Source organism: Variovorax sp. PBL-E5, assembly GCF_901827185.1.
Lineage (GTDB): Bacteria > Pseudomonadota > Gammaproteobacteria > Burkholderiales > Burkholderiaceae_C > Variovorax.
Genome location: NZ_LR594671.1, coordinates 4,997,927 through 5,222,463, shown reverse-complemented (window position 1 = coordinate 5,222,463; position 224,537 = coordinate 4,997,927). Strand labels below are relative to the sequence as shown.

207 protein-coding genes, 5 tRNA genes and 3 pseudogenes (1 of these 215 cut by a window edge) are annotated in these 224,537 nt (G+C 67.5%); 140 read left to right on the top strand and 75 right to left on the bottom strand.

Going from position 1 to position 224,537, the window contains the following annotated elements; genetic code table 11:
- Positions 1-7: 7 nt before the first annotated feature.
- The 3 genes from WDLP6_RS25445 to WDLP6_RS25435 all read right to left on the bottom strand — a co-directional run bounded on the left by WDLP6_RS25445 (position 8) and on the right by WDLP6_RS25435 (position 1,633).
- A complete protein-coding gene (locus WDLP6_RS25445; RefSeq protein ID WP_162594601.1) occupies positions 8-244 on the bottom strand; it encodes a hypothetical protein in 237 nt (78 codons plus the stop codon).
- Positions 245-495: 251 nt separating this feature from the next.
- Positions 496-879, bottom strand: coding sequence for a hypothetical protein (locus tag WDLP6_RS25440; protein WP_232077312.1), 384 nt, complete (start codon positions 877-879; stop codon positions 496-498).
- Entirely contained in the window at positions 836-1,633 is a 798-nt protein-coding gene (locus WDLP6_RS25435) for an RHS repeat-associated core domain-containing protein (RefSeq protein WP_162594599.1), read from the bottom strand. The genes WDLP6_RS25440 and WDLP6_RS25435 overlap by 44 nt, the downstream gene beginning before the upstream one ends.
- A 789-nt stretch (positions 1,634-2,422) precedes the next feature.
- Between WDLP6_RS25435 and WDLP6_RS25430 the strand changes: the two genes are divergently transcribed.
- Together WDLP6_RS25430 and WDLP6_RS25425 are read left to right on the top strand one after the other, a co-directional pair.
- On the top strand, positions 2,423-2,905 hold the full coding sequence (locus WDLP6_RS25430; RefSeq protein WP_162594598.1) for an oxidoreductase: 483 nt from the start codon (positions 2,423-2,425) through the stop codon (positions 2,903-2,905).
- Between the two features lie 4 nt (positions 2,906-2,909).
- The gene (locus tag WDLP6_RS25425) at positions 2,910-4,652 is read left to right on the top strand and encodes a hybrid sensor histidine kinase/response regulator (protein ID WP_162594597.1); all 1,743 of its coding nucleotides are present in this window, start codon (positions 2,910-2,912) and stop codon (positions 4,650-4,652) included.
- On the opposite strand, the gene WDLP6_RS25420 is transcribed toward WDLP6_RS25425, so the two are convergent.
- On the bottom strand, positions 4,612-5,460 hold the full coding sequence (locus WDLP6_RS25420; protein WP_162594596.1) for a helix-turn-helix domain-containing protein: 849 nt from the start codon (positions 5,458-5,460) through the stop codon (positions 4,612-4,614). The genes WDLP6_RS25425 and WDLP6_RS25420 overlap by 41 nt on opposite strands.
- 236 nt (positions 5,461-5,696) lie before the next feature.
- On the opposite strand from WDLP6_RS25420, the gene WDLP6_RS25415 reads away from it, so the two are divergent.
- Entirely contained in the window at positions 5,697-6,281 is a 585-nt protein-coding gene (locus WDLP6_RS25415) for a hypothetical protein (RefSeq protein ID WP_162594595.1), read from the top strand.
- On the opposite strand, the gene WDLP6_RS25410 is transcribed toward WDLP6_RS25415, so the two are convergent.
- The 3 genes from WDLP6_RS25410 to WDLP6_RS25400 form a co-directional block, all read right to left on the bottom strand.
- Positions 6,202-8,379 (bottom strand): malate synthase G, encoded by a 2,178-nt coding sequence (locus tag WDLP6_RS25410; RefSeq protein WP_162594594.1) that lies wholly within the window; start codon positions 8,377-8,379, stop codon positions 6,202-6,204. The genes WDLP6_RS25415 and WDLP6_RS25410 overlap by 80 nt on opposite strands.
- A 37-nt stretch (positions 8,380-8,416) precedes the next feature.
- Positions 8,417-9,103: a haloacid dehalogenase type II gene (locus tag WDLP6_RS25405; protein ID WP_162594593.1), complete on the bottom strand. Its 687-nt coding sequence runs from the start codon at positions 9,101-9,103 to the stop codon at positions 8,417-8,419.
- Between the two features lie 77 nt (positions 9,104-9,180).
- Entirely contained in the window at positions 9,181-9,921 is a 741-nt protein-coding gene (locus tag WDLP6_RS25400; protein ID WP_162594592.1) for an IclR family transcriptional regulator, read from the bottom strand.
- A 108-nt stretch (positions 9,922-10,029) separates the two neighbouring features.
- Between WDLP6_RS25400 and WDLP6_RS25395 the strand changes: the two genes are divergently transcribed.
- The 6 genes from WDLP6_RS25395 to WDLP6_RS25370 are packed head-to-tail and all read left to right on the top strand — an operon-like array spanning position 10,030 to position 16,646.
- Entirely contained in the window at positions 10,030-10,962 is a 933-nt protein-coding gene (locus tag WDLP6_RS25395) for a hydroxymethylglutaryl-CoA lyase (RefSeq protein WP_162594591.1), read from the top strand.
- Positions 10,955-12,157 carry a CaiB/BaiF CoA transferase family protein gene (locus WDLP6_RS25390; RefSeq protein WP_162594590.1) on the top strand — a complete coding sequence of 401 codons (1,203 nt, stop codon included), beginning with the start codon at positions 10,955-10,957 and terminating at the stop codon, positions 12,155-12,157. The genes WDLP6_RS25395 and WDLP6_RS25390 overlap by 8 nt, the downstream gene beginning before the upstream one ends.
- 3 nt (positions 12,158-12,160) lie before the next feature.
- Entirely contained in the window at positions 12,161-13,141 is a 981-nt protein-coding gene (locus WDLP6_RS25385; RefSeq protein ID WP_162594589.1) for a Bug family tripartite tricarboxylate transporter substrate binding protein, read from the top strand.
- A gap of 47 nt (positions 13,142-13,188) precedes the next feature.
- Positions 13,189-14,148, top strand: a complete 960-nt coding sequence (locus tag WDLP6_RS25380; RefSeq protein ID WP_162594588.1) for a LysR family transcriptional regulator — start codon at positions 13,189-13,191, stop codon at positions 14,146-14,148.
- Positions 14,145-14,603, top strand: coding sequence for a DUF2214 family protein (locus WDLP6_RS25375; RefSeq protein WP_162569903.1), 459 nt, complete (start codon positions 14,145-14,147; stop codon positions 14,601-14,603). The genes WDLP6_RS25380 and WDLP6_RS25375 overlap by 4 nt, the downstream gene beginning before the upstream one ends.
- A gap of 6 nt (positions 14,604-14,609) precedes the next feature.
- A complete protein-coding gene (locus WDLP6_RS25370; protein WP_162594587.1) occupies positions 14,610-16,646 on the top strand; it encodes a fused MFS/spermidine synthase in 2,037 nt (678 codons plus the stop codon).
- 70 nt (positions 16,647-16,716) lie between these two features.
- On the opposite strand, the gene WDLP6_RS25365 is transcribed toward WDLP6_RS25370, so the two are convergent.
- Positions 16,717-17,034, bottom strand: a complete 318-nt coding sequence (locus WDLP6_RS25365; protein WP_162569901.1) for a PsiF family protein — start codon at positions 17,032-17,034, stop codon at positions 16,717-16,719.
- Between the two features lie 130 nt (positions 17,035-17,164).
- On the opposite strand from WDLP6_RS25365, the gene argS reads away from it, so the two are divergent.
- The 7 genes from argS (at position 17,165) to WDLP6_RS25330 (ending at position 25,113) form a co-directional block, all read left to right on the top strand.
- Positions 17,165-18,838 (top strand): arginine--tRNA ligase, encoded by a 1,674-nt coding sequence (argS, locus tag WDLP6_RS25360; RefSeq protein WP_162594586.1) that lies wholly within the window; start codon positions 17,165-17,167, stop codon positions 18,836-18,838.
- Positions 18,839-18,854: 16 nt separating this feature from the next.
- Positions 18,855-19,556 (top strand): SPOR domain-containing protein, encoded by a 702-nt coding sequence (locus tag WDLP6_RS25355; protein ID WP_162594585.1) that lies wholly within the window; start codon positions 18,855-18,857, stop codon positions 19,554-19,556.
- A gap of 83 nt (positions 19,557-19,639) precedes the next feature.
- Entirely contained in the window at positions 19,640-20,287 is a 648-nt protein-coding gene (locus WDLP6_RS25350; protein ID WP_162594584.1) for a thiol:disulfide interchange protein DsbA/DsbL, read from the top strand.
- A 105-nt stretch (positions 20,288-20,392) separates the two neighbouring features.
- Positions 20,393-21,100 carry a lipopolysaccharide transport periplasmic protein LptA gene (gene lptA, locus WDLP6_RS25345; protein WP_162594583.1) on the top strand — a complete coding sequence of 236 codons (708 nt, stop codon included), beginning with the start codon at positions 20,393-20,395 and terminating at the stop codon, positions 21,098-21,100.
- Entirely contained in the window at positions 21,097-21,891 is a 795-nt protein-coding gene (gene lptB, locus WDLP6_RS25340; protein WP_162569896.1) for an LPS export ABC transporter ATP-binding protein, read from the top strand. The genes lptA and lptB overlap by 4 nt, the downstream gene beginning before the upstream one ends.
- Positions 21,892-21,904: 13 nt before the next feature.
- Positions 21,905-23,503: an RNA polymerase factor sigma-54 gene (locus tag WDLP6_RS25335; RefSeq protein ID WP_162594582.1), complete on the top strand. Its 1,599-nt coding sequence runs from the start codon at positions 21,905-21,907 to the stop codon at positions 23,501-23,503.
- Positions 23,504-23,514: 11 nt separating this feature from the next.
- Positions 23,515-25,113 (top strand): phospholipase D family protein, encoded by a 1,599-nt coding sequence (locus WDLP6_RS25330; protein WP_162594581.1) that lies wholly within the window; start codon positions 23,515-23,517, stop codon positions 25,111-25,113.
- Between the two features lie 12 nt (positions 25,114-25,125).
- Here the strand turns inward: WDLP6_RS25330 and WDLP6_RS25325 are convergent, their stop codons facing one another.
- The 7 genes from WDLP6_RS25325 to WDLP6_RS25295 all read right to left on the bottom strand — a co-directional run bounded on the left by WDLP6_RS25325 (position 25,126) and on the right by WDLP6_RS25295 (position 31,895).
- Positions 25,126-25,743: a YceI family protein gene (locus tag WDLP6_RS25325; protein ID WP_162595254.1), complete on the bottom strand. Its 618-nt coding sequence runs from the start codon at positions 25,741-25,743 to the stop codon at positions 25,126-25,128.
- 44 nt (positions 25,744-25,787) lie between these two features.
- Positions 25,788-26,474, bottom strand: a complete 687-nt coding sequence (locus WDLP6_RS25320; RefSeq protein ID WP_162594580.1) for a YceI family protein — start codon at positions 26,472-26,474, stop codon at positions 25,788-25,790.
- Positions 26,471-27,058 (bottom strand): cytochrome b, encoded by a 588-nt coding sequence (locus WDLP6_RS25315; RefSeq protein ID WP_162594579.1) that lies wholly within the window; start codon positions 27,056-27,058, stop codon positions 26,471-26,473. Before WDLP6_RS25315 ends, WDLP6_RS25320 begins: the two co-directional genes overlap by 4 nt.
- A gap of 21 nt (positions 27,059-27,079) precedes the next feature.
- A complete protein-coding gene (locus WDLP6_RS25310; RefSeq protein ID WP_162594578.1) occupies positions 27,080-28,858 on the bottom strand; it encodes a hybrid sensor histidine kinase/response regulator in 1,779 nt (592 codons plus the stop codon).
- A gap of 54 nt (positions 28,859-28,912) precedes the next feature.
- Positions 28,913-29,260: a hypothetical protein gene (locus WDLP6_RS25305; RefSeq protein ID WP_162594577.1), complete on the bottom strand. Its 348-nt coding sequence runs from the start codon at positions 29,258-29,260 to the stop codon at positions 28,913-28,915.
- 116 nt (positions 29,261-29,376) lie between these two features.
- The gene (locus tag WDLP6_RS25300; RefSeq protein WP_162594576.1) at positions 29,377-31,227 is read right to left on the bottom strand and encodes a sensor histidine kinase; all 1,851 of its coding nucleotides are present in this window, start codon (positions 31,225-31,227) and stop codon (positions 29,377-29,379) included.
- Positions 31,227-31,895 carry a response regulator gene (locus WDLP6_RS25295; RefSeq protein WP_162569889.1) on the bottom strand — a complete coding sequence of 223 codons (669 nt, stop codon included), beginning with the start codon at positions 31,893-31,895 and terminating at the stop codon, positions 31,227-31,229. Before WDLP6_RS25295 ends, WDLP6_RS25300 begins: the two co-directional genes overlap by 1 nt.
- Positions 31,896-32,004: 109 nt before the next feature.
- On the opposite strand from WDLP6_RS25295, the gene WDLP6_RS25290 reads away from it, so the two are divergent.
- The 4 genes from WDLP6_RS25290 (at position 32,005) to WDLP6_RS25275 (ending at position 35,208) form a co-directional block, all read left to right on the top strand.
- Positions 32,005-33,231, top strand: a complete 1,227-nt coding sequence (locus WDLP6_RS25290; RefSeq protein ID WP_162594575.1) for a THUMP domain-containing class I SAM-dependent RNA methyltransferase — start codon at positions 32,005-32,007, stop codon at positions 33,229-33,231.
- 26 nt (positions 33,232-33,257) lie between these two features.
- Positions 33,258-33,665: a PIN domain-containing protein gene (locus WDLP6_RS25285; RefSeq protein ID WP_162594574.1), complete on the top strand. Its 408-nt coding sequence runs from the start codon at positions 33,258-33,260 to the stop codon at positions 33,663-33,665.
- A complete protein-coding gene (rbsK, locus tag WDLP6_RS25280) occupies positions 33,662-34,615 on the top strand; it encodes a ribokinase (protein WP_232077310.1) in 954 nt (317 codons plus the stop codon). Before WDLP6_RS25285 ends, rbsK begins: the two co-directional genes overlap by 4 nt.
- Positions 34,616-34,689: 74 nt before the next feature.
- The gene (locus tag WDLP6_RS25275; RefSeq protein WP_162569885.1) at positions 34,690-35,208 is read left to right on the top strand and encodes a Dps family protein; all 519 of its coding nucleotides are present in this window, start codon (positions 34,690-34,692) and stop codon (positions 35,206-35,208) included.
- A 1-nt stretch (position 35,209) separates the two neighbouring features.
- Here the strand turns inward: WDLP6_RS25275 and WDLP6_RS25270 are convergent, their stop codons facing one another.
- Positions 35,210-36,067: a hypothetical protein gene (locus tag WDLP6_RS25270; RefSeq protein WP_443083464.1), complete on the bottom strand. Its 858-nt coding sequence runs from the start codon at positions 36,065-36,067 to the stop codon at positions 35,210-35,212.
- Positions 36,068-36,164: 97 nt separating this feature from the next.
- Complete coding sequence (locus WDLP6_RS25265) at positions 36,165-37,820, bottom strand: FMN-binding glutamate synthase family protein (RefSeq protein WP_174259902.1); 1,656 nt, start codon at positions 37,818-37,820, stop codon at positions 36,165-36,167.
- A gap of 65 nt (positions 37,821-37,885) precedes the next feature.
- Here WDLP6_RS25265 and WDLP6_RS25260 point away from each other — a divergent pair, with 65 nt between their 5' ends.
- A complete protein-coding gene (locus WDLP6_RS25260; RefSeq protein ID WP_162594571.1) occupies positions 37,886-38,659 on the top strand; it encodes a YecA/YgfB family protein in 774 nt (257 codons plus the stop codon).
- A 45-nt stretch (positions 38,660-38,704) separates the two neighbouring features.
- On the opposite strand, the gene WDLP6_RS25255 is transcribed toward WDLP6_RS25260, so the two are convergent.
- Complete coding sequence (locus tag WDLP6_RS25255) at positions 38,705-39,427, bottom strand: GntR family transcriptional regulator (RefSeq protein ID WP_162594570.1); 723 nt, start codon at positions 39,425-39,427, stop codon at positions 38,705-38,707.
- 136 nt (positions 39,428-39,563) lie between these two features.
- Between WDLP6_RS25255 and WDLP6_RS25250 the strand changes: the two genes are divergently transcribed.
- From WDLP6_RS25250 to WDLP6_RS25240, 3 genes are read left to right on the top strand one after another with little or no spacing between them, the layout of a single operon-like run.
- Complete coding sequence (locus tag WDLP6_RS25250) at positions 39,564-40,955, top strand: acyclic terpene utilization AtuA family protein (RefSeq protein ID WP_162594569.1); 1,392 nt, start codon at positions 39,564-39,566, stop codon at positions 40,953-40,955.
- Positions 40,948-41,280: a DUF4387 domain-containing protein gene (locus WDLP6_RS25245; protein WP_162594568.1), complete on the top strand. Its 333-nt coding sequence runs from the start codon at positions 40,948-40,950 to the stop codon at positions 41,278-41,280. Before WDLP6_RS25250 ends, WDLP6_RS25245 begins: the two co-directional genes overlap by 8 nt.
- Positions 41,277-42,278 (top strand): Bug family tripartite tricarboxylate transporter substrate binding protein, encoded by a 1,002-nt coding sequence (locus WDLP6_RS25240; protein ID WP_162594567.1) that lies wholly within the window; start codon positions 41,277-41,279, stop codon positions 42,276-42,278. The genes WDLP6_RS25245 and WDLP6_RS25240 overlap by 4 nt, the downstream gene beginning before the upstream one ends.
- Before the next feature lie 6 nt (positions 42,279-42,284).
- On the opposite strand, the gene WDLP6_RS25235 is transcribed toward WDLP6_RS25240, so the two are convergent.
- Genes WDLP6_RS25235 through WDLP6_RS25220 form a run of 4 tightly spaced genes read right to left on the bottom strand, consistent with a single transcriptional unit; the run spans position 42,285 to position 44,124 of the window.
- Positions 42,285-42,593 (bottom strand): GNAT family N-acetyltransferase, encoded by a 309-nt coding sequence (locus WDLP6_RS25235; RefSeq protein ID WP_162569878.1) that lies wholly within the window; start codon positions 42,591-42,593, stop codon positions 42,285-42,287.
- A 21-nt stretch (positions 42,594-42,614) separates the two neighbouring features.
- Entirely contained in the window at positions 42,615-43,100 is a 486-nt protein-coding gene (locus tag WDLP6_RS25230) for a nuclear transport factor 2 family protein (RefSeq protein WP_162594566.1), read from the bottom strand.
- The gene (locus WDLP6_RS25225) at positions 43,097-43,600 is read right to left on the bottom strand and encodes a CinA family protein (protein ID WP_162594565.1); all 504 of its coding nucleotides are present in this window, start codon (positions 43,598-43,600) and stop codon (positions 43,097-43,099) included. The genes WDLP6_RS25230 and WDLP6_RS25225 overlap by 4 nt, the downstream gene beginning before the upstream one ends.
- A gap of 5 nt (positions 43,601-43,605) precedes the next feature.
- Positions 43,606-44,124: a phosphatidylglycerophosphatase A family protein gene (locus tag WDLP6_RS25220; protein WP_232077309.1), complete on the bottom strand. Its 519-nt coding sequence runs from the start codon at positions 44,122-44,124 to the stop codon at positions 43,606-43,608.
- A gap of 207 nt (positions 44,125-44,331) precedes the next feature.
- Here WDLP6_RS25220 and WDLP6_RS25215 point away from each other — a divergent pair, with 207 nt between their 5' ends.
- Positions 44,332-45,255: a LysR family transcriptional regulator gene (locus tag WDLP6_RS25215; protein ID WP_162594564.1), complete on the top strand. Its 924-nt coding sequence runs from the start codon at positions 44,332-44,334 to the stop codon at positions 45,253-45,255.
- Positions 45,256-45,278: 23 nt separating this feature from the next.
- On the opposite strand, the gene WDLP6_RS25210 is transcribed toward WDLP6_RS25215, so the two are convergent.
- The 11 genes from WDLP6_RS25210 to WDLP6_RS25160 form a co-directional block, all read right to left on the bottom strand.
- Positions 45,279-46,241 carry a Bug family tripartite tricarboxylate transporter substrate binding protein gene (locus WDLP6_RS25210; protein ID WP_162594563.1) on the bottom strand — a complete coding sequence of 321 codons (963 nt, stop codon included), beginning with the start codon at positions 46,239-46,241 and terminating at the stop codon, positions 45,279-45,281.
- 42 nt (positions 46,242-46,283) lie between these two features.
- Positions 46,284-46,754, bottom strand: coding sequence for a Zn-ribbon domain-containing OB-fold protein (locus tag WDLP6_RS25205; RefSeq protein WP_162594562.1), 471 nt, complete (start codon positions 46,752-46,754; stop codon positions 46,284-46,286).
- Entirely contained in the window at positions 46,751-47,962 is a 1,212-nt protein-coding gene (locus WDLP6_RS25200; protein ID WP_162594561.1) for a thiolase family protein, read from the bottom strand. Before WDLP6_RS25200 ends, WDLP6_RS25205 begins: the two co-directional genes overlap by 4 nt.
- Complete coding sequence (locus WDLP6_RS25195) at positions 47,959-49,062, bottom strand: thiolase family protein (RefSeq protein ID WP_162594560.1); 1,104 nt, start codon at positions 49,060-49,062, stop codon at positions 47,959-47,961. The genes WDLP6_RS25200 and WDLP6_RS25195 overlap by 4 nt, the downstream gene beginning before the upstream one ends.
- A gap of 51 nt (positions 49,063-49,113) precedes the next feature.
- Positions 49,114-50,496, bottom strand: coding sequence for a phenylacetate--CoA ligase family protein (locus WDLP6_RS25190; RefSeq protein WP_162594559.1), 1,383 nt, complete (start codon positions 50,494-50,496; stop codon positions 49,114-49,116).
- Positions 50,497-51,600: a mandelate racemase/muconate lactonizing enzyme family protein gene (locus WDLP6_RS25185; protein ID WP_162594558.1), complete on the bottom strand. Its 1,104-nt coding sequence runs from the start codon at positions 51,598-51,600 to the stop codon at positions 50,497-50,499.
- Between the two features lie 177 nt (positions 51,601-51,777).
- Complete coding sequence (locus tag WDLP6_RS25180; protein ID WP_162594557.1) at positions 51,778-53,379, bottom strand: AMP-binding protein; 1,602 nt, start codon at positions 53,377-53,379, stop codon at positions 51,778-51,780.
- A 130-nt stretch (positions 53,380-53,509) separates the two neighbouring features.
- Positions 53,510-54,328, bottom strand: coding sequence for a class I SAM-dependent methyltransferase (locus WDLP6_RS25175; RefSeq protein WP_162594556.1), 819 nt, complete (start codon positions 54,326-54,328; stop codon positions 53,510-53,512).
- A gap of 35 nt (positions 54,329-54,363) precedes the next feature.
- Entirely contained in the window at positions 54,364-56,562 is a 2,199-nt protein-coding gene (locus tag WDLP6_RS25170; RefSeq protein ID WP_162594555.1) for a hypothetical protein, read from the bottom strand.
- A gap of 100 nt (positions 56,563-56,662) precedes the next feature.
- Positions 56,663-58,324 (bottom strand): FAD-dependent oxidoreductase, encoded by a 1,662-nt coding sequence (locus WDLP6_RS25165; protein WP_162594554.1) that lies wholly within the window; start codon positions 58,322-58,324, stop codon positions 56,663-56,665.
- A gap of 7 nt (positions 58,325-58,331) precedes the next feature.
- Complete coding sequence (locus WDLP6_RS25160) at positions 58,332-59,318, bottom strand: Bug family tripartite tricarboxylate transporter substrate binding protein (protein WP_162594553.1); 987 nt, start codon at positions 59,316-59,318, stop codon at positions 58,332-58,334.
- Positions 59,319-59,413: 95 nt separating this feature from the next.
- On the opposite strand from WDLP6_RS25160, the gene WDLP6_RS25155 reads away from it, so the two are divergent.
- Entirely contained in the window at positions 59,414-60,325 is a 912-nt protein-coding gene (locus tag WDLP6_RS25155) for a LysR family transcriptional regulator (protein WP_162594552.1), read from the top strand.
- Here the strand turns inward: WDLP6_RS25155 and WDLP6_RS25150 are convergent, their stop codons facing one another.
- Positions 60,326-60,607 (bottom strand): hypothetical protein, encoded by a 282-nt coding sequence (locus WDLP6_RS25150; RefSeq protein ID WP_162594551.1) that lies wholly within the window; start codon positions 60,605-60,607, stop codon positions 60,326-60,328. It lies immediately after the preceding gene.
- 149 nt (positions 60,608-60,756) lie between these two features.
- On the opposite strand from WDLP6_RS25150, the gene WDLP6_RS25145 reads away from it, so the two are divergent.
- Positions 60,757-61,377 (top strand): response regulator, encoded by a 621-nt coding sequence (locus WDLP6_RS25145; RefSeq protein WP_162594550.1) that lies wholly within the window; start codon positions 60,757-60,759, stop codon positions 61,375-61,377.
- Entirely contained in the window at positions 61,370-63,202 is a 1,833-nt protein-coding gene (locus tag WDLP6_RS25140) for an ATP-binding response regulator (protein ID WP_232077306.1), read from the top strand. Before WDLP6_RS25145 ends, WDLP6_RS25140 begins: the two co-directional genes overlap by 8 nt.
- 55 nt (positions 63,203-63,257) lie before the next feature.
- Here the strand turns inward: WDLP6_RS25140 and WDLP6_RS25135 are convergent, their stop codons facing one another.
- Genes WDLP6_RS25135 through WDLP6_RS25120 form a run of 4 tightly spaced genes read right to left on the bottom strand, consistent with a single transcriptional unit; the run spans position 63,258 to position 66,354 of the window.
- Positions 63,258-64,460: a beta-ketoacyl-[acyl-carrier-protein] synthase family protein gene (locus WDLP6_RS25135; RefSeq protein ID WP_162594548.1), complete on the bottom strand. Its 1,203-nt coding sequence runs from the start codon at positions 64,458-64,460 to the stop codon at positions 63,258-63,260.
- On the bottom strand, positions 64,457-64,696 hold the full coding sequence (locus WDLP6_RS25130; protein WP_162569859.1) for an acyl carrier protein: 240 nt from the start codon (positions 64,694-64,696) through the stop codon (positions 64,457-64,459). The genes WDLP6_RS25135 and WDLP6_RS25130 overlap by 4 nt, the downstream gene beginning before the upstream one ends.
- Positions 64,693-65,418, bottom strand: coding sequence for a phosphatase PAP2 family protein (locus tag WDLP6_RS25125; protein ID WP_443083431.1), 726 nt, complete (start codon positions 65,416-65,418; stop codon positions 64,693-64,695). The genes WDLP6_RS25130 and WDLP6_RS25125 overlap by 4 nt, the downstream gene beginning before the upstream one ends.
- Before the next feature lie 9 nt (positions 65,419-65,427).
- Entirely contained in the window at positions 65,428-66,354 is a 927-nt protein-coding gene (locus tag WDLP6_RS25120; protein ID WP_162594547.1) for a LysR substrate-binding domain-containing protein, read from the bottom strand.
- 71 nt (positions 66,355-66,425) lie between these two features.
- On the opposite strand from WDLP6_RS25120, the gene parS reads away from it, so the two are divergent.
- The 3 genes and pseudogenes from parS to WDLP6_RS25105 all read left to right on the top strand — a co-directional run bounded on the left by parS (position 66,426) and on the right by WDLP6_RS25105 (position 68,209).
- Positions 66,426-66,710 carry a type II RES/Xre toxin-antitoxin system antitoxin gene (gene parS / locus WDLP6_RS25115; protein WP_443083430.1) on the top strand — a complete coding sequence of 95 codons (285 nt, stop codon included), beginning with the start codon at positions 66,426-66,428 and terminating at the stop codon, positions 66,708-66,710.
- Positions 66,710-66,808 (top strand): annotated as a pseudogene (locus tag WDLP6_RS35540) (hypothetical protein); the annotation flags it as partial. The gene parS and the pseudogene WDLP6_RS35540, both read left to right, overlap by 1 nt.
- A 240-nt stretch (positions 66,809-67,048) precedes the next feature.
- Entirely contained in the window at positions 67,049-68,209 is a 1,161-nt protein-coding gene (locus WDLP6_RS25105) for an MFS transporter (RefSeq protein WP_162594544.1), read from the top strand.
- A gap of 42 nt (positions 68,210-68,251) precedes the next feature.
- Here the strand turns inward: WDLP6_RS25105 and thiL are convergent, their stop codons facing one another.
- From thiL to apaG, 4 genes are all read right to left on the bottom strand, one after another.
- Positions 68,252-69,235: a thiamine-phosphate kinase gene (gene thiL, locus WDLP6_RS25100; RefSeq protein WP_162594543.1), complete on the bottom strand. Its 984-nt coding sequence runs from the start codon at positions 69,233-69,235 to the stop codon at positions 68,252-68,254.
- A gap of 7 nt (positions 69,236-69,242) precedes the next feature.
- Positions 69,243-70,367: a YbdK family carboxylate-amine ligase gene (locus WDLP6_RS25095; RefSeq protein ID WP_162595250.1), complete on the bottom strand. Its 1,125-nt coding sequence runs from the start codon at positions 70,365-70,367 to the stop codon at positions 69,243-69,245.
- Between the two features lie 35 nt (positions 70,368-70,402).
- Complete coding sequence (locus WDLP6_RS25090; protein ID WP_174259900.1) at positions 70,403-71,668, bottom strand: cation:proton antiporter; 1,266 nt, start codon at positions 71,666-71,668, stop codon at positions 70,403-70,405.
- Positions 71,669-71,738: 70 nt separating this feature from the next.
- Entirely contained in the window at positions 71,739-72,134 is a 396-nt protein-coding gene (gene apaG, locus WDLP6_RS25085) for a Co2+/Mg2+ efflux protein ApaG (protein WP_162594541.1), read from the bottom strand.
- An 89-nt stretch (positions 72,135-72,223) separates the two neighbouring features.
- On the opposite strand from apaG, the gene WDLP6_RS25080 reads away from it, so the two are divergent.
- The 11 genes from WDLP6_RS25080 to WDLP6_RS25030 all read left to right on the top strand — a co-directional run bounded on the left by WDLP6_RS25080 (position 72,224) and on the right by WDLP6_RS25030 (position 82,049).
- The gene (locus WDLP6_RS25080) at positions 72,224-72,481 is read left to right on the top strand and encodes a DUF3297 family protein (protein ID WP_162594540.1); all 258 of its coding nucleotides are present in this window, start codon (positions 72,224-72,226) and stop codon (positions 72,479-72,481) included.
- A 128-nt stretch (positions 72,482-72,609) separates the two neighbouring features.
- Positions 72,610-74,442 carry an FAD-dependent oxidoreductase gene (locus tag WDLP6_RS25075; protein ID WP_162594539.1) on the top strand — a complete coding sequence of 611 codons (1,833 nt, stop codon included), beginning with the start codon at positions 72,610-72,612 and terminating at the stop codon, positions 74,440-74,442.
- The gene (locus WDLP6_RS25070) at positions 74,439-76,286 is read left to right on the top strand and encodes a 2-oxoacid:acceptor oxidoreductase subunit alpha (RefSeq protein ID WP_162594538.1); all 1,848 of its coding nucleotides are present in this window, start codon (positions 74,439-74,441) and stop codon (positions 76,284-76,286) included. Before WDLP6_RS25075 ends, WDLP6_RS25070 begins: the two co-directional genes overlap by 4 nt.
- The gene (locus WDLP6_RS25065) at positions 76,283-77,338 is read left to right on the top strand and encodes a 2-oxoacid:ferredoxin oxidoreductase subunit beta (RefSeq protein WP_162594537.1); all 1,056 of its coding nucleotides are present in this window, start codon (positions 76,283-76,285) and stop codon (positions 77,336-77,338) included. The genes WDLP6_RS25070 and WDLP6_RS25065 overlap by 4 nt, the downstream gene beginning before the upstream one ends.
- A 44-nt stretch (positions 77,339-77,382) precedes the next feature.
- Positions 77,383-77,820 (top strand): CBS domain-containing protein, encoded by a 438-nt coding sequence (locus tag WDLP6_RS25060; RefSeq protein WP_162569846.1) that lies wholly within the window; start codon positions 77,383-77,385, stop codon positions 77,818-77,820.
- Between the two features lie 67 nt (positions 77,821-77,887).
- On the top strand, positions 77,888-78,829 hold the full coding sequence (locus WDLP6_RS25055; protein WP_162594536.1) for a metallophosphoesterase family protein: 942 nt from the start codon (positions 77,888-77,890) through the stop codon (positions 78,827-78,829).
- Between the two features lie 28 nt (positions 78,830-78,857).
- Positions 78,858-79,223 (top strand): plastocyanin/azurin family copper-binding protein, encoded by a 366-nt coding sequence (locus WDLP6_RS25050; RefSeq protein ID WP_162594535.1) that lies wholly within the window; start codon positions 78,858-78,860, stop codon positions 79,221-79,223.
- Positions 79,224-79,365: 142 nt separating this feature from the next.
- Positions 79,366-79,887, top strand: a complete 522-nt coding sequence (locus WDLP6_RS25045; protein WP_162594534.1) for a gluconokinase — start codon at positions 79,366-79,368, stop codon at positions 79,885-79,887.
- The gene (locus WDLP6_RS25040) at positions 79,884-81,278 is read left to right on the top strand and encodes a GntT/GntP/DsdX family permease (protein ID WP_162594533.1); all 1,395 of its coding nucleotides are present in this window, start codon (positions 79,884-79,886) and stop codon (positions 81,276-81,278) included. Before WDLP6_RS25045 ends, WDLP6_RS25040 begins: the two co-directional genes overlap by 4 nt.
- Before the next feature lie 71 nt (positions 81,279-81,349).
- Positions 81,350-81,790 (top strand): cupin domain-containing protein, encoded by a 441-nt coding sequence (locus tag WDLP6_RS25035; RefSeq protein WP_162594532.1) that lies wholly within the window; start codon positions 81,350-81,352, stop codon positions 81,788-81,790.
- Positions 81,791-81,800: 10 nt separating this feature from the next.
- Entirely contained in the window at positions 81,801-82,049 is a 249-nt protein-coding gene (locus WDLP6_RS25030) for a hypothetical protein (protein ID WP_162594531.1), read from the top strand.
- Between the two features lie 188 nt (positions 82,050-82,237).
- On the opposite strand, the gene WDLP6_RS25025 is transcribed toward WDLP6_RS25030, so the two are convergent.
- Positions 82,238-83,188 (bottom strand): LysR family transcriptional regulator, encoded by a 951-nt coding sequence (locus WDLP6_RS25025; protein ID WP_162594530.1) that lies wholly within the window; start codon positions 83,186-83,188, stop codon positions 82,238-82,240.
- Between the two features lie 90 nt (positions 83,189-83,278).
- Between WDLP6_RS25025 and WDLP6_RS25020 the strand changes: the two genes are divergently transcribed.
- Both WDLP6_RS25020 and WDLP6_RS25015 read left to right on the top strand, forming a co-directional pair.
- The gene (locus WDLP6_RS25020; RefSeq protein ID WP_162594529.1) at positions 83,279-84,244 is read left to right on the top strand and encodes a Bug family tripartite tricarboxylate transporter substrate binding protein; all 966 of its coding nucleotides are present in this window, start codon (positions 83,279-83,281) and stop codon (positions 84,242-84,244) included.
- Positions 84,241-85,449, top strand: coding sequence for a M20 aminoacylase family protein (locus WDLP6_RS25015; RefSeq protein ID WP_162594528.1), 1,209 nt, complete (start codon positions 84,241-84,243; stop codon positions 85,447-85,449). Before WDLP6_RS25020 ends, WDLP6_RS25015 begins: the two co-directional genes overlap by 4 nt.
- An 85-nt stretch (positions 85,450-85,534) precedes the next feature.
- Here WDLP6_RS25015 and WDLP6_RS25010 read toward each other — a convergent pair whose 3' ends face one another.
- The 4 genes from WDLP6_RS25010 to WDLP6_RS24995 all read right to left on the bottom strand — a co-directional run bounded on the left by WDLP6_RS25010 (position 85,535) and on the right by WDLP6_RS24995 (position 87,356).
- Positions 85,535-86,179 (bottom strand): FABP family protein, encoded by a 645-nt coding sequence (locus WDLP6_RS25010; RefSeq protein WP_162594527.1) that lies wholly within the window; start codon positions 86,177-86,179, stop codon positions 85,535-85,537.
- A gap of 87 nt (positions 86,180-86,266) precedes the next feature.
- Positions 86,267-86,632, bottom strand: a complete 366-nt coding sequence (locus tag WDLP6_RS25005) for a copper-binding protein (protein WP_232077304.1) — start codon at positions 86,630-86,632, stop codon at positions 86,267-86,269.
- Between the two features lie 48 nt (positions 86,633-86,680).
- A complete protein-coding gene (locus WDLP6_RS25000) occupies positions 86,681-86,932 on the bottom strand; it encodes a hypothetical protein (protein ID WP_162569838.1) in 252 nt (83 codons plus the stop codon).
- 37 nt (positions 86,933-86,969) lie between these two features.
- Entirely contained in the window at positions 86,970-87,356 is a 387-nt protein-coding gene (locus tag WDLP6_RS24995; protein ID WP_162569837.1) for a DUF4345 family protein, read from the bottom strand.
- Positions 87,357-87,462: 106 nt separating this feature from the next.
- Between WDLP6_RS24995 and rpe the strand changes: the two genes are divergently transcribed.
- Positions 87,463-88,158 (top strand): ribulose-phosphate 3-epimerase, encoded by a 696-nt coding sequence (gene rpe / locus WDLP6_RS24990; protein ID WP_162569836.1) that lies wholly within the window; start codon positions 87,463-87,465, stop codon positions 88,156-88,158.
- A gap of 53 nt (positions 88,159-88,211) precedes the next feature.
- Positions 88,212-89,225: a succinylglutamate desuccinylase/aspartoacylase domain-containing protein gene (locus WDLP6_RS24985; protein ID WP_162594526.1), complete on the top strand. Its 1,014-nt coding sequence runs from the start codon at positions 88,212-88,214 to the stop codon at positions 89,223-89,225.
- Between the two features lie 4 nt (positions 89,226-89,229).
- On the opposite strand, the gene WDLP6_RS24980 is transcribed toward WDLP6_RS24985, so the two are convergent.
- On the bottom strand, positions 89,230-89,613 hold the full coding sequence (locus WDLP6_RS24980) for a hypothetical protein (RefSeq protein WP_162594525.1): 384 nt from the start codon (positions 89,611-89,613) through the stop codon (positions 89,230-89,232).
- A 153-nt stretch (positions 89,614-89,766) separates the two neighbouring features.
- Here WDLP6_RS24980 and ku point away from each other — a divergent pair, with 153 nt between their 5' ends.
- Both ku and ligD read left to right on the top strand, forming a co-directional pair.
- Entirely contained in the window at positions 89,767-90,711 is a 945-nt protein-coding gene (ku, locus tag WDLP6_RS24975) for a non-homologous end joining protein Ku (RefSeq protein WP_162594524.1), read from the top strand.
- Between the two features lie 11 nt (positions 90,712-90,722).
- Positions 90,723-93,290 (top strand): DNA ligase D, encoded by a 2,568-nt coding sequence (gene ligD, locus WDLP6_RS24970; RefSeq protein WP_162594523.1) that lies wholly within the window; start codon positions 90,723-90,725, stop codon positions 93,288-93,290.
- Between the two features lie 15 nt (positions 93,291-93,305).
- On the opposite strand, the gene WDLP6_RS24965 is transcribed toward ligD, so the two are convergent.
- Positions 93,306-94,124, bottom strand: coding sequence for a transglutaminase-like domain-containing protein (locus tag WDLP6_RS24965; protein ID WP_162594522.1), 819 nt, complete (start codon positions 94,122-94,124; stop codon positions 93,306-93,308).
- A 299-nt stretch (positions 94,125-94,423) separates the two neighbouring features.
- Here WDLP6_RS24965 and WDLP6_RS24960 point away from each other — a divergent pair, with 299 nt between their 5' ends.
- From WDLP6_RS24960 to WDLP6_RS24935, 6 genes are all read left to right on the top strand, one after another.
- Positions 94,424-94,570, top strand: a complete 147-nt coding sequence (locus WDLP6_RS24960) for a hypothetical protein (protein ID WP_174259899.1) — start codon at positions 94,424-94,426, stop codon at positions 94,568-94,570.
- A gap of 50 nt (positions 94,571-94,620) precedes the next feature.
- On the top strand, positions 94,621-96,798 hold the full coding sequence (gene katE, locus WDLP6_RS24955) for a catalase HPII (protein ID WP_162594521.1): 2,178 nt from the start codon (positions 94,621-94,623) through the stop codon (positions 96,796-96,798).
- An 80-nt stretch (positions 96,799-96,878) separates the two neighbouring features.
- On the top strand, positions 96,879-97,241 hold the full coding sequence (locus WDLP6_RS24950) for an SPW repeat protein (protein WP_162569829.1): 363 nt from the start codon (positions 96,879-96,881) through the stop codon (positions 97,239-97,241).
- Positions 97,242-97,451: 210 nt separating this feature from the next.
- Positions 97,452-99,584 (top strand): CHAT domain-containing protein, encoded by a 2,133-nt coding sequence (locus WDLP6_RS24945; RefSeq protein WP_162594520.1) that lies wholly within the window; start codon positions 97,452-97,454, stop codon positions 99,582-99,584.
- Positions 99,581-101,299, top strand: coding sequence for a ShlB/FhaC/HecB family hemolysin secretion/activation protein (locus WDLP6_RS24940; RefSeq protein WP_162594519.1), 1,719 nt, complete (start codon positions 99,581-99,583; stop codon positions 101,297-101,299). The genes WDLP6_RS24945 and WDLP6_RS24940 overlap by 4 nt, the downstream gene beginning before the upstream one ends.
- 174 nt (positions 101,300-101,473) lie before the next feature.
- A complete protein-coding gene (locus WDLP6_RS24935) occupies positions 101,474-105,214 on the top strand; it encodes a beta strand repeat-containing protein (RefSeq protein ID WP_162594518.1) in 3,741 nt (1,246 codons plus the stop codon).
- On the opposite strand, the gene WDLP6_RS24930 is transcribed toward WDLP6_RS24935, so the two are convergent.
- Both WDLP6_RS24930 and WDLP6_RS24925 read right to left on the bottom strand, forming a co-directional pair.
- Positions 105,211-106,086, bottom strand: coding sequence for an FkbM family methyltransferase (locus tag WDLP6_RS24930; RefSeq protein ID WP_162594517.1), 876 nt, complete (start codon positions 106,084-106,086; stop codon positions 105,211-105,213). The genes WDLP6_RS24935 and WDLP6_RS24930 overlap by 4 nt on opposite strands.
- Positions 106,083-106,859: a hypothetical protein gene (locus tag WDLP6_RS24925; protein ID WP_162569824.1), complete on the bottom strand. Its 777-nt coding sequence runs from the start codon at positions 106,857-106,859 to the stop codon at positions 106,083-106,085. Before WDLP6_RS24925 ends, WDLP6_RS24930 begins: the two co-directional genes overlap by 4 nt.
- A gap of 160 nt (positions 106,860-107,019) precedes the next feature.
- On the opposite strand from WDLP6_RS24925, the gene WDLP6_RS24920 reads away from it, so the two are divergent.
- Together WDLP6_RS24920 and WDLP6_RS24915 are read left to right on the top strand one after the other, a co-directional pair.
- Complete coding sequence (locus tag WDLP6_RS24920; protein ID WP_162594516.1) at positions 107,020-107,883, top strand: hypothetical protein; 864 nt, start codon at positions 107,020-107,022, stop codon at positions 107,881-107,883.
- 35 nt (positions 107,884-107,918) lie between these two features.
- Complete coding sequence (locus tag WDLP6_RS24915) at positions 107,919-108,797, top strand: hypothetical protein (RefSeq protein ID WP_162594515.1); 879 nt, start codon at positions 107,919-107,921, stop codon at positions 108,795-108,797.
- A gap of 39 nt (positions 108,798-108,836) precedes the next feature.
- Here the strand turns inward: WDLP6_RS24915 and WDLP6_RS24910 are convergent, their stop codons facing one another.
- The 3 genes from WDLP6_RS24910 to WDLP6_RS24900 all read right to left on the bottom strand — a co-directional run bounded on the left by WDLP6_RS24910 (position 108,837) and on the right by WDLP6_RS24900 (position 113,935).
- The gene (locus WDLP6_RS24910) at positions 108,837-110,840 is read right to left on the bottom strand and encodes a hybrid sensor histidine kinase/response regulator (RefSeq protein WP_162594514.1); all 2,004 of its coding nucleotides are present in this window, start codon (positions 110,838-110,840) and stop codon (positions 108,837-108,839) included.
- Entirely contained in the window at positions 110,837-111,841 is a 1,005-nt protein-coding gene (locus tag WDLP6_RS24905) for an ABC transporter substrate-binding protein (protein ID WP_232077303.1), read from the bottom strand. The genes WDLP6_RS24910 and WDLP6_RS24905 overlap by 4 nt, the downstream gene beginning before the upstream one ends.
- Before the next feature lie 201 nt (positions 111,842-112,042).
- Positions 112,043-113,935, bottom strand: coding sequence for an ATP-binding response regulator (locus WDLP6_RS24900; protein WP_162594512.1), 1,893 nt, complete (start codon positions 113,933-113,935; stop codon positions 112,043-112,045).
- Between the two features lie 242 nt (positions 113,936-114,177).
- On the opposite strand from WDLP6_RS24900, the gene phnD reads away from it, so the two are divergent.
- On the top strand, positions 114,178-115,203 hold the full coding sequence (phnD, locus tag WDLP6_RS24895; protein ID WP_162595248.1) for a phosphate/phosphite/phosphonate ABC transporter substrate-binding protein: 1,026 nt from the start codon (positions 114,178-114,180) through the stop codon (positions 115,201-115,203).
- A 6-nt stretch (positions 115,204-115,209) separates the two neighbouring features.
- Here phnD and WDLP6_RS24890 read toward each other — a convergent pair whose 3' ends face one another.
- From WDLP6_RS24890 to WDLP6_RS24875, 4 genes are read right to left on the bottom strand one after another with little or no spacing between them, the layout of a single operon-like run.
- Complete coding sequence (locus WDLP6_RS24890; protein WP_162594511.1) at positions 115,210-116,181, bottom strand: Bug family tripartite tricarboxylate transporter substrate binding protein; 972 nt, start codon at positions 116,179-116,181, stop codon at positions 115,210-115,212.
- Positions 116,182-116,200: 19 nt separating this feature from the next.
- Positions 116,201-117,625 carry an amidase gene (locus WDLP6_RS24885; RefSeq protein ID WP_162594510.1) on the bottom strand — a complete coding sequence of 475 codons (1,425 nt, stop codon included), beginning with the start codon at positions 117,623-117,625 and terminating at the stop codon, positions 116,201-116,203.
- The gene (locus WDLP6_RS24880; protein WP_162594509.1) at positions 117,625-118,206 is read right to left on the bottom strand and encodes a hypothetical protein; all 582 of its coding nucleotides are present in this window, start codon (positions 118,204-118,206) and stop codon (positions 117,625-117,627) included. The genes WDLP6_RS24885 and WDLP6_RS24880 overlap by 1 nt, the downstream gene beginning before the upstream one ends.
- A gap of 59 nt (positions 118,207-118,265) precedes the next feature.
- A complete protein-coding gene (locus WDLP6_RS24875) occupies positions 118,266-118,940 on the bottom strand; it encodes a Crp/Fnr family transcriptional regulator (protein WP_162594508.1) in 675 nt (224 codons plus the stop codon).
- Positions 118,941-119,100: 160 nt separating this feature from the next.
- Between WDLP6_RS24875 and tssK the strand changes: the two genes are divergently transcribed.
- The 22 genes from tssK (at position 119,101) to WDLP6_RS24765 (ending at position 151,912) form a co-directional block, all read left to right on the top strand.
- Positions 119,101-120,432, top strand: a complete 1,332-nt coding sequence (tssK, locus tag WDLP6_RS24870) for a type VI secretion system baseplate subunit TssK (RefSeq protein WP_162569814.1) — start codon at positions 119,101-119,103, stop codon at positions 120,430-120,432.
- Positions 120,429-121,754 (top strand): DotU family type VI secretion system protein, encoded by a 1,326-nt coding sequence (locus tag WDLP6_RS24865; RefSeq protein ID WP_162594507.1) that lies wholly within the window; start codon positions 120,429-120,431, stop codon positions 121,752-121,754. The genes tssK and WDLP6_RS24865 overlap by 4 nt, the downstream gene beginning before the upstream one ends.
- Positions 121,751-125,350 carry a type VI secretion system membrane subunit TssM gene (gene tssM, locus WDLP6_RS24860; protein ID WP_162594506.1) on the top strand — a complete coding sequence of 1,200 codons (3,600 nt, stop codon included), beginning with the start codon at positions 121,751-121,753 and terminating at the stop codon, positions 125,348-125,350. Before WDLP6_RS24865 ends, tssM begins: the two co-directional genes overlap by 4 nt.
- 61 nt (positions 125,351-125,411) lie before the next feature.
- Positions 125,412-126,086 (top strand): type VI secretion system-associated protein TagF, encoded by a 675-nt coding sequence (gene tagF, locus WDLP6_RS24855; RefSeq protein ID WP_232077301.1) that lies wholly within the window; start codon positions 125,412-125,414, stop codon positions 126,084-126,086.
- Positions 126,083-128,023 carry a serine/threonine-protein kinase gene (locus tag WDLP6_RS24850; protein ID WP_162594505.1) on the top strand — a complete coding sequence of 647 codons (1,941 nt, stop codon included), beginning with the start codon at positions 126,083-126,085 and terminating at the stop codon, positions 128,021-128,023. Before tagF ends, WDLP6_RS24850 begins: the two co-directional genes overlap by 4 nt.
- Positions 128,024-128,080: 57 nt before the next feature.
- On the top strand, positions 128,081-129,694 hold the full coding sequence (gene mltA, locus WDLP6_RS24845) for a murein transglycosylase A (protein ID WP_162594504.1): 1,614 nt from the start codon (positions 128,081-128,083) through the stop codon (positions 129,692-129,694).
- An 810-nt stretch (positions 129,695-130,504) separates the two neighbouring features.
- A complete protein-coding gene (locus WDLP6_RS24840; RefSeq protein ID WP_162594503.1) occupies positions 130,505-131,269 on the top strand; it encodes a hypothetical protein in 765 nt (254 codons plus the stop codon).
- A 25-nt stretch (positions 131,270-131,294) separates the two neighbouring features.
- On the top strand, positions 131,295-132,404 hold the full coding sequence (locus WDLP6_RS24835) for a hypothetical protein (RefSeq protein ID WP_162594502.1): 1,110 nt from the start codon (positions 131,295-131,297) through the stop codon (positions 132,402-132,404).
- Positions 132,405-132,417: 13 nt separating this feature from the next.
- Positions 132,418-134,421 (top strand): caspase family protein, encoded by a 2,004-nt coding sequence (locus WDLP6_RS24830; protein WP_162594501.1) that lies wholly within the window; start codon positions 132,418-132,420, stop codon positions 134,419-134,421.
- Between the two features lie 22 nt (positions 134,422-134,443).
- Entirely contained in the window at positions 134,444-134,995 is a 552-nt protein-coding gene (locus WDLP6_RS24825; protein ID WP_162594500.1) for a type VI secretion system tube protein Hcp, read from the top strand.
- A gap of 19 nt (positions 134,996-135,014) precedes the next feature.
- Positions 135,015-135,839, top strand: coding sequence for a type VI secretion system accessory protein TagJ (locus WDLP6_RS24820; protein ID WP_162594499.1), 825 nt, complete (start codon positions 135,015-135,017; stop codon positions 135,837-135,839).
- Positions 135,832-136,347: a type VI secretion system baseplate subunit TssE gene (gene tssE / locus WDLP6_RS24815; protein WP_162569804.1), complete on the top strand. Its 516-nt coding sequence runs from the start codon at positions 135,832-135,834 to the stop codon at positions 136,345-136,347. The genes WDLP6_RS24820 and tssE overlap by 8 nt, the downstream gene beginning before the upstream one ends.
- A 24-nt stretch (positions 136,348-136,371) precedes the next feature.
- Positions 136,372-138,258 carry a type VI secretion system baseplate subunit TssF gene (gene tssF / locus WDLP6_RS24810; protein ID WP_232077299.1) on the top strand — a complete coding sequence of 629 codons (1,887 nt, stop codon included), beginning with the start codon at positions 136,372-136,374 and terminating at the stop codon, positions 138,256-138,258.
- Positions 138,234-139,343 carry a type VI secretion system baseplate subunit TssG gene (gene tssG / locus WDLP6_RS24805; protein WP_232077297.1) on the top strand — a complete coding sequence of 370 codons (1,110 nt, stop codon included), beginning with the start codon at positions 138,234-138,236 and terminating at the stop codon, positions 139,341-139,343. The genes tssF and tssG overlap by 25 nt, the downstream gene beginning before the upstream one ends.
- A gap of 19 nt (positions 139,344-139,362) precedes the next feature.
- Positions 139,363-142,140 (top strand): type VI secretion system ATPase TssH, encoded by a 2,778-nt coding sequence (tssH, locus tag WDLP6_RS24800; protein WP_162594496.1) that lies wholly within the window; start codon positions 139,363-139,365, stop codon positions 142,138-142,140.
- Positions 142,141-142,253: 113 nt separating this feature from the next.
- The gene (locus WDLP6_RS24795) at positions 142,254-144,623 is read left to right on the top strand and encodes a type VI secretion system Vgr family protein (protein ID WP_162594495.1); all 2,370 of its coding nucleotides are present in this window, start codon (positions 142,254-142,256) and stop codon (positions 144,621-144,623) included.
- Between the two features lie 7 nt (positions 144,624-144,630).
- Positions 144,631-147,279, top strand: coding sequence for a DUF2169 family type VI secretion system accessory protein (locus WDLP6_RS24790; protein WP_162594494.1), 2,649 nt, complete (start codon positions 144,631-144,633; stop codon positions 147,277-147,279).
- On the top strand, positions 147,276-148,334 hold the full coding sequence (locus WDLP6_RS24785; protein WP_162594493.1) for a pentapeptide repeat-containing protein: 1,059 nt from the start codon (positions 147,276-147,278) through the stop codon (positions 148,332-148,334). The genes WDLP6_RS24790 and WDLP6_RS24785 overlap by 4 nt, the downstream gene beginning before the upstream one ends.
- Positions 148,335-148,359: 25 nt before the next feature.
- A complete protein-coding gene (locus tag WDLP6_RS24780) occupies positions 148,360-148,998 on the top strand; it encodes a DUF3540 domain-containing protein (RefSeq protein ID WP_162594492.1) in 639 nt (212 codons plus the stop codon).
- 14 nt (positions 148,999-149,012) lie between these two features.
- On the top strand, positions 149,013-149,408 hold the full coding sequence (locus WDLP6_RS24775; RefSeq protein WP_162594491.1) for a DUF4150 domain-containing protein: 396 nt from the start codon (positions 149,013-149,015) through the stop codon (positions 149,406-149,408).
- 19 nt (positions 149,409-149,427) lie between these two features.
- Positions 149,428-151,080 carry a type VI secretion system-associated FHA domain protein TagH gene (tagH, locus tag WDLP6_RS24770; RefSeq protein ID WP_162594490.1) on the top strand — a complete coding sequence of 551 codons (1,653 nt, stop codon included), beginning with the start codon at positions 149,428-149,430 and terminating at the stop codon, positions 151,078-151,080.
- Between the two features lie 55 nt (positions 151,081-151,135).
- Positions 151,136-151,912, top strand: coding sequence for a PP2C family protein-serine/threonine phosphatase (locus tag WDLP6_RS24765; RefSeq protein WP_162594489.1), 777 nt, complete (start codon positions 151,136-151,138; stop codon positions 151,910-151,912).
- A gap of 65 nt (positions 151,913-151,977) precedes the next feature.
- On the opposite strand, the gene WDLP6_RS24760 is transcribed toward WDLP6_RS24765, so the two are convergent.
- Together WDLP6_RS24760 and WDLP6_RS24755 are read right to left on the bottom strand one after the other, a co-directional pair.
- Positions 151,978-152,241, bottom strand: a complete 264-nt coding sequence (locus WDLP6_RS24760) for a hypothetical protein (protein ID WP_162594488.1) — start codon at positions 152,239-152,241, stop codon at positions 151,978-151,980.
- 413 nt (positions 152,242-152,654) lie between these two features.
- Positions 152,655-154,739 carry an AAA family ATPase gene (locus WDLP6_RS24755; RefSeq protein WP_162594487.1) on the bottom strand — a complete coding sequence of 695 codons (2,085 nt, stop codon included), beginning with the start codon at positions 154,737-154,739 and terminating at the stop codon, positions 152,655-152,657.
- Between the two features lie 344 nt (positions 154,740-155,083).
- Here WDLP6_RS24755 and WDLP6_RS24750 point away from each other — a divergent pair, with 344 nt between their 5' ends.
- Complete coding sequence (locus WDLP6_RS24750; RefSeq protein WP_162594486.1) at positions 155,084-156,022, top strand: GSU2403 family nucleotidyltransferase fold protein; 939 nt, start codon at positions 155,084-155,086, stop codon at positions 156,020-156,022.
- A gap of 81 nt (positions 156,023-156,103) precedes the next feature.
- Here the strand turns inward: WDLP6_RS24750 and WDLP6_RS24745 are convergent, their stop codons facing one another.
- On the bottom strand, positions 156,104-156,526 hold the full coding sequence (locus WDLP6_RS24745) for a GFA family protein (protein WP_162594485.1): 423 nt from the start codon (positions 156,524-156,526) through the stop codon (positions 156,104-156,106).
- Positions 156,527-156,697: 171 nt separating this feature from the next.
- Between WDLP6_RS24745 and WDLP6_RS24740 the strand changes: the two genes are divergently transcribed.
- Positions 156,698-157,354 (top strand): dihydrofolate reductase family protein, encoded by a 657-nt coding sequence (locus WDLP6_RS24740; protein ID WP_162594484.1) that lies wholly within the window; start codon positions 156,698-156,700, stop codon positions 157,352-157,354.
- 83 nt (positions 157,355-157,437) lie between these two features.
- Complete coding sequence (locus WDLP6_RS24735) at positions 157,438-157,845, top strand: GFA family protein (protein ID WP_162594483.1); 408 nt, start codon at positions 157,438-157,440, stop codon at positions 157,843-157,845.
- Between the two features lie 44 nt (positions 157,846-157,889).
- On the opposite strand, the gene WDLP6_RS24730 is transcribed toward WDLP6_RS24735, so the two are convergent.
- The 5 genes from WDLP6_RS24730 to tssA form a co-directional block, all read right to left on the bottom strand.
- A complete protein-coding gene (locus WDLP6_RS24730) occupies positions 157,890-158,387 on the bottom strand; it encodes a peptidoglycan-binding protein (RefSeq protein ID WP_162569784.1) in 498 nt (165 codons plus the stop codon).
- An 18-nt stretch (positions 158,388-158,405) separates the two neighbouring features.
- Positions 158,406-158,885, bottom strand: a complete 480-nt coding sequence (locus tag WDLP6_RS24725) for an Hcp family type VI secretion system effector (RefSeq protein WP_162594482.1) — start codon at positions 158,883-158,885, stop codon at positions 158,406-158,408.
- A gap of 166 nt (positions 158,886-159,051) precedes the next feature.
- Complete coding sequence (tssC, locus tag WDLP6_RS24720) at positions 159,052-160,551, bottom strand: type VI secretion system contractile sheath large subunit (protein ID WP_162594481.1); 1,500 nt, start codon at positions 160,549-160,551, stop codon at positions 159,052-159,054.
- Between the two features lie 33 nt (positions 160,552-160,584).
- A complete protein-coding gene (gene tssB, locus WDLP6_RS24715; protein WP_162594480.1) occupies positions 160,585-161,100 on the bottom strand; it encodes a type VI secretion system contractile sheath small subunit in 516 nt (171 codons plus the stop codon).
- 47 nt (positions 161,101-161,147) lie between these two features.
- Positions 161,148-162,194 (bottom strand): type VI secretion system protein TssA, encoded by a 1,047-nt coding sequence (gene tssA / locus WDLP6_RS24710; protein WP_162594479.1) that lies wholly within the window; start codon positions 162,192-162,194, stop codon positions 161,148-161,150.
- Between the two features lie 71 nt (positions 162,195-162,265).
- On the opposite strand from tssA, the gene tssJ reads away from it, so the two are divergent.
- Positions 162,266-162,787 carry a type VI secretion system lipoprotein TssJ gene (gene tssJ / locus WDLP6_RS24705; RefSeq protein WP_162569779.1) on the top strand — a complete coding sequence of 174 codons (522 nt, stop codon included), beginning with the start codon at positions 162,266-162,268 and terminating at the stop codon, positions 162,785-162,787.
- A gap of 14 nt (positions 162,788-162,801) precedes the next feature.
- On the opposite strand, the gene WDLP6_RS24700 is transcribed toward tssJ, so the two are convergent.
- Both WDLP6_RS24700 and WDLP6_RS24695 read right to left on the bottom strand, forming a co-directional pair.
- A complete protein-coding gene (locus WDLP6_RS24700) occupies positions 162,802-163,890 on the bottom strand; it encodes a type VI secretion system protein (RefSeq protein ID WP_162594478.1) in 1,089 nt (362 codons plus the stop codon).
- 1 nt (position 163,891) lies between these two features.
- Positions 163,892-165,214, bottom strand: a complete 1,323-nt coding sequence (locus WDLP6_RS24695; RefSeq protein WP_162594477.1) for a DotU family type IV/VI secretion system protein — start codon at positions 165,212-165,214, stop codon at positions 163,892-163,894.
- Positions 165,215-165,451: 237 nt separating this feature from the next.
- Here WDLP6_RS24695 and WDLP6_RS24690 point away from each other — a divergent pair, with 237 nt between their 5' ends.
- Positions 165,452-166,132, top strand: a complete 681-nt coding sequence (locus WDLP6_RS24690; RefSeq protein ID WP_162569776.1) for a response regulator transcription factor — start codon at positions 165,452-165,454, stop codon at positions 166,130-166,132.
- A gap of 8 nt (positions 166,133-166,140) precedes the next feature.
- On the opposite strand, the gene WDLP6_RS24685 is transcribed toward WDLP6_RS24690, so the two are convergent.
- Positions 166,141-166,383, bottom strand: a complete 243-nt coding sequence (locus tag WDLP6_RS24685; RefSeq protein ID WP_162594476.1) for a GlsB/YeaQ/YmgE family stress response membrane protein — start codon at positions 166,381-166,383, stop codon at positions 166,141-166,143.
- Positions 166,384-166,671: 288 nt separating this feature from the next.
- Between WDLP6_RS24685 and WDLP6_RS24680 the strand changes: the two genes are divergently transcribed.
- Entirely contained in the window at positions 166,672-167,361 is a 690-nt protein-coding gene (locus WDLP6_RS24680; RefSeq protein ID WP_162594475.1) for a hybrid sensor histidine kinase/response regulator, read from the top strand.
- Positions 167,362-167,426: 65 nt separating this feature from the next.
- On the top strand, positions 167,427-168,116 hold the full coding sequence (locus WDLP6_RS24675) for a phosphoglycolate phosphatase (RefSeq protein WP_269475588.1): 690 nt from the start codon (positions 167,427-167,429) through the stop codon (positions 168,114-168,116).
- 20 nt (positions 168,117-168,136) lie between these two features.
- Here the strand turns inward: WDLP6_RS24675 and WDLP6_RS24670 are convergent, their stop codons facing one another.
- Positions 168,137-168,724, bottom strand: coding sequence for a chalcone isomerase family protein (locus WDLP6_RS24670; RefSeq protein WP_162595245.1), 588 nt, complete (start codon positions 168,722-168,724; stop codon positions 168,137-168,139).
- Positions 168,725-169,009: 285 nt separating this feature from the next.
- Here WDLP6_RS24670 and trpE point away from each other — a divergent pair, with 285 nt between their 5' ends.
- From trpE to WDLP6_RS24530, 28 genes are all read left to right on the top strand, one after another.
- Entirely contained in the window at positions 169,010-170,512 is a 1,503-nt protein-coding gene (gene trpE, locus WDLP6_RS24665) for an anthranilate synthase component I (protein ID WP_162594474.1), read from the top strand.
- Positions 170,512-170,901 (top strand): GxxExxY protein, encoded by a 390-nt coding sequence (locus tag WDLP6_RS24660; protein WP_232077293.1) that lies wholly within the window; start codon positions 170,512-170,514, stop codon positions 170,899-170,901. Before trpE ends, WDLP6_RS24660 begins: the two co-directional genes overlap by 1 nt.
- Entirely contained in the window at positions 170,898-171,482 is a 585-nt protein-coding gene (locus tag WDLP6_RS24655) for an anthranilate synthase component II (RefSeq protein ID WP_162594473.1), read from the top strand. Before WDLP6_RS24660 ends, WDLP6_RS24655 begins: the two co-directional genes overlap by 4 nt.
- A gap of 5 nt (positions 171,483-171,487) precedes the next feature.
- A complete protein-coding gene (gene ltaE / locus WDLP6_RS24650; RefSeq protein ID WP_162594472.1) occupies positions 171,488-172,552 on the top strand; it encodes a low-specificity L-threonine aldolase in 1,065 nt (354 codons plus the stop codon).
- Positions 172,545-173,216 (top strand): LysE family translocator, encoded by a 672-nt coding sequence (locus WDLP6_RS24645; protein WP_162569767.1) that lies wholly within the window; start codon positions 172,545-172,547, stop codon positions 173,214-173,216. The genes ltaE and WDLP6_RS24645 overlap by 8 nt, the downstream gene beginning before the upstream one ends.
- A 19-nt stretch (positions 173,217-173,235) precedes the next feature.
- Positions 173,236-174,261 carry an anthranilate phosphoribosyltransferase gene (gene trpD, locus WDLP6_RS24640; protein ID WP_162594471.1) on the top strand — a complete coding sequence of 342 codons (1,026 nt, stop codon included), beginning with the start codon at positions 173,236-173,238 and terminating at the stop codon, positions 174,259-174,261.
- Between the two features lie 12 nt (positions 174,262-174,273).
- Entirely contained in the window at positions 174,274-175,074 is an 801-nt protein-coding gene (trpC, locus tag WDLP6_RS24635) for an indole-3-glycerol phosphate synthase TrpC (protein WP_162594470.1), read from the top strand.
- A gap of 32 nt (positions 175,075-175,106) precedes the next feature.
- The gene (locus WDLP6_RS24630; protein WP_162594469.1) at positions 175,107-175,802 is read left to right on the top strand and encodes a uracil-DNA glycosylase; all 696 of its coding nucleotides are present in this window, start codon (positions 175,107-175,109) and stop codon (positions 175,800-175,802) included.
- Positions 175,803-175,872: 70 nt separating this feature from the next.
- A tRNA-Tyr gene (locus tag WDLP6_RS24625) sits at positions 175,873-175,958 on the top strand.
- A 64-nt stretch (positions 175,959-176,022) separates the two neighbouring features.
- Positions 176,023-176,096, top strand: a tRNA-Gly gene (locus WDLP6_RS24620).
- Positions 176,097-176,130: 34 nt separating this feature from the next.
- A tRNA-Thr gene (locus WDLP6_RS24615) sits at positions 176,131-176,205 on the top strand.
- A gap of 73 nt (positions 176,206-176,278) precedes the next feature.
- Positions 176,279-177,472: an elongation factor Tu gene (gene tuf, locus WDLP6_RS24610; RefSeq protein ID WP_162565439.1), complete on the top strand. Its 1,194-nt coding sequence runs from the start codon at positions 176,279-176,281 to the stop codon at positions 177,470-177,472.
- 14 nt (positions 177,473-177,486) lie between these two features.
- A tRNA-Trp gene (locus tag WDLP6_RS24605) sits at positions 177,487-177,562 on the top strand.
- A gap of 108 nt (positions 177,563-177,670) precedes the next feature.
- The gene (gene secE / locus WDLP6_RS24600; protein ID WP_162569763.1) at positions 177,671-178,054 is read left to right on the top strand and encodes a preprotein translocase subunit SecE; all 384 of its coding nucleotides are present in this window, start codon (positions 177,671-177,673) and stop codon (positions 178,052-178,054) included.
- Positions 178,054-178,650, top strand: a complete 597-nt coding sequence (nusG, locus tag WDLP6_RS24595; RefSeq protein ID WP_162594468.1) for a transcription termination/antitermination protein NusG — start codon at positions 178,054-178,056, stop codon at positions 178,648-178,650. Before secE ends, nusG begins: the two co-directional genes overlap by 1 nt.
- 115 nt (positions 178,651-178,765) lie before the next feature.
- Positions 178,766-179,197, top strand: a complete 432-nt coding sequence (gene rplK / locus WDLP6_RS24590) for a 50S ribosomal protein L11 (RefSeq protein ID WP_007831051.1) — start codon at positions 178,766-178,768, stop codon at positions 179,195-179,197.
- Complete coding sequence (rplA, locus tag WDLP6_RS24585) at positions 179,198-179,896, top strand: 50S ribosomal protein L1 (protein WP_162569761.1); 699 nt, start codon at positions 179,198-179,200, stop codon at positions 179,894-179,896. It abuts the gene before it with no gap.
- Between the two features lie 243 nt (positions 179,897-180,139).
- Positions 180,140-180,670 carry a 50S ribosomal protein L10 gene (gene rplJ / locus WDLP6_RS24580; RefSeq protein ID WP_162569760.1) on the top strand — a complete coding sequence of 177 codons (531 nt, stop codon included), beginning with the start codon at positions 180,140-180,142 and terminating at the stop codon, positions 180,668-180,670.
- A 46-nt stretch (positions 180,671-180,716) separates the two neighbouring features.
- Complete coding sequence (rplL, locus tag WDLP6_RS24575) at positions 180,717-181,091, top strand: 50S ribosomal protein L7/L12 (RefSeq protein WP_162569759.1); 375 nt, start codon at positions 180,717-180,719, stop codon at positions 181,089-181,091.
- 249 nt (positions 181,092-181,340) lie between these two features.
- Positions 181,341-185,465 (top strand): DNA-directed RNA polymerase subunit beta, encoded by a 4,125-nt coding sequence (gene rpoB, locus WDLP6_RS24570; RefSeq protein ID WP_162594467.1) that lies wholly within the window; start codon positions 181,341-181,343, stop codon positions 185,463-185,465.
- A 21-nt stretch (positions 185,466-185,486) separates the two neighbouring features.
- Complete coding sequence (rpoC, locus tag WDLP6_RS24565) at positions 185,487-189,716, top strand: DNA-directed RNA polymerase subunit beta' (RefSeq protein ID WP_162569757.1); 4,230 nt, start codon at positions 185,487-185,489, stop codon at positions 189,714-189,716.
- An 84-nt stretch (positions 189,717-189,800) separates the two neighbouring features.
- Complete coding sequence (locus tag WDLP6_RS24560; protein WP_162594466.1) at positions 189,801-190,400, top strand: LemA family protein; 600 nt, start codon at positions 189,801-189,803, stop codon at positions 190,398-190,400.
- A 41-nt stretch (positions 190,401-190,441) separates the two neighbouring features.
- On the top strand, positions 190,442-191,815 hold the full coding sequence (gene rsmB / locus WDLP6_RS24555) for a 16S rRNA (cytosine(967)-C(5))-methyltransferase RsmB (RefSeq protein WP_232077292.1): 1,374 nt from the start codon (positions 190,442-190,444) through the stop codon (positions 191,813-191,815).
- Positions 191,796-192,425, top strand: a complete 630-nt coding sequence (locus WDLP6_RS24550; protein WP_443083429.1) for a DUF4390 domain-containing protein — start codon at positions 191,796-191,798, stop codon at positions 192,423-192,425. Before rsmB ends, WDLP6_RS24550 begins: the two co-directional genes overlap by 20 nt.
- Positions 192,422-194,749: a sensor histidine kinase gene (locus WDLP6_RS24545; protein ID WP_162594464.1), complete on the top strand. Its 2,328-nt coding sequence runs from the start codon at positions 192,422-192,424 to the stop codon at positions 194,747-194,749. Before WDLP6_RS24550 ends, WDLP6_RS24545 begins: the two co-directional genes overlap by 4 nt.
- Before the next feature lie 82 nt (positions 194,750-194,831).
- Positions 194,832-195,527, top strand: a complete 696-nt coding sequence (locus WDLP6_RS24540; protein ID WP_162569753.1) for a response regulator — start codon at positions 194,832-194,834, stop codon at positions 195,525-195,527.
- Between the two features lie 82 nt (positions 195,528-195,609).
- Positions 195,610-195,685, top strand: a tRNA-Phe gene (locus WDLP6_RS24535).
- Between the two features lie 109 nt (positions 195,686-195,794).
- Entirely contained in the window at positions 195,795-197,198 is a 1,404-nt protein-coding gene (locus WDLP6_RS24530) for a tyrosine-type recombinase/integrase (protein WP_232077288.1), read from the top strand.
- Here the strand turns inward: WDLP6_RS24530 and WDLP6_RS24525 are convergent.
- Positions 197,182-197,421 (bottom strand): helix-turn-helix transcriptional regulator, encoded by a 240-nt coding sequence (locus tag WDLP6_RS24525; RefSeq protein ID WP_162595242.1) that lies wholly within the window; start codon positions 197,419-197,421, stop codon positions 197,182-197,184. The genes WDLP6_RS24530 and WDLP6_RS24525 overlap by 17 nt on opposite strands.
- A 173-nt stretch (positions 197,422-197,594) precedes the next feature.
- Here WDLP6_RS24525 and WDLP6_RS24520 point away from each other — a divergent pair, with 173 nt between their 5' ends.
- From WDLP6_RS24520 to WDLP6_RS24490, 8 genes and pseudogenes are all read left to right on the top strand, one after another.
- A complete protein-coding gene (locus WDLP6_RS24520) occupies positions 197,595-198,917 on the top strand; it encodes a hypothetical protein (RefSeq protein WP_162594463.1) in 1,323 nt (440 codons plus the stop codon).
- An 86-nt stretch (positions 198,918-199,003) separates the two neighbouring features.
- The gene (locus tag WDLP6_RS24515; RefSeq protein WP_162594462.1) at positions 199,004-199,645 is read left to right on the top strand and encodes a uracil-DNA glycosylase; all 642 of its coding nucleotides are present in this window, start codon (positions 199,004-199,006) and stop codon (positions 199,643-199,645) included.
- A 281-nt stretch (positions 199,646-199,926) separates the two neighbouring features.
- Positions 199,927-201,870 (top strand): ATP-binding protein, encoded by a 1,944-nt coding sequence (locus WDLP6_RS24510; RefSeq protein WP_162594461.1) that lies wholly within the window; start codon positions 199,927-199,929, stop codon positions 201,868-201,870.
- Entirely contained in the window at positions 201,867-202,622 is a 756-nt protein-coding gene (locus tag WDLP6_RS24505) for a hypothetical protein (RefSeq protein WP_162594460.1), read from the top strand. Before WDLP6_RS24510 ends, WDLP6_RS24505 begins: the two co-directional genes overlap by 4 nt.
- Positions 202,623-202,827: 205 nt before the next feature.
- Positions 202,828-202,908 (top strand): annotated as a pseudogene (locus WDLP6_RS35535) (JAB domain-containing protein); the annotation flags it as partial.
- 691 nt (positions 202,909-203,599) lie between these two features.
- Positions 203,600-205,597 (top strand): ParB/RepB/Spo0J family partition protein, encoded by a 1,998-nt coding sequence (locus WDLP6_RS24500; protein WP_162594459.1) that lies wholly within the window; start codon positions 203,600-203,602, stop codon positions 205,595-205,597.
- Positions 205,598-205,830: 233 nt separating this feature from the next.
- Positions 205,831-206,280, top strand: coding sequence for a thioesterase family protein (locus WDLP6_RS24495; RefSeq protein ID WP_162594458.1), 450 nt, complete (start codon positions 205,831-205,833; stop codon positions 206,278-206,280).
- A 561-nt stretch (positions 206,281-206,841) separates the two neighbouring features.
- Positions 206,842-207,147 (top strand): DUF736 domain-containing protein, encoded by a 306-nt coding sequence (locus WDLP6_RS24490; protein ID WP_162594457.1) that lies wholly within the window; start codon positions 206,842-206,844, stop codon positions 207,145-207,147.
- 50 nt (positions 207,148-207,197) lie between these two features.
- Here the strand turns inward: WDLP6_RS24490 and WDLP6_RS24485 are convergent, their stop codons facing one another.
- Positions 207,198-207,863 (bottom strand): DUF6988 family protein, encoded by a 666-nt coding sequence (locus WDLP6_RS24485; RefSeq protein WP_162594456.1) that lies wholly within the window; start codon positions 207,861-207,863, stop codon positions 207,198-207,200.
- Between the two features lie 555 nt (positions 207,864-208,418).
- Between WDLP6_RS24485 and WDLP6_RS24480 the strand changes: the two genes are divergently transcribed.
- On the top strand, positions 208,419-208,766 hold the full coding sequence (locus WDLP6_RS24480; RefSeq protein WP_162594455.1) for a DUF2958 domain-containing protein: 348 nt from the start codon (positions 208,419-208,421) through the stop codon (positions 208,764-208,766).
- Between the two features lie 41 nt (positions 208,767-208,807).
- Here WDLP6_RS24480 and WDLP6_RS24475 read toward each other — a convergent pair whose 3' ends face one another.
- Entirely contained in the window at positions 208,808-209,101 is a 294-nt protein-coding gene (locus tag WDLP6_RS24475) for a helix-turn-helix domain-containing protein (protein WP_162594454.1), read from the bottom strand.
- Between the two features lie 167 nt (positions 209,102-209,268).
- Between WDLP6_RS24475 and WDLP6_RS24470 the strand changes: the two genes are divergently transcribed.
- The 11 genes and pseudogenes from WDLP6_RS24470 (at position 209,269) to WDLP6_RS35395 (ending at position 216,688) form a co-directional block, all read left to right on the top strand.
- Positions 209,269-209,610, top strand: coding sequence for a DUF2958 domain-containing protein (locus tag WDLP6_RS24470; protein WP_162594453.1), 342 nt, complete (start codon positions 209,269-209,271; stop codon positions 209,608-209,610).
- Positions 209,611-209,643: 33 nt separating this feature from the next.
- Positions 209,644-209,955, top strand: a complete 312-nt coding sequence (locus WDLP6_RS35530) for a transcriptional regulator domain-containing protein (RefSeq protein ID WP_443083428.1) — start codon at positions 209,644-209,646, stop codon at positions 209,953-209,955.
- Positions 209,912-210,508 carry a DNA -binding domain-containing protein gene (locus WDLP6_RS24465; RefSeq protein ID WP_162594452.1) on the top strand — a complete coding sequence of 199 codons (597 nt, stop codon included), beginning with the start codon at positions 209,912-209,914 and terminating at the stop codon, positions 210,506-210,508. The genes WDLP6_RS35530 and WDLP6_RS24465 overlap by 44 nt, the downstream gene beginning before the upstream one ends.
- 92 nt (positions 210,509-210,600) lie before the next feature.
- Entirely contained in the window at positions 210,601-210,897 is a 297-nt protein-coding gene (locus WDLP6_RS24460; protein ID WP_232077286.1) for a helix-turn-helix transcriptional regulator, read from the top strand.
- Positions 210,898-210,923: 26 nt separating this feature from the next.
- Positions 210,924-211,742 (top strand): annotated as a pseudogene (locus WDLP6_RS24455) (replication initiator protein A); the annotation flags it as partial.
- 206 nt (positions 211,743-211,948) lie between these two features.
- On the top strand, positions 211,949-212,698 hold the full coding sequence (gene parA / locus WDLP6_RS24450) for a ParA family partition ATPase (RefSeq protein ID WP_232077284.1): 750 nt from the start codon (positions 211,949-211,951) through the stop codon (positions 212,696-212,698).
- Positions 212,695-212,958 (top strand): ribbon-helix-helix protein, encoded by a 264-nt coding sequence (locus WDLP6_RS24445; protein ID WP_162594450.1) that lies wholly within the window; start codon positions 212,695-212,697, stop codon positions 212,956-212,958. The genes parA and WDLP6_RS24445 overlap by 4 nt, the downstream gene beginning before the upstream one ends.
- A gap of 65 nt (positions 212,959-213,023) precedes the next feature.
- Positions 213,024-213,473, top strand: a complete 450-nt coding sequence (locus WDLP6_RS24440; protein ID WP_232077282.1) for a DUF2840 domain-containing protein — start codon at positions 213,024-213,026, stop codon at positions 213,471-213,473.
- Entirely contained in the window at positions 213,470-214,003 is a 534-nt protein-coding gene (locus WDLP6_RS24435; RefSeq protein ID WP_162594448.1) for a S26 family signal peptidase, read from the top strand. Before WDLP6_RS24440 ends, WDLP6_RS24435 begins: the two co-directional genes overlap by 4 nt.
- A 372-nt stretch (positions 214,004-214,375) precedes the next feature.
- Positions 214,376-216,325, top strand: a complete 1,950-nt coding sequence (locus WDLP6_RS24430) for a DUF3363 domain-containing protein (RefSeq protein WP_162594447.1) — start codon at positions 214,376-214,378, stop codon at positions 216,323-216,325.
- Between the two features lie 36 nt (positions 216,326-216,361).
- Positions 216,362-216,688, top strand: a complete 327-nt coding sequence (locus WDLP6_RS35395) for a LysR family transcriptional regulator (RefSeq protein ID WP_162595239.1) — start codon at positions 216,362-216,364, stop codon at positions 216,686-216,688.
- Positions 216,689-218,198: 1,510 nt separating this feature from the next.
- Here the strand turns inward: WDLP6_RS35395 and WDLP6_RS24420 are convergent.
- Positions 218,199-218,975, bottom strand: coding sequence for an IclR family transcriptional regulator (locus WDLP6_RS24420; RefSeq protein WP_162594446.1), 777 nt, complete (start codon positions 218,973-218,975; stop codon positions 218,199-218,201).
- 72 nt (positions 218,976-219,047) lie between these two features.
- Here WDLP6_RS24420 and WDLP6_RS24415 point away from each other — a divergent pair, with 72 nt between their 5' ends.
- The 6 genes from WDLP6_RS24415 to WDLP6_RS24390 are packed head-to-tail and all read left to right on the top strand — an operon-like array spanning position 219,048 to position 224,468.
- A complete protein-coding gene (locus WDLP6_RS24415) occupies positions 219,048-220,586 on the top strand; it encodes an acyl CoA:acetate/3-ketoacid CoA transferase (protein ID WP_162594445.1) in 1,539 nt (512 codons plus the stop codon).
- Positions 220,587-220,597: 11 nt separating this feature from the next.
- Entirely contained in the window at positions 220,598-221,038 is a 441-nt protein-coding gene (locus tag WDLP6_RS24410; protein WP_162594444.1) for a MaoC/PaaZ C-terminal domain-containing protein, read from the top strand.
- Positions 221,028-221,813: an SDR family NAD(P)-dependent oxidoreductase gene (locus WDLP6_RS24405; RefSeq protein ID WP_162594443.1), complete on the top strand. Its 786-nt coding sequence runs from the start codon at positions 221,028-221,030 to the stop codon at positions 221,811-221,813. The genes WDLP6_RS24410 and WDLP6_RS24405 overlap by 11 nt, the downstream gene beginning before the upstream one ends.
- A 26-nt stretch (positions 221,814-221,839) precedes the next feature.
- A complete protein-coding gene (locus WDLP6_RS24400) occupies positions 221,840-222,673 on the top strand; it encodes a sugar phosphate isomerase/epimerase family protein (RefSeq protein WP_162594442.1) in 834 nt (277 codons plus the stop codon).
- Positions 222,670-223,647 (top strand): Bug family tripartite tricarboxylate transporter substrate binding protein, encoded by a 978-nt coding sequence (locus WDLP6_RS24395; protein WP_162594441.1) that lies wholly within the window; start codon positions 222,670-222,672, stop codon positions 223,645-223,647. The genes WDLP6_RS24400 and WDLP6_RS24395 overlap by 4 nt, the downstream gene beginning before the upstream one ends.
- Positions 223,648-223,676: 29 nt before the next feature.
- Positions 223,677-224,468, top strand: coding sequence for a GntR family transcriptional regulator (locus WDLP6_RS24390; RefSeq protein WP_162594440.1), 792 nt, complete (start codon positions 223,677-223,679; stop codon positions 224,466-224,468).
- On the opposite strand, the gene WDLP6_RS24385 is transcribed toward WDLP6_RS24390, so the two are convergent.
- Positions 224,465-224,537, bottom strand: partial view of an FAD-dependent oxidoreductase gene (locus tag WDLP6_RS24385; protein ID WP_162594439.1) — the 3' portion only. It continues 1,604 nt past the right edge of the window; the window shows 73 of its 1,677 coding nt (coding positions 1,605-1,677); its start codon lies off the right edge, out of view; the stop codon is at positions 224,465-224,467. The genes WDLP6_RS24390 and WDLP6_RS24385 overlap by 4 nt on opposite strands.

Sequence of the window (224,537 nt, the reverse complement as noted above, 5' to 3'; positions counted from 1 at the left end):
CTGAATCTCAGGAGGCCAAATCGCGCTTGGCTTCATCGAACGAAGATTCGTTCTCGTCTGGCGATGCAGCACATTCTCCGCCGCTGGTCGAGGTCGATTTCGTGACGCCCCGCAGATCGCAAAAAAGAGCGTCCCGGTTCATCGATGTCGTACGGGTCAGTTTGATGCTCGCGCGTCGGGCCGATCGCCGAAGCCCGGAAGGTGGGAAGCGCTCCATCTGGCACTCTTTTTTCAGATGAGCCAAGCCGCGGCGCTCCAGTCCTCATCAAGCTAACTGCGGGGTTCACAGGAAACCACTGCCGGCAATCGCTGCATTCGGTGCGTTGGCTCACGGCGGCCGCTCTGCAGAGAACTGACGCGCCTTCCTGATCGTTCGTGGCAGCATACGCAAGTTCACGAAGGAGAGGGTGAAGACGTAGATGTTCGGCCTGGAAGAGTTCATGCCGTTGGCGCAAGAGTCGCGCTCGCAGCCCTTAGTTTTGGGATGTTTTGCTATCAGCACTCGCCAGCAGGCGCCCAGCCAAGCAGACACGCAGCAAGTCCGGAGTAGGCAAGCAAGCAGACGCCGACAATCGCGATGGCAACGCCGACAACAACTGCGGCCCAGCCACCGAGGTAGAACGATGGAGCACGTCCTTCAACGCCAACAGGCACTGTCCGACGGAACATCCACAAAATCCCCGTCGCCACGCAGGCAACCCCAGCAACCTTTACAGCTGTCTTTGCGCCAAAGATGAGATGTGCACCAATAAAGGTGACGAAGAACATTGCACCGGTATACCACTCGAGCTGATAGCGCTTTTTTGAAGACACAGCTTGCTCTTTATTCGTATGATCAACGGCCGCCATAGACTGTGAGTTGCGCACCAATATTTGCATTCGCGCTCAGATTCCAAATCGAGCCGCCCCCCAACCAACCGTTACTGAAGCGGCCATTCGCCGAGAAGGGAGAGAGCCATGTCGATGTATCGTTGTTGTAGTTGCGCGCTCCACCCAATTCCACGTTGGTTTGCAAAGGACCGGCATTGAGGCTTGCCTTTGCGCTGCACGCTGCAACAATTCCTCCCTTGGACGGATCGTTCGGTGCCTCGCCGGGTAGCCCGCCGGCAGGGTTGTAGCTAAACCCACCACCCAAACCAAGGCCAACGCGGCCGGTCACGAAGCCGTTTCCGCCGGCGTTTCCGAAGGTGACCTGGCCACCTGGTCCGGCATAGGCCCCAAAGGTGAGTGACCACAACCTGTAAGGATCGATATAGCTCAACGGATTCAAGTTGGCATAAGGATATCGGTTCGGTCCAGCATCAAGTCCTTTCGGATCAGCCTGCGTGTACCGCCCGGTCTTCGGGTCGAGGCCGCGGAAGTAGTTATCGAAGAGCCTGCTTTCCTTGTCGTAGTACTGCCCAGGATGTCGAAGATTGAAGACGACCTCCGAGATGCCCGTCGTCGCCGGATTCGGCGTGATATCGAGGTTGGCAAAGCGATTGTGCGCCGTCGTCGGCTTGGTGTCACCAAAGGGGCTATATGCCCACTGCCATACCGTCTGCCCACGCGCGTTGTCGATGCGCTGAGGCGTGTTCAGGTGATCGCTGTGAATTGCATATATCTGCCCGTTGATCACTGCCGCAATCGGCATCGGTCCGTTGGCCGTGGGCAGATAGATGTAGTCCGTGGTGCCCGTACTGTTGGGACCGCCGGTACCTGTTTCGGAGATGAGGTTGTCATCCTCATCGTAGACGTAGGCAGTGCCTAGTTTGTCGGCGTCCGATGTCTATGGGCTCCAGGGTTGGGTGAAGAAGCTCTGCAGGCTCTGGATCGCGCCGGCATTGGCCGTCGCAACCGGTGAGGCGGCACTCAGCGCGCCCACCGAGACGCATGCGACGAGGACGATGGCGCCGATGCGCCAAAGATGAACCCATGGGAAAGGCCCAGCGTCGCCCGCCTGTGCCCTGGGCATGATGGCGCGGCGTGCGGAGTTTCGCAATCGCCTGGATAGATAGCGCTGGGGCCGTGTGCCCGCACCAAAGACGGATTGAACGCACGCAACGAGCGTTCGCGCAAACGCGAACCGTGATGGATTCTTCATGTGTGCCAATCTCCCTGGACATCTGTTTTTTTACCCCACCGCAGAAACGCAGGGCGGTGCAAATATAGAGACATCGGAGATTGATCACAAGCACAAGAATGTCTTGAGCGGCCGACACATTCCTTGCAACGAATCACTACATAAAATTTGCCTATTGCGCTGCATAAGAAAAGAAGTCCGTGAGATCAACAATGTTGGAGAGACGGCCGAATTCTTGTTGATCGTGCGTGTTTATTTGGTATCGCGCTTTCTTGTTAGCCCTGATGATTGCGACATAGGACTAATCACGACTTGTTAGTGCTGTCGCAAGGGAATCGCATGATCTATAGAAGGCCTTTGTTGGCGCTCCTTTCGTTCGGTATGCTGGCCCGGCTCGCGCACTCTGCCGAAGACTCCCACGCTTTCCTGACCATCCGCGGCAGCATCCGAAAGTTCACGGACGAAGAAGCGAGGACCTACCGGTTCAGCGAAGAAGAGTTCATGTCGTTGCCGCAGGCTTCCATCACCACGACTACCCCGTGGGTTCCTCGATCAAAGTTCGATGGCCCATTGCTATCGGAGGTACTGGCTCATGTCGGGGCCGTTGGATCGTGGCTGGATGTGGATGCGCTCGACGACTACAGTGCTCGCGTTCCGATGTCCGACCTTCAGACTTATGCTCCTATCCTCGCTCGCAGCCGGAATGGGAAGCGCATGACTGCACGCGATCATGGCCCGCTGTTCGTGATGTACCCACGAGACAAGTATCCGGAAAAGCTCAGCACACCGCCCGCGCAAGCCAGGTTCGTCTGGCAAGTACGGCGCATCACTGTGGTCGAATAGAAGCATGCGGCTCGCGCTGCCGTCAGGACGCAATGTCGTCATCGCCGCATTGGTGGTCGTTGTCATTTCCTTCATTGCGGTCGCATGTTGGATTTCGCATCTCGACAAGGTGATCGTGCGCACCAAAGGACCCTACGAGGGCTACTACTGGACAGTGGCGCAATACGAGATGGCGTACTTGCGCATGCGCGAAGCGACGGAGATCCTTGCTCTCCATGGTGATATCGACGACGACGAGCTGTCGAAGCGCGTCGACGTCCTGATGTCCAAGGCGCTGATTCTGACCGGTGACTCCGAGCTGACGACATTCTTCGAAAGCATTCCCGGCTTTGAAGCCGGTAAGGAGAAGATTGTCGCATTCCATCGTCGCGTGAATCCTATGCTTGACTCGATCGATGGGTTGCGCGCGCGTGCAGATGATCTGTTGCAGGAATTCTCTGATATCGAAGGGACGATTCTGGCTCTCGCCAATGAGGTCCGGATGGAGGAAATGGAGGCATCGAGCACCGCGCTGGAGAGCTTGCTGAAGCAACGGCAACTTCTCTGGATCGCGATATGGATCGACTTCGGTCTGATGTTGGTATGCGTTCTGTGCGTGAGTTTTTCATGGTCGCGCTTTCGGAAAGTGACAGCACGCGAACGCGCCCTCGAAGCCGAGCACATCGCCGTACAAGCCAAGACCCAATTCCTCAGCATGGTCAGCCACGAGCTCCGATCCCCGCTTCAAAGCATCATCTCCGCACTCGACGTTCTCGAAGAAAGTCAGCAGGCCTTGCCGGAGCAAGCGTCGGTGACCCGGCGCATTCGGCGATCTGCCGACGAACTCGCCGTGCACCTCCGGGATCTGCTGACGCTGGCGCGCGGACAGACCGGCCGCATCGAGCTGAGGCCCGAGGTCTTCGAAGCCTCGGCGCTGGTTCGGGAGATGGTCCAGGATGCGACGGAGGCCGCCGAGGCCAAGGGCCTGGAGCTGACGGTGGAAACGCCTTCGGATCCCATCTTCGCCGTGGCCGACGGTGCGCGCATCGGCCAGCTGCTGCAGAACCTGATCGACAACGCCGTCAAGTACACGAACCAGGGCCGCGTGGCCGTCACGCTGCTGCCCTTCGACACATCGAAGGCGGCGTTGCGTCTTCGCGTGGCGGACACGGGTCCCGGCCTTCCCGCGAATGCAGCCGGCACGGTGACGCAGGGACTCGAGCCCGAGCCGCATCAGCCCGGCAGAGGGCGTGGTATCGGGTTGGCGGTGGTGCGGGCCTTGCTCCAGCAGCTTGGCGGTTCGATCCAAATCTCGGAAACGAAGGGCGGTGGAACGACCGTTGATCTGATCATTCCCGCCGTGGTGGCCGAAGATCGCGCGCCGGTCGAAGGCAGTGGGGAAAGGCGGCTTCTGATCGTCGGCGACGGCTCGGAGCGCATGGAAGAGATGGTGCACGCATGCGCGGCGCTGGCATTGCGCTGCGACACGGCAGGCTCCACGGCCGTCGCGCTGAACCTGCTCGCCGCGCATTGCTACGGGACGGTTCTGATCGATCTTGAAATGCTCTCCAGTTCGGGCGCCGAGCTGGTGGCGAAAGTGAGGGCCTGCAGCCTGAATGGCCATGTGCGCTTGGTTGCAATGGCATCAGGTCGCGCGTGGAAAAGCGAGTTGGGTGCATTCGACACCGTGCTCGAGAAGCCTGTCCGCCGCGAACAGATCGCCGCTCTCACGCAGCCGAAAAAGATCCTGCCAGCGCAGCGGAAATAATCGAAAGCCGCGCTGGCTTCTCGAAGAACTTGAGCCGGTATCGGGCCATGGCCGTCGCGATGTCGGATTCGTCGGCCATGCCAGTCTCGACTTCTCCGGTCAGGACGACGATCGGGCAATGCGCATCGCGCGATCGGATCGATGCGACGAGTTGGCGCACCGTGTCCTTGCGGCCGTTTGTCTCGATGATCCAGTCCAATACATAGCCGTCGAAGTGGCCGTCTTCGGACGCGGCCGTGATCGATGCGAGGTCGGTGAAGGGCGCGGCGTCGTAGCCGGCCGACTTAAGATAGCCGGCGATCGTCTCGGCGCTGTCGGTATGGTCGTCGAGTACCGCAATGCGGCGGCTCGCGGCCGAAGCGGGCTCGATCACCAGCCGAACGATGTCGTACGCCTGCCGCGTCAGATTGTCCTCGGCCGGCACCACATGCCAATCCGATTCGACCCATGCCGCGACGAGGGCGCCGGGGCGCGGCTTGTGGACCGGCGCGCCGCGAGCGAATCGGCATGCGATGTTCGTCGTGCCGATCCTCAGCGTGCCGCGCTGCATCTCGCCCAGCTGCCCGAGCGACACCATGCCGGCCAGCGATTCGCCGTGGTGTTCGGCGAGCGTGCGCAGCTCTTCGAGTGTCCACGTGGCGTCGGTGGTGAGGCGGCGATGCCCCTGCGAATACGAGAGCTTGAGGACCTCGGTCACGACCGTCGAATGCTTGCGCCGGGGAACGCCGTGGCGGTCCAGCAAGGCCCGCACGCATTGAGCGGCCAGGGTCTCGGAAGTCGAATCGACCGGGTAGGTGGAATCAGTCATGGCGGCTCTCCCGATGGCTCGCGTTGGATGCGCGATTTTTCTTAATTCGACGCCTGAGAATCAGCATAATGCGCGCTAACTAGCGTATCTCGCGAGCTTCACTGGACTTGCTGTTCAGGTGCGACCGCGTGATCTTAGTTGCCGCCTCGGCATGCCGCGAGACCGGTGAAGAGCCAACAGAATCCGCTTCAGCGGATCGGGCCACGAAGTTTGTTTGCTGTCACACAGGAGAGGTCATGAATCCTAAAAGGGACGTGTCGCGTCTGCAGGAAAGGCGAGCGCAGAGCGGCGTTGGACGCCGTCTGCATGAGGCCAGTCAGTTGCCCTACACGCTGCGACAGGATGCGCAGGCGCACTGGGGTGCCGGCGTCGAGCTCGCGGCGCCGCGCGAGAACGGTTGCTACACCGGGCCGGTGATTTCAAGCGGCGCTTATCTGGTTCAGAGAGTGGGCGAGAAAAGCGTGGTCGTGCATCGGCTGACCGATGTCGATGTCTCGGCCAACGACAACCTGCGCCGGCGCGCGAGCGAGAACCGCCTGAGCGGCGTGCAGATGCAGATCCGCTATGTCGGCGCCAGCGCCGAGGCCCGGTTCCACGACCCGGAGCGCGCGGCCATCGAAGAGATCTTCGGCCGCATCCATCGGGCCGCCGAGGAGCGGCTCGGCAAAGACACCGGCACCGACAGCTACGGCGTCTTCGCGCGCCAGCTCGATGAAGTCAAGCAGGCGCTGATCGAGAAGCTCAGGCCTTGCCCTTCACCTTCAAGCGCCACGCGTGCAACAGCGGCTCGGTATAGCCGCTGGGTTGCTCGATGCCCTTGAACACCAGGTCCTGCGCGGCCTGGTAGGCGGCCGACGTGTCGAAGTGGCCGGCCATGTTCCGGTAGAGCGGGTCGCCCGCATTCTGCTGGTCGACCACGGCCGCCATGCGTTGGAAGGTGGCATCGACCTGCGCCTTCGTCACCACGCCGTGCAGCAGCCAGTTGGCGATGTGCTGGCTCGAGATGCGCAGCGTCGCGCGGTCTTCCATCAGGCCGATGTCGTGGATGTCGGGCACCTTCGAGCAGCCGACACCCTGGTCGATCCAGCGCACCACGTAGCCGAGGATGCCTTGCACGTTGTTGTCGAGTTCCTGCTGGCGCTCCTCGGCCGACCACTTCGCCTCGGGCGCGACAGGCACCTGGAGCAGGTCGTTCAGGATGTTGTCGCGCTCGGCATTGGCGTCGATCTTCTCGAGCTCCTTCTGCACTTCGGCCACGTTGACCTGGTGGTAGTGCAGGGCATGCAGCGTGGCGGCGGTGGGCGAGGGCACCCAGGCGGTGTTGGCGCCGGCCCTGGGGTGCGCGATCTTCTGCTCGAGCATCGCGGCCATCAGGTCGGGCATGGCCCACATGCCCTTGCCGATCTGCGCCTTGCCGCGCAGGCCGCACGAGAGGCCGACCAGCACGTTGCTCTTCTCGTAGGCGGCGATCCACGGCGTGCTCTTCATGTCGCCCTTGCGCAGCATCGGGCCGGCCTGCATGGCGGTGTGCATCTCGTCGCCGGTGCGGTCCAGGAAGCCGGTGTTGATGAAGGCCACGCGCGCGGCGGCTTCAGCGATGCAGGCCTTGAGGTTGATGCTGGTGCGGCGCTCCTCGTCCATGATGCCGAGCTTGACGGTGTTGGCCGGCAGGCCGAGCAGCTGCTCGACGCGGCCGAAGAGTTCGCTTGCGAACGCGACCTCGGCCGGGCCATGCATCTTGGGCTTGACGATGTAGACACTGCCGGTGCGCGAGTTGCCCTTGCGCTTCAGGTCGACGGTGGCGATGGTGGTGGTGACGACTGCATCCATGATGCCTTCGGGAATTTCCTTGCCGCCGCCGTAGAGGATCGCCGGGTTGGTCATCAGGTGGCCCACGTTGCGCACGAACATCAGCGAGCGGCCGTGCAGCTTCACCGGCCTGCCGTCGGCACCGGTGTACTCGCGGTCGGGGTTGAGGCCGCGCGTGAAGGTCTTGCCGCCCTTGGACACTTCCTCGGTCAGCGTGCCTTGCAGGATGCCGAGCCAGTTCGAATAGGCGAGCACCTTGTCGGCCGCATCGACCACGGCCACCGAGTCCTCGAGGTCGAGGATGGTGGAAAGCGCGGCTTCGACGATCACGTCGCTGACGCCGGCCGCATCGCTTTGACCGATGGTGGTGCTGCGGTCGATCCGGATGTCGAGGTGGATGCCGTTGTGCCTGATCAGCACCGAACTCGGCGCCGACGCGTCGCCCTGGTAGCCGACGAACTGCGACGGGTCCGCCAGGCCGGTGCTGCTGCTTTGCAGCGCGACCACCAGCTTGCCGTCCTTGACCGTGTAGCCGGTCGCGTGGCGGTGTGAGCCGTTGGCGAGCGGCGCGGCCTGGTCGAGCACGCCGCGTGCGAAATCGATCACCTTCGCGCCGCGCGCCGGGTTGTAGCCCTTGCCCTTCTCGGCGCCGCCGCTTTCGGGAATCGCATCGGTGCCATAGAGCGCGTCGTACAGCGAGCCCCAGCGCGAGTTGGCGGCGTTGAGCGCATAGCGCGCATTGAGAATCGGCACCACCAGCTGCGGGCCGGCCTGCAGTGCGAGTTCGGCATCGACGTTGGCCGTCGTCGTCTTCACGTCCTTCGGCTGCGGCAACAGGTAGCCGATCGATTCGAGGAAGGCGCGGTAGGCCGGCATGTCGGCGATCGGGCCGGGATGTGCCTTGTGCCATGCGTCCATCTCGGCCTGCAGGCGGTCGCGCTCGGCCAGCAGCGCGAGGTTCTTCGGCGCCAGCTCGGTCACGATCGCGTCGAAGCCCTTCCAGAAGGTCGCGCTGTCGACGCCGGCGGCGGGCAGCACCTGTTGTTCGATGAAGCGATGGAGTTCGGTCGCGACCTGGAGGCCGTGGACGGTGGTGCGTGGTTCGGTCATGGAAAGACTCCCAAAGAGACGGGGAAAAGAAAGGGGTTCAGGCCGCAGTGAAAAAGTCGAGCACCGCGTTCAGCTCGCTGCCGATGCGCTCGGGCGCGGTGCCCAGCATCTCGAAGGGCAGGCCCTGGCGGTTGATCCAGAGCGTGCGAAAGCCGTACCAGGTCGCGGCCAGCGCGTCCCAGCTGTTGCTGCTGACGAAGGCGATGTCGCCGGCCGCGCAACCGGTGGCGTCGACGCCGAGCCGGTAGGCATCGGGATGGGTCTTGTACTTGCGGATCGGATCGACGCTGATCACGTGGTCGAGCAGCGCGTCGAGACCTGCGCTCGCGATCGCCGCGTCGAGCATGCCGCGGTCGCCGTTCGACAGGATGCCGGTCACGACACCGCGCTCCCGGAGCGCCTGCAGCACGGGCCGGGCCTGGGCGAAGGCGCTCAGGTGGCGGTACTGGTCCATCAGCGCGGCTTCGCGCTCGGCGTTCAGATCGAGCTGCAGGCGCGCGCAGGCATAGCGCAGCCCGGCGCGCGTGAGATCCCAGAACGGCTGGTAGTGCGCGCCGTGGTCGCTGGTCGTGACCAGTCGCGTGTACTCGATCTGCTTGTCGCGCCACAGGAGCGCGAGCGCGGTGCCCTGCCCCGGAAAGAAGCGCTCGGCCAGCGCGCCGACGCTGTAGACGTCGAACAGGGTGCCATAGGCATCGAACAGGACGGCGGAAGGTGCGCGCATAGGCTCTACTTTATTTGATACTCGTCAAATCATTAAGAAGCCGAAAGGCGATTGATTAATGACTGAAAACGACGTAATCAAACCCTTCCGGTGAGCCGAGCCGCTGCATCGCGCACTGGCTGCACGAAGCGCTTGTCGTACCGATGGACCGGCATCGTGAGCGTGACCGCGCCCGCGAGCGAACCATCGGCGCGGAACACGGGTGCCGAGATGCCGGCCAGTTCCGCGGAGCGGTCGCCGACCAGTGCGCAGTAGCCCTGGCGTCGGATGGTGTCGCAGAGCTTGCCGTCCTTGCCGTCGTGCGGCCGTTCGGCCTCGGGGCCGAAGGCGATCAGGATGCGCGCGCCCGCGCCGCGGTCGGCGGGCAGCAGGTCGCCGGCGCGCACGTGGTCGCGCACGACATGGGGCGAGTCGACGCGATACAGGCACAGGCGTGCCCAGCTGGCGCCTTGCTGCTGGCGCACGTGGTAGGCGGCACTCTCGCCGGTGGCGGCGACGAGGCCGCGCAGCACCGGCGGCACGATGTTGTCGAGCGAGAGCGAGGCGGCATACAGCGCGTGCAGCCGCGCGATCTCCATGCCGAGCGCATAGCGGCCGTCGTCCTGCCGGTGGATCAGGCGCGCGTGTTCCAGCGACGCGAGCAGCCGCAGCACGGTGCTCTTGTAGAGCTGCGTGCGCTCGGCGAACTGGGCCAGCGTCAGCGCCTCGTCGCCGGGCTGGAACGTCGACAGGAGGCTGAGCGCGCGATCGACCGCGGCGGCGCCGCCGGGCGCTGCATTCAGGTCGGACACCGATTCGGTTTGGGCTTTGCGGGGCATGGGCCGGACTTGACAGTGGAGGGTAATTCAGGATCTAATTCTGTTAAACAGAATATAGTTCTGCAAGATAGAACTGTCAAGCACAGCCCCGCAGGAGACAAGACACCCATGACAGCTCCCGACGTCCTCATCAGCGAAGTCGGCCCGCGCGATGGCCTGCAGTCCGTCAAGGCCACGATGCCCACGCACGACAAGCTGCGCTGGATCGATGCGCTCCACGCGGCCGGCGTGCGCGAGATCGAGGTCGCTTCCTTCGTGCCCGCGCGCCTGCTGCCCCAGATGGCCGATGCCGCAGAGGTGGTGCGCCATGCCGTCACCTTGCCCGGCCTGACCGTGATGGCACTGGTGCCCAACCGCAAGGGCGCCGAAGCGGCGCTGGCCGCGGGCGTGCACAAGCTCACGGTGCCGGTCTCCGCGAGTGCGGCTCATTCGCTGGCCAACGTGCGCAGGACGCGCGAGGAGATGGTCGAGGAAGTGCGTGCCATCTCCGATCTGCGCCGCGCGCTCGCGCCCCACGTGAAGCTCGAGGCCGGCATCTCCACCGCCTTCGGCTGCACGCTGCAGGGCGCGGTGCCCGAAGACGAGGTGATCCGTCTCGCGGCGCAGTGCATCGCCGCCGGCGCCGACGAATCGGGCCTGTCCGACACCGTCGGCTACGCCAATCCCGCGCAGGTGCGGCGGCTGTTCAGGCGGCTCTTCGCCGAGATCGGCGACAAGGCGGGCGCGGCCCACATGCACAACACGCGCGGGCTCGGCCTCGCCAACTGCCTCGCGGCTTATGAAGAGGGCGTGCGCACCTTCGATGCCTCGCTCGGCGGCCTCGGCGGCTGTCCCTATGCGCCGGGCGCGTCGGGCAACGTCGTGACGGAAGACCTGGTCTTCATGTTCGAGGCGATGGGCATCGCCACCGGCATCGACGTCGCCAGGCTCATCGCGGCGCGCGCGCCGCTCATCGCCGGTCTGCCGGGCGAGCCGGTCTACGGCATGACGCCCGAAGCCGGCCTGCCCAAGAACTTCATCCAGAAAGGCGCCCATGTCTGAATCGAGCCCCGCCTCCATGCCCTTGCCCTACCAGGGCGTCCGCGTCGTCGAGTTCACCCACATGGTGATGGGCCCGACCTGCGGCCTGCTGCTGGCCGATCTCGGCGCCGAGGTCATCAAGGTCGAGCCGATCGAAGGCGACAGCACCCGGCGGCTGCTGGGTTCCGGCTCGGGTTTCTTCCCGACCTTCAACCGCAACAAGAAGAGCATCGCGCTCGACCTCAAGCAGCCCGAGGGCGTCGAGGCCGCGCTGCGCCTGATCGCCACCGCCGACATCGTGAGCGAGAACTTCAAGCCCGGCACGATGAAGAAGCTCGGCCTCGACTACGAAAGCCTGAAGAAGCTCAACCCGCGACTGATCTACGTCAGCCACAAGGGCTTCTTGCCCGGCCCCTACGACCATCGCACCGCGCTCGACGAGGTGGTGCAGATGATGGGCGGCCTGGCCTACATGACCGGCCGCGCCGGCGATCCGCTGCGCGCGGGCACCAGCGTCAACGACATCATGGGCGGCATGTTCGGCGCCATCGGCGCGATGGCCGCGCTGCGGCAGCGCGAGCTCACGGGCCAGGGCTGCGAGGTGCAGTCGGCGCTGTTCGAGAACAACGTGTTCCTCGTCGCGCAGCACATGATGCAGTTCGCGGCGACGGGCAAGGCCGCCGACCCGATGCCGAGCCGCATCTCGGCCTGGGCGGTGTACGACGTCTTCACCGTCAAGGACGGTGAGCAGATCTTCCTGGCCGCCGTCAGCGACAAGCAATGGACCATCTTCTGCAAGGCCTTCGGCCTCGAAGAGATGCTGGCCGATCCGCGCCTGAAGACCAACAACGACCGCGTGCTGGCGCGCGACTGGATGATGCCGATCCTGCGCTCGCACCTGGCGCCCTACAGCGCGGCCGCACTGAGCACGACCTTCGAGCAGAACGAACTGCCCTTCGCGCCGATCACCAAGCCGCAGGCGCTGTTCGACGATCCGCACCTCAACGCCACCGGCGGGCTGGCGCCGGTCCGCATGAACGACGGCAGCCTGTCGAAGGTGCCGCTCGCGCCCTTCACGCTCGACGGCCGGCGTCCCGGCATCCGGCTGCAGCCGCCGCTGCTCGGCGAGCACACGAACGAACTGCTCGGCGAAGTCGGCTACAGCGACGCGCAGATCGCTGCCCTCAAGACCCGCCACATCACCCAAGGAGACTGAACCATGCCATTCCCCACTCGCCGTGCGCTCGTCGCCTGCGCCGCTGCGCTGGCCCTGCTGCCGGCCGCATCCGCGCTGGCCGACACGGCCTGGCCCGACAAGCCCGTGCGCTTCGTCGTGCCCTACACGCCGGGCGGCGCGACCGATGCCGTCACGCGGCTCATCGCGCAACGCATCACCGAGGACACGAAGTGGAACTTCGTGGTCGACAACCGCGCCGGCGGCAACGGCAACATCGGCATCGACGTGGTGGCCAAGTCCAGGCCCGACGGTTACACGATCGGCATGGGCCAGACCGCCAACCTCGCGATCAACCCGACCCTGTTCCCCAAGATGCCCTACGACGCATTGAAGGACGTGACGGCGGTCTCCATCGTCGCCTCGCAGCCGGTGGTGCTGGTGGTGCGCGCGGACTCGCCCTACAAGACGCTGGCCGAGGTGGTCGCCGCCGCCAAGGCCAAGCCCGGCGAGCTCAAGCAGGCGCTGGCCGGCACCGGCACGCTGGGCCACATGGCCGGCGAGGTACTGGCCAAGCATGCGGGCTTCAAGGTGCTCAACGTGCCGTACAAGGGCGCCGCGCCCGCACTGACCGACCTGCTCGGCGGCCAGACCGACTACATGTTCGCCACGCCGCAGGGCGCGCTCGGCATGGTCAAGGCCGGCAAGCTGCGCGCGCTGGCCGTCACCTCGGCCAAGCGCCTGCCCGTGATGCCCGACGTGCCGACCGTGGCCGAGACCTACAAGGGCTTCGAAGCGGTCGACTGGAAAGCCATCGTCGCGCCCGCCGGCACGCCGCCCGAGATCGTCAAGAAGCTCAATGCCGCCGTCGACAAGGCGCTGGCCAAGCCGGCGACCATTTCGCAGCTGCTGGCCGAAGGCAGCACGCCGGTCGGCGGCAGCGTGGAGAAGGCCGCGCAGTACATCAAGTCCGAGCATGCCAAGTGGGGCGCCGCGGTGCGCGAGGCGGGCGTACAGCCCGAGTGACCGGACCGCGGCTCCATGGCCCGGGCCGATCGGGATAATCGACGGCGATGGACAGGCTGACGCAACTCGAATCCTTCGTCGCGATCGCCACGCGCGGCAGCCTCACGGCCGCGGCCAAGGCCGAGGGCGTCGCGCCTGCGGTGATGGGCCGGCGCCTCGATGCGCTGGAAGAGCGGCTCGGCGTCAAGCTGCTGCTGCGCACCACGCGCCGGCTCACGCTCACGCACGAGGGCAGCGCCTTCCTCGAGGATTGCCAGCGCATGCTGGTCGAGCTCGCGAACGCCGAGGCCAGCGTGAGCGCAGGCGGCGTCAAGGCCAGCGGCCATCTGCGCGTGACGGCGCCGGCGGGTTTCGGCCGGCGTCACGTCGCGCCGCTGGTGCCGCGCTTCCATCTGCTGCATCCCGAGGTCACGATCTCGCTGAACCTCAGCGATCGCGTGGTCGACATGGCGGGCGAGAGCTTCGATTGCGCGGTGCGCGTGGGCGACCTGCCCGATTCGTCGCTGGTGAGCATGCGGCTCGCGGACAACCGGCGCCTGTGCGTGGCGACGCCCGAGTTCGTGCGCCGGCATGGCGCGCCGCGGCATCCGGGCGAGCTCGCGCGCTTCGCCTGCCTGAGCCTGTCGAGCGACGCATCGCAGACGCGCGGCTGGGCATTCAGCGTGCCCACCGGGGGCGGCGAGCGCGAGGTGATCCATCTCAGGCCGACCGGGCCGCTCGATTGTTCCGACGGCCAGGTGCTGCACGACTGGTGCCTGGCTGGCCATGGCATCGCGTGGCGCAGCACCTGGGAGGTCGAAGCCGAGATCGACGCCGGCCTGCTGGTGCCGCTGCTCGACGAGTTCGCGGCGCCGCCGAACGGCATCTATGCCGTGTTCCCGCAGCGCAAGCACCTGCCGCTGCGGGTTCGGCTGTGGCTGGATTTCCTGAAGGCGCAATATGCGCGGCCGGAGTTCTGGGGCGGCACAATCGCAGCGCCGGCTACTCTTCAGGAACCACCGCGATGACACTCGAAGCCATTCTTGCCTACCTGCATATCCTGGCGATCCTCACCATGGTCGTCTTCATCGCCAGCGAGGCCGCGCTGTGCCGCGTGCAGTGGATGAATGCGGCCGTGGTCGAGCGGCTGGCCCGGGTCGACATGATCTACGGCATCGCCGCGATCGGGGTCCTGGTCACCGGCGTCGCGCGCACCTGGTGGGGCATCAAAGGCACCGCGTGGTACTGGACCAATCCGCTGCTGCACGTGAAGCTCACGCTCTTCATCATCGTCGGTGTGACCTCGATCTTCCCGACGCTCACCTACCTGCGCTGGCGCAAGACGCTGCGTGCCAACGGCACGCTGCCGGACGAGGCCGACATCCGCAAGACCCGCAGGCTGGTGATGGTCCAGGCGCACATCATCGCGGTGATTCCGCTGGCGGCAGTGTTTCTCGCACGCGGCTTCGGCGCACGGAGCTAGCGCCCGATGCGGCCGGCCTTCGTCAAGGCACTGTTCGCCGGCACCATCTTCACCAGTGCGTTCCTGCTGTTCCTGGTCCAGCCGCTGATCGCCAAGCAGATCCTGCCGTGGTTCGGCGGCTCGGCCGCGGTGTGGTCGATCTGCATGGTGTTCTTCCAGGTCGTGCTGCTGGCGGGCTATGCGTATTCGGACTGGATCACGCGCCGCCTCGGCGTGCGCATGCAGGCCCGGTTGCACGTCGGCCTGTTGCTCGCCAGCCTCGCATTCCTGCCGATCGTGACCAGCGCGCGCTGGAAGCCGGACGGCGCCGCCGATCCGACGCTGTGGATTCTCGGCCTGCTGCTGGGCACCATCGGACTGCCGTACTTCCTGCTCTCGACCACCGGTCCGCTGGTGCAGTCGTGGGTCGCGCGCACGCCCTGGGGCGCGCAGGTGTACCGCTACTTCTCGCTCTCGAACCTGGCCTCGCTGGTGTCGCTGCTCTGCTATCCGGTGCTGATCGAGCCGCGCAGCACGCTGCTGCAGCAGGCCTGGGGCTGGTCGATGGCCTACGGCGTGTTCGTGCTGCTCTGCGCGGGCACCACCTTGCATGTGTCGCGGCATTGGGCCGTCGGCACGCCAGCGGCCGTCTCCGATGCGCCGCTGGCCGATGGGGCAGCGTCCAAGCCGCGTGTCGCCGACTACCTGATGTGGCTGGCACTGCCCGCGCTGGGTTCGTGGCTGCTGCTGGCCATCACCAACCACATCACGCAGAACGTCGCGGCCATTCCCTTCCTGTGGGTGCTGCCGCTTTCGGTGTATCTGCTGAGCTTCGTGCTCACCTTCGAAAGCGATCGCTGGTATCGCCGTGCGGTGTTCCTGCCGCTGGCCGCGGTGATGCTCGTGTTGTGCGCGTTCGGGCTGCAGGACGACCTCGGCGCCGACCTGCGCACGGCGCTGCCGATCTATGGGGTCGGCCTGTTCGCGCTGTGCATGTTCCTGCACGGCGAGATGGCCGGGATGCGGCCGGCCAGCGCCTATCTCACGCGCTTCTACCTGATGCTCTCGCTCGGCGGCGCGATCGGCGGCGTGAGCGTGGGGCTCGTCGCGCCGCATCTGCTGCCGGCCTACTATGAACTCGGCATCGGCCTCGTGCTGTGCGCCCTCGCCGCTGCCGTGCTCTGGCGCCGCCGGCGTGTCGCGATGGCAGCCTCGCTCGCGCTGGCCGGCTGCTGCGCGTGGTTCCTGGCGCTGCAGGTGCAGGACGACGCCACCGGCGCGCGCCGCATGGAGCGCAACTTCTACGGCACCCTCGTCACCCTCGACACGCAGCGCGAAGCGCCCGGGGACAACGTGCGCCAGATGTACCACGGCTCGGTCAAGCACGGCGAACAGTTCCTCGCGCCCGACCGGCGCCGCGATCCCACCACCTACTACGGCCCGGGGTCGGGCATCGGGCTGGCCATCGCCGCGGCGCCGGCTGCACCGCGCCGCGTCGGGCTCATCGGCCTCGGCGCCGGTACGCTCGCGACCTACGGCCGCGCCGGCGATGTCTACCGCGTCTACGAGATCAACCCGCAGGTGTTCGAACTGGCCGACAGCGAGTTCAGCTTTCTGGCCGACAGCCGGGCGCGCATCGAGCGCGTGCTCGGCGATGCGCGGCTGGCGCTGGAGCGCGAGCCCGCGCAGGCCTTCGACGTGCTGGCGGTCGACGCGTTCTCGGGCGATTCGGTGCCGATCCACCTGATCACGTCCGAGGCGATGGATGTGTACCTGCGGCACCTGCGCCCCGAAGGCATCGTCGCCTTCCACGTCACCAACCGCTTCCTCGCGCTTGCGCCGGTGGTCGAGCGCATCGCGCTGGCCAAGGGCCTGCATGCGGCGCTGGTGCACGACGAGCCCTCGGGCGTCGCGCTGCGCAACACCGACTGGGTGCTGGTCGCGCGCGATCCGCAGGTGCTGGCCCGCGGCGCGATCGGCCGGGCGACCTCCGCGATCGCACCGATCGCGGGCCTGCGCGCCTGGACCGATGACTTCAACAACCTGTTCGGCGTGCTGAAGTAACGCGATCGGCGGACAGAAAAAAGCCCCGCGGATCGAACCGTGCGGGGCTTCAGGGGGCGTGCCGGGCGGATCAGGCCGCGGGGCCGGCGCTCAGGCAGGTCTTCATGAAGGCCTTGCGGTCGTCGCCCTTGAGCGTCTTGGCCTTCGTGTCGGCGTTGCAGCTCTTCATCTTTTCCTGCTGCGTCATCTTGGCCGGCGCGGCGGCGGCGGGCTTGGCGCTCAGGCAGTCCTTCATGAAGGCCTTGCGCTCGTCGCCTTTCTTGTCACCCGCGTCCTTGTTGCAGGTGCCCATCTTGCTTTGCTGTGCGGTGGGGGCCTTGTCGGCCGCGTGGGCCGCACCGAAGGAAAGACAGGCGCCCATGGCGATCGCGGAAAGGAGCTTTTTCATCGTGTACGTCCTACAGAAGTTGGATTGGAAAGGCAGCCCCGGTCCCGGGACTGCTCATGCTAACGGCCGTCGGCGTCCCGCGGATGACCGTCGCGGCCGGGGTCCGGTGGGTCGCCGGTAAAATCCGTCGATGCTATTGGTCAAACAGGAGCTGCTCGCGGCGCTCGCGAACACGCTCGATTCCTTCTCGCCCGGCGCCGGCAGCAAAGCCGCGTTCGAGTCGCCCAAGGTGGCGGCGCATGGCGATTTCGCGAGCACCGCGGCGATGCAGCTGGCCAAGCCGCTGCAGCGCAAGCCGCGCGAACTGGCCGAAGAGATCAGCGCCGCGCTGCGCGCCACGCCGGCCTTCGGGCAGTGGGTCGAGGCGGTCGAGATCGCCGGCCCGGGTTTCCTCAACATCCGTCTCAAGACGGCGGCCAAGCAGCAGATCGTGCGCGAGGTGCTGGCCGCCGGCGAGGCTTTCGGCCGACAGCCGGCTCGCAGCGACCGTGTGCTGGTCGAGTTCGTGTCGGCCAATCCGACCGGCCCGCTCCACGTGGGCCACGGCCGCCAGGCCGCGCTTGGCGACGCGATCTGCAACCTGCTGGCGACGCAGGGCGCCGAGGTGTACCGCGAGTTCTATTACAACGATGCCGGCGTGCAGATCCAGACGCTGGCCACCAGCACCCAGCTGCGCGCCAAGGGCTTCAAGCCGGGCGACGCCGAGTGGCCCGAGCAGGCCTACAACGGCGAGTACATCGCCGACATCGCCCTGGACTTCAAGGCGAAGAAGACCGTGCGCTCGGACGACCGCGAATACACCGCCAGCGGCGATGTCGACGACGTCGATTCGATCCGCCAGTTCGCCGTCGCCTACCTGCGCCACGAGCAGGATCTGGACCTCAAGGCCTTCCAGGTGCGCTTCGACAACTACTACCTCGAATCCAGCCTCTACACCAGCGGCCGCGTCGAGGCGACAGTGCGCCGGCTGATCGATGCCGGCAAGACCTACGAGCAGGACGGCGCGCTGTGGCTCAAGTCGACCGACTACGGCGACGACAAGGACCGCGTCATGCGCAAGGGCGACGGCAGCTACACCTACTTCGTGCCCGACGTCGCCTACCACATCGCCAAGTGGGAGCGCGGCTTCCACGAGGTGGTGAACATCCAGGGCACCGACCACCACGGCACCATCGCGCGCGTGCGCGCTGGCCTGCAGGCCGCCGGTGTCGGCATTCCCGCGGGTTATCCCGAGTACGTGCTGCACACCATGGTGCGCGTGATGCGCGGCGGCGAGGAGGTCAAGATCAGCAAGCGCGCCGGCAGCTACGTCACGCTGCGCGACCTGATCGAGTGGACCAGCACCGACGCCGTGCGCTTCTTCCTGCTCAGCCGCAAGCCCGACACCGAATACACCTTCGACATCGACCTCGCGCTGGCGCAGAACAACGACAACCCGGTGTACTACGTGCAGTACGCCCATGCGCGCATCTGTTCGGTGCTGGCCGCGTGGGGCGGCGATGCGGCGACGCTTGCCGGCGTCGACCTCGCGCCGCTGCAGAGCCCGGCCGCGCAGGCGTTGATGCTGCAACTGGCCCGCTACCCCGACATGCTCGCGGCCGCGGCCAAGGACTTCGCGCCGCACGACGTCACCTTCTACCTGCGCGAGCTGGCCGCGAGCTACCACAGCTACTACGACGCCGAGCGCATCCTGGTCGACGACGAAGCCGTGAAGCTCGCCCGCCTGGCCCTGGTCGCCGCCACTGCGCAGGTGCTGCACAATGGCCTCGCAATTCTCGGCGTCGGCGCACCGCGCAAGATGTGATTTCGATTCCCCCAACATGAAACAAAGACAAAGCGGCAACATCGTCATCGGGCTGATCATCGGCCTGGTGCTCGGGCTCGGTGTGGCGCTCGGCATCGCGGTCTACGTGACCAAGGTGCCGATCCCGTTCATGACCAAGACCCAGCGCGGCGGCGCCGAGCAGGACGAGGCCGAGGCCCGCAAGAACAAGGACTGGGATCCCAACGGGCCGCTCGCCGGCAAGGCAGGCGCGCGCGCGCCGGTGGCCTCGGCACCGCAGCCCGCTTCGGCCGGGCCTCTCAATCCGCCGACGCCTGCCGTGCCGGTGGTGGTCGCGCCGAGCGCCCGCGCCGCCTCGGCCGCCGTGACGCCGCCGCGTGCGGCCTCGCGCACGGCGCCGGTGCCGGCCGAAGCCAATGCGCTGCCGCCGTCGAACGATCCGCTCGGCGATCTGGCCAAGGCCCGCTCGAGCGGCGACACCGCGACGGCCGGCGCCAGCGACCCCTTCCTGTACTTCGTGCAGGCGGGCGCCTTCCGAACCAACGACGATGCCGAGGCCCAGCGCGCCAAGCTGTCGCTGATGGGCGTGGAGGCGCGGGTGACCGAGCGCGAGCAGGCCGGCCGCACCGTCTACCGCGTGCGCGTGGGTCCGTTCAACAAGAAGGACGACGCGGACCGGCTCAGGGAGCGGCTCGATGGCGGCGGACTCGAGGCCGCCCTGGTGCGTGTTCAGCGCTGATCGCCTCTTTCCCTTTACTTCATGCGGCCCGGGAACTCCCGACCCGGCCGCGGGCTCTTTCAGCCGCACAGGAGAATTTCTGAATGAAACGTCGTGACTTTTCGCTGGCCGCTGCCTCGCTCGGTCTTTTGCCGCTGGCCACACCTGCGCTGGCGCAGAACCGGCCGCCCAAGGCCGGCACCGACTACATCGTGCTCGGCAAGCCCGCGCCCGTCGACTCGCCCCCGGGCAAGGTCGAGGTGGTCGAGTTCTTCTCGTACAACTGCCCGCATTGCGCGGCCTTCGAGCCCCAGCTCGAAGCCTGGCTCAAGCACCTGCCGCCGCAAGCCGCCTTCAGGCGCATCCCGGTGCCCTTCGTCGGCAACGACACCGAAACCAAGCAGCGCCTCTACTACACGCTGGAGGCGATGGGCAAGGTGGACGACTACCAGCTCAAGCTGTTCCAGGCCATCCACCAGGAGCGCCAGAACCTGTTCGGCGACGCCGCGATCCTGGCCTGGTCCGAAAAGCAGCCGGGCCTCGATGCCAAGAAGTTCGCCGATCTGTTCAAGTCCTTCTCGATCGTCGGCAAGGCCAAGCGTGCGACGCAGCTCACGGGCGACTACCAGGTTGCCGGCGTGCCGGCCCTGGGCGTGGCCGGACGCTGGTACATCGACGGCGACACTGCCGGCTCGCTGGAAAAGATGCTGCAGGTCACGGAAGCCCTGATCGGCGAAGCCCGAAAGGGCTGAAGCCCTCCCCGCCCCTCTCGAGAAGCCCGCCTCGGCGGGCTTTTTCATCACCGCGCGGGACCGCTCATCGGCCGCATACAATCGTCGAGCAAGTTTCGTGCCTTTATGACCTCGCGATCTCCTTCCTACTCCTTTCGTCTTCTTTCCCGGACCGTCTTCCTCGCACTGGCGTTGGCTGGTTTCGGCTCGGCCGCGCTGGCCGAAAAGGCCGATCGCGGCAAGCCGATGAACATCGAGTCGGACGCGATGCGTTACGACGACCTCAAGCAGACCAGCGTCTTCACCGGCAACGTGGTGGTCACCAAGGGCACGATCATCATCCGCGGCGCGCGCATCGACGTGCGGCAGGATCCCGAGGGCTACCAATACGGCGTGGTCACGGCCGCGCCCGGCAAGCTGGCTTACTACAAGCAAAAGCGCGATGCCGGCGTCGACGAGTGGATCGAGGGCGAATCGGAAGTCATCGAATACGACAGCCGCGCCGACAACGTGAAGTTCATCCGCCGTGCGGTGATGCGCCGCCTGATCGGCGCCAAGGTCAACGACGAGAGCAGCGGTCCGCTGATCGTCTACGACCAGAGCAACGACACCTTCACCGTCAATGGTTCGACGTTGCCGCCGGATGCCGGTGTGTCGGCGCCGGCATCCGGCCGGGTCAAGGCCATCCTGACGCCCAAGGCCCAGCCGCCGGTGGCGCCGGCTTCCGCGGGCGCCTCCGCGCCTGCGGCCAAGCCGGCCGCACCGGCGCCGGTGGCCGCGCCGGGCACGGGGCTGCGTTCCAGCACCACGCTGGATGGAGAGCCACGCAAGTGATCGAAACCGCCGGCATGAGCGAAGCGACGGGCGCGGCGAGCAGCCGGCTCGAGGCACGCGGTCTGCAAAAGAGCTATGGCAGCCGCAAGGTCGTCAAGGACGTCTCGCTGGGCGTGCAGAAGGGCGAGGTGGTCGGACTGCTCGGACCCAACGGCGCGGGCAAGACCACCTCCTTCTACATGATCGTCGGACTGGTGCGTGCCGATGCCGGCGTCATCACCATCGACGGCGAGCCGATCGCGCACATGCCGATCCATCGCCGCGCCCGCATGGGCCTGAGCTACCTGCCGCAGGAAGCCTCGATCTTCCGCAAGCTCACGGTCGAGGAAAACGTGCGCGCCGTGCTCGAGCTGCAGCGCGAGCCCGACGACAAGGGCCGGCCGCTGCCGTTGAGCAAGCTGCGCATCGAAGAGCGACTGGCCGAGCTGCTGTCCGACCTGCGGGTGGACCATCTGCGCGATTCGCCGGCGCTGTCGCTGTCGGGCGGCGAGCGCCGCCGGGTCGAGATCGCGCGCGCCCTCGCCACGCAGCCGCGCTTCATCCTGCTGGACGAGCCCTTCGCCGGGATCGACCCCATCGCGGTGATCGAGATCCAGCGCATCATCAGCTTCCTGAAGGAACGCGGCATCGGCGTGCTCATCACCGATCACAACGTGCGCGAGACGCTGGGCATCTGCGATCACGCGTTCATCATCAGCGACGGGCATGTGCTGGCACAAGGCACGCCTTCGGAGATCGTCGACAACGCCGAGGTGCGGCGCGTGTACCTGGGCGAGCATTTCCGGATGTAGGGACGGCAATCCGATGAAGCAGGGTCTCTCGCTTCGAGTCTCTCAGCATCTCGCGCTCACGCCGCAGCTGCAGCAGTCGATCCGGCTGCTGCAGCTGTCCACGCTCGAGCTGAGCCAGGAAGTCGAGCAGATGCTCGACGACAACCCGTTCCTCGAACGCACCGCCGAAGAAGCGCAGCGCGAGGAGTTCGGGCTCGACGCGGCCGATGCACCGGTGCGCGACGACGATCGCCTGGCCGAGGGCGACGGCGAGCTGCCGGCCGGCCCGTCCGCGCCGCTGGCTGACGCCGGCGTCGGCAGCACGAGCACCGCGGCCGAAGCCGACGCGCCGGCCACGGCTGACAGCACGGATGGGGAGCCCGGCTGGGAAGGCGATGGCACCGTCGATGTGGCACCCGACGACAGCGAGTGGGGCGGCGACGCGCCCGCGCGCGCCAACAACCTCGGCGACGACGAGCGTGCCGATGCCACCGAACTGGCGCGCAGCCAGGAGTCGCTGCAATCTTTCCTGCACCGCCAGGCACTGGGCCTGCGGCTGGACGACAACGACCGCGCCGCGCTGCGCTTCCTGATCGAGTCGCTCAACGACGACGGCTACCTCGAGGACTCGCTGCCGGCGCTCGCCTCCGGCCTCGCGGGCGAAGACAACGACCAGTTCGACGAGCTGGTGCACCACTTCCAGGTCGCGCTCGGTCTGCTGCAGAGCCTGGAGCCGGTCGGCGTCGGCGCCCGCAGCCTCGGCGAATGCCTCACGATCCAGCTGCGCGCGCTGGCGCATGCGAACGAGGGCGACCAGGAGGCGCAGATCCGCAAGACCGCGATCGCCGTCTGCAAGCAGCCGATGGAGCTGCTCGCGCGGCGCGATTTCAAGCGCCTGGCCACGCTCACCCGCAGCAGCGAAGACACGGTGCGTGCCGCGCTGCAGGTGATCGCCAGGCTCGAGCCCAAGCCGGGGCGCCGCTTCGTCGATGTCGAGCGCAACGTCGTCGTGCCCGACGTGATCGTCACGCGCATCGGCCAGGGCACGAACGTCAAGTTCCGCGTCATGCTCAATCCCGAGGTCATGCCGCGCCTGCGCGTGCACGACATCTACGCCGGCGCGCTCAAGCAGCACAAGGGCGAGGGCAGCCAGGCGCTGTCGCAGCGCTTGCAGGAGGCGCGCTGGTTCATCAAGAACATCCAGCAGCGCTTCGACACCATCCTTCGCGTGTCCAACGCGATCGTCGAGCGGCAGAAGAGCTTCTTCGTGCATGGCGAGCTCGCGATGCGGCCGCTGGTGCTGCGCGAGATCGCCGACGAGCTCGGCCTGCACGAGTCGACCATCAGCCGCGTGACCACCGCCAAGTACATGGCGACGCCCTATGGCACCGTCGAGCTCAAGTACTTCTTCGGCTCGGCACTCGGCACCGAGACCGGCGGCAACGCGTCGAGCACCGCGGTGCGCGCGCTGATCAAGCAGTTCGTGAGCGCCGAGGACACGAGAAAGCCGCTGTCGGACAGCCAGGTCTCCGAGATGCTCAAGGAGCAGGGCATCGAATGCGCGCGCCGGACCGTGGCCAAGTACCGCGAGGCGCTGCGCATCGCGCCGGCCAATCTGCGCAAGGCCCTCTAGGGGTTCACGCGATGAACGGCCCGGGGTTCCTGTCGCGCTGGCTGGGCCTGGGGCTGGCGGCGCTGATGATGCTGTTGGCCGGCGGCTGCGCGATGCTGCCGAAGGAGTTCGCGCACACGCCCTCGAAGGCCGTCCCGGCATCGGCCGACACCGCGCTCGGCCGCATCGCGCAGGCCTCGTCGCCGGACCCGGACCTGAGCGGCTTCCGCCTCATGCCCGGCGGCGATTTCGCGCTCAACACGCGCCTTGAACTGGCGCGCCGGGCCGAGCGCACGCTCGACGTCCAGTACTACCAGATCGAGGATGACGAGACGGGCCGCTATTTCCTGCGAACGCTGCGCGATGCAGCCGAGCGCGGCGTGCGCGTGCGCCTCTTGATGGACGACCTCTACACCTCCGGCGAGGACGAACTGCTGCTCGGCCTGGCCGCGACGCCGAACGTGGAGCTGCGGCTGTTCAATCCCTTCCCGGCCGGCCGCGGCAGCCTCGTGAAGCGCTTTGCTGCCTCGCTGTTCGACTTCGACCGCGTCAACCACCGCATGCACAACAAGCTCTTCATCGCCGACGGCGCGATGGGCGTGGCCGGCGGGCGCAACATCGGCAACCAGTATTTCACCCAGACGGCCGGCGCCAACTTCCTCGACATCGACACCTTCGTGGCCGGCGCGCTGATCCCGCGGCTGGCGAGCCTGTTCGACCAGTACTGGAACAGCGACTACGTGCGGCCGATCCAGACCGTCGTCGCGACCGGCCTTTCGCCCGACGCGTTGCGGCGCAGCTTCGACGAGAAGACCGGCCCGGCGACCACGCCGGTGCCGCGTCCCTCGGCGCCGAACGACGTGCTCGGCTACAGCCCGATCCCCGAGGACATCAAGGCCGGCAAGCTGGACCTGATCTGGAACCTTGCCGAGGCCTATGCCGATTCGCCCGACCGCGTCATCGACAAGCCCGTGACCTACGGCGGCGTGCCGCTGCTCGATGTCGACAGCGTGCGCTACAACGTGGTCGAACAGATGCGGCGTTCGCGCTCCGACGTGACACTGGTGTCACCCTACCTGATTCCGGGCAAGGCCGGGCTGGAGGTGATGCGCGAGATCCGCGGGCGCGGCGTGAAGATCAGCGTCGTCACCAACTCGCTGGCGGCCACCGACGAGCCCTTGGTCCACACCGGCTACCGGCGCTATCGGCCCGACATGCTGCGGCTCGGTGCCGAGCTGTACGAGCTCAGTTCGGCGCGCACGCGGCGCAGCGTGCGGCTGGGCCTGTTCGGTTCGCAGGTCGGTCGGCTGCACGCGAAGGCGGCTGTCTTCGACGGGCGCACGCTGTTCCTGGGCTCGATGAACTTCGACCCGCGCTCGGACACGCACAACACCGAGATCGGACTCATCATCTACAGCCCCGAGATGGCGCAGCAGCTGCTGAAGCTGATCGAGGTGCTGAAGCAGCAGGGCGCCTACCGCGTGCGCTTCACGCCCGGCAGCGAACGGCTCGAGTGGGTCAGCACCGACGGCGGCACCGAGCAGGTGCTGACGCAGGAACCCGACGCGCGCCTGTGGGACCGCGTGATGCTCGAGCTGCTCGCGCCGCTGGCGCCCGAGAGTCTGTTGTAGCCCTCGGCAGGATTACTGGATATCGATGGCCTCGACCTGCACCAGCAAGTGCACCTTGTCCTCGAAGCCGAAGTTCAGTCCCCACAGGATGCCGAACTGGCTGCGCTGCACCGTGGTCTCGAAGTCGCCGCCGCACACCTGCCGGTTGATCAGCGGGCTGATGTAGCAGCCGAAGCGGCTGGCCTTGAGCGTGACCGGGCGCGTCTGGCCCAGCAGCGTGAGCGTGCCCGGCACCTCGATGACCTTGTCGCCGCTGAAGGCGATCCGGTCGGCGACGAAGCGGCCGGTCGGAAACTCGGCGACGTTGAAGAAGTCCTTGCTCAGCACATGCCGGTTCAGCAGGTCGACCCCGGTGTTGATCGAGCTGATGTCCATCGTGATGTCGACCTTGCCGCTGGCGCCGCTGCCGTCGATCTTCACCGAGCCGTCCTTGGTGCTGAAGCGGCCGCGGTTGGTGGTGGTGCCGTAGTGGCCCATCTCGTACATCACGAAGGTGTGGGTCGGGTCGACCACATAGGTGCCACCCTTGACCGGCCCGCCGCTCGGCTTGGCGGCTGCTTCGGGCGCCTGCTGCGCGGCGGCGAGCGTCGCCATGGCACCCAGTGCGGCGAGGAGGATGAACGGCTTCATGGAGGGCTTTTGCATGGCATTGGATGTGGAAAGGGGTGCTGCCGTTACAGCGGACCGAGGCCGGTCAGCACCAGCCTGAACTGGACCTGCACGTCGTCGCCCACCATCGAGGTGTCGGTCCATTCGCCGTCGCCGACCTTGAACGCGAGGCGCTGCAGGGTCAGCGTGCCGGTGGCCACGGACTGGCCGCCGCTCTGCGCGATGTCCACCGGCACGGTCACGTTCTGCGCGGTGCCCTTGATCGTCAGCTTGCCCATGACCTCGAAGTGCCCGCCGCCGGTCGCCTTGATCGCGTTCGACTGGAAGCTGGCCTTCGGAAAGCGGGCGGCGTCGAACCAGGCCGGCTTCGGCAGTTCGGCATCGCTCTGCGGCAGGCCGAGCGTGGCGCTGCCGACGTCGATCTGCAGCGCTACGCTGCCGCCCTCGGGCTTCTTCGGATCGAAGGCGATCTGGGCATCGAAGTGCTGAAACGTGCCTTCCACCGGCACGCCCATCTGCTTGGTCACGAAGGCGATCCGCCCCTGCCCGGGCACCAGCCTGGCCATCGGCCCGGCAGCGCTGGCCAGCCCTGCGACGGCAACCAATGCAGCGGCGCACAAGGCCCGCCCGGCCGGCAAAGCCAGGCCCTTTCGGAAAACACCGCGGAACCGGCTCAGCCGGGCCGCCGGTGTTGTCCCCGGCGAGGGGGGAGGCGGCGACACGAAGTGGGCAAGCCCGGGGGAGAGCTTCATACCCACATGCGATCCAGCAAATCGTCGCGGTCGACGAAGCGGTGCTTGAGCGCGGCACCGATATGCACCCCCACCACCGCGGCCAGGAGGAAGGCGCTGACCTGGTGCATCGGCTTGAGCACCGCTTCGGCAAATTCCTTGTCGACTGCCACGAAGTCCGGCAGCGGCAGCACGCCGAACAGCACGACCGGCAGCCCGAGCGCGGAGGTGTAGGCCCAGCCGAGCAGCGGCACCGCGAAGAACAGCAGATACAGCAGGAGGTGCGTGCTGCGGTAGGCGGACAGCTGCCAGCCCGGCATTGCGTCGACGATGCGCGCGCTCAGGGGCGGCGGTGGATGCGAAAGGCGCCACAGCAGGCGCACGGCGGACAGCGTCAGGATGGTGATGCCGGCCCACTTGTGCCAGTTGAAGAGCCGCAGCCGCAGCGGCGAGAAGGGCAGGCCGGCCATGTACAGCCCGACGCTGAACGACGCCGCGATCATCAGCGCGAGCAGCCAGTGCAGCGCGATCGCCACCGCGCCGTAGCGACGGCCGCCGCCGGGGCGGGGCCTGGCCACGGGATGCTTCAGCGGCTCGGCGGACATGCGTGGAGCATAAGCCGCCGCTCAGACTTTTGCGCACAGCAGCAGCAACTCGCGCAGCGCCTGCGGCTGCACCGGCTTGCGCAGCGCACCCCAGCCGCGGTCGCGCGCGAGATTCTGCGTCGCTTCGTCGATATCGGCCGAGATCAGCGCGATGGCCAGCTGGGGCCGCTGCCGCTGCAGCTGCTCGGCCAGCGCGATGCCGTCGAGTTCGCCCGGCAGGCGGATGTCGCACAGCGCGATGTCGATCGATGGCAGATCGGCCAGCGCGATCGCCTCGGCGGCGCTGCCGTAGACGCGCGGCCGCGCGCCCCACAGGTGCAGCAGCGCGGCGATGCTGTCGGCGACCACCGCGTTGTCCTCGACCACCAGCACGGCCAATCCGGCACGCAGGCCGGCGTTCGCGTCCGGGGCAGTGGCGTCGGCGGCCTGCAGCGGCGCGTCGCTCGCCGCCTGCGCAAGGCGCGCGTCGGCCGGCGCGGCCGGCACCACGAAGCCGAACACCGAGCCCTGGCCCGGCCGCGAACGCAGGCTGACCTGCAGGCCGAGCCGCTGCGCGAGCCGGCGCACGATCGCCAGCCCGAGCCCGTGTCCGCGCTGCAGGTTGCGCTCGACGTTGCCGACCTGCTCGAAGTCGCCGAAGACGCGCTCCTGCGCCTCGAAGGCGATGCCGATGCCCGCGTCGCGCACCTCGACGCGCCAGCCGCCGCTGCGCCGGCGGCAGGCGAGCAGCACGCGGCCTTGCGGCGTGAACTTGAGCGCGTTGTCGACCAGGTTGCCGAGGATGCGCCGCAATGCGACGCCATCGGTCCACGCCACCGCGTCGGCCGGGCAGCGCACGCGCACGCGGCCGCTGCCGGCCTGGCGCGCGAGCTCATGAAGCAGCGGCGCCAGCGCGAGCGCGGCCGGCGTCAGCGGATCGGCGGCGGCTTCGATGCGTCCGATCTCCAGCAGCTGGTTGGTCAGGCCTTCGAGCGCCTGCTGCGCGCGTGAGAGCGAGGCCACGGTGGCCTGCACGGTGGGCGTGTCCGCGCCGGCATCGAGCTGCTGGCGCAGCACCTCGGCCTGCAGGCCCATCGCCATCACCGGCTGCCGCAGATCGTGGTTGGCGGCCGAGAAGAAGCGCAGGCGTTCGGCCTGCGCCTGCTGCGATTCGCGCAGGCCGGCCAGCGCCTGCTCGCGCAGCGTGCTTTCGTTCTGCCTGAGGCCGATGTTCTCCTCGAGCTGGCGCGAGCGCTCGGCCACCAGCTTCCAGACCATCGCCAAGAGGCCGACGCCGAGCACCGCCAGCGCCACCATCGGCGGCGCGCCGAAGGCCAGGCCCATCACGATCACCGGCGTCAGCAGCAGCGTGATCGCGAGCTGCATCGCGGGCGTGTGGTAGGAGACCGAGAACGCCGACGACAGCGTCATCCCCATGATCACCACGCCCAGCAGCAGCTGCGAGGTGCCGTCGGCGGGATTGAACAGCAGCACGCCCGCGGCGCCGTGCGCGCCCTCGTGCAGCGCGATGCGCAGGGTGTGCACGCGCAGCGCATGCGACAGGTCGGCGGGCGTGAGCGTTGCCGGCAGCCGCTGCGGAAAGAAGCCGCGGTAGGCCGTCGTGGCCGCGATCAGCGCGATCCAGATCAGGGCATGCGGGACCGAGTACTGCCACGCGAACAGCGCCGCCACGCCGCAATCGAGCAGGAACTGCACCAGCAGCACGGGGCCACTGGGCTGCGTGCTCAGGCGCAGCACCTCGCGCTGGATATGGAAGCGGCCGGATGGCGAGAGCGATGCTTTGGCGGGCTGGGTCGTCATCGTGCGGCGGAAGTGGGCTGCCGGCACTATACGGCCACTGTGCGGGATCCGGTGTCACGCGGCCGTCCTCTGCGCGGCTGGGCGCCGGCCGCGCAGCAGCCCGCGCCGGCGCGCGGCAACCAGTGTGACCGCGGCGCAGCCGACCAGGTTGAGCACCGAGATCAGCACCAGGTACGCATCGTGGGCGACCACCATGCCGTACAGCCCGGCCGTGACGTGCGAGATCGACCACGAGGTCCACGACCACAGCGAGATCGAACGCGCGCCGTCGCGGCAGCGCCAGATCGCGAGGATCTGCGGCAGGTAGCTGAAGACGCGTGTCGAGTTCGACACCAGGTAGATCCAGGCGATGACGGCGGTGAAGGAGCCGAGGAAGTGGGGGATCATGGCGAAGACCTGCATACGTTTCTCCTGCGGGTTTGCGGACCGCGCGCCATGGGCGGCGCGCTGATGCAAATCTAGGCAGTGAGGGCGCGGCCGAAAATGCCGCCTTCGCGTTGCGTGATCCCGCGTTCGCGTCAGGCGGCGATCGGCAGGCGCAGCACGATGCAGGTGCCGCTCGCGCCCGAGCGAAAGTCCAGCAGCCCGCCGAGGCGCTGGGCGCGCGAACGCATGTTGCCCATGCCGCGGCCGCCTGTCGGCGAGGCCGATACGTCGAGGCCGCAGCCGTCATCCTCGACCTCCAGCGCGAGCATGCCGTCCTGCCGGTGCAGCCGCACCTGCACGCGCGTGGCGCGTGCATGCCGCAGCACGTTGGTCAGCGCCTCCTGCGCCACGCGCAGCAGCTGCAGTGCGGCATGCGGCGACAGCGTCGATGCGCCGTCGGGCACGTCGATGGCCCAGCTCGAACGCACGCCGGCCTCGATCAGCTGCGCTTCCCAGCGGAACATGAAATTGCCGAGCGCGGCGCCGAGGTCGTGCTCCTCCGACGCCAGCGCGTCGAGCGCGAGCCGCATGTCGGCGATGCAGGCGCGCAGCGCGGCGGCGATCTGATCGCCGTCCATGTCGCCGCGCTCCACGCGCGACAGCGAAGTGAAGAGCTGCGAGCCGAGCCCGTCGTGCAGGTCGCGCATGATCAGCTGCCGCTCTTCCGCGGCCGCATGCTCGCGCTCCAGCGCGGCCACGCGCGCATAGTTGGCGGCCAGTGCGCGCTCGCGGTCGGCCACGCGCGTTTCCAGGCTGCGGTTCAGCTCCTCCAGCGAACCCAGCGTCTGCACGAAGCGCGCCGTCAGCACGCCGCCCATCGCCAGCAGCAGCATGATCGAGCCGTAGTGCAGCAGGTAGATGCGATGCCCGGCCCAGTCGGGGAAGAAGCGGCCGATCACGCCCGAATCCCAGTTGATCAGGTAGTCGTGGATGCCGACCAGCACCGCGAAGGCCATGGCCGCGGGCATCACCGCCGACAGCAGCGTGCGCTGCCGCACCACGGCCCAGAACGACAGCGCGATGATCGCCACGCCGACCGGGATCATGCCGCCCAGCCACATACGCGCGACCAGCGGCTCGGCCGCGAAGCCCTGCAGCGCGAACCACAGCGGCCCGATGGCCCAGTACGCGAGAAGCGCACGCTCCAGCCGGGGCCTGCGCAAGCCTGCGAAGCGCAGCGTGAACAGCGCCATCGCAACGACGAAGCCGCCGGTCGCGCAGTGATACGCGATGCGCCACCATTGCCATTCCCAAAGCGGCAGCGCATCGATGATGAAGTTCAGCGTGCGAATGCCCCAGAGCGCCGCTGCAAGGCCGAACAATCCATAGAGCACCTCGCTGCGCCTGCGCCACCAGATGAACAGCACGAAGCCCGCGACGCCGAGCGAGAACAGCACCGTGATCTGCGGCACCGCGCGCATCCAGAACAGCCGTCGGTCGTACAGCGACACGATCCGTGCCTGCGGCCCGACCTCGACATGCGCAAAGCGCACCGGGTAGGTCGGCGAGGGCGCGACCCGCACCATCAGCTCGTTGCGCCCTGCGTGCAGCAGCGCCGAGGGAAAGGGGATCATGTAAGGCCGGTAAGAGCGCGCCCGCAACGCGACCGTGTTCTCGGGCATGTGCGTCAGCAGCGCGCCGTTGAGCCACACGCTGCCGCCGTCGTAGAGGTAAGGCAGGTAGGCGGCCCAGGCCTCGGGCGCGGCGACGGCCTCGGCCGCGTCGAAGCCGATGCGGTACCAGGCCTGCGTGCGGTCGCGGCCGGGGCGCGAATACGCGCTGTCGTCGGGGAGCGCGACCGGCTGCCAGGCCGCATCGGGCGGTGGTGGCGCGAGACTCGCCGAGACCAGCACTGCTGCGTCGTACGGCGCCAGCGTCTGCGCCGCTGCAGCGATGCAGGCGAGCGCCGATGCGAGCACGGCCGCTGCCCACGCACGCCGCATCACAGCAACCCCATCTGGCTCGCTTCGTAGACCGCCTCGCCGCGCGAATGCACGGCCAGCTTGCGGTAGATCTTCTTGACGTGCGCCACGACCGTGTGGGGCGAGATGCCGATCAGCTGGCCGATGGTCTCGAAGCTCAGGCCCTTGGCCGTCAGGCGCAGGATCTCGGTCTCGCGTTCGGTCAGCGGCGAAGGTGCGGCGCTCGCCGCCGCAGCGGCCGGCTCGGCACGTTCCGCGGGCAGGGCGCCGACACGGAAGCGCGCCAGCACGCGGCGCGCGATCCCCGGACTGATCGGCGAGCCGCCGGCACGCAGTTCGTGGATGCTGGCTGCGATGCGCTCGGCCACCGCGTCCTTCAGCAGGTAACCGGTGGCGCCGGCCTCGATCGAGGCCAGCACGTGCTCGTCGTCGCCGAACATGGTGACCACCAGCACGTCGCATCCGGGCCGGTGCAGCGCCGCGTGGCGGATCACCTCGACGCCGTCCATGTCGGGCAGCCCGAGATCCACCAGCATCGCATCCGGCGCCTCTGCATCGAGGACGCTCAGCGCGGCGGCGCCGGTCGACACCACCGCGGCCAGGTGCAGTTCGGGGTCCGCCAGCACCGCGTTGGCGAAGCGGCGCATGAACTCCGGTTCATCTTCGACGATCAGCACGCTGGTGGGCATGGCGGCTCCTCGGGCGATGGATGCCGGCCATTGTCCCTGCGTGGACACGGCGTGGCCATAGCGCAAAGGCGCTATGGGTGCATGGGATACTGCCTCCCTTGATCGCGCCATGAACGAACTCTCCCTTTTCCTGCCCTGCGCCGCCGGCGTCGAAGACTTCCTCGCGCAGGAGGTCCACGCGCTCACCGGCCGCGCCGGCCAAGACCTGCTGACCCTGCGCGGCGGCGTGCGCGTGCGTGCCGACTGGCGCGAGGCGCTCAAGCTCAACCTGCACAGCCGGCTCGCGCAGCGCGTTCTGATCGAACTCGCGCACGCGCCCTACCGCAGCGAGAACGACCTCTATGCCATCGCGAGCGGCGTGGCCTGGGAGATCTGGTTCACGCCGAAGCAGACCTTCAAGATCGAGACCACCGCGCAGCACAGCCCGCTGCAGAGCCTCAACTTCGCGACCTTGCGCATCAAGGATGCGATCGCCGACCGCTTCCGCGCCAAGGCCGGCGGCGTGCGGCCCAGCATCGAGACCCAATGGCCCGATGCGCGCGTGTTCGCGCACCTCACGACCGACCATTGCACGCTCTACATCGACACCTCCGGCGAGCCGCTCTTCAAGCGCGGCTGGCGGCAGGACAAGGGCGATGCGCCGCTCAAGGAAACGCTGGCCGCCGCCATGCTGGCCGCCAGCGGCTGGTGGAATCCCGAGACCGGCGAGGTTTCGGCCGACGCGCTCTACGACCCCTGCTGCGGCAGCGGCACCATCGCGATCGAGGCCGCGCAGATCGCGTGCGGCATCGCGGCCGGATCGCTGCGGCGCTTCGGCTTCGAGAAGCTGCTGCCGTTCCAGGACCATGTGTGGTCGGGGCTGAAGGCCGAGGCGGTGCCGGCCGCGCGTTCGGGCGAGCCCGTGATCTTCGGCTCCGACGTGTCGCATCGCATGGTCGACTTCGCCGAGCGCAATGCCGAACGTGCGGGTGTCGCCGCGGCGCTGCAGTTCCGCGGCGGCGATGCGCTGCAGCGCATGCCGCCGGCCGCATCGGGCGTGATCGTGCTCAATCCGCCGTACGGCGAGCGCATCGAAGTCGCGGGCGTGGCGCGTGCCAAGGCTGGCGGCCGCGAGGAAGCGCAGACCGAGGACGGTGGCGAGTTCTTCGTGCAGCTCGCGAGCCATTGGAAGAAGAACTACGCCGGCTGGACCGCCTGGGTGCTGACGCCCGATCTGCAGTTGCCCAAGCGCATGCGCCTGAAGGAATCGCGCCGCGTGCCGATGTGGAACGGGCCGATCGAGTGCCGGTTGTTCCGCTTCGACATGGTCGCCGGCTCGGCGCGCGGACGCAGCTGAATCGCGGATCGGCGACGCGCGTGCCCATGTCCGCGAACGAGGCGATCGTCCTCGACACCAACATCGCGCTCGACCTGCTGGTGTTCGACGATCCCGGCTGCGCAGCGCTCGCTGCGGCGCTCGAGGCAGGGACGCTGCGCTGGCTGGTCACCGCGGCGATGCGCGACGAATTCGCGCGCGTGCTCGGCTATCCGACCATCGTTGCGCGCCTGGCGCAGCAGGCGCGCGATGCGCGCGAAGTGCTCGCGGCTTTCGATGCGCGGACCGAGCGGGTGGATGGCGTGCCGCCGCGCGCGCCCTGCGTGTGCAGCGATCCCGACGACCAGGTCTTCATCGATCTCGCGGTCGCCCGCCGCGCGCGGCTCCTGAGCAAGGACCGCGCGGTGCTGGCGCTGCGCAAGCGGCTCGCGGCATGGGGCGTCGTTGTGTCATGAACCCGAAGCTTCCCCTCGTGCCGCCGCGCATCGTCGTGCTCGGCAGCCTCAACATGGACCTGGTGCTGCGCGTGCCGCATGCGCCGGTCGCGGGCGAGACCCTGCAGGGCCATTCGATCCACCGCATGCCGGGCGGCAAGGGCGGCAACCAGGCGGTGAGCTGCGCGCGCCAGGGCGCGCGCGTCGGCCTGGTCGGCTGCGTCGGCGCCGATGAATACGGCGAGGCGCTGCGCCAGGGCTTGCTGCAGGACGGCATCGACATCGCGGCGATCCGCACCGATGCCGATGCGCCCACCGGCACGGCCCTGGTGATGGTCGAGGACACGGGCCAGAACCGCATCGTGGTGATCGCGGGCGCCAATGCGCGGCTCGAGATCGACGAGGCCGCGCTGGCCGCGCAACTGCAGGGTGCGGCGTTTCTGGTGACGCAGTTCGAAAGCCCGCTGCCGCAGGTCGCGCATGCGATGAGGATCGCACGCCGGACCGGCTGCAAGGTGATGCTCAATCCCTCGCCCGTGCAATCCGTCGACGACGCGTTCTGGCCGATGATCGACACGCTGGTGCTGAACGAGCGAGAGGCCGAGATGCTGGCCGGCCAGCCGGCCGACAGCCCGCACGCGGCGGCCACCGCCGGCCGGGCGCTGCGCGTGCGCGGCGTCGAGCGGGTGGTCGTCACGCTGGGCGCGCGCGGTGCCGTGGCGATCGATGCGGCCGGCGCGCGCCATCATCCGGCGCTTCGCATCCAGGCCGTGGACACCACGGCCGCCGGCGACACCTTCCTCGGCGCGCTGGCCGTGTCGCTGGCCGGCGGCGATGCGCTCGACGACGCCGTGCGGCTCGGCATCCGCGCCGCGGCGCTGTGCATCACGCAGCCCGGCGCCCAGCCTTCCATTCCACGGCGCGATGCCGTGCTGCAGAGCGCCCTGCCTCCCGACTGGATATCTCTGTAGCTGCCGAACGTGGTACACCCCATCCTGGCGCCGGACCGCCGACGCCGACGAACATTCACCACGGAGCACAGCCTATGGCCAACCTGAAGAATGCGAAGAAGCGGCGCCTGGCGCCATTGAACACGCCGACGGCATTGGGCGCCGACGCCACGCGCGACATCTCGGCGGAACTCAATGCGCTCCTGGCCGACACCTTCGCGCTGTACCTCAAGACCAAGAACTTCCATTGGCACATGTCGGGGCCCTACTTCCGCGACTACCACCTGCTGCTCGACGAGCAGGCCGACCAGATCTACGCCACCACCGACCCGATCGCCGAGCGCGTGCGCAAGCTCGGCGGCACCACGCTGCGTTCGACCGGGCAGATTGCACGGCTGCAGCGGCTCGCGGACAACGATGCCGATTTCGTGACGCCGGCCGACATGCTGGCCGAGCTGCGCGAGGACAACCAGCGCCTGGCCGGCTTCATGCGCGAGACGCACGCTTTGTGCGACAGCTACGGCGACGTCGCCACTGCGAGCCTGCTCGAAGTCTGGATCGACGAGGCGGAGCGCCGCAACTGGTTCCTGTTCGAGTCGGGCCGCACGACCTGACTCATCGCCCGTACCACAGCGCCAGCAGCCGCGCGGCGGCGCGGATGCGCTGCGTGTCGCGGCCCCAGCGCCGGCCCGCCGGCAGATGCCGCAGCCAGCGCATGCGGCGCGCGGCCACCACCAGCCGCTCGCGCACCTCGTCGTCCGCATCGGCCAGCACCGCGTGCCAGTGCGTGCCGGCCGCATGCGGCGAAGCGGCATCCACCAGCATCGCCGTGGAGTGCAGGAAGCTGAGCCAGTCGCGCGCCTGGCATTCGGCCAGCGCCAGCGTCTCGCCGGGGTCGTCCTCGAAATCGATGTAGCCGATCGCGCCGTCCGGGCACTGCACCAGGTTGCGGTCGAAGGCCTGGCTCAGGTAGGCGCCGCGCGCATGGACGATGGCGATCGCGGACAGTGCCTCGCGCCATACCGAGAGCAACGCGGCGGGACCGACGGCCGCGGCCTGGTCCAGCCGCTCCTGCAGCACCACGGGCGGGCGGCCGCTCTGGCCCAGGTCCGAAATCAGGAGGCCATCGGGCTGCTGGGCCAGCACCGCCGGCACGCGCAGTCCGACCGCGCCGAGCGCGCGCAAGCGTCGCGCTTCGATCGCGATGGCGGCCTCGCCACCGGGATTGGGCACCGGCTGCAATACCTCGAGGCGCAGCACACCGGCGATCACGGCCTGCAGGTGATAGCGCAGCTTGCCGTGGCGAGCGCCGGCTTTCTTGAGCCAGACCCGTTCGTTGCCGAGCCGATGGCTGGTGACGGCGCGGGTCTGCTGCGGCAGCATGGCGCGCAGGAAGGCCGCGTAGTCGCCGGCCGCCGGGGACAGCGCACCCGTCTCCAGCGGCGCCGGCGCCGAGGCGATGCCCTTGCGCATCTGTACGCGCGTCGATGCGCCGCCGCGCCGGACCGAACTCACGGAGCAGCCTTCGCGCTACGCGCTGCGGCATTCGCCTTTGGAACGGCCGGGCGTCTCATACGGCCAGTGTCACCGGTTGGAAGCTGTGCGCGCTCGCCAGCGGCCAGTAGGTGCGGAACACATTGTGCAGTCCGTCGAGCGGCCCGAGCAATGCGCCGGGCTGCACCTGCATCACGAGGTTGCTGAGCAGCCGCACCTCGGTGTCGGAAATGCGCCGCACGATGTGGTGGGCGGTGATGTCCTGCGGGTGGGCGAGGCCGGCGGCCTGCACCAGTTCCTGCAGCGCATGCAGCGTGCTGCGGTGGAAGTTGCGCACGCGGTCGGCCTTGGTCGGCACCACCAGCGCCTGCTGGCGCACCGGGTCCTGCGTGGTGACGCCGGTCGGGCAGTGGCCGGTGTGGCAGCTCTGCGCCTGGATGCAGCCGAGCGCCATCATGAAACCGCGCGCCGCGTTGCACCAGTCGGCGCCCAGCGCCATCATGCGTGCGAGGTCGAAGGCGGTGATCACCTTGCCGGCGCAGCCGATCTTGATGAGATCGCGCAGCCCGACGCCGACCAGCGTGTTGTGCACCAGCAGCAGGCCTTCCTGCAGCGGCGCGCCGACGTGATCGCTGAACTCCACCGGTGCCGCGCCGGTGCCGCCCTCGGCACCGTCGACCACGATGAAGTCGGGCGTGATGCCGGTTTCCTGCATGGCCTTGACGATGGCGAACCACTCCCACGGATGGCCGAGGCAGAACTTGAAGCCGCAGGGCTTGCCGCCCGAAAGTTCGCGCAGCCGGGCGACGAAATGCATCATCCCGACCGGCGTCGAGAAGGCGCCGTGCGAGGAGGGCGAGATGCAGTCCACGCCGATCGGCACGCCGCGCGCGGCCGAGATCTCGGCCGTCACCTTGGGGCCCGGCAGCACGCCGCCGTGGCCTGGCTTGGCGCCCTGGCTCAGCTTGATCTCGATCATCTTGACCTGCGGGTCGCGCGCGTTGGCGACGAAGCGTTCCTCGCTGAAGCTGCCGTCGTCGTTGCGGCAGCCGAAGTAGCCCGAGCCGATCTCCCAGATCAGGTCGCCGCCATGCACGCGGTGATGCTGCGAGATCGATCCCTCGCCGGTGTCGTGCGCGAAGCCGCCCATCTTCGCGCCGAGGTTCAGCGCCATGATGGCGTTGGCCGACAGCGCGCCGAAGCTCATCGCCGAGATGTTGAACACGCTCGCCTCGTAGGGCTGCGTGCATGGATGCGATGCCGGCGAGGCCGGCCCCGGCGTGCCGCCGATGACGATGCGGAAGTCGTGGTTGGCCAGGCGGCTCGGCTGCATCGAGTGGTTGATCCACTCGTAGCCTGAGATCGTCACGTCGAGCTGGGTGCCGAAGGGCCGGTTGTCCGGCTCGCCTTTGGAGCGCTGGTAGACCAGCGAGCGCTGGGCGCGCGAGAAGGGCGCGGCCTCGGCGTCGCTCTCGATGAAGTACTGCCGCATCTCGGGCCGGATGAATTCCAGCAGGAAGCGCAGGTGGCCGATCACCGGGTAGTTGCGCAGGATTGCGTGGCGCGCCTGCCGCAGGTCGTGCACGCCGGTGCCGCTGAGCACCGCGAAGAGCGCGACGGCGATCCATGCGGCCCAGAGCGTGGGCAGCACCACGACCACCGCCACGCTGGCGACAAGGCCGGCCACGCACAGCGCAAAGGTGCTGTAACGCGCCGGGAGGGGCGAAATCATCGGGGTAGAAATGACGGGTCTCCGGGAGCCTTGCTGCATCATAGAGGGCTGTTTCCTGCAACGACATGACAACCATCCCCGACACCCCGCCCGAGCAGACCCCGCTTGGCCCCGATGATTTCGATGCCCAGGACCTGGCGCTCGACGCCATGCGCGAGCACGACGACGAGACGCCGCAGTGGGAATTCTGCGAAGGCTTCATGGCCGCGCTGGTCTGCACGCGGCGGCCGATCGAGCCCGCGGAGTACTGGCCGGTGCTGCTGGGCGACGGCTTCGTCGCCGCGCAGCACATGGAATTCGTCTGGCGCTGGAAGCGGCGCTGGCGCGAGATCGAGACCGGCCTCGACGCCGATGTCGAATCGCTCGACGACGAGCGCACCTGGCAGCCCGAGGTGCTCGACACGCGCGGCGCGATCGCGGCGCTGCCCGAGGAGGAGCGCGGCGAGATGGCTGGCGAAGCCATTCCATCCTTCGCGCAGGTCTGGGCGCTCGGCTTCATGTTCGCGGTCGAGAACTGGCCCGAGGACTGGACCCCGCCGCGCGACAAGGAAGCCGCGCGCATGCTCGACGAGGCGCTCGGCGCCATCGTCACGCTGACCGAGGACGACACCGGCAAGCCCGCGGTCTCGATGTACAGCGAGGACGGCCCGCCCAGCGTGAGCCAGCAGCGCGTGGACGATTTCGGTGCCGCGATCTGGGCCGTCTACGACCTGCGCCAGCTCTGGAAGAGCATGGGGCCGCGCGTCGAGACGATCCGCAAGGAGGCCACGCCCGGCCGCAACGACCCGTGCCCCTGCGGCAGCGGCAAGAAATACAAGAAGTGCCACGGCGCCGGCTGAGTCGCGGCGCCGCGCCGGGCGCATCCCGGCGCCGGTGCCGTCGATTCAGGTCGGCTCGCGCGCGGCGGGGCGTGCTCGCCGGGATGACGCCTGCTCTTGCGCCTGCGTTTCGCGCAGGCGCCGAAGCAGGGATTCGCGCCCATGTGCGACGTGTTCCCGCATGCGGCGTTCCGCGAGTTCCGGATCACGCTGCTCGATGGCCGCGAGGATCCGTTCATGCTCGCCGTGCACCGCCTTCATGCGCTGCGGCACGCTCGCGGCGCGGAAGCGGCAGATGTTGAGCAGCGCGTAGAGATCCCGGCACAGGAATTCCGCCAGCCAATGGTTGCGGCTGCCGCGCACGATCTGGGTGTGGAAGTCGTTGTCCTGTGTGCGGCGCCGGAAGAATTCGCCGAGGTCGCCGGCGGCCTTGCTGGCGTTCAGCAGCTCGCGCAGCCGCCGTGTCTCGGGCAGCGTCATCACTTCCGCGGCCTGCCGTGCCGCCATGCCCTCGAGCGCCTCGCGCGTGATCAGCAACTGTTCCAGATCGTCGATGCTGAGCTCGGCCACGCGGACGCCCGAGAACGGCGTGCGCTCCAGCAGCCGCCGGCCCTCCAGCGTGCGCAAGGCTTCGCGCAGCGGGCCGCGGCCGACACCGAAACGCGCCGCCAGCACCGATTCGGGAACGCGGTCGCCGGGCTTCAGTTCGCCGGACAGGATGGCGTGCTCCAACCACTGAATGGTTTCCTCGATCGGCGCACTGCCGGTGGCTGCGGGGGCTTCGGGCATGAAGAAGACGGATGGTGGAGGGACTGGCGATCTTGAGTGTAAACACTTATGCCAGAGTGTAGACAATCCAGATGATTGTCTACAACAATTCCGACGCCGAACATCGGTGCCGCGCCAGACCTTCTCTTTCCTTCCCATGCCACACCGCCTCCACTCCACCACCAACGTGCTGGTCCCCATCGGCGCGCTCGGCCTCGGCCTGTCGGAGGCCGACGTGGCCACCGGCGTGGCCGCCGGCGCGCACGCCATCGCCTGCGATGCCGGCTCCACCGACAGCGGGCCGGCCTATCTCGCCACCGGCCGGCCCAAGTATTCGCGAGCCGCGGTCAAGGCCGATCTGCTGATCCTGATGAAAGCCCAGGCCCGGGCGAAGATCCCATTGCTCATCGGCTCCTGCGGCACCTCCGGCTGCGATGTGGCGCTGGACTGGATGCGCGACATCGCGCTGGAGATCGCGCGCGAGAACGGATTGACGCCGTGCATCGCACTGCTCTATGCCGAACAGGATCCGGCGCTGCTCACGGCCCGTGCCGCGCAGGGCCGCATCGAGCCGCTCGCACCGATGAGTTCGGTCGACGCGGCGCTGTTCGGCGAATGCGATCACATCGTGGCCCTGATGGGGCCCGAGCCCTACATCGCGGCGCTCGAGGCCGGTGCCGACATCGTGCTCGGCGGCCGCACCACCGACACGGCCGTGCTGGCCGCCGTGCCGCTGATGCGCGGCGCCGGCGCCGGCCCCGCCTGGCATGCGGGCAAGACCGCCGAATGCGGCGGCCTGTGCACCACGCATGCACGCGAAGGCGGCGTGATGATCCGCGTCGGCAAGAACGGCTTCGAGGTCGAGCCGCTGAGCGCCATTGCGCGCTGCACGCCGCGCACGGTCTCCAGCCACATGCTGTACGAGAACAGCGATCCCTTCCTGCTGCACGAGCCCGGCGGCGTGCTCGACGTCACGGGGGCGCGCTACGAGCCGGTCGACGATCGAACGGTGCAGGTCACGGGTTCGGTCTTCCTGCCGAAGCCCTACACGATGAAGCTCGAGGGCGCCGGCGGCGGCGGCTACCAGACGCTGATGCTGGTCGGCATCCAGGACCCCGGGGTGCTGGCGGAGATCGACCGCTTCGTGTCGCAGATGCACGAGGTGCTGGTGGAGCGCGTGCGCAACAGCATGGGCTCGGAGGCCGGCGTGTTCGACATCTCGCTCAGGCCTTACGGATGGAATGCCGTGAGCGGCATGCCGGTCGATCCGGCGGCCGCGCCTGCGCGCGAGATCGGTCTCATGTTCGTCGCCACCGCGGCCACGCAGGAACTGGCGACGCAGATCGCCAAGACCTGCAACCCGTGGTTCTTCCACCTGCCGCTGAATCCGGAGACGCCGATGCCCAGCTATGCCTTCCCCTTCTCGCCGGCGGAGGTCGAGCGCGGGCAGGTGTTCGAGTTCAAGCTCAACCATGTCGTGCACGTCGACCATCCGAGCGAACTGGTCCGCATGGAATTCGTCGGGATCAGGGAGGCCGCGCATGCCTGAGGTCCGCGAGGTCTGCCGCTACGTGCGGTCCAAGAATGCCGGTCCGTTCTGGATCACCCTCGATCTGTATTTTCATGATCGCGAGGGCTTCGACCGCTACGCGAACGCGCCGCAGCTCCAGCCCGCGGCCATCGGCGCGCTCTACGGCGTGGATGCGGCCATGGTCAAGCATTTCCCGCTGCCCGACCTGCTGATCCTGAAGATCTCCTATCCGCGCCTGCGGCCGCAAGGCGGCGCGATGGAGCGCGACATGCACGGCGGCCAGCAATACATCCGCCTGCTCGATGTCGAGCTGGCAGCGCGTCATGAAGGAGTGAAAACATGAACCACAGCCATTCGCAACGCCGCCAGTTCCTGCGCACGGCCCTCGGCCTTGCCACCGTCGGCCCGATCCTGCCGGCCACCGCGTGGGCGCAGGCCGACTACCCGCGCCATCCCATTCGCATCCTGATCGGCACGCCGCCCGGTGACACCGTCGACGGCTGGACCCGGCAACTGGTGGTCGGCCTGAGCGCCAGCCTGGGCCAGCCGGTGATCGTCGAGAACAAGGCCGGCGCGCACGGCATGATCGTCGGCAACGCCGCCAAGGTGGCCGACAAGGACGGCTACACGCTGCTGGTGTCGACCGGCGGGCCGATGTCGATCAACCCTTCCGTCTACGGTTCGAAGCTGACCTACGACCCGGTGAAGGACTTCGTCCCCATCGGGCCGTTCACCAAGGGCGCGCTCTATCTCTACTGCAACAACGACGTGCCGGTCACCAACCTCAAGGAGATGGTGGCCTACGTCAAGGCAAGGCCGGGCAAGGTCTCCTACGGCTCCGGCGGCACCGGGACCACGCAGCACCTCTCGATGGAGATCCTGAAGAAGGCCACCGGGATAGAGATGGTGCATGTGCCCTACAAAGGCTCGCCGATGGTGCTGCAGGATGTCATCGGCGGGCAGATCCCCTTTGCCTTCGATGCCGGCGGGTCGCTGCTGCCCCAGGTGCGCAGCGGCAAGGTCCGCGTGCTGGCCGTCTCGACGCCCACGCGCTCGAGCCTGACGCCCGAGATCCCGACGCTGGTCGAGCAAGGCGTCCCGGGCTTCGACACGCGTGTCTGGGCGGGCCTCTTCGCGCCCGCGGGCACGCCGCAGGCGATCGTCGATCGCCTCAACAAGGATCTGAATCAGGCCATCCAGGCGCCGAAGTTCGTGGAACTGCTGCGCGTCGGCGCCGCCGAACCGTGGTCCGGCAGCAGCAAGGACATGAGCGACTTCCTGAAGGCCGACATCGAGCGCTGGCGGGTCGTGGTCCGCGAGGCCAACGTCAAGCCCGAATGAGCGCGCTCAGATCTTGAAGGCGCGCTGCACGTCCGGCCGCACGAGGTCGGCGTATTCGTGGTGCTTGTGGATCCAGCCGGCGATGAACTGGCAGACCGGGATCACCTGCAAGCCCCGCGCGCGCGCATCGTCGAGCACATGCCGCGCCAGGCTGGAAGCGACGCCCAGGCCCTCGCGCTCGGGCAGCACCTCGGTGTGGGTGAACATGATGGCCCCGTCGAGCAGGTTGTATTCGCAGTAGCCCGCCAGCACACCGTCGATGAAGGCTTCGTAGCGGTGCTTGTCGGGATGGTTGGAGACGGTGATGTCGACCATGGAATCTCCGTTGCAGGGGTTTCAGGGATTGCGGGCGAGGTACGTGGCGAGGTTGGCGGCCGCCGTGGCGCGCACCTTCTTCTTCAGCATCGGCGACCAGCCCAGCAGCAGCCCGGGCAGGCCGAGCGCCTGGCGCGACCAGCGCCAGAAATCGAAACGGTCGCGGTGCGTCGCGATCAATCCTTCGGGTGTGAAGTGCATGCGCGCATCGATCGCGTTGTCGACGATGCGGCCGGTGGCGCTGAAGCGGTAGTGCGCGTCCCAGTGGGCCTGGCCGCCGGTGGCGTCGGCCTGCACGTCGCGGTAGCGCAGCTGCCAGACATCGGCGCCCTTGGCGCGCGTGCCTTCGCACAGCATCTTCCACATGCCGCCGATCTCGCGCCGGCCGCGCAGCGAGAAGGCCTCGTCGTCGAAGCTGGCCTCCGGCGCATAGCAGGCCGCCATCGTGTCGGCATCGAGCTTCGCGAAGGCATCGTAGAAGCGGCGGATGGTGTCTTCGTTCTTCATGGGGCATCCTGGCGTTGAATCAGCGCGACCAGCGTCTGCAGCGCATGGAACACGGTGGCCGCGCGCACGGTGGCGCGGTCACCGTCGAAGCGGCGGCGTTCGGTGCACAGGCGCCCGTCGACCGACCAGCCGAACCACACCGTGCCGACCGGCTTGTCGGCCGTGCCGCCGCTCGGGCCGGCGACGCCGGTGACCGCGAGCGCGACCTGCGCCTTCGAGTGCGCGATCGCGCCCGCGGCCATGGCCCGCGCGACCGCTTCGCTGACCGCGCCGTGCGCCGCGATCAAGGCCGCGTCGACGCCGAGCAGCTCGCTCTTGGCCTCGTTCGAATAGCTGACGAAGCCACGCTCGAACCAGGCGCTGGAACCGGCCAGATCGGTGCAGGCACCCGCGATCAGGCCGCCGGTGCAGCTCTCCGCGGTGGCGAGCATCCAGCGCTTTTGCTGCAGCAGCTCGGCCAGCCGCAGCACCAGCGCGGGCGTGTCGTGTTCTTGTTCCATCATCCTCACCATGCGCGCCAGAGCGCGATCACCAGCAGCGCGCAGAACGCCGCCACGAAATCGTCGAAGAGGATGCCGAAGCCCGCGGCGGTCCAGCGCATCGTTTCGGATGTCGCATCGCGCTGCTTGAAGAGCTGGTCGGCCCAGGCCACCGGCCCGGGCTTGGCGGCATCGAAGAAGCGGAACAGCGCGAAGGCGATGGTCTGTGCCAGCAAGCCGGCCGGCATCACCAGCCACAGCACCAGCCAGAAGGCCGCCACCTCGTCCCAGACGATGGCGCCCGGGTCGGCCACGTTCATGTGGTGCGCCGTCACCGTGCAGGCCCACCAGCCGATGGGCACCGACACCAGGATCACCCAGCCGATCACCGCGCTCGAGAGCCAGCGCTGCATGACAAGGAACGCGACCCAGGCCCACAGCGTGCCCACGGTGCCCGGCGCGAAGCGCGACAGGCCGGAGCCGAAACCGAGTGCGATGAGGTGCGCGGGATGCGAGAGCAGGAAGCGCAGCGAGGGGCGGGGCATGGCGCCTGACATGGGCATGGAGGACATTGGGCCACAGTGTCGCGCATCCGCGGCCGGCTTGAAGCGCAAGCTCGGACGTCGTGGAGGATGCAATGGAAATGACGGGCCCGGTCCCGATGCCTTTACCATGCATCCGATGCGCGATCCGAACCAGCGCCGTGTGGTGGTGTAGGGACGACGAGCCAGAAATTCGGGAGACCAGAGAGAGTGGAAACCGCATCCCGGGATATCCGGTATTTCATCGCCGTTGCCCAGGCGGGAAGCCTGACCGCCGCGGCGCAGACCTGCTGCGTCACCGAGGCCACGCTGTCCAAATCCGTGGCTCGCCTGGAAGAGGCGGTCGGCCTGGTCCTGTTCGAGCGCAGCAAGAACGGCATGCTGCTCACGCCCGCAGGCAAGGCCATCCATGGCGATGCCATGAAGATCATGCTCGCGCACGAGGATCTGGCGGGCAGGGCATCGAATCTTCGACAGGGCCATGCGGGGTTGCTGCGGGTCGGCGCCACCAAGCCCATCTTCGATGATGTGCTGGTCAATTGCCTGTTCAGGATGGTGGACAGGTTTCCGGACATTCAGCTGAACTTCACGCTGGACATCGGCGCCGAGCTGATCGCGCTGCTGCAGCAAGGGCATCTGGACATCGTGTTTTCTCCGCTCTACAGCGTGTCCGGCGCGGAGGTGGACATCGTGCCGATCGGCAGCGACGAGCTGTCCATCGTGGCCCGCAAGCACCACCCGATCTTCAACCTGACGCCGACGCCGAAGGATCTGCTGCGCTACGGATGGATTCTTCCGCGCCAGAATGCCCGCGCGACGATGTGGCTGAACGAGCGCTTCATTTCATGCGGCCTGGCACCGCCGCGGCCCAGCATCGAAATCGACTATGTCGGGAATTCGATCCATCGGCTCGTCGAGACCACCGACTTGCTGCTGCTGCGCGTCGGCGCGCGCAACTATCCGGGCAAGGACCAGCTGCTTTTCAGCGTGCATCTGCCGGAGTTCGAATTCGAGCGCCCCGCCTATGCGATCGTGCGTGCCGGCTCCTATTGGAGTCCGGGGCGTCAATTCATGCGCGACACGGTGTTGTCCCACTTCTCGCAGTCAAACTGCGCGCCGGCGGCCGGGCCTTAGATTCCGACCGAGGTGGTTGTCGATCAGTCCTGATCCACCTTGATGTGTGCGGCCGCGATGACGTCCTTCGATTTCTTGATGTCCGCGCGCACCAGACTCGAAAAATCACCGGGCGAGAGCGGATCGACGAAAAAGCCCTGCGCCTGAAGCGAGGACTTCACCTCGTCCTGCGCGAGGATCCGGTTGAAGTCGTTGTTGAGCCTCGCCACGATGCTGGCCGGCGTGTTGGAGGGCGCAAAGATGCCGTAGTAGATATCCAGGTCGAAGCCCGGATAGCCGGACTCGGCCACCGTCGGCACGTCCGGAAGCGCCGCATTGCGCGCGCCGGATGTCACCGCCAGCGCCCTGAGCTTGCCCGACTTGATCAAGGTGGTGGCTGCCGTGACGGAGGCGCCGGCCATGTCGAGCTGGCCGCCCATCAGGTCGACCATCGCCTGCGGGCCGCCCTTGTAGGGAATGTGGTGCAGCTTGACGCCGGTGGCCTGCTGCAGCATCTCGAATCCCATGTGCACCGAGCCGCCGATGCCGGACGAGCCGTAGTTGATCGCACCAGGACGAGATTTCGCATCGTCCAGGAACTCGCGAATGTTCTTCCATCGCGCGTTCTCGTTGACCAGCAGCACGATCGGAACCCGGCCCACCAGAGCGACCGGGATCACGTCCTTGACCGGGTTGTAGGTGACCTTGGTCAGCAGCGGCGCCAGCGTGATGTTGTCCGATTGGCCGACGACCAGGTCATAGCCTTTGCCTGGCGCGCGTGCAGCCTCTGCCATGCCGAGCGCGGTGCCGGCGCCCGGCCGGTTGTCGACGATCAGGGTCCACGAATTCAGGGTCTGCAGCCTGGAGGCCATGAGCCGCCCGACGAAGTCGGTGCCGCCGCCCGGTGTCGAGGGCACGATCATCCGGATCGGGTGCTCCGGATAACCCTGGGCCGCCGCCAGGCAGCTCGCGAGCATGAGGCCTATCGATATCAGCCATCTGGACATGGTTGTCTCCTTCTTTCATGGGAATAGCGCGCCTGCGCCCGGTCACGAATCCTGACCGATGCACTTGAACGAAAAATCGGTGATCCTTCCCTGCCGGTGCTCGGCGAACACGACGGCGACACGCTTTCCGGGCGCGAGCGCCTTCATCGCAACATCGCAGTCGGACAGGTCCAGCCCATCCACGAAGTTGGCGATGGCCGAGTCGACGCCATCCAGGCGGACGAATGCGATGGCCACCGGCGTCTTTCGCTTGCCCTCGAAGCCGCGCACCACGATCGTTGCCGCTTCGATCGTTCCCTCCAGGCCGGCCTCGGTCCAGCCGTCGCATGGCTGAAACGAGCGCTCGCAATAGCTGCGCGGCGGCAGGTAGGTCAAGCCGGACTTCGAGCAGTAGCTCGCGAGGATCTTTCCCTGCTTCAGTCCTTCCATGAAGGTTCCGGCGACCTCGCCCAGCGCGTAGTCGTAGCGCAGCTCGATGTGGTCCGTGACGACGAGCGATGTTGCCTCATTCATGGCTTGTGACCTCCGTGATCGAATGGCTCGTTGCCGAAGATCGTGCAGTTGTAGAACTGCCCGATACCGCCCACCGAGCTTGAAAGCGTGTTCTTGACATTGCGCACCTGCATCTCGCCGGCCTTGTTCATGATCTGGTTGGCGGCATCGATGCCCCGCACCAGGCCCGCGATCGCGATCGGATTGGTGCACAGCGTTCCGCCCGAAGGATTCACCGGCAGTTCTCCGCCTTCGACATCCCAGTGGCCCTCCCGCTCCAGCTTCAACGCCGTCCCCGGGCTGCAGAAACCGAGTCGTTCCAGCTGAACCGCGGCGGTGATGCTGTAGGGGTCATACAGCTCGACGGCCTGGATCTCGTCGATGGGCGATCGAATGCCCGCCTGCGCGTAGCAATTCCGGGAGGCCGTGGCGACCACGTCGAAGTCGAAGAAATCCGAATCGGCCGTCGGCGTCATCCGGTCGCCGAACCAGTGCGTCGTCGTGCGGCTCGCGACGCCATTGATGAATGCGGGGCGGGACTGGAAGCGCCGCGCCATGTCGAGGTTGCCGACCACCATCGCTGCGCTGCCGGACGACCTGGGACAGACCTCGTAGAGCTTGAGCGGGTAGGAAATCATCGGCGAGGCCATGACTTCCTCGACCGTGACCTGCGTCTTCAGATGAGCGAAGGGATTGCGCGACGCGTTGCGGCGCGCTCGCACGACCACCCGTGCCAGGTCCTCCTGGGTGTGGCCGTAGCGGTGCAGATACCGTTGCGCCCACAGCGCGGCGGAGGTGTTCGTGGACAGCGGAATGTCCCGCTCGTAGAAGACGTCGAAGATCAGGTTGAGCACCTTCTGCGCATCCGGCGTTTCCGCGATCCGCTCCGCGCCCACGATCAGCACGGAACGGAACAGGCCCGCGCGAACCAGGTTGTAGGCCGCCTGGATCGCGGAGCCGCCGGTGGCGCCGCCCGTGTGGACGCGAAAGCCCGGCTTGCCCTGCGCGAAGATGGAATCCACCGCCCACTTGTTCGCATCCGCGACCCCCATGAAGAAGGTGGGTGCCAGTGCGAACACCACGGCGTCGATGTCGTCCGGCGTCATGCCGGCATCAGCGAGCGCGCCGACCGCGGCGAGCTGGGTCTGTTCGACGAAGGTATGCGCGAGGTGCTGCTTCCTGAACTCGGTCTGGAACGTGCCGAGCACGGCGACGGTCGATTTCGTCATTGCATCGCCTCCACGCTCTGGAAGACCATCACCGTGTTGCCCTGCTGCGCGAAGCCGTGGCATCCATGGGCCGCGGCCCGTCGCACGTTCGGCCGCTGCACCGGACCCGCGCGGCCGCACACCTGGAGGACTGCCTCGGCCGCGTTGACGAGGCCGGTGCAGAACAGCGGATTCTGGGCGTACACGCCGCCCGACGGGCACAGTGCTTCTTCTTTGTCGATGCCGAGCGCCCGCACCAGCGCGGCTTCGTGAAAGCCGGTCTGGCATTCCAGTTCGACGACATCCAGATCATCGAAGGACTTCAGGCCGGCCGCCTTCAGCGCCATGTCGGCGGCCTTGCGCGCCGAATCCATCCGGCGCAGCCGCGCGGCGCCCATCTGATAGGCATCCGTGGCCCAGCCGATGCCCGTCAGCTCTGCCAGCGGCCGGATGCCGCGGGCCCGCACGTAATCGGCCGATGCCAGCACGAGCGACACAGCGCCGTCGGTGAGCGGTGCCCGGTGCAGCCTGCGCAGCGGCGTGGATTCGTAGGGCGAAGCCTGGATGTGCTCGAGGCTCGGCACCTCGTGCCGCATGCCGCGCGGATTGCGCGCGCCGCGCAGGTAGCCGTTGCGAACGCGCGCTGCGACCTCGTTCGCATCGATGGCGAACTCCTCGCTGAGGCACTGGGCCAGCACCGCGTCGGTCACCAGGCGGTCGATGCCGAGCGGGCGGTAGAAGAACGGATCGGCGCCGAAGCGGGAGATCGCGTCGACGTCCGTCTTCGAACTCTTGCACCAGCTCGACACCAGGCCCAGTTCGGATTCGCCGGACAGGAATCGCGCGTAGGCCATGCACATGGCACTCGCGCCCGAGTCGGCGATCTTGATCTCGTCGGTCTCGTAGCCTCCGGCCGCGGCACTCATCAGCATGCTGGAGATCGGTCGCCCGTCCAGTTCATCGGAGGACGCCAGCGTGACGCTGTCGAGTTGCCGCCGCGTCACGCCGGCATCGGCGAGCGCCGCCTTCGCCGTGTAGTAGGCGATCTCCTCCAGGCGCAGATGCGCCAGTCTTGCCGCGGGCGGGTGGGTCGCGAGGCCGAGAACGAAAACGTTGCTCAAGGGTTTGTCCTTCGGGAACGATCGATGAATGTGCGTGTGGGGCTGCGCGTCTCAGTCCTGCGCGAGCACTTCGATGATCTTGGTCTTGTGGTGGGTCCGCGCCAGACTCCCGGGCGCCACCAGGCGGATGTCGGGGCGCACCTTCACCTGGTCGTGCAGCAGCGCCTCGAGTTCCGTCTTGAGCGCCGGCAACTGATCTTCCGATACGCCTTCGCCATGTTCGACCACCAACCTGAGCGGCGGCGTGACCTTGTGCCCGGGCTGGTCGAGCTGGATGCGGATCTGCCCGGTGGTGCGCGGCGTCAGGCTGGCGACGACGGTACGGATCGCTGCCGGATAGACGTTGACGCCCTTGACGATCAGCATGTCGTCCGCGCGTCCCAGGATCTTGAAGCTGATGCCACGCCAGCCGCAGCAGCTGCAGGGTCGGGTCGATATCGAGATCACGTCCCCCAGTGCATAGCGCATCAAGGGCGTGGCCTCGATGCCGAGCTCGGTGTAGAGCATTTCGCCGATGGCGCCGTCCTGCACCGGGATCGGCTTCCTGGTGTCCGGGTCGCGCAGTTCGAGCACGCAGTAGTCTTCGGAGGTGAAGTGCATCCAGGCATCGGGAGCGCCGCAGCTGATTCCGTGGAAGGTGTGAATCACGCCCGTGTAGTCGTGCAGTCGCGCGCCGTACGCGCCTTCGATCCTGGCCCGGACCGTCGGCAGGCCGGCACCGGGTTCGCCGCCGCACATCAGCAGCTCCAGGCCCAGGTCCTTGATCGGACGCCCGAGAACCTCCATGCAGTTCTCCGCCAGGTATTCCGCGTAGGAAGGCGTGCAGACCATGGCGCGCGGCTTGACCAGCTTGGCGAATTCCAGCAGACGCCGGCTGCCGACCTCGGCGCCGATCGGCACCACGCAGGCGCCGTAATTCATCAGCGTCTGCAGCAGCGGCTGGCCGCCGACCATCATGCTCAAGGAGAAGCCGTGCAGCACGCGGTCGCCGGGACGAAGTCCGATGCGCCGGAGCTTGCGCGCCATGAGCCTGCTGTAGAGCGTCAGGTCGCGCGCGGTCACCGTGTAGAAGGTCGGCAGCCCCGTCGTGCCCGAGGTGCCCGACAACATGACCAGGGCTTCGAGCGGCTTGCAGACCAGCATGCCGAAAGGATGCCCGAAACGCGCCAGCGATTCCTCTTGCGCGGCACGGTGGTCATGCTTGTCCATCGACGGCACGCGCGCATGGTCTTCCCAGGATTTCAGGTCCTCGGGGCGCATGCCCACGGCTTCCATCGATCGCCGGTAGTAGGGCGAATTCCGGAAGTTGTAGGCCACCTGGCGCTGAAGCCGGGTCCACTGCAACTCGCGCAGTTGTTCGCGCGACAGCTGTTCGATGTCGGAAAAGGCGTCTTCCTGCAGTTCGACGTGTTCCATCTTGGGATCCAGGCTCATTCAGTTGAATCTGTACTTTTGAATCTTGGTCATATCGAGCGACAAGCCGAAGCCAGGTCCGTCCGGAAGATCGATCTGTCCGCCCTGCGACCTGAGGGTCTTCTCGACGATGTCATCGGAGACATTGAGCGCGCCTACACATTCGAGCCCGTCGACGATGTTGCGGGTGACCGCGGCAACGGACACTTCGGCCGCCGTATTGATGGCCAGGCCGAATCCGTGCCCGATCACGCACCGAATGCCGGCCGCTTCGCAGATCGCAAGGACCTGGCGGGTGCGCACGATTCCGCCTTGCTTCATGACCTTGACCTTGACCAGGTCCGCCGCGTCCGCCTTGAGGATGTCGATGATGCTGCGCCCATCGCGCACCGACTCGTCCGCCATCACCGGCACGCCGCCGCCCTCCTTCCTGACGCGGGCCATGCCTTCCAGATCGTCCTCATGGACGGGCTGTTCGAGAAGCTCGATGGACAGGGGCGCGATCCGGCGCGAAAGGGCGATCGCATCATCCGTGGAATAGGCGGAATTGGCATCGACCCGCAAGCCGAAGTCGCTGCCGACGGTCTCGCGCACCGCCTTGATTCTTTCGACGTCCGCCTCGACGCCGCTTCCGGCCTTGATCTTGAGCGAGCGGAAATTTCTTTCCTTCCATCCGGCGGCCTGGACGGCGGCCTCCTGGGGAGAAACCATGCCAATCCATCCGTTCAGGCGAAACGCCGGCCTGAGCGCACCGCCCAGATACCGATGCACCGGCATGTTCGATGCGCGCGCGGCGAGGTCGATGCACGCCATCTCGATTGCGGCCTGGGCATCGAGAAAGCCGCCGATCTTCGAATCCAGGCGGTCGATCAGCGCGTTGAGGTCGCGCGGGTCATGCCCCATGACGAGTGGCCCGATCCGGGCCGTCAATGCTTCGATGGTCTCGTCGACGGAATGCGCGGAGTAGCCGGGAAAAGGGTCGACGTTTCCGAGCCCGACCGTGCCGTCGTCGGTGCGGATGCGCACGATGGCGCTTCTCTGCACGGCATGGCGCGTATAGGAAACCGTCCTCGGCTCGAACAGCGGTATCGCGACGCCGAAGACTTCGATTCGCTCGATCTTCATGCGACCCAGTCTAGGAGGCGGGTCACCGGATCGATTGATATTTACGACAGGGTGCTTTAACTAAATTGAATAGATCCGTTCTTCTCTTCTCGACCGCCCACGCACGTGCAGATCGCACGCCATGCTTTCTTGCCGGCTCGGCGGCGGCGCTCGGGCGTGCGGGCGAGATCTCCGGGGCTAGCGGCCGCCGCGAAGCGCGGCAATCTCCTGGTTGCGCAGGATGAAGCGCTGGACCTTGCCGCTCGGCGTCTTGGGCAGCGCCTCGACGAAGGCGATCTCGCGCGGATAGGCATGCGCCGACAGGCGGTGGCGCACGTGCTGCTTGAGCGCCTCGGCCAGCGCCTCGTTGGGCTCGTGGCCGGGATGCAGCACGACGAAGGCCTTGACGATCTCGGTGCGCTCGGGATCCGGCTTGCCCACCACCGCGGCTTCGATCACCGCAGGATGCTCGATCAGCGCGCTCTCGACGTCGAAAGGCCCGATGCGATAGCCGGACGAGGTGATCACATCGTCCGCGCGGCCGACGAAGCTGATGCTGCCGTCCTCGTTCAGCTCGGCGGTGTCGCCGGTCACGTAGTAGCGTTCGCCCAGCGACGGCGTCGGCGCGTTCGCATAGCCCCTGAACCAGAGCAGCGGCGAGCGCTTGACATCGAGCGCGAGGTTGCCCGGCACGCCGGCCTTCAGTTCGTTGCCTGCGTCGTCGATCACCACGACGCGATGGCCCGGCACCGCGAAGCCCGCCGCGCCGAGGTGCACCGGATGCGCCAACGCATGGTGGTTGCACAGCACCATGCCCAGCTCGGTCTGGCCGTAGTGGTCGTGGATCACGACATCGAGGTGTTCGCCGAACCAGCGGATGACTTCCGGGTTGAGCGGCTCGCCCGCGCTGCTGACGGCGCGCAGCTGCCCCTTGAGCGGGCTCAGCGCCTCGGGCCCGGCCGCGATCAGGAGACGGAAGGCCGTGGGCGAACCCGCGAGGTTCGTCACGCCATATTTGCGCGCCACCCGCACCAGGCTCTCGACGCTGAAGCCGCCGTCGTAGAACAGCGTCGCATGGCCCATCGCCAGCGGACCCGTCACTGCGTAGTAGAGGCCGTAGGCCCAGCCCGGATCGGCGATGTTCCAGAAGCTGTCTTCCGGCCGCAGGTCGATGGCGTCGCGCATGTAGCCGACGAAGGCGGCGATGGCGCGCAGCGGCACCGTGAGCGATTTCGCCGCGCCGGTGGTGCCCGAGGTGAACATCGTCAGGAAGGCATCGTCGGCGCTGCGCAGGACCGGCGCGAAGACGGCTGTCTGGGCATCGAGCGCGGGCCAGAACGCGAGGTCGTGCGGGCGCTGCGCCGCGCCTTGCGCATCGGTCACCGCCACCGGCGGCAGCACGTCGATCTCGTCGAGCTTGGACCGGTTCGCCGAATCGGTCACGATCAGCTTCGCGCCCGAGGTCGTCACGCGGTGCTCGATGGCCTTCGATCCGAAGGCGGTGAAGAGCGGCTGGTACACCGCGCCCGCGCGCCAGGTGCCGAGGATCGTGATCAGCAGTTCGGGCCGGCGCGTCAGCAGCCCGGCCACGGTGTCGCCGGGCTGCACGCCGCGCGCCTGCAGGAAATTGGCGAAGCGCGCAGACAGCGCCTGCAGCTGGTCGAAGGTGTAGCTTTCGCTGCGGCCGTCCTGGCTTTCCCATTGCAGGGCCAGCCGGTTCGCGCCGACGTGGCGGTCGCAGCATTCGATGCAGGCGTTCAGCCCCTCGGCCAGGCGACCGGAGAGATCGGCATAAGCCATTTGCGCATCGAAACCTGCACAGGCCTCGGCGTGGGATCTTCGGGCCGGCTGGGAATTGGACGGGTTCACTGAACGCTCCTTTGCGCAGAGGGGTCTGCCATCGTAGCGAGCCTTCGGCCGCCCGGCACGCTCAGCGTCGGACCATGACGATGTGCGCCTGGATCTTTGCGTCGACCTCGCCGGCGCCGAAGCGGCCGGCGATCGCGGTGGCACAAACCGATGTCGCCTCGGCCAGGTCTGCGCCCGCGCGGGCCTCGATCTCGCTGCGCAACAGCGTTCCCTGGCAGTAGGCGACGGCCGGCACTCTCGCCGATGGCGCGCGGCTGCGCGCCGCGATCGTCTCGATGTGCGGCGCCATCGCGAATCCCGCGTTCGCGAGGTCGCGTGCCACCAGCGCGGTGTCGGCATAGCCGTGCGGCGTGCGCGCCATGAAACGCGGGGGGTCTGCAGGGAACAGGCCGGCGAGCGCCGTCGTGACGGTGTCGGCGAACTCGTTGTGTTCGATGCGGTCCCAGACGTTGAACAGCAGCATGCCGCCCGGCCGCAGCACGCGCCGCGATTCGGCGAAGGCGTGGGCCTTGTCGGGAAAGAACATCGCGCCGAACTGGCAGACGACGAGGTCGAAGCATGCGTCGTCGAAAGGCAGGTGCATCGCGTCCGCCTGTTGCCAGCGTACCGGCCGCGCGGTGCCGGTCGCCATGGCGCGGTCCAGCATCGGCGGGTTCAGGTCGGTCGCTGTCAGTTCGGCCTGCGCGGACAATGCGCCGGCCAGCGCGCGCGTGAGCGCGCCGGTGCCGGCGGCGGTCTCGAGCACGCGCGCGGGTTCGAGCGCCGCCGCGCGCGCCGCGAGATCGGCGGCGTAGGGCGCGAAGATCAGCGGCACGAGATGGGTGTCGTAGAGCTCGGGAATCGAGCCGGTGAAGAGCGTGTCGGCAGCGGGTTTGTCCATGGGTCTTCTCCTTGCGTTGCAACGCCTGCGATCTTCTACATCTCCGACAGCCACTTCGACTCGGCGAAAGTCTTGGTGTCGTACAGCTTCTTCAGGTTCGCCGTCGGCACGGGCGTCCTGGCGGCCTTCAGCGAAACCTGCTGGCCCGCATCGCCGCCGCCCTCGGTCCAGGCCGATTGCCAGATGGTGGCGAGCGTCAGCACGCCATCGGCGATGCAATCCATGGTGCGCGCGCCCAGCTCGGTCCACATCGCCTTGGCCTGTCCCTTGCCGCGGACCCGGTCGTAGCAGTCGACGATGTCGGCCGGCGGCAGCTTGGCGATCGTGCGCCGCATCAATTGCACCACGGCATCCGCGGCGGCTGCGGAACCCTTGAAGGCGGCACGCTTCGGTGCCTTCGCCACCCGCACCGACACGCCGGCCACGAGTTCGGCCGCTGCCTGGTCGAGCATGTCGTCCTCGTAGACCGCGTGCACGCCGTCGTCCGATGCATCGCCCGGCAACCCATGGTGCAGGTACGACACGTGCAGCGGCTGGCAGGCGTCGCCGCTGTAGTGCGCGAGCACGCCGGCGGCGCACACGAACTCGTCCAGCGCGCCGCGGTGCACGGCGTCGACCATGATCCCGTACAGCTGGGCCACGCGGAACGGCAGCGCGCCGCGGTTCTCGGCCTTGCGCTTCGGATCGATGCTGCCGTAGAAATCGTTCCACACCTTGGGCGTGCGCGAGGACTTGTCGCTCTTCCAGAGCGAGAGCAGCGTCTTGCCCGCGAAGGGGCCTTTGCCCGGCTCGTCCATGTCGGCGAAGTGGTTGGCCTTGTCCTTGCCGCGCGTGCGGCGCCACACCAGATCGGGCACGTCGGCCAGCGCGATGAACTTGCTCGTCTGCGTGGCACTCGGCAGCTTGCCGGCCACGATGTCCGCGTCGCTCACGCCGATCGAGCTCGCATTGGCCTCGAACAGCGCGCGCGCCTTGTCGGAGCGCAGCGCGAAGCAGGCGGCGTACCCGATGTGATAGTGGCCGACCTTGCCCCAGTAGCGGCTCTGGTCGCTCTCCCAGTCGCGGACGAGCTCGACGCGCAGCGACTTGCAGATGGCGCTCAGGCTGGTCGCGAGGGCGAACTCGGTGGATGCGCTGCCCGGGTTCGCGAGGAAGCCCTGGCCGCCCCATTGGACCGCGAGCGGCCGGTACTCGAGCGTGCCGCGGCCGCCGGCGGTGCCGGCCGCGGAGCCGTCGGCGACATGGTCCCAGAACCACATCGATCCGGAGTCGCCGGGCCGGGTCGCGACGCTGTCTTCGGGATGGCGCGGACCGATGAGGAACTCGGCCAGCGAATCGACGCCGCCCATGGTTGCGTGGCGGTAGAAGAGACCCTGCACCGAGCCCTCCACCCGATGGCCGCCCGGCAGCTCGGTGAACACCGGGCAGCCGATCAGGTTCAGCGTCATCGTGTCGGTGCTCAGGTCGATCGGCTCGCCCATGCGTCCCACGCCCATGTACTGCGAGGTCCAGGCGGCGACGTTGTCCAGCTTCACCAGCGACGCATCGACCGTCAGGCGTGCGTCCCGGCCGGCGAAGCCCGGATAGAGCTCGGACAGCGACGGCGCGTCGCGCGCGCCGAGCCGTGTCTGACCCAGGTCGACGCGCCGGCCGCGCGGCAGCGCGAACACCGGGCCTTCCGCGCCGCTGGCGAGATGGCGGCTGATCAGTGCATACGCCGAGGCGCCATCGCTGACCACGGCGCTCGCCACGCCGAGGCGGGTGAAGCCCTGGTCCTGGGAATACACCTGGAAGCCCGGCCCGACCCGATGGGCGGCGAAGACCACCGTCTCGGCCGCCGGCAGGTTGGCGACGCGGCGCTCCACCAGCACCACGCAGGTCCGCACCTGCCGGCCGTCGGGGAGATAGAGGATCGGCGGCACCGTGAGGTCCGGATGCCTGGCGAGCGTGTCCGGGTCGACCCACTCGGACACGAACACCAGCACCGACGGCCACGACCACGGGCGGATGTCGCTGCCGCGCAGCGTCCGCGGTCCGAGCGCCTTGTCAGGCGCTGCCGTGCTCAGCGAGGCGTCGTCGATGTTGCGGTCGTTCAGGCGGATCCGGTAGCGGCCGACCGCGGTGCCGGTGACGGTCGGCAGATTGGCCAGGTGCACGTGGTAATGATCGCGGGCATCCAGCAGATCCTGCAGACTCAGCGAGCCGAAGTCGGCCTTGCGGACGAAGCGAATCATGGCAATCCTCCTGAGTGCGCGAGGATGGCATGCCTTGGCCTTCGCCGTCATCATGGCGAGCCGGCCTATGGCCGAAGGGGTAGTGCCGCCGTTCGCCGCCTCAGGCGCCGGCCGGCGCCATTCCTCGCAGCCGCGCCACCAGCGCCGCCACATCAGCCGGAAGCCGGTCGCCGCGCCATGCCACGTGCTGGTCCGCGCGGCACAGCACGAGGCGATGCCGGTACGCCGTGGGTACCTCGGGCGCATCGACATCGACCAGCGCGACCGACATGCCGCACTGCTGCGCGGCCTGTTCCAGCGCCGCGACCTGCGTGCGGCGATCGAAGCGCAGCAGCGTGTAGCCCGGCCCGAAGGCGTCGTAGAGCGAGCGCCCGTCGGCCAGCCAGAAATGCGGCGCGCGGCAGCCCGGCACCGTCGACGGCGTGAAGCCGCCCATCGAATAGGCCGGCGGCGCCTCGCCGTCGGTCTCGATGATCGGCGAGCCGGTGTAGAAGTAGCCGAAGTTGAGGCCGCCGCAGCAGAACTGCTGCACGTTGAGTTCATAGGCCTCGCGGCCGATCTCGGCGCGCAGCGCGTCGCCCTCGGCACCGGGCGCCTCGATGTTCTGCGGCACGGCACGGCGGGCGCGGATCATCTTCTGCGCATGGTCCATCGCGAACTGGGAGACCTGCTCGGTGATCGGCTGGCGCTCGGCCTCGTAGGCATCGAGGATGCGCTCGTCGGCCCAGCCCTGCACGCGGGCCGCGAGCAGCCACGAGAGGTTGACCGCATCGGCGATGCCCGCGTTCATGCCGTAGCCCGCATACGGCACCCACAGGTGCGCCGCATCGCCGGCGAGGAAGACGCGGCCGTTGCGAAAGCGGTCGGCGACCAGGCGGCGGCCGACCCAGTCTTCCTTGCTGATCACCTCGTACGCGAAGTCGGGCCCGACGCCGAGGATCTCGCGGATCGAGCGGTCGCGGTCGACCGAGTCGAACTCGGGTTCGTCGGGATTCAGGTGGTTGTGCACCAGCCAGGTCTCGTGGCCGTCGATCGCGAACATCGTGCCGCAGCGGCGCGGGTTGACCGCGTAGTACGACCAGGCCGGCTTGCCGGGAATCATCGCGCGCAGCTGCGGCGCGCGGATGTAGGTCGACTGCACGCGCTGGATCACGGCCGTGCCTTCGAGCCTGGCGCCGATCTGCTTGCGCACGCCCGAGGCGCCGCCGTCGCAGCCCACCATGTAGCGCGCGCGGATGCGGCGCGTGGTGCCGGCATCGAGATCGGCCGCGGTCGCGACGACGCCGTCGTCGTCCTGCGTGAAGTCCGTGACCTGCGTGCGGTTGAGCAGCGTCACGCCCGGCAGCGCGGCCGTGTGCTCGAGCAGTACCGGCTCGAGAAAGATCTGGTTGATGCGGTGCGGCGGCTCCGGCGTCGGCCACCAGGCGTCGGGGCCTTGGGTTTCGGTGTAGCGGTCGCGCCGGCACGGGATCGGGATGCGCGTGAGTTCGATGCCGGTCACGGCGGTGCGGAACGCGACGTCGTTCGGATGGTCCGCCGGCAGCCCGGTGTCGCGCAGCTTCTGCGCCACGCCGAGGCGGCGGAACACTTCCATCGTGCGCGCCGCCACGTGGTTGCACTTCACGTTCGGCGGCTCGGCGTAGCGGCGGATCTCGGCGATCACCACCTTCACGCCGCGCGAGGCCAGGTCCATCGCGAGCGTGAGGCCCACGGGGCCGCCGCCGACGATCAGCACGTCGGTCTTCAGTTCTTCGTTGGTCATCGGGGTGTCAGTCGAGCTTGATGTGCGCGGTCTGGATGACCTTGCGCCACTTCGTCGTTTCGGAGCGGATGTAGTTGCCGAAGGCCTCGGGCGTGTCGGGCGCGGGCTCGACGCCGAGGTTGCGCATCGTGGTCTTGATCTGCTCGTCGTTGAGCGCGGCGACGATGGCCGCGTTGAGCCGTGTCACGACCGCCGGCGGCGTGTCGGCGGGCGCCACCACGCCGAACCAGCCGGTCGAGTCGTAGCCCGGCAGTCCGGCCTCGGCCACGGTCGGCACGTCGGGCAGCATCGGCAGCCGCTCTGGGCTGGTGACCGCATAGGCGATCAGCTTGCCGCTCTTGATCTGTTGCAGCGAGGACGGCAGGTCGACCACCGCGAGCGGGATCTGGCCGCCCATCGCATCGAGTGCCGCCGGGCCGGAGCCGCGGTAGGGCACTTCGGTCAGCTTCACGTTGGCCATCTGGCCGAAGAGCGCCGCCGACAGATGCATCGCCGTGCCGTTGCCGCCATGGCCGATCGCGAGCTTGCCCGGCTGGGCGCGTGCCATCTCGATCAGCGCGTGAAGATCCTTCGCGCCGAGCGACGGATGACCGACGATCACGAACGGAATCGCGGCCAGCATGCCGACCGGCTTGAAGTCCTTGATCGGATCGAAGGGCATCTGCGCATAGAGGCTGATGTTGGCCGACAGCGCGCCGGCCGCGCCGACCCCGACCGTGTAGCCGTCGCCCGCCGCCTTGGCGACCAGCGCGAGGCCGACGTTGCCGCCGGCGCCGGGCCGGTTGTCGACCACCACCGGCTGCCCGAGCGATGCGTTGAGCCTGGGCACCAGCATGCGCACCACCGCATCGGCGCTGCCGCCGGGCGGGAAGGTGACGACCATGTGGATCGGCTTGTCGGGAAAGGCCGCGGCCTGCGTCTGTGCGGATGCGGGGCCTGCCAGCAGCGCACAGCCGGCGGCGATCAGGCCCAGGGCGCGGGCAAGTTTCTTCATCGAGGGTCCTTCGGTTTTGTCTCCAGCCGCGCATTGGACGACAAGGCCATTCATTCGTAAATCAATAAATTCCGAATGAAATATGATGTTTTCTGATGAGTCCCAAATTCAGCCCGACGATCAAGCAGCTGCGCGCCTTCCTTGCCGTGCACCAGTTGCGCAAGCTCGGCGCCGCGGCCGAGAAGCTCTATGTCACGCAGTCGGCGGTGAGCATGCTGATCCGCCAGCTCGAGGACGGCCTGGGCGCGCGGCTGTTCGACCGCACCACGCGCTCGCTGCAGCCCACGGCCGCGGCGGCGGAGATGCTGGCCACGGCCGAGCGCATCCTGCGCGACGTCGACTCGCTGAGCGCCGGCTTTCGCGAACTGTCGACGCTGCAGCGCGGCCGCGTCTGCCTGGCGATCACGCCGACGCTGGCCTCGTTCCTGATGCCGACCGCCATCCGGCGCTTCGGCCAGGCGCATCCGCAGGTGCGCGTGGTGGTGGACGACTGCGCGCCCGACCAGTTCGTCTCGCGCATCATCGGCGAGCATGTCGACTTCGGCATCGGCACGCCCGAGCGGTCGGGCGCCGAGGTCGAGACCCAGACCCTGCTGCGCGACCACCTGGCGCTGGTATGCACGCGCGACCATCCGCTGGCGGCGGCGGCGAAGAAGGCGGTGCGCTGGACCGACCTCGCCGGCCATCCGGTGATCACCGTGCGGCCCGGCTACGGCATCCGTCCGCTGATCGACGGCACCGCGGCGGGCGCGGGCGTGGTGCTCGAGATCGTCAACGAAGTGTCTTTCCTGTCGACCGCGCTGTGGATGACGGCGTGCGGCATGGGGCCGTCGATCATGCCCTCGGCCTTCGCCAGGGCTGCGGGCGATCCGGCGCTGGTCATCCGGCCCATCACCGCACCGCGCGTGTCGCGCGACATTTCGGTTGTGACCAAGCGCGGGCGCTCGCTGTCGGCCGCGAGCCAGAGCTTCATCGACGCGCTGCGGCGCGCGCTGAAAGAGGGTTGATCAGGCCGAGGCCGGCTGGAAGTGCTGCTGGATGCGCCGGGCCACGGCCTGCGGGTCGCGGCGCAGGACATCGGTGGTGCAGGCGCCGATGAACATGCCTTCGAGCTTGAGATCGACGCGCGCGAAGTAGTGATCGAGCGAGGCGCCGGCGTCGAACAGGCAGCGCGCCAGCGAATCGAAGGTTCCGCTCTCGCCTGACTCCTGCGCGTCCGAGCCGAGGGCGCTGATGCGGTAGGCGTAGCCACCCGGTCCGATGCGGTGGATTTCGATCAAGGGCTTCATTCGGCGGGCAAAGAGGAGGGCATTCGTGAAATTGTTGGCCACCCGATGGTCGCGCTCGCGCCGCGGCAGGTAAATAGTCCATTTGGACCGGATGAAGGCCCGGCGGACTGACGCAGAATGAATGCGCCTTCGACAATCGCAACGCCTTCATGCTGCCGCCCAGAATCCTTCTCATCGACGACCATGCGCTGTTCCGCTGCGGACTGCGCATGGTGCTGGCCGCAGGCATTGCGGACCTGGAGACGGCGGAAGCGGCCTCGCTCGACGAGGCCATGCGCTCGCCGATCGAGAACCCGTCGCTGGTGCTCCTGGACATCCAGCTGCAGGGCCTCAACGGCCTGGAAGGCATCGCGCTGGTCAAGCGCAAGTGGCCGCAGGCGCTGGTCGTCATCCTCTCTTCCGACGTCGCCCACAAGAACGTCCGCCTCGCGATGGAGCGCGGCGCGGCCGCCTTCGTGTCCAAGGCCGAGCCGGCGGACCGGATCCTCGGCGTCATCGATCAGCTGCGAAAGGGCCTGCCGGTCGCCTCCGCGTCGACCGCGCTCGCACCGCCGGGCGAAGGCGACGACGCGCGGCAGCGCCTGACGCCGCGCCAGAGCGAGGTGCTCGACCTGGTGTGCCAGGGGCTCCCGAACAAGGTGATCGGCCGGCGGCTCAATCTCTCGGAGAACACGGTGCGCGGCCATGTGCAGGCGGTGCTGTCGGCGCTGCAGGTGTCGAGCCGGTCTGAGGCGGGTTTCGCTGCGCGCCGCAGGGGGCTGGTTGACTGATCCATTGCGGCTCGCCGACGGACGCACGCTGGTCGAGCAGTTGCGGCTGCAGCTGGGCAACGTGGGCAGCTCGGTCGTTCCGTCGATCCTGCTCGCGCTGCTGCTGGTGGGGATCCTGTCCAACGACGCCAACCAGCTCGCGCTGCGGGCATGGTGCGGGGCCGTGATCCTGATCAAGCTCTACTGCGCCCGCGACGCGCGGCGCCTGCTGGCCTCGGTCATCGCGCAGGAGCGCGCACGCGCGCTGGTCTGGCGGCAGATCGTGTTGAACGCCGTCGATGCCGCGGCCTGGGGCGCGCTGGCCTGGGCCACGCTGGGCACGACCACCGTCGCCGGCAGCATCCTGGTGGTCGCCGTGCTGGCGGGCATCGCGGGGAGTTCGATGTCCTCGCTGGCGCCGGTGCTGCCCGTGTTCGTCGTCTTCGGCGCCGTCGAGCTGATCGTGCTGGCGTCCAAGCTGTGGCTGCTCGGCGACCGCGCCTACAACGCGCTGGGGGTGGCTGGCCTCCTGTACGTGGCCACGCTGCTGGGGCAGGCGCGCAACAGTTCGCGTGCGGCGCGCGCGGCGATCGCGCTGCGCTTCGAGAACCTCGAACTGATCGAGCGCCTGCGCGTCGAGACCGAGCATGCCCAGGCCGCGCATCGCGTGGCCGACGAGGCCAACCTCGCCAAGTCCCGCTTCCTCGCGGCGGCCAGCCACGACCTGCGCCAGCCGATCCACGCGCAGGGCCTGTTCCTCGAGGTACTGGCGCGCAGCAAGCTGTCGGCCAGCCAGTACGACGCGCTGGCCAACGCGCGCGCCACCTGGCAGGCCTCGGCCGAGATGCTCGACACGCTGCTCGATTTCTCGCGCATCGAGGCCGGCGTGGTCGAGCCGCAGATGCAGACTTTCCCGCTGCAGCCGCTGCTCAACAAGATCGAGAACGAACTGGCGCCGCAGGCCGATGCCAAGGGCATCGTCTACCGCTCGCGCGAAACGCCGGTCGTCGTGCGCTCGGACCCGGCGCTGGTGGCGCTGATCCTGCGCAACCTGGTGTCGAACGCGATCCGCTACACCGAGCAGGGCGGCGTGCTGGTGGCCTGCCGCGCGCGCGGCAGCGAGGTGCTGCTGGAAGTGTGGGACACCGGCATCGGCATCGAGCCGACGCAGCACCAGGACATCTTTCGCGAGTTCCACCAGCTCGGCAATGCGGAGCGCGATCGCCGCAAGGGCCTCGGCCTCGGCCTGGCCATTGCGCAGGGGCTGGCGCGCGCGCTCGGGCACACGCTGTCGCTGGCGTCCACGCCGGGACGCGGCAGCGTCTTCAGGCTCGGCCTGCCGGTCGCCCAGCAGGCCGCGGCGGACGGCACGCTCGGCATCGCACCAAGCCACGCACGCGTCTTCGACGTGCGGGTGCTGGTGATCGACGACGACGAGACCGTGCGCGCCGGCATGCGCCAGCTGTTGAACGCCTGGGGCTGCGAATGCGACGTGGCCGATTCCATCGAGGAGGCGCAGACCCTGGCGCGCGCCCATCCGCCGGGCCTGGTCATCAGCGACTACCGGCTGCGCGAGCTGCGCACCGGCGCCGAGGCCATCGCCCTGCTGCGCGAGGAATTCGGCGCCGAGCTGCCAGCGCTCCTGATCACCGGCGACACCGCGCCGCAGCGGCTGCGCGAAGCCCGCGCCAGCGGCGTGCCGCTCTTGCACAAGCCGGTCTCGCCGAACCAGCTGCACCACGGCCTCTTGTGCGTGCTGAACGCGGTCGAGATGGATTCGGCCTTTGCGCTGCTCGATGCGGCGCCGGGCACGGCACTCGCCGAGCGGCGGCGCGCCAACGGATGACGAGCGCGGCGAGATGATCCATCCGCCGAAGGCCGTGCCGGCCTGGGCGTGATGCTCAGGCGCGCCGGAACAGCAGCACCGAGTTCGTCCCGCCGAAGGCGAAGGAATTGCTGATTGCGGCCTCGAGCTGCGGCGCGGCGGCTTCGGTGTCCCGCACCAGGTTCAGGCTGCAGGCCGGGTCGATCGTTTCGCAGTGTGCGTTCGGCGGCAGCCGGCGCTGGTGCAGGGCAAGCACGGTGATCAGCGCTTCGAGCGCGCCGGCGGCGCCGAGCAGATGGCCGTGCAGCGCCTTGGTCGAACTCACGCGCAGCCGGTCGATGTCCTCGCCCCAGACCGCGACCAGCGCGTCGCGCTCGACCACGTCGCCGATGCGCGTGGCGGTGCCGTGCGCGTTGCAGTAGCCGACGTCGGCCGGCTGCAGGCCGGCGCTGCGCAGGGCCGCGCGCAGCGCGCGGCCCTGGCCCTGGGCGTCGGGCTTGGTCAGGTGCACCGCATCGCAGCTGTGGCCCCAGCCGGCCAGCGCGGCATAGATGCGCGCGCCGCGCCGCCGTGCACGCTCGGCCGATTCGAGGATCAGGAAGGCGGCACCCTCGCCGAGCGCGAAGCCGCTGCGGTCGGTGGCGAAGGGCTTCACCGCGCTCGCCTCTTCGCCGGGCGCGAAGCCGGCCAGCGTCTGCATCGCCTGCCAGGCCAGCACCACGCCGGGCACGATCAGCGCCTCGCTGCCGCCGGCGATCGCGAGATCGACATCGCCGCATTGCACCGCCTTGGCCGCCTCGGCGATGGCCACGGCCGACGATGCGCAGGCGACCGAATAGGTCAGCACCGGACCCTGCACGCCGTGGCGCATCGCGACGTGCGAGGCCGGCGCGCTGGGCATGAAGGCGGGGATGGTGAGTGGCGGCACGCGCGGTCCGCCGCGGTAGGCTGTTTCGAGGGCGGACGCGCCGCCCATGCCGCAGCCCGCGTAGATGCCGATGCGTTCGGGATCGACATCGCCTTGCGCGCCCGCATCGCGCATCGCCAGGTCGGCGGCGGCCACCGCCAGCTGGCTGACGCGGTCGACGCCGGCGAGCTGCAGCTTGGTGAACCAGCCGGCGGGGTCGAAGGGCGCGGCGGCGGCGGCGGCGGGCTTGGGGAGTTCGGGCAGGATCGGCTTGACCGCCGATTCGCCGCGCATCAGCGCCGCGAACAGCGCAGCCGGGTCATCGCCATGCGGCGCCATCACGCCCAGCCCGGTGACGGCGACCTGGTTCACGTCGTTTGCGCCGCCTTGACCTTGTCGACCACGGCGGCCAGTTGGGCCAGCGTGTCGATGTTCGGGTCGTCATCGGGCATGGTGATGCCGAAATGGTCTTCGATCGCGAACACGAATTCGACCAGGGAGAGCGAGTCGAAGCCCTTTTCTCGCATGGAGGCATCGGGATCCAGCGCCGAGGCCTCGATGCCGTACTTCTCGTGGATCAGATCCTGTAATTCTTTGAGCGAACTCATGGTCTGATGATATCCGTTGCAATCCGCCGCGCTGGTGTGCGCCGCCCTGCGGGCCGCCAGCGCAGCGAGGCCAGCGCGAAGGCGAGGCCGAGCAGCGCGCCGGCGGCCGCGTCCAGCACCACGTGCTGCTTGACCGCCAGCGTCGAATAGGCGATGGCCACGAACCAGGCCGCGTTGAGCAGCCGCAGCACGGCCGGCGTGCGCGCCTCGCGCAGCACCTGCTCGATCCGGATGGCGGTGAAGATCGCGGCCGCCACGTGCATCGACGGGCAGGCGTTGCCTGCCGCGTCCACCCCCTGCAGCATCGCGAAGCCGGGGAAGCCCGCGGCGTCCAGGTCGAGCGGCGGGATCTGCGTCGGCCAGACATAGAAGAGGCCGAGCCCCGTGAGGCACAGCGCGCCGACCCAGAGGCCGTAGACGACCAGCTCCTGGAAAGTCAGCTGCAGCCCGGGCGCGATGCCGATGTACACCCAGAGCGAGAAGTAGGCGAAGAGCAGCTGCGGCTGGAACGGGATCAGGTGGTCGAGCGCGGTCAGCGGCATCACCGTCACCGCATGGACCGGATGGCGCAGCAGCTGGAAGTAGGCGATGAAGAAGAGCCAGGTGAAGACGGTGGTGCCGATCAGCTTCAGTGCGAAATGGCGCCGGATCCGCAGCCAGATCTCGGCGGTCCATGGCTGCAAGGGCGAGGGCGCCATGGGAAGCTCGATCGGCGAACGCATGCGGCGATGTTAATGGGCGGCCGATGCCGGCGCAGGCCCGCCGAGCGGCAGCGGATCGGCGCGCCGCGCGTTCTCCAGCCATTCGGCGAAGAAGGCCGCTTCGGGCGCTGCGCCCGGCGCGAGTCCGTAGTAGTAGCGCGGCAGCGGCATGCGCATCTCCGGCAGTGGCGACTGCAGGCGGCCGAAGGCGAGGTCGTGGGCCACCAGCGAGGTCGGCCCCATCGCCACGCCAAGGCCGTCGATCGCGGCCTGCAGCACGAGGTGCAGGTGGTCGAACTGAAGCCGGCCCGCCGGCTTCAGGCGCGCGATGCCGAACTGCCGCTTCCAGTCGTCCCAGTCCTGCCGGCGCGTGCGGGCCGACAGCAGCACGTGCGCCGCCAGCCCGCGCGGCGCGTCGACCGGCAGCATCCTGAACAGCGAAGGCGCACCGACCACCCGCACTTCGTCCTCGAGAAAGGGCCGCACCTCGATCGCGCGCGGCCAGCCCTCCAGGCCGCGCCGGATCGCGACGTCGAAGCCCTCGGGGACGTCGGCGGGCAGCTCGGTGCTGGTCACGATCTGCGGTTCGATGCCAGGGTACTGTTCGACGAAGGCCGGCAGCCGCGGGATCAGCCAGCGCACCGCGAAGGACGGCCGCACGCTGATGCGCACCGCGCGCGACGGTGCCCGCGCCATCAGCGCGAGCGCCGCGGCGCCGATCTGCGCCAGCCCGGCGGCCGCCTCGGCATAGAAGCGCTGGCCTTCGGCGGTGAGCGTCACCTGGCGCACGCGGCGCTCGAACAGCGCCACGCCCAGGTGCGCTTCGAGTCCCTTGATCTGGCGGCTCACGGCGCTGTGCGTCACGTGCAGTTCGGCGGCCGCGCGCGTGAAGCTCTGCTGGCGCGCCGCCGCGACGAAGGCCCGCACGGCATTGAGGGGCGGCAGGCGGGCGGGCATGCGTGCGATTTTTGCACGCGTCCAGGGTGCATCGGCGGCGCCTCATCCGTCCATGGTCGCAGTTTGCGCATATGGCGCAGGATCGTTGCCATATGGCGATTCCGGCACGGACCTTCCATCGCCGGCAGCAGAAGGCCGAAACGCTGTCCGCCACGGAAACGGATCGGGTCCTGCGGATCGTGCGCATCGCGAGCCACGCGGCGCAGGTCTTCGGCAGCGAGGAAAAGGCCCGGCGCTGGCTGTCCAAGGACAACCGGATGCTCGGCGCAACGCCGCTGCAGATGCTCTCCACCGATGCCGGCGCGCACGAAGTCGAAGCCGAGCTGAACCGCATCGAGTTCGGCGACTTCGCCTGATGCGGGTCTATCGGATCAGCAAGGCCGTCCATGTCGCGACCGCCCTGTCGGGCCAGGGCGCGGCGCTGTACGCGGGGCGCTGCAATTCCAGGGGCGTGCGTCTGGTCTACACGGCGGGCTCGGTCGCTCTGGCGATGCTCGAGCGCCGTGGCCCGTTACGAGAGCAACGTGCTGGTCCATCCCGGTCACGCGCGCTTCGCCGAGGTCAAGCAGGTCGCCGATGAAACGCTGACGCTGGACGCGCGTCTGTTCACATAGCGCGTACCGCCATGCGTGCGCTTTCCGCACGCATGGCGCGCGTTAATGTCATTTGTCGATACGCGCCCGGCGCGCGCACGATGCAGGCCATGTCCTTGTCTCCCTCCTCTTCCTCGATGCCGCCGGCCGACGCCGCGTCCCGCCGCGCCGCCATCGCGCTGGGACTGTCTTTGCCCGGCGATACGGTGCTGTACCTGCTGCTGCCGATGTTTGCCGACGCCTTCGGCGTGACGCTGGCCGAGGCCGGCATGCTGCTGGCCGCCAACCGGCTGGTGCGCATCGCGGGCTATGGCTGGGTGGCACGCTTCTACGCGCGGCACGGCGACCGGCCGACCTGCACGCTCGCGGTGGTGGCCGCGGCGATCTGCGGGCTGGGCTATGCGACGCTGTCGGGCTTCTGGGCGCTGCTGCCGCTGCGGCTGCTGTGGGGCCTCTCGTTCGCGGCGCTCAACCTCGCCACGCAGGCGCTCGCGACCGCCGAGCCTGCGGGCGCCGCGCGGCGCTCGGGCCGCTCGCGCGCCTTCGTTGCCATGGGGCCGGTGGTGGCGCTGCCCGCGGGCGCCTTGCTGGCGCAGGCGGCCGGACCGCGGCCGATCTTCCTGCTGCTGGCGGGCTGTGCGCTGATGGCGCTCGTCGTCGCGCGGCGTCTGCCGGCTGTGCCGCATCCGGTGCCGGCGGCCAAGAGAAAACTGAAGTGGCCCAACGCGCTCGATGCCTGGTCCTTCATGGAGGGCTTCACGCTCGATGGCCTGTTCATCATCGGCCTGTCCTTCCTCGGCAAGGACCTGCTGCCGGGCGGCGCGGTGGTGGTCGCCGGCGTGCTGCTGGCGCTGCGCTACCTGGCCGAGATCGTGCTGAGCCCCGTGGGCGGCCATCTCGCCGAACGCTGGGGCGCCGAGCGGCTGCTGGTGCTGCTGTCGCTGGCCACTGCCGCCGCGCTGCTCGGGTTCGGCGCCGGCTGGCTGTGGAGCTGCGCCGCCGTCATCGTGGTGTTGCGCGCGCTGCAGTTGCCGTTGTTGCCGCCGATCGTGGCGCACCGCCATCCGGGGCCCGGCCGCGTGCAGGCGCTGGCCGCGCGTTCAGTCTGGCGCGACATCGGCGCGGGCACCGGGCCGCTGGTCGCCGGGCTGCTGCTGCCGCTGCTGCCGTCGGCGTGGATCTACGGCGTCGCGGCGCTGTTGCTGGCACTCGCCGCGCTGGCCTGCGGGCGCGGCGTGGTGCCATCGCTGGCCGCGCGCTGAAACGCTCGACGGCTGCGCGCCGGCGCGATGCCGCCGCCGCGCTCAAGCGAAGTGGTCGAAGCCGCCGAAGCGCTGCGTCAGCGGCGCGCCCTGTGCATCGACGATGCGCAGGCCGGGCGCGGCCTCGATGCTGCCGATGCGTGTGACCGGCGTGCCCGATGCACGGCCGGCCTGCGCCACTGCTTCGCGTGCGGTGACCGGCGCGGTGAAGGCCAGTTCGTAGTCGTCGCCGCCCGCGAGCGTGCAGGCGCGGCGCGCCTGCGCATCGAGGCCCGCCGTTGCGGCGAGCGCGTGGGCGCCGATCGCGAGTCGCCCGGCCACCGCGTCGGCATCGAGCCGCGCGCCGACGCCGCTCGCGCGCAGCACGTGCCCCAGGTCGCCGGCCAGTCCGTCGCTGATGTCGACCGCCGCCGACGCGATGCCGCGCAGGGCCTGGCCCAGCGCAACGCGCGGCGTGGGCTCTTCCATGCGCGCGCGTGCCAGCGCGAACAGTTCCGCCGGCAGCGTGCGCCGGCCGCGAAACACGTCGAGTGCGAGCCGCGCATCGCCCAGCGTTCCGCTGACCCACACATCGTCGCCCGCCTGCGCGCCCGAGCGCAGCAGCGCGCCGCCGGTGGGCACTTCGCCGAACACGGTGATGCACAGGTTGAGCGGGCCGCGCGTGGTGTCGCCGCCGACCAGCTCGCAGCCGTGCGCGTCGGCCAGTGCGAACAGGCCGCGCGAAAAGCCTTCGAGCCAGGCCTCGTCGACCTGCGGCAGCGCGAGTGCCAGCGTGAAGGCCAGCGGCTTCGCGCCGCAGGCCGCGAGGTCGCTGAGGTTGACCGCCAGCGCCTTGTGGCCGAGCCGCGCCGGCTCGACGGTGGAGAGGAAATGGCGGCCCTCGACCAGCATGTCCGACGACACGGCCAGCTGCATGCCGGCCGCCGGCGCGAGCAGTGCGCAGTCGTCGCCCACGCCCAGCGGAGAGCGCTTCGCGGGCCGCGTGAAATAGCGGGCGATCAGGTCGAATTCGCCGAGGCCGCTCATCACGTCCTCACACGGCGGCGCTTCGAAAGCGCAATGCGGCCTGACGAATCACTTCGGCCAGCAGCCGTTCCCGCCCCTGCAGCTCGCGCAGCCAGCGCGCATCGTTGCGGTTGGCCTCGACGCTGGTGCGCAGCTCGCCGAGTGCGCGCGTCGCATCGAGCGCCTCGCTGTGCCATTCGAGCTGCGTCATGGTCATGAGGATGTGCTCGCGCAGCGGCATGTGCTCGCCGCTGGCCGGATCGACGTAGAGCGCATCGAGCCCGAAGCGGCAGGCCTGGAAGCGATTGTAGGTGTAGACCAGGTAGTCGTCCTCGGTGGGCGTGAAGGGCTGCTCCTGCAGGAACCACGCCGCCAGCGACTGCACGTAGCCCGCCAGCGCGGCCGCGCGCTCGACGGTGAGCGGCGTGTCGAAGACGCGGATCTCGATGGTGCCGAACTCGGGCTTGGGCCGGATGTCCCAGTAGAAGTCCTTCATGCTGCGCACGACGCCGGTGCGGGTCATGCGCATGAAGTAGTTCTCGAACTCCTTCCACGACAGCGTGAAGGGCGCGCGGCCCGAAAGGGGGAACGCGAACACCGAGTTCAGCCGCGCCGAATCGAACTGCGTGTCCTGCCCCTGCACGAAGGGCGAGGAGGCCGACAGCGCGATGAAATGCGGGATGTAGCGCGACATGCGGTGCAGCATCAGCAGCGCCGCATCGGCATCGGGACAGCCGATGTGCACGTGCTGGCCGAAGATGGTGAACTGCTTGGAGAGGTAGCCGTAGAGCTCGGACAGCTCGCGAAAGCGCGGCTTGTCGTAGATGCGCCGCTCATGCCATTGCTGGAACGGATGCGTGCCGCCGCCGACCACCGCGATGTTGAGCTTGTCGGCGTTCTTCACCAGCGCATCGCGGATCGGCGTGAGCTGGTGGATCACGTCCTGCGCCGAATGGCAGATGCCGGTCGAGATCTCGATCATGCTCGAGGTCATCTCGGGCACCACGCTGCCGGGCAGCGGCGTCTGCGCCATCAGCCGCAGCATGTCCTCGGCATAGGGCGCGAGGTCGTAGTCGTGGGTGTTGACCAGCTGCAGCTCGAGCTCGACGCCGAGCGACAGCGCCACCGACTTGTTGAAGCGCTCGAGCGGCACCACGCGGCTCGCCGGCGACGCCGGCATCGCGGTGCTCATCGCTGGGTCTCCTCGATGATCCCGAAGGCTTCGGGCGTCCACGGGATCGAGCTCTCGCCGGCGCCGTGGATCGCGATCGTCGCCAGCACGGCGCCGAGCACTTCCATCAGCAGGATCGCCGGCAGCGCGATCTGGGTGATCATGGTGCCCAGAAGCGGCGAGGCCGCGACGAAGCTCGACGTGATCAGCAGCGCGATCGACGACAGCGGCGACATCGCGCAGCCGACCCAGAAGGCCTGCTTCCAGCTCGCGCCGCTGCCCGGGTTGGCGATCGCGACGCCCGCGATCTTGGCGAAGGCGCGCACGCCGATCACCGCCAGCACCACGCTGGCCACCGGCAGGCTCCAGTCGGCCTGCGCGGCGACGATCGACACCAGCACGAACATCAGCATGGTCAGCAGCGAGGCCGCGGTGCCGAGCTGGCGCGGCCAGGCCCAGGGCTTGGGATTGAGCGCCTTGAGCAGCACGCCGCCGATCAGCGCCGCCAGCGGCGCCGCCCCGCCGAAGTGCGCGGCCAGCGCGGCGCCGGCTGCGATGATGGCCAAGAGCAGGATCGAGGTGTTCTCGCTGGTCGGGCTCATCACCCGCAGCGCCGAGCGCAGCGCCAGCGCCATCACCGCGCCGACCACGAAGGACAGGCCGAGCACCACGGCCACCGGATAGAGCTTCTGCAGCAGTCCGAGCGGTGCACGCTCGATCAGGCCGGCCTGCGCGTAGCCGAGGGCCAGCGCATAGAAAGTGTTGAGCGTCGCCAGCGTCATCGCGCGCTCGGTGACCGGGCCGGAGGCGCGCGTGTCCATCACGACGCGGCTCAGCACCGCGGGCGAGGCGACGATCGCCATCAGCGCGACCGGATTGGCCACCGGGTCGGGCACGCCCAGCCAGTGCAGGGCCCAGAACACGCCGAAGTAGGTCAGCGTCGCTTCGAGCAGGCTTTGCAACAGCACCATCGGGTTGTGGCGGAACCAGCGCAGCGGCAGCCGGCCGCCGGCTTCGAACAGCACGATGGCCACGCCCAGTTCCAGCAGGAACTGGCTGATGCCCTGCAGCGGCCAGATCGCGCCCTCGAAACCGGCGAAGCCGACGATGGTGCCGACGATCGAATAGCCGATCACCTTGGGCAGGCCCATGTAGCGCTGCACCAGATGGCCGGCCGCCGCCGCCGTGGCCAGCAGCAGCGACCACAGCACGGTCGGCAGACCGGCCGAAGGGCGCACCCATTCGGACCAGAAGCCCAGCAGATCGTTGGACGGGAAAGACATCATCGGTCGGCTGCGAGAACATCCGGCCTGCGCGCGGTGTTCATGGGTCGAGAAAAGAAAAAAGGCGCGTTCAGTGCAGCACGCGCGAGGTGGGCATGCCCCCCGCATCGGCTTCCAGCACGAACATCGGAATCGGAACGTCGAAACGGTCGCCCCGCTCGGTCACGAAGAAATAGCTGCCATGCATGGTACCGCTCGGCGCCTGCAGCCGGCAGCCGCTGGTGTAGCGGAAGGATTCGCCGGGCGCCAGGAGCGGCTGCTGCCCGATCACGCCGAGGCCCTTGACCTCCTGCGCGTGGCCGGACGCATCGTTGATCAGCCAGTGGCGCGCGATCAGCTGCGCCGCCACGTCGCCGGTGTTGGTCACCGTCACCGTGTAGGCGAAGGTGTGGACCCGGTCCTGCGCGGAAGACTGGTCGGGCAGGTAGCGCGGCTCGACCTGGATGCTGATCGGTTCAGTGGACATCGCCTCGATGGTAACGGAAGGCCATGGCGCGGGCGCGGACCTATCATGGCGCGCCGTCACCGGCCTGTCCCGATCCAAAACCCACCTCCATGACCGAAGCCACGCCCCTCCCGCCCCCGCCGCCTCTTCCCGACCATCTGTCCATCGACCCGCGCAGCGCGCACCACGTCGCCGTCGTCTTCGAGCACGACATCGGCATCCGGTTCAACGGCCGCGAGCGGCTCGACGTCGAGGAATACTGCATCAGCGAAGGCTGGATCAAGGTGCCCGCCGGCAAGACGCTGGACCGCAAGGGCAAGCCGCTCCTGATCAAGCTCAAGGGCCGGGTCGAGGCCTTCTACCGGTAACCCGGCACCGGCGCAGCCTTGATGCGCTGCGGGATTAACCGAGGTTTTGCGCCGGCCCGCGCGGCGCATACTGGCGGCAGCCCCGCGCCGGCCCCTCCGGCTCGCGGGCGGCAGCCAGGAGACACGCTTTGCAGCGAACCAACATTGCCAACCCGGCCTACTTCCACAAGGTCGTCGATTGCCAGTACGCCTGTCCGGCGCACACCCCCGTTCCCGAATACATCCGCATGATCGCGCAGCGCCGCTACAGCGACGCCTACATGGTCAACTGGGTTTCCAACGTCTTCCCCGGCATCCTCGGGCGCACCTGCGACCGGCCCTGCGAGCCGGCCTGCCGGCGCGGCCGCGTCGAGGAAAGCAACGCCAAGGATCCGGAGCCGGTGGCGATCTGCCGGCTCAAGCGCGTGGCCGCCGACATGAAGGACGACGTGCGCGCGCGCATGCCGAAAGTCGCGCCGAAGAACGGCAAGCGCATCGCCTGCGTCGGCGCCGGGCCGGCCTCGCTCACCGTCGCGCGCGACCTCGCGCCGCTCGGCTATGCCGTGACGGTGTTCGACGCCGAGGCCAAGGCCGGCGGCTTCATCCGCACGCAGATCCCGCGCTTCCGCTTGCCCGAGTCGGTGATCGACGAGGAGACCGGCTACATCCTCGACCTCGGCGTCGAGTTCCGCAGCGGCCAGCGCATCGACTCGATGAAGGCGCTGATGGCCGAGGACTGGGACGCGATCTTCGTCGGCTGCGGCGCGCCGCGCGGGCGCGACCTCGACGCGCCGGGCCGGCAGGAGGCGGCGGCCAGTATCCACATCGGCATCGACTGGCTCAACTCCGTCTCCTTCGGCCACGTGACGTCGATCGGCCAGCGCGTGATCGTGCTGGGCGGCGGCAACACGGCGATGGACTGCTGCCGCTCGGCGCGCCGCCTGGGCGGCACCGACGTCAAGGTCATCGTGCGCAGCGGCTTCGAGGAGATGAAGGCCTCGCCCTGGGAAAAGGAAGACGCCCAGCACGAAGGCATTCCGATCATCAACTTCCATGTGCCCAAGGCCTTCGTGCACGAGAACGGCAAGCTGATCGGCATGCGCTTCGAGATCGTGCGCGCGGAGTACGACGCGCAGGGCCGCCGCTCGCTGGTGCCCACCGGCGAGCCGGAAGCCTTCTTCGAATGCGACGAGGTGCTGGTCGCGGTCGGCCAGGAGAATTCCTTCCCCTGGATCGAGCGCGACTGCGGCATCGCCTTCGACAAGTGGGGCTTGCCGAAGCTCGACGAGAAGAGCTTCCAGTCCTCGGTGCCGCGGGTCTTCTTCGGCGGCGATGCGGCCTTCGGCCCCAAGAACATCATCACGGCCGTGGCCCACGGGCACGAGGCCGCGGTGTCGATCGACAAGCTGCTGCATGCCGAGCCGGTCTACGTGCGTCCGCCGCCCATGACCAACCTGGTGTCGCAGAAGATGGGCATCCACGAATGGAGCTACGACAACGACACCTCCAACGACCTGCGCTACAAGGTGCCGTGGAGCAAGGCCGAGACCGCGCTGGCCAGCATCCGCGTCGAAGTCGAGCTGGGTTTCGATGCCGCCACCGCCTTCAAGGAGGCCGAGCGCTGCCTGAACTGTGATGTGCAGACCGTGTTCACCGAGCCCGCCTGCATCGAATGCGATGCCTGCGTGGACATCTGCCCGATGGACTGCATCACCTTCACCACCAACGGCGAGGAAGCGGATCTGCGACCTCGGTTGAAGGCGCCCGCGCTCAACCTGACGCAGGACCTCTACGTGTCCGGCGGCCTGAAGACCGGCCGCGTGATGGTCAAGGACGAGGACGTGTGCCTGCATTGCGGGCTGTGCGCCGAGCGCTGTCCGACGGGGGCCTGGGACATGCAGAAATTCCTGTTGAAGATGACGCCGGCAGGCCCTGACGCGCGCAAGGCGCAGAGCGCGCCGACGCAAGGAGTTCCGGCATGAGCGTGAAGCAGATCGAGGCAGTCAACGACTTCGTCATCAAGTTCGCCAACGTCAACGGCTCGGGTTCGGCCTCGGCCAACGAGCTCTTCGCCAAGGCCATCCTGCGCATGGGCGTGCCGGTGAGTCCGCGCAACATCTTCCCCAGCAACATCCAGGGCCTGCCGACCTGGTACGAAGTGCGGGTCACCGAGCAAGGCCACCTGGGACGCCGCGGCGGCACCGACATGATGGTGGCGATGAACCCGCAGACCTGGGACGCCGACGTGGCCGAACTGGAGCCCGGCGGCTACCTGTTCTACGACAGCACGCGGCCGCTGCCGCCGTCGAAGTTCCGCAGCGACGTGCGCGTGATCGGCATGCCGCTGACCGAGATCTGCAACGCGGTCTACAACGACCCGCGCCAGCGCCAGCTGTTCAAGAACATCGTCTACGTCGGCGCGCTGGCGATCCTGCTGGGCATCGAGCCGGAGGTGGTCGAGAAGCTCTTCGGCGAGCAGTACAAGGGCAAGGAAAAGCTGCTGGCCTCCAACGTGCAGGCATTGCACCTGGGCTGCGACTTCGCGCGCGAGCATCTGCGCGAACCGCTGGGCCTGCAGGTGCGGCGCGCCGACCGCGTGGGCCAGCGGATCTTCGTCGACGGCAACAGCGCGGCGGCATTGGGCTGCGTGTATGGCGGCGCGACGGTCGCGGCCTGGTATCCGATCACGCCCTCGTCCTCGGTGGCCGAGGCCTTCCAGCGCTACTGCAGCAAGCTGCGCGTCGATCCGAAAACCGGCCAGCATCGCTTCGCGATCGTGCAGGCGGAAGACGAGATCGCCTCGATCGGCATGGTGGTCGGCGCCGGCTGGAACGGCGCCCGGGCCTTCACCGCGACCTCGGGGCCGGGCGTCTCGCTGATGACCGAGTTCATCGGCCTGGCCTACTTCGCCGAGATCCCGGTCACGCTCATCAACGTGCAGCGCGGCGGGCCTTCCACCGGCATGCCGACGCGCACGCAGCAGGCCGACATCCTCTCGTGCGCCTATGCCTCGCACGGCGACACCAAGCATGTGCTGCTGTTCCCGGAAGATCCGCACGAGTGCTTCGAGCACGCGGCCGCGGCGCTCGATCTGGCCGACCGCCTGCAGACGCCCGTGTTCGTGATGACCGACCTCGACATCGGCATGAACCAGCGCCTGTGCGAGCCCTTCGCCTGGGACGACGGCAAGGCCTACGACCGCGGCAAGGTCATGAGCGCCGAGGCGCTGGAAGCCGGCCGCGATTTCGGCCGTTACAAGGACGTGGACGGCGACGGCATCCCGTGGCGCACGCTGCCGGGCACGCACCCGACCAAGGGCAGCTTCTTCACGCGCGGCACCACGCGCGATGCCTATGCGCGCTACTCGGAACGCGGCCCCGACTACATCTACAACATGGAACGGCTGCTGAAGAAGTTCGCGACCGCTGCCACCCTCGTGCCGCAGCCGGTGCTGCAGCCGGCCGCTGCGAAGACGGATCTCGGCGTGATCTATTTCGGCTCGACCAGCCCGTCGATGCGCGAGGCGCTGGAGACGCTGGAGGCGCGCGGCATCCATCTGGACGCGCTGCGGCTGCGGGCCTTTCCGTTTCCGGACAGCGTGGCGCAGTTCCTCGCGCAGCATCGTCAGGTCTTCGTGGTCGAGCAGAACCGCGACGCCCAGATGCGCAGCCTGCTGGCCAACGAGCTGGACGTCGATGCGGCGCGCCTCGTGCGCGTGCTGCATTTCGACGGCACCCCGATCACGGCACGTTTCATCGTTCAGGCCATCAGCGCGCACCTGCAGGCGCACGCGGCCGATGCCACCGACAGCAAGGAGCCCGCATGACCTATCTCGCCAAGCCCCGTCTGCGCCATCCGACGCTGGCCACCAACAAGGTCGGCTACACGCGGCGCGACTACGAGGGCAAGATCTCCACCCTGTGCGCCGGCTGCGGCCACGATTCCATCTCCGCCGCCATCATCGAGGCCTGCTGGGAACTGGACATCGAGCCGCATCGCGTGGCCAAGCTCTCGGGCATCGGCTGCAGCTCCAAGACGCCGGACTATTTCCTCGGCGCCTCGCACGGCTTCAACACCGTGCACGGCCGCATGCCCAGCGTGCTGACCGGCGCCAACCTCGCCAACCGCGACCTGTTGTATCTGGGCGTGTCGGGCGACGGCGATTCGGCCTCCATCGGCCTGGGCCAGTTCGCGCACGCCATGCGGCGTGGCGTGCGCATGGCCTACATCGTCGAGAACAACGGCGTCTACGGCCTGACCAAGGGCCAGTTCTCGGCCACCGCCGACCAGGGCTCCAAGAGCAAGAAAGGCGTCGTCAACAGCGACAGCCCGGTAGACCTCGTGGCCATGGCGCTGCAGCTGGGCGCCACCTACGTCGGGCGCGGCTTCTCGGGCAACAAGGCGCAGCTGGTACCGTTGATCAAGGGCGCGATCAGCCATGGCGGCGCCGCCTTCATCGACGTCATCAGCCCCTGCGTGGCCTTCAACAACCACCCCGGCAGCACCAAGAGCTACGACTACGTGCGCGAGCACAACGAGGCGGTGAGCCGCATCGACTTCATCAGCGGCCGCGACGAGATCAGCGTCGACATGGCGCCCGGCGAAGTGCTGGACGTGCGCCAGCACGACGGCACGCTGCTGCGCCTGCGCAGCCTGCACCCGGACTACAACCCCGGCGACCGCTATGCCGCCATGGCCTACATGCAGCGGCACCACGAGATGGGCGAGGTGGTGACGGGCCTGCTCTACGTCGATCCGCTGGCGACCGATCTGCACGGGGCGCTCAACACCAGCGACCATCCGCTCAACGCACTCGACACCGCCGAGCTGTGTCCCGGCGCGCGGGCCCTCGAAAAACTCAACGACAGCTTGCGCTGAGCGGCCGGCGGCCGCAACATAGCGACTCGCCAGGAGGGACCACCATGGCAGAACGCACCGTGTATCAGTCCGTTACGCACAAGCAGGTGATTCGCGTCGGCCCGCAGGCCACCGCGCGCCACGTCGCTTGCGTGATGACCCGCGCCAATTGCACCAGCGTGCTCGTGATGGAGCCGCCGGACATCCTGCTCGGCATCCTCACCGAGCGCGACCTCATGACCCGCGTGCTGGCGCGCGGGCTCGACGCCGACCGTGCCACGGCGCGCGAAGTCATGACGCCCAATCCGATCTGCGTGCCGCCGGAGATGCGCGTCTCCGATGCCGTGGTGCTGATGCTGGAGCGCGGCTTTCGCCATCTGCCGATGGTCGCTGGCACGCGCATCCTGGGCGTGTTCTCGGCACGCGACGCGCTGCCGCGCGAGATCGGCGCGGCCGTGAGCCAGACCGAGTTCAACGAACAGGTCAACGACGTTCTGGGCTGACCGGGAATAGATCTTTCGCTCGTGCAGTCATGCATGGGGTAGCCATCTACCTCAAGGAGCGAAAGCCATGAAAACCCATGATCCGGGCCGCCGTCAGGCGCTCGGTTGCCTGTCCGCATGGAGCGGAGCCGCCGTTGTCTGGACCCTCTCCGGCGGCATACCCGTCGCGCTCGGCGCGACCCACACCGCAACGCCGCAAGCGGGCGCGAAGGGCGCGCTGACCTTCGTGCAGATCAGCGACACGCACATCGGCTTCAACAAGGCCGCCAACCCGGACGTGGTCGGCAGCCTGCGCCACGCCATCGCGGACATCAACGCGCTTCCGGTCGCGCCGGCCTTCGCCGTCCACACGGGCGACGTGAGCCATCTGTCCAGGGCCGACGAGTTCGGTCGTGCCAAGGAGATCTTCCAGGAGCTGCACGTCGATCGGATCCACACGGTCCCCGGCGAACACGACGCCATCGACGACGGCATCGCCGGCTACCTCAAGTACTTCGACCACGACGGCAAGGGCCGCGGCTGGTACAGCTTCAACCAGGGCGGCGTGCATTTCGTCGGGCTGACGAACGTGCTCAACTTCAAGGCCGGCACGATGGCTGCGCTCGGCGATGATCAGCTGGCCTGGCTCAAGAAGGACCTGGCGGGCGTCTCGCACTCGACGCCGATCGTCGTGCTCGCGCACATTCCGCTGTGGACCATCTGGGAGCCCTGGGGCTGGGGCACCGCCGATTCCGATCAGGCGCTTGCGCTGCTGCGTCCCTATGGCTCCGTCACCGTGCTCAACGGCCATATTCATCAGGTGCTGCAGAAGGTCGAAGGTCACGTGTCGCTGCACACCGCGATGTCGCTGGCCTACCCGCTGCCCACGCCCGGACAGGAAGGCATCGGTGAACCGGGGCCCGTCACGGTCCCGGCCGGCGAGCTCGGCAAGCTGCTCGGTACGCGCCAGCTGAACCTGGTGCGCGGCCAGCGCGAACTCGCGATGGTCGACCGCCCGCTCGATCGCTGATCAACTCGTTTTCACAGGAGATTTTTCAATGAACCGAGTCTCTTTCGGTGGCGCCAGCCCGCGCGCCAGAGTCTTGCGCGGCGTGGTGCTGGGCACCCTTGCGACCTTCGTCGGCCTCGCGGCCCATGCCGCATCCGTCGCCACCGTCGACATCAACAAGTTCATGTTCATGCCGATGGAAATCACCGTCGCGCCGGGTACGACCGTGCGCTGGATCAACCATGACGAGACGCCGCACACCGTGATCAGTCAGGACAAGACCAAGCTGTTCGTCTCGAAGGCCATGGACACGGACGACAAGTTCGAGTTCGTCTTCGCCAAGGAGGGCGACTACACCTACGTGTGCAGCGTCCACCCGTTCATGACCGGCGTCGTGCACGTGCGCAAGCAGTAGCCGCCCGAGGCCGCCGGATCCGCGGTGCGGAATTCCTCATCGTGCCGTTCGCTGCCGCGGGCCGTGGCACGGCGGGCGGTTTGTGGTTCTAATCACGACATCACCGTCGACTGACGGCGACCGTCCAAAAGGAGAACCCCCGATGTCCCGTCCCGTCGCGAAGCCCGTGGTGCTGGTGCTCATGGGTGTCTCGGGTTGCGGCAAGACGACTGTCGCCGCGATCCTGGCCGGCCGCCTCGGCTGGCCCTTCGAGGAAGGCGATGCGCTGCATCCGCCATCGAACATCGAGAAGATGAAGGCCGGGCATCCGCTCAACGACGAGGATCGCGCGCCCTGGCTCGAGAAGGTCGCGGGCTGGGTCGACGAGCGCCTCGATGCCGGCGCGAGCGGCATCATCACCTGCTCGGCGCTCAAGCGCGCCTACCGCGACGTGATCGGCCGGCGCGGCGCGGGCGTGGAGTTCGTCTACCTCGCCGGCTCGCGCGAGACCATCGCCGCGCGCCTCGCGGCACGCCACGGTCACTTCATGCCCTCGAGTCTGCTCGACAGCCAGTTCGCCGACCTCGAGGAACCCGCGGCGGACGAACCCGCGATGCGCGTCGACATCGGCCCCGCGCCTTCCGCCATTGCCCAGATCATCGTCGACACACTCGAGCTGCCATGACCACTTCCTCCCCCCTGAGCGCGCACGACATCCAGGTGCTGATCGTCGCGGCCGCCGGCATCGCGATCCTGGTCCTCCTGATCGTCTGGCTCAAGGTGCATGCCTTTCTCGCGCTGACCATCGGCGCCCTGTTCGTCGGCGTCGGCTCGGGCATTCCGCTGGAGAAGGTGACGGCCTCGTACGAAAACGGCGTCGGCGGCGTGCTCGGCTACGTCGGCGTGCTGATCGCGCTCGGCGCCATGCTCGGCAAGCTGCTCGCGGATTCCGGCGGCGCCGACAAGCTGGTCGAGACGCTGCTGCGCGGGCGCCCCGCCACGCTGCCCTGGAAGATGGCACTGGTCGCCAGCATCATCGGCATTCCGATGTTCTTCGAGATCGGGCTCGTGCTGCTGATCCCCGTGGTCATGCTCGCGGTGCACCGCTCGAAGGGGCCCGCGATGCGGCTCGGGATTCCGGCGCTGGCCGGGCTGTCGGTGCTGCACGGCTTCATTCCGCCGCACCCCGGTCCGCTCGCGGCCATCGCGGTGCTGCATGCGGATGTCGGCGTGACCCTCGCGTTCGGATTGCTGATCGCCATCCCGACCGTGGCCGTCGCCGGCCCGCTGTTCGGCGCGCTCGCGGCGCGCATGGTGCCGATCGGCGCGGCCGGCGCCGGGCTCGCGGTCACCGCGACGGGCGCCGCGGCCGATGGCGCCGCGAACGCGCAGGACCCGAGGCCGAGCCGCAGTCCGAGCTTCGCATGGACGCTGATCACCCTGCTGTCCCCGCTCGTGCTGATGCTGATCAAGGCCGGCGCCGACATCTGGATGGACAAGACCTCCGCACTGCGCCCGGCGCTGGACTTCATCGGCGATCCGGTGTTCGCCTTGCTGATCGCCGTGCTGCTGGCGATGGTGAGCTTCGGCACCGCGGTCGGCTTCTCGGCCTCCCAGCTGGCGAAGAAGATCGGCGCCAGCCTGACGCCGGTGGTCGGCGTGATGCTGATCGTCGGCGCCGGCGGCGGCTTCAAGCAGGCGCTGGTCGATGGCGGCACCGGCACGGCCATCGCCAAGATCGCGCTCGCGGTCGGCCTGTCGACGCTGGTGCTGGGCTGGATCGTCGCGGTGCTGATCCGCCTCGCGACCGGCTCGGCGACGGTCGCGACCGTGACGGCCGCGGGCATCGTCGCGCCGCTCGCGACCGGGCTGTCGCCCAATCATCTGTCGCTGGTCGTGCTGGCCGTCGGTGCCGGGTCGCTGTTCTTCTCGCACGTCAACGACGCCGGCTTCTGGCTGGTGAAGGAATATTTCGGCTTGACGGTGGGGCAGACGATCAAGACCTGGTCGCTGATGGAGACCATCATCTCGGTGATGGGGCTCGTGCTGACCTTTGCGTTGTCGCTCGTTCTCTAGCGGCAGCGACGCCGCAGTCCCGTTCCGGCACGCGCCGCATTCTTTCCTGTTCGACTCCATGGAGAAATGAAATGACCGATCCTTCAGCGACCATCCGCGCCGGCCAGTTGTCCATCCGCTATCTCGTGGATGGGTCGCAGACCGACAGTGTCGGCATGTTCGAGCTCACGGTGCCGCCCGGCTCGAACGTGCCGCCACCGCACAGCCACACGAGGAACGACGAGTGCATCTATGTGCTGGAAGGAACGTTGCGCTATTCGGTCGATGACCAGACGCGCGACCTCGCCGCGGGCGAGACCATGTCGAGCCCGAAAGGCAGCGTTCATCAGTTCTCGAATCCCTTCGCGGCACCGGCACGCGCGCTCGTCGTGCAGTCGCCGGACATCGGCGCGCAGTACTTTCGCGATGTCGCCAGCGTGGTCGGTGCCGGCGGCCCGCCGGACAAGGCCGCGCTGATCGCCGTCATGACCCGCTACGGGCTGGTCCCGGCCGCGCCGCCGGCCGGCGCATAGCACGCGTGCGATGTCATCAGAGCCCGAATACTGGTTCCCAGCCAAGCGCTATGGCTGGGGCTGGGGTGTTCCGTCGCGCTGGCAAGGCTGGGCTGTGCTGGTCGTGTACTTCGTGCTGTTGGGCGTGGCCGCACTGCGTTTCCGTCCGGACCGCGAGCCTGTCGCTTTCGTTGTGCTCGCCACCGTGCTGACCCTGCTCCTCGTCGCCGCGTGCTGGCTCAAGGGCGAGCCGCCGCGCTGGCGATGGGGGGAGGATTGAGGCGGCTGTTCGATGGGCCGCAGGTCCCGGGGATCATTCTGATCGCCGGACTTGCGGGCGACAACCATGCTCGAGTCGGTGAGCGTGCCGACGGCGGATTCAACCGGTCGTTCGGCGCAGATTCCTGAATGCGCACAACGCACCAAGTCATTGAACCCAGAGCGGTACCGGGAAACGCTACCGGCCCTTCATTCGGCGCGCTGCCGCAGAAGCGTTTCCAGAAGATTCAATGCGGCGCCCTTGGCGCCCATCTCCGGCAACAGCATTCCCACCGGCGGCAACGCGTGGAGCGAGTCCACCGGTAGCGCGTGCAGCAGCCCCGCTTCGACGAAGCGATCGACGTTGCTCGCCGGTGCCATCGCGAGCACCCGGCGGTCGCGCAAGGACAGCAGCACGAGGGGCAGCGAGCGTGTAGTCAGCCGCGTTCGAGCAGGCGCCCGACCGAAGGGCTCGAACAGCCGTTCGAAGGCCTCGCGCATCAGCGAACCGAGCGGCGGCAGCAGCCATTCCTCGTTGAGCAGTTGCGGCAGCCTCACCTCCCGGCGTCGCGCCAGCGGATGGTCGGGCCCGCAGCACACCAGCGCCCGATCATCGTAGAGCGGCTCGAATCGACTGCCCACGGCCGCGATCGCCGGCCGCCGCACCAGCAGCGCGTCGAGCCGCCCGTCGGCAAAGCCGGCATACAGGACCTCCGGCGTCGCTTCGGTCAGTTCGACATGCACCCCTTGATGACGGTCGGCAAACGAGGGGAGGGCCCGTGTCAGAAGCGCCGTTACCGCACCCGTGATGGCGCCGATGCGCAGCAACTCTCCGCCGCGCTGGCTGTGCGCGCCGAGCGCTTCAGCGCAGCCGTGCAGAGCGCCCAGCATGCCGCGCAGGAGCGGCAGCAGGTCGTGGCCGACTGCAGTCGGGCGCACGCCGCGCGCGTGACGCTCGAGCAGGCGCACCTCGACGAGCCGCTCGAGTTCGCCGACGGCCTTGGTCGCGGCGGCCTGGCTGAGGCCAACCTCGTGGGCCGCACGCTGGATGCTGCCCAGCTCGGCTGCGCGCACAAGCACCTGCAGCTGACGCAGACGTGTTCGCGCGAGCAGGCGGTTCAGAAGCGTGGAGGCGGGCAAGGCGACAGGCGGCTTGGACATATTCGATCCTTGAATACCTCCGACGCATTCTGCGCCGCTCGCCGCTGCGCTTTCCAGACAATGGAGCGACCCCTTCAAGGAGCCGCCACCATGACAACCCGCCGCCAGATCCTGTCTACGCTGATGATGGGCGCCGCACTCGCGACGCCTTTCGCCCACGCTCAGACCTATCCGGACCGTCCGATCAAGATCGTCGTGCCGTTCCCCGCCGGGGGGTCGGTCGACGCCGCGATGCGCCTGCTGCAGCCGAGACTCCAGAAGGCGCTAGGCGCGACGTTCGTGATCGACAACGTCGGCGGTGTCGGCGGTGCGCTCGGTGCCGCGAAGGTCGCTGCCGCCGCTGCAGACGGCTACACGCTGCTGGCCGGCACCAACAACGACATCGTGCTCGCCCCAGTGCTGAATCCGAACGTGCGCTATGCGACGCAGGACTTCACGCCGATCGGCGCGATCGCCACCAACTCGTCGCTGCTCGTCGCGCGCAAGGATCTGCCGCAGTCGACGCTGGACGAGCTGATCCAGCAGTTGCGCACCAAGCCCGAAAGCATCACCTACGGCAGCCCGGGCGTCGGTACGTTTCAACACTTGACGATGGAAGACCTGCAACAGCGCGCCCAGGTGCGTATGGTGCACGTGCCATACAAGGGCGCTGGGCCCATCGTCAACGACGTTATCGGAGGCCAAATCGATCTCGCGATCTTGGTTCCGAGCACGGCACTGCCGCACCTGCGCGCCGGCCGGTTGAAGGCGATCGGCCTGGCCCAGCTCCAGCGCGATCCGTTGTTGAAGGATGTGCCGACGCTCAACGAAGGCAAGCTCGTCAGCGGGATCGAAGCGCGAGGCTGGATCGGGCTGTTCGCACCCAAGGGGCTCGCACCGGAACGCCTGGACCACGTGCGTCGCGCGCTCGAGGCGGCGCTGGCCGACAAGACGCTGGCCGCGTCTCTGGGCGATCTTGGCTTCACAGTGGTCGGTGCCGCCGAACGCAGCGGCTTCGCCGGGCGCATCGCAGCAGACGAAGCGAAGGCGCGCAGCATTCGGGCGCGGATGCAATGAGCGACGTCACGCTGCGTGACGTACTCGCCAACCCGCTGTTCGCCCGCATCCGGCGCGACCTGCACGCCCATCCCGAGCTCGGTTTCGCCGAGCACCGGACCGCCGGCATCGTCGCCGAACGCCTGCGAGAGTGGGGCTGGGAAGTGACGACCGGCATCGGCGGCACCGGCGTTGTCGGCCGCCTGCGGCGCGGCCACAGCGAGCGCATGGTCGGCCTGCGGGCGGACATGGACGCGCTGCCGATGCAGGAGGTCAACGACTTCAAGCATCGCTCCCGCCACGCTGGCCGGATGCACGCATGCGGGCACGACGGCCACACCGCAACGCTGCTCGCCGCCGCCTGGGCCTTGGCGCGCGACGGCGGCTTCGACGGTACCGTGCACTGCATCTTTCAGCCCGCCGAAGAAGGCGGGCAAGCGGGCGCGAAGGCGATGATCGACGACGACCTGTTCGAGCGCTTCCCCTGCGACGCGGTGTTCTCGATGCACAATTCGCCGGGCGCGCCGCAGGGGCGGTTTGCGGTGCGCACCGGCCCCTTCCTCGCGTCGAGCAACCGCTTTCGCATCGACGTGCAGGGCAAGGGCGGCCACGCGTCGCAACCCGATGCGGCGAACGACCCGCTCGTGTGCGCGGCGCAGATCCTCGCCGCGCTGCAGACCATCGTGTCGCGCAACCGGCCGGCGCAAGACGGTACTGTGCTGTCCGTGACGCAACTGCACGGTGGCGACACCGTCAACGTGATCCCGGATTCGGCTTGGCTGGCCGGCACTGTGCGGTCGCACGACGCAGCGGTGCTCGATCTGGTCGAGCGTCGCATGCGAGAGATCGTCGCCGGCACCGCGCAGGCGATGGGTTGCACGGCGCGGCTGGACTTCGAACGCTCGTACCCGGTGCTGGTCAATCACCCACGCGAGAGCGAGCTGGCCAAGGCCGTCGCCGTCGAGATGTTCGGCCATGACCAGGTCGACGGCGATGCTCCGCGGCTGATGAACTCCGAGGACTTCGCCTTCATGCTGCAGAGCGTGCCTGGTTGCTACATGCTGATCGGCGCTGGCGATGGTGGGCATCGCGACGGCGGGCACGGTCCGGGCCCGTGCCTCGTGCACAACCCGTCCTATGACTTCAACGACGCGCTGATCCCGATCGGCGCCGCCTGGTTCGCGGCAGTGGCACGCCGCAGCCTCGCCGACGGAGTGGCCCAGTGACGAAGATCCGAATCTCCAACAGGCCAGCGTGTTGCCTCGACCGGCTGAATCCGCCACGCAGATCGGGCCGGCATGACCTGAGCCCCTAGGCCGCCTGTCGCGCCGCCAGCGCCGTCGGGTTGGGTGTGGGCTCGGCGATCCTGTGCAGCCGGTTGCGATCGGTGTGGTGAAACGCCTCGGTCTGGCCGGGGATGGTCAGCAGCGTGTCCTGCTCGTACGACCAGGTGCCATCCGCGTGGATGTCGACCTTGATCGTGAAGCGGTCCGTGCGAAACGCCTGCTCGAGAAAAGGATTGGACACGATGCCGTTGGTGAGCGAACCGCGCACGGCTTCGAGCGTGAAGGACTTCGCATCGGGACTGGCCTGGCCGGTGGCCATCGCGGTCTGGCCACGGGGAATCGACAGCGTCAGCAGGATGGCGTGCGTGGCGGGTTCCCACAGCCAGTAGCCGACCTGGTCGTGAAAGGTCTCCGGATCATCCGGCTTCACGATCCGCGTGTGATAGCGCAGCCCGTAGAAAAGCTGCGGCCCGTTGGTCTGGGCGTCGATCGGCTGGAGTTCGTAGCGCTCGATGAAGCGCTGATGCTCGGGGCCGTCAGGCTTCGGATTGACGTCCTGGCCGGCAGCGCTGGACCAGATGCCGGCCATGCCGGAAAGCGGGCCGAGGTTGGCCAGCGTGTCGGCATTCGGTTCGGGTTCCGTGTAGATGTCCGCGGGGTAGTGGTACATGAGGACTCCAGGTGGGGAATCGGTTGGCCGTTCCGGGATCGCCGCGTCCGCCTGATTCGGGCGGACGCCTCGACGACGGCGGCCCGGTCAGCAGGTCTGAAAGCGCCTGCATTCTGCAACGGCCCGGATCGCCGTCACCCGGTTCTCGCCTTCGACGTGCCTCGAGGTGAACTCGACCCAGGCGCCTTCGGGAATGCCCGCCAGCAGCGCGCGGTCGGCCACGCGGAAGGTCTGGGTGGTGAACGGAATCTTGGACCTCGGCAGCAGCTTCAATCGGACATAGAGCCTGCCGTCGGCTTCTTCGTGCGTAGAGGTGAAGCGCGCACGCGTGAAGACCGGCGCCGCTTCGTGCGCGGGCTCGACCGGCCGGCGCTCGGTGGGCTGCGCCGATGCAACGCTCATCAGCAAGAGACTCATCCCGGCCAGGGCCCATGGGTGCAGCGCCATCGACATGTGTTCGTTCCTCGGTCGGCCTGGGGAGTTGATGGTGGCCGCAACCCGTCACCGGATGGCGATGTTCGCGCCTTCGCTCACCTCGATGCCCGACGAGGTGACGCCGCTCGCGCACCGGAACGCGACCAGGCCGTGTCCGCGCGGGTCGGCATTGACGCCGAAAGGCGCCGATCGATCGCCCTGGCCGAGCGAGAACGGGCTGCCCGTGACGGGGCGCGTGCCGCCCCGGAGGGTGTCGAACACATGGACGGTCTGGGCATGTCCGCTGAGGTTCGCGACGGTGACTTGGACTTGGGGCATGCGGGGAATTCTGCCATCGGGCCATGGGCCCGCGACTTCAACTGCCCGCGCAGTGCGCGATCGCGATGACGAAGGGCAGGACCAGTTCCGGGATCAGGTAGCCGAGCCACACCGCCCTCGGCTCGGGCAGCCCGACCTTGCGCATGGACACCAGCCGGCCGATGCCCCCGAGCAGGATGCCGAATGCGATCAGGTAGATCAGGACGTCCTGCTGGCGCACGGTGATCCCGGTCCAGATGCAGATCAGCCCCATCGAGAAATAGATGCCGGCCATGAAGCGGTGGACGTTGTCCAGGCGCGGGCTGGTGTCGGGCTGCCCGAGAACCATCTGGAGCGAACCGCCGAACAGCGAGATGGCGGCCGCCAGGAACAGGCAGACGCGCACGACGATCTGGCCTGCGAGCAGGGGTGTATCAGGACTCATTGTTTTTTCCTCGCTCCGATTTGCGAATGGCCTTCGAGCCGGGCCGGCACGCATCGGAATGCCCGACGCAGCCTGCATTGGAGCCTGCCCTGCGACAATTGTCACCATGAGCAGCCCGTTTCGTATCGCACCCTCCATCCTTTCGGCCGATTTCGCGCGCCTCGGCGCCGAAGTGAGCGACGTGATCGCGGCCGGCGCCGACTGGATTCACTTCGACGTGATGGACAACCATTACGTGCCCAACCTCACCTTCGGCCCGATGGTCTGCCGCGCGCTCAAGCCGCACGCGCAGAAGCCCGACGGCACGCCGGTGCCGATGGACGTCCACCTGATGATCCATCCGGTCGATGCGCTGGCCGTCGCCTTCGCCGAGGCCGGCGCCGACTACATCAGCTTCCACCCGGATTCATCGCCGCATGCGCACCGCAGCGTGCAGGCCATCAAGGCGGCCGGCTGCAAGGCGGGGCTGGTCTTCAATCCGGGGCTCGGGCTGGAAGTGCTCGACTGGTTGATCGACGACATCGACCTGATCCTGATCATGAGCGTCAACCCCGGCTTCGGCGGCCAGAGCTTCATCGACTCGGCCCTGCGCAAGATCGAACTCGCGCGCAAGCGCATCGACGCCACCGGACGCGACATCCGGCTGGAGGTCGACGGCGGCGTCAAGGTCGACAACATCGCGCGCATCGCGAGCGCGGGCGCCGACACCTTCGTGGCCGGCAGCGCGGTGTTCGGCGCGAAGGACTATGCGGGCGTGATCGCGTCGATGCACGCCGAACTCGGCGCCGTGCGCAAGGCCTGATAGCGAAAACACGGTAGGACCGCCCGAGGCCGGCCTGTAGGATGGCCAGCGAGATGACCGTTTCACGCACCGAGCCGATCGCCGGCGACACCCTGCGCATCCATGGCTTCGCCGCCCTGCAGCCGGGCCCGCGGCTGATCGTGATCGGCGGCGTGCATGGCGACGAGACCTGCGGCACCGCCGGCATCGAGCGCACGCTGGCCGAGCTCGATGCCGGCGCGCTGCAGCTGCTGCGCGGCCGGCTGACGATGGTGCCGGTCGCCAACCCCCTTGCGCGGCGCCTCGGCCGGCGCGAAGGCGAGCGCAACCTCAACCGCCTGTTCCGTCCCAGCCGGCCCGGCGACGGTCCCGCCGACTACGAAGGCCGCATCACCGATGTGCTGTGCCCGCTGCTCGCGCAGCACGACGTGCTGCTCGACCTGCATTCGTTCCAGAGCGAGGGCGAAGCCTTCGCGATGATCGGCCCGCGCGACAACAGCGGCACGCTCGAGCCCTTCGCGCGCGCCTTCGAGGAAGGCCAGCTCGCGCTGCATCTGGGCACCTCGCGCGTGGTCGAGGGCTGGCTCGACATCTATGCCGCGGGGCTGGCGCAGCGTGCCGGCGGCCGGCCGGCCGACGAGGCGGCGCTGGCCTTCGGCTGGGGCACCAACGAGTACATGCGAAGCCGCGGCGGCTATGGCGTCACGCTCGAATGCGGCCAGCATGCCGACCCGGCCGCGCCCGATGTCGCGCAGGCGGCGATCCTCGCGGCGCTGCGGCTGCTCGGCATGGTCGCGCCGGTTCCGGATGCGCCGCCGCCGGCACGGCCGAAGCTGCTGCGGCTCGTCAGCGTGACCGACCGCCAGCACGAGGACGACCAGTTCGTGCGCGAGTGGGCCACCTTCGATCCGGTCGCGCGCGGCGAGCCGATCGGCGTGCGCGAGGACGGCAGCATCCTGCATGCCGAGCGCGACGGCTTCATCGTGTTTCCCAACTCGGCCGCACTGCCCGGCACCGAGTGGTTCTATTTCGCGGTCGAGAGCGAGCGCGACTTGCAGCGGCCAGCGCCGCCGGCCCGCGCGTCCTGAGGGCTCAGCGCACGGTCGACATCACCGTCGCACGGCATCGGGGCTGGTCGCGCGGCGCCAGCATGGCGCAGTTGTCCAGGGCGCGCTGCTGCATGTCGCTCAGCCTCGGCCGCTCGGCCGGCGGCGGGCCTTCCCACTGCCGAGGGGGCGGCGGCGCGGGCGGTTCCGCCCATTGCCGGCGGCCGTCGTATTCGCGTTGTTCGTACCTGTCGCGCTCGTTGCGTTCGCGGTCATGCCGAAGCCGCCGCATGCAGCGGTCGAAGTCGACGCCGGAGCTGCCGCTGGCGCAATAGCGGCGGTCGTTCTCGTACACGTAGGCGCCGCGCTGGGCCCAGGCACTGAAGGTGCTCAGGAGGGTCAGCGTGATCAGGACGGCATGTTTCTTCATAGGTGAATGGAGGATCCGCAGTTGGGGTTCGCGAGTCGGTTTTTCGGCATCGCCGGCGCGCCGGCCGCGTCCGGCCCTGACGCCGCGCGCCGCCGCGTTCCTACACCGGCGCGCGGCCACGCGACTTAGTTTACAAGGCTGGAGGTTCTCGCCATGGCTACATCCAAGACCCCTGCGCCGCGCGTGTTGTGGAAGGGTGCGATCAGCTTCGGCCTGGTCCACATCCCGGTGGCGCTGTATTCGGCCACGGTCGACCACGGCATCGATTTCGACTGGCTCGACAAGCGCACCATGGACCCGGTCGGCTACAAGCGCATCAACAAGAAGACCGGCCGCGAGATCCAGCGCGAGCAGATCGTGAAGGGCGTCGCGTACGAGGATGGCCAGTACGTGGTGCTGAGCGACGAGGAGATCGCCGCCGCCTATCCCAAGACCACGCAGACCATCGAGATCGAGACCTTCGTTCCCGCCAACGGCATTCCCTTCGTCTACCTCGAGCGCCCCTATTACGTGGCGCCGATCCACCGCGGCGCCAAGGTCTACGCACTGCTGCGCGAAACCTTGCAGCGCAGCGGCCGCGTCGGCGTGGCGCGCGTCGTGATCCAGACCAAACAGCACCTCGCGGTGCTGGTGCCCGTCGGCCCGGGGCTGGTGCTGAACCTGCTGCGCTGGGGCGCCGACATCCGCTCGTGGAAGGATCTGCCGCTGCCGTCCGAGAACGCGAAGCAGGCCGGCCTGTCGGAGCGCGAGCTCAAGATGGCCGGCCAGCTGGTCGATGACATGAGCTCGGACTGGGATCCCGATGCCTTCAAGGACTCGTTCAAGGACGAGATCATGCAGCTGATCGACCGCAAGGTCGAAGCCGGTCAGACCGAGCAGGTGACCCAGCCCGAGCCGATCGAAGAGGGACAGGGCAGCGCGAAGATCCTCGATCTCACCGAGCTGCTGCAACGCAGCCTGCGCAAGGGCGGCAAGGCCGCCGCGGCGGACGATGGCGACGACGATGACGGCGCCCGCAGTGCCAGGAAACCGGCCGCACGCAAGGCGGCCGCCAAGCGCGCGACGGCCAAGTCGGCGCCGCGCCGCAAGGCAGCCTGAGGCCGGAGGCCATGGCTCACGCGAGCGCGCGCGAATCGCTGGCCCGCTACCACGGCAAGCGCGACTTCGCGCGCACGCCGGAGCCTCGGGCCGGCGGCGGCGGCAGGCAGCGCAAGGGCGTGCTGTCCTTCGTCATCCAGAAGCACCATGCGAGCCATCTGCACTACGACTTCCGGCTCGAGCTCGACGGCACCCTGAAGAGCTGGGCCGTGCCCAAGGGGCCTTGCCTCGATCCCAGCGTCAAGCGCATGGGCGTCCACGTCGAGGACCATCCGCTGTCCTATGCGGACTTCGAAGGCACCATCCCGCCGAAGCAGTACGGCGCCGGCAGCGTCATCGTCTGGGACCGCGGCGAGTGGCTGCCCGAGGGCGACGCGCGCCGGGCGCTCGCCGAAGGCAAGCTCAAGTTCGAGCTGCGCGGCGAGAAGCTGCATGGCCACTGGACGCTGGTGCGCATGCGCGGCCATGGCGAGAAGCAGGAACCGTGGCTGCTGATCAAGGAGCACGACGACGCGGCCCGGCCGCTCGCCGACTACGACGTGGTCCAAGCGCTGCCCGACAGCGTGCTGAGCGGCCGCGGCGTCGACGACCTGCCGGCCTCCGCACCGAAGAAGACGTCCGCGGCGGCCAAGGCCGCCAGGGCAACGGCGCCGAAGCCCGCCGCGCGCAAGAACCCGGCACCCAAGGCGGCGCTGCCGCCCGAACTCTCGCCGCAGCTCGCGACGCTGGTCGCCGCGCCGCCCGCATCGCCCGGCGACTGGCTCTACGAACTCAAGTTCGACGGCTATCGGCTGCTGACCCGCATCGACGGCGGCAAGGTGCGCTGCATCACGCGCAACGGTCACGACTGGACCGACAGGCTGCCCGCGCTGGCGAAGGCCCTCGCGAAGCTGCCCACGCGTTCGGCCTGGCTGGACGGCGAGATCGTGGTCGAGAACGCGCAGGGCGCGCCCGACTTCCAGGCCTTGCAGAATGCCTTCGACCGCGCGTCGACGAACGCCATCGTCTACTGGCTCTTCGATGCGCCTTTCCTGGACGGCCGCGATCTGCGCGCCATGCCGGTGGAAGAACGCCGGGCGCGGCTGGCCGCGCTGCTCGGCGACAGGCCGCCTCCGCCGCTGCGCATGAGCGAAGCCTTCGAGGCCGCGCCGCGCGACCTGCTGCTTTCCGCGGCGCGCCTCGGCTTCGAGGGCATCGTCGGCAAACGCAAGGGCTCGGGCTACGTGTCGCGGCGCTCGCCCGACTGGATCAAGCTCAAGAATCAGCTGCGGCAGGAGTTCGTGATCGGCGGCCACACCGCGCCCAAGGGCGCGCGCGCGGGCTTCGGCGCCTTGCTGCTCGGCGTGTACGACGACGAAGGCATGCTGCAGTACTGCGGCAATGTCGGCACCGGCTTCGATGCCGGCCGGTTGAAGGACATCAAGGCCAGGCTCGACCGCGAGCAGACCGGCGACTGCCCGTTCGCGACCCGGCCCGCCGGCGTCAAGGCGCAATGGGTGCGGCCCGTGCTGGTGGCCGAGGTGGTGTTCGGCGCGTGGACGCACGAAGGGCGCATTCGCCATTCGGCCTTCCAGGGCCTGCGCATCGACAAGCCTGCGGCCGAGGTCCGGCGCGAGACGCCGCAAGCCCTTTCATCCATCGCTTGCGCCGCTGCCGCACCGGCCGCGCGTGGGCCCCGTCAAGGAGCATCGAAACCCATGGACATGCGCATCACCCACGCCGAGCGCGTGATCGACACGGCGAGCGGCATCACCAAGGGCGAGCTGGTCGCCTACTACGCGCAGGTCGGCGCGCTCATGCTGCCGCACCTGAAGCGCCGGCCGGTCGCGCTGGTGCGCGCGCCCGATGGCGTCGGCGGCGAGCTCTTCTTCCAGAAGCATGCGCAGAAAAGCGAGCTGCCCGGCGTGAAGCTGCTCGATCCAGCGCTCGACCCCGACCATGATCCGCTGCTGCAGATCGATGCCGAACGCGGGCTGCTCTCGGCCGCGCAGATGAACGTGATCGAATTCCACACCTGGAACGCGACCTCGAACGCGATCGGCCAGCCCGACCGCATGACCTTCGACCTCGATCCGGGCGAAGGCGTTGCCTGGGCGCGCATGCAGGAGGCCGCGCTGCTGGTGCAGACGCTGCTCACCGAGCTCGGCCTGCCGGCCTTTCTCAAGACCAGCGGCGGCAAGGGCCTGCACGTGGTGGTGCCGATCCGCCGCCGCTACGGGTGGGACGCGGTGAAGGGTTTCTCGCAGGCCGTGGTCGCGCATCTGGCCGAGACCATTCCCGATCGCTTCGTGGCCAGGAGCGGTCCGCGCAACCGGGTCGGCAAGATCTTCGTCGACTACCTGCGCAACGGCTTCGGCGCGACCACGGTCAGCGCGTGGTCGGCGCGTTCGCGTCCGGGGCTGGGCATCTCGGTGCCGCTGGATTGGGACGAGCTGCCGGCGCTGCAGAGCGCCGCGCAATGGACCGTGCGCAACGCGGCCGAGCGCCTCGCCGTCGGCAACCGGCCCTGGGCCGCGATGGACGCCAGCCGCAAGGGATTGGGCGCGGCGATGAAGAAGCTGGGCCATGCGCCGCCGTGAGGGTGCGACGCCACCTCAAGCGCTGACTTCCTGCGTGACCACATCGAAGCGCTGAAGCTTGTTGACACCGAACACCATCGTGATCGGCACGTCCGCCGCATCGCGCCCGCGCGCGATCACGACGCGTCCGATGCGCGGCGTGTTGTGGCGCGCATCGAAGGTGTGCCAGCGATCGCCGAGCCAGACTTCGAACCAGGCGCTGAAGTCCATCGGATAGGGCACCGGCGGCACACCGATGTCGCCGAGATAGCCGGTCACGTAGCGGGCGGGGATGTTCATGCAGCGGCACAGCGTGACGGCCAGGTGCGTGAAGTCGCGGCAGACGCCGATTCGTTCGCGCCAGGCCTCGAGCGCGGTGCGGTTGGCGCGTGCGCGCTGGTAGTCGAAGCGCAGGTGCCGGTGCACGAAATCGCAGATCGCCTGCACCCGCGGCCAGCCCGGCGCCGTGCCGGAGAAATGGGCCCAGGCGAATGGCAGCAGCTCGCTGTCGACCTCGCAGTAGCGGCTGGGCAGCAGGAAGGCCAGCGTGTGCGTGGGCAGATCGGCGGGCGCGTGCTCGATCGCGCCGGCGTCGACCGGATCGGGCAGGCCGCTGTCGTGCACCACCGCCGTGTTGCGCAGCCGCACGCTGCCGACACCGAGCGGCACATGCACGCGCGCGCACTGGTTGTCGAACGCATCGCGGTAGTGGTCGGTGGCCAGCGGCGGGCTGATCGTGATCGCCTCGCCGGCCGGGATGTCGGCGGCACGCGACGGATGCACCTGCAGCATGTAGATCAGCGCGGTGGGCGCGGTGACACCGAGTTCGATGTCGTAGCCGATTCGGATGAGCATGTTGCGGCAGTCGTCCTGTTGAAAGCAGTGAGGCGATGCAAGCATCTTTGATGCCGGCCTTCGGCGCATCCTATCGATCGATGCCGTGCCGCCGCGCCGAAACCAGCCCGAAGCCGCGTAGGCGGGGGACGCAGCGCGAGGCCGTCAGTGTGCTCCTACCGTGAACAGATCGCCGCTCCCACACCCCGGGGCGCGCGGCCACTACGGGTTTGCGCACGGCCTGGACCTAAGCTGGTGCACCGTCCATGGCATGCCTGCCCCGCATGCCGCTTGTTCAATCGAAGGCCTTGGAGCGAATCATGGAGTTTTCCTCGTTGTCCGGCGTCCTGAGCAATGGGTGGATCGGCAACTTCCTGGTCTGGGCGGTCGCCGTCGCGGCAGGGCTGGTCGGCGTGGTGGCGGTGGTCAGCGTGCTGGACATGTTCTTCGAAGCGGAAGCCCGCTGATACCGCGGCGCCGGGAGGCGCCGCTTCTCCTCTCTATTGAAAGAATTCCGATGACGTCACAGAACAAGGCGGCTGCCCGTCGCCCGAAGACCAGCGACGGCAGCAATGCCAAGCAGGACCAGCTGGCCGCCTTCACCACAGGCCCCGCCGCGCAGCTCAGCACCAACCAGGGCGTGCAGATCCCGGACAACCACAACTCGCTCAGGGCCGGCGTGCGCGGACCGACCCTGCTCGAGGACTTCATCCTGCGCGAGAAGATCACCCACTTCGACCACGAGCGCATCCCCGAACGCGCGGTGCATGCACGCGGCTCGGCGGCGCATGGCTATTTCGAGGTCTACAAGTCGATGTCGCAGTTCACCGCGGCCGATTTCCTGCAGGACCCGGCGGTCAAGACGCCGGTGTTCGTGCGCTTCTCGACCGTGGCCGGCTCGCGCGGCTCGGCCGATACGGTGCGCGACGTGCGCGGCTTCGCCGTCAAGTTCTACACGCGCGAAGGCAACTACGACCTGGTCGGCAACAACATCCCGGTGTTCTTCATCCAGGACGCGATCAAGTTCCCAGACCTGATCCACGCCGTCAAGGCCGAGCCGCACAACGAGATGCCGCAGGCCGCCAGCGCGCACGACACCTTCTGGGATTTCGCCTCGCTGATGCCCGAGAGCACCCACATGCTGATGTGGGCGATGTCGGACCGCGCCATCCCGCGCAGCCTGCGCATGATGGAAGGCTTCGGCATCCACACCTTCCGTTTTGTCAATGCGCGCGGCGAGAGCCACTTCGTCAAGTTCCACTGGAAGCCCAGGCTCGGCATCCACGGCCTGCTCTGGGACGAGGCGCAGAAGATCGCCGGCAAGGATGCCGACTTCCATCGCCGCGACCTCTGGGAAGCGATCGAGCACGGCGACTTCCCCGAGTGGGAACTGGGCGTGCAGATGATCCCGGCCAACAAGGAACATGCCTACGGCTTCGACCTGCTCGACCCGACCAAGCTGCTGCCCGAGGAGATGGTGCCGGTGCAGAAGATCGGCCGCATGGTGCTGAACCGCAATCCGGACAACTTCTTCGCCGAGACCGAGCAGGTGGCCTTCCATCCGGGCCACGTCGTGCCGGGCATCGATTTCTCGAACGACCCGCTGCTGCAGGGGCGCCTCTTCTCGTACACCGACACGCAGATCTCGCGCCTGGGCGGCGCCAACTTCCACGAGCTGCCGATCAACAAGGGCGTGTGCCCGTTCCACAACTTCCAGCGCGACGGCATGCACCGCCAGACCATCGCGCGCGGGCAGGTCGCGTACGAGCCGAACTCGCTGGCCGACGGCAAGGAGTTCCGGGTCGATGGCGGCAGCGCCGGCTTCCAGTCCTTCCCCGAGGAGATCGAGCCGCCCAAGGTACGGCGGCGCAGTCCGTCCTTCGACGACCACTTCACCCAGGCGCGGCTTTTCTTCAACAGCCAGAGCGTGCCGGAGAAGGAACACATCATCGCGGCCTTCCGCTTCGAGCTGTCCAAGGTCGCGGTGCCGGCGATCCGCCAGCGCATGGTCGACAACCTCGCGCACGTCGACGAGAAGCTGGCGCGCCGCGTGGCCGAGCCGCTGGGCATCGGCGCGCCCGACGCCAAGGCGGCGGCCGGCCGCGCGGGCTTTCGCGACCATCGCGACACGCTGCCGATCTCCGAATCGCCGGCGCTCAGCATGCTCGACACCGGCGACGGTTCGGTGAAGACCCGCAAGGTCGCGATCCTGGCCGCGGACGGCATCGACTCGGCCTCGCTCAAGCCGATCCGCGAAGCGATCGAGGCGGCCGGCGCGCAATGCAGGATGGTCGGCCCGCGCCTGGGCACCGTCGCCAGCGCGTCGAAGCGGCAGCTCGAGGTCGATGCCACCTTCGTCAACATGCCTTCGATCATGTTCGACGCCGTGCTGGTGCCGGCCGGCAGCCACGGCGTCGAAGCGCTCGCGCGCAACGGCGATGCGGTGCATTTCGTGCTCGAGGCCTACAAGCATTGCAAGGCGATCTGCACGGTCGGCGAGGGCGTGCAGCTGCTCGCGACGCTGGGCATCGGCCCCGGCCAGAAGTCGCCGCCGCCGGGTGTGGTGGTGGCCGCCACGCCGGTGACCAACCTCGGCGACAGCACGGCCGCGACGCAGATCGCGCAGGACTTCATCGCCGCGATCGCGAAGCACCGGCACTGGGACCGGCCGAACGTGGATGCCGTGCCGGCCTGAGGCGGCATCGGCCAGGAACATCGCCGCCCGCGCCCGATCCAACACCTGCCGGCATCCGGCCGGCCATAGGAGGTGTGATCATGAAGCGACTGAAACACTGGCAGGACCTCGTCAATGCCATCCTCGGCGTATGGGTCATTCTTTCGCCCTGGGCACTGGGCTTCCAGGACACGATGAACGCGATGAGCAACGCGGTCCTCGTCGGCCTGCTGCTCATCGCGGCCGCGCTGGGCGCGATCTTCGTGCCGCGCGCATGGGAGGAATGGAGCGAAGGCATCCTGGGCCTGTGGCTCATCGCCTCGCCCTGGGTGCTCGACTTCAGCATGCAGCGCGACGCGATGCTCGCGGCCGTCGTCACCGGCATCGTGATCGCGGCGCTGGCCCTGTGGACGCTCTTGACCGACAAGGACTACAGCGCCGGCTGGCATCGCGCGGCGCACTGAGCCGCACGGCGGATCGCATCCGTTTTCGAAGGCCCGGCCCGCGCCGGGCCGGGGACGGACCGGGCCTACGCCCTTTGCGCTAGACCGTATTGCGAATAGGCGGGGTCGGACCCCGCTCCTAGACTTTCAGCACGAGGTCTGAGAGGCGCGCACTTTCGCGGCGTCGGTGGTTCGCGCACTGCGGGCCTACAGGCAGCGCGCGGGGGTCGAATGGAACGGTTGTCGAGCTTCGGATGGGCGCGCCGCGCGCGCAGGTGGATCGTGCTGGCGCTCGGCGCCGGCGCACTCGCCGCGATGCAATGGGCGGTGGCGCAGGCGCCCGACGCCGAGGCGGCGGCGAGCAAGGCCGAGCAGGCGCGGCTGGCCGACACCGACACCCTGCTCGCGCTGACCAACGACGGCGCCATCCTCTACGCGCAGGACAGCATCAAGCTCTCGGGCTACCAGTACTGCAGCCAGGCCGTCGCGCTGGCCGAGGCCGGCGAATTCCGCCAGAGCGTGCGCGCCGCCAGCAAGGCGCTGCACCTGGCCAACACCACGCGCGACCCGAACCTGCTGGCGATGGCCAACCGCGATCTGGCCATCGTCTACAGCTACTCGGGCCAGCTCGACAAGGCCGAGGAGTTCGCGCGCGAGGCGCTCAAGCATCCGGCGCGCGATCCCAAGCTGGTGGTCGGGCCGGCCTACAAGGTGATCGGCGACGTGCAGACGCGCCGCGGCGACTACGCGATCGCGGTGACCAGCTACGACACGGCGCTCGCCAACAGCTCGCAGCGCTATGCGCCGCTGGTGCAGGCCTCGCTGGTCAACGCGCTGATCGAATCGGGCGACGCGCCGCGCGCGCGGCAGCTGCTCGGCACGCTGCCGCCGCCGCGCGAGGCCTCGCTGGCCGCGCAGCTCGACCGCACCCGCGCGCGCCTGCTGCTGGCCGAGAACAAGCCGGCCGAGGCACGCGATCTCTACCGCCAGCTGACCCTGCGCCAGGCCGGCGTCGACAGCGGCTACTTCCAGCTCTGGGCCTGGGACGGCGTGGCGCAGAGCGATCTCGCGCTGGGCGACAAGCAGGCCGCGGCCGAAGCGGTGGGCCATGCGCTCGGCGACGTCGACGGCGTGCGCGCCAAGTTCCGCAGCGAGGAATTCAAGATGGGGCTGTTCTCGGACCTGCAGACGGTGTTCGAGCGCGGGGTCGGGCTCTACAGCGACATCGGCGACACGCGCCGCGCCTTCGAGGTCAGCGAGCGCAGCCGCTCGCGCGCGCTGCTCGACGCCGTGCGCGGCCGCGCGCGCGTGAGCGAGGAAGCCGCGGCCACGGTCGACCTCGCGACGCTGCAGCGCACCCTGCGGCCGGACGAGCGCGTGGTGCAGTTCCATTCGCTGCCGGAGCGCCTGCAGGTCTGGGTCGTGAGCCCGACCGACATCCGTGCGACCAGCATCCCGATCAAGCGCGACGACCTGAACGAAGCGGTCGAGACCTTCCGCAACTCGGTGGTGCGCGGGCGCCGCGCGGCGATCGCCAATGCCGACAAGCTCGGCGCCGCGCTGCTCGGCCCGCTCCGGCTCGCGGCCGGCGAGCGGCTCATCATCGTGCCGCACGGGCCGCTGCATTACCTGCCCTTCCAGGCGCTGCGGCTCGACGGCCGCTACGTGATCGAGACGCACCCCGTTTCAGTGGCGCCGTCGATGAGCATCGCGGTGCGGCTGGCGCAGCGTTCGCCGCAGGTCGATGCCGTGCTCACCGCCTTCGGCAACCCGCGCATCGAGGACAAGTACGACCTGCCCGGCGCCGAGGCCGAGGTCAGGCAGCTGGCGAAGTCCTTCCCGCGCAACAGCGTCTACATGGGCGCCGCGGCGACCAAGACGCAGTTCCGCGAGGTCGCCTCGCGCGCGCCGCTGCTGCACGTGGCGGCGCACGCGGAAGCCGACCAGGTCGATCCGCTGTATTCGCGCATCCTGCTGGCCAACGAGAACGGCCAGCACAACTTCCTCGAGGCGCAGGAGATCCTCGGCCTGCCGATGCAGGGCAATGCGCTGGTCACGCTGTCGGCCTGCGAGTCCGGCCTCGGCCGCATCGAGAAGGGCGACGAGGTGCTGGGCTTCACGCGCTCCTTCCTGTCGGCCGGCACCTCGACGCTGATCGCCTCGCTCTGGCCGGTGTCCGACGACGCGACCGAGATCCTGATGAGCACGCTCTATGCCGAGCTGGCCAAGGGCAAGGATATCCAGCTGGCCATGCAGGCCGGCCAGCTGGCCGTACTGAAGGAACCCCGCATGTCGCATCCATTTTTCTGGGCGCCGTTCAACCTGATCGGCAACTGGCGTCTGAAGGTGGGGGCGCCGGGATGAAGCGCACGCCCATTCACGCACGACACGCCCGTTCATTGCATCCGGTCGCGCTGGCCGCGGGATCGCTGGTCGCGCTGGCCCTGGCCGTCGCCGCGCAGCGCGCGCATGCGGCGGACGCGGCACCGGTGCTGCTGCCGACCAAGGACCCGTGCGGCAGCTGCGACCGCCCGATCGCGCAGGCCCCGGCCGCGCCGCAAAGCCTGCCTGCGCCGCCCGCACCGGCGGCCTCGTTCAAGCTCAACGACCTGCGGCTCAACGGCGCGCAGGCGCTCACCGACGAGGAGCTGCGCAGCACCACGCAGCCCTACATCGGCCGCGAGGTGACGCTCGACGACCTGCAATCGCTGGCGCAGGCCATCACCGCCAGGTACCGCGAGCGCGGCTACTTCCTCGCGCAGGCCGTGGTGCCGGTGCAGACGGTGCGCGACGGCGTGGTCGAGATCAGCATCATCGAAGGCCGCCTGGGCAAGATCGATGTCGCGGTCGCGCCCGATGCGCCGCTCGGCGAAGCGCGCGTGCGCGGCTTCCTGGCGCCGCTTTCACCCGGCCAGGCGGTCAATGCGCAGCGCTACGAACGCGCGATGCTGCTGCTGTCGGACCAGCCCGGCGTGCGCGTGTCCTCGGGCCTGCAGGAAGGCGTGCAGGCCGGCACCACCGACCTCAGCGTCGAGGTCGCCGCGGCGCCGCGCTTCGCCTTCGCGGCCGAGGCCGACAACTACGGCACGCTGGAATCGGGCCGTTATCGCGTGGGCGGCACGGTGCGCTGGCTGAGCCCCTTCGGCATCGGCGACAACCTCGATGCGCGCGTGCTGGTGTCCGACGGCGACAAGCTGCAGCTCGGCCGGCTGGCCTACGAGGCGCCGATCGGCACCAGCGGCCTGCGCGCCGGCATCGGCCTGTCGCGCATCAGCTATTCGCTGGGCGGCCAGTTCGCCGATCTCGATGCGCAGGGCCGCGCCAACGTGCTCGACGTCTCGCTCAACTACCCGCTGATCCGGCAGCGCCAGCAGAACCTGTTCCTGCGCCTGGGCGCCGACGTGAAAGACCTCAGGGACGAGCTCGATGCGGTCTCGTTCACCTCGAAGAAGCGCGTGCACGGGCTCGGCCTCGGCTGGACCTGGGAGCGGCGCGACGAAGTGTTCGGCGGCGGCTACTGGGCCAGCTCGGGCACGCTCTACCACGGCAACCTGGACATCCGCGATGGCGAGAGTCTGTCTCTCGACCAGGGCGTCACCGGCCACCACACCGAAGGCGGCTTCAGCAAGCTGACCTTCCAGATGTCGCGCCTGCAGGCCATCCTGCCGCGCCACTCGCTCTACCTGGCGCTCGGCGGCCAGTGGGCGAGCAAGAACCTCGACGCCTCGGAGAAGCTCGCGCTCGGCGGCCCGCGCGCGGTGCGGGCCTACTCGTCCGACGAGGCGCTGGTCGACCAGGGGCTGATCGGCACCGCCGAGTGGCGCTGGTCGTACAACGAGGAACTCACGCCCTTCGCGTTCTACGACGCCTCGCGCGGCAAGCTGACGCGTGCGCCGACGCTCTTCGACACCGCCAACAACATCAGCCTGCGCGGCCTCGGCTTCGGCATCTCGTGGTCGCGGCCCGGCAACTTCAGCATCAACGCCACGCTGGCATGGCGCCAGGGCACGCGGCCGGCGCAGTCCGACGGCGGCGGCCACAACCCCCGCCTCTTCATCCAGGCCCAAAAGGTGTTTTGATGAAACTCTCCCCCAGGCTTCGCGCACTTCGTGTCGCTTCGCCAACCCCCTCACCGGGGGCAACACCGGCGGCCCGGCAAAGCCGGTTCCGCGGTGTTTCCCGAACGGGCGTCGCTTTGCTTGCCGCTGCGTTCATTCGTCGCGAGTCGCGCGAGGCGCTTTGGAGCAGTTGAAATGAAGCAGGCCCTCTCTTCTCGGCGCGCGGCGCGCGCGCAAGGCGTGCGCTTCGCCATGCGGCCGGTGGCGCTGGCGCTGGCCTGCATGGGCGCCGCGCCGGCCATGGCGCAGATCCTGCCGACCTGGAACAACTTCACCGTGCGCGGCGGCGCCGTCAACGTGGGCATGCCGACGGCCGGCGGCAGCGTGCTGCCGATCACGCAGACCACGCAGCGCGCCATCGTCGACTGGCAGGGCTTCTCGATCGGCGTCGGCAACGCAGTCAACATCACGCAGCCCGCTGCGACCAGCATCCTGCTCAACCGCGTGACCGGCGGCGGCCTGTCGACCATCGCGGGCTCGCTGACGGCCAATGGCCGCGTGTTCCTGGTGAACCCGAGCGGCGTGCTGTTCACCGGCACCTCGTCGGTCAACGTCGGCGGCCTGGTCGCATCGACGCTGCAGATGGGCACCAGCAACGACGCGTTCATGGGCGGCACCGAGAGCTTCCAATTCAACCAGCAGGGCGGCCTGAGCGGCCGGGTCGAGAACCAGGGCAGCATCACCGCCACGGGCGGCGGCACGGTGGCGCTGATCGGCGCGGACGTGCGCAACAGCGGCCGCCTGGTCGCCAACCACGGCACCGCCGGCCTGGTGTCGGCCGATGGCGTCACGATCGACTTCGCAGGCGACGGGCTCACCACCTTCAAGGTCTCGCCGGGCCTGTTCAGCAGCGTGCTGAACAGCGGCACGGTGCAGGCCGACGGCGGCCGTGTGGTGCTGATGGCGACCGCCGGCAGCGAGGTCGCGCAGGGCGTGGTCAACGTGGACGGCGTGCTGCGCGCGCGTTCGCTGAGCTCGCGCAACGGCGAGATCGCCCTCGACAGCGGCAGCGCGCCGGCCGGCATCACGCTGGCCGGCGGCGAGGTGACTGTCGCCGGCCACGGCGAAGGCGTGAAGGGCGGCACGATCACGGCCACGGGCCAGGGCATCCTGATCGGTTCCTACACGCCGATCGACGAGACCTTCTCGGTGCTGGACCCGGCAACGCTCGATGCCAGCGGCAAGGCCGGCGGCGGCAGCATCACGCTGCGCGCGTCCGCCGTCGCCGGTGCGCCGGACACCGGTGCGATTGCGATGACCGCCGGCAGCACCCTCCGTGCCGATGCCACCGGCACCGGCAACGGCGGCCAGATCCAGCTGCTCGGCGAGCGCACGCTGCGCGCCTACGGCACGCTGTCGGCCCGGGGCGGCCCCGGCGGCGGCGATGGCGGCTTCATCGAGACTTCGGGCGGCTTCGCCGTGCCTGCCGGCGACACCAACGGCGGCATCGAACTGCTCGGGCTGCGCACCGACGCCTCGGCGCCGGCCGGCCGCGCGGGCACCTGGCTGATCGACCCGTTCGACGTCACCATCGTCAACGGCGCGGCCGCGGGCACGCTGCCCACCAATCCCTTCGACCCGATCGCGACCTCGACCGTGCAGGACGGCGACATCAACGCGGCGCTCAATGCCGGCACCGGCGTCACCATCACCACCGGCACGTCCGGCCCGGCGACGGCCGGCAACGTCAACTTCGGCGGCGGCGTGCTGATCGACCGCACGGTGGGCACCGCGCCGCTGACCTTCGAGGTCGATGCCAACCTCGGCATCAACGCGCTCAACACCAACGCGACCATCCGCTCGAGCGCCGGTCCGCTCAACGTGGTGTTCAACGCCGGCCTGGGCGCGCTGCCCGACCAGAACGGCAACATCGGTTTCAACGGCGTGATCACCACCAACGGCGGCGACGTGGTGATGAATGCGCGCAGCCGCGACACCGGCGCGAGCCCGATCATTCTCAACAACACGCAGATCGACACGCGCATCGGCCAGCTCGACACCAACCCGGGCGGCTCGGTCAGCATCACCGGCACGCGCTCGCCCACCACGGGTGTCTTCAACAACGTGGTGCAGATCACCGACACGACGATCCAGAGCTCGACCGGCAACGTGTCGATCACCGGCATCGGCGGCACCAACGGCACCGGCGTGCAGATGATCTCGACCGTGGGCGCGAACGCGGTCGCGACGAGCGTCTCCACGACGCTGGGCGCGATCCGCATCACGGGCGTGGGCAGCGGCATCTCGTCGAGCGGCATCGTCAGCCCGGGTTACGGCATCGAGATCAACGGCACCACGCTGCGCAGCACGGACGGCGACATCGTGCTGCACGGCCTGCACGAGGCGGCCGCCATCGATGGCGGCGGCAACGGCGTGGCGGTGGTCAACAGTTCCGTCGTCACCGCGCTCGGCAGCGGCAACATCGAGATCACCGGCGCATCGCAGGGCGCCGATCCGGGCGTCCTGATCGGGGCGGCGACCGCGGTGACCGGCAGCGTGGCCTCGCGCGTCGACGGCAACCACAACGTCGTGCTGCGCGCAGCCACGGGCGGCGCGGGCGATGCGCTCGACATCAGCGGCACGGTGCGCGCCGGCAACGTGCTCGACCTGCGGCCGGGCGGCGTCGACGCGCTGGGCAATGCGAGCGACCTCACCGCGAATCCGATCACGCTCGGCGGCACCGCGGCCAGCGGCTTCGCCATCAGCGCCGACGAGTTCACGCGCATCACGGCCGGCACGATCGTGGCCGGCAGCAACCTGCACGCGGGCGGCATCGACGTCGTCGGCCCGCTCGCGCTGGCCTCGCCGCTGACGCTGCAGAACGGCGGCGGCGGCAACATCACGCTCGGCGCACCGGTCGCGACGCCGCAGCTCGGCCTGCTGAGCGGCGGCAACATCACGCAGGCCGCCGGCGCGACGATCACGGCCGGCACGCTGCTCGCGCGATCGAGCGGCGGCAACGTGCTGCTCAACGAACCGGGCAACGATGTCGGCACCGTGGCGGGCGGCGCGGCCGGCCGCTTCGAATACACCGATGCCAATGCGCTGACGCTGGGCTCGGCCACGGTCACGGGCTACGACGCCGCGTCCAACCTGCCGCAGCCGGTCAGCGCGACCTCGATGGCCGCGGGCAGCGCGCTGGTGCGCACGCTCACCGGCGATCTCTCGCTCGGCACGAACGTCAGCACCACCGGCGGCGCGGATCTCGTCGCTGCGGCACGCTTCCAGAATCTCGCGGCCTACACCATCGCGGGTGCGCCCTGGCGCGTGTGGGCCGATACCTGGATCGGCGAGACGCGCGGCGGCCTGTTCGGCTCGGGGCTGCTGCCCAACCTCTACCACTGCGCCTACCTCGGGCTGTGCGGCGTCACCGTGTCGGCGACCGACAACCATTTCATCTATGTGCAGCAGCCGACGGCGACGGTGGTGATCGGCGATGCCTCGCGGCGTGGCGGGCTGCCGAATCCGCCTTTCATCTACAGCATCACCGGCCTGATCCTCGGCGACACCGCCGCCGGCCTCCCCGGCTTCGTCAGTTCGCCGGCGGGCCCGGCCAGTCCGCCGGGCGTGTACCCGATCAACGGCGTCTTCGCATCGGCCGCGGGCTACGCGGTCAACGTGATACCGGGGCAGCTGGTGGTCGGCGGGTTCGTGCAGCTGCCGATGCCGGACGTGCTGCGCGACCTGCCGAACACCTGGACCTACGACCGCAACATCGGGCCGCCGCCGATCTGCTTCGCCACCGGCCCGCTCGAAGGCGACCGCGCCGACCAGGGCGGCGACATCCTCGCGCGCGAATGGACGCGCGTGCGTTCGCGGCCCAATCTCACGAGCTGCGTGGACACGGAGCGGCGCAACGGCTGCGCGGATTTCTAGCCGGTCGATCGCGGCGTGTTGAGCAGCGCCGCATAGCGCTGCTGCGAACTCGCGGCCATCGCATGCCGCGCCTCGAGCAGCACGATGCAGCGCAGCGCGAGGTCGAAGGAGCCGTAGACGCAGTGCGCGATCAGCGCCAGCTGGCGCAGCTGCTCGTCGCTCATCGGCGCGGGTCGCGCGATGTCGCGCACGTAGACGATGTCGGCCTCGAGCAGTTGCCGCAGCCCGCGGCCCTGGTCGCCCTCGACCACGCAGGGCGCGATCGGCCCCTGCTTGATCTGGTCGAAGCAGTGCGGCATGAAACCTTGCCTACGCAGTTCGCGATCGATCTCGCCGAAAGGCGGCTGGCCCTGGTAGAGCGTCACGAAGGACACCTCGGTGTGCACCGCGACCGCCTGCGCGAGTTTCGTGCGGCCGCCCTGCAGCACCATCAGCTCGCTGCCTTGCACGTCGAGCTTGAGCAGGTCGATGGCATCGATCTCCGCGAGTTCATCCAGCCGATGCGTCTGCACCGGCTCGCGCGCCAGCACCTCGGCCAGAGGCACGAGGCCCGCGAACAGCGCGAGCGTGGCCGCGTCGGGCGCGAGCAGGCTGGTCATGCCGCTGCCGCGGCAGACATGCAGCGTGTGCATCGCGCCATCGGCCACGGCGTGCGGAAGATAGTGTTCGTTCGGTGTCTGCCGCGCCTGCAATGCGGCGAGCGCATCGGCCTGCGGCTCGAAGCCCGTCACGCGGCACAGGCCGGCCGCGAGCATCGCGGCATAGGGCGCCGGGCCATCGATCGGGTTGGCGCCTACGTCGACGACCTCGGTCGCGCGTTGCGGCGCGAGCAGATCGCGCACGGCCCGGCCATCGAGGCGCGCGTGCGTCATCGCTGCGCGAGGCTGCGCGCGAGGCTGCCGGTGTAGCTGCGCTGCCCGTGGTGGATGAAGTCCGAGCGCAGGTCGGCGAAGACCTGGCCGCCGGCTTCGCGCCAGCGCCGGCAGAAGGCGAAATCCTCGCTCAGGTAGCGGCCGTTGCCGGGCTCGGCCAGGGTGTCGAAGAAGCGGTAGTGCGGCCACGCGGCGGCGGCGGGATCGGTGTCCGCATCGGGCGTGTAGCGCAACTCGGGATGGCGCGCGGCCAGCCGCACGAACACGCTGCGCGCGATCAGCATGAAGCCGGTCGGCGCATCGGCCACGGCGACGAAGCCGTCGGCGTCCTCGGCCCGCGTGCCGGGCAGCGCATTGAGCGGAAACTTCGCATGCCGCGCCTCGAAGTCGGCGCGCGTGCTGCCGGCCGGCAAAGGCGCCGCCAGCCCATGCTCGGGCCAGCCCTCGGTCTTTTGCGGATAGACACCGGCCACCACCTCGCGGCCGGCCCGCAGCAGGCGCAGCGCCGCTTCGGGCTCGAAGCCGATGTCGGCATCGATGAAGAACAGATGGGTCCAGCGCGCATCGGCCATGAACTCGGCCACCAGCCGGTTGCGCGCGCGCGTGACCAGGCTGTCGCCTTCCAGGAAGCGCGTCTGCATCGAGAAACCATGCGTCCAGGCCGCATTCACCAGGCCCATGAGGCTGCGCACGTAGACCGAACTCATCGTCGCGGCATAGCACGGCGTGGCGACGAAGGGGCGGAGGGCTTTCAGGGCCTGCGGGTCGAGCATCTGCGCATTATGCGAACTGGCGCGGACGCGGTCAGCACGGCCTCGCCTGCGGATGTGAAGGATGGAACGCGATGGGGGCTCCGGTTACTGAAGCATCCACGATGCTCACCGCCATGTCGCCAATGGCAGCCACTGATCAACGAGGGAAGGAACGTGAATCATGAATATCCGCGAAATGCCGGATCTGCGCACGATGACACCTCCGACCACGCCCCCGAGCACGCTTTCGGCGGCGAAGTCCGAATCGATCGAAATTGCCGTCAAGGTGATCGAGCAAAAAACCAGCCTCCCGGCCGATGTCGCGATCAAGACGCTCGTCCGCCGCATCAGGCAGCGTGCCTTCGATTCGCAGCGGGCCGCCATCGCGCGAGAAAGCGTGGTCGCCTCCGCGCTGACCAGAGAGTCCTTCGCCAGGAACTATGGGTTGGCCGATCTTGCCAAGGTTCATGTGAGGGCGATGCTGACGCATGGGTCCAATGCGACGCCGGACGCCAGGCTCGGCCCCCACGAGGCCAGGACGCGCATCGCCGCCCTGCGCGATGAGCGAAGACGCATTCTGGAAGAACTTGTCGAGGACAACGACATTCCATGGCGATGCGGGTTCAACTTGAAAGGGCAAGAGGTCGTGTGCGTCATGCAGGCCGATGTGATGCGGATCTCGGCGTACTTGCTGAAGAAGTGGGGCTACGGTCATTGCGAGGAGCAAGCGTCGGCGGCCTGGCGGTTTCTCCGGGAGTGCGATCCCCATGGCAGCCTGGTGGAAGTCTTCCGTTTCGAAGGGGGCGATCACATGCTGGTGGTCATCGGTCGAGAACGCGATTCGGATCTGGAAGACATGAGCACCTGGGGGCCGGACGCGGTGGTGTGTGATCCCTGGGCTGACAAGGTCTACCCCTTGTCGGCCTTCGACGAGATGCGGCTGCCCAGGAACGATGTGCGGGATTTCCTTGCGCTGCATCGGATGCACTGCTTGACCGGCACCATGCAGCGCCTGGACGAAGACCGCTGGGGAGGATTGCCTTGATGAAGCGCGAGCGCAGATGCGGATGACGACCCACCATGCCCGACCGCCATGTCGCCGACCGCCAGGCCTTCCTTCGATTGGCGGCGGAGATGCATCGCGAACTCGCTGTTCCCGTGCCGCCGATTCACCTCGAATCGGACGATGCGATGGCGCTGTCCCTGGACCTGGGCGACGCACCCATCGAGATCATCCACTCATTGACTCGGAATTCGTCGTCGGTGTTGCTCGATTGCGAAGTCGGCCGCGTCCCGCGCGGCCCTGCCGATGCGTCCGAATACCGGCTGCTTTGCGCCAGCGGCGAATTGTTCCGGATGCGGCAGGCATCCCTCGGCATGGATGCTGTTCGGCAAGCGATCTTCTGCTCGCAATGGAGATCGCTCGTGTCGCTGACGGCGGCCGATCTTCTCGCCGAGGCGCTCGCGTTGGCTCGTCCGCTCAGAGACTGGGTGCGGGCAGGTCTTCATGACGACCATTGGCCAGGCGTGCTCGGCACGTGCACGCGCTGCTCGTCAACCACGAGCGACGACGCCGTCCATTGGCGGCGCGTCTTCCGTGCCGCCGTCGAATCGCTGGGCGCAGGGCGGGCACCTGCCGAGGACCACGTCGGCGAGGCCGGATCGAGCGTGGACGTCGAGATCATTCATGATGGGATCTCGTTCTCGATGGCGCATTCCCTCGAGGTCCCGCGCAGACTGACGCTCGAACTGACACTCGGCCCCTGCGCCGATCTTCCCGCCGGCGAGACGGCGCTCCTGCTTCAATTCAACAGGGAACTTTCGCGCGACGATGGCGCCGCATTCAGCGTGGCCCGGCAGCGCGATCTCATGCGCTTCGCATGCGCTCTGGACCTTGAAGCGCTGGGCACGGAGTCGTTGCGGCGGCGAATGACCGAGCTCGCCGTGCTGATGAAATGACCCGTTCGGGACACCGATGGATGCGGCCCTTCGGTGCGCTCAAGCGATCTGTCCGGCGCGCCGCGTCGACAACAGTGCCCGCAGCTTGGCCGGTGCGACCGGCTTGGTGAGCAGCATCACGCCGCGCTGGCGCAGCCGCTGCAGCACCTCGGGTCCGGTGGCGCCCGACACCAGCACCGCCAGCGCATCGGGCTGCAGCTGGCGCGTGGCGTCGATCACGCCCATGCCGTCCTCGTCGCCCGCGAGTTGCAGGTCGCACAGCACGACATCGAAGCGCGCGCCGGCTTCGCCCATCCGGGCCAGCGCCTCGGCGCCGCTCGCCACGCATTCGACCAGGCAGCCCCATTGCTGCAGCAGCGCGCGGCTGCCGTCGAGGATCGCGGGGTCGTCGTCCACCACCAGGCAGCGCAGCCCGGCCAGCGGTGCCGGTGCCACGGCTTCCGGCGCGGGTGGCGGCACCTCGCGCGGATCCGCGCGCGGCAGTTCGAGCGAGAAGGTGCTGCCGGCCTGCAGCGCCGAGCAGAGCTCGATGCGCGTGCCGAGCAGCGCCGCGATGCGCGTGCAGATCGCGAGGCCGAGGCCGAAGCCCTGGCGCCGGTCGCGCTCGGCGTTGGCGACCTGGTAGAACTCCTCGAAGATGCGCGCCTGATGGATCGGCGCGATGCCGACGCCGTTGTCGCGCACCTCGATGCGCACCGCGCTGCCGCGCCGCCGCGCGGCCACCAGCACCGCGCCTTCGGCCGGCGTGTGGCGGATCGCGTTGCTGACCAGGTTGCCGACGATGCGCAGCAGCAGCGCGGCATCGGTGCGCACCGCGAGGCCCTGGTCCTTCCAGCGCAGCCGGACCTGCGATTCGGCCGCCCCGGCGGCATGTTGCGCATCGAGCTGGTCGAACAGCGCCGCCAGCGAGACGCCGGTGATGCTCGGCGTCAGCACCTGGGCGTCGAGCCGCGAAATCTCCAGCAGGTCGTCGAGCAGCACGCCCATGAACGCGGTGCCTTCCTGCAGCCGCAGCACCGCTGGCCGCTGCGCGGCGCTGGCGGTCGGCAGCAGGCCGTCGATGAAGAGGCCCATCGCATGCAGCGGCTGGCGCAGGTCGTGGCTGGCGGCGGCCAGGAAGCGGGCGCGCGACAGCGCCGCCTGCTCGGCCTCGGCCATGCGCTGCAGCGCGACGGCAGTGGCCTCGCGCACCTTGTCCTCGCTGCGCTGCCGGTTTCGCTGCAGGCGGTCGGCCAGGCGGTTGATGTCGTGCGCGAGCGTGGCGAGTTCGTGCCGCGCGCGCGGCGTGCCGATCGGGCGGCCGGCCTCGATGTCGGCGGCCTGGGTGTCGGTGGTGACGAGGTCGCAGCGCGCGTCGAACTGCCCGGCCTCGAGCGCCGCGACGGTGCGCGAGATGCGGCGCAGCGGCCGCGTGACGGTGCGCGCGGTATGGCGCACCCAGGCCCAGGCCGCCAGCAGCGCGATCAGGCCGACGCCGATGCCGGCCATCAGCGAGCGCGTGCGTTCGTGCGTGTAGGAGGTGGTGTCGCGGAAGGTCTGCACCAGCCCGATCGGCGCTTCGCCCGCCGCGGTCGAGCCGGCGGGCGAGAAGGCGCTGGCGCGCGAGGCTTCGCGCAGCGTGACCGGCGCGGTGAACATGCGCAGCTGCGCGAGCGGCGGCGCCTTGGGCCCGGCCGTGACGTAGATGCCGGCGTTGTTGCTGATCTCGACACGCGTCACCTGGCCGCCGCGCAGCGCGGCGTTGGCGACGTTCTGCAGCGCCGGCAGGTCGCCCGCATAGAGGCTGAGGTCGGACATCGCCGCGACCTGGCGCGCCACCGCTTCGCCCTCGGCATCGAATGCGGCTTCGAGCGTGTTGAGGCGGATGTGCGTGAACCAGCCGGTGAGCGCCAGCGTGACCACCGCGCAGGGCACGATGCCCAGCCGCAGCAGGTCGCGCTGCAGGCTGCCGCGGACCACCAGCGTGCGACCGTCCGGCAGCGGCGGGTCGATGGGGCTTGCCGCGGAGACGGGCACGACCAGGCGGTGGCTCGAGGAGATCATCGGGTGGCCGTCACCCGGGCGGTCAGCTCGCGTTCTTCGGGCAGGTGCAGGCCGAGTCCGCGCGCCACGGTGCCGTTGACCCGCACGCTCGCCGGCGTCGCCGGCTCGACCAGCACGCCGGCACTTCCCGCATTGGCGGCGGCGACCTTGCGTGCCAATGCGCGCGCCTGCTGCGCGAGCTGGGCCGGTGTCGAGATCGCGGCGGCCAGCCCGCCCGAGCGCACCAGCCCCTCGCTGGCGCCGAACACCGGCAGCCCGGCACCGGCGCCGGCGCGCAGCACCGACAGCGTGGCCGCCTGGCTGTCGCCGATCAGGTCGGGCAGCACCAGCAGCGCGTCGCTGCGCGGCACCAGCAGGCGCAGCACGGCGGCCAGCGATTGCGCATCGGGCGCGTACTCGACCCGCACGTCCCAGCCCTGCGCGGCCCGCCGCAGTTCGCGCACCAGCGGTTCCGACTCGGCGGTGGCGACCACGCCGAGGCGCCGCTTCTGCGGCAGCACTGCATCGATCAGCGCCAGCTGGTCGGCCATCGCCGGATCGCGCAGCAGCACGCCGACATGGCGCTCGCCGCGCCGCAGCCCGGGGTCGCTCTTCAGGCTTTCATAGTCGAGCCGGGTGAGCATCGCGAGCACCAGCGGATCGCGGCCCGGCCGATCGATCGCCGAGCGTGCCGCGTCCATGCCGACGGCGACCGTCACCGCGGGATCGGCGCCAGCGTCGGAGCGCAGGCCGCGGGTGCGCACGCCGGCCATCGCGCGGTCCTCGTCGGCACTCGCGCTGTCCGCCGCCGAAGCGACAGTGGTGCTGGCGGCGGTGTTGGTGGTGCCGAGGCGGACCACGTCGACGCGGCTGTCCTTCTCCTGGGTGTCGCGCAGCTCGCGCACGAATTCGGCATGCGCCGCCGTGTCGTCGGCCAGCAGCACGGTCAGCCCGGCCGCCTGTGCGGCGCCGCACAGCAGCGCGGTGCAGAGCAGCGCGATGCCCGCGACGGCACACGGCACGGAACCGGGCGTGGAAAGGCAATTCGCAAACATGGTGCAAGGCCGTTGGGTATGGAACCCAATGTACGGATGCGGCTGTTTTCGCGCGATAAGGCAGAGGGCTTATGTCGGCGCCCGTGCGGCCGGATTGCGGCGTCCGCCGGTGCCGTCTCGCGGCCGCTCGGTCTATGTCCGATGGGGGATGCCCGCCGCGAGCGGATCCTAGAGCACAGCCTGCCGGATCGCGCTCAGCTGCGCATGGATCGCCTGCCGCAGCATCCGGGGCGAGACGGGCTTGTAGAGCACGGCCACGCCGGCGCTGGCGACTTCGCGCAGCCGGTCGGGCTTGGTCTCGCCGGTGACGAGCAGGCGCCCGGTCTCCTCGCCGATGCCGTGCGGATGGCGCTCCAGCGCAGCCAGCACGTCCAGTCCGTTGTCGCCGCCCTGCAGCAGCAGGTCGCTGAGCACCAGGTCGGGCGGCCGCTCCCAGGTGTCGGCCAGCGCCAGCGCCTCGCTGCGCGTCTGCGCGATCAGCACCTCGGCGCCCCAGTTCGACAGCACGACCTGCAGCCCTTCGAGGATGGTGCGCTCGTCGTCGATCACCAGCACGCGCACGCCGTGCAGGCTCGGCGCCTCGTCGATCGCGATGCCGCCGGCGGGCAGCGCGGCGGGCAGCGCCTGGGCCGGCACGGGCTCGGCCGCGCGCACCAGCACCCGCACGCAGGTGCCCTTGCCCGGCAGCGAGCTCAGATCGACGCGCGTGTTGAGCAGCGCCGCCAGCCGCTGCACGGTGGCCAGCCCGAGGCCCATGCCGCGCGCGCCGCGGCCCTGGCGGCCGTTCGGCTCGACCTGGTAGAACTCCTCGAAGACCCGCGACTGGTGCTTGGGCGCGATGCCGATGCCGGTGTCCAGCACGTCGATGCGGATCGCCCGGCCGCGCCGCCGTGCGCCGATCAGCACGCCGCCCTCGGTGGTGTGGCGCAGCGAGTTCGACACCAGGTTGTTGAGGATGCGCGACAGCATCACGTAGTCGCAGCGCACCCACAGCTCGGTCTTGCGCACCACCAGCCGCAGGTTCTGCTGCTCGGCCACGGCGCGGAAGTTGCGGCTGATCTCGTCGAACAGATGGTCGAGCGCGAAATCCGTCCACTGCGGCTGCAGCACGCCGGCGTCGAGCTGCGACAGGTTGAGCAGCTCCGAGAACAGCCGGTCGAGCGAATCGACGCACTCGCGGATGTGGCCGATGCGCTGCAGCCGCACCGGGTCGGTCTCGCCGTTGGCCAGGCCGTCCGAGAACAGCGTGAGCGCGTGCAGCGGCTGGCGCAGGTCGTGGCTCGCGGCCGCCAGGAGGCGCGTCTTGGCCTGGCTCGCCACCTCGAGCTGCCGGTTCTTGCTCTCCAGCTCGGCCGTGGCCTCGGTAATGCGGCTTTCCAGCTGGCTGCGGCTTTCCGTCAGCGCGCGTGCCGCCAGGTTGAAGCCGTGCTGCAGGCGCCGTACTTCGGCCGTGCCTTCGAGCGCCACCTGCGCGTTCTCGCCGGCGCCGAGCTGGTCCACGGCCTCGCCGAGCGCGCGGATCGGCGCGCTGATGCGCCGCGCCGCCCACCAGCCGGCCAGGCCCACGCCGACCAGGCTGGCGCCCAGCACCAGCACCACGTTGATCCACACCGATTGCCTGGCGACGCGCACCGCGTCGAGGTTGATCTCCACCATCACCTTGCCGGCATGCATGCCGTCCTCGGCGACGATCGGCGCCACCACCTGCAGGCCTTCGGCCGGCTTGCGGTCGGGGGTTTCGGAGTTGGCGAGGATCTCGCCATCCTCCGACCAGATCTGGACCTGCTGCACATGCGGCTGGGAGCTGCCGGACTCAGCGCTGTGCTGCAGCGCACGCCGGTCCATGCGCTGGATCTGGGGCTGCGCCACGGTCGCGACCTGCAGCGCGACGGTCTGCGCGTTGGCCCGCATCAGTTCCGTCACGTTGGCCAGGTGCTGGCGGGTCAGCACCGCGATCGCGCCCAGCGTGGCCACCGTGGCGGGCAGCAGGGCCAGCAGCACGAGCTGCTGCGCCAGCGTGAGGCGCACCAGCAGGCGCAGGGTGCGGAAGGGCTGGCTCATGGGCGGCGCGCGCACGCGCGGGCCGGGCGATCGCCGATCGGCCCAGGTCCATGAATGATTAAAAACGCCACGTTTCCTGCAGAAGTTGGTTTCTAATTGTGTTCTTGACCGCCCTGTTTTGACCAGCCCGTTCACCGGGCCTTCCGCCATTGCGCTTTCCGACGATGCAGGCCACTGTCCACCTCCCCGCCGGTGTCGCACTCCCCGCCGACGCCCCGGCTCCGGCGCGCCTCAAGGGGCCGATGGTACGGCGTGTCGGCGCCGTGCTGTGGCGCTGTGCGCTGGCGCTGCTGCTCGGCGTGCAGCTTGCGGCGACGGCGCAGCCGGCGGCGCCCGCCGCCAATGCCGCGCCGCTGCGCTTCGGCATCCTGCCGCTGGGCGGCGCCTTCGAATCGCGCAACGACTGGGAGCCTCTGCTGGCGGACCTGAGCCGTGCCATCGGCCGTCCGGTCAGCGTGCTCTCGGTCACCTCCTACGAAGCGCTCGAACAGGCGATCCAGCGCAACGAGGTCGACATGGCCTTCCTGTCCGGAAAGATGGCGCTCGACGCCGTGACGCTGCATCGCATGACCGTGGTCGCTCAGGTCACGCGCCACGACGGCCTGCCCGGCTACCGCGCGCTGCTGCTGACGCGCAAGGCCGGCCCCTTCAATTCGCTGAAGGACCTGCTGGCCGCGCCCGAACGCTGGCGCATGGCGCGCGGCGAGAGCCGCTCGGTGTCGGGCTTCATCGTGCCGCAGCTGCAGCTCTTCCTGCCGAACCATATCGTGATGGAGACGCGCTTTCGCAGCGAGCTGGTCGGCACCCACCAGGTGACCGCGCTCGCCGTCGCCAACGGCGAGGCCGACGTGGCCACCAACAACACCGCCGACTTCGAGCGCTTCCGGTTCCAGTTCCCGGCCGAGGCCGATCGCCTGCAGGTGATCTGGGAGTCGGAGCTGATCCCGCATGCGCAGATCGTGATGCGGCGCGACTACAGCCGCGACTTCCAGAAGAAGGTGCAGGACTTCCTGGTCGATTACGCGCGCGGCAAGGGCCCGCGCGGCGAAGCCGAACGCGCGACGCTGAAGTCGCTGCACGACCTCGCCGGCTTCCTCGCCGCCGGCAACAACTCGCTGCTGCCGGCCGCCAAGCTGTCCTACCAGCTCGCGCGGCAGAGCGCGATGACCTCGCAGTGGGTCAACGAGGCCGCGCGCCAGGCGCGGCTGCAGCGCATCGAGAGCAGCTATGCGGAGCAGGTCGCCGCGCTGCGCGACAACCCGCCCTGAATTCTTCTACTTCTCGGGCTTGATCGCCTCGAAGACCGTCTTGATCTTCGCCAGGCCGTCCTGCTTGATGGCCATCAGCCGCGCCGCGCTCGGATCCGGCGCCGCGGTGACGGCCATGTCGAGCAGCTTGGTTTTCACGGCCGGCTGCTTCAGGGCGGCGCGCATCGCGCCGTTGATCCTGTCGGCGATCGGTGCCGGCACGCCGGCGGGGCTGAAGAGGCCGTACCAGATCTTCATGTCGATGTCGTGGAGCGTGGTGCTCTCGTCGAGCGTCGGGATCTCGGGCGCCGCCGGCGAGCGCTGCGTGTCGCTGATGCCGTAGGCGATCACCTGGCCGCTGCGGATCTGCGGCAGCACGCTGGGCAGCACCATCACCGCGAGATCGACGTGGCCGCCGACCACGTCGGTGAGGATCTGCCCGGCGGCCTTGTAAGGCACGTGGCGCATGTCGACCCTGGCGCTCGACTTGATCAGCTCGCCGAGGATGTGCAATTGCGTGCCGACGCCCGCCGAGGCGTAGCTGTATTTGCCGGGGTCCGCCCGCATGGCCGCGATCAGCGCGTCGGTCGACCTGGCCGGCATCGTGCTGCGGCCGACGAGGATCATCGGCTGCGTGCCGATCAGGCCCACCGGCGCCAGCGGCGTCCAGCGTTCGAGCTTCGCCTGCGGGTCGGTGATCTGCATCAGCTCCAGCTCGCTGCCGCTGCCCAGCAGCAGCGTGTAGCCGTCGGCCTTCGACTCCATCACCTTTCGTGTGCCGACCACGCCGCCGGCGCCCGGCACGTTCTCGACGATGAACTTCTGCCCCAGCTGCGTCGACATCTCGGCCGCCAGCAGCCGCGCGAGCAGGTCGGTGCCGCCGCCGGGACCGTAGGGCACGACGATCGTCACGGGCCGTTCGGGGTAGTCCGCGTGCGCAAGGCCCAGCGTCAACACGGCCGCCGCGGCGACGAGGATTCGATTCAGTTGCTTCCACATGTGCAGTCTCCCGATGAAGTCATGTTCGATCGATGGCAGCCAGGCCGAAGCCGTGCGCGCGTTCGATGGCTCGCGCGGCCAGCAGCAGCGCGAGCTCGTTGCGCGGCGCCGCGACCAGCTGCAGCCCGATGGGCAGGCCGTCCGCGCCCAGGCCCACGGGCAGCGAGAGGGCCGGGTGCCCGGTGAGGTTGAAGGGGTAGGTGAAGTAGGACCAGTCGACCGGGCCGCGGCCCTCGTGGCCGGCTGGCGCGTCGACGCCGACCGGCGGCGCGCTGGTCGGCGTGGCCGGCGTCGCCAGCAGGTCGATGCGGTCGAACAGCGCGTCGACCCGTTGCCGGACCGCGCGCTTCAGCGCCGCGGCGCGCGCCCGCTCCGGCTCGCCGAGCGCCTGGCTGGCCTGCATCATGCGACGCAGCGCGGGATCGATGCGGGCCGCGATCGATGCGTCGTCGTCGAGCTTCGGCAGCCGCGATGCGATGCCGGCGTAGAACTCGGCGTTCCATGCGATGGCCGGGTCGTCACCGAAGACCGGATCGAGCGTGACGACCGTGCAGCCGGCGCGGACCAGCGGGTCGAGTGCGCGCCGGCAGTGCTCCTGCACTTCGGCCGTCGCGCGGCCGGGACCGAGGTTCTCGCACCAGCCGATGCGCCATTCGCGCGTCGGCGAAGGATCCGGTCCGGCCGCCGCGCCGGCATAGTCCGGCACCGGCAGCGCGAGGCTGCCGGGGTCGCGCGCGTCGTGTCCCGCGATCACCGACATCAGCAAGGCGCAATCCGCCACGCTGCGCGCCAGCGGGCCCACGTGGGCCAGCGCCGGCGTTGCCGAGGCCGGCCACACCGGCACACGCCCGAACGTCGCCTTGAAGCCGACCAGTCCGCAGAACGAGGCCGGGATGCGCAGCGAGCCGCCGCCATCGGTGCCGAGGGCCGCTGGCACCAGCCCGGCGGCCACGCCGGCCGCGGCGCCGGCGCTCGAACCGCCGGGCGTGCGCGCCGGGTTCCATGGATTGCGCGTGATGCCGGTCAGCGGCGCGTCGCCGACCGCCTTCGAACCGAGTTCGCTGGTGGTGGTCTTGCCGGTGATGCAGGCGCCGGCCGCGCGCAGCCGCGCCACGGCCGACGCATCCTCGCGCGCGACATGGTCGGCAAAGGCCCACGAGCCGAAGGTCTGGCGCACGCCGCCGACCGCGATCAGGTCCTTCACGCTGACCGGCAGTCCGGCCAGCGCGCCAGGATCATGGCCTTCGGCGATCCGCGCATCGACGCGGTGCGCCGCCTGCAGCGCGAGCTCGTCGGTGCGCGTGACGCAGGTATTGAGGCGAGGCTCGATGCGATCGGTGCGATCGAGGAACGCACGCACCACGGCCGATGCGCTGACCTGTCGCGCGCGCACCGCGGCGACCAACTCGGTGGCCGAACAACGCACGAGCGCGTCCGCGTCCATCACGCATGCAGCTCGGCATGGACCGGCGCATCCTTCCACGCCAGCAGCGTGCCGCGGTTCAGCCGGCGCTTGCCGTAGACCAGCCACACCACGTCGACCTCGCCGATCACCTGGTCGATGCGGAATCGGCCCGGGTGCTGCGCGGCCAGCTCGATCGCGGTGAAGCCCGAGTCGTAGCGATGTTCGAGCAGGCCTTGCGCCACCGCCGAATTGGAGACCTGCTCCAGCCGCGTCTCCCAGCGCGAGGTGTCGAAGTAGCCGCGCGTCGCGACCATGTAGCCGAGCGATTTCGGCTCGGCGACATCGCTGCGCGTGAGCACGCCCATCGCCTTGGTGGTGCCGATGAAGCTGTCGACCAGGAAGATCTCGGTGTGATGGCGCTCGATCGTCAGCGCCACGTCCGGATGCGCGCAGACCTGGATGGTGAAGTCCACCGTGCCGGCGCGCATCATCTCCAGCGCATCGAAGAAGTGGCTCACGTAGACGATCTTCGCGCCCTGCAGGCCGTGGAAGTCGATGTAGCGCTGCGTGTTCAGGTCGTGGTTGCTGCCGGCCGGGCCCAGCGTGGCGAAGGTCTTCATGGCCCGACTCTAAGAGCACGGTCCGGCAAGGGCCTGTATCCGCAGATACAGGTTTCGCACTAAAGGCCCTCGACCCTGCGCTCCAGCAGGTCGGGCCGCAGCACCTCGACGTGTCCGGGCTGGGTCTGCACCAGGCCCTGCGTCGCCAGCTTCTTGAGCGTGCGCGTGACGGTCACGCGCGACAGGCCCGACATCGCCGCCAGCTGGTCGTGCGTGAGATGCACCTGGGGCCGACCGCGCCGCGGGTTCTGCAATTGCTCGACGCGCGACACGCGCGCCAGCAGTTCGAGCAGCCGTTCTTCCGGCGTCGACGAGGTGAAGCGCATCAGCTTGCGGGCCAGCGAGCGCTGCGTGACGTTCATGAGGCGGATCAGCGCGACCGCGAGTTCGGGCCGCGTGCCGAATGCGGATTCGACCGTGGCCGCGTCGAAACAGTCCAGCGTGCAATCGGTGATCGCGAAGGTGGTCGCGAAGCGCGGGCTGCGCTCGAAGGCCGGGCCGGCGCCGAACAGCGTGCCCGGTCCGAGGATCTCCAGCAGCAGCGGCGCGCCGTTGGCGCGCGCCATGGTCGCGCTGATGTAGCCGGCGCGGATCAGATGGAAGTGGCCGTGCACGGCCTGCGCTTCGCTGAGCGTGGTGCCGGCCGGCACCCACACGCGCTCGCCCAGGCCCCGGGCATCGAGCCAGGGCCGGGTGCATTGGAGGGAACCGTCCCAGGTCGCGTAGATGCTCATCGGCCCCGAAAGCGTACACCGGCCGCGCCATCACCTAACCCCTTCGCACTAGGCCGCCACACCGCCCTAGGCCATTCGCCAGATTTGCCGCCGCACCCCCGCGCCGGAAACTAGATGTTTCCATTCAGGCGGGGATTTCCCTGCCGTCGACGGAGCGCGGATGAGTTGGCGTACTAAAGTGGTTTGGAGCGAGGGGATGCTGCTGCAACCCCAGCACCTGCAGCAAAGCGAGCGCCATGCCGACCATGCGCGGCACCTGCTGTTGCGAAGCACCACGCCCTATGCCTGGGGCTTTGCCGAGCTCGAGATCGATGCCGCTGCGCTGTCGCTCGGCAAGCTGGCGCTGGTGCGCGCGGTCGGCCTGTTCGGCGACGGCACGGTGTTCGACATGCCGGCGGTCGATCCGCTGCCCGAGCCGATCGAGATCCCGTCCACGATGCGCGACGAGCCGGTGGTGCTGGCGCTGCCGCTGCGCCGTGCCGGCGCGCGCGAGGCCGATGCCGAAGCCTACGAAGACCTGGTGCGGCACCGCGTGCTCGAATCCGAGGTGCCCGACTCCAACACCGCCGGCGAGCGCACCGCGACGCTGCAGCTCGGCACGCTGCACACGCGCCTGATGCGCGCCGGCGACGCCACCGATGCCTGGACCACCCTCAACGTCACGCGCGTGGTCGAGCGCCGCGTCGACAACCAGGTGCAGCTCGACCGTGCGCTGCTGCCGCCCTTGCTCGACGTCGCCGGCCATGCGGTCATCCGTGCCTGGCTCGACGAACTGCTGGGCCTCTTGCGCCAGCGTGGCGAGGCGCTGGCCGGGCGCATGACGCAGGGCGGCACCGGCGGCGTGGCCGAGATCGCCGACTTCATGCTGCTGCAGACAGTCAATCGCAACGAGGCCGTGTTCGCGCACATGGCCCGAAGCGCGATGCTGCATCCGCAGCGCTTCTTCGAACACGCCCTGGCGCTGGCCGGCGATCTCGCGACCTTTCGCGATGCGCGGCGCGTCACGCGCTTCGGTCCCTACATCCATGACGACCTCGCGCTGAGTTTTCGTCCCGTGATGGACGACCTGCGGCGCAGCCTGTCGATGGTGCTCGAACAGTCGGCCATCCGCATCGAGTTGCACGACCGCAAGCACGGTGTGCGCGTGGCGGTGATCCCCGATGTCGAGCTGCAGCGCAACGCGACTTTCGTTCTCGCGGTCAATGCGCAGATGCCGAGCGAGGCGCTGCGCGCGCGCTTTCCGACGCAGGTCAAGATCGGGCCGGTCGAGCGCATCCGCGACCTCGTCAATCTCGCGCTGCCCGGCGTCACGCTGACGCCGATGCCGGTCGCGCCGCGGCAGATTCCGTTCCACACCGGCGCCAACTACTTCGAGCTCGAGACGCGCAGCAGCGATCTCTGGCGCCAGCTCGAACAGTCGGGCGGCGTCGCGATGCACATCGCAGGCGACTTCCCTGGTTTGGACCTCGCGTTCTGGGCCATCAGATCATGACCACGCCCGACCCCTTTGCCGCCTACGAATCCGAGCGCACGGTCATCAAGCCCAAGCCGCGCGCGCCGGGCGGCGGCGCGGCCGCGGTGCCGCCGACGCAGCTGGGCGGCGGCGATGCCGTGGCCGGCGAACTCGGTGAACTCGGCCTGCTCAACCCGCTGGTGTCGGCCGCGGGCAAGCTGCTGGTGCTGATCGGCAAGCTGCGCAACCTCGTGCAGCCGCGCGACGTGCAGGCGCTGCGCGCCTCCACCGCCGAGGCCGTCAACCAGTTCGATGCCGACGCGCGCCGCGCCGGCGTCGCCAACGAATCGGTGCTGGCCGCGCGCTACGTGCTGTGCACCGCGCTCGACGAGGCCGTGGCCAACACGCCCTGGGGCGTGCAGGCCGGCTGGAACAAGCAGAGCCTGCTGGTGCAGTTCCACAACGAGACCTGGGGCGGCGAGAAGGTGTTCCAGCTCCTGGCCAAGCTCGCGCAGGACGTGCCCACGCACCGCCAGCTGCTGGAGCTGATCTACAGCGTGCTTGCGCTCGGCTTCGAAGGCCGCTATCGCGTGGTCGAGAACGGTCGCGCGCAGCTCGACACCGTGCGCCAGCGCCTGGCCGACCTGATCGCCAAGGACCGGCCCGCGCCCGAGGCCGAGCTCTCGCCGCACTGGCGCGGCCAGGCCGCGGGCACGGCGCGGCTGCGCGAGTCGCTGCCGCTGTGGGTGTTCGCGGTCGGCTTCCTGCTCTTGCTGGCGCTCGCGTGGTTCGGCCTCAGGATCTCGCTCAACAACCGCTCCGATGCCACCTACGCGGCGGTTTCGAGCCTGCGCGTGCCCAACGTCCAGATCGCGCCGCCGGCGGTGATGGCCAAGGCGCCGCGGCTCGCGAAATTCCTCGAGCCCGAGATCAAGCAGGGCCTGGTCACCGTGACCGACGAGGCCGACCGCAGCACGGTGCGCCTGCGCGGCGACAGCTTCTTCGGCTCCGGCAGCGCCGAGCCGATGGCGCAGTCGCTGCCGGTGCTGAACCGCATTGGCCAGGCACTGGCCGAGGTCAAGGGCGATGTGCTGATCACCGGCCATTCCGACAACCAGCCGATCCGCTCGATGCGCTATCCGTCCAACTGGCATCTGTCCGCCGCGCGCGCCGATGCGGTGAAGGGCGCGCTGTCGACGCTGGTCGATCCCGCGCGCATGCGCTCCGACGGCAAGGCCGATGCCGAGCCGATCGCCGGCAACGACACGCCGGCCGGCCGCGCGCGCAACCGCCGCGTCGACATCGTGCTGCTCAGTCCGCCCGAGCGCGTGGCCGCCGATCTCGCGGAGGTGAAGCGATGAAGAAGCTGTTCGGCTGGCTGTTCAGTCCGCTGCTGCTCACCGCGCTCGCGCTGCTCGTCATCGCGATCCTGATCTGGTGGGTCGGGCCGCTGATCCGCATCGGCGCGCTGGCGCCGCTCGACAGCGAGATGGCGCGCGCCGTGCTGATCGGCGTCATCGTGTTGATCGTGGTCCTGCGCGCGCTGTGGCGGCGCTGGCGTGCGCGCAAGGCGAGCCGGCACCTGACCGAAGGCCTGATGAAGGCGCCCGCGTCGCAGCCCGCCGCGCAGGCCGACAACGGCGAGCAGAAGATCCTCAGCACGCGCTTCACCGAAGCGGTCGCCACGCTCAAGCAGATGCGTCTGCATGCGGCCGGCCGCAAACCCGGCTGGCGCGACTGGCTTTCGCTGTCGGGCGGCAGCTATCTCTACGACCTGCCGTGGTACGTCTTCATCGGCGCGCCGGGCGCGGGCAAGACCACGGCGCTGGTCAACTCCGGCCTCTCGTTCCCGCTGGCCGACAAGTTCGGCCCCGGCGCGATCCGCGGCGTCGGCGGCACGCGCAACTGCGACTGGTGGTTCACCGACGACGCGGTGCTGATCGACACCGCCGGCCGCTACACCACGCAGGACAGCCACGAGGCCGAGGACAAGAGCGCATGGGAAGGCTTTCTCGGCCTGTTGAAGAAGGTGCGTCCGCGGCGCCCGCTCAACGGCGTGTTCCTCACCGTCAGCGTGGCCGACCTGCTGAGCCAGGGCGCCGAGGCGCGCACCTCGCTCGCGGCCTCGATCCGCGCGCGCCTGCTGGAGCTCGATGCCAAGCTCACCACGCGGCTGCCGGTCTACGTGCTGGTGACCAAGAGCGATCTGCTCTACGGCTTCGGCGAATACTTTGCCGACCTCGGCAAGGAACAGCGCGCGCAGGTCTTCGGCTTCACGCTGCCGGTCGAGGAAAGCGCGCAGGTCGACGAAGCCGGGCTCGGCGCGGCCTTCCAGCGCGAGTTCGCCCTGCTGCACGCGCGCGTCAACGACGGCCTGATCGCGCGCATGCAGCGCGAGACCGACGGCACGCGGCGCGCTGCGATCTTCGGCTTCCCGGCGCAGTTCGGCGCCGTCGGGCCGCTGTTGTCCGATCTGCTCGACCAGGTCTTCACCGGCTCGCGCTTCGCGCAGCCGCCGTGGGTGCGTGGCGTCTACTTCACCAGCGGCACGCAGGAAGGCAGCCCGATCGACCGCGTGATGGGCAGCCTCGCGCGCAGCTTCGGCCTCGAGCGCGCGATGCTGCCGCCGCAGAAGAGCAGCGGCCGCAGCTACTTCCTCACGTCGCTGCTGCGCGACGTGGTGTTCCCCGAGCAGCGGCTGGCCGGCGCCGACGTCAAGCTCGAACGCCGGCGCCATGCCGTGCGGCTGGCCGCGGTGACGGCGATGACGCTGGTCACCGTCGCGCTGCTCGCGGGCTGGGGCTACAGCAGCTGGCGCAACCTGGCGTACCTGCATGCGGTCGAGGCGCGCATCGAGCCGGCACGCCAGACGCTGGCGGCACTGCCGGCGCGCGTGCAGAACCTGGTCGAGGTCGCGCCCGTGCTGCAGGGCCTGCGCAACATCTGGCGCGCGCCCGAGAACCGCGAGGGCGATCCGCCGTTGTCGATGACGCTCGGCCTCTACCAGGGCGACAAGCTCGATGCCGCCGCCATGCTGGCGCACCAGCGCGCGCTCAACGAGGCCTTCCTGCCGCAGCTCGCCAAGCGCATCGAGGACCAGCTGCGCACCGCGCAGAAGGACAACCTCGAATTCAGCTACGAGGCGCTCAAGACCTACCTGATGCTCAACCAGCCCGAGCACTTCGATGCCGAGGCGCTCAAGGCCTGGATCACGCTCGACTGGGCCCGCAGTCTGGACCGCGGCGTTCCCGAGGACCAGCGCAAGCTGCTCGAAGACCAGCTCGACGTGCTGATCGCGCAAGGCCCGCCGCGCTCGCCGCTCAAGATGGACGAGAACCTGGTGCGCAACGTGCGCGCGGTGCTGGCCAGCTATCCGCTGGAGCAGCGCGTCTTCAGCCGCCTCAAGCGCCAGCGCCTGGGCAGCGACGTGCCGCCCTTCAGCATCGCCACCGCGGCCGGGCCGTCGGCGCCGCTGGTGTTCGAGCGCATCAGCGGCAAGCCGCTGATCGAGGGCGTGCCGGGCATGTTCACCTACGACGGCTACCACAAGCGTTTCCAGAACGCGGTCACGGTGCAGACCGCGCTGCTGGCGCAGGAAGACCCGTGGGTGCTCGGCCAGGACCGCGGCGTGGCCGACAAGCTGCGCGATGCGGCCCAGCTCGGCGCGCTGACCGACCGCGTGCGCCGGCTCTACCTCGAGGAGTACGTGAAGGTCTGGGAAGCGATGCTGGCCGACGTGCGCCTGGTGCGCGCCACCGGGCTGGAGAAGAACATCGAGACCGCGCGCATCCTCTCGGGCGTCGACTCGCCGCTGGCCAACTTCCTGCGCGCGGTCGTCAAGCAGACCACGCTGATCCCCGCCGAAACGACCAAGGACGCGGTCAGCAAGGCCACCGAGACCGTGCGCAATACGCGCAAGGGCCTGGAAGATCTGTTCGGCGGCGACACCAACAAGGCGGTCGCGCCGGGCAAGCGCATCGAGAGCATCGTCGACGACCGCTTCGAGCCGCTGCGCCGCCTCGTCACCGCGGTCGCGCCGGGCCAGCCGGCGCCGATCGACGATGCGCTCAAGCTCTTCAACGAGGTCTACGTGTACCTCACCGCGGTCGACACGGCCGTCAAGGCGCGGACCTCGCCGCCGCCCGGCGACGTCGCGGGCAAGCTCAAGTCCGATGCCGGCCGCCTGCCCGAGCCCGTGCGCTCGATGGTCGAGAACCTCAGCCAGGCCGGCGCCACGCAGGCCAGCGTGGCCGAGCGCGGCAACCTGAGCCAAGACCTGCGCCCGGTCACCGACTTCTGCAACCGTGCGATCGCCGGCCGCTATCCCTTCGTGCCCGGCAGCAGCCGCGACGTGCTGCCCGAGGACTTCGGCCAGATGTTCGGCCCCGGCGGGCTGATGGACGACTTCTTCCAGAAGCGCCTGGCCGCGCTGGTCGACACCAGCACCAAGCCCTGGCGCTACAAGCCGGTGGCCGAGCGCGCAGCCGTCACCACGCAGGCGCTCGCACAGTTCGAGCGCGCCGCGCGCATCAAGGACATCTTCTTCCGCGCCGCCGGCCGCACGCCGGCCATGCGCCTGGACTTCAAGCCGGTCGAGATGGACGAGACCATCACGCAATTCATCCTCGACGTCGACGGCCAGCTGGTGAAGTACTCGCACGGCCCGGTGGTGCCGATGGCGGTGCAGTGGCCCGGCCCCAAGGGCAGCAACCAGGTGCGCGTGCAGGTCAGCCCACCCTCGGCCAGCGGCCCCTCGGGCCTGGCGGTGGACGGCCCCTGGGCCCTGTTCCGCGTGCTCGATGGCGGCCAGCTCGAGGCCGGTGACGCGCCCGAGAAGTTCTTCATCACCTTCCAGATCGGCGCGCGCAAGGCGCGCTTCGAAGTCACGACCAACAGCGTGCAGCATCCGATCCGCCTGCGCGAGCTGCGCGAGTTCTCGTGCCCGGAGGGGTTGTGAGCGCCGCGCCGGGCCGCCCCAAGCAAGCGCGCGCCCCCTCGGGGGGCAGCGAGGACACGAAGTGCCGAGCGTGGGGGCGCAAGTGAGCAATCCGTCGAGCGTCCTGGAGGCGGACGGCATGCCGGGCTGGTTCGGCAAGCTGCCGGGCATCGGCGACTTCGCGTACCGGCGGCTGCCCGAAGTCTTCCGCGCCGCCTGGGACCGCTGGCTGCAGGCCGGCATGGCCCGGCTGCGCGCGCGCCATGCGGACTGGACCGAGCGCTACCTGAAAGCGCCGCTGTGGTTCTTCGTGCTCGGCGACGGCGTGATCGGCCACCAGTCCTGGCTCGGCGTGCTGATGCCTTCGGTCGATGCGGTCGGGCGCTACTTTCCGTTGACCGTCGCCGACGAGCTCGTGTGGGCGCCCACCGAGCTGCACGGCCAGGTGCTGGCGCGCGCGCAGCAATGGTGGGCACTGGCCGCACAGGCCGCCTTCGACGGCCTCGAACAGGACCTCGATGCGGTGCGCTTCGAGGCCCGGCTGCTGCAGCTCTTTTCCGGCGAGGCCGTCGCCGGCGGCGGCGACAGCGCGTCCGCGATGGCCTTGCCGGAGTTCGGCCAGTCGCTCTGGTTCACCGATCCGGCCGGCGAGGCCGGCCCGGGCATGGCCACGCACGGCCTGCCGCAGGACGAGCAGTTCGATGCGCTGTTCGGCTTCGCGGCCGGCGCGCCGGCGCAGGGCACGGAGGCGAAGTGAACAACGAGCCACCTGCCTCCACCGCGCCGCCGGGCGACGACCTCGATCCGACGCAGGTCATCACCGGCCGGCCTGCGCCCGCACCGGCCGCGGACGACGGCGCGACCATCATCACCGCGGGCTCGGGCTCGGGCTCGGGCTCGGGCTCGGGCTCGGGCTCGGGCTCGCCCGCCGCGGCGCGCGACATCCCGACCGTCGCCGCGGCCTCGCGCAACGAGACGCCGTCCCATGCCGAGGCCGGCCTGTTGCCGGTCGGCAGCCGGCTGGCCGAATTCGAGGTCACGCGCATCGTCGGGCAGGGCGGCTTCGGCGTCGTCTACGAGGCCTGGGACCCGACCCTGGAGCGCGTGGTCGCGATCAAGGAATACCTGCCGACCTCGCTGTCGACGCGGCAGCTCGACGGCACCGTGATGCCGCTGTCGGAACGCCATCGCGAAACCTTCGAGCTCGGCATGCGCAGCTTCATCAACGAGGCGCGGCTGCTGGCCCAGTTCGACCATCCTTCGCTGCTGAAGGTCTACCGCTTCTGGCAGGAGCGCGGCACCACCTACATGGTGATGCCCTTCTACCGCGGCGACACGCTGCGCCAGGCGCTCGCCGGCATGCCGGGCGGCGTCGACGAGGGCTGGCTGCTGCGCATCATGGACGGCGTGACGCAGGCGCTGTCGGTGATGCACGCCGCGCACTGCTACCACCGCGACATCGCGCCCGACAACATCATCCTGCTCGAAGGCTCGGGCCGGCCGGTGGTGCTGGACTTCGGCGCCGCGCGCCGCGTGATCACCGACAAGACGCAGGCCATCACCGTCATCCTCAAGCCCGGCTATGCGCCGATCGAGCAGTACGCCGAGATGCCCGACATGTCGCAGGGCGCGTGGACCGACGTCTATGCGCTGGCCGCGGTGATGCACGTCGCGGTCTGCGGCCGAGCGCCGCCGCCCTCGGTCGCGCGCCTCCTGTCCGACAGCTACGTGCCGCTGGCCGGCAACGAGCTGCTGCGCCAGCGCTACGGCGCCGGGCTGCTGGCGGCCATCGATGCCGGCCTCGGCGTGCGGCCCGAATCGCGGCCGCAGTCGATGGCCGAACTGCGCGAGGCGCTCGGCCTCGATGGCGGCGCGACGGTGATCCGGCCGCCGGCCGTGCCGGCCGCGTACCGGGTGGCGCCGCCGGCACCCGCGGCGCCGGTGGCTTCGGGTGCGGGCGCTGCGTCGCCGCCGGCCGCGGCGCCCTCGCGCAAGGGCGCCGTCGTCGCGGCCGCGGGCCTGGTCGCGGTGCTGGCCGCCGCGGGCGGATGGTGGTTCCTGCAGGGCCGGTCCGCCGACACGCAGCCGGCGGTGGCGGCCGCGCCGCCGGCGCCGGTCGAGGTCGCTCAGGCACCCGCGCCTGCGCCCGTGCCGCCGCCACCACCGGCGCCGCCACCGACGCCGCGCACGCCGGCCGAGTCGCTGCAGTCGCTGGCCGAAGGCGCTGCGCCCGGCTTCGTCGTCAGCGCCAGCACGCGCAAGCCCGAGGTGCTGGTCGGCAAGGACAAGCTCTCGTTCGAGGTGCGCAGCCAGCGCGAGGGCTTCGTCTACGTCTTCCTGCTGTCCAGTGCCAACGAGATGTTCCTGCTGTTCCCGAATTTGCTTGATAAGTACAACAAGATCGGCGCCGGTGCCACGCTGTCGCTGCCGCGCGCCTCGTGGCCGATGGATGCGGGCGGGCCGAAGGGCGTCGACCGTTTCGCGGTGCTGGTGAGCGAGCACGAGCGCGACTTCAGCGCCGCCGGCGTGCAGAACGACGGCGTGTTCCCGCAGTTCCCGCTGCCCGTGCTGGCCGCGCTCGAAGCCTCGCGCGGCAGCGGTCCGCCGCCCTTGCTCGGCAAACCGGTGTGCGCCCCGGGCGCGCCCTGCAACGACGTCTATGGCGTCGGGACTTTCCAAATCACCGAGAAGTAATCGTCTGCAGGGCAGCGGCCTCACGGGCCTTTCTTCCCTTCCGACCAGGAGACCTTCATGAAGCCACTGTCGCCGATCCTCCCTTCGCCTGCACGGCGCTGGGCCGCCGCGGCCCTTGCGGCCTCGCTCGCCGGCTGCGGCGTGATGCCGGCGTCGAACACGGCATCGACGACTGCGGCGCCCGCGCCCGCGCCGGCACCGCAGCGGCCCGTGGTCATCGCGGCGCCCGAGCCCGAGACGCCGTCGCAACGGCCGAGCACGCTGGGCGCCAGCGTGGCCGGGCAGGCGCGCACCTTCTCGACCCAGCTGGCGACCTACACCTCGGTGCCCTTCGACACCGTGCCCGGCTGGCGCGGCGACGATTTCTCCGAAAGCTGGCCGGCCTTCCTCGGCAGCTGCAAGGTGCTGACCGGGCGCGGCACCGAATGGAAGGAGGTCTGCGCGCGCGCCGCGCAGGTGGACGGCAGGAACAACCCCGCGATCCGCAACTTCTTCGAGCGCGAGTTCTCGGCCTACCAGATCCGCGACGACGACCGCCGGCCCGACGGCGTGGTCACCGGCTACTTCGAACCCGAGATCGCGGGCAGCCGCCAGTACGCCGCGCCCTTCATCTATCCGGTCTACGGCCAGCCCGAGGACATGGTGTTCGCCGATGCGCGCAAGCTGCCGCCGGGCAGCGGCACCGTGGCCGCGCGCATCGTGGGGCGCAACGTGGTCGTCCAGAGCGGGCTGAGCACGCGCGACATGGGCGCGCCGGGCCTCTATGCGCTCGATCTCTCGACCATCACGCGCGACACGCTCGACCGCAAGGTGCGATTGCGCGCCGACGGCCGGCGGCTGCTGCCCTACTACACGCGCGAGGAGATCGAGACCAAGGGCGCGCCGAACGCCAAGGTGCTGGCCTTCGTGAGCAGCGCGACCGCGCTGTACGAGATGCAGATCCAGGGCTCGGGCCGCATCCGCCTCGCCAACGGCGAGATCATCCGCGTCGCCTATGCGGAGCAGAACGGACAGCCCTTCCGGCCGACGCTGGCGCAGTCCTCGTCGGGCAAGGCGCGCTCGCCGGTGAAGACGCGCGGCGGCGCGATCGAGCTGGAGCTCGACGACGGCGACGACGAGGTCAACGACAGCAGCGTGATCCGCACGCGCGGCTTCACGCTGGCGGTTCCGGTGGCCAGCGGCGCGGTGATGGTGCCGGGGCGCCGCGTGACGGGACCGGTGATCGGCTCGGGCATCAAGGATCCGAGCTACGTGTTCTTCAAGGAATCGGCGGACACGGCGGCCGGCGGGCCGGTCGGCGCGTTCGGGGTGCCGCTGTCGGCGGGACGCTCGATCGCGGTCGATCCGCGCAGCACGCCGCTGGGTTATCCGGTGTTCGTCTCGACGCGTGCGCCGGGCAGCGGTGCGCCGATGCAGCGGCTGACGATCGCGCAGGACACGGGCGGCGCGATCCGCGGCGCGGTGCGCGCCGACTATTTCTTCGGCAACGGCCAGCAGGCCGCGACGCAGGCGCGGCGCATGAAGGAACGCGGACAGCTGTGGATCCTGCTGCCGCGCGGGCTGGCGGTGGCGGCGGCGGCGAGCTCGTCGATCCGCACGCGGGGTGGGGCGGTGGGGGCGGACTTGCCGCAGTGCCTCGTCCCTGAAGAGGGTTCCTGTGTCGACGATTGATTGCCCGTCTGTCTTGCCCCCTCTCCCTCTGGGAGAGGGCGGGGGTGAGGGCGCCGGGCCTTTGCTTTGCGCGTTGCATTTGATCAAAGGCCGGAGCCGGGAATTCGCCCCGGCAGGCGACTCACTTTCTTTTGCTTCGCCAAAAGAAAGTAAGCAAAGAAAAGGCGACCCCACTGTGCGCGTCCCTCCGCTTCGCTGCGGGCAACCTGCGGTGCTCGCCTTTCGCGGGGTCTCGCTCAAACTCGCTTCGCTCAGACAGTCGCGAGCCCTGATCCGCGAAAGGCTGCGCTCCTCGGCGCGCACAGAGGGGATGAGGGTCAACGCGCCATGGCGCGTATGTGTGTTTCTCGGACCTTCGCTTCGCTCGGCCGGGGAACAGCCGACGGCGGGCAACAGCCTCCGGCCACATCCGCTGAACCCATCCACGCAGTCGTCGCACCGCACCGCCCCACACAAGGACGCGCCAAGGCGCGTTGACCCCAATCCCCCCTGTGCGCACCGAGGAGCGCAGCTTCAGGCGGATCAGGGCCGCGCGTGTCTGAGCGAAGCGAGTTTGCGCGGACCCCGCCTGAAGCGAGCACCGCAGGTTGCCCGCAGCGAAGCGGAGGGACGCGCACAGTGGGGTCGCCTTTTCTTTGCTTACTTTCTTTTGGCGAAGCAAAAGAAAGTGAGTCGCCCGCCGGGGCGAATTCCCGGCTCCGGCCTCACATCAAAAGCAACGCCAATTCAAAGGCCCGGAAGCCCTCACCCTGACCCTCTCCCAGAGGGAGAGGGAACAAGAGGCCTGCGCGCGTAGGCCCGTTCCTCCCCATGCAGGAAGTCTTCTCCTCCGAACAAAGCGTCGAGCTCGTCCGCCTCTGGCGGCATCGCCAGCGCTTGTCCTCCGAGGAGATGGGATCGATGTACCGCATCGTCGGTGGCGCGCTCCGGACCTGCAACCCACCCGAGCTGCAGGCGCTCGGCGAAGGGCGGCAGGAGCTCGTGGCGCAGTTCATCTACGTCAAGGTGCTGCGCCTCGATGCCGATCCCGACGAGGCCGACGATGCGGCGCGGCGCGAGGCCAGCGGGCACAGCGCGCCGACGAATGCCTTCGCGCTGTGCGCGTACTTCCGCCGCTACCTGATCGACTGCACGCGCGCCAGCGCCTTTCGCCGCAAGCTGTCGATCGGCGACCAGATCAGCGAAAGCCAGTTCGAGGCGCAGGTCGGCGCCGCGGACAGCGCGGACGACGAGCTCGCGGAACACGGCCTCAGCGCGGGCGCGGTGCATGCGGCCGCGCGCGCCTTCATCGCCACCTTGCCCGAGCCCGAGCGCATCCTGCTGTGCGAGGGCTTCGGCCGCGAAGCCGAGGGCGGCCTGGCGGGCATCGCCTCGCGCCATCTGATCGCGTCCTACCACTACCGCGCCGGCCGGCTCGGCCTCGTGCACAAGCGCGAAGGCCTGCCGGCCGACTATGCGCGCACCACGCTCGGCCGGTGGATCACGCAGACGCTGGGCATCGCGATCGATGCCGACAACATGGGCGCGATCCTGCAGGTTTTCAAAATCCTCGGCGCTGAAGCGTCTTGTGCCTGAAGCCCTCACTCCTTCAGGACACTGCATGACCCCCGAGCTCTGGCCACCGCTGAACCTCATTCGCGGCATGTTCGCGCGCGACGCCGCGGACGACGGCGCGCCAGGCCATGGCGACACCTGCGTGGCATGGCGGCCGTCGCGCGCTGCCGCCGCGCCGCGGCCGAACCTCGAGGCGCTGTTGCTGCTGCCGCTGACCGAGCTGGCGCGCCGCCGCGAGGCCGTGGCGCGGCGCGCCTTCGCGGCGCACTGGGCGCCGGGCCGGCTGGTCGGCGTGATGCACGAAGGCCGCCTGTTCGGCGTGCTGCTGGACCGCCGCGTGCAGGGCGCCTTCTGGCGCGGCTGGATGGCCGCCGGCGAAGCCGATTGGGCGGGCGCCTTCGACGTGCTGCTCGAGCCCGGCGACGAACCCTTCGAACCGATGTTCGGCATGGTCCAGGCCTGGAACGTGCTCACCCTCGAGGAGGCGCCGCCGCCGCGCGCGCGCGTGCTGGGCGAGCTCTCGGCCACCCGGCTCGCGGCCGTTCGCGCGGTGCACGACGAATGGGCGGCGCAGCAGGCGCCGGCCATCGCGCCCGAGCCCGGCCGCATCGCGCTGCGCAACGCGGGCGGCGCCTTTTCCGTGCTGTCGGGCACGCCGCTGGGCGAGGCCGATCCGCGCACCGACTACCAGGACCTGTACCGCGAAGCCGCCGCCCGGCTGGCCGTGCCGGCACCCGTCGATCCGGCGCCGCGCAGCCAGGCCGTCGTGCCGCCGCGCCACGAAGGCTGGTGGACGCGCACGCGGCGCTGGTTCGCCGCCGATGCGCTGGTGCGGCCGGCGCTCGCGGTCCTCGCACTGGTGGTCGTGGTGCAGAACGCCGCGCTGCTGCGCGCGCCGGATGCGGGCGATGCCGACGATGTGCAGTTCCGCTCGGTGCCGACCGATCCCGCCGAGCCGCTGTCGGCAGACCTCGTCGTGCGATGGAAGAAGGGCATCGGCCTCGACGAGGCCAACGCACTGCTGGCCGCGACGGGCGCCGTCGTGGTCGGCGGTCCGGACGCGCAGGGCCGTTGGCGCGTGCACCTGGTGGACGTCGCGCAAGGCCAGGCGCTGCTGGCGGCCTCGCCGCTGGTCGAATCGGTGGGGGCGCCCTGAGCGGCGCATGGCCATGTCGCGCACCCTGCGTCTCGTGTTGTTGCTGCTCATGGCGGGCGCGGCGGCGAGCGCGGGCGCGGTCCAGCGCGCGCTGCTGGTCGGTGTGTCCGAGCTGGTGAACCAGCCGCCCGCACTGTGGCTGCAGGCGCCGCGCAACGACGTGCTGCTGATGCGCCAGGCGCTGCTCCGGCGCGGCTTCGCGGCGGCCGACATCACGGTGCTGGCGGACGGCGTCGACGGCGCGCAGCTGCCCGACGCGCAGCGCATCCACGACGCGCTGGCGCGGCTCGTGGCCCAGTCGCGCCGCGGCGATTTCGTGCTGCTGTATTTCTCGGGCCACGGCACGCGGCTGCGCAACGTCGTCAAGACCTACCAGGAGCCCGACGGCCTGGCCGAGAACTTCCTGGCGCGCGATGTGCGCGGCACGATCGGCACCGATGCCGTGCTGTCGGGCGGCGTGCGCGATGTCGATTTCGATGCCTGGATCGGTGCCTTGCTGGCGCGCGACGTGTTCGTCTGGTCGGTGTTCGACACCTGCTCGGCGACTTCGATGACGCGCGGCCTGCGCGATGCGCTGCCGGTCGCCGAAGGGCCGCCGGACGACGAGGTGCGCTTTCGCGGCATCCGCGTCGACCAGCTGGCGCGCGGCGCGGCCGCGGCGCCCGCACCGGCCGCGCCGAGCGGCGAGACCGGCATGCCGCGTGCGCGCTATGTCGCCTTCTTCGCCTCCGAGAGCCACCAGGTCACGCCCGAACTGAAGCTGCCGCGCAAGGACCGCACGGCGCGCCCGCAGGGCCTCCTGACCTGGGCCGTGGCCGAGGCGCTGCAGCGCCAGCCGGCCACCTGGCGCGAGCTCTTCAACGACGTGCTCGCGCTCTACCCGCCGGTGATCGAGGAACTCGCGGCGCGCTTCCCGACGCGCGAGCTGCCCTCGCCGGTGGCCGAAGGCAATCTCGATCTCGCGCTGTTCGCCAACAGCCTGGCGCCGCTGTCGACGCGGCCCGTGTGGCCGGCGCAGCGCGCGGGCGACCGCCTGGCGATCGATGCCGGCCAGCTCGACGGGCTCGAGGCCGGCCAGGCGGTGCGCGTGCTCGCGACCCGCGACGACGGCACCGTGCGCAGCGCCGACGCGCGGCTGGCGCAGGTCGAGGCCGGGCGCACGCAGCTCGATGTGCCGGCCGACCTCGCGGCGCTGCCGGGCAGCGTCGACTGGAGCCTGACGCCACAGGACGAGCCGGCCTCCGTGATGCTGCGCGTCGCCGCCGCGCGCGGCCTGCCCGAGGGATTGGCGCTGCGCTACCCGAGCGCGATCCGCCGCGTGCGCGAAGGCGAAGGCGAAGGCGAGCCCGACGTGCGCTGGACCGAACTCGCCGGCGGCGGCCATCGCCTCGACGTCGTCTCGCCCGGGCTGGCCGCGCTGCTCGGCCCGCAGGCGCGCGGCGGCGCGCCGATCGCCGACCTGCCCGGGCTGCGCCGGCGGCTCGAAGCGCTGGCGCAGCTCAAGTGGCTGCTGCGGCTGAATGCGCTCGCGCAGGGCGGCCAGCTCGATGGCTTCGAAGCCGTGCTCGAAGTCTGGAACGGCCCGCGCCTCGCGCGCAGCGGCGCGGCGCAGTCGGCCGAGCCCATCGCCGCGCCCGCGGCCGGCGAGCGCATGGCGCTCCATGTGCGCAACACCAGCGGCCGTTCGCTCGACCTGGTGATCGTCGGCATCGATGCCGAGGGCGGCCTGCATCCGGTGTTCCCGCGCGACGACGGCGAGACCAATCGCTTCGAGCGCGGCGCGCCGGACGCGCCCGCTGCCAAACGCTTCGAGCTGCCCTGGCTCGGCGCCGGCGGCAGCCGCCTGCTCGTGCTGGCCGCGCCCGCCGCGCCGTGGAGCGCACCGCGTCTGTTCGGCGTCGGCCCCACCGAGGCGATGCCCGACCTGCGCGTGCGCGGCCTGCCGCGGCCCGAGCGGCAGCGCCAGGTCTATGCCGCGATGCCCGGATGGCCGGCCGACGCACCGCTTTCGAAATGATCTTTTTCTTCAGGAGACGCACATGAGCTGGACCCTCGATGGAACCCTGGACCCCGACGAGGCGCTGCGCCTGCTGGACCACATGTCGGGTGAATCCGGCAACGACTTCGTGATGCTGATCGAGAACAAGGGCGCGGTCGTCGAAGGCGAGTCCGAGCGCGCCTACGAGGACGGCAAGCAGCGCATGGACATCGCCGGCTACACCTACCTCGCCGAGGTCGTCACGCCGCCCGGCGCCAGCAAGGGCAAGGTGCGCAACAAGTCGCTGATCGTGATCCGCGACTGCGACGCGGCCACGGCCTCGATCGCGAGCCTGATGAAGAACCAGGACAGCGACATCAAGGTGCAGCTGTCGGTCTTCAAGGCCGGCGGCGACACCGCCAAGGACATGCAGCCGACGCTCGAATTCGTGCTCGAGGGCGCGCGTGTCGATTCGCACGCGATCCTCACCGGCGGCAAGCCGAAGCGGGCGTGCGAGATCGTGTGCTTCGCGTACCGGAAGATCGAGATTCGATCGGCACCTCAAAAAATTACGGGCCAACGCGGTGCAGTCCGCAGTTGTGTCTTCGGGTGAACCACCAAGAGAGGCCGTCATGACACTTTCCGCCGAACTCCTTCAAGCCGCCGATCCCACGGGTGCGCTCAGGGCCCTCAGCGACGAGGTGCGCGCCAAGCCCGGCGACAGCAAGCTGCGCGTCTTCATGGCACAGCTCCTGTGCGTGCTCGGGCAATGGGAGCGCGCGCTCAACCAGCTCAACGTCGCGGCCGAGCTCGATGCGCTCGCGGTGCCGATGAAGCAGGTCTATGGCGAGGCGATCCGTTGCGAAGGATTGCGCGCCGACGTGTTCGCCGGCACGCGCACGCCGATGGTGTTCGGCCAGCCCGACGAGTGGCTGGCGCTCCTGATCGAATCGCTGCTGCGCCAGGGCCGCGGCGAGGCCGCGATGGCCGAAGACCTGCGCCAGCGCGCCTTCGATGCCGCGCCGGGCAGCGCGGGCACGCTCGACGGCCAGCCCTTCGAATGGCTGGCCGATGCCGACATGCGCCTCGGCCCGGTGCTCGAAGCCTTCGTGAACGGGCGCTACTACTGGGTGCCGTTCGCGCGCCTGGCGCACATCAAGTTCGACCCGCCCGAGGATCTGCGCGACGCCGTGTGGCTGCCCGCGCACCTGCAGTTCGAGAACGGCGGCGAGACGCTGGCGCTGGTGCCGGCGCGCTACGAAGGCACCGAGAAGAGCGGCGACGGCGCGCTGCAGCTCGCGCGCAAGACCGAGTGGCGCGAGCTGCGCCCCGAGGTCTGGGCCGGCCTCGGCCAGCGCATGTGGAGCAGCGATGCCGGCGAGCACGCGCTGCTGGATGTGCGCGAGATCCTCTTCGATGCCGCTGCCGCATCGCCCGCGGAAGGCCGCGATGGCTGAGCTCACCGCGCAGGAGCGCCTGCAGCCTTCGCTGCTCGATCGCCTGGTCGACAACGCGCCGGGCGAGAAGCGCGAGAGCGACGACAAGCGCACGCTGACGCGGCAGGCGCTGCGCCAGGCCGTGCTGCGCGACCTGTCGTGGCTCTTCAACGCGACGGGCTACGGCCTGGCCTTCGACGACAAGCGCTATCCGAATGCGGCGCGCTCGGTGCTCAACTACGGATTGCCTATGCTGTCCGGCCAGTTCACGTCCTCCGTGCAGCGTGTCAGCATGGAACAGGCTTTGAAGAACGCGATCCTGCAGTTCGAGCCCCGCATCCTGCCTCGCACACTCGAAGTTGAACTCGTCATGGAAGGCTCGGCACTTGATTCCCACAACCGCATCGGCCTGCAGATCCGCGGCATGCTCTGGGCGCAGCCCGTGCCGCTCGAATTCCTGATGCGCAGCCGGATCGACCTCGAAGAGGGCCGCATCGAGATCCAGGACATGGCCTTGCCACAGCGATAGGGGCGTTCGATGGACCCGCGCCTGTTGACCCTGTACGAACAGGAGCTGCGTTACTTTCGCGAAAGCGCGTCGGAGTTCGCGCGTGCGTTTCCGAAGATCGCCAACCGCCTCGGCATCGAGGGCCAGGAAGTCGCCGATCCCTATGTCGAACGGCTGATCGAGGCCACCGCCTTCCTGTCGGCGCGCGTCGGCCTCAAGCTCGATGCCGAGTACCCGCGCTTCACCGGCCACTTGCTGGACATCGTCTATCCGCACTTCATGGCGCCGACGCCGTCGATGATCGTGGTGTCGATGGCGACCGACCCCGACGACGCGAGCCTTGCGAGCGGGCCGATGCTGCCGCGCGGCAGCGGCCTGCGCGCGCGGCAGGCGGTGGGGCAGAACACGCACTGCGAATTCCGCACCGCGCGCGCGCTGCGCGTCTGGCCGATCGAGGTGCAGCGCGCGCAGTACTTCACCTATGCGCCCGACCTGCCGCTCAACCAGCATCCGCAGTCGCGCGAGATCCGCGGCGGCCTGCGCATCGCGCTGCGTGCCACGGCGGCGCTGCGCTTCGACCAGATCCCGCTCGATGAACTGCTGATCCATTTCGGCGGCGCCGAGGACGTGGCCTGGCAGCTGCACGAATGCATGCTCGGCAAGCCGCTGGGCGTGCTGGTGCAGCCGCTGGGCGCCAACGGCGCGGCCAGCGGCGCGGCCGGCAGCGCGGTGCGCAGCCTGCCGGGCAGCGTGGTCGAGCCGGTCGGCTTCGACGACGACGAGGCGCTGCTGCCGGCGACGGCCACCGGCTTCTCGGGCCATCGGCTGGTGCAGGAGTACTTCGCGTTTCCGCAGCGCTTCCAGTTCGCGCGCATCACCGGCCTCGCGCGCGTGCTCGCGACGATGGCGGCGAGCGACATCGAGATCGTCGTGCTCTTCTCGCGCGGCGACGCGGCGCTCGAAAAGCTGGTGAGCGCCGACAACATCCAGCTGAACTGCGTGCCCGCGGTCAATCTCTTCAGCAAGCGGCTCGACCGCGTGGCGGTGACCGAGGGCGTGAGCCAGTTCCATTTGCTGGCCGACCGCACGCGGCCGCAGGACTTCGAAGTGCACACCGTGACCGAGGTGGTGGGCCACGGCAGCCCCGGTGCCGAGGCCGCGTCCGAGCAGGTCTTCCTGCCTTTCTATGCCGCCTTCCATGGCAGCCGCCACAGCCACCCGGCCTACTTCACCACCACGCGCGAGCCGCGCATGCTGTCGGTGCGCCAGCGCACCGAAGGCCATCGCAGCAGCCACATCGGCTCCGAGCTCTATTTGCAGATCGTCGATCCGCAGCAGGCGCCCTATGCGAGCGCGATGCGGCAGCTGGCGGTCACGGCACTGGTCACCAACCGCGACCTGCCCTTGCTGATGCCGCTCGGGCGCGAGAACGACTTCGATTGCATCGATGCGTTTCCGGTGCAGCGCGTGCGCATGGTGCGCGGTCCGTCGCGGCCGGTGTCGCCGGTGGTGAGCCAGGGACTGGGCTGGCGCGTGATCGACCATCTCGCGCTCAACTATCTTTCTCTCGCCGACAGCACGCCGCAGCAGGGCGCGGCCGCGCTGCGCGAGATGCTGATGCTCTACGCCGTGCATGCCGACGAGGTGCGCCAGGGCCAGGTGCGCGGGCTGTTGTCGGTGCGCGCGAAGCCGGTCGCGCGCCGCTTGCCGCTGGCCGGGCCGATCGCGTTCGGGCGCGGGCTGGAGGTCACGCTCGAAGTGGACCGCGGCGCCTTCCATGGGCACAGCGCCTTCCTGTTCGGCGCGGTGCTGGCGCGCTACCTCGCGCGGCATGTCGAGGTCAATCACTTCGTCGAGACCGTGCTCACGATCTCCGGCCGCGGCGAGACCATGCGATGGAGGCCGCTGTGCGGGACACGCCAGATCCTGTAGCGCCACCATCGACCGCGCGGCCCGAGAGTGTCGGCGAACGGCTGCTCGCGTGGTCGGCCGATCCGTGGGCGTATGACTACTTCGCCGTCATGCGCCGGCTCGAGTCGCTCGCGGCCGCTTCGCCGCGCTGGGGCCATGCGCTGCTGCCGAGCGCGGAGCCGGTGCGCGTCGGGCAGGAGCCTTCGCTGTCCTTCGCGCCCGCGAGCTTCAGCCGCTTCGAGCCCGCGACCGCCGATTCGCCGCCGCGCCTGCGCCAGCAGTTCTTCGGCTACCTCGGGCCGAACGGGCCGCTGCCGGTGCACCTGAGCGACTTCATCCGCGAACGCACCCTCAATCACGGCGACCCAACCTGGCTCGCCTTTCTCGACACCTTCTCGCACCGCTTCGCGCTCTACTTCTATCGCGCGTGGGCGCAATCGCGGCCCGCGGTCGGACTCGACCGGCCGGGCGAGGACGGCTTTCGGCGCCATGTCGGCGCCCTGGTCGGCATCGGCACCGAAGCGCGCCAGCAGCGCGACGAGATCCATGACGATGCGCGCCTGCATTTCTCGGGCTGGCTCGCGCGCCGCGTGCACAACGCCGAGGGTGTCGAAGCCGTGCTATGCAGCTACTTCGGCGTGCCGGTGCGGCTCGAGCCCTGGGTCGGCCACTGGATGCCGTTGCCCGCCGAAGAGCTCACGCGCCTCGGCCGTGGCGAGGCCTCGCGCACAATGGGACTGGGCGCGATGCTGGGCCGGCGCGCCTGGGACCGCCAGCACCGCGTGCGGCTGCACCTCGGGCCGCTCTCGCTCGAACGCTATCGCGAGTTCCTGCCGATCGGCGCCGCACGCCCCGCGCTGCAACGCTGGATGCAGCAGCTGCTGGGCGACGAACTCTACTGGGATGCCGAGCTGATGCTGGAGAAGGCCGAGGTGCCGCCCACGCGCCTCGGCCGCCAGCGCGGCGGCAACGCACCGCGGCTCGGCTGGATCTCGTGGCTCGGCGAACGGCCACGGGCCGGCGACGCAGCCGACGTCCGCATCGACGGCGATGCGCGCCTTGTGCGCGCTGTCGCACTTTCATCCACGGACGCTCGTTCGTCTTGACACCACACGGAGACTTCCCATGAGTGAAATCAGCCGCACCGCCCTGTTCGGCAAACTCAATGCGCTGGCCTACAAGGCCATCGAGGGCGCGACCGTGTTCTGCAAGATGCGCGGCAATCCGTACGTCGAGCTCGAACACTGGGTCGCGCAACTGCTGCAGGCGCAGGACTCCGACCTGCACCGCGTGATCCAGCACTACCAGCTCGACATCTCGGTCGTTGCCAAGGACATGACGGCCGCACTCGACCGCCTGCCGCGCGGCGCCACCGCGATCAGCGACTTCTCGCCGCACATCGAGAACGCGATCGAGCGCGGCTGGACCTATGCCACGCTGCAGTTCGGCGAGGCCCAGGTGCGCACCGGCTACCTGCTGGTCGGCATGCTCAAGACGCCGAGCCTGCGCAATCCGCTCTTCGGCCTCTCGAAGCAGTTCGAGAAGGTCAAGGTCGAGGATCTGGCCGACAACTTCGCCAAGATCTGCGACGCCTCGCCCGAATCGAAGATGCGCGCGCAGGACGGCACCGGCCTGGGGCAAGGCACACCGGGCGAGGACACGGGCGCGATGGCGCCGGCCGCGATGGGCAAGGGCGATGCGTTGAAGAAGTTCGCGGTCGACCTCACGGAGAAGGCGAAGAAGGGCGAGATGGACCCGGTCACCGGTCGCGACGAAGAGATTCGCCAGATCGTCGACATCCTGATGCGGCGCCGCCAGAACAACCCGCTGCTGACCGGCGAGGCCGGCGTCGGCAAGACCGCGGTGGTGGAAGGCTTCGCGCAGCGCCTGGCGCGCGGCGACGTGCCGCCGCAGTTGAAGGACGTGAAGCTGCTCACGCTCGACATCGGTTTGCTGCAGGCCGGCGCCAGCATGAAGGGCGAGTTCGAGCAGCGGCTGCGGCAGGTGATCGACGAGGTGCAGTCGTCGCCGACGCCGATCATCCTGTTCATCGACGAGATCCACACCCTGGTCGGCGCCGGCGGCGCGGCCGGCACCGGCGATGCGGCCAACCTTCTGAAGCCCGCGCTCGCGCGCGGCAACCTGCGCACCATCGGCGCCACCACCTGGGCCGAGTACAAGAAATACATCGAGAAGGATCCGGCGCTGACGCGGCGCTTCCAGGTCGTGCAGGTGCCCGAGCCCGACGAGACCAAGGCGATCCTGATGCTGCGCGGCGTGGCCAGCGTGCTCGAGAAGCACCACCGCGTGCAGCTGATGGACGAGGCGATCGAGGCCGCGGTCAAGCTGTCGCACCGCTATATTCCCGCGCGCCAGCTGCCCGACAAGGCGGTGAGTCTGCTCGACACCGCGTGCGCGCGCGTCGCGGTCTCGCAGCATGCGACGCCGCCCGAGGTGGAGGACTGCATGCGGCGCATCGAGGCGCTGACGGTCGAGGAGGAAATCATCGGGCGCGAGGAGACGATCGGCATCGACGTCACCAAGCGTGCTGCGCAGGTGCAGGCGCTGCTGGCCGAATCGAAGGCGCAGCTCGAAGTGCTCGATGCACGGTGGAAAGAGGAGAAGGGCCTCGTCGATCGCTTGCTCGAACTGCGCGCGCAACTGCGCAAAGGCAACCAGCCGGTGGATTCAACCCCTCCCCCTCCGGGGGAGGGCCGGGGTGGGGGCAGCGGCGCATCCATGGCAACGGACGTCGATCCTGCGGCCGCCGTGCCCCCACCCCAACCCTCCCCCCAAGGGGGAGGGAGCGCAGACCGCGCCGCGCTGCTCGAAGAGCTCCATGCGCTGCAGACCCAGATCAGCACCGTGCAAGGCGAGTCACCGCTGATCCTGCCCTCCGTCGATGCGCAGGCCGTGGCCTCGGTGGTCGCCGATTGGACCGGCATCCCGGTCGGCCGCATGGTCAAGAACGAGGTCGAGGCCGTGCTCAAGCTCGCCGACACGCTGAACCAGCGCGTGATCGGCCAGAAGCACGGGCTGGAGATGATCGCGCGCCGCATCCAGACCTCGCGCGCGCGTCTCGACAACCCGAGCAAGCCGATCGGCGTCTTCATGCTGTGCGGCACCTCGGGCGTCGGCAAGACCGAGACCGCGCTCGCGCTGGCCGAGGCGCTGTACGGCGGCGAGCAGAACATCATCACCATCAACATGAGCGAGTTCCAGGAGGCGCACACCGTCTCCACGCTCAAGGGCGCGCCGCCCGGCTATGTGGGCTACGGCGAGGGCGGCATCCTGACCGAGGCGGTGCGGCGCCGGCCCTATTCGGTGGTGCTGCTCGACGAGGTCGAGAAGGCGCATCCGGACGTGCACGAGATCTTCTTCCAGGTCTTCGACAAGGGCTGGATGGAAGACGGCGAGGGCCGCATGATCGATTTCAAGAACACGATCATCCTGTTGACCACCAACGCCGGCAGCGAGCTCGTGATGAGCATGTGCCGCGACCCCGAGCTGCTGCCCGAGCCGAACGCGCTGGCCGATGCGCTGAAGGCGCCGCTGATGAAGGTATTCCCGCCGGCGCTGCTGGGCCGCATCGTCACCATCCCGTACTACCCGCTGTCGCCCGACATGATGAAGAAGATCGTCCGGCTGCAGCTGGGCCGCATCAAGAAGCGCGTCGAGACCAACCACGGCGTGCCCTTCGAGTACAGCGAGGCGGTGGTCGAGCAAGTCGTCGCGCGTTGCCAGGACCCCGAATCCGGCGGCCGCGTGATCGACGCCATCCTGACCAACACCGTGCTGCCTACGATCTCGGTCGAGTACTTGCAACGGCTGGCTGCGGGTGCGGAGATTCGGCGTGTGGCGCTCGATGTCAAGGAGAGTGAGTTCACGTATGCCTTCGATTGAGGTCTCACGTCGCTTGTCTCGCGCTGATTTGCTGCGCGGGGTGTGGTTGCCCCATCGATGGGCCGCCCGGCACCGTCCACAGGGCGGACCATCCAAGGGAGAGGACCTGATAAATGGCTGAATACGAATTCAAGATCCAGAGCGACTCTCCCGCCGCCCCAGACCTGATGTTCTGGCGCGTGATCGGCCACGAGACATTGTCGAGGCCCTCGTTCTACGTCCTGACCGTTCTGTCGAAGAACGAGAAGCTCGCCCACAAGGACATCCTCGGCCATGCCTTCGACGTCGTGATCGAATTCCTCGATGCCGACGGCGCCAAGCATGAACGCCATTGCCAGGGGCACGCGGTGCGCTTCACGCGCGTCGGCGAGGTCGGGCGCTACTTCCGCTACGAGATCTCGCTGCAATCCTGGTTCGGCCTGCTCGCGCGGCGCACCAACTCGCGCATCCTGCAGGAGAAGAAGGTGCTCGACGTGCTCGACGCGGTGTTCGAGGACAGCCCGATCAAGCGCTTCAAGAAGACCCGCACCGACAAGGTCATCGGCACCCACAAGCCGCGGCGCTACTGCGTGCAGCATGGCGAGAGCGACTACGGCTTTCTCTCGCGGCTGATGGAGGACGAGGGCATCTACTACTGGTTCGACGCCCACGACGCGCCCGGCACCATGCACCTGTCGGACACCAGCGACGTCGCGCACGACAAGCTGCCCGTCGCCGACACGCTGCACCACGTCGAAAGCGGCGTCACCGAGGGCCGCTACAACGAGATCACCCGCTTCGTCAGCACGCACCAGTTCGACACTGGCAAGTTCGCCTCGCGCGACAGCGACTTCAAGGCCATCCGCAAGAAGCTCAGCGCCGACAAGGGCGACCCGGACACGCACGAACTCGCCGACCTCGAAGCCTTCGAATTCCCGGGCGGCTACTTCGACGGCGACGACACCGACCACACCGCCAAGCTGCGCCTGGACGAACTGGTCGCGCGCCGCCAGCGCCATTGGGCATTGACCACCTGGCCCGACGTGGCGGCGGGCAAGGCCTTCAAGTTCGCGGGCGATCCCGATGGCACGCGCGACGGCGACTACCTGATCGCGGCCTGCACCTTCGTCGCCACGCACCCCGGCTACGAGAGCCTCGACCTCAAGGAAGAGGCAAAGCCGCTCGGCGCCGTGCTGAAGGAAGCGCTCGCGGACGATGCAGTGAACGCCGACACGCGCAGCGCGCTCGCCGAGCTGATCGACAGCACGCCCGCGCTGCGAACCGGCATGCCCGGCACCAGCGCCTTCCTGCTCACCGTGACGCCGCTCGACATGCTGTTCCGCCCGCCGCGCCTCACGCCGCGCGTCACCATGCCGGGGCCGCAGACCGCGATCGTGGTCGGCCCGAAGGGCGACGAAATTCATGCCGACGATTTCGGCCGCGTGAAGGTGCATTTCCACTGGGACCGCTACGACGAGAGCAACGAGAAATCCACCTGCTGGGTGCGCGTGTCGCAGCCCTGGGCCGGCAAGGGCTGGGGCGGCTACTTCATCCCGCGCATCGGCCAGGAAGTGATCGTCGATTTCCTCAACGGCGACCCCGACCGCCCGATCATCATCGGCCGCCTCTACGACGACGACCAGCCCAAGCCCTTCGACTCGCACACGCAGAGCGGCTTTCGCACGCGCTCCACGCCCAAGGGCAGCGCCGCCAACTGCAACGAGTTCCGCTTCGACGACAAGAAGGGCTCGGAGCAGGTCTTTCTGCATGCCGAGAAGAACCAGGACATCGAGGTCGAGAACGACGAGACGCACTGGGTCGGCCATGACCGCACGAAGACCATCGATCACGACGAGACCAGCCACATCAAGAACAACCGCACCGAGACGGTGGACGTCAACGAGAAGATCGACATCGGCAGCAACCGCACCGAGACCGTGGGCTCGAACGAGAAGATCACGATCGGCGCCGACCGCACCGAGACCGTCGGCGGCAGCGAGAGCGTGACCATCGGCGCCAACCGCAGCCTCACGGTCGGCGCCAGCGAGACCGTCAACATCGGCGCCTCGCGCACCGAGACGGTGGGCGCGAGCATCACGCAAACCATCGGCGCCGGCGTGACGCAGACCGTCGGCGCGGGCATCACGCAGACGGTGGGCGCCGCCATCAACGTGACCTCGGGCGGGCCGATGACCTTCATCGCGGCCGGCGGCTTCAACGTCATCGCGCCGGGCGGCACCAAGATCGTCGACTTCCAGCTCGGCCAGATCGGCGGCCAGAACCAGATCGGCTATGCGTTCCAGTTCAACTTCTCGGGCATCAATCTCGAAGCCAACATCGTCAAGGGCGAGGCCACGGCCTGCACCAATGCGGCCATCGGCATCAAGACCGAAGTGGTCGGCGTCGAGACCGTGGGCGCGACCGCGGTGCAGAAGGCCTCGGCGCTCGAAGCGCTCAGCAACGCGACCGGCATCGAGATGGACACGCTGAAGATCTTCCTGTGAGGCGCGCGTGAAAGTCATCAAGGCCTTTCCCGTCTCGCTGGTGACGCGCTGCTTCGAGTTCCGCGGCCGCACCTCGCTGGGCGTGTCGGCGCTGTTGATGGTGGCCATGGGCCAGGCGCGCAAGCTGTGGACCGAGAAGGACCTGTGGACCTTCTGGGCCACGCGCGCCGAGGCGCAGTGGCCGCTGGAAGAAGGCATGCCGCGCGTGCGCAGCGAATACCTGATCTCGGGTTCGGCCTACACCCATGGCAAGGACCGCACGGCCTGTGCCGTGGCCGCGCAGGTGGGCGCGCTGCGCAAGCAATTGATCGTGCATGGCGAGCGCTACTGGGACGGCAATGCGATCTCGCCCGCGCAGGCCTTCGCCAGTCTGCCGCTCGGCTGGTCGCATGCGTGGGGCGGGCCGGCGCTGCCGGAGAACCCGCTCGGCATGGGCATGGAAGACCACGCACTCGATGGGCACCGCATCCGCCTGCTGCCGCGCATCGAGGATCCGCGTTTCGCGCTGAACTCGCGCGAGGCCGTTGGCATGCCGGCCGGCTTCGGCCCGCTCGACGGCATGTGGCCGCAGCGCGCGGCCAAGCGCGGCACCTACGACCAGCGCTGGATGACCGAAGAGTTTCCGGCCGTGGCCTCGGATGCCGACTGGACCACCTTCAACAGCGCGCCCGAGGACCAGCAGCAGGCCGAGCCTTTCAAGGGCGACGAAGCCTATGCCTTCCACAACCTGCATCCCACGCAGCCGCTGTTGCAGGGCCGGCTGCCGGGTCTGCGCACGCGCGTGTTCGTCACGCAGCGGCGCGCGGGCGAGGAGAAGTTCAGGGAAGTCCGCATGCGGTTCAACACGCTGTGGTGCTTTCCGGACGCGGAGCGCGCGATCCTGATCTTCCAGGGCATGCACGAGATTGCCGAGGACGACGGCGCCGACGTGGTCCATGTGCTGGCCGGCATCGAGGATCTCGATGCGCCGCGTCCCGCCGCACACTATCTGCAGGTGCGCGACAAGCGGCTCGACAAGGAGAACGGCGCGCTCGAATCCCTGCGCGAGGACGACCTGATGCCGGCCGACCTCGTCGTGCCGCTGTTCGATCTGACGCCGATCGAGAACCGCGCGCTGGTCCGCGGCCAGCGCCGCGCCGAAGCCGAGCGCGTGGCGGCGCGCGCGGAAGTCGCGTCCTACGGGCTCGACCCCGATGCCGGCCATGCGCCCGCGGTGAAGGGACCGCCGCAGCCCGAAGTGAAGACGCTCGACGACCTGATCCGCCTGCGCGCGCAGATGGAAACCCAGCGCATCGAACTCAACGCCCAGGCCGAGAAGGACAAGGCCGCGATGCTCGCGGACGTGAAGAAAGTCTTCGTGGAACAGAACAAGGACTTCGGCCCGATCGAGCGCGAGATGGCCGGGCTCGAAACACGCGGGCCGCCCAAGCCCTTCGCCGCGGCGCTGGTCGAGGACTTCAGGAAGTTCGTCGAACTCGGCAAGGCCCACAAGGGCGACGTGCGCGAACTCGAAGACATGCTGGCCGACGAGAAGCTGATCGCGCAGTGGCACGACGGCGACAAGAAGCAGTTGCAGGCCTATCGCGCGATGGCCCACTACCAGCACGCGGCCGACGGCGTGGCCGGCAAGGCCTCGACCGCATTGCGCGCGCGCGTGAGCGCCCACCATGCGCACAAGGGCAGCTTCGCGGGCTGGGACCTGACCGGCGCGAACCTCTCGGGCCTCGACCTGCAGGGCGCCGATTTCCAGGGCGCGCTGCTCGAAAGCGCGAACCTCACGGGCACGCTGCTGGCCGGCGCCAACCTCTGCGACGCCGTGCTCGCGCATGCGACGCTGCTGTCCACGCAATGCCAGGGCGCACGCTTCGACCGCGCCAACCTGGGCGCCGCGCGCATCGAGAAATGCGACTTCGGCGGCGCCAGCCTGGTGGGCACGGGGTTCCAGAAGTCGCGCCTGCACGAGGTGCGCCTGCGCGGCGCGAAGCTCGACGGCGTGCGCTTCGACGAGGCCGTGATGGTGGCGCTCGATTTCGGCGAGGCCACCTCGGAAGCGATGCTGCTGTTCTTTCGCCGCGACCTGCGCGGCTGCAGCTTTGCCGGCGCGCGCTTCGCGCAATGCAGCTTTGTCGAATGCGAACTGGGCGGCGCCGATTTCTCGCAGGCGCATTTCGCCAAATGCGCCTTCGTCAGCGTGCGTGCCGAGCGCGCGTCCTTTCGCGGCTTGCGCATCGCGTCCGGCTGCTTCGCGCAGCACTGCGTGCTGACGGGCACCGACTTCGACGGCGCGCAATTGCCGAACATCAGCTTTCGCGGCGCGGCGCTCGCGGGCTCGCGCTTCATGCAGGCGCAATTGCAGGGCGCGGACTTCAGCGAATGCGATCTGGCGCAGGCCGACTTCCGCCAGGCCGACCTGCGCCAGGCCCGCTTCGTGCGCGCCGGACTGAAGCAGGCGCAACTGAGCGCAGCGAACCTGCAGGAAGCCGTGTTCCAGCATGCGAGGCTCGAAGCCACCGACTACCGGCGGGCCAATCTGTTCCAGAGCGATTTCGCGCGCGTGCGCCTCGGCGGCGGCGAGCGTTTCGACGATGCGCTGATCACCCGCATGCGCACCTATCCGCGCCACCGGCCGCCGGCCGGTGCCACGAGCCCGTCATGAACCGCGCCGAGGTCTTGCGCCACGTGCAGAACGCCGAGCCGGTGATGGGGCAGGATCTGTCGGGCATGGACTTCGAAGGCGCCGACCTGTCGGCGACGCTGTTCGACGGCTGCACCTTCCAGGGCACCCGCATGGCCGGCGCCGACCTGTCGGCCAGCCAGCTGGTGCGCTGCAACTTCGTGCGCACCGACCTCGGCGACTGCCGCGCCTTCGGCACCACCTTCTTCGAGACCCGTTTCGAGCGCGTCGTGATGGTGGGCGCGCAGCTGAACAATGCCTCCTTCTTCCAGTGCGCGATCGCGGGCCTGGCGCTGACGGGCAGCACGCTCGATTTCGTGACCTTCTCGCAGTGCACGGTCGACAAGCTGCTGTTCAAGGATGCCGCGCTGGAAAAGGTCACGATGGCCAGCTGCACGACCGCGATGATCGATTTCTCGGCCGCCACGCTGGAGCGCTCGGTGCTGCTCGAATGCGACCTGCGCCACTGCAAGTTCGAGGGCACCGCGTTCTCCAACGTGGTGCTGGTCAAGTCCAACCTGGCCGGCAAGAAGCTGGCGCACCACAGCTTCGTCAACACCCAGTTCATCGGCGCCGACCTGCGCGGCTGCGACTTCTCGCAGGCGCGCATCGCGCAGGCCAATTTCCAGGGCGCGCAGCTGGCCGAGGCGCGCTTCGAGAAGGCGCATGCGCCGAATGCGATCTTCATGGAGGCGGATGTGTCGGGTGCCTGCTTCGACCATGCGGTGCTCAGGCAGGCGATCTTTGCGGGCGCGCGTGCGCCGCGGGCGAGCTTCCGCTCGGCCGATCTCTACCAGAGCAACTGGGCGAACGCGGTGCTGCCGGGTGCGGTGCTCAGCGGCTGCGACCTGACCTATGCGGACTTCTCTCATGCCGACCTGAGCCAGGCCGACCTGCGCGGCGCGCAGATGTTCCGCGCCAAGCTGCATGCGGTGACGGACCCGGGCGCGCAGTACACCGACCGGCCGCGCGCGTTGGAAAGCGAACCCGAATTGCTGGCCGCCGAGCAATGGCGGCCGGTGCCTTTGCCCGGATGACGCCCGGATGACGATGGAGCATTGAATGAGCACACGAGACGAGCCCCTGATGCAGCTTTGCGCGATGCCCCTGCATGGCGTCGGCACCGTGACGGCGATCGACCACGGTGGCCTGTGCACGCTGCGCACGGCACAGGGCGAGCAGGTCGCCAGGCAGGCGGCGAGCTGCCTGCTGGCGCCGCAGGCCGGCGACCGCGTGTGGTTCGCCGGTGATCTCGAACAGGGGCTCTACGTGACCGCGATCCTCGAGCGCGGCGATCCGGCCTCCGAGGCGCGCGTGCGGCTGCCCGCGCACGGCACGCTCGACGTCGCCGAGGGTGCGCTGACGCTGCGCGCCGATGCGCTGCACTTCGTCGGCCGGCAGCAACTCACGGTGCAGGCGGATGCGGCCGCGCTCTGCGTCGGCAAGCTCACCGGTGTCGGGCGCGAGGCGACCTGGTCCTTCGGCCGCATCAAGCTCATCGGCGAGCTGATCGAATCCTTTGCCGAACGCGTGATCCAGTTCTCGCGCTGGAGCCAGCGCACGGTCCACGGCATCGACCAGGTGCGCGCCAGCCAGATCGATTACCGTGCCGATCAGACGATGCAGCTGCAGGCGGAGAATCTGGTGGCCAATGCCTCGAAGCTCGTCAAGGCGGACGGTGACCAGATCCATCTCGGCTAGAAGGGAGCACTGCCATGTTTGCCAACTGCCAATTGATGGGAACCGACCTCGCGTTCCCCGACGTATGCCTCACGCCCAGTCCCGCGGGCCCGGTGCCGATCCCTTATCCCAACATCGCGATGGGCCCGACGGCGGTGCCCAATGTGCCGACCATCCTCTTCATGGGCGCGCCGGCGCACAACATGGGCACCACCATCCCGATGACCAATGGCGACAACGCGGGCGTCGCGACCGGCGTCGCGTCGGGCATGGTGATGGGGCCGAGCCGCCATCTCACCGGCGCCTTCACCGTGCTGCTCAAGGGCATGCCGGCCACGCGCATGACCAGCGTGTCGCTGCAGAACAGCACCAATGCGCCGGGCTGCCGGCTGGTGCCGAGCCAGGTCAAGATCCTGATGCTCGCGCCATGAACAACAGGGAGCACGCATCGTGATCAAGTTGGCCGTGGTCAGCCTTCGCGGCGCGCCGGTGGCGGCGCCGCGCAGCGCGCAGTTCGGGCCGGACGGCGGCACCATCGGCCGCGGCGACAGCAACACGCTGGTGCTCGACGACCCGGATCGCACGGTCTCGCGTGTGCATGCGCAGGTGCTGTGCCGCGGCACGCAGTTCTTCGTCGTCGATCGCGGCAGCAACCCGATGGGGCACAACGGCCAGCTGCTCGGCGCCGGCCGCGAAGCCGCGCTGGCCGATGGCGACCGGCTGACCATCGGCAGCTTCGAGCTCTCGGTGCAAGCGGTGCAGGCCGCGGCCGATCCGCTCGATGCCTTCGCGGCCGCGCCTGCTGCGTCGAGCGACGTCGATCCGTTCGCCGACTTGCTTGCGGGGCTCGGACCCGCGACACCGCCTGCACCCGTGCCCGCGCGCGGCGCACCGCCGGCCGGCGCCGCTGCGTCGGCTTCGTTGCCCGATCCGTTCGCGGCCGGCGCGGCTGCCGGGGCGGCCGATGATCCCTTCGCCGATCTGCTCGCGCCTGCGCCGTCCGGCGCCGCGAAGCCCGCGGCAGGCCTGGGCGCGCTCGACGATTTCTCGGACCTCGGCGCGCCGCCGGCCGGCCGGGCCGCGGGCATCGATGCGCTGTTCGGCGGCAGCGCCGGGCCGGGTGGCCTGGGCGGCGATCCGCTCGCGCTCTCGCCGCTCGCGGACCCGCTGCGGCAGCCGAACACCGCCGGTGGGCTCGATCCGCTCGCGGCCTTTCAGGATCCGGCGCCTGTGGCCAAGGCGCCGCACAGCGACCATCTGCCGATCGGGCAGTTCGGCTACGTGCCGCCCGCAGCGATGGCGCCGCCTGCCGCGTCGTCCCTGCTGGACGATCTCGCAGCGCCGCCGGGCGCTGCACTGAAGTTCGACGACATGACCGGGTTGCCGATCGCGGCGGCACCGATCCCTGCGCCCTTGCCATCGCCCGTGCCGCCGCCTGCGCCGATTGCCGCGAGGGCACCCGCGTTCGCGCCGATCTCCGCATCCGCTTCCGCAGCTTCATCAGGCGCCGCGCCCGATGCGCTGCTGGCTGCGTTCCTGCGCGGGCTCGGCAGCACGCATCAGATGCCAGAGGTACTCACGCCCGGGATGATGGAGCGCATCGGCGTGCTGCTGCGTTCGGCCACCGAGGGCACCTTGCAGCTGCTGCTCACGCGCCAGGAGTTCAAGCGCGAGGTGCGCGCCGAGGTCACCATGATCGCGGCGCAGGCCAACAACCCGCTCAAGTTCTCGCCCACGGTCGAGGTCGCGCTCGCGCATCTGCTCGGCCCCGGCGTGCGCGGCTTCATGCCGGCCGAGGCCGCGATGCGCGATGCCTTCGACGACCTGCGTGCCCACCAGTTCGGCGTGATGGTCGGCATGCGTGCGGCGCTCGCGCACGTCATCGAACGCTTCGGGCCCGACGAGCTCGAGAAGAAGATCGCCGCCAAGTCGGCACTCGACAGCCTGTTTGCCGCCAACCGCAAGGCCAAGCTGTGGGACCAGTTCATCGTGCTCTACGCCGGCATCGCGAGCGAGGCCGAGGACGATTTCCATGCGCTGTTCGGCAAGGCCTTCATCGAGGCCTACGAGGCGCAGATGGCGCGGCTGAAATCCGGCGGCTGAGTCGAAGCAAGCGCAAGAAAGCAAGCAAGCAAGAAAGAAAGAAGGAGGAGGCGCCGTGGAAATCGAGATCGTCACCTTGACCAAGCAGGGCGGGCGGCCCTACAACGAAGACGTGTTCGGCCAATGGAACGACGGCCGCTTTGTCGCCTGCCTGGTGGCGGACGGCGCGGGCGGCCACGGCGGCGGCGACGTGGCCGCGGCGACGGTGCGCGGCAGCGTGCTGGCCGGCTTCGCGGCGGGGCCCAGCCTGGGCGGCGATGCGTTGCGGCTGTTGCTGGAGCAAGCCAATCGCGACGTGGTGGCACGACAGGCCGAAGGCGGCAAGCTGGCCGCGATGCGCTCGACCGTGGTGCTGGCCGCGATCGATCTGCACGACCATCTGCTCGCATGGGCGCACAGCGGCGACAGCCGCGCCTATCTGTTTCGCGCCGGCGCGCTGGTCTCACGCACCGTCGACCACAGCCTGGTGCAGCAACTGGTCGACGGCGGAATGATCGACGAGGAAGGCGCGCGCCTGCATCCGCAGCGCAACATGCTGCTGTCGGCGCTGGGCTCGGTGGACGAAATGCCGGAGATCAGCGTCGCCGCGCCGATGGCGCTCGAGGTCGGCGACGTGGTGCTCCTGTGCAGCGACGGCATCTGGGAGCCGCTCGGCGACGAGTGCCTGCGCGAGACGCTGCAGGCGTCGCGCAACCCGAGCCAATGGGTCGAGCAGATCGATGCGCAGATCAAGGCGCGTGCGAAGCCGGGGCATGACAACTACACGGCGGTGGCCTTGTGGCTGCATCCGGATGATGAGGATGTGACCCAGCTTCTCGCTCCGTCCCCCTGACTGGCTCCTTCCCCCGGACTTGCTCCCTCTTCCTCTGGGAGAGGGCTGGGGTGAGGGCGCCGGGCCTATGCATCGCTACACCGCCGCCCCACCCGCCGACAAGCCGCCGCCAACACCAACAACGTCGCCCCCATCTCCCCCAACTCCGACAGCAACCACCCCAGCGCTTCGACCGTGCCCATCGCCACGGTGCCGTCCTCGATTTCCGGTGCGGCGAAAGGGAGGATGGCGCCGATGGCGGCGGTGCCCAGGTTGAGGGCCTGCGCGGCGCGCTCGGCGCGGTCTGCGACTTCGCGGACCAGGATGGGGGAAGAGGCTCGCAGGTCCAAGCGGCCTCGGCCGTCCACCCGCAGTTGCGGCAGTCGCACCAGAAGGTCGCGCAGGGGTTTTTCATGCTCGGGCCGGGGTAGGGCCGGGGCCTCGAAGCTTCCGACTTGACCGGGGCTTGTATGGGGCTTTACTGTTGATTTCCGCATGCAGCCAAGTCTCCGAAGACTTGGTCGATGAATCCATAGACGATGAATCTATATTTGGCGAATCACGCCTTTAATAGATCAATGAATCTAATTTGTAGAGGCAACATTGAAGAGTCTGTCGCTGCTCAATTCGCTGTTTAGCAGAAGCGGTGTGCGTATCGCCAGAAGAGTTATTTAACATCAGAATCCCCACGCGAACGGGCGCTGATTGAAATCTCGCTTGAGCTTCGCCCGCGGCATCACCGGGACAAGTCATCACTTCAGTACTAAGCAGCCATGATCTTGTGAATTACTCGGCCCATGCCAAGAGGTTGATATTGAGCCTCGGCCATACTATTAATAAGGTGATCTCGAAGGCGAGCGTACGGAACTCCTCTCCCGTGCAGTCCTGTAAATCTCTTAAGCAAATCTCTCCCGGGAAATAGTGAAAACCAAGTGCCATCGTTTAGTGCTTGATGGTATGAATTCTCGAGCACCTGTTGCTGTTCTAGCAACCATTCAGAAGTTAGCTCACTATCAATCTTGCGGTCAATTAAACTTCGACTGCGTTGAATCGCGTCATTCAACGCAACGGACGTGTCTATGCGTTTCGGGTCAAATTTGAGTTTTAGCACGGAGACTAGTTCTCTATTTACGATGTCACTTAATTTGTGGGTTACAAGCTCATTTATCTTATCAAGCGCGCATTTCTTCAGTTCGTCGATCACGTCTTTATGCGTCTTCAACCCTTGGCCCGCGCCTAACATATGAAATGCCTTTAGGAGAAACGAAGGATCCAGTAGGTAATTTTCGATGTGGTATACATCCCATAAAAACCTTGTCGAATTTTCCGCAGAGGGTGGTGCATCGCTGTCAGGATCAGCAATGGCAAAAAATCTGGTGTCGATCTGGCCGCCCACGCGCGCAGCTTCCAGTAGTTCATAGAGATCGTGGACTCGTTTCTTGTTTCCTGCTGAAATAGCATTTATCTGCTGTTCAAATTCCGGAAACAGCTTGCACGTCATTTGCATATCGAAAGAGGCATCTTCTGTGCTTTCAAAGATGACCACCTTTTGACCGGGACGATATGCTGCCAAGTCTCCAACAAGTGCAAGCACGACATTTTCGAGCTCGCCTTTGGCTTTCACTGGCGTCGCCTGAGAATCGTTGCTGCCCTCGGGCGACTGAATATGGAACACATCGAAAGAAGGATGGTTAACTGCCTCTCTGATCAAGGTGTCCGAATGAGTAACCAGCCAAAGTTGATTTCCGAAATTAGCAGCTAAATGTCGGTAATAGAACGCGGCCAACCCTGCGACAAGCCTCGGATTAAGATGTAGTTCTGGCTCGTCGATCATGACCATTGAGTTAAGAGGAGCCGAACTGTGTAGACGCAAATAACCGTACACAACCTCTTTCTCACCCGAACTGAGCTCATCAATGTCATGAGTTGCGCCATTGCCCAACCTAACCATAAATGTGAGGCGACCATCCGTGGTTGGTTGTGGTCCTAGAAACTCCTTGCCCGGAAAGAATGTTGAGAATAATTCCTTTAATGTTGTTGTAAGTTGATCGGTTTCCGGAATGTTTGGGTCGGCTTTTTCTGCTATTAGATGGCGCACATACGCGGAAGTCATTTCGACTTTTAAGTTCGCGTATTTGTTTGCACTATTGTAAAGCGCGTGTTGCCTTTGCTGATTTTCAGTGGATTCGATTCGAAGATTAACTGAATCAAGTTTTGTGCGGTTGTAGGTGCGATTGGGGCCGTGGTAGTCGATTACCCCCACTTTTTGTGGCATATACGTTGCAAACAATAGACCAAGTAGGGGGTTTGGAGTTGCTTCAATACCTCCGTCCGTAGAAATTAGCAGCCGAGCGTCGAGCAGTTCATCCTTCAGAAGTGCCTCGACTTGGGGTAATAAATTTGCTTTTAATTCTTTTAGTTGGATTTTGTGAATTTGCTGACTATCGACGAGGGAGGGGCGGGGTTGACCGCCGCGAGTTCGCCCTGGATCATTTTTTTTCCAATAGAGTTCTTCAATTAGGCTGAATGCATGGGTTTGCAAGTAGCTTCGTTCAGAGTTGGCTAATTTAAATTGGCCGAAAATCTCTAGGCCAAGATTTCGATTTTGAAGTAGCCCAATTAACTCGCCTGCACTTTGATTTGCATTGATTTGGAATTCGCCGAACCACATGTTTATTTCGTCCTGCTCGTAACTTCCATATGCAGATTTTAATAGTCTTATTGCATCCAAAATACACGATTTGCCGCAGCCATTCGGACCAGCCAAGACAACCGCATTTCCAAGATTATTGAGTTGAACTTTGGTGATGCCCCTAAAATTCGTAACACCTAGAGTTTTGAGATGCATTGTTTCTCGCCGTTGATCAATTGTCCGAGTATGCCCTGCCTTTCTTGCCAAAGTAAGTCTAGGAGTTCTCGCTTACCGCAGATTGCGTTGTCGGGCGCGGGGTTGCCGCCTGCGGCCCCTCACGCAATCAGACCGGCAAGGATCCCGGGCGAACAGTCATGGTTGATTTGAGCCGAAAGGCGGCTCGCGGCGAAGGACCGAAGCCGCTCGCGATCATTAGACTTGCGGCTTCGAATGACCGGTTGAATCCACCTCCTTGAGAGCCGATCTACCCCTATACCGATTGCCAATCGAAGGGATCAACGATTGGCCGTATAAAATCATATATCGACTAACATACGGCCATGGACTATCTCCCGCTGTCCGACAACGCGGCCCGTCAAGTCATCGACGCGACCACCGTGTTCGACGAACACCGCCGCGTGCAGGCCGAGGCGCGGCGTCATGAGGGCGGCATGTACTGGAAGCGCCAGGGCGGATACGAGTACCTGGTGCGAACGTCGAAGGACAACCGCCAGCACCGTATCGGCGCGCGAACGCCCGAGAACGAGAAGGTCCACGACGAGTTCACCAAGCGCAAGCGGGATGTCGAGGAGCGGCTGCGCTCGTTGCGCGCCGCGCTTGTGGAGGCCGAGCGCATGAACAAGGCGGTCAAGGCCGGTCGCACACCCGCCCTGGTCGTCACGCTGCTGCAGACTCTCGAGGACGCCGGGCTCGGGCGCCACTTCACCGTGGTGGGCACGCATGCTCTCTACGCGTATGAAACGGCTGCGAGCGTGCGCATCGTTCAGGGAGCGTTGGCCACGCAGGACGTCGACCTGCTTTGGGATGCACGCAAGCGTGTGCAATTCATGACCGACCTCGAGCGCATCGACTCGTCCATGCTGCGTGTGTTGCAGAAGGCTGACCCAACGTTCCTGCGCAAGGAAGGCCAGAACGAGACCGCCATCAACGCCAAGGGCTTCGAGGTCGATTTCCTTCGGCGCATGACCACCAGCGACGACATCCACCCTTTCCGTTTCTCGGCGGACGAGGACGACTTGTGGCCCGTGCAGGCGCCACGTGCGTCCGTGCTGACCGAAGCTCCGCGCTTCGAGCACGTGGTGATCTCGGCCACCGGACGGATGGCGCAAATGCAGACCATCGCGCCAGCCAGCTTTGTCGAGTTCAAGCGCTGGATGGCGAAGGGCGCACTCCACCGTCCGCAGGCAAAGCGCCGCCGCGACTTGCGGCAGGCCAGCATCGTGCAATCGCTGCTTGATGAAGGCCTTCTCCTTGCCTGAAAGCCTGTCGCACTCCAATCCGTTCGCATTGATGGGCGTACTCGCCCAAGAGAGCAGCACGCTCGATCCCGAACAGCGACGTCAATGACTCCGACTCGCGCTCGGCGTCGAAGAATGCTCGACATCTTCCCCAAGCACGCCGGTCCACGCATGCTTGCGGTGTTCATAGACGGAAAAGCGCGGCGACGGGAACGAGGGATCGGCGAAAGCACCGATCGGTACAGCGATGACGCCCGGCCACGCTTCGATCACATACACAACAGTCGAGCCGCAGTTCGGGCAGAAGCTGTAGGTCGCGCGGTGGCCGCTGTCTGCGACGCGAACCCAGGTCTTGGCTTCGCCGGTGACCGTCACGCGGTTTTCAGGCCAGCGCGCCTGGGCGGCAAACGCGCTGCCGCTGCGTTGCTGGCAAGCCAGGCAGTGGCATACCGAAATCCTCACGGGCTCGCCCACGCAAACCGCGCGCAGCTGTCCGCAGCGGCAGGTCGCTGTGCGTGTGATCATGACGGGTTCTCCATCTCCAACGATTGTGGCGGCAACGGCTCGCCTTCGTTCGTTGTTACTTCGGCGTGAGCCGATACAAGCCGCCCTCGTGCTCGTCCTCGATCAACCACAGCGTGAGGGGCGCCGCCCGCGCTAAAGTGCGGCATCCCCTTTTTTACAGGAGACCACCCCATGACCCGCTTGCTGGTGCGCAGTTTCGGCGTTTCGCTCGACGGCTTCGCCGCCGGCCCGGACCAGAGCCTGGAGCACCCGTTGGGCGTTCGCGGTCCCGAACTCATGGACTGGTTCTTTCCCACGCGCGTCTGGCAGCAGATGCACCAGACGGGCGAGGCCAACGGCGAGACCGGCATCGACAACGAGATCGCCGAACAAGGCTTCGCCGAGATGGGTGCCTGGATCCTCGGGCGCAACATGTTCGGGCCGGTGCGCGGTCCCTGGCCCGACGAGCGCTGGAAAGGCTGGTGGGGCGACGAGCCCCCGTACCACGTGCCGGTCTTCGTGCTGACCCACCATGCCCGCGCGCCACTGACGATGCAGGGCGGTACCACCTTCCACTTCGTCACCGGCGGCATCCACGAGGCACTGGCACTGGCGCAGGCTGCCGCGGGTGCGCGCGACGTGCGCCTGGGCGGCGGCGTGGCCACCGTGCGCGAATATCTGAAGGCCGGGCTGATCGACGAACTGCATCTGGCCGTGCGGCCGGTGCTGCTGGGGAAGGGCGAGGCGCTGTTCGCAGGCCTGGACCTGCCGGCACTGGGCTACAGCTGCGAACGGCAGGTGGCAGGCGAGCGCGCCACGCATGTGTTCCTGCGCCGCAGTGCGCCTTGACGTGGGGAGAGTGGCTCAAATTGCGTTCGCGTTTTCACATAGCCTCGGCCAGAACCGAACATTCAATCCCTTAGGAGTCGTACTTGAAAGTCGAAGGCCAATGCCATTGCGGCGCGATTGCATACGAAGCAGAAGTGCAGCCCGGCACCATCACGATCTGCCATTGCACTGACTGCCAGACCCAATCGGGCTCCGCATTTCGGGCCAACATTCCCGCGCCTGCGAGCGGCTTTCGGCTGGTGAAGGGCACGCCTCGAACCTACATCAAGACTGCAGCCAGCGGAGCAAAGCGGGTTCTTGCATTCTGCGAGGTCTGCGGCAGTTCTCTTTATGCCTGCGCTGCGGAGAACCCGCAGGCGTACTCGTTGCGCATCGGCACGCTGAAGCAGCGACATGAATTGAGCACACCGCAGCGGCAAATCTGGACGCAGCGTCGTCTTTCATGGGTGGCGTTCGCGGAGGAGTGCGAAACCTTCAGCGGTCAGCCATAGCGGGCCGCGTCTTCGCGCAACTATCGCTCAGACGCAAGCCCCCCTCACTGGTACTGCGCCGCCGTCTTCTTCACCGTCTTCAACGCATTGCGCAACTGCAGCGGCACATCCAGGCGAACCGGCAGATCGTCGAAGTTGCGCATCCGGTTGGTGTCGCAGTTGTTGGCGCAGAAGTTGTTCAGCAGCTCGATCGAGTACCTCGTATGGGAGATCGTGCTCGATTGCCCGACTTTCCTGAACGGATCGAAGTTGCCGTCGCGCAGCACCTTCTGCCCCAGCGAGATCGCCTGGTCCTGGAATTGCGCGATGTGGCGCAGCGTGCTCGGGCCGATCCATCCGTCGACCTCGATGCCGTCTGCGCCGAGCGGCGGCAGCAGGCCGCCCTTGCCTGCGAGCTCGTAGAACACCATCCGCAGCAAGGCCTGCGCCAGCATGACGTCCTCCCGCAGGTTGCCGCCGATGCGCCCCACCGACCAGTCCAGGTTGTAGAGCACGCGCTCGACATGGCTGGTCGAGCCGATGTACTTGAAGCTGAATGCCATGACCTGCTCCCGGTGCGCTCAGGTGAGCTTGCCGTCTTCCAGGTTCCAGGTGAACTCGGGACCGGCGCTGACCTTGCCTTCCTTGTCCTGCAGCTTGTATTCGGTCTTGATCTTCTGGAAGGCGCAGCTCACGGTCTCGACCATGTCGCCGCCGGCCGAGCCGCCCACCGCCACGCTGGTGATGAAGGCGCCCGAGAGCGTGACGATCAGGTAGTCCTGCTGGCCGTCGCCCGATTTGCGCGCCGTGAGCTTGAGCTCGTCGATGTGGGTGCCCTTGATGCAGAAGCCCGCCAGCACCGGCGAAGCCTTGTCGTACAGGTGCGTGAAGCTGATGTCCTGCGGCGTGGCCTTGCCCTTGCCCGCGCCGCCGCCCACGCCGGCGGTCGTGGCGTTCGAGACACCCCATGACCAGGACAGGACCTCGATCTCGTTGACGTGGCCGTCCTTCTTGGATTCACCATCCGCCTTGGTGACCTTGGCGTAGAAATCTGAACTCATTTCGATGCTCCTTCATGAAACCCGATTGCGGGCGGGTGGTTGATCGTCGACTGGAACCGCTTGGCGCCTGGCCGTCGGCGGATGCCGTTCAGCCCAGCTGCCTCGAGAACGAATGTGCGGCGCGAACTTGAAAAGCTTCGTTGAAAAAATCGCGCCGCAACCTGGCCTACTTGCCGCCCTTGGCCGAGGGCAGCTTCGACACCAGCCGCAGCGACACCGTCAGCCCTTCGAGCTGGTAGTGCGGCCGCAGGAAAAACTTGGAGCTGTAGTAGCCGGGGTTGCCCTCGACTTCCTCCACCACCACTTCGGCTGCGGCGAGCGGCTTGCGCGCCTTGGTTTCTTCGGATGAGTTGACCGGGTCGCCGTCGACATAGTTGGTGATCCACTTGTTGAGCCAGCGCTGCATCTCGTCGCGTTCCTTGAAGCTGCCGACCTTGTCGCGCACGATGCACTTGAGGTAATGCGCGAAGCGGTTGCAGGCAAATAGATAAGGCAGACGCGCGGCCAGGTTGGCATTGGCCGTGGCATCGGGGTCGTCGTACTCGGCCGGCTTGTTGAGCGACTGGGCGCCGATGAAGGCGGCGAAGTCGGAGTTCTTGCGATGGATCAGCGACAGCAGGCCGGCCTTCGACAGCTCGGCCTCGCGCCGGTCGCTGATCGCGATCTCGGTCGGGCACTTCTGGTCGACGCCGCCGTCGTCGCTCGGGAAGGTGTGCAGCGGCAGGTTCTCGACCGCGCCGCCGGACTCGATGCCGCGGATGCGCGAGCCCCAGCCGTAGAGCTTGTAGGAGCGGTTGATGTTGGTCGCCATCGCGTAGGCGGCGTTGGCCCAGGCGTACTTGCTGTGGTCGGCGCCGGCGGTGTCTTCCTCGAAGTCGAATTCCTCGATCGGGTTGGTCCTGGCGCCGTAGGGCGTGCGCGCGAGGAAGCGCGGCATGCACATGCCGAGGTACTTGGAGTCGTCCGATTCGCGCAAGGAGCGCCAGCCGGCGTATTCGGGCGTGCCGAAGATCTTGGTCAGGTCGCGCGGATTGGCGAGCTCCTGCCACGATTCCATCTGCATCAGGTTCGGGCTGGCGCCGGTGATGAAGGGCGCATGCGCGGAGGCCGCGATCTTCGCCATCTCGCCGAGGATCTCGACATCGGGCGGGCTCTGGTCGAAGTGGTAGTCGCCGACGATGGCGCCGAAGGGCTCGCCGCCGAACTGGCCGTATTCCTGCTCGTAGATCTTCTTGAACAGCGGGCTCTGGTCCCAGGCCGCGCCCTTGAATTTCTTCAGTGTCTTGCCGAGTTCCTTCTTCGACATGTCCATCACGCGGATCTTGAGGTTCTCGTCCGACTCGGTGTTGTTCACCATGTAGTGCAGGCCGCGCCAGGCACTCTCGAGCTTCTGGAAGTCCTCGTTGTGCAGGATCTGGTTGACCTGGTCGGTGAGCTTCTGGTCGATGGCGGCGATCATGGCCTGGATCGACTTGGTCACGTCCTTGCCGATCACCTTGGTGTTGGCCAGCGCCTGCTGCGCCAGCGTGAGCACCGCGGCTTCGACGGCGCTCTTGGCCTCGTCGCTGCGGGGCTTGAATTCCTTTTGCAGGAGCGACGAGAAATCGCTTCCCTCGTAAGCGACATCTTTCAGTGCGCTCTGCTGCTCGAGTGCTTCGGTGGCCATGGTGGGTTCTCCTCGTGTTCGGACAATGGGGCGTCAGGCGGCCGGCGTGGCGCCGTCCTCGGGCTTCTTGCTGGCGGCCAGCGTCTTGAGCAGCTCGGGGTTCTCCAGCACCTTTGCGAGAAGATCCTCGGCACCGCCCTTGCCGTCCATGTAGGTCACCAGGTTCGACAGCTGCGTGCGCGCTTCGAGCAGCTTGTTGAGCGCGTCGACCTTGCGCGCCACCGCGGCGGGCGAGAAGTCGTCCATGTTCTCGAAGGTGATGTCGACCTTGAGGTCGCCTTCGCCGGTCAGCGTGTTGGGCACCGCGAAGGCGGCGCGAGGCTTCATGGCCTTCATGCGCGAGTCGAAGTTGTCGACGTCGAACTCGAGGAACTTGCGGTCGCCCACCGGCGCCAGCGGATCGGCCGGCTTGCCCGAGAGATCGGCCAGCACGCCCATCACGAAAGGAAGCTGGACCTTCTTCTCGGCGCCGTAGAGCTCGACGTCGTACTCGATCTGGACCCGGGGCGCGCGGTTGCGGGCGATGAATTTCTGGCTGCTCTTGGACATGGGTTGCTCCTTGGAAATCCTGGATGAAGGGGGCGGGTTGGATGGGCCTACTCGGTCGCCTGCTTGCCGGTCACGGTCTCGATGGTGTCCATCGCGTTCGGCGCCAGGTCGGCCATGATTTCGAGAAAGCTCACGCCGATGAGCTTCTTGGCGCGCGCGATCAGGAGCGGCGCAGGGTTGCCGGGCTCGGCCTGTTCGAGGTAGCGGATCACGCGGTCGAGCATCTGCAGCGCGTCCTGGCGGGTCTGGATCTCGCCGCGCGCGGCGGCGCTGCGCGCGGGCGCGCCGGGCTCGCCCGAAGCGGTGCCTTCGGCGGCCCCGTCTTCCGAGGCTGCAGGGTCGGCGCTGCCCGCGGCGCCGGCGACGCCCGCGCAGGCCTTGCCCAGCACGCTGCCGATCGCGCGCAGCGGCGCGAGGTCGATCGCGTCGCCGCGGCCGGTGCGTTCGTTCAGGAGCGCCTGCAGGCGCGCGACCCGCGCGGGTACCTCGGCCAGGGTCTGCAGCACCTGCGGCGCTTCGGCATGGATGGCTTCGAGGCCGCCCTGGATCTGCGCCTGTGAATAGGTCGCGTCGGTGCCGACCGCAGCCAGCGCGTTGTGCGCGATCGCGATGTCGCGCACGCGGATCGGGCCGACGCCGCGCGCATTGCCAACGCCCGCGTCGTAGAGGTCGCGCAGCACCATGCCTTCGTCGGTCAGCGGCGCGAGCGCATTCAGGCGCATCGTCGGATCGTTGTCGTCGTCGGCATCGAGCTTTGGATGTATGCCGTCCCAGTAGCGGTCGAGCAGGCCGGTGAGCAATTGCAGGCCGAGGTCGAAGCCGGCCACGCCCTGCATCCTCGTCGCGGCGCGCAGCAGCAGCACGGCGGTGCGCACGTCCTTGGCGCGGCCGAGCAGCACCTGCGCCTGTTCGGCCACGGCGCGCCATTCGGGTTCGACCGCGGGAATGACGGTGTCGCCGAACTGTTGCTCGGGCTTGCCCTGCGCGGCCGACTCCAGCGCGGTGAAGGCCGGGTCGTACTCAAGATCCTCGCCGGCGGGCGAAGCCTCGCTGATGGGCGCCTGGAGGGCGTCGACGAGTTCGGGTGTCAGCATGTTGCCTGTTCGAGTTCACTGGGGATAATCAAAGATGCCCACGGACCGGTCAATGCAACGAAGGGAATAGCATGAGAGCACCTGGTACACGCCGTTCGCCCTATGGACGCTTCGCCATTGCGTGGCATCGCCGCGCATTCGGGGCTGCGGCGCTGCTGTCGGCGGGGCTGCTGCTCGCCGCCTGTGGAAGCCCGCCGCCCAAGCCGGTGGTGACGCAGGTGTCGATCACGCTCGCGGCCGGTACCGACGCCAATCCCGATGCGCGCGGACGCGCCTCGCCGCTCACCGTGCGCGTCTATGCACTCAAGACCACGGGCGCCTTCGAGGCGGCCGATTTCTTCTCGCTGTTCGAGAAGGACCAGGCCACGCTCGGTGCCGAGATGATCCAGCGCGAGGAAGTGCTGCTGCGCCCCGGCGAAAGCAAGAAGATCGAGATGACCCTGCAGCCCGATGCCAAGGCCATCGGCGTGATGGCGGCCTACCGCGACCTCGACCATGCGCGCTGGCGCGAGGTGCGCGCGCTCGAGGTCGGCAAGCCGCTGAACCTCGGCCTGAACTTCGGCGCGCGGCAGATCCGCGTCGAGGCGAAGTAGGGCGCGTTGCTGTTTCACGAGCGCGCCAGTGGCTGGTCGGCCGGCAGGAAGTGCTGGAACAGATCCGCCACGAAGGCGCCGCCGTCGGCTTCCTCCGACGGCGCGGCCGCGAAGTAAAGGCCGCGCCAGCGCGGCGGCCGCGATCCCCGCGGGTTGTCGAACAGGCATGCGGCCAGCGCTCCGAGACCGGGCCGCAGCGCGAAGAGCTGTTCGACGAAAGCATGGATGCCCTGGCGCTGCACAAGCGTGCGCGGGTCGCGCAAGAGGCCCATGCGCAAGGCGTGCAGGCGCAGCGTGAGCGTGTCGAAGAGGGCGTCGAAGCGGCCCTCGAAAGAAGTGCCTTGCGCCGGAACGTTCGGCAGGCGATGGCCCAGCGCTTGCGCCAGGACCTCGGCCGGCAGCGTGGCCCGCAGCGCGTCGTAGCCGGGCAGCTGCTCCAGGCCTGTCACGACCAGGTAGACCGGCAGATGGAGCTGCAGCGCCTCGGCGGCTTCGTCGATCAGGCGCCGCGCGACCGGGCCGCTGTCCTGCGCGCCGGCCGCGAGGCTGGCTACGTCCGCGCACACCACGATGCCGTTGAGCGGCAGGCGGCGGCGCTGCTCGGCGAGTGTCACCAGGGCCTCGCACCAGAGCGCGCGCTCCTGCAGGTCGTCCGCGGATGCGTGCAGCAGCGCGGGGCGGGTTTCGATGGCAACCATCGACGGCAGCTGCCGCCAGCGCCAGAAGGCCTCGGCCGCACCGGTGCGCGCAAGCGGCTCCGGCGCGGTGCGCTGGGCCGCATCCAGCAGTCCGCCGACATCGGACGCGTCGTCGCCGAGGAACATGAACCACGGAATGCGGTACAGCGGCGGCGTTCGCATGCGAGGCGCCGTCGATTGCGCAAGCGCCAGGCGCGTCTGCGTGGCTGCCTGGCGCAATGCGGCGGGCGCCGTGTCCTCGGGCGCCGGTGCCGCGGACCCGAGCGCTTCGATGCGCCGCCGCAGCTGGCGCCGGCGCGCCAGCCGCCGGGCGCCCAGCACGAACCACCAGAGGCCGGCGAAGGCCAGCAGGCACAGCGCGAGCAGCGGCCAAAAATGCACCGGCGGTGGGTTCAGGCCGTTCATGTCAGCGCTCCACCGTTTCGAAGAACACGAAGTCGGCGATGAGCCGGTCGCCGCCCTTGTTGGCTGCCAGCGCTTCGCGCAGCCGCAGCAGGAAGGCCGAGGCCAGCTCGAACGGTGGACGGTCGGTGGTTTCGTCGAAGGGCACGGGCGAGGCGAGGGCGCTGACCATCACGGTGCCGAAGGGCGGGCTCACGAGCCAGCTCGATGGGATGTCGCGGCCCAGTTCGATGGTTGCGCCTGCCGCCAGCCGCCGCGGCCGGTGCGTGCTCAGGTGCATCACGGCGCCGTCGGCGGTGTAGTAGTCGACCCAGAGATAGGCGTCATAGCTGGGACTGGTGACCTGCAGCAGCACGGTGTCGCCTTCGCGCAGCCGGCCGTCGCGTGCGGTCACGGTGCCGACGTGCAGGCCGTACTGGCTGCCGCGGTTGCGTGCCTGGTAGGGCTTGAGGATGGCCGCGACCTCGCAGTAGGGCCAGATGCGCAGCCGCAGGTCGAAGACGGCGGTGCGCCCGCCCGGCATGGCGCCGACCTCGCGCTGTACGCGCGTCTTGTCCTCCGGCAGCGAGACGAAGCCGCTGACCCGCAGCGCGCCATCCGCGCCGGTGGTGGCGGAGAGGTCGGAGCAGGCGTAGGTCTGCAGCCGCTGTTCGACACGCTGCGCCAGCGTCGGCGGCGCGATGCCCGGCCCGGCCAGCAGCCACCAGAGCAGCCAGGCGAGCGGCACCAGCAGCGTCAGCGCGCCGCCGCCGCGCAGCAGCGCCCGTTCGCGGCGCTCGGGATCGCGTGGCCCCGGCGGGTCCGGCGCGTCGTAGGGCTGCGGCGTGATGCGTTCGTGCGCGAGCGTGTCCAGCGCCGCGGGGCGCACCGGCAACTGCTGCGCATGCAGCGTCTTGAGCTTGCCGAGTTCGCCGCTGTCGCCGCTCTCGAAGTAATACTGGCCCTTGAAGCCGTGGACCAGCGCGTACCAGTAGACCTCGCGCACCTCGCCGTCGTCGGCTTGCAGCGCGGACAGGTGGTGGAAGAACTCGCTGTGCGCGTTGTTGGAGTTGAAGAGCTGGACCTGCAGCGGCGCGTTCCGCGCCGTGCAGGCCGGGTGCCGCGCGAGGATCTCGTCGATCCAGGCGACCATCGCGAACGAGGCCGATTCGATCTGGCGGGGCGAGGTGCCGGCGGCCGCGGCGGCGGTGCGGGCCTGGTCGAGCAGCGCGCGCGCACGTTGCTGGGCCGCCTGGCAGGAACCCGCCGCGCGGCCGGCCGTGATCGCGATGTCGAGTTCGAGGCCGAACGAGAACAGCGCGGAGAAACGATCGACGAGCCGAGCCATGCAGCGCCCGCGGCTATGCTGCTGCTGCGAGTGGAACCCTGCGTTTGCGCCGGCATCGATGGCACATGACCGTGTCCCCGTCCATTCCTGAGTGTGAAAAGATTCTTTCGTCCGCCGCACACCCACGCCATACCGCTTGGGAGCTATGTCGTTCGTGGAGCGATCGCGGCTTGCTGCGGGACGCGAACGCCGTTATCTTCGATGTCGCTGAGTTCATTCATCACGCTGGGGTAAGCCATGAAAATTCTGATCGCCGACGACCACCGGCTCGTCATCGAGGCGGTCAAAGCCAAGCTGTCCGAGCTCCAGGCTGGCATCGAGTTCGTCCTGGCGATGAGCGTCGACGAGCTGCTCGCCGGTGCCGCCGACGACATCGACCTGGCCGTGATCGACCTCAACATGCCGGGCGCCGAAGGCCAGGCCCATATCGACGAGATCCGCCGCCGTCATCCGGCGGTGCCGGTCATCGTGCTGTCGGGCTACGAAGACCCGGCCATCATGCGCAGCGCGCTGGAGCGCGGCGTGCTGGGCTTCATTCCCAAGGCCTATTCGCCGGAGGTGATGCTGTCGGCGGTGCGCCTGGTCCTGGCCGGCGGCGTGTACGTGCCGCCGATGATGCTGTCGGCGCTGCCGCCCGGTGTCGTGGCCGGCGTGCCGGGCGCGGCGGCCGAAGCCGCGCAGCGCGCCTCGGCGGCGGCCGCAGCACAGACGCTCGAGCACCTGCGCAATGTGCTCACCGAGCGGCAGGTCGAAGTGCTGCAGCTGCTGTCGCAAGGCAAGCCCAACAAGCTGATCGGTCGGGCGCTCGGCATCAGCGAAGGCACGGTCAAGATCCACCTGGCGGCGATCTTCCGTGCGCTCAACGTGCGCAACCGCACCGAGGCGGTGGTGGCCGCGCAGTCCTTGACCGAGGCCTGAGCGCTGCCCTAGCGTGCGACCAGGCGATAGAGCGCCAGCAGCACGATCGCACCGAAGACCGAGGCGATGAAGCCTGCAGTCCGGCCGGCCCGGTACCAGTGCATCGCATCGCCCACGTAAGTGGCGAGCAGCGAGCCGACGATGCCGATCACGACCGTCAGGACGAAGCCGATGGACTGGGTGCCGGGCATGACCGCGCGGGCGATGAGGCCGATGACGAAGCCGATCAGGATGGTCCAGAGGATGTGCATGTGAATTCCTTTCGTTGAAGTGAATCCTCCAGTCGGGGAGGCGCGCGATTGTCAGCGCGAAACGCAGCGTGAAATCCGGTGAATTCTCGCGGCGCTGCGAGGCGCCGATCCTGCGTCCCTGCATGCTGTCGGCTGGCGCCCGGATGCATGGGCAAGGCAAATAACCGCAACTAATTGACATTGCTTGACAAGTGGCAAGCGGGTCGAATTCGATTGCTCGCCACACTTTCCCATGTTCACCGTGAGGTGCCGACGAGTCGCCGGATGCTCACTGGGAAAGTAGGAAAAATGCGAGTTGCTGCACTTGACGACGACGTCGAGGAGCTTGATCTCATCAAGAGTACGTTGCGGGCCATCGGACATGATTGCCATGTCTTCACGGAGGGCGCCGCATTGCAGCGCGAACTGCGGCGCGAAACCTTCGACCTGCTGATCTTCGACTGGCATCTGCCGGACACCACCAGGCCGGAGATCGTGCAATGGGTGCGCAACCATCTGCAGGCCCGCATACCCATCCTGTTCGTGACCAATCGCCGCCAGGAGCGCGACCTCGTGGAGGGGCTGGCCGCCGGGGCGGACGACTTCATGATGAAGCCGATCCGCGTCGGCGAGCTCGCGGCGCGCGCCATCGGCAACCTGCTGGGCAATGCGCTCAAGTTCTCGCGCGAAGGCGCATGGATCACCTGCGCCGTCGAGGCCCTTGGCGTGGACTGGCCCGTGCGGGTGGAAGACGAAGGCCCGGGCATCGACGAAGCGCTGCAGGCGCAGTTGTTCGAGCCCTGCGTGCGCGGCCGTTCGGGCACGCAGGTCGATGGTGCGGGGCTCGGGCTGGCCTTCGTCCGGACCGTCGCGCAGCGCCACGGCGGCAAGGTGCTGCTGGACAGCGCACCGGGGCGCGGCAGCGCGTTCCGGCTGGTGCTGGCGCAGGCCCCGGATGCGCCGCCGCCGGAGCGCGGGCAGGGCGAAGCGCCGGCCTGAACGTGCAGCGTGCCTCGCCGGGGTCGCTATGCTCGTCGGCTTTGAATGCCTGGTCGGAGCCTGTCTTGTCCTTCTTTTCGAATTCCGCGGCGCCAGACCGCTTCGATGCCGCCATCGTCGACCTCGACGGCACGATGATCGACACTGTCGGCGACTTCGTGGCTGCGCTCAACCGCATGCTCGACGAGCTGGGCCTGCCTCACGTCGATGCGCCGGCCGTGAACGCCATGGTCGGCAAGGGCTCGGAACATCTGATCCATTCGGTGCTGCGGCACGTGGCCGCGCCGGGCACCGAGGCCGCCTTGTACCACCGTGCCCTTCAGCGCTATCTGCATCATTACCTCGATGTCAACGGCCGCCATTCGACGGTTTATGCGGGCGTGCCCGAGGGCCTTCAGGCCTTGCGCGCCCGCGGCCTGCGGCTGGCCTGCCTGACCAACAAGCCCACGGCCTTCGCGCGGCCGCTGCTGACGGCGAAAGGACTCGACGGCTTCTTCGATCGGGTGTTCGGCGGCGATGCCTTCGAGCGCAAGAAGCCCGACCCGCTGCCGCTGATCAAGACCTGCGAAGCGCTCGGCACCTCGCCTGCGCGAACGCTGATGATCGGGGATTCGAGCAACGACGCCCGCGCTGCGCGCGCCGCCGGCTGCGCCGTGATGCTGGTCAGCTACGGCTACAACCACGGCGAGCCCATCCGCGCCGTGGACGCCGATGGCTTCGTCGATTCGCTCGACGAGCTCGGCCCCCTGATCTGAAATGCCGCTGGGTGTGTGCGTCATTTCCCCAGCAATGCGTCCTTGAGCTTCCAGTCGGCAGGCACTGGGCCTAGCCAGATGCGCAGCAGTGCGTCAAAGAATTCGGGTTCCCGGATCGGCGCGCCCTGCGTCGCGCCCTTGATCGTGAGGATCGTGCCGGCGCCCGGAATCCAATCGATCACGAGGCTGTCGCCGGCTTTCAGTTCCTTCTGATCCGAGAAGATCTGGCCCATGCGCAACAGCCCGGGAACGAGCTGCGACATGCGACTGCGCGGCGAATTGTCTTCCACGCCGTGCGTGAAGAGCCGGCCGAGCACGTCGGCGTCGACGTCGTGCAGCATCGTGATTGCGAGTCGCTTGGGCCCCGCCATTGACAGCACTTCCTCGGTCGTCGTGGCCCGGGTGCTCAGATAGAGGCCGGCCGCGTAGACCTTGAAGACCGCCTTGTTGCGAACGCCCGCGCCGTTCAGCAACAGCGGGCGGCCGCCGAGCCGGATGGCCTCGTCGAACGGGACGCCGCCGGCTTCGATGGGCACGGCCGTGGCGCAGGCCGACGCGGCGGCGAGAACGGCGAGCGCGAGACCGCTCCGCCATGCAGCTTGATTCATGGTTCCCCCTGGTTGTCCTTGTTGTCGAAACGAACCGGCGAAATGTAGCCGTTTGTCCGAGCCCTGTCGCTCGGCTAAACTCGTCACTTCCATGTTCATTCATCACGTCATCCAGACAGGGCAAGACAGCCGGGGAGCCTGGCCCTGGCGTACGCCATCGTCGTTGCCTGTCTGATTGCACGGCGCACGCCGTGCGCCCGCGGCTCCGGTCCTGCCGACCTGGCCACACCCGAATGACACCGCCAGCGCCTTCCAAGCGTCCGCTGGCCGACGGAGACCCCACCCGTGATCACTGAACTCGAATTCAAAAGCCTCAGCGCGCAGGGCTACAACCGCATCCCGCTGATGGTCGAGGCCTTTGCCGACCTCGAAACCCCGCTCTCCCTCTACCTCAAGCTCGCCTACACCAAGGACAGCGGCCGCCACAGCTTCCTGCTCGAATCGGTGGTCGGCGGCGAACGCTTCGGCCGCTACAGCTTCATCGGCCTGCCGGCGCGCACGCTGCTGCGTGCGAGCGGCTTCGGCGCCGATGCGCGCACCGAGGTCGTGACCGAGGGCAAGGTCGTCGAGACGGCCCAGGGCAATCCGCTCGACTTCGTCGCCGCCTACCAGCAGCGCTTTAAGGTTGCACTGCGGCCCGGGCTGCCGCGCTTCTGCGGCGGCCTGGCCGGCTACTTCGGCTACGACACGGTGCGCCATATCGAGAAGAAGCTCGAAAAGAGCTGCCCGCCCGACACGCTCGGCTGTCCCGACATCCTGCTCTTGCAATGCGAGGAGCTGGCGGTCATCGACAACCTGTCGGGCAAGCTCTACCTGATCGTCTATGCCGACCCCGGCCAGCCCGAGGCCTATGCGAATGCCAAGCGCCGGCTGCGCGCGCTGCGCGACCAGCTCAGGTACTCGGTGAGCGCGCCGCAGGTGAAGCCGACGCAGGCGCACCCGGCCGAGCGCAGCTTCGCCAAGGCCGACTACCTCGCGGCGGTCGAGCGCGCCAAGGAACTGATCGCGGCCGGCGACTTCATGCAGGTGCAGGTGGGCCAGCGCATCAGCAAGCGCTACACCGAATCGCCGCTGTCGCTGTACCGGGCGCTGCGCTCGCTCAATCCCTCGCCCTACATGTACTACTACCACCTGGGCGATTTCCACGTCGTCGGCGCCTCGCCCGAGATCCTCGTGCGGCAGGAGCACACGGGGGAGAGCGAACAGAAGATCACCATCCGCCCGCTGGCCGGCACGCGCCCGCGCGGCGCCTCGCTCGAGCTCGACAAGGCGGCGGAACTGGAACTGCTCAACGACCCCAAGGAACGCGCCGAGCACGTGATGCTGATCGACCTCGCGCGCAACGACATCGGCCGCATCGCGAAAACCGGCAGCGTGAAGGTGACCGAGGCCTTCGCGGTCGAGCGCTACAGCCACGTGATGCACATCGTGAGCAACGTCGAAGGCACGCTGAAGGACGGCATGACCGCGATCGACGTGCTGAAGGCCACCTTCCCCGCGGGCACGCTGACCGGCGCACCCAAGGTGCATGCGATGGAACTGATCGACCAGTTGGAGCCGACCAAGCGCGGCCTCTACGGCGGCGCCTGCGGCTACATCAGCTACGCCGGCGACATGGACGTCGCGATCGCGATCCGCACCGGCATCGTGAAGGACCAGATGCTGCACGTGCAGGCTGCGGCCGGCGTGGTCGCCGACTCGGTGCCCGAGCTCGAATGGAAAGAGACCGAGGCCAAGGCGCGCGCCTTGCTGCGCGCAGCCGAACTGGTCGAAGAAGGACTCGAATGATGGCCGACGACAACCGCAACGACGACTTCTCGCACGAGATCATCGGTGCCGCCGTGGAGGTGCAGCGCGTGCTCGGCATCGGACTGCCCGAAGCGGTCTATGCCGCGGCGCTGGCGATCGAATTCTCCGAGCGCGAGATCGGCTTCGCGCGCGACGTGCCGGTGTCGGCCAGCTACAAGGGCCGCTCGCTCGGCGAGGTCTGCCGTGCCGGCTTCGTGGTCGAGCAATCGGTGGTCGTCGAGGTGAAGGCGGTCGATGCGCTCACCGATGGGCATCGGGCGCAGGCCCACGCGACGGTGCGCCTGTCGCAACTCAAGCTGGGTTTGCTCATCAACTTCAACGTGTTCCCCGTGGTGAAGGGCGTGCATCGGATCGGAGCCAAGCCATGAAACTCCTGATGATCGACAACTACGACAGCTTCACCTACAACCTGGTGCAGTACTTCGGCGAACTCGGGGCCGAGGTCGAGGTGCACCGCAATGACGAGATCACGCTCGACGGCCTGCGGGCACGCGTCGCCGCCGGCGTCGACCGGCTGGTGATTTCGCCGGGCCCTTGCTCGCCGGCCGAGGCCGGGGTGTCGGTGGCGGCGATCCGCGAGTTCGCGGGGAAGCTGCCGATCCTCGGCGTGTGCCTCGGCCACCAGGCGATCGGCGCGGCCTTCGGCGCCCGGATCGTGCGCGCGCAGCAGCTCATGCACGGCAAGACCAGCGAGATCACGACCACGCGCGAAGGCGTGTTCGCGGGCCTGCCGGAACGGTTCAGCGTCAATCGTTATCACTCGCTGTCGATCGAGCGCGACTCGTGCCCGGGTGAGCTCGCGATCACGGCGTGGACCGACGACGGCGAGATCATGGGCGTGCGCCACACGGGCTTCGCGCAGGCGGTGCGCATCGAGGGCGTGCAGTTCCATCCGGAATCCATCCTCACCGAGCACGGCCATGCCATGCTGCGCAACTTCCTGGAGTGATCCGAATGACGGCCTCATCCTCTTCGCCGACCGTGGTCGACCTGCGCAGCGACACCGTCACGCGGCCGACCGCCGCCATGCGTGCGGCCATGCTTGCGGCGCCGCTGGGCGACGACGTGTTCGCCGACGATCCGAGTGTGAACGCGCTGCAGGAAAAGATTGCCGGCATGCTGGGCTTCGAGGCTGCGCTGTTCGTGCCCACGGGCACCCAGAGCAACTTCTGCGCGATCCTCTCGCATTGCCAGCGCGGCGACGAGTACATCGTCGGGCAGATGGCGCACTGCTACCGCTGGGAGGGCGGCGGCGCGGCCGTGTTCGGCAGCGTGCAGCCGCAGCCGCTCGACCACCAGCCGGATGGCACGCTCGCGCTGGAGGCCATCGAGGCCGCCATCAAGCCCGACGACGCCCATTTCGCGCGCACCCGCCTGCTGGCGCTGGAGAACACGCTGGGCGGCAAGCTGCTGCCCTTCGACTATGTGGAACAGGCCACGCAGCTGGCCCGGCGCAGGGGGCTGGCACGGCATCTCGACGGCGCGCGGCTCTTCAACGCGGCGGTGGCGCAGGCGGCGCAGCGCGGCACTGACGCACGCACCGAAGCCCGGCGCATCGCCGGCTGCTTCGACAGCGTGTCGGTCTGCTTCAGCAAGGGCCTCGGCGCGCCGGTCGGGTCCGCCTTGTGCGGCTCGCGCGAATTCATCGCGCGGGCACACCGCATCCGCAAGATGGCCGGTGGCGGCATGCGGCAGTCGGGCATGCTGGCGGCGGCCGCTTCGCATGCGCTCGACCACCATATCGAGCGTCTTGCGCAGGACCATCTGCTCGCGCGCCGGCTGGCCGATGGCCTGGCCGGCCTGCCGGGGCTGCAGTTCGAGGCGCCGCAGACCAACCTGCTGTTCGTCGAGCTGACGGGCGAGGCGCGCTCGCGCTCGGCCGAGCTGGTGCCGCATCTGAAGCAGCAGGGCGTGCTCGCCACGGGCTTGTATCGTTTGCGCTTCGCGACGCATCTCGATGTCGACGCCGCCGGCATCGACCGCGCCATCGGCGCCATCCGGAGCTTCTTCCATGCCTGAACCCCATGCATTGCTGCTGTTCGTCGCAGCGGGGCTGCTGCTGAACCTGACGCCGGGCCCGGACGTGCTCTACATCGTGAGCCGCGCGCTGCGCGCAGGCACGCGCGCGGGCATCGTCGCGGGCTTCGGCATCACCGCCGGCTGCTTCGTGCACATCACCGCGGCGGCGGTCGGCGTGAGCGCGTTGATGGCGGCTTCCATGACGGCCTTCACCGTGCTCAAGTGGGGCGGCGCGGCCTACCTGCTCTGGGTCGGCGTGCGCATGCTGCTGTCGCGGCCACCCGTGGCGGATGTGCCCGATCCTGCTGCTGACGACGGCGTGCCGGCGCGCGTCGACATGAAGAGCGTGTTCCTGGGCGGCTTCTGGACCAATGCGCTCAATCCCAAGGTGGCACTGTTCTTTCTGGCCTTCGTGCCGCAGTTCATCGCCGCCGACGCGGCGAACAAGCCGCTCGCCTTCTTCCTGCTGGGCGTGCTGTTCAATTTCAATGCGATCTTCGTCAACATCGGCTGGGCCTCGCTGGCCGGCTGGATGGCGCGCCGCGTGGGCGCGGTACGGCGCGGCATGCACTGGCTGGAACGCTGTGCCGGCCTGATGTTCATCGGCTTCGGGCTCAAGCTCGCGTTTTCGGACAATCCTCTTGCAACGACTTCGACCCACTGAACCCAGGGAGACCTTCATCATGCCCATCACCCCCCAGGAAGCCCTGCAGCGCACGATCGAGCACCGCGAGGTGTTCCACGACGAGATGCTGCACATCGTGCGCCTCATCATGAGCGGCGAATGCTCGCCCGTGATGATGGCGGCGCTCATCACCGGCCTGCGCGTCAAGAAGGAAACCATCGGCGAGATCACGGCCGCCGCGCAGGTGATGCGCGAAGTCTCGACCAAGGTGCCGGTGGCCGACACCACCCACCTGGTCGATATCGTGGGCACAGGCGGCGACGGCTCGCACACCTTCAACATCTCGACTTGCGCGATGTTCGTCGCCGCCGCCGCCGGTGCCAAGGTCAGCAAGCACGGCGGGCGCAGCGTGAGCAGCAAGTCGGGCAGCGCCGACGTGCTCGAATCCCTCGGTATCAACATCAACCTGAAGCCCGAGCAGATCGCCCGATGCATCGCCGACGTCGGCATCGGCTTCATGTTCGCGCCCAACCATCATCCGGCGATGAAGAACGTCGCGCCGGTGCGCAAGGAGCTCGGCATCAAGACGATCTTCAACATCCTGGGCCCGCTGACCAATCCGGCCGGCGCGCCCAATATCCTGATGGGCGTGTTCCATCCGGACCTGGTCGGCATCCAGGTGCGTGCGCTGCAGCGCCTCGGCGCGGAGCACGCGCTGGTGGTGTACGGGCGCGACGGCATGGACGAGATTTCGCTTGGCGCCGCCACGATGGTCGGCGAGCTCAAGGGCGGCGAGGTGCGCGAATACGAACTGCATCCGGAGGACTTCGGCTTTGCGATGTCGAGCAACCGCGCGCTGCGCGTGGAAACGCCCGAACAATCGAAGGCCATGTTGCTGGGCGTGCTTGACAACCAGGCCGGTCCCGCGCGGGACATCGTGGTGCTCAATGCGGGCGCGGCGCTCTACGCAGCGGATCTGGCCGATTCGATCGCCGCCGGCGTGGCGCAAGCCAACGCCGCGCTGGCCTCGGGGGCGGCCAAGGCCAAGCTGGGCGAGTTGGTCCGGGCGACCTCGGCGGCCTAGGAGGAACTGCGAATGTCGGACATCCTCCAGAAGATCGTTGCCGTCAAGCGCGAAGAGATCGCGGCGGCGCGGAAGAGAAGCTCGCTCGAAGCGGTGCGCTTCGACGCCGAAAGCCGCGTGCTCACGCGCGATTTCACCGGTGCCCTGCGCGCGAAGATCGCCGCCGGTGCCGCCGCGGTGATCGCCGAAGTCAAGAAAGCCAGCCCGAGCAAGGGCGTGTTGCGCGAGGATTTCATCCCGGCGGACATCGCCCAGAGCTATGCCGAGGGCGATGGCAAGGTGAGTGCCGCCTGCCTGTCGGTGCTGACCGACCGGCAGTTCTTCCAGGGCAGCGTCGACTACCTCAAGCAGGCGCGCGCCTCCTGCGACCTGCCGGTGCTGCGCAAGGATTTCATCGTCGATGCCTACCAGGTCTACGAATCGCGCGCGATGGGCGCCGACGCGGTCCTGCTGATCGCGGCCTGCCTGGACGACGCGCAGATGCGCGACTTCGAGGCGATCGCCGCCGGGCTTGGCATGGCGGTGCTGGTCGAGGTGCACGACGGCGCCGAGCTCGATCGCGCGCTGAAGCTCAGGACGCCGCTGATCGGCATCAACAACCGCGACCTGCGCAGTTTCGAGGTCTCGGTGCAGACCACGATCGACCTGCTGGCGCGGGTGCCGGCCGATCGCCTGACGGTGACCGAATCGGGCATCACGACGCGCGACGACGTCGCGAAGCTGCGCGCGGCCGGTGTCCAGGCCTTCCTGGTCGGCGAGGCCTTCATGCGGGCCGACGAACCCGGCGAGGCGCTCGCTGCATTGTTCCAATGAGCGCCGGCAGGCCGCCCGAAGGAGGTCATCTGATGAATGCACCGACACAGCTGACGAGCAGCGATCCTGCCGACTGGCCGGTGGCGCCAGGCTGGAAGCCGCTGGTCGACGATTTCTTTGCCGGGGCGGCCGGCCAGCGGCTGCTGGGCTTTCTGCGTGAGCGGCTGGACCAGGGCGCCGTGATCTTCCCGCCGCAGCCGCTGCGGGCGCTGGAGCTGACGCCGCCCGAACAGGTGCGCGTCGTGATCCTGGGCCAGGACCCGTACCACGGTCGCGGGCAGGCCGAAGGGCTGGCGTTCTCGGTGGCGCCCGGCGTCGCGCTGCCGCCGTCGCTGCGCAACATCTTCAAGGAGTTGCAGCGCGACCTCGGCACGTCGCCGCCCCGGTTTCCGGACCCGGGCGGCAGCCTGGTGAAGTGGGCGACGCACGGCGTGCTGCTGCTGAACACCTGCCTGACGGTGGAGGAGGGCCAGCCGGCCAGCCACGCAGGACGCGGCTGGGAGGTGCTGACCGACGCGGTGATCCGGCACGTGGCGCAAGGGGAGCGGGCCGTTGTTTTCATGTTGTGGGGCTCGCATGCGCAGAGCAAGCGGGCGCTGATCGATGCCGGCCGCCACAAGGTCCTGACGGCGAACCATCCCTCGCCGCTCTCGGCCCTGCGGCCGCCGGTGCCCTTCATCGGTTGCGGGCATTTCGGGCAGGCGCGGGCCTGGCGCGAGCGCGGCTGAGCGCCCTGCGAAAATCCGGGGTGCTGTCATCGACCTGCCCACCCAACCGTGCTATATTCCGAGGTTCGCCGGAGAGGTGGCCGAGTGGTTAATGGCAGCAGACTGTAAATCTGCCCTCTTACGAGTACGCTGGTTCGAATCCAGCCCTCTCCACCAGCGATGAATGGATTTTGCTGAGCGCTTGAAGATCGTGCTTCGGTGTCCTTGGGTGCACCGCGACGCGGGAGTAGTTCAATGGTAGAACCCTAGCCTTCCAAGCTAATGACGCGGGTTCGATTCCCGTCTCCCGCTCCAGAAGTCCGTTCAACGCTAGGCGCAAGTTTGTTTTGCCCTTTTGGCTCAGTGGTAGAGCACTCCCTTGGTAAGGGAGAGGTCGCGGGTCCGATTCCCGCAAAGGGCACCAGTTTTGGGGTTGCAGCCGCCGGCTGCAACCCCATATCAGTGTGTTGATCTAGTTATTTTTCGGAGTCGAGAAAATGGCAAAAGGAAAATTCACCCGCACGAAGCCGCACGTGAACGTGGGCACGATCGGTCACGTTGACCATGGCAAGACGACGCTGACGGCGGCCATTGCGACCGTGCTGTCTGCCAAGTTCGGCGGCGAAGCCAAGGCCTACGACCAGATCGACGCGGCGCCCGAAGAAAAGGCGCGCGGCATCACCATCAACACCGCCCACGTCGAATACGAAACGGCCAACCGCCACTACGCGCACGTCGACTGCCCGGGCCACGCCGACTACGTCAAGAACATGATCACCGGTGCCGCCCAGATGGACGGCGCCATCCTGGTGTGCTCGGCCGCCGACGGCCCCATGCCCCAGACCCGCGAGCACATCCTGCTGGCGCGCCAGGTCGGTGTCGGCTACATCATCGTCTTCCTGAACAAGTGCGACATGGTCGACGACGCCGAACTGCTCGAGCTCGTCGAAATGGAAGTGCGCGAGCTGCTCGACAAGTACGAATTCCCCGGCGACGACACCCCCATCATCCACGGCTCGGCCAAGCTCGCCCTCGAAGGCGACAAGGGCAAGCTCGGTGAAGAAGCCATCATGAAGCTGGCCGACGCCCTCGACAGCTACATCCCCACGCCCGAGCGCGCGGTCGACGGCACCTTCCTGATGCCCGTCGAAGACGTCTTCTCCATCTCCGGGCGCGGCACCGTGGTGACTGGCGCCGTCGAGCGCGGCGTCATCAAGGTCGGCGAGGAAATCGAGATCGTGGGCATCCGCCCGACCGTCAAGACCACCTGCACCGGCGTCGAGATGTTCCGCAAGCTCCTGGACCAGGGCCAGGCGGGCGACAACGTGGGCGTGCTGCTGCGCGGCACCAAGCGCGAAGAAGTCGAGCGCGGCCAGGTGCTGTGCAAGCCCGGCTCCATCAAGCCGCACACCCACTTCACCGCCGAGGTGTACGTGCTGAGCAAGGACGAAGGCGGCCGCCACACGCCCTTCTTCAACAACTACCGCCCGCAGTTCTACTTCCGCACGACCGACGTGACCGGCGCCATCGAGCTGCCCAAGGACAAGGAAATGGTCATGCCCGGGGACAACGTGAGCATCACGGTCAAGCTGATCAACCCGATCGCCATGGAAGAAGGCCTGCGCTTCGCGATCCGCGAAGGCGGACGCACCGTGGGCTCGGGCGTGGTGGCGAAGATCCTCGACATTTAAAGCAGGGATTTCGAAGGGGTATAGCTCAATTGGCAGAGCGTCGGTCTCCAAAACCGAAGGTTGTAGGTTCGATTCCTACTGCCCCTGCCACCTGAGGGTGGTGCTCCCCGAAAAGCCCGTCATAGCCTGACGGGCTTCGGCGTCTCAGGAAGACGTGATGAATTGAAGGCCGCAAGGCCGCAGGATTAAAGCCCCAAGATGGCCACTTCTCAAATCGAAACCGTGAGCACGAGCGCAGACAAAGCCAAGCTGGCGGCGGCTGTCGTGCTTGCGGTGGGCGCCATCGTGGCGTTCTATCTGCTCTCTCGTCAAGGCGAGATCGTGCAGTGGGCCGCCTTGCTGGTCGGCCTCGCTGCCGCGATCGGCGCGTTCGCGAGTTCGGAGAGCGGACGCCAACTGTGGGCCTTCGGCCGTGATTCGTGGCGCGAGGTTCGCAAGGTCGTGTGGCCTTCGCGCAAGGAAGCGATCCAGATGACGGCTTATGTGTTCGCCTTTGTCGCGATCATGTCCATCTTCCTCTGGCTCACCGACAAGACGCTCGAATGGGTGTTCTTTGACCTCATTCTGGGCTGGAGAAAATAATGACTGACGAAGCCGTCGAAGCCGCGCAGGACATCCATCCTCTGCTGGTCCCCGCGTCCAATCCGGATCTGCGCTGGTACGTGGTGCACGCGTATTCCGGCATGGAGAAGGCCGTCGAGCGCAACATCCTCGAGCGCATCAATCGCGCCGGCATGCAAGCCAAGTTCGGCCGCATCCTGGTGCCGACCGAAGAAGTGGTCGAGATCAAGAACGGCCAGAAGCGCACGACCGAGCGGCGTTTCTTCCCGGGCTACGTGCTGGTCGAGATGATCATGGACGACGAGAGCTGGCATCTGGTGAAGCACACCAACAAGGTGACCGGCTTCGTCGGCGGCGCCAAGAACCGGCCGGCCCCGATCTCGCAGAAAGAGGTCGAGGACATCGTCGGCCAGATGCAGCAGGGCACCGCGAAGCCGCGCCACAAGGTCGAGTTCATCGTCGGCGAATTCGTGCGCGTCAAGGAAGGCCCGTTCACCGACTTCAACGGCACGGTCGAGGAAGTCAACTATGAGAAGAGCAAGGTGCGCGTGTCGGTCATGATTTTCGGCCGCGCGACGCCTGTCGAACTCGAATTCAGTCAGGTCGAGAAGACCTGAGGCAGTTTCGGTCCAGCGCTACCCGACTCGGCGCCGGACTTCGTTTCAAGAGTCGTCAACCTCGGGGAGCTGCGGCTGAACAAGCCAAGGCGTCATCACCCGCAAGGAGAAAAGCATGGCGAAAAAAATCGTCGGCTTCATCAAGCTGCAAGTACCAGCTGGTAAAGCCAATCCGTCGCCGCCGATCGGTCCCGCACTGGGCCAGCGCGGTTTGAACATCATGGAATTCTGCAAGGCGTTCAACGCGCAGACCCAAGGCGTCGAGCCGGGCCTGCCGCTGCCGGTGGTCATCACCGCGTTCGCCGACAAGAGCTTCACCTTCATCATCAAGACGCCGCCGGCGATCACCTTGATCAAGAAGGCGATCAAGCTCGAGAAGGGCTCCGCCCGTCCGCACACCGACAAGGTCGGCAAGATCACGCGCGCACAGCTCGAAGAAATCGCCAAGGCCAAGATGAAGGACCTGACCGCTGCCGACCTGGACGCCGCGGTTCGCACCATCGCCGGCTCTGCCCGTTCGATGGGCGTGAATGTGGAGGGCGTGTAAATGGCCAAGACCACCAAGAAGCAAAAGACGCTTGCCGGCAAAGTCGACAGCAACAAGCTGTACCCGCTGGCCGACGCCATCGGCATCGTCAAGGAAGCCGCCACCGCGAAGTTCGATGAGTCGATCGACGTGGCCGTGCAGCTCGGCATCGACGCCAAGAAGTCCGACCAGGTGGTGCGTGGCGCCGTCGTGATGCCCAACGGCACCGGCAAGACCAAGCGCGTCGCCGTGTTCGCCCAGGGCGCCAAGGCCGAGGAAGCCAAGGCCGCCGGCGCCGACATCGTCGGCATGGACGACCTGGCCGCGATGGTCAAGGCGGGCGACATGCCCTTCGACGTCGTGATCGCCGCGCCGGACGCGATGCGCGTGGTCGGCACGCTGGGCCAGATCCTCGGCCCGCGCGGCCTGATGCCGAATCCGAAGGTCGGCACGGTCACGCCGGACGTTGCCACGGCAGTCAAGAACGCCAAGGCCGGCCAGGTGCAGTTCCGCGTCGACAAGGCCGGCATCGTGCACGGCACGATCGGCCGCCGTTCGTTCGACACCGACAAGCTGCAGGGCAACCTCGCCGCGCTGATCGAGGCGCTGGTCAAGGCCAAGCCTGCGACCAGCAAGGGCGTGTATCTGCGCAAGGTGGCCGTGTCGTCGACCATGGGTCTGGGTGTCCGCGTGGACACGCAAACCATCTCGGCGAGCTGAGAGAGATTTGCCTTGCCTTTGACGGGGTGGGGCGATGTGGTGGGTCGCAGCGGTTTCGGCTGCTGCGGGCCATCCAAGACCGCTGGTGTGCAGGGCAAGCCTGCACTTAATCGCCGCACCGGGTGCGGCGGCCAGCGCAGATGGCGATCCCACTGCAAGGAATTTTGTTTCCGAAACAGTTGGTCGCTGCGTAAAGCGCGTCGCGAGGCTCCGGCCGAACGATGCATTGAAAAGGAGTAGACCTTGAGTCTGAATCGCAGTGAGAAAGAAGCGGTCATCAGTGATGTGACCAACCTCGCCGCAAAAGCTCAAACGCTCGTGATGGCGGAATACCGTGGCATCACGGTGGCCGATATGACCAAACTGCGCAACGAAGCGCGCAGCAAGGGCGTGACGCTCAGCGTGTTCAAGAACACGCTGGCACGCCGTGCTGTCGCAGGGAGCGCGTTTGAGATCGTCGGCGACCAGATGACCGGTCCGCTGATCTACGGCTTTTCCGAAGACGCTGTGGCTGCCGCGAAGGTGGTGGCCGATTTCGCGAAGACCAACGACAAGTTGGTGATTCGCGGCGGTGCGTTCGGCGGCAAGGCCCTGGACGTGAACGGCGTGAAGCAACTGGCCAGCATTCCTTCGAAGGAAGTGCTGCTGGCGCAATTGCTGGGCTTGTTGCAATCCCCGATCTCGCGCACGGCCCGTGTCCTGGCTGCGCTGGCGGAGAAGCGCGGCGGCGGCGAAGCACAGGCCGAAGCACCGGCCGAGGCGCAGCCCGCCTGAGGCCGGCTTGCGTTTGGAAAATTCAACCCATTGTTAGGAAGCAAAAATGGCATTCGATAAAGACGCATTTCTGACCGCGCTCGACAGCATGACGGTCCTGGAACTCAACGACCTGGTGAAAGCCATCGAAGAGAAGTTCGGCGTGAGCGCCGCAGCGATGTCGGCTCCCGCCGCTGCCGGTGGCGCTGCCGCCGCCGTGGCCGAAGAGCAGACCGAGTTCAACGTCATGCTGATGGAAGCGGGCGCGAACAAGGTGTCGGCGATCAAGGCCGTGCGCGAAATCACCGGCCTGGGCCTCAAGGAAGCCAAGGACCTGGTGGAAGCCGCGCCGAAGGCCGTCAAGGAAGGCCTGTCGAAGGCAGACGCCGAAGCCGCCAAGAAGAAGCTGGAAGATGCCGGCGCCAAGGTGGAACTGAAGTAATTCGATCCCCCTCGAGGGCTGGAGTGTGCCGAAAGGCCCTCCAGCCTTTGCCGCTTTCAGAGCGCACCCAAAAACCGCCCCCGCAAGACGGTTTTTGAGTGTCTTCTGACCCCGACTGCAGAAGATCCCTTGGTTCGGGCGATGTGCAACGCATCGCCGTCCGCCAACGGCTGGTAGTGGCCAGCCGCCAAGCAGTGGTGCGAAAGCACTGCTGACAAGTCGCTGAAGATCTCAAGCTCCGGAGCTCTCATGGCCCAAACGTCCACGTACAGTTACACCGAACGCAAGCGCATCCGAAAGAACTTCGGCAATCGCGACAGCGTCGTCGAAATTCCCTACCTGCTGCAGATGCAGAAGGACGCCTACACCGCGTTCCTGCAGGCCGGCATCCCGCCCCAGAAACGCACCGTGGAAGGCCTGCAGGCCGCGTTCGACGCTGCGTTCCCGATCGTCTCGCACAACGGTTTCGTCGAGATGAAGTTCCTCGAGTACAACCTCGCGAAGCCGGCCTTCGACGTGCGTGAATGCCAGACCCGCGGGCTGACCTTCGCCTCGGCGGTGCGCGCCAAGGTCCAGCTGATCATCTACGACCGCGAGTCGTCGACCTCGCAGTCGAAGGTGGTCAAGGAAGTGAAGGAGCAGGAGGTCTACATGGGCGAAGTGCCGCTCATGACCGACAAGGGTTCCTTCATCATCAACGGCACCGAACGCGTGATCGTCTCGCAGCTGCACCGTTCGCCGGGCGTGTTCTTCGAGCATGACAAGGGCAAGACGCACAGCTCGGGCAAGCTGCTGTTCTCGGCCCGCGTGATTCCTTACCGCGGCTCGTGGCTCGACTTCGAGTTCGACCCGAAGGACATGCTGTACTTCCGCGTCGACCGCCGCCGCAAGATGCCGGTGACGATCCTCTTGAAGGCCATCGGCCTGAACCCGGAATCGATCCTCGCGAACTTCTTCGTCAACGACAACTTCCGCCTGATGGACAGCGGTGCGCAGATGGAGTTCGTCTCCGAGCGCCTGCGCGGCGAAGTCGCACGCTTCGACATCACCGACAAGTCCGGCAAGGTCGTGGTCGCCAAGGACAAGCGCGTCACCGCGCGCCACACGCGCGAGCTCGAACAGACGGGCACCACGCACATCAGCGTGCCGGAAGACTTCCTGGTCGGCCGTGTCATCGCCCGCAACATCGTCGACGCCGACTCGGGCGAGATCCTGGCCAAGGCCAACGACGAGCTGACCGAAGCGCTGCTCAAGAAGCTGCGCGCCGCCGGCGTGCAGGACGTGCAGGCCATCTACACCAACGAACTCGACCAGGGCGCCTACATCTCGCAGACGCTGCGCATCGACGAAACGGCCGATGAGTTCGCCGCGCGCGTGGCCATCTACCGCATGATGCGCCCCGGCGAGCCGCCGACGGAAGACGCGGTGCAGGCCCTGTTCCAGCGCCTGTTCTACAACCCCGACACCTACGACCTGTCGCGCGTCGGCCGCATGAAGTTCAACGCCAAGGTCGGCCGCGACGAATCCACCGGCCCGATGGTGCTGACCAACGAGGACATCCTGGCCGTGGTCAAGATCCTCGTCGACCTGCGCAACGGCCGCGGCGAAGTCGACGACATCGACCACCTGGGCAACCGCCGCGTGCGCTGCGTCGGCGAACTGGCCGAGAACCAGTACCGCACCGGCCTGGCCCGCATCGAGAAGGCCGTCAAGGAACGTCTGGGTCAAGCGGAACAAGAGCCGCTGATGCCGCACGACCTGATCAACAGCAAGCCGATCTCGGCCGCGCTGAAGGAATTCTTCGGTGCCTCGCAGCTGTCGCAGTTCATGGACCAGACCAACCCGCTGTCCGAGATCACGCACAAGCGTCGCGTCTCGGCCCTCGGCCCGGGCGGTCTGACGCGCGAACGCGCCGGCTTCGAAGTGCGCGACGTGCACGTCACGCACTACGGCCGCGTGTGCCCGATCGAAACGCCCGAAGGCCCGAACATCGGCCTGATCAACTCGCTGGCCCTGTACGCCCGCCTGAACGAATACGGCTTCATCGAGACGCCGTACCGCCGCGTGGTCGACAGCAAGGTCACGATGGACATCGACTACCTGTCGGCCATCGAGGAAGGCAAGTACGTCATCGCCCAGGCCAACGCCGCGCTCGACAAGGACGGCCGCCTGACTGGCGACCTCGTGTCCGCGCGCGAAACCGGCGAGTCGATCCTGGTCGGCGCCGAGCGCGTGCAGTACATGGACGTGTCGCCGGCGCAGATCGTGTCGGTGGCCGCCTCGCTGGTGCCCTTCCTCGAGCACGACGATGCGAACCGCGCGCTGATGGGCGCCAACATGCAGCGCCAGGCCGTGCCGGTGCTGCGTCCCGAGAAGGCCTTCGTCGGTACCGGCATCGAGCGCGTCTCCGCGGTCGACTCGGGTACCGTGGTCACCGCGACCCGAGGCGGCATCGTCGACTACGTCGATGCCACCCGCATCGTGGTGCGCGTGAACGACGCCGAAGCGGCGGCCGGTGAAGTCGGTGTGGACATCTACAACCTGATCAAGTATCAGCGTTCGAACCAGAACACCAACATCCACCAGCGCCCGATCGTCAAGCGCGGCGACAAGATCGACAAGGGCGACGTGGTGGCCGACGGCGCCTCGACCGACCTCGGCGAACTGGCCCTGGGCCAGAACATGCTGGTCGCGTTCATGCCCTGGAACGGCTACAACTTCGAAGACTCGATCCTGATCAGCGAAAGAGTCGTCGCCGAAGACCGCTACACCTCGATCCACATCGAGGAACTGGTGGTGATGGCCCGCGACACCAAGCTCGGTGCCGAGGAAATCACGCGCGACATCCCGAACCTGGCCGAACAGCAGCTCAATCGCCTGGACGAGTCCGGGATCATCTACGTCGGCGCCGAAGTGCAGCCTGGTGACACGCTGGTCGGCAAGGTCACGCCCAAGGGCGAGACCACGCTGACGCCGGAAGAAAAACTGCTGCGCGCGATCTTCGGCGAGAAGGCCTCCGACGTGAAGGACACCTCGCTGCGCGTCGACCAGGGCTCGCAAGGCACCGTGATCGACGTGCAGGTGTTCACGCGCGAAGGCATCACGCGCGACAAGCGCGCCCAGCAGATCATCGATGACGAGCTCAAGCGCTTCCGCCTCGACCTGAACGACCAGCTGCGCATCGTCGAGGCCGACGCCTTCGACCGGATCGAGAAGCTGCTGATCGGCAAGCCCGCCAACGGCGGCCCGAACAAGCTGGCCAAGGGCACCAAGCTCGACCGCGCCTACCTGTCGTCGATCGAGAAGTTCCACTGGTTCGACATCCGCCCGGCGGACGACGAGGTGGCCTCGCAGCTCGAATCGATCAAGAACTCGCTCGAGCAGACGCGCCACAGCTTCGACCTCGCGTTCGAGGAAAAGCGCAAGAAGCTCACGCAGGGCGACGAGCTGCCCGCGGGCGTGCTCAAGATGGTCAAGGTCTACCTGGCCGTCAAGCGCCGCCTGCAGCCCGGCGACAAGATGGCCGGCCGCCACGGCAACAAGGGCGTGGTGTCGAAGATCGTTCCGGTCGAGGACATGCCCCACATGGCCGACGGCACGCCGTGCGACATCTGCCTGAATCCGCTGGGCGTGCCCTCGCGGATGAACGTCGGGCAGGTGCTCGAGGTGCATCTGGGCTGGGCCGGCAAGGGCATCGGCCAGCGCATCGGCGACATGCTGCAGGCCGAGGCCAAGGTGGCCGAGCTGCGCAAGTTCATGGACCAGCTCTACAACGGCTCGGGCCGCAAGGAAGACCTGAGCAAGCTCAGCGACGCCGACGTGCTCGAGATGGCCGGCAACCTGTCGACCGGCGTGCCGTTCGCGACGCCGGTGTTCGACGGTGCCTCGGAAGAGGAAATCCGCGGCATGCTGAAGCTGGCCTATCCGGAAGAGATCGCCAAGGTCAAGGGCCTGACCGACACGCGCACCCAGGCCTACCTGTACGACGGCCGCACCGGCGACCAGTTCGAGCGGCCCGTCACGGTCGGCTACATGCACGTGCTCAAGCTGCACCATCTGGTGGACGACAAGATGCACGCGCGCTCGACCGGCCCGTACAGCCTGGTCACGCAGCAGCCGCTGGGCGGCAAGGCGCAATTCGGCGGCCAGCGTTTCGGCGAAATGGAAGTGTGGGCGCTCGAGGCCTACGGCGCCGCCTACGTGCTGCAGGAAATGCTGACGGTGAAGTCCGACGACGTGCAGGGCCGTACCAAGGTCTACGAGAGCATCGTCAAGGGCGAACACTCGATCGAGGCCGGCATGCCGGAATCGTTCAACGTGCTGGTCAAGGAAATTCGTTCGCTGGGGCTCGACATCGAGCTCGAGCGTTCTTAATTTGAAAAGGGAAAGAGTCTTATGAAATCGCTACTCGACCTGTTCAAGCAATTCACGCCCGATGAGCATTTCGATGCCATCAAGATCGGCATGGCTTCGCCCGAGAAGATCCGTTCGTGGTCTTTCGGCGAGGTGAAGAAGCCGGAGACGATCAACTACCGGACCTTCAAGCCCGAGCGCGACGGCCTGTTCTGCGCCAAGATCTTCGGCCCGATCAAGGACTACGAGTGCCTGTGCGGGAAGTACAAGCGCCTCAAGCACCGCGGCGTGATCTGCGAGAAGTGCGGCGTCGAAGTCACGCAGACCAAGGTGCGCCGCGAGCGCATGGGTCACATCGACCTGGCCGCGCCCTGCGCGCACATCTGGTTCCTGAAGTCGCTGCCGTCGCGCCTGGGCCTCGTGCTCGACATGACGCTGCGCGACATCGAACGCGTGCTGTACTTCGAAGCCTACGTGATCACCGATCCCGGCATGACCCCGCTGAAGAAGTTCGGCATCATGTCCGAGGACGACTACGACGCCAAGCGCAAGGAATACGGTGACGAGTTCGTCGCCAAGATGGGCGCCGAAGGCATCAAGGACCTGCTGGAGGGTATCGAGCTCGACAGCGAGATCGAGAAGCTGCGCGGCGACCTGACCGGCTCCGAAGTCAAGGTCAAGAAGAACTCCAAGCGCCTCAAGGTGCTGGAAGCCTTCCGCAAGTCGGGCATCAAGCCCAACTGGATGGTGCTCGAAGTGCTGCCCGTGCTGCCGCCGGACCTGCGTCCGCTGGTGCCGCTCGACGGCGGCCGTTTCGCCACCTCGGACCTGAACGACCTCTACCGCCGCGTCATCAACCGCAACAGCCGCCTGCGCCGCCTGCTCGAACTGAAGGCGCCGGAAATCATCGCGCGCAACGAGAAGCGGATGCTGCAGGAAGCGGTCGATTCGCTGCTGGACAACGGCCGCCGCGGCAAGGCCATGACGGGCGCCAACAAGCGCGCGCTCAAGTCGCTGGCCGACATGATCAAGGGCAAGAGCGGCCGCTTCCGCCAGAATCTGCTGGGCAAGCGCGTCGACTACTCGGGCCGTTCGGTCATCGTGGTCGGCCCGACGCTCAAGCTGCACCAGTGCGGCCTGCCGAAGCTGATGGCGCTCGAGCTGTTCAAGCCCTTCATCTTCTCGCGCCTCGAAGCCATGGGCATCGCGACCACCATCAAGGCGGCCAAGAAGGAAGTCGAATCCGGCACGCCGGTGGTCTGGGACATCCTGGAAGAGGTGATCAAGGAACACCCGGTGATGCTGAACCGCGCACCGACCTTGCACCGCCTGGGCATCCAGGCCTTCGAGCCGATCCTGATCGAAGGCAAGGCGATCCAGCTGCATCCGCTGGTCTGCGCGGCCTTCAACGCCGACTTCGACGGCGACCAGATGGCCGTCCACGTGCCGCTGTCGGTGGAAGCGCAGATGGAAGCCCGCACGCTGATGCTGGCCTCCAACAACGTGCTGTTCCCGGCCAACGGCGAACCGTCGATCGTGCCGTCGCAGGACGTGGTGCTGGGTCTGTACTACACGACCCGCGAGCGCATCAACGGCCGCGGCGAGGGCCTGATCTTCTCCGACATCGGCGAAGTGCAGCGCGCGCTCGACGCCAACGTGGCCGAGCTCACCGCCAAGGTCAGCGTGCGCATCACCGAGTACACGAAGGACAAGGAAACGGGCGAGTTCAAGCCTTCGACCGAGCTCGTCGACACGACCGTGGGCCGCGCGCTGCTGTCCGAGATCCTGCCCAAGGGGCTGCCGTTCTCGAACATCAACAAGGCGCTGAAGAAGAAGGAAATCTCCAAGCTCATCAACGTCTCGTTCCGCAAGTGCGGCCTGAAGGAGACCGTGGTCTTCGCCGACAAGCTGTTGCAGAACGGCTTCCGGCTGGCGACCAAGGCCGGGATCTCGATCGCCATCGACGACATGCTGGTGCCGGCCGAGAAGCACGGCATCATCGAGCGCTCCGCCAAGGAAGTGAAGGAGATCGAGCAGCAGTACGTCTCGGGCCTGGTCACCTCCGGCGAGCGCTACAACAAGGTGGTGGACATCTGGGGCAAGGCCGGCGACGAAGTGTCGAAGGTCATGATGGCCAAGCTCTCGAAAGAGAAAGCCATCGACCGCCACGGCAAGGAAGTCGAGCAGGAGTCCTTCAACTCTATCTACATGATGGCCGACTCCGGTGCGCGCGGTTCCGCCGCGCAGATCCGGCAGGTCGCCGGCATGCGGGGCCTGATGGCCAAGCCCGACGGCTCGATCATCGAGACGCCCATCACCGCGAACTTCCGCGAAGGTCTGAACGTGCTGGAGTACTTCATCTCCACGCACGGTGCCCGAAAGGGTCTGGCCGACACGGCGCTGAAGACCGCGAACTCCGGCTACCTGACGCGCCGCCTGGTCGACGTGACGCAGGATCTGGTCGTGATCGAACAGGACTGCGGCACGCAGGACGGCGCAGTGATGCGCGCGATCGTCGAAGGCGGTGAAGTCATCGAATCGCTGCGCGACCGCATCCTCGGTCGCACCGCGGCCGAAGACATCGTGCATCCGGAAACGCGCGCCGTGCTGGCCCAGGCCGGCGACATGCTCGACGAGGACGTGATCGAAGCGCTCGAACTCGAAGGCGTCGACGAAGTCAAGGTGCGCACCGCGCTGACCTGCTCGACGCGCTTCGGCCTCTGCGCCAAGTGCTACGGCCGCGACCTCGGCCGCGGCGGCCTGGTCAACAACGGCGAAGCGGTCGGCGTGATCGCGGCGCAGTCGATCGGCGAACCCGGCACGCAGCTGACGATGCGTACCTTCCACATCGGTGGCGCGGCATCGCGTGCGGCGGTCGCTTCCAGCGTCGAAGCCAAGTCCAACGGCGTGATCGGCTTCAACGCCACGATGCGCTACGTGACCAACAGCAAGAGCGAGCTGGTCGTGATCGCGCGTTCGGGCGAGATCGTCATCCATGACGAGCACGGCCGCGAGCGCGAGCGCCACAAGGTGCCGTACGGCGCGACGCTGGCCGTCAAGGCCGATCAGCAGGTCAAGGCCGGCCACGTGCTGGCCAACTGGGATCCGCTGACGCGCCCGATCATCACCGAGTTCGCCGGCCTGACCCGCTTCGAGAACGTCGAGGAAGGCCTCACGGTTGCCAAGCAGGTCGACGAGGTCACGGGCCTGTCGACGCTGGTGGTGATCGATCCGAAGCGCCGCGGCGCGGCCAAGGTCGTGCGTCCGCAGGTGAAGCTGATCGATGCCTCGGGCAACGAGGTCAAGATCCCGGGCACCGACCACTCGGTGACCATCGGCTTCCCGATCGGTGCGCTGGTCCAGGTGCGCGACGGCCAGGACGTGGGCCCTGGCGAGGTGCTGGCGCGGATTCCGGTCGAAGGCCAGAAGACCCGCGACATCACCGGCGGTCTGCCGCGTGTGGCCGAGCTGTTCGAGGCGCGTTCGCCGAAGGACAAGGGCATGCTGGCCGAGATGACCGGCACCGTGTCGTTCGGCAAGGAGACCAAGGGCAAGATCCGTCTGCAGATCACCGACCCCGAGGGCAAGGTCTGGGAAGACCTGGTGCCCAAGGAGAAGAACATCCTGGTGCACGAAGGCCAGGTGGTGAACAAGGGCGAGAGCGTGGTCGACGGTCCGGCCGATCCGCAGGACATCCTGCGTCTGCTGGGCTCGGAAGAACTCGCGCGCTACATCGTGGACGAAGTGCAGGACGTGTACCGTCTGCAGGGCGTGAAGATCAACGACAAGCACATCGAGGTGATCGTTCGCCAGATGCTGCGCCGCGTCGTGGTCGAGAACGTCGGCGATGCCAACTACATTGCCGGCGAACAGGTCGAACGCAGCGAGATGCTCAACACCAACGACGCCCTGCGCGCCGAAGGCAAGATGCCCGCGACTTTCACCAACCTGCTGCTCGGCATCACGAAGGCATCGCTGTCGACCGACAGCTTCATCAGCGCCGCATCGTTCCAGGAAACGACGCGCGTGCTGACCGAAGCCGCGATCATGGGCAAGCGCGACGAGCTGCGCGGTCTGAAGGAAAACGTCATCGTCGGCCGCCTGATTCCCGCGGGCACCGGCATGGCGTACCACCAGGCGCGCAAGGTCAAGGACGCGATGGACGAGGCCGAGCGCCGCGCGATCGCCGAGTCGGAAGCCGCCGAGCTGGCGGGCAACTCGACGGACGATGCAAGCACGGTCGACGCCAGCGAAGGCGCCGCGACCGAATAACTGGTTAGCATCACCGGCCATGACCGGTCCCGAACGCCCCCCTTCCGCCCGCGGACGGGGGGCTTTTTTCTGCCGGCGGCTTCCATGAGCAAGCTGCCCGATTCACTGCCGTACTGGATCGCCGGCGCGCTGGCGCTGTTCTGGTTCGTCGGCGCCTACAACCGCCTGGTGCGCCTGCGCTCGGCGGCGTTGCAGGCCTACGCGGCGCTCGATGCGGCGCTCGTGCGGCAGCTCGACTTCGTGCAGGCGCGTGTCGCGGCCGAGCCGGCCACGGGTGCCGTGTTCGAGAACGGATCCGGCGGCGCCTCGCTGCCCGCGGCGGCCGGGCAGTTGGCGACGCTCCTGGCCGCCACGCGCCTGCGTCCGCTCAATCCGGCCGGCATTGCGGCGCTGGCGACGGCGCTGCACGTGCTGCTGTCGGCCTGGCAGCGGCTGCATCCGGATTCGGTGGTCAGCTTCGATGCGGATGGCGTGCTGTCCCGTCCCGCACCGCTCACGGGCACGCTCGAGCCGTCCGCGGACGGGGCGGCACCCATCGCCTGGCCCGAGCCCTCGGCGGCCGCCGAGATCGCGCGCAACCAGTTCAACCTCGCCGTGGCGCAGTACAACGGCGCGATCACGCAATTCCCGGCGCTGCTGGTGGCGTGGATCATGCAACTGCGGCAGGCCGCGCCGCTGCGTTGATCGGCGTGCCGACCAGATCGGTCCTCTACCATCGGAACAAGTTGCCAGATCCATCAGACTCCTTTCCCGTCGCATTGCCGCAGTCGCCGCCGCTCTGGCGGCAACTGCAGTTGACGGCCGTCGCCATCGCTTCGATTCGCGACGGCGTGTCGGGCTCGGTCGCCTTCGCTGCCGTCGAGCCAGGCTTGCGCGCGGGCGTGCAGGCGCTCGGCTTCCAGGTGCTGCGCTGGCTCGGCCGCGCCGAGGCGCTGCGCCGTCAGCTGGCCAGGCGCACGCCGCCGCCCGCGGCCGACGCGCTGCTTTGCACCGCGCTCGCGCTGGCCTGGGATGCGGCGTTGTCGCCGTACGAACCCTTCACGCTGGTCGATCAGGCAGTCGAGGCCGCGAAGCGCAATCCGGGCACGCGCGCGCAGGCCAGCTTCGTCAATGCCTGCCTGCGGCGTTTTCTGCGCGAGCGCGACGAGCTGGTGGCGGCCACCGAGCGCGAGCCCGTGGCGCAATGGAACCATCCGCGATGGTGGATCGAGCGGCTCAAGCGCGACCATCCGCGCGAATGGCAGCAGGTGCTCGCGACCGACAACACGCAGGCGCCGATGACGCTGCGCATCAACCTGCGCAAGACCGATATGGCGTCCTGCATGGCAGGGCTGCAGATCGCGGACGTGCCGGCGGTCCGGGTCGGCGCCAGCGGCCTGCAGCTGGGGCGTGCGCGGCCGGTTCATCAGCTGCCGGGCTTCGCCGAAGGCGAGTGGTCGGTGCAGGACGCCGCCGCGCAACTCGCGGCGCCGCTGCTGCTCGGCGGCCTCGGCCAGGCAGCGAAAGGGACTGCTGCGCCGCTGCGCGTGCTCGATGCCTGCGCCGCGCCCGGCGGCAAGACCGCTCATCTGCTCGAGGTGGCGGGTCCGGGCGTCATCGAGCTCACGGCGCTGGAAATCGATGCCGCACGCAGCCGGCGCATCGACGAGACGCTGGGCCGGCTCGGCCTCGCCGCGAAGATCGTCGTGGCCGATGCCGCGCGCCCGGCGCAGTGGTGGGACGGCACGCCCTTCGACGCCATCCTGCTCGACGCACCCTGTACCGCGTCGGGCATCGTGCGCCGCCATCCGGACGTGCGTTGGCTGCGCCGCGAGAGCGATATCGAGCAGCTGGCGCTCCAGCAGGCCATGTTGCTGGCTGCCCTGTGGCCCCTGGTGCGGCCGGGCGGCCGTCTGCTCTACTGCACCTGCTCCGTCTTCCGGGAAGAGGGGGCGCACCAGATCGATGCGTTCCTTGCGCACAACACCGACGCTGCTTTGCTGCCCTCGCCGGGGCATTTGCTGCCTCAAAGCAGAGGGAATGCCCGCAGCGTCCCGGACAATGCCTTGGGTGATCACGACGGTTTCTTCTACGCCCTGCTTGAAAAGCGGCCGCGCTGAAAGGCGCAGCCCGGCCTGGCTGGTCGTGCTGTTGCTCCTCGTCTCGGTCCTGGCCTGGCTGCCCGGACAGGCGTCGGCGCAGTCGCGCGACGCCTCGGTCACCCACCTGCGGCTCGACGAGGGCGACGACGGGGTGTACCTGACCGCCCAGGTGCAGTTCGAACTCCCGCCCCTGGTCGAAGACGTGCTCGAGAAGGGGATCGCGATCTACTTCGTGGCGGAGGCCGAGCTCTATCGGGAGCGCTGGTACTGGACCGACCGCAAGGTGGGGCAGGTCACGCGCTACATGCGCCTGGCCTATCAGCCGCTCACGCGCCGCTGGCGGCTCAACGTGTCGCCGGTGCCGATCGTCAACGCGGGTTTCGGTGTGTCGCTCAACCAGAACTTCGACACGCTGCCGGATGCGCTCGATGCCATCCGGCGCGTGGGCCGGTTGCGACTGGGCGACATGTCCGAGATCGGTGACGAAGCGACCCATCCCGTGACATTCCGTTTCCGGCTCGACACCTCCCAGCTGCCGCGGCCCTTCCAGATCGGTGCGGTGGGCCAGTCGGACTGGAACATCTCGGCCGAGCGCAGCGCCCGGCTGCCGCTGGAGAAGGGCCGATGAGCACCGGTCCGCGCGGCGCCGCCACCGCGGCGGCGCCGAAACGCCGTTCCCGCGCCGTGCGCTGGGCGCTGGGCGTCACGGCCGCGCTGGTGACCGCCATCGGCCTCGTGCTCATGTTCCTGCTGGCCCAGGCCACCAACAACCGCGCGTTCTACGAGCGCAACTACGCGCGCCTCTTCGGCATCAACGTGATCGTCGCGGTGGTGCTGATCCTGGTGATCGGATGGGTCGCGTTCCGGCTGCTGCGGCGCCTGCGCCAGGGCAAGTTCGGCAGCCGCCTGCTGATCAAGCTGGCCGCCATCTTCGCGCTGGTCGGCGTGGTGCCCGGCGTGCTGGTGTATGTCGTGTCCTATCAGTTCGTAGCCCGGTCGATCGAGAGCTGGTTCGACGTCAAGGTCGAAGGCGCGCTCGATGCCGGCCTGAACCTGGGCCGCGCCACGCTGGATTCGCTGTCCGACGATCTCGTGAGCAAGACGCGCACGGCAAGCCTTCAACTGGTCGACGTGCCGGACACCCGCGCCGGCCTCGTGCTCGAACGCATCCGCGATCAGCTGGGCGCCAGCGACGTCGTGCTGTGGACCGGCAGCGGCCAGCAGGTGGCGGGCGCGGGCACGTCCCGCTTCCAGCTCAATCCCGAGCGGCCGACGCAGCAGCAGTTTCGCCAGGTGCGCGCCGATCGGGCGATCGCCCACATCGAAGGGCTCGACGAGGCGCCCGCGCCGGGTGCGGCAGCGCCACCGCCCGCCAGCGTGCGATCGCTCGCGCTGGTGCAGCGGACGGGATTCGAGTTCAACACCGAGCCTCGATTCCTGCAGATCACCTTGCCGCTGCCGCCGGCGATCGTGGCCAACGCACTGGCCGTGCAGGAAGCCAATCGCGAATACCAGGAAAGGGCGCTCGGGCGCGAAGGCCTGCGCCGGATGTACATCGGCACGCTCACGCTGACGCTGTTCCTCGCCGTGTTCGGTGCCGTACTGCTTGCCGTCCTGTTCGGCAACCAGCTCGCGCGGCCGCTCCTGGTGCTGGCCGACGGCGTTCGCCAGGTCGCCGCCGGCGATCTGCGGCCGACGGCGGTGCTGCAAGGCAAAGACGAGCTCGGCGGCCTCACGCGCTCGTTCGCCGTCATGACCCAGCAGCTGGCCGATGCGCGCGGTGCGATCGAGCAGACCATGGGCGAGCTCGATGCCGCGCGCTCCAACCTGCAGACCATCCTCGACAACCTGACTTCGGGCGTGATCGTGCTCGACGCCCGGGGCGTGGTGATATCGACCAATCCGGGCGCGACCCGCGTCCTGCGCGCGCCGCTGGCGGCCTACGAGGGCCAGCCGCTGGCCGAAGTGCCGGGCTTGATCGAATTCGCGCAGGGCGTGCAGCAGCAGTTCGACGAGTTCGAGGTCGAGCGCCTGCAGCACGGACTCGACCACTGGCAGCACGCGTTCGAACTTCATCCGGACGGCGAAGGGATGTCGCAGGACACCATCAATATCGTCGCCCGCGGCGCCGCGCTGCCGGAAGCGGCAAGGCTGCTGGTGTTCGACGACATCTCCGAGATCGTCTCGGCGCAGCGCGCCCAGGCCTGGGGCGAGGTGGCGCGACGCCTTGCCCACGAGATCAAGAATCCGCTGACGCCGATCCAGCTGTCGGCCGAGCGCCTCGAGATGAAACTCTCCGGCAAGGTCGATCCGCCCGAGCAGGCGATCCTCACCAAGTCGGTCAAGACCATCGTCGACCAGGTCGATGCGATGAAGCGCCTGGTCAACGAGTTCCGCGACTACGCCCGCCTGCCCGCGGCCGATCTGAAGCCGGTCGATCTGAACGCGCTGGTGACGGACGTGCTGCAGCTCTACGCCGCAGAGAACGCACCCATTGCACTGCATTCCGAACTGGACGAGCGTTGCCCGCCGATCCGCGGCGATGCGCAGCAGATCCGGCAGATCATCCACAACCTGCTGCAGAACGCCCAGGATGCGGCCGAGGCCGCGGTCAGCGGCCATGGCCGCAGGGGCGAAGTCATCATCCGCACCCGGCTTGGCGATTCGGGCCAGCGCGTGCGCCTCACCGTGCAGGACAACGGGCCGGGCTTCGCCGACAACATTCTCAAGCGAGCCTTCGAACCGTACGTCACGACGAAGACCAAGGGCACCGGGCTCGGCCTGGCGGTGGTCAAGAAAATCGCCGACGAGCACGGCGCGCGCATCGAACTTTCCAATCGCATAGTCGAGGGGGCTGTAGCCGGGGCGCAAGTCTCGCTATCATTCGCGCTTGCAGCAGAGCCGCGAGGAGCGGTCGCTTACACCGAAGATTCGAAGCCGTCCACTGCCTGAGCGTCTGTGCAAACGCGGCGGCGAGCCGGCGAGCGGACGCATCGCATCACTCCATAAATAGCAGCGCACAACTCAGGCACTCATGGCAAACATTCTCGTGGTCGACGATGAGCTGGGCATTCGGGACCTGCTCTTCGAAATTCTCAATGACGAAGGCCACAACGTCGAACTCGCCGAGAACGCGGCCGAGGCGCGCGCCGCCCGACAGCGCGCCCGCCCCGACCTCGTGCTGCTCGACATCTGGATGCCCGACACCGACGGCGTGACGCTGCTCAAGGAGTGGGCTGCCGCCGGCCTGCTGAGCATGCCCGTCGTCATGATGAGCGGCCATGCGACGATCGACACCGCGGTCGACGCCACGCGCATCGGCGCCTTTGCATTCCTCGAAAAACCCATCACCTTGCAGAAGCTGCTGAAGGCGGTCGAACAGGGTCTGGCGCGCGAGAGCGCGCGCCGTGCCGCGGCGAGCGTGGTGCCGGCAGCGAGCGGCTTTGCCGCCGTGGTGACGACCGTCGGTGACAGCGCGCTGGTGCCCCCGGCGTCTGCGGCGCCTTTGCCCGATCCGGGGCCGCACTCCGTCCAGAGCTTCGACCTCGACCGCCCGCTGCGCGATGCGCGCGACGGCTTCGAGAAGGCGTACTTCGAGTTCCATCTGGCGATGGAGAACGGATCGATGACGAGGGTGGCGGAAAAGACCGGCCTCGAACGCACCCATCTCTACCGCAAGCTCAAGCAACTTGGCGTCGACCTGTCGAGAGGCCGGCGCGGCAATGTATAATCGCCGGCTGCACGCCAAGGCCCGAAACGCCGGTCGAGTCTTTCGAGACCGCCACTGATTGTTCGGTCACCGAAGCGTACATGGCCCGGTAGCTCAGTTGGTAGAGCAGCGGATTGAAAATCCGCGTGTCGGTGGTTCGATTCCGCCCCAGGCCACCATCTTTCTTTCTCAGTAGATCCCAAGACAGCTCAAGGGTCCTTGTAAATCAAGGACTTAGCCTGAAAAGGCGGCTCAAGCGGTATCTCCGAATTCCAGAACGTCCCATCCTTGGTTGTACCCCAGGTTGTACCCCAGACTGTTTTTCAACATTTCTGTTTTCGGGGGTACAACGTGGGAGTCTTAAACGACCTTCTGGTCAAGGCGGCCGAGCCGCGCGACAGCGAATACATGCTTTCGGACGGGGAGGGCCTTTACCTCCGCGTGCGTACAAGCGGCAAAGCCTGGATCTATCGATATCAGCAGGCTGGCAAGCCCGGCAAGCTCAGCCTGGGAAGTTATCCGACAGTTTCACTGGCCACTGCCCGGAAGAAGGTGCGTGCGGAGGCCGAGAAGCTCGCTTGCGGCACCGATCCGAAGGAGGCACGCAGGCAGGAGCAGGAACGGGCGCGGGTCGCCCAACTGAACACCCTGGAGCTTACCGCCCGCGCTTGGCACGCCCAGGCCAAGAAGGACCGGCAATGGTCCGACGGCTACGCCGAAAAGGTGATCCGTCACTTGGAGCTGCATATCTTCCCGTGGCAGGGAGACCGGCAGATGGACAAGATTCTTCCGACGGAACTAGTACGCTGCCTGCACCGTATCAAGGAACGCGGACACCTTGAAACTGCCCAGCGCGTCCGAGAGGCCGTGCAGCAGGTGTTCCAGTACGCAGTGGACGTAGGCGCACTGGAGCCGGCCAAGAACTTCGTCAATAGCCGTACCGGAGGGCTGCCTCCGCCACGTGCGCGTCACTTTGCCGCCATTACGGACCCGCACCGACTCGGGCAGCTCCTGCGTGATATCCATGGCTACAAGGGTCACGTTCTGACGCGAGCCGCACTGCGACTGATGCCAATGCTTTTTCAGCGACCAGGGCAGCTCCGATTTGCCCACTGGGAGGATTTGGACTTCGATATCCAGCTCTGGCGGTGTCCACCTGAAAAGATGAAGCTGCGCGAATGGAAAAAACGCGACAGCCGCACGCCCGCACACTTAGTGCCCGTCCCACGCCAAGGAATGGAGATCTTGCGTGAGATCTATCCGCTCACTGGGCCGACTGGCCCGATCTTCCGCAACATGGCGAAGCGATCAGAATCGTCCCGGTACATGAGCGATAACACCATCAATAGCGCCTTGAGGACGCTCGGCTACAGCACACAGGAGGACATCACAGGCCATGGTTTCCGGGCAACTGCACGGACCCTGATCCGCGAACTCTTGCACTGCGACGCCGACGTGATTGAGCGCCACCTTGCGCATGTATCCGACGAAGAGCTTGGAGGCAGCTATGACCGGGCTACGTTCCTGCAAAAGCGTCGCGAAATGGTCCAGCAGTGGGCCGACCTGCTGGATACGCTTGCAGCAGGAAGCACTGCGTTGCTCCTACCACTAGAAGGAGTGGGGCATCCCGCCGGCGCCAATGCGCATATGCCGGCTGCACGAAGCGACTTTCCCATCACGATGGCGGCGTGAAGCGGTAGGCCTCCGGGTCGTCAATCCAAGCCTGGAGGGCTTCACGCGCCCAGCCCGAAGCGCGGCCACCCAGCGTCACTGGTGGCGGGAACCGGCCTTCTGCGATCCGACGGTAGATCGTCGAGCGGCTCAGGGCGGAAATGCGACTGACTTCACGCAGTCGGTAAAACGCTGGCGCGACGGAGGGCGCAGCCTTAGACGGAGTGGGCCGCGGAAACGGCATGAGATGATTTGAGATAAGCATGGCGCGATGATTCGACATTGCCACTACCGTTGCCACCTACCGCAGCGTAGCGGAGCGTGGTTCTCGGGTCAGGCTACTATGTTCAAGCGAGTCGACAACAGAGACTCGGCTGGTGTGTCACCCACGAGTTCGGTGAAAAGGCGAGGACGAAAATGTTTCTAAAGAGCGCTGCGGCGGGCGAGTACGAGCCTGCGTACTTCATCATCCGGATCGACGCGGACCACCCGCCGGAGGAACTGCTCGAGAAGAACGAGTCCACTTTCTTCCACGAATACATTCACCTGCTTCAGGATCTGGTCTTGCCTTACTGCATGAGGGAGAACATGGTCCGCATGGAGACGTTCCTCTTGCTGATCAATCAAGCAAGACAGTCCGGAGAGATACGCCTCCCGAGTGAGGCTTCCGGCGAAGAGGTGGAACTAACTAAGCGGATCGCAGAAACCACATGGGGCGCGTGTTCGTTTCACCGCAGTGTCGCCGCCATTCACCGCATCGACATGATCGAGGAATCGGTGGACGGCAAGGAGTACAGGCTGCAGAAGTACGTTCTGTCGGGCGACAACGTGGGCGACTACCACTTCGGTGCCCGCGATCTACTGGAGTACATCGCTTCCAAGATCGAGTTGCGCCATTTTCCTGGTCAAATTACCCCACCCGACTTGCCATACCGATCAGTCGACTTGGTGTTGGAACACAAACGCCTGTCGCACTTGAGTGACGTAAAACGGGTGGCGCTGGCGGAGTATTGTCTCGCAAATGACAATCCGGCACGCCGATTGATGGTGATTATCGAGGACATACTGCAGGGTAGATTCCTAGAGAAGGATCGTGGCGACGATGATGCATTTGTTGATCATCTCCTTCGTCTCGAATGGGATGCGCGGGGGGTGCCCTCCAGGACCATTTCTGACAAGCTAGACCAACGCTATTCGGAACTGCGCGAGACCCTGCAGAATCAGTTCCATCCAGATGCATTTCCTGCGATTTACGCTTGGCTCGACGGGGCCCTAACGTACGCCAAGGAGGCGCTGTCGGGACGAGGCCTGTTCGCGGCCCTCTACTCGATGGAAACCGAGGAGTTCCGTTTCTCGATACAAAAAATACTGAATAGGGTGGGCGTACCACTGGTGCAAAACAAGGTGCATAGCTTGGGCACCTCCGTCGGCGATGCCACGTCCAAGGACCAATTCATACAGCTGCTGCTGGCGTATGAATTTCCCGAGTATTTGAAGCGCGAGGAGACAACATGTCCCCTGTACTCGATGTGTGAAGTCGATGCGCCTTCCCTAGTCGACGAGATCGATTGCATAGAGGCGCCGTTCCGGAGGGCCAGGCGGAAGAAGCTTTGCCCATTTGGGGTCTTCGTCAAGGCGACGGGACTTGGGCAGGTGCGCTGGTACACGCGGGACCGCCTTATTTCGAGCTTCCGATCCGATCCGTTTGCACCTTTCGATGAAGATGATGACGACGAATGAACCACTCGCGCTCAACGGCCGAAATAGCTGCAGCGCCGTCGTTGGCGAGCGCTTTTCTTCGTACCCTTCATGGGTTACCAAAGCGCTTGAACATATTCAATCCTTGGTTGGATGACGAGCCTTCATGCGAAGAGCATGATGATGCCCCGGTGATTCGTTCGTCGAATCTGTCTACATACTTGGAAAAACGGATCGGCAGAGCCAAAGTAGTGTTGATTGCCGAGGCTCCGAGTCATCGCGGAGCGAAATTTTCAGGCATTGCTATGACTTCTGAGCGGATCATTCTTGGCAAGGGGCGAGCTGTCCTGCAGAAAGTACAGCTACCGGAGTTTCAGAGGACAAGCCTCCCGCGGCGCTGGCGACATGGGCTCGCAGAGGCAACTGCCACGCTGGTCTGGTCGCAGATGACGGAGCTCGGATACGAAACCACCGAATTCGTACTGTGGAATGCATATCCTTGTCACCCCCACGAGGAACACAACCGCTTTTCCAATCGAACGCCATCCAAGACCGAGCTCATCGAGTCCTCACACGTACTACGGCAGTTCCTGTCCATGTTTTCAAACGTGCAGGTAGTTGCACTCGGGAACGTCGCCCAAAATGCACTAACTGAAATGGGGTACGACCTGCCGCACGTGCGCCACCCGGCCAACGGAGGGGCCACCGTCTTTCAGCAAGGGATCGTGGAGCTCGTGCCGCCGCCTAGACCTTCTGAGTCCAACGCATAGCCCTTCGTCAGATGACCGCTTTCTGCGGTGTGCGTCGATGTGCCGCCTGGCGCGCTGCCTGCGATCTCACCGTGGCAGTGCCCTCCCGGCGTCCGCATCGAGTCACTGGACATGCAGACCCTACGAGCCCCTCGTACCCCAGGGCGGGCGAAATCTCCGATAACCGACAATCCCAATTCGCACGGACGCTACGATTCAGAGGTGGCACCCGCATCGGGTACGACTTTGCAGTGCAGCCGCCGGTGGAGTTTCAACTACCAGCCCCAATATGGGAGACCGAGATGGAGCAGCAGTCTTTACTCTACGACGAGCGTTTCCTCGAGAGCTACGCCGGGTCCATCGTGTCGGATCCGTCGACCGCGATCGTGGAACTGGTCGCGAATTGTTGGGATGCCTACGCGACCGAGGTCAGGATCACCCTGCCAAGCCGGAAAGACGAGCGCCAGTTCAGGATCGAGGACAACGGCAAGGGCATGACGCGTGACGCCTTCGGGCACATCTGGCGCACGATTGCGTACAACCGCCTTGCAGCAGAGGGTACCAAGGCCGCCCCACCACCGGACGTGACGGGTCCGCCGCGGACGGTGTTTGGAAAGAACGGCAAAGGGCGATTCGCCAGTTTCTGCTTCGCGGGCGAGTACCTCATAACCTCGCGCAGGGATGGCCAGCAGTTCTCGTGCAAAGTTCGCCGGACGGCGACCAACCCGTTGGTACTCGATGAGGTTTCGTGGATCCCGGATGGCGTCCAGGGCCACGGGACGACCATTGAGGGCACGGGGGACATTCCCCCGCTCTTGTTCGCCGAAGAAAAAGCCCGAGAACTTATCGGCAGCCGGTTTCTCGCCAACCCTGCGTTCAAGGTGTTCCTTGGCCAGACGCAGATCACATTCAACGACATACCCGATCTGTTATCCCGGCAAGAGGTGGACGTCGAAGGCTTCGGCAAGGTCCAGATCCTGCACATCGACTCCAGGAAGGCCGACAAGACCACGAAGCAACATGGCATTGCGTGGTGGGTGCAGAACCGGGCGGTCGGTCAGTGCAAGTGGAGCCGGAGCGACTACGAGCGCATCCTTGACGGCCGCACCTCGGAGGCGAAACGTTTCACCTTCATTGTTCAGGCTGACTTCCTGAACGAGAAAAACGCCGTGACCGAAGACTGGAACGGGTTCAACGAATCCAGCGCCGCGTGGATCCGCACGCGCGAGGTCGTCCAGGACCGCATCCGCCAGATCATCCTCGATAGCAGCCGGAACGAGCGTGATGCGCGACGAGATGCCGTGATTCAGCGCGTCGGCAATACGATGAACGCGCTTTCACCCGTCAGCAAGGAGCGCGTAGAGAGTTTCATCAACGAGGTGGTCGATACCTGTCCGAACTTCGGCGAAAACGAGGTCGTGCAACTCTCCAGCATCCTTGCGAAGCTAGAGCAGTCGAAGTCGCGATACGGCTTGCTCAACCTGCTCCACAAGTGCGAGCCAAGCGATTACGACACTCTGCATACGATCCTGGGTGAATGGACGATCGGGATGGTCAAGCTAGTACTGGACGAAATCCAGAACCGGCTGAAGCTGATTTCCGAGCTTCGTGCGAAGTTGAAGCAAGTGGGCGTCGACGAAGTGCACGAGCTGCAGCCGCTGTTTGAGCGAGGCCTGTGGATGTTCGGCGCTCAGTTCGAATCGATCGAGTTCACATCGAACAAGGGGATGACGCAGGTCATCAAGACGATCTTCAAGGCAAAGGACGGCAAGGGTTCCCGAGACCGACCCGACTTCGTGACACTACCGGACAGCAGTGTCGGCTTCTACGCGCGGGCCTCCTTCAACGACGAGCACGATGAGGACGGCGTCGCCCACCTCGTCATCATCGACCTCAAGACGACCGGACTGAGTCTTGGCGGCCGAGAGAAGGACCAGGTGTGGAAGTATGTGAAGGAACTGCGTGCCAGAGGCTATCTGCAAAAAGGGACGAGGATCGACGGCTTTGTGCTGGGCGACAAGATCGAGCAAGGAGAGATCGATCCTCGCAAAGAAGGCGACGAGGTTCGAATCTATCCCATGCTTTATGAAACCATCCTGGTCCGGGCGGAGAAGCGGCTGCTGAACCTTCACTCGAAGGTTAAGGACGCACCTTTCTTGGCCGCGCAGCAGGAAGCGCTGAAAAAGTTTCTGGAGCCGGTGCCTGTCCTACAGCCAGAGCTGGCCGAACTCGGGGACAGGCCGTGAATTCTGGTGCGTCCGTCAACTGGATTGCCGCTTTCAATCACCTGTTCCCGGTGCTCAATCGGTCCGGCGCGCCGTTCTATTGCTCCGGGCCGGACTTCTGCCGGGCGCTGCAACAGGTTGATCCCGGGTCACCGAGCTACGAACAGCTGATGCCTCTGTTGACGAGCCAGGGTCGGAGCACATCCCGCAAGTCCTTCTATTGGGAGATGCTGCAAGCCTTGCCCGAGCCGCATCGCTTCCATGTCTATCGCATCTTCATCAATCAAATCGAACCTCATGCACGGGGCGACGCCGAAACCCTTCGCGGGATCGTGTTCGGCGGCGGCTACGCGGTTCCAGTCACCCTGGTACCGATCGATCTCTGGAATTCCGAAAAACCGAATAGCAATCTGCGGGACATCGACCTGGCAATCGATGCCGGCCACTACAACCGTGCCACAGCCCTGAGCTACTCCTGCCTTGAGGGTCTGTACAAGGCCTATGTCCGCAAGCACGTGCCGGCCCAGGACGGCCTGTCTGACCTCATACAGCTGTGCCGCGTCGTGAAGGACGACATCGCGGCGAAGCTTACAGTTCAAGGTCCCTTTCCAGAGCAGATCGTCAACGCCCTTCCGACGATGACGCACGCGGTGGCCAATTCACGTAACGGCTTCAGCGAGGCGCATTTTGGCGGGGACTCGCAACGTTGGCTCGCCCTACTAGCCCGGGACATGACCAACTCAATCGGACGCCTGCTGCTCAATTTCGTATAGGTCCGCTCGTGATTCGGTGTGCGGCTAGCACCCCCAGCAACCCAATTGTGCGTTTCGGCGTGCCGTCGCCGGGCTCGCGGGCTGCACCCCGTGCTGACTGCGCCCATCGCGGCCTCCGACTTTAATCCCTGACGCTTTCGGCCGAGCTACCGCCTGCGCGCTGCCCTTGCAGAACTTGGGGGGAAGGAGTCGGCGATTCTTGTTCCTTCAGCCGTCGCGTGCCGATGAGGCGCTTACACAGACACTCAACGTGGCGCTCGCACTAGTCGATATTCGCTTTCTGGATCAGAGTGGGTACATACAGCGACGGAAGTCCCCTCTCTTTCGCGGCGCGGGGCCTCTTGTAGGCAACAGGGGCGAGCAGCCCGACTTTTTCGCTCACCCGTGGACGCTAGGGGCGATCTCCAGGGGAATGGCTAAAGCCAATCCCCGCCGCGCAGGCTTGGCGCCCCTCGATACCGCCGACCAGGCCGCGCCTGATCGGCCGGCGCAAAAAGTCGATGTGCGCTAAGCGCTTGTTCACTTCTAACTAGGCGTGCCCGCGGCACGCAAGGACGCTCGCCGCGCGGCCATGGCTTCGTCGCTTATCTGGCCGCTGGCCGGCGTCCCGTCTTCCCCCGCTTTCATCGCTGATCCCGCGACCGTAGCCGCCGGTGCCTGGCCGTCAAGGCGCGCAGGGCCGTGTCCTCGCCGGAGGCTGCGGGCCGCCCCAACACCCTGCGCTAATTTCCTTGACCGTCAGTCCCCGTCGGCCCGGTTTTTCGCGGGCGATGAACTCAGGAAAGACGGCGGCAACGGCGACCAGCCCAGGTCACTGCGCCGAACCCACGAAGCCAACACCGGGCTCCGAATCTTGGAATCCGGCTGGTGTGGGAACCACAGGAGAGCCGCGCATGCACACACCGACACCTTGAAACCCTTCGTCACTTTTCTCTCTTGCATTTTCAACGTCCCGGCTCGGGACAGGAGTTTTCAATATGAACACCGCTACCCTTCATGAAGCCACCGCCATCGCCGCTGCGGTCGCAGCCGTCACGGCATCGCAAGAACTGCTGCTACTTCCGCTATCCAAGCTGCGGCCTTCAAGCCGCAACGTGCGCAAGAGCGGCGGCACGTCGATTCCCGAACTGGCCGCAAGCATTGCCCGCGTGGGCTTGCTGCAAAACCTCAATGTGGTGCTTGCTGCCGATGGCGAGCATTACGAGGTCGTGGCCGGTCGCCGTCGCCTCGCCGCGCTCAAGCTGCTGGTCAAGCGGCGCAAGCTCGCCAAGGACTTCGAGGTGGCCTGCCTGCTGGGGTCTGATGCTGCGGCGCGCACCGTCAGCCTGACCGAGAACGTGCAGCGCGAGGCTATGCACCCGGCCGACCAGTTCGAGGCTTTTGCCGATCTGGTGGCCGAAGGACGGCCCATCGAGGACATTGCCGCCGACTTCGGCGTGACGCCCTTGGTCGTGCAGCGGCGCTTGAAGCTCGCTAACGTCTCGCCGCGCCTGTTGGCCGACTACCGGGGTGAGGCCGTCACGCTGGAGCAGCTGATGGCGCTTGCCATCACCGACGACCATGCGGCGCAGGAAGCGGCGTTCTATGAGTCGCCGCAGTGGCAGCGCAGCCCGGAGGCGCTGCGGGATCACCTGACACATGAGGAGATCGACGCATGCCGCGATGCGCTGGCGAAGTTCGTAGGTGTCCAGACCTACGAGCAGGCCGGGGGCGCAGTGCGGCGCGACCTGTTCGCGGACGAGCAGAGCGGAGTATTCCTCACGGATGCAGCGCTGCTGGAGTCGTTGGCGAAAGACAGGCTCGTGCCGATGGTCCAGCAGGTACATGCAGAGGGCTGGGGTTGGGCGGACGTAGCCCCGCGAGCTACCCGCGCCGACCTGCACCAGTTCCAGCGCATGCGCAGCAAACGACGCGAGCCGAGCAAGGCCGAGGCCAAGCGCATCGCCGAGCTCGAAGCGCAGCAACGCAAGCTGCAAGACCGCCTGGACGACGAGAACGAGGACATGACGGACGAGCAGGCGCAAGCCGCGCAGGACGAGATGGACATGCTGGGCAACGAACTCGAAGCCATCGAGCGCACGCTGGTGGTCTATCCGCCGCGTGCGATGGCAACGGCGGGGGCCGTGGTGTCGCTCGACCACATGGGCGGTGTGATCGTGCATCGCGGGCTGCTGCGCGAGGAACAGGCCAAGGCGATGCGGGAGCAGGAACGCGGCGGGCGCGGCACGAATGGCGATACGGAGAGCAGCGGCGCAGCCGAAACGCAGGGCAAGCTGACCATTTCGGAAAAGCTGGTCAAGTGCCTGAGTGCCCATCGCACCGCTGCCTTGCAAGCTGAGGTCGCCCGGCATCCGCAGGTCGCGCTGGTTGCCGTCGTGCATCGGCTCGCGCTGCATGTCATCCATGACGCGCACTACGGTTCGCCCATCAACATCACCGCCAACCCACAGGGGCGGCTGGAGCAGTACGCCGCTGACGTTGCCGAGGCACCGGCTGCTGTGGGCATGCGGCAGGTGCGGGAGGCATGGGCCGAACGCCTGCCCAGCGATCCAGATGCGCTGTTCGCCGAGTTGTTGGTGTTGCCGCAGCAGGAGCTGCTATCTCTGCTCGCGGTTTGCGTGGGCTTCACGGTGACAGCCATCGCTTCGCGGGAGGACGAAACCCCGGCAGCTGCACTGGCGCAGGCTGTGGGACTGGACATGCACGCGTGGTGGACGCCGACCGCAGCAGGCTACTTCGATCACGTCTCCAAGGCCAAAGCATTGGAAGGGTTGCAAGTTTTCGCCCCCGGTGAAGTGAACCGGCTCGGCAAGCTCAAGAAGGCAGAGATTTCCAGCGAAGCCGAGCGACTGGCGGCGGGCACCGGTTGGCTGCCTGCGATGTTCCGTGCTCAGGAGCAACCTGCGATCGCCGAGCCGGACGCTGGTGCGCAGCCTGACGCCGAAGCGGCGGAGGGCATGGAAGCAGCTGCGTAATCGGCCCGAGTTCCCGGCTTGGATGCCGGGAACTCGGAATTCGGCGCGACGCGCGCGGCAGACTGCCGCGCGCGTTTTGACGTCCAGACATCCGCCGATCGCCGTATCGCGTCGCGCGCGCTACGCCAGCGTTCGCCGTGGTGGGTTGGGAATGCCAGCTGAACGCAAGAGCATCGAAGAGCACCGGTCACCTGCCAGGCGACCGGACTTCGACAACCCAATTCCAGATACCCATGAACCATCAAGGCGTCAGCGAGATTTTCTTTGAAGAGTCCTATACCGTTCCCGCCGACCAGACGGCGAAGTCGCTCTTTGCACGGCTTCCTTACGGAAGCGGCTATGCGGAGCGATTGATCGAATGCCTTGCCACTGGGTATCTGGTGGCCGTGGTCGAGTCGATCTGCATCCGCGAGATGCAGCAGCACGTCGACGCCGCCACCGAAGTGGTGGTTGGCCGGACCATTCGAATCGACCACCGGGGACCGATCCCTCCCGGGTCGCCCTTGCGGCTGCGCGGATGGCTCGAACGGATGGGGGATCGGAGTGCGACATTCCGCGTTCAGGCCCACGATGCGCACGAGGTCGTTTGCGAAGCTACTGTCACGCTGGTGGCTGCCCTACGTGACCAGATGGAGTCGCGTATCGCGACGAAGGTCCTTGCGCTGGAATGCCCTGGAAGCTAACAAAGCGCCCAACCTGTATGGAGCGTTCATCTCGACCCGGCTTGCTGCGGTCCATTCTCGTGTGCGCCGTCCTTCATTGGGAGGAAGGGCGGTCCGCGCCGACGACGGCGCGTCAACGACAAGCCGCTCCAAGCGGATTTCTGGCCAAGCCGAGAGCGTCCACCCGATGGACGGCGCCGATGCAACGGGATCGCACTTCCCTGTCTCGCCGTTCACTGCCTTTGCCGTCGCGGGGTGTCGGCGAGCCTCAAACGCCGTCGCGGCGGTGATGGTGCGCAAGCCATGTGTCCTTTCCGTACAAGATCACTCCCACAGCGGCCTTGTTTTTGTCGTGAATCCTGGCGAGGGCACGGCGGCTCTGCCGCCTCGGGCTTGTTCGCCGCAACCGTCCAGCCCGACAAATTTCCCCGACCTGCGGTCTTCCTCGCGAGGCAAATTTCTCGGGCTTCCCGGTCCTTCGCTGCGCTGCGGCCTTCGGTGCGGCGCGCCCGGACCCTCACCGATCGGATCACGCCAAGGCCGCGATGGGCGCGACCTGGTTAACTTCAAAAGGACTTCATCATGGCCAACATCGGCACCTTCACCGCACAGAACGACAGCTACTCCGGCTCGGTTCGCACCCTGACGCTCAACGTCAAGGTCAAGATCGTGCCCAACGACAAGGACAGCGAGAACGCCCCGGACTACCGCATCGTCGCCGGCAACTTCGAGATCGGCGCGGCTTGGAAGAAGATCAGCCGGGCGGAGCGGCCCTACCTGTCGGTCACCCTGGATGACCCGTCGTTTCCGGCGACCATCTACGCCCGCCTGGTCGAAGGCGAGGACGGCGCGCACAACCTGATCTGGTCGCGCAGCAAGGGCGACTGATCGTCGCCCCGCCCCGCCGCCGGCGGGGCGCAATTTCTCTTCCGAATGCGCTACTTCAACAGTTCGGGAAGGCAGTCGGCAAATGCCGGCTGGATCTTGCCCATCGACTTGGCGACGGCGGCGTCGCCCGTCAGCACCGCTAACGTCATTCCGGTCATTGTGAGCAAGCCGTTGGAGTTGCGCAGGATCTGCAGGGCCAAGTGCACCGGGAAGCCCTCGGCCTGACGGCGCAGCGGGTGGATGCCGCCATGCACGTAGGAGTTCATGGCATGCCAAGAAACATCCTTGAACCGCACCAGCATCTGGTGCGCGGCCGCCGGCACGTTGGTGCCTACCCGCTTGCCGATCTGATCGATCATGTCGGTGGCCGAGGGGAGACTCTTCGCGGCCAGCTCGCTCTCGGGTGTCAAGGGCGCGGCGATCTTGTCGATGGCGAGTTCATTGGCCGCATACTGCAGCCACATCGCGCGGACCAAAGCTTCGAACTGGAGCCGCATCAAGCCGACCGCCGATGTGGGCAATCCCATTGCCAGGAGTGCGCGCAAGCTGAGGCCGTGCTCCAGTGCAACCGAGCACATGCCCACGGCTGCCTCTCCGCGAGGTGAAGGGTCGAAAGTGTCGCGGTCGAGGATGTGAAGCAAGGCTTCCTGCAACTCGTCGGACCGTCGAAGCATCGCTTCGAACGGATCGCCGGTTTCGTGTTGGGCAGCTTCCATGGTGGTCATCCTATTCGTTCGCGTGCGTCTGTGCGGCAGGGGGCGTGGCAGCCTGAATAGCGGGAATGCGAATGCACTCGAATCAGTAAAGCCGCATTTGCTTCTTCTCGCCAATTCGCCTTTGCGGCTTTCCAGCAGCACGTTTCGGCGGCGACTCGTGAAAGTAATCTTTGCGCTTCTGCGCGTTTGCCCAGTCCCGTATTGGCGGATTCACGGCTCTCCGCACATCCTGAAACCAACTTCCGTTCTTTTGTGCGTCTCCGGCAATGCCGGCCGCGCTGGCGTGCTGCGCATCAAGCCGCCCGCGGCGTCTAGACCCTTCGGGCTTTCATCGCTGACGCCTTTCGCGCCTGCGGCGCTGCGCACTGCGTTTGCAAGAGCGTGGGGGACGGCTTGCTGTTCCCTTCACCGTATCACGTCGTTCTCGCCGTCAAGGTCTGCGCGTGCGTCGCACGCTTGCGTCCTGCGGCCGTCTTTGAACCCTGACGGCTGCGCTGCGACGTGCTGCCTCCGGTCTCGGGCAATCCCGCCCTGATTCCTTCCTAGGAGAAGACCGTGACGAAACTCATCGCTGACGAACAACTTGTGCAGCTGCTGGCCAACGGCCGCCAGTCCCTCGGGCAAGAAAACTTCGACCCCGCTCCCGTGGTCAAGTTGTTCACCCCTGACGCCGGCGCGACCTGGCTACTGACAGAGATCGATCCCGACGATCACGACCACGCATTCGGGCTGTGCGACCTGGGCTTGGGTTTCCCTGAGTTGGGTTGGGTCAGCTTGGCAGAGATCGCCGCAGTGCGCGGCCGGCTGGGGCTTCCTGTGGAACGGGACCTTCACTTCCAAGCGCAGAAGCGTCTGAGTGTGTACGCGCGTGAGGCTCGATCGGCCGGGCGCATCGTGGCGTAGCAGGCGTCATGGGCTGTGGGTGACGCCGCGGCCCACTGGCTCTATTTATTCTCGTCCGTGGCGAGGCGGGCCTCGGTTTCCAGCATCAGTTCGCCCGCGCTGCGGCCCAGCGCGCGGGCGATCCTCAAGATCATGGCCAAGGTGGGCATGTGTTCGCCTCGCTCAATCTTTCCCATGTGCGAGCGCTCGATGCCGGCCAGGTGGGCCAGGGTTTCCTGGGCGATTCCGTCCTCGGTGCGCAGGCTGCGGACAGCTTCGCCAAAGGCCCGTGCGGGGACCGCCTCAAACGTTGTTGCGCCGGTCGGCCGACCGCGCTGTATTCCTTGCTTCTGCATACACAGAAGCGTCGTGTTTGACGTACATTAAAACCACGTTATCTTTAACTCAAAGTTCTAAGACAATCGATACCTGGGGGCCGTCATGGCATTGGTTGGAAGTGATCGGTATCCCGCTTGCCTTATGCCGGGGCCACATTAGGATGTAATTACCTCACAAAGAAGACATGTCATTTCTCACAGACGAGCAGCGGAGCCAGATGCTGGCCAACGGTGCCGCGCGGGCGCGGGGGGAAAGGCTTGACCCCCTACCCGTCGTCAAGCTCTACGCACTGGACGCCGGTGCGGCCTGGCTGCTGACCGAGCTGGACGCCGGTGGGGACAAGGCCTACGGCCTGTGCGACGCCGGCACCGGCAGTCCTGAGCTGGGGCACGTCAGCCTCTCGGCCCTCGAAGGCGTGCGCGGGCCGCGGGGCATGCCCATCGTGGCCGATCCGCACTTCAAGCCTCGCCAAACGCTTACGGCTTACCTGGCCGACGCACAGCGCGACGGTTCGATCAACGACTAGCGCGTTTCCGCAAAATCGCTAACCGCGCGATGAATGGTCGCCCCAAAGGCGACTCTGCTTCTTCTCTCCTGTGGCAGGGTTCCTCCAAAGGAGGACTCCATGTCGAAACCCGATTCCGAAGACCTACCCTATGCGCCGTGGGGCGTGTCGGCCGCCTACCTCTACGTGCTGGACCTGGACGACTCGGGCGTTGCCTGGGAGTACTTGCGTCGTCATCCGGACTACCGCTCAGATTGGGCGCGCCGGAAGCGCGTGGTGTCGTTTGCCCGCTGGGGGTTGCGATGTCGCCGAAGATCCCGACTTGGACGGCCACTGTGCGCATCCGCTGTGGCTGTCGTCCTCTGACGGGTTGCTGCATGTGCGTGCTGCGCGCGCGCACGATGCAGCTGCCTGCCTATTCGATCTGTGGCGAATCCCCGGCCGCAAGCGCTTGGCGCTTGACGGTCCCGACTTGTCGATGACAGTCGATCTCAGTGCCCAGCGCATGCGCTTGTCGCTGTCGGGTGCTCTTGCTGACGGCACCGCTTACGCGAGTGCCGTTCCGCTGACGCCGCGCCTGCGCGGCCAGCTCGACGCCTTCAATGCGCAGGCGCAGGCCTTGGAAGGCCATACGCCGCAGGTGAATCCCGCACGATCAGTGACTCGGGCCGCGCTTCTGCACCTGCGCGCTTTGCACGCGCTCGATGCCGCGCAGGCGGGCGCGTCACATCGTGACATCGCCCAAGCCTTGTTCGGTCTCGAAGCCGTCGTTCTGCGATGGCATGAGGATGGAGAGCTGCGCGCGCAGGTACGGCACCTTCTGCGGCGTGCAGAGGCATTCATGAACGGCGGCTACCTAGCCATGGCCGGTGTGCTGCCTCTCCCAGCGAAGCACCCCGGAGACGAACCGGTGCCCTGAATTTCTCCCTGCCCCGATCGGGCCAGGTTTCCGAGACTGCCTCCATCGGGCCGCAAACGGTTTGCGGCCCATCGACAGCGATGGAGTCCGTCATGACAGCTGGCAGTTCTCTCTCTTCCCGCCCGGCCGCTGCGGCTGCGCCGCAGCCTGCTGCGGTGCCGCCTGCGCCGGCCAATTCCGAGTTTCTGACCACCGACGAAGCCGGTGCCTTCCTGCGGTTGTCACCGCGTACGCTGGAGAAGCAGCGCGTACTGGGCGGTGGTCCTCGGTTCCGCAAGTTCGGCGCACGCGTCGTGTACGCGGCCGCCGACCTGCGTGCCTGGGCCGACAGCCGCGCTTACGACATGACCTCGGACCCCGGCTACGTGCAGCGCGACTCCGTGCGCTGACTGGCCGCACGAGGGGGCAACACCGCATGTCAAGGCGCCTGAGCGAACGCGAACAGCTCACATTGTTCCGCGCGCTGCCGCACGGCGACATGGCGCTGCGCGATTCGCAGGACCTCATGGCCTACCCCTTCTTCTCCCTGGCCAAGTCGCCGCGCATCGTACCGATCCGCTTCGAGGCTGGCGGCATCACGCTCACCGTCGAGGGCGTGCCCGAGCACGGCATCGCCACCATTTGGGACGCCGACGTGCTGATCTGGGCCGCCAGCCAGATCATCCAGGCGAAGAAGGAAGGCATCGCGCCTTCGCGCCTGATGGTGGCCACCCCTTACGAGATCCTGCGCTTTGCGCGGCGGGGTACCGGCCGCAGCGACTACCTGGCGCTACGCGCCGCGCTCGACCGGCTGCAGTCCACCACTGTTGCCACGACGCTGCGCCAGCGCGAGCGCCCGAACGGCGGCAAGCGGGTGCACCGCTTCTCATGGATCAACGAGTGGAGGGAATACATCCGGCCCGATGGGCGCTCCGACGGCATCGAGCTGATCCTGGCCGACTGGTTCTTCACCGGCGTGATGGACGAGGCGCTGGTGCTCACGCTTGATCCCACGTATTTCCGGCTTTCAGGCGGCATCGAGCGCTGGTTGTACCGGCTGGTGCGCAAGCACGGCGGGCGGCAACCTAGTGGATGGCGTTTCGAAATACGTCACCTGTACTTGAAGTCCGGCGCGCTCCAACGCTCCCGCGATTTCGCCGCGCATGTGCGCGGCCTTGCACTACGCCAAGCGCTGCCGGGATACCGCCTGGCGATCGAACGCAGCGGCGGCTCCGAATGGCTGGCCTTCCGCCCTTGCACAAGCAACACATCGATGACCGACTTATCCACCGCTTCTGTTGAAGAACCTGGGGATGTCGTGGGGACGGGCTCGGTGGATCACCGGCACGAGACTCGGTGGATCACCGGCGCAACTATCGGTGGATCACCGGCGCCAAACAGCCCGCAAGCCGCTCCCAGCAATGGTTTCGGGCTTCCCTAAACATCTAAAGGGATACATAAATGGAAGTCACGCGCGCGCGAAACGAAACTGCTCAAAAGGCGGGCAGTGCCTCGCTGGATGCAGTCCGAACAGCCGAAAACCGCTTGTCAGGAAGACAAGACCGACCTGGCAAGGTGATCGCATTGCTGAATCAGAAAGGCGGTGCGGGCAAGACCACGCTTGCCACGCATCTGGCGGGCGAGCTGGCGATGGCGGGAAGCCGCGTGACGCTGCTCGACGCCGATCCGCAGGGCTCTGCGCTCGACTGGGCGCAACGGCGGATGCAGAACGGTCAGGGACGGCTCTACGGTGTGTTCGGGTTGGCGAGGGACTCGCTGCATCAGGAAGCGCCCCAGATCGCCCTGGAGGCGGACTTCGTCGTGATCGACGGCCCGCCACGGGTCGCGGCCCTCGCGCGCTCCGCGCTGCTGGCCGCCGACCTGGTGCTGATTCCGGTTCAGCCCAGCGCGTACGATGTGTGGGCCAGCCATGAGATGGTGACGCTCATAGCCGAGGCCCGGGTATTCAGGCCGCAGCTTCGCGCGGCCTTCGTCATCAACCGGCGCGTGGTCGGCACGGTGATCGGCCGCGAAGCACGCGCCGCGCTGATCGACCAGCCGTTTGCCGCGCTGCAGATCGAAGTCTCGCAGCGCATCGTGTTCGCCGACAGCGTGGCTGCCGGGCGGCTGGCATGCGAAGCCGCGCCGAAGTGCGCGGCCGCGCGCGAGATCGCGGCACTGGCGCAAGCAGTGCAGGAGATGCTGCGATGACGGTATCAGCGTCATCTGCAACGCCGAAGCGCTCCGAAATCGGCCGCAAGCCGGCCGTCGATCCGGCATCGACCTGGGTGCGCCGGGCCGACGCACTAGAGGTCGCCGTGAGGGCGTCGATCTACACCGCGCGCCTCACCATTGACGTGACGCCCGCGCTGCGGGGGCGTATCAAGATAATCGCCTTTGAACGCGGTGTGACTGCGGCCGAGATGCTACGGGAGCTGCTGGAGCGCGAGTATGGCAGAGGACAGCCATGACGCAATTGCTACCCATCACTGTGCAGCCTTGGCCCCAGGCCGTTCCGCCGCCACGGCCTGTCCCTATGCGGGTCTCGCTCGCCTTCGTCGAGCATCGCGTCAACGTCTGGCTGCGCTTCGGACAGCCGGTTCGCGAGACGGTGGTGGACCGCTGGCGGCGCGTGGCGACTTTCGAGCCCAACGCAGTCTGCTGCCGCGTGAAGTGGATCGGCAATGACTACGGCACGGCGCTCTGGCAACTCATGGTGGTGCAGGCGCCGATGCCGTTCGATAGCGCGCAACGCATCGCCGGCGTAACGCCCGGCGCGCACATCCTGCTGCGCGCCGATGGCGAGCACCAAGTCAAGCCGGTGCTCGAAGTGATCGACGCCATCGAAGCGCTGGGCATCGAACCGGCCGCAGTTGCCGCCACGTACTGGCGCACGGTTGGAAACCGGCTGGCAGCACGCCAGTCGCTGCCGGACTACAGCACCGAGCGGCATGCGGCGCATCTTGCGCGAGGAGCGTTGAGATGAGCCGGCGTTCGCTCTTCGCCGGCATGGGCATTGGCCTGGCTGCGCTGTGCGCGCCGGCATTCATGCCGATGTCGGCGCGTGGGAATGTGTTCGTGGTCTACAACCCGACGGACAGCGTGCCTCGCGGCTGGTACCGAATCGGTAGCATCGACAACGCGGCCTCGCTGCACGTCGGCAGCATCGTGCTGGCTCGGCTTCCCGCTGACGTGGCCTCGTTCGCGGGACAGCGCGGCTACCTTCCGAACGGCGTGCCGATTCTCAAGCGCATCGGCGCCGTTGCGCCGCAATCAGTGTGCGTTCACGAGCATCGCGTGCACATCGACGGCTCAGTGGTGGCAACCGCTCGGATGCATGACGGTGCGCACCGGCCGCTGCAATCCTGGTCACAATGCCGTCGCCTTTCCGATGGCGAACTGTTCTTGCTCACCGACACGAACCCGGCGTCGTTCGACAGCCGTTACTTCGGCCCCATCGCCGCGTCCGCCGTCCTGGGCATCGCGCGCCCACTGTGGACCTGGAGCGCGCCATGAGCTTGGTTCTCTCGCGTCATCAGACACGCCGCCGAACTGCAGCCCGGCATGCGTCTGCGCTGCACTCCATCGTGCAGGGAGCCCGCCGCCAGCGTGCAGGTTGCGCTGCACCGTCGCTGCACTTCAGGCAGCGGTGCGCACCTTGTGCGCGGCTGGCAGCTGGTCGGAGCCGGGAGCGGATGCGGAAGGCGGAGACGGAGGGCCAGATAAAAGGGGTGGCACGTCGAGCCCCTCGAAGACAGTCTGCACGTGGGCTTGCGGCGGCACCGCAAGGACTGCCGCGCGTGCCGCGCAGATGCGGGAATCCGCACTGCAGCGGCGATTGCTGTGTGCCGTTTCTGATGCGCTGCGCCAGGGTGCGTTGGGGTCTTCATGGCTGGCAATGAAGAGGATCGCTTTCGCGTCAAGCCCGCGGCGCAGAAGTCGCGCGGTGGACCGCGCTCGCAGCGCTTCGTTTCGCAGGTGCTCAAGCAGGTGTCGAAGACCGGGGCAAGGCCGTCGGGCAAGAGCCTTGGTAGACCCGCCAACACATTTGGACGCGGCCGCGTCGCTGCCTCCATGGCCGGCCAGCGCCTGGGGCCGAACGCGCGGCGAGTAGTCGTCAAATCCCGCTACGTCGCACTCCGACGCGCCAGTCCGAACTCTGTGGCCGTGCACCTGCGCTACATCGAGCGCGACGGCGTTACACGCGATGGGCAGAAGGGCCAGGCCTACGGCGCTGACACCGATGCGGCCGACATCAAGGCCTTTCAGGAGCGGGGGCAGAACGACCGCCATCAGTTCCGCTTCATCGTCTCGACCGAGGATGGGTTGGAACTGAAAGACCTGATGGGCTTCACCCGCCAGCTGATGCGCCGCATGGAGATCGACCTGGAGACCCGACTGGACTGGGTGGCCGTAGACCATTGGGACACAGACAATCCGCACACCCACATCGTGTTGAATGGCCATACGGGCGGGCCTGCCAGCGGCAGGGAAGATCTCGTGATCGCCCCCGACTACATGGCCCACGGCATGCGCCTACGCGCCAGCGAAATCGCCACCGAATGGCTGGGGCCGCGCACCGAGGCGGAGATCTCTCAGAGCCTGCTGCGGGAGGTCGACCAGCAGCGGCTTACCAGCCTGGACCGGGCGCTGATCCGGCAAGCTGGCGCCGATGGCATCGACCTGACGGGCAACCCGCAAGACCGGCCGCGTCAGAACGCACTGCGGGCACGGCTGCAGCGGCTCGAACGCATGTGCCTGGCCGAAAGGATGAATGCGAATCGGTGGAAGCTCCAGCCAGGGATGGCCGCCACACTTGACGCCATGGGCCAGCGCGAAGATGCGCTGGAGACGGTGCGCCGTGCGCTCAATGGGCAGCGGCGAGAGTGCGTGATCGACGAGCGGCGAATTTCCCCCATCATTGGCCGGATCGCGGGCAAGGGTCTGGCCGACGAACTGCATGACCGCAGCTACTTGGTGGTCGATGGCATTGACGGGCGGGCGCACTACCTGAAGCTGCCAGCCGGCACCGACCTCGCAGCACTGCCCGTGCACGGCATCGTGGAGGCGCGGCCGCCTGGGCAGGAGAAGCCTGTGGACCGCCACATCGCAGACGTCGCGCGAGATGGTCTTTACAAAACCGTCGACCACGTAGCGCAACTGAAGCAAGCCAGCGACAACGACCCGCAATCCACTGTCGATGCGCACGTGAGCCGGCTCGAAGCGCTGCGCCGCGCTGGCATCGTGGAGCGCATCGCCGATGGCGTTTGGAAGGTACCGCCGGATCTGCTGCAGAAGGCCAGGCAACATGATGCTCAGAAGTCTTCCGGACTCGCGATCGAGCTGCGATCGCATCTGCCGATCGATCAACAGGTACGCGCCATCGGCGCCACTTGGCTGGACAAGCAGTTGGTAGGCGATGCTTCGACTGTGTCCGGCCAAGGCTTTGGGGCTCAAGTGCGTGATGCGATACGCGCCCGTGTCGACTTTCTCGCTACGAAGGGACTTGCCGAATGGCATGGCCAGCGCGCGGTTCCCGCGAACAACCTGCTTGCGGCTCTGCGCGACCGAGAGCTGACAGCGGCCGGCAAAGCGCTGGAGCAGCAGACCGGACAAACCTACCGCCCGCTGCAGGATAGCGAGCACGCAACCGGCATCTACCGCCGCTCGATCCTGCTGGCCAGCGGCCGATTTGCGATGCTGGATAACGGCATGGGTTTCCGCCTTGTGCCGTGGCGGCCTGTGGTCGAACAGAAGCTTGGACAGCAAGTGTCTGCCGTTGTGCGCGGTCAGTCGGTCACATGGCAACTTGCCCGAACGCGCGCGATTGGTCTGTGATGTTGTCGATCGTGCCTGGACACACTGATTGATTAACTGGCCAACCTCGCCTTAGCCGCCGCAAGTAGACGCATTCGCGACCTAGAAGAGGGAACTGGCGATGCTCTCTTTGAACGTCATGCACGTGGCATGGTCCCGACCGCGGCAGGGCGAGTGTTCGTAAGTCATGGGGTCGCCCTTTTGCAGTCGATGGATCAGCTTGGAACCGAACTCGCAGATCTGCGACAAGGCATTGCACGTCACGTTCCCCTCACCGCGAGTTCACCAGCTAATAGCCAGTTTCTGCGCCTCTATTGGCTGACGTTCCGCGAACCCGACGAGGTGGCGGGAACTTTACGGCTCGCGGCAGCTACACGCTCTTAGGTTACTGCCGCTTGTAGCGAGATTCCATAGGCAGCAGGCGTCCGCTCGGATGGTTCCAGTAGAGCAAGCCAGAACTCGAGAAGTACTTGGCAGCGAATGTTCGAGGCTCGTCCGTTTCGGGGCAATTCTCCAAACAACGCGACAACTCGACCTAGTGGGATCCTTTTCGAATTGTCAAGTCCGGTCGTTCCAAATCCGTACTTACTTTTGAGTCAATGAAAATATCGCGCCATCACAGCGGTCGGTGCGGGCGATATCGGCGATGCACCAAAGCGCCCCGACTAATCGACGGATGGCATCGCGATCCAAGGATCGTCCGTTTTCGCGGAACAAGGTATTGATTCAAGCATGCTGCGGAGCGATCCCAAAAGTGCGGAGGAAACCTCGCTCCGTATACTGCTTTCGATATTTACCCGCCGCGATGGTAACCATTTCGGATCCACCGAGCTTCAACCCATTTTTCCTGCGCGGGCTGGGTAGGAGTCGGGCGTCTGCAGGTGCAGCAGGGTGGGGTCGCACCGATGTGTCCTTGAGGTGCGCCTGCAGGCTGCTGCGCGCACCGCCAAAAGTTCAAGGATGCCGCCTTGGCGACGCCGAGCGACGGCATCCGCCGGTACCCTCTCGCCTCTATCACGAAGCAGGTAGACCTGCCACAGCACGCGATGCCCCGGCGGATTGATCACCGGTGCGGTTTCGCCAGGAGCAAGAATCGAGGGTTGCTCACGCAGGTCCACCGCGATCAGCGCACCAGACGCACCCTAGGTGCGCGCCAAGGAATTCGCCAATGTCACGAAAACCAGCCTGAAAGGCGCGGTCGGCAGCGCTCGGCGACTTGGCGGCCACTTCTCGCGTGTCCCCGTCCAGGTCGATGCCATCGCTATCGCACGTGGCGATCCAGGCACGGTAGGTAGTGGCCACTCCGTCCTCGTGCACCGCAACCGCCGCGCCCAACTCTTCCGCGCCCCATTTGGGTTCGGATTGTCCTGGCAGCACTGATGTCACTAGCAGCGCTAGGAACCTGCTTCGCTTCACTGCTCACTCTCTGCGGATGTGACGCAGGCTCAATCCTTTTTAGTGCCTTCATTGCCCGTGTAAGGATTGGTGTTTCCCTTCTGGCTCCAGTTATTAGACTTCGTTGCGTCTGAATTGGTCGCGTGATGAGGCGGAAACGTAAGTACCATTTTTGGTGACGTGCCCACTCACAAAGTGGCTGCCACCTACTCAGCCGAACTCGATCTCGGCGTCCGCATCCAGACGATCACATTTTTTCCTCCAGGGGCGGCAAGCGTCCTGGTCCACCAGTCCTGAAGCGATTGCGCTCTTTTTTTTCCACACCGCGACGCTGTTGCATGAAATCGTGCCCTCGACCCTCCTGACAAAGAAAGTGCAGAAACCATAAAGCACCATGCAGCTCAAAACGCACAGACACGTTGCTGGCCTTGGCGGCGCTTGACTGCGGCTATGAATTCGCCGGCCCATCCGCTCGTCACGTTCTCTAAGGGAAAGCCAGCTAACGCACTAGGCCAAAACTCACCTTTGACAGCTCATCAGCAGAGGCTAGGACTTGTTGCGCGATTGCCTCGATTTTCTCGGGATCCATGCGAGATGTCGGGCCTGCGATGGTGACGACACCGACGACCCGGTTGGCCGGCTTGTTCCACACCGGGGCAGCTACTGCCGAAATGCCGTGTTCATTGGTTTCGTGGACAAGGGCATACCCTTTGCGGCGCACTTTGGCCAGCAGCTCTAGCAATTCGGTAGCTGACTTCGGTGCATTGGGTCCGCGGTTTTCTGGGTCGAACCCCTGGCGCATCACGATTTCCAATGCTTCGTTTTCCGGCAAGGTGGCCAGCCACGCATGGCCGGTTGCACTGGAGAACAGGACAACCTCTTCGCCTGGCTCTGCATTCGCGTCGTAGCGCAGCCCGGTGCGCGAACCCTGAACCTTTGACACCCACACCAAGCGCTTGCCGTCGACGATGCTCATCCGCGCGAGTTCCTTCGTTTCGGCCGCTAGCCGATGGAGCACAGGCTGGATCACGTTGGTGACCCCGGCAACATTGAGATAGCTCATGCCCATCTGGGCGAGTTTCAGCGTCAGCCGATACGGTGCCTGTTCGTTTTCCTGCGTGACAAAGCCTGCTTCACTCAGCTCAGCCAGCACGCGGTGCGCGGTGCTTCGCGGAATTCCCAGCGGGTCTGCCATCTTGAACATCGGCAGGCCATCCTGGGCACGGCAAAGCAGGTCGAGCATTGCCAAGCCGCGTTGAAGATTGGTTGTTAACACCTGAACTCCTTGACGATTTGGAATTTACATTCCAAAGTGGAATCTTGATTCCAACTTGTGTAATATAGCGGCATGGACAGGCTCGCTACAACCCAATGCCAAGTGATGACAGCCCGGCAGGCTGGGGATTTGATAGGGGACAACAACACTGTTGCCATCACTGGCGCAGGCGGTGGAATGCTGGAACCCGACACAGTGTTTGCCGGCATCGAGTCGCGCTTCCTGGAGGGCAATGGTCCGCACGATCTGACTCTTGTATGGGCGCTTGGTCTTGGCGATAAAAAGCAAAAGGGCGTCAACCGGTTTGCGCATGAAGGACTGGTGCGAAAGGTGATTGCAGGACACTGGGCGGCCTCTCCGCGGATGCAGGCATTGGTGCGCCAGGAAAAGATCCAAGCATATTCGTTTCCCTCGGGCGTCATCTCGCAGCTCATGCGCGAAATCGGCGCTGGGCGCCCCGGCCTTTACTCCACTGTGGGGCTCGGGACCTTCGTGGACCCACGCGAGCAGGGTGGCCGGATGAACCGATCCGCCAAAGAGGACCTGGTGGAGCTGGTGAGCATCGACGGGGCCGAACACCTTCGCTACAAGCCCATGCATGTGGACGTGGCAATCATCCGGGGGACCATGGCCGACCCGGACGGCAACATCAGCCTGGCCCATGAAATCGCCAACCTGGATGTATTTGCTCTGGCACTGGCAGCGCACAACTGCGGCGGCAAGGTCATCGTGCAGGTCAAGCAGCTGGTCGGCACCGGGGAACTCCCACCAAGAAGCGTGCAGATTCCGGGCGTTCTCGTCGATGCGGTGGTGGTTGACGAAGCGCAAATGCAGAACTATCACACGTTCTACGACCCTTCGATATCGGGCGAGCGGCGCGTGCTCGTGGAGAGCGAGCCCCAGCCCTTCAGCCTGCGCAAGATCATCGCTCGCCGCGCCGCTGAGGAACTGCGCCCCGGCGCCGCTGTCAACTTCGGGCTGGGCATGCCCGATGGCGTGGCCAAACTCATCACTGAGCGCAACGAGCAGCATCTCTACAAGCAGACGGTGGAACACGGAATTCACGGAGGCAACGTGCTTGATGGGGCCGTGTTCGGAACGACCATCAATGCGACGGCAATGATCGATTCGACCTCGCAGTTCGACTTTTACAGCGGGGGCGGTCTGGACATCGCCTTTCTCGGCATGGGCGAGATGGACGCGCAAGGCAACGTCAACGTCTCCATGCTGGGCGGTGAAGTCGTTGGCCCGGGCGGCTTCATCGACATCAGCCAGAACGCGAAGAAGGTCGTGTTTTGCGGAACGTTCGGCGCCAGGGGCAGCGAGGTCGATGTGGTCGATGGCGTGTTGAGCGTGCGCGCGCACGGCCAGGTCAATAAGCTGGTTTACAAGGTCAGCCAGATCACATTCAGCGGACAACGCGCTCTCGCGCGCGGCCAGCAGGTGCTCTACGTGACCGAGCGGGCAGTGTTTCGACTCATTAAAGAGGGCGTCGAGCTGATCGAAGTTGCGCCAGGCATCGATGTCCAGGCGGACGTCCTGGAGCAAATGCAATTCACGCCGCGGGTTGGGTCCCCGTCGCTCATCAATCCCGGCTATTTCCATCCATAAAGCATGCAGCAATGACAAAAGAGTTTTACGTTCAACCAGGCGACAGCGCTTCGTTCAGCAAGACCGTCGGCGAATATGACGTGTACGGCTTTGCCGGCATCACGGGGGACTTTGCGCCCAATCATGTGAACCAGCAGTACATGCAGAAGTCGAAGTTCGGCAAGTTGCAGGCGCACGGCGCTTTGCTGGTCGGCTACATGTCCACGGTGTCCAGCCTGGCCATTGCGCACATGCGCGAGGGCGCGGACGAAACGCCGGTTGCACTGGGCTTTGACCGTGTGCGGTTCCTCGCGCCTATTTTTTTTGGTGACACGGTTCACCTCAAATACGAGTTCACAGACGTGGACACCGAGCGGCGCAGATCGACAGCGCACATCGACGTGACCAACCAGCATGGCACGCTGGTCGCGGTCGCGGTCCACATCCTGAAGTGGGTACGCAATGAAAGCTGAAGTGGCAATCGTGACCGGTGGCGCCGACGGGATCGGCTGGGCGACAGCGCGCCGGCTGGTTGAGGGTTTTCGGCACGTCGTCATCGCGGACATCAGGCCTGATGCGGCCGAACAGCGCGCGGCAGAGCTCGGCGCAGCACACGCGGGTATCGGGTGCGATGTCGCCGTCGAGGCCGATGTCGTCGCGTTGATGAAACAGGTGCACAAACGCTACGGCCGGGTGGACGCGCTCGTCAACAACGCGGGCATCGGCGACCAGCCCGTGATGACGCTGGAGCAAAGCGTGGAGGCGTTCGACCGCATTCTTGCCGTGCATGTGCGGGGTACATTTTTGGCCAGCCGCGAGGCCGCGCGCATCTTCGTACGGCAGCAGTCCGGCGCCATCGTCAACATTAGCTCCATCGTGGGACACGGCGGCTTTCCGGGGCGCAACGCGTATGGCGCGGCAAAGGCCGGTATATCTTCAATGACGGAAAGCATGGCGTGCGAGTGGGCGCGCGACGGCATCCGCGTCAACGCCATTGCCCCCGGCTACGTGCAAACAGACCTCATGATGGCGCTGGTTGCCAAAGGCGCCCTCAACCTCAACGACATCGAAGCGCGCACTCCCGTAGGCCGAACGGTGCGGCCACAGGATATTGCCGACGCAATAGCCTTTTTGCTTTCAGAGCGAGCGTCCTCTATCACCGGCGTGACGCTGCCGGTGGACTGTGGCTGGCTTGCTCTTGGAGCGCCGCCCGCCAAACTGGGGACGGTTGCGGACATGCGCGCATGACCACGACCATGACCACGAGACACCGCATGGTTTCCCAACTGACGCTCGGCTATCTGACGCTGGGCCCGCAGACGCTTCCACTTGAACTGGTGAAGGCCGCGGCGGTCGCGGGTTATGGCGCCGTCAGTCCACGCATAAGTGGCCGCTACCCTGGTGATACGTGGGGTCAGGCCGGCAGCCACGCAGCCACGTTCGATGAGTTTCGCAGCGCGGCGAATGGCGCGCGCATCCGCATCCCGAGTGTGACCGGCTACTACATCTCGCCTCAGGTTCATATCCAGCACCTGCTCGCCAACGTGGCGGCCGCCACGCAACTAGGGGCGCGCAGGATTATCCAGGGCTGTTTCGATCCGGACCTTGAGCGCGTCGCTTCACTGTTGAGCATGTACGCGGCCGCTGCCGAAGATGCGGGCGTGCAGATCTCCCTGGAGTTCATGCCGATGAGCGAACTCAAGACAATCGGCCAAACCTTCGAGCTCATCAAGGCCGTCGGTGCCTCGAACCTTGGCCTGGTGATCGACACCTTGCACCTCATGCGATCGGGCGCGAGTGCCGTTGACGTTGCGCGGCTCGATCCATCCAGCATCCATCTCACGCAGCTGAGCGATGCTCCTGCCCAACTCGCGCCGGGTGCATCGCTCTTCGATGAGGCCATGTCGGGGCGCATGCATTTGGGCGAGGGCGGACTCGACCTTGCTTCGGTGGTGCGCGCGCTGTCCGCCGACGCCGAGCTTGAACTGGAAACGCCAGTCGCCGCGCTTGCGTCCCGTTGCGCAACCCGTCGCGCGTGCCTCGCGGCAGAGGCCGCGCAGCGATTTTTCAACAGCAACTTTCCAGAACACCAGGAGACATGCCCATGAACACTCTCTTTCTTCTCAACAGGCGCCAGTTCCTGTCCGCAACGGCGCTGGCGGGCGCTGCTTGTCTTGCCAGCGCGCAGGATCACTTTCCGTCGCGGCCGGTCACCATCGTTGTCGCGTTCGCGGCGGGGGGTATTGCGGACACGCTCGCGCGGCTGGTCGGCACGCTGATGTCGGAGCGGCTCAAGCAGAGCGTCGTTGTGGACAACAGACCGGGCGCCGGAGGGACGATCGCCGCGGCGTCCGTGGCCAGGGCGCCGAAGGACGGGCACACGCTGCTGCTTGCATCCAATGGCCACGCAGTCAACGCTACGATGATGAAGCAGCTGCCGTTCAACCTTCTCACCGACTTTGTGCCAGTCGGCGGGATAGCGACCAGCCCGCTCGTGGTGGTCGTGCGAAACGATTCGCCGTACAAGACGTTCGGCGACGTGATCGTGGCGTCAAAGACCAAACCCATTGCCTACGGCTCTGGCGGCGCGGGTACCTTGACGCACCTGTTGCCTGAACTGGTGGCCGCCAATACCGGAGCGAACTTCATTCACGTTCCGTACCGGGGAAGCGGCCCGGCCATCGTCGACCTCATGGGCGGGCAGGTGGAGTTCGTGATGGACTTGGTGCTCACGGCGCTGCCGCAGGTCGCGGGCGGCAAATTGCGCGCGCTGGCCGTCAGCAGCCGCCAGAGATCGGCGCAGCTGCCCGATGTCCCCACACTCGCGGAGACTTCGATGCCCGGCCTCGACGCGCAAGGCTGGTACGGATTGCTTGCACCCGCGGGAACTCCGGCCGCTGTGCTGGACCGTTTGAATGCCACGCTCAACGCGGTGCTTGCAGAGCCGTCCGTCATCGCAAGGATCACTGCTCTGGGCTCCGCGCCCATGTCCGGTTCACGCGATGCGTATATGTCGCTGGTCCGCTCCGAGGTCAAGCGCTGGGGCGATATCGTCACCGCCAGGAACATCACTGCGTCCTGACACACCGTGCGCCGCTCTATGATTGGCGCATGGCAACCTCAGCGAAGCGCGCACCCAAATCAAAACAGCCGGCCGGCCAGCCCCTTCTTGTCGATCCCCCGGCGCGAGCGCCGGTGGAGGGCGAAGTCCAGGACCTGCTGTCGGACCGGCTGGCACGGCAAATCCGGCTGGGAATTTTGCGCGGCGAAAGCCCGGCCGGCTCGCGCCTGAACCTCGACGAGATGAAGGGGCGCTACGACGTCAGCCTCAGTCCGTTGCGCGAAGCACTGTCGCGACTCACCGCTGAGGGCTTCGTCCATTTCGAGGCCAAGCGCGGGTTTCGCGTCAGTGAAATGTCGCGCGCCAATCTCGGCGAGATCGTCACCATCAGGCGCCTGTGCGAGCCCGTGGCCATCCGCGAGTCGGTGCTGCACGGCGACGATGATTGGGAAGAGCGGGTCGCAGCGACCGCGCACATGCTGGGCAAGCGCATTGCCGCAAAGCCCGGGCCGGCATCGGCCGCCGAATGGGAAAACGCGCATCGCAAGTTTCACCTTGCAGTGTTGTCAGGCTGCGGCATGCCCATGCTCATGCACTTTTGCAGCACGCTCATGGACATGCAGGACCGTTACCGCCTGCAGTTGACTAAAGACGGTGAATATTCCCGGCGCGCGGAGGGCGAGCATCTTGCACTGCTGGACGCCTGTGTGCGGCGCAACGCGCCGCTGGCCGAGAAGCTCGCGCTGCAGCACATCGACCGCACGTACGAATATCTCGTCGGCCTGATGGGCGACGCAACCAGGCCGGCCGCCGAAGTCCGGAAAAAAGCTTCTCGCGCCTAGGCCGAAGCGATATGGCGCGCAGCGCGCCACGCGAAAGTCATCCCCGGCCCCAGCGTTGTTCCCGGACCC

What these genes read in the sequence shown, in the direction of transcription:
- WDLP6_RS25440 (WP_232077312.1), bottom strand. Translation starts at nt 879, where the DNA reads ATGCAAATATTGGTGCGCAACTCACAGTCTATGGCGGCCGTTGATCAT.
- WDLP6_RS25435 (WP_162594599.1), bottom strand. Translation starts at nt 1,633, where the DNA reads ATGCCGATTGCGGCAGTGATCAACGGGCAGATATATGCAATTCACAGC.
- WDLP6_RS25425 (WP_162594597.1), top strand. Translation starts at nt 2,910, where the DNA reads ATGCGGCTCGCGCTGCCGTCAGGACGCAATGTCGTCATCGCCGCATTG.
- WDLP6_RS25420 (WP_162594596.1), bottom strand. Translation starts at nt 5,460, where the DNA reads ATGACTGATTCCACCTACCCGGTCGATTCGACTTCCGAGACCCTGGCC.
- WDLP6_RS25415 (WP_162594595.1), top strand. Translation starts at nt 5,697, where the DNA reads ATGAATCCTAAAAGGGACGTGTCGCGTCTGCAGGAAAGGCGAGCGCAG.
- WDLP6_RS25410 (WP_162594594.1), bottom strand. Translation starts at nt 8,379, where the DNA reads ATGACCGAACCACGCACCACCGTCCACGGCCTCCAGGTCGCGACCGAA.
- WDLP6_RS25405 (WP_162594593.1), bottom strand. Translation starts at nt 9,103, where the DNA reads ATGCGCGCACCTTCCGCCGTCCTGTTCGATGCCTATGGCACCCTGTTC.
- WDLP6_RS25400 (WP_162594592.1), bottom strand. Translation starts at nt 9,921, where the DNA reads ATGCCCCGCAAAGCCCAAACCGAATCGGTGTCCGACCTGAATGCAGCG.
- WDLP6_RS25395 (WP_162594591.1), top strand. Translation starts at nt 10,030, where the DNA reads ATGACAGCTCCCGACGTCCTCATCAGCGAAGTCGGCCCGCGCGATGGC.
- WDLP6_RS25390 (WP_162594590.1), top strand. Translation starts at nt 10,955, where the DNA reads ATGTCTGAATCGAGCCCCGCCTCCATGCCCTTGCCCTACCAGGGCGTC.
- WDLP6_RS25385 (WP_162594589.1), top strand. Translation starts at nt 12,161, where the DNA reads ATGCCATTCCCCACTCGCCGTGCGCTCGTCGCCTGCGCCGCTGCGCTG.
- WDLP6_RS25380 (WP_162594588.1), top strand. Translation starts at nt 13,189, where the DNA reads ATGGACAGGCTGACGCAACTCGAATCCTTCGTCGCGATCGCCACGCGC.
- WDLP6_RS25375 (WP_162569903.1), top strand. Translation starts at nt 14,145, where the DNA reads ATGACACTCGAAGCCATTCTTGCCTACCTGCATATCCTGGCGATCCTC.
- WDLP6_RS25370 (WP_162594587.1), top strand. Translation starts at nt 14,610, where the DNA reads ATGCGGCCGGCCTTCGTCAAGGCACTGTTCGCCGGCACCATCTTCACC.
- WDLP6_RS25365 (WP_162569901.1), bottom strand. Translation starts at nt 17,034, where the DNA reads ATGAAAAAGCTCCTTTCCGCGATCGCCATGGGCGCCTGTCTTTCCTTC.
- argS (WP_162594586.1), top strand. Translation starts at nt 17,165, where the DNA reads ATGCTATTGGTCAAACAGGAGCTGCTCGCGGCGCTCGCGAACACGCTC.
- WDLP6_RS25355 (WP_162594585.1), top strand. Translation starts at nt 18,855, where the DNA reads ATGAAACAAAGACAAAGCGGCAACATCGTCATCGGGCTGATCATCGGC.
- WDLP6_RS25350 (WP_162594584.1), top strand. Translation starts at nt 19,640, where the DNA reads ATGAAACGTCGTGACTTTTCGCTGGCCGCTGCCTCGCTCGGTCTTTTG.
- lptA (WP_162594583.1), top strand. Translation starts at nt 20,393, where the DNA reads ATGACCTCGCGATCTCCTTCCTACTCCTTTCGTCTTCTTTCCCGGACC.
- WDLP6_RS25335 (WP_162594582.1), top strand. Translation starts at nt 21,905, where the DNA reads ATGAAGCAGGGTCTCTCGCTTCGAGTCTCTCAGCATCTCGCGCTCACG.
- WDLP6_RS25330 (WP_162594581.1), top strand. Translation starts at nt 23,515, where the DNA reads ATGAACGGCCCGGGGTTCCTGTCGCGCTGGCTGGGCCTGGGGCTGGCG.
- WDLP6_RS25325 (WP_162595254.1), bottom strand. Translation starts at nt 25,743, where the DNA reads ATGAAGCCGTTCATCCTCCTCGCCGCACTGGGTGCCATGGCGACGCTC.
- WDLP6_RS25320 (WP_162594580.1), bottom strand. Translation starts at nt 26,474, where the DNA reads ATGAAGCTCTCCCCCGGGCTTGCCCACTTCGTGTCGCCGCCTCCCCCC.
- WDLP6_RS25315 (WP_162594579.1), bottom strand. Translation starts at nt 27,058, where the DNA reads ATGTCCGCCGAGCCGCTGAAGCATCCCGTGGCCAGGCCCCGCCCCGGC.
- WDLP6_RS25310 (WP_162594578.1), bottom strand. Translation starts at nt 28,858, where the DNA reads ATGACGACCCAGCCCGCCAAAGCATCGCTCTCGCCATCCGGCCGCTTC.
- WDLP6_RS25305 (WP_162594577.1), bottom strand. Translation starts at nt 29,260, where the DNA reads ATGCAGGTCTTCGCCATGATCCCCCACTTCCTCGGCTCCTTCACCGCC.
- WDLP6_RS25300 (WP_162594576.1), bottom strand. Translation starts at nt 31,227, where the DNA reads ATGCGGCGTGCGTGGGCAGCGGCCGTGCTCGCATCGGCGCTCGCCTGC.
- WDLP6_RS25295 (WP_162569889.1), bottom strand. Translation starts at nt 31,895, where the DNA reads ATGCCCACCAGCGTGCTGATCGTCGAAGATGAACCGGAGTTCATGCGC.
- WDLP6_RS25290 (WP_162594575.1), top strand. Translation starts at nt 32,005, where the DNA reads ATGAACGAACTCTCCCTTTTCCTGCCCTGCGCCGCCGGCGTCGAAGAC.
- WDLP6_RS25285 (WP_162594574.1), top strand. Translation starts at nt 33,258, where the DNA reads ATGTCCGCGAACGAGGCGATCGTCCTCGACACCAACATCGCGCTCGAC.
- rbsK (WP_232077310.1), top strand. Translation starts at nt 33,662, where the DNA reads ATGAACCCGAAGCTTCCCCTCGTGCCGCCGCGCATCGTCGTGCTCGGC.
- WDLP6_RS25275 (WP_162569885.1), top strand. Translation starts at nt 34,690, where the DNA reads ATGGCCAACCTGAAGAATGCGAAGAAGCGGCGCCTGGCGCCATTGAAC.
- WDLP6_RS25270 (WP_443083464.1), bottom strand. Translation starts at nt 36,067, where the DNA reads ATGCGCAAGGGCATCGCCTCGGCGCCGGCGCCGCTGGAGACGGGTGCG.
- WDLP6_RS25265 (WP_174259902.1), bottom strand. Translation starts at nt 37,820, where the DNA reads ATGATTTCGCCCCTCCCGGCGCGTTACAGCACCTTTGCGCTGTGCGTG.
- WDLP6_RS25260 (WP_162594571.1), top strand. Translation starts at nt 37,886, where the DNA reads ATGACAACCATCCCCGACACCCCGCCCGAGCAGACCCCGCTTGGCCCC.
- WDLP6_RS25255 (WP_162594570.1), bottom strand. Translation starts at nt 39,427, where the DNA reads ATGCCCGAAGCCCCCGCAGCCACCGGCAGTGCGCCGATCGAGGAAACC.
- WDLP6_RS25250 (WP_162594569.1), top strand. Translation starts at nt 39,564, where the DNA reads ATGCCACACCGCCTCCACTCCACCACCAACGTGCTGGTCCCCATCGGC.
- WDLP6_RS25245 (WP_162594568.1), top strand. Translation starts at nt 40,948, where the DNA reads ATGCCTGAGGTCCGCGAGGTCTGCCGCTACGTGCGGTCCAAGAATGCC.
- WDLP6_RS25240 (WP_162594567.1), top strand. Translation starts at nt 41,277, where the DNA reads ATGAACCACAGCCATTCGCAACGCCGCCAGTTCCTGCGCACGGCCCTC.
- WDLP6_RS25235 (WP_162569878.1), bottom strand. Translation starts at nt 42,593, where the DNA reads ATGGTCGACATCACCGTCTCCAACCATCCCGACAAGCACCGCTACGAA.
- WDLP6_RS25230 (WP_162594566.1), bottom strand. Translation starts at nt 43,100, where the DNA reads ATGAAGAACGAAGACACCATCCGCCGCTTCTACGATGCCTTCGCGAAG.
- WDLP6_RS25225 (WP_162594565.1), bottom strand. Translation starts at nt 43,600, where the DNA reads ATGGAACAAGAACACGACACGCCCGCGCTGGTGCTGCGGCTGGCCGAG.
- WDLP6_RS25220 (WP_232077309.1), bottom strand. Translation starts at nt 44,124, where the DNA reads ATGCCCCGCCCCTCGCTGCGCTTCCTGCTCTCGCATCCCGCGCACCTC.
- WDLP6_RS25210 (WP_162594563.1), bottom strand. Translation starts at nt 46,241, where the DNA reads ATGTCCAGATGGCTGATATCGATAGGCCTCATGCTCGCGAGCTGCCTG.
- WDLP6_RS25205 (WP_162594562.1), bottom strand. Translation starts at nt 46,754, where the DNA reads ATGAATGAGGCAACATCGCTCGTCGTCACGGACCACATCGAGCTGCGC.
- WDLP6_RS25200 (WP_162594561.1), bottom strand. Translation starts at nt 47,962, where the DNA reads ATGACGAAATCGACCGTCGCCGTGCTCGGCACGTTCCAGACCGAGTTC.
- WDLP6_RS25190 (WP_162594559.1), bottom strand. Translation starts at nt 50,496, where the DNA reads ATGAGCCTGGATCCCAAGATGGAACACGTCGAACTGCAGGAAGACGCC.
- WDLP6_RS25185 (WP_162594558.1), bottom strand. Translation starts at nt 51,600, where the DNA reads ATGAAGATCGAGCGAATCGAAGTCTTCGGCGTCGCGATACCGCTGTTC.
- WDLP6_RS25180 (WP_162594557.1), bottom strand. Translation starts at nt 53,379, where the DNA reads ATGGCTTATGCCGATCTCTCCGGTCGCCTGGCCGAGGGGCTGAACGCC.
- WDLP6_RS25175 (WP_162594556.1), bottom strand. Translation starts at nt 54,328, where the DNA reads ATGGACAAACCCGCTGCCGACACGCTCTTCACCGGCTCGATTCCCGAG.
- WDLP6_RS25170 (WP_162594555.1), bottom strand. Translation starts at nt 56,562, where the DNA reads ATGATTCGCTTCGTCCGCAAGGCCGACTTCGGCTCGCTGAGTCTGCAG.
- WDLP6_RS25165 (WP_162594554.1), bottom strand. Translation starts at nt 58,324, where the DNA reads ATGACCAACGAAGAACTGAAGACCGACGTGCTGATCGTCGGCGGCGGC.
- WDLP6_RS25160 (WP_162594553.1), bottom strand. Translation starts at nt 59,318, where the DNA reads ATGAAGAAACTTGCCCGCGCCCTGGGCCTGATCGCCGCCGGCTGTGCG.
- WDLP6_RS25155 (WP_162594552.1), top strand. Translation starts at nt 59,414, where the DNA reads ATGAGTCCCAAATTCAGCCCGACGATCAAGCAGCTGCGCGCCTTCCTT.
- WDLP6_RS25150 (WP_162594551.1), bottom strand. Translation starts at nt 60,607, where the DNA reads ATGAAGCCCTTGATCGAAATCCACCGCATCGGACCGGGTGGCTACGCC.
- WDLP6_RS25145 (WP_162594550.1), top strand. Translation starts at nt 60,757, where the DNA reads ATGCTGCCGCCCAGAATCCTTCTCATCGACGACCATGCGCTGTTCCGC.
- WDLP6_RS25130 (WP_162569859.1), bottom strand. Translation starts at nt 64,696, where the DNA reads ATGAGTTCGCTCAAAGAATTACAGGATCTGATCCACGAGAAGTACGGC.
- WDLP6_RS25125 (WP_443083431.1), bottom strand. Translation starts at nt 65,418, where the DNA reads ATGCGTTCGCCGATCGAGCTTCCCATGGCGCCCTCGCCCTTGCAGCCA.
- WDLP6_RS25120 (WP_162594547.1), bottom strand. Translation starts at nt 66,354, where the DNA reads ATGCCCGCCCGCCTGCCGCCCCTCAATGCCGTGCGGGCCTTCGTCGCG.
- parS (WP_443083430.1), top strand. Translation starts at nt 66,426, where the DNA reads ATGGCGCAGGATCGTTGCCATATGGCGATTCCGGCACGGACCTTCCAT.
- WDLP6_RS25105 (WP_162594544.1), top strand. Translation starts at nt 67,049, where the DNA reads ATGCAGGCCATGTCCTTGTCTCCCTCCTCTTCCTCGATGCCGCCGGCC.
- thiL (WP_162594543.1), bottom strand. Translation starts at nt 69,235, where the DNA reads ATGAGCGGCCTCGGCGAATTCGACCTGATCGCCCGCTATTTCACGCGG.
- WDLP6_RS25090 (WP_174259900.1), bottom strand. Translation starts at nt 71,668, where the DNA reads ATGTCTTTCCCGTCCAACGATCTGCTGGGCTTCTGGTCCGAATGGGTG.
- apaG (WP_162594541.1), bottom strand. Translation starts at nt 72,134, where the DNA reads ATGTCCACTGAACCGATCAGCATCCAGGTCGAGCCGCGCTACCTGCCC.
- WDLP6_RS25080 (WP_162594540.1), top strand. Translation starts at nt 72,224, where the DNA reads ATGACCGAAGCCACGCCCCTCCCGCCCCCGCCGCCTCTTCCCGACCAT.
- WDLP6_RS25070 (WP_162594538.1), top strand. Translation starts at nt 74,439, where the DNA reads ATGAGCGTGAAGCAGATCGAGGCAGTCAACGACTTCGTCATCAAGTTC.
- WDLP6_RS25065 (WP_162594537.1), top strand. Translation starts at nt 76,283, where the DNA reads ATGACCTATCTCGCCAAGCCCCGTCTGCGCCATCCGACGCTGGCCACC.
- WDLP6_RS25060 (WP_162569846.1), top strand. Translation starts at nt 77,383, where the DNA reads ATGGCAGAACGCACCGTGTATCAGTCCGTTACGCACAAGCAGGTGATT.
- WDLP6_RS25055 (WP_162594536.1), top strand. Translation starts at nt 77,888, where the DNA reads ATGAAAACCCATGATCCGGGCCGCCGTCAGGCGCTCGGTTGCCTGTCC.
- WDLP6_RS25050 (WP_162594535.1), top strand. Translation starts at nt 78,858, where the DNA reads ATGAACCGAGTCTCTTTCGGTGGCGCCAGCCCGCGCGCCAGAGTCTTG.
- WDLP6_RS25045 (WP_162594534.1), top strand. Translation starts at nt 79,366, where the DNA reads ATGTCCCGTCCCGTCGCGAAGCCCGTGGTGCTGGTGCTCATGGGTGTC.
- WDLP6_RS25040 (WP_162594533.1), top strand. Translation starts at nt 79,884, where the DNA reads ATGACCACTTCCTCCCCCCTGAGCGCGCACGACATCCAGGTGCTGATC.
- WDLP6_RS25035 (WP_162594532.1), top strand. Translation starts at nt 81,350, where the DNA reads ATGACCGATCCTTCAGCGACCATCCGCGCCGGCCAGTTGTCCATCCGC.
- WDLP6_RS25030 (WP_162594531.1), top strand. Translation starts at nt 81,801, where the DNA reads ATGTCATCAGAGCCCGAATACTGGTTCCCAGCCAAGCGCTATGGCTGG.
- WDLP6_RS25025 (WP_162594530.1), bottom strand. Translation starts at nt 83,188, where the DNA reads ATGTCCAAGCCGCCTGTCGCCTTGCCCGCCTCCACGCTTCTGAACCGC.
- WDLP6_RS25020 (WP_162594529.1), top strand. Translation starts at nt 83,279, where the DNA reads ATGACAACCCGCCGCCAGATCCTGTCTACGCTGATGATGGGCGCCGCA.
- WDLP6_RS25015 (WP_162594528.1), top strand. Translation starts at nt 84,241, where the DNA reads ATGAGCGACGTCACGCTGCGTGACGTACTCGCCAACCCGCTGTTCGCC.
- WDLP6_RS25010 (WP_162594527.1), bottom strand. Translation starts at nt 86,179, where the DNA reads ATGTACCACTACCCCGCGGACATCTACACGGAACCCGAACCGAATGCC.
- WDLP6_RS25005 (WP_232077304.1), bottom strand. Translation starts at nt 86,632, where the DNA reads ATGTCGATGGCGCTGCACCCATGGGCCCTGGCCGGGATGAGTCTCTTG.
- WDLP6_RS25000 (WP_162569838.1), bottom strand. Translation starts at nt 86,932, where the DNA reads ATGCCCCAAGTCCAAGTCACCGTCGCGAACCTCAGCGGACATGCCCAG.
- WDLP6_RS24995 (WP_162569837.1), bottom strand. Translation starts at nt 87,356, where the DNA reads ATGAGTCCTGATACACCCCTGCTCGCAGGCCAGATCGTCGTGCGCGTC.
- rpe (WP_162569836.1), top strand. Translation starts at nt 87,463, where the DNA reads ATGAGCAGCCCGTTTCGTATCGCACCCTCCATCCTTTCGGCCGATTTC.
- WDLP6_RS24985 (WP_162594526.1), top strand. Translation starts at nt 88,212, where the DNA reads ATGACCGTTTCACGCACCGAGCCGATCGCCGGCGACACCCTGCGCATC.
- WDLP6_RS24980 (WP_162594525.1), bottom strand. Translation starts at nt 89,613, where the DNA reads ATGAAGAAACATGCCGTCCTGATCACGCTGACCCTCCTGAGCACCTTC.
- ku (WP_162594524.1), top strand. Translation starts at nt 89,767, where the DNA reads ATGGCTACATCCAAGACCCCTGCGCCGCGCGTGTTGTGGAAGGGTGCG.
- ligD (WP_162594523.1), top strand. Translation starts at nt 90,723, where the DNA reads ATGGCTCACGCGAGCGCGCGCGAATCGCTGGCCCGCTACCACGGCAAG.
- WDLP6_RS24965 (WP_162594522.1), bottom strand. Translation starts at nt 94,124, where the DNA reads ATGCTCATCCGAATCGGCTACGACATCGAACTCGGTGTCACCGCGCCC.
- WDLP6_RS24960 (WP_174259899.1), top strand. Translation starts at nt 94,424, where the DNA reads ATGGAGTTTTCCTCGTTGTCCGGCGTCCTGAGCAATGGGTGGATCGGC.
- katE (WP_162594521.1), top strand. Translation starts at nt 94,621, where the DNA reads ATGACGTCACAGAACAAGGCGGCTGCCCGTCGCCCGAAGACCAGCGAC.
- WDLP6_RS24950 (WP_162569829.1), top strand. Translation starts at nt 96,879, where the DNA reads ATGAAGCGACTGAAACACTGGCAGGACCTCGTCAATGCCATCCTCGGC.
- WDLP6_RS24945 (WP_162594520.1), top strand. Translation starts at nt 97,452, where the DNA reads ATGGAACGGTTGTCGAGCTTCGGATGGGCGCGCCGCGCGCGCAGGTGG.
- WDLP6_RS24940 (WP_162594519.1), top strand. Translation starts at nt 99,581, where the DNA reads ATGAAGCGCACGCCCATTCACGCACGACACGCCCGTTCATTGCATCCG.
- WDLP6_RS24935 (WP_162594518.1), top strand. Translation starts at nt 101,474, where the DNA reads ATGAAGCAGGCCCTCTCTTCTCGGCGCGCGGCGCGCGCGCAAGGCGTG.
- WDLP6_RS24930 (WP_162594517.1), bottom strand. Translation starts at nt 106,086, where the DNA reads ATGACGCACGCGCGCCTCGATGGCCGGGCCGTGCGCGATCTGCTCGCG.
- WDLP6_RS24925 (WP_162569824.1), bottom strand. Translation starts at nt 106,859, where the DNA reads ATGCTCGACCCGCAGGCCCTGAAAGCCCTCCGCCCCTTCGTCGCCACG.
- WDLP6_RS24920 (WP_162594516.1), top strand. Translation starts at nt 107,020, where the DNA reads ATGAATATCCGCGAAATGCCGGATCTGCGCACGATGACACCTCCGACC.
- WDLP6_RS24915 (WP_162594515.1), top strand. Translation starts at nt 107,919, where the DNA reads ATGCCCGACCGCCATGTCGCCGACCGCCAGGCCTTCCTTCGATTGGCG.
- WDLP6_RS24910 (WP_162594514.1), bottom strand. Translation starts at nt 110,840, where the DNA reads ATGATCTCCTCGAGCCACCGCCTGGTCGTGCCCGTCTCCGCGGCAAGC.
- WDLP6_RS24900 (WP_162594512.1), bottom strand. Translation starts at nt 113,935, where the DNA reads ATGAGCCAGCCCTTCCGCACCCTGCGCCTGCTGGTGCGCCTCACGCTG.
- phnD (WP_162595248.1), top strand. Translation starts at nt 114,178, where the DNA reads ATGGTACGGCGTGTCGGCGCCGTGCTGTGGCGCTGTGCGCTGGCGCTG.
- WDLP6_RS24890 (WP_162594511.1), bottom strand. Translation starts at nt 116,181, where the DNA reads ATGTGGAAGCAACTGAATCGAATCCTCGTCGCCGCGGCGGCCGTGTTG.
- WDLP6_RS24885 (WP_162594510.1), bottom strand. Translation starts at nt 117,625, where the DNA reads ATGGACGCGGACGCGCTCGTGCGTTGTTCGGCCACCGAGTTGGTCGCC.
- WDLP6_RS24880 (WP_162594509.1), bottom strand. Translation starts at nt 118,206, where the DNA reads ATGAAGACCTTCGCCACGCTGGGCCCGGCCGGCAGCAACCACGACCTG.
- WDLP6_RS24875 (WP_162594508.1), bottom strand. Translation starts at nt 118,940, where the DNA reads ATGAGCATCTACGCGACCTGGGACGGTTCCCTCCAATGCACCCGGCCC.
- tssK (WP_162569814.1), top strand. Translation starts at nt 119,101, where the DNA reads ATGAGTTGGCGTACTAAAGTGGTTTGGAGCGAGGGGATGCTGCTGCAA.
- WDLP6_RS24865 (WP_162594507.1), top strand. Translation starts at nt 120,429, where the DNA reads ATGACCACGCCCGACCCCTTTGCCGCCTACGAATCCGAGCGCACGGTC.
- tssM (WP_162594506.1), top strand. Translation starts at nt 121,751, where the DNA reads ATGAAGAAGCTGTTCGGCTGGCTGTTCAGTCCGCTGCTGCTCACCGCG.
- mltA (WP_162594504.1), top strand. Translation starts at nt 128,081, where the DNA reads ATGAAGCCACTGTCGCCGATCCTCCCTTCGCCTGCACGGCGCTGGGCC.
- WDLP6_RS24840 (WP_162594503.1), top strand. Translation starts at nt 130,505, where the DNA reads ATGCAGGAAGTCTTCTCCTCCGAACAAAGCGTCGAGCTCGTCCGCCTC.
- WDLP6_RS24835 (WP_162594502.1), top strand. Translation starts at nt 131,295, where the DNA reads ATGACCCCCGAGCTCTGGCCACCGCTGAACCTCATTCGCGGCATGTTC.
- WDLP6_RS24830 (WP_162594501.1), top strand. Translation starts at nt 132,418, where the DNA reads ATGTCGCGCACCCTGCGTCTCGTGTTGTTGCTGCTCATGGCGGGCGCG.
- WDLP6_RS24825 (WP_162594500.1), top strand. Translation starts at nt 134,444, where the DNA reads ATGAGCTGGACCCTCGATGGAACCCTGGACCCCGACGAGGCGCTGCGC.
- WDLP6_RS24820 (WP_162594499.1), top strand. Translation starts at nt 135,015, where the DNA reads ATGACACTTTCCGCCGAACTCCTTCAAGCCGCCGATCCCACGGGTGCG.
- tssE (WP_162569804.1), top strand. Translation starts at nt 135,832, where the DNA reads ATGGCTGAGCTCACCGCGCAGGAGCGCCTGCAGCCTTCGCTGCTCGAT.
- tssH (WP_162594496.1), top strand. Translation starts at nt 139,363, where the DNA reads ATGAGTGAAATCAGCCGCACCGCCCTGTTCGGCAAACTCAATGCGCTG.
- WDLP6_RS24795 (WP_162594495.1), top strand. Translation starts at nt 142,254, where the DNA reads ATGGCTGAATACGAATTCAAGATCCAGAGCGACTCTCCCGCCGCCCCA.
- WDLP6_RS24785 (WP_162594493.1), top strand. Translation starts at nt 147,276, where the DNA reads ATGAACCGCGCCGAGGTCTTGCGCCACGTGCAGAACGCCGAGCCGGTG.
- WDLP6_RS24780 (WP_162594492.1), top strand. Translation starts at nt 148,360, where the DNA reads ATGAGCACACGAGACGAGCCCCTGATGCAGCTTTGCGCGATGCCCCTG.
- WDLP6_RS24775 (WP_162594491.1), top strand. Translation starts at nt 149,013, where the DNA reads ATGTTTGCCAACTGCCAATTGATGGGAACCGACCTCGCGTTCCCCGAC.
- WDLP6_RS24755 (WP_162594487.1), bottom strand. Translation starts at nt 154,739, where the DNA reads ATGCATCTCAAAACTCTAGGTGTTACGAATTTTAGGGGCATCACCAAA.
- WDLP6_RS24750 (WP_162594486.1), top strand. Translation starts at nt 155,084, where the DNA reads ATGGACTATCTCCCGCTGTCCGACAACGCGGCCCGTCAAGTCATCGAC.
- WDLP6_RS24745 (WP_162594485.1), bottom strand. Translation starts at nt 156,526, where the DNA reads ATGATCACACGCACAGCGACCTGCCGCTGCGGACAGCTGCGCGCGGTT.
- WDLP6_RS24740 (WP_162594484.1), top strand. Translation starts at nt 156,698, where the DNA reads ATGACCCGCTTGCTGGTGCGCAGTTTCGGCGTTTCGCTCGACGGCTTC.
- WDLP6_RS24730 (WP_162569784.1), bottom strand. Translation starts at nt 158,387, where the DNA reads ATGGCATTCAGCTTCAAGTACATCGGCTCGACCAGCCATGTCGAGCGC.
- WDLP6_RS24725 (WP_162594482.1), bottom strand. Translation starts at nt 158,885, where the DNA reads ATGAGTTCAGATTTCTACGCCAAGGTCACCAAGGCGGATGGTGAATCC.
- tssC (WP_162594481.1), bottom strand. Translation starts at nt 160,551, where the DNA reads ATGGCCACCGAAGCACTCGAGCAGCAGAGCGCACTGAAAGATGTCGCT.
- tssB (WP_162594480.1), bottom strand. Translation starts at nt 161,100, where the DNA reads ATGTCCAAGAGCAGCCAGAAATTCATCGCCCGCAACCGCGCGCCCCGG.
- tssA (WP_162594479.1), bottom strand. Translation starts at nt 162,194, where the DNA reads ATGCTGACACCCGAACTCGTCGACGCCCTCCAGGCGCCCATCAGCGAG.
- tssJ (WP_162569779.1), top strand. Translation starts at nt 162,266, where the DNA reads ATGAGAGCACCTGGTACACGCCGTTCGCCCTATGGACGCTTCGCCATT.
- WDLP6_RS24700 (WP_162594478.1), bottom strand. Translation starts at nt 163,890, where the DNA reads ATGAACGGCCTGAACCCACCGCCGGTGCATTTTTGGCCGCTGCTCGCG.
- WDLP6_RS24695 (WP_162594477.1), bottom strand. Translation starts at nt 165,214, where the DNA reads ATGGCTCGGCTCGTCGATCGTTTCTCCGCGCTGTTCTCGTTCGGCCTC.
- WDLP6_RS24690 (WP_162569776.1), top strand. Translation starts at nt 165,452, where the DNA reads ATGAAAATTCTGATCGCCGACGACCACCGGCTCGTCATCGAGGCGGTC.
- WDLP6_RS24685 (WP_162594476.1), bottom strand. Translation starts at nt 166,383, where the DNA reads ATGCACATCCTCTGGACCATCCTGATCGGCTTCGTCATCGGCCTCATC.
- WDLP6_RS24680 (WP_162594475.1), top strand. Translation starts at nt 166,672, where the DNA reads ATGCGAGTTGCTGCACTTGACGACGACGTCGAGGAGCTTGATCTCATC.
- WDLP6_RS24670 (WP_162595245.1), bottom strand. Translation starts at nt 168,724, where the DNA reads ATGAATCAAGCTGCATGGCGGAGCGGTCTCGCGCTCGCCGTTCTCGCC.
- WDLP6_RS24660 (WP_232077293.1), top strand. Translation starts at nt 170,512, where the DNA reads ATGGCCGACGACAACCGCAACGACGACTTCTCGCACGAGATCATCGGT.
- WDLP6_RS24655 (WP_162594473.1), top strand. Translation starts at nt 170,898, where the DNA reads ATGAAACTCCTGATGATCGACAACTACGACAGCTTCACCTACAACCTG.
- ltaE (WP_162594472.1), top strand. Translation starts at nt 171,488, where the DNA reads ATGACGGCCTCATCCTCTTCGCCGACCGTGGTCGACCTGCGCAGCGAC.
- WDLP6_RS24645 (WP_162569767.1), top strand. Translation starts at nt 172,545, where the DNA reads ATGCCTGAACCCCATGCATTGCTGCTGTTCGTCGCAGCGGGGCTGCTG.
- trpD (WP_162594471.1), top strand. Translation starts at nt 173,236, where the DNA reads ATGCCCATCACCCCCCAGGAAGCCCTGCAGCGCACGATCGAGCACCGC.
- trpC (WP_162594470.1), top strand. Translation starts at nt 174,274, where the DNA reads ATGTCGGACATCCTCCAGAAGATCGTTGCCGTCAAGCGCGAAGAGATC.
- WDLP6_RS24630 (WP_162594469.1), top strand. Translation starts at nt 175,107, where the DNA reads ATGAATGCACCGACACAGCTGACGAGCAGCGATCCTGCCGACTGGCCG.
- tuf (WP_162565439.1), top strand. Translation starts at nt 176,279, where the DNA reads ATGGCAAAAGGAAAATTCACCCGCACGAAGCCGCACGTGAACGTGGGC.
- secE (WP_162569763.1), top strand. Translation starts at nt 177,671, where the DNA reads ATGGCCACTTCTCAAATCGAAACCGTGAGCACGAGCGCAGACAAAGCC.
- nusG (WP_162594468.1), top strand. Translation starts at nt 178,054, where the DNA reads ATGACTGACGAAGCCGTCGAAGCCGCGCAGGACATCCATCCTCTGCTG.
- rplK (WP_007831051.1), top strand. Translation starts at nt 178,766, where the DNA reads ATGGCGAAAAAAATCGTCGGCTTCATCAAGCTGCAAGTACCAGCTGGT.
- rplA (WP_162569761.1), top strand. Translation starts at nt 179,198, where the DNA reads ATGGCCAAGACCACCAAGAAGCAAAAGACGCTTGCCGGCAAAGTCGAC.
- rplL (WP_162569759.1), top strand. Translation starts at nt 180,717, where the DNA reads ATGGCATTCGATAAAGACGCATTTCTGACCGCGCTCGACAGCATGACG.
- rpoB (WP_162594467.1), top strand. Translation starts at nt 181,341, where the DNA reads ATGGCCCAAACGTCCACGTACAGTTACACCGAACGCAAGCGCATCCGA.
- rpoC (WP_162569757.1), top strand. Translation starts at nt 185,487, where the DNA reads ATGAAATCGCTACTCGACCTGTTCAAGCAATTCACGCCCGATGAGCAT.
- WDLP6_RS24560 (WP_162594466.1), top strand. Translation starts at nt 189,801, where the DNA reads ATGAGCAAGCTGCCCGATTCACTGCCGTACTGGATCGCCGGCGCGCTG.
- WDLP6_RS24545 (WP_162594464.1), top strand. Translation starts at nt 192,422, where the DNA reads ATGAGCACCGGTCCGCGCGGCGCCGCCACCGCGGCGGCGCCGAAACGC.
- WDLP6_RS24540 (WP_162569753.1), top strand. Translation starts at nt 194,832, where the DNA reads ATGGCAAACATTCTCGTGGTCGACGATGAGCTGGGCATTCGGGACCTG.
- WDLP6_RS24525 (WP_162595242.1), bottom strand. Translation starts at nt 197,421, where the DNA reads ATGCCGTTTCCGCGGCCCACTCCGTCTAAGGCTGCGCCCTCCGTCGCG.
- WDLP6_RS24520 (WP_162594463.1), top strand. Translation starts at nt 197,595, where the DNA reads ATGTTTCTAAAGAGCGCTGCGGCGGGCGAGTACGAGCCTGCGTACTTC.
- WDLP6_RS24510 (WP_162594461.1), top strand. Translation starts at nt 199,927, where the DNA reads ATGGAGCAGCAGTCTTTACTCTACGACGAGCGTTTCCTCGAGAGCTAC.
- WDLP6_RS24500 (WP_162594459.1), top strand. Translation starts at nt 203,600, where the DNA reads ATGAACACCGCTACCCTTCATGAAGCCACCGCCATCGCCGCTGCGGTC.
- WDLP6_RS24495 (WP_162594458.1), top strand. Translation starts at nt 205,831, where the DNA reads ATGAACCATCAAGGCGTCAGCGAGATTTTCTTTGAAGAGTCCTATACC.
- WDLP6_RS24490 (WP_162594457.1), top strand. Translation starts at nt 206,842, where the DNA reads ATGGCCAACATCGGCACCTTCACCGCACAGAACGACAGCTACTCCGGC.
- WDLP6_RS24485 (WP_162594456.1), bottom strand. Translation starts at nt 207,863, where the DNA reads ATGGAAGCTGCCCAACACGAAACCGGCGATCCGTTCGAAGCGATGCTT.
- WDLP6_RS24475 (WP_162594454.1), bottom strand. Translation starts at nt 209,101, where the DNA reads ATGCAGAAGCAAGGAATACAGCGCGGTCGGCCGACCGGCGCAACAACG.
- WDLP6_RS24470 (WP_162594453.1), top strand. Translation starts at nt 209,269, where the DNA reads ATGTCATTTCTCACAGACGAGCAGCGGAGCCAGATGCTGGCCAACGGT.
- WDLP6_RS35530 (WP_443083428.1), top strand. Translation starts at nt 209,644, where the DNA reads ATGGTCGCCCCAAAGGCGACTCTGCTTCTTCTCTCCTGTGGCAGGGTT.
- WDLP6_RS24460 (WP_232077286.1), top strand. Translation starts at nt 210,601, where the DNA reads ATGACAGCTGGCAGTTCTCTCTCTTCCCGCCCGGCCGCTGCGGCTGCG.
- parA (WP_232077284.1), top strand. Translation starts at nt 211,949, where the DNA reads ATGGAAGTCACGCGCGCGCGAAACGAAACTGCTCAAAAGGCGGGCAGT.
- WDLP6_RS24445 (WP_162594450.1), top strand. Translation starts at nt 212,695, where the DNA reads ATGACGGTATCAGCGTCATCTGCAACGCCGAAGCGCTCCGAAATCGGC.
- WDLP6_RS24440 (WP_232077282.1), top strand. Translation starts at nt 213,024, where the DNA reads ATGCGGGTCTCGCTCGCCTTCGTCGAGCATCGCGTCAACGTCTGGCTG.
- WDLP6_RS24435 (WP_162594448.1), top strand. Translation starts at nt 213,470, where the DNA reads ATGAGCCGGCGTTCGCTCTTCGCCGGCATGGGCATTGGCCTGGCTGCG.
- WDLP6_RS24430 (WP_162594447.1), top strand. Translation starts at nt 214,376, where the DNA reads ATGGCTGGCAATGAAGAGGATCGCTTTCGCGTCAAGCCCGCGGCGCAG.
- WDLP6_RS24415 (WP_162594445.1), top strand. Translation starts at nt 219,048, where the DNA reads ATGGACAGGCTCGCTACAACCCAATGCCAAGTGATGACAGCCCGGCAG.
- WDLP6_RS24410 (WP_162594444.1), top strand. Translation starts at nt 220,598, where the DNA reads ATGACAAAAGAGTTTTACGTTCAACCAGGCGACAGCGCTTCGTTCAGC.
- WDLP6_RS24405 (WP_162594443.1), top strand. Translation starts at nt 221,028, where the DNA reads ATGAAAGCTGAAGTGGCAATCGTGACCGGTGGCGCCGACGGGATCGGC.
- WDLP6_RS24400 (WP_162594442.1), top strand. Translation starts at nt 221,840, where the DNA reads ATGGTTTCCCAACTGACGCTCGGCTATCTGACGCTGGGCCCGCAGACG.
- WDLP6_RS24395 (WP_162594441.1), top strand. Translation starts at nt 222,670, where the DNA reads ATGAACACTCTCTTTCTTCTCAACAGGCGCCAGTTCCTGTCCGCAACG.
- WDLP6_RS24390 (WP_162594440.1), top strand. Translation starts at nt 223,677, where the DNA reads ATGGCAACCTCAGCGAAGCGCGCACCCAAATCAAAACAGCCGGCCGGC.